The following is a 228816-nucleotide window of genomic DNA, read 5'->3' as shown; positions in this document are numbered from 1 at the left end:
CGCGGATGCCACGGGAAACCAGGTCGCTGATCAGCTCCATATGGCCCTGCACTTCCGGGGCCAGCGTCAGTACCTTGAGCGGGGCTAGCTCGTTGAAGCCAGAGATTTCGTTCAGTACGCCGTCACGGGCGAAGTTGGGCTGGGCGCCCAGCTTACCGGGATTGATGTAGGGGCCTTCCAGGTGCACGCCGAGTACCCGCGAGCCACCGGCCGTGCGCTGTGCCACCACGCGTTGCACGCCGCCGAGGGCATGCTCGATCTCGCGCTTGGGCGCGGTCATGGTGGTGGCCAGAAGGCTGGTAGTGCCGTGCCGGGCGTGCGTGCGGGTGATGACGTCGAGTGCATCGCCACCCTCCATCACGTCCCGTCCGCCGCCGCCATGCACATGCAGGTCGATGAAGCCGGGCAACAAGATATCGTCGGCATTGCTGGCCGGATCGAGCGGGTCGCCCAGGATGGCGGTCACGCGGCTATTGAACTGCAGTGAGCCGTGTTGCCAGCCATCAGGAGTGAGGATATTGCCTGTAAGGGTCTGCATTGCGTTCGGTTCGCTTATCGGCGCAGCTCTGCGACAAAGTCGTAGTAGTCGTTGCGGCAGTAGGAATAGGTCAGTTCCACCGGTAGGCCGCTATCGAGATAGCCGATCCGGGTGATCATCAGCATGGCGCTGCCCGAGGGGATGCCGGCCAGCTGGGCGATCTCGTCGGTGGCGTTGACGGCCTTGATGTGCTGCAGCGCGCGGGTCACCGGGGTGCCGTGGCCATCGAGGTAGGCGTAGAGCGAGTCGGCCACCGAGCCGGGGTCGGACAGATAACGGCTGGGCAGGGTCGAGGTTTCGACGGCCATCACCGTGTCGTCCGCCATCCGCAGGCGCTTGAGGCGGGCCACCGTGGCGGCCGGCGAGAGTCCAAGCCGCAGAACTTCTTCCTGGCTGGCAATGCCGATCTCGCGGCTGAGCCAGCGCGAGGCAGGAGCGAAGCCGCGGCTGCGGATTTCTTCCGAAAAGCTGGTCAGGCGCGACAGGGGTTGCACCAGTCGCGGGGCGATATAGGTGCCGGAGCCTTGCCGACGGACGATCAGGCCCTGCTCGAACAGGATGTCCATGGACTTGCGGGCGGTGACGCGGGAGATTTCCAGCATGTCACACAGCACGCGTTCGCTGGGCAGGGCCTCGTCGGCTTGCCACAGGCCGGTGGAGATGGCGTTGGACAGCTTGTTGGCGACCTGCAGGTAGAGCGGTGTGCTGCTGTCTGCGTCGGGCTTGAGTGCGAGCAGCGCGTTTTCGCGTGCCTTATCCATGTAAGCGACCCCGTATCAGATGCAGCGCGCCCGAGGCGGAATCGCCCAGTGAGGGGCGCGCGCGGTTGAGTAGCGCCGCTGGCAGCCAGGTCCGAAGGGCTTCGGCCAGACCGCCGCACAGCGCGAGAGGCAAGGTGTGCTGGGGATCGAGCGCATCAGCGATGGCGGCAATCTCCACACCTGCTTGGGTCAGAATGGTATCAGCCACCGTATCTTGCGCGGCGGTTTGTATTACCAGTGGTGTGAGTTGTGCGTAAGTGGTCTGGGTTGCCTGTCCTAACCAGGTAAAGGCGGCATCCACGCTCTGGCCGAAATGGGCAATGACGGCATCGGCCAGCGCACCGCGCGGGGCCCGGCCGTCGAAGGCTTTCTGGGCAACCTGGGCGGCCTTCATGCCGATCCAGGCGCCGCTGCCTTCATCGCCGCTCGGGAAGCCCCAGCCAGAGGCGGTGCGCTTGTCGGCACCACCGAACCAGGCTTCGCCGATGGTGCCGGTGCCGACCGCAACGATGGCGCCGGGTTGGCCGGCATGGGCACCGAGCAGGGTGGTGAAACCGTCGGTATCGAGGGCGATGCGGCCGAAGCCAGGGGCGGCGTCCAGAAAGGCTTGCGCCCAAGTGGCATTGTGCACGCCAGCCAGGCCGAGACCGATGGCGCAGTTGATGGGGCTGAAGGTCAGGCCCAGCTCGGCGAAGGCGCTGCCGGTCGTCGTCTGGATGGCCTGCCAGGCCGGGGTGATGCCCAGCCCCAGGCCGGATGGACCGCCCTGGGTGCGCATGAGTTCTCGACCGTCGCGATCAGCCACGACTACCCGGGTGCCGGTGCCGCCGCCATCCACGCCAATCAGATAATCAATGGACATCCTGGTCTTGCTCCCTGGAGGCCGTGTCTGTGCCGGCCCTTGTTGAACTGGTTTGATACCAATTGAATACAAGATCAATTCAATACCACTGCGTGGGTCATGTCAACGAATGGGCGCGGATTTGCGCAAATGTGGCTGAGGTGACACACAAAAGACACAAATGGTCTGCGGGTGGGGTGGTCAGTGGTATTGAACCAGGTGTCGCTGAAACGCTGCAGGAAGCTGGTGTGGCGGGCTTTGAATGCGGTTTTGGCGCGTGTTGCGTGGTGAAACGTAGTGGTTTGTAGTTTTGCGGGGAACGACGAGGACAGGGCGCGCTTTAGCGAGGTTGGGCATGGCAAGTGGTTGCCAAGGTGGTTTTATCGAGCTTGCCGTGAAGAATGTGGGCGATGGTAGCTATATGTGGTGGCAGTGCCTGGTGGAAGGCGCCTTCGGCTTTTCCACCCTACGGACGACGCGCTGCCGATCAGTGCGCCATGTGGAGCAAATGACCGGAACGTAATAGCTACCGCTGACGAGCGTCAGCGAGGTTCCCCTGCGGCGGCAGGGGCGGAGGGGAGGGATTGAATTAAGCGAAAAGCCCGCGTCCGAATCGATTGCTGGTCAGCACCCGGCTATGCCGGGTGAAGCACCGAGCGTTCAGTCTGCTCCACCCGCATTCCGTGTTCAAAGGAACCGATCCAGCAACTTCCTGCTATGACGATCCAGCGAGTAGAGATCGCGGATCAGGAACTGGATGCCGTGGCTGTCGGCAATCAGCAGCAGGCCGTCCTTGATGCGGCGGATGTCTTCTTCACCGCGCAGGATGAACTGGGTCTCGCCGCGGTCGGTGTCGACCGTCCAGGTGCTGGGCGTGGCGTAGGTTGAAACGGATTTGAGCTGACGGATTTCCGGCATGAACTCGCGCTGCTGCAGCGCCGCTTCGATCAGCGTGCGCTGCGCGGCCGGCAACTGGTCCAGGCGGCTGATCCAGATCAGTTCATGGCCGTCGCGGTCCAGCAGCGACAGGCCGTCCTCGGGTGCGGCGATTGGGAAGGCGCGGACAGGCGTGACGTCGATGTGACGGGTGCCGTCGGGCGTGGTCAGGACCAGGTGGCCGTAGCTGTCGATGGCCAGATCGAATATGGGCTGGGTCATGGCGCGGTCTCCTTATTCTTCGCTGTCTTCGAGCACGGCTTCGGCGTGGCGGGCCTGCGCCTCATGTAGGCGCCAGTAGGCGCCCTGTTGGGCCAGCAGGGTGTCGTGGTCACCGACCTCGACGATCTGGCCGCGATCCATGACCACCAGCCGGTCGGCTAGCCGCAGCGTTGAGAGACGGTGGGCGATGGCGATGGTGGTGCGGCCTTGCACCAGGTTGTCCAGCGCCTTCTGGATTTCCTTCTCGGTTTCGGTATCGACCGAGGCGGTGGCCTCGTCGAGGATCAGGATGCGTGGGTTGATCAGCAGGGCGCGGGCGATGGAGATGCGCTGCCGCTCGCCGCCGGACAGGCCCTGGCCGCGTTCGCCAACCAGCGAGTCGTAGCCCTGCGGCAGGCGCAGGATGAACTCATGGGCGTGGGCGGCGCGGGCGGCGGCCATGATTTCCTCGCGGCTGGCTTCCGGTTTGCCGTAGGCGATGTTCTCGGCAATCGTGCCGAAGAACAGGAAGGGTTCCTGCAGGACCAGACCGATGTGGCGGCGGAAGTCAGTGACTGCCATCTGCCGGATATCGATGCCATCCACCTTGATGGCGCCTTCACCAACATCGTAGAAACGGCAGATCAGGTTGACCAGGGTGCTCTTGCCCGAGCCGCTGTGGCCGACCAGGCCGATCATCTCGCCGGGCTTGATGTCGAGGTTGAGGTTGCGGATCACGGCGCGGTTGCCGTAACGGAAGCCGACGTCGCGGAGGTTGATCTCGCCGCTGACCTGCGGGACCGGCACCGGATTGGCGGGTTCCGGTACGTTGGAAACATGGTCGAGGATGTCGAAAATGCGCTTGGCGCCGGCGGCGGCCTTCTGCGTGACCGAGACGATGCGGCTCATGGAATCCAGCCGGCCGTAGAAGCGGCCGATATAGGCCAGGAAGGCGGTCAGCGTACCGACCGTGGTTTCCTGATGGGCGATCAGCCAGATGCCGAAGCCCCATACCACAAGGAGGCCGACATCGGTCAGCAGCGAGACGGTGGGCGAGAACAGCGACCAGACCTTGTTGAGGCGATCATTGATGGCCAGGTTGTGCTTGTTGGCGTCGAGGAAGCGACGGGTTTCGCGCTTTTCCTGGGCGAAGGCCTTCACCACGCGGATGCCGGGGATGGTGTCGGCCAGGACGTTGGTGACTTCCCCCCAGACCCGGTCGATCTTCTCGAAGCCGGTGCGCAGGCGGTCGCGTACCAGATGGATCATCCAGGCAATGAAGGGCAGCGGCAGCAGGGTGGCCAGGGCCAGCCAGGGGTTGATGCTGAACAGGATAATGGCCGTCATGACCAGCATCAGCACATCGGTGATGAAATCGAGCGCGTGCAGCGACAAGAAGACGCTGATGCGGTCCGATTCCGAGCCGATGCGCGACATCAGGTCGCCGCTGCGCTTGCCGCCGAAGTATTCCAGCGACAGTTGCAGGAGGTGTTCATAGGTCGTGGTGCGCAGATCGGCGCTGATGCGTTCGCTAACCAAGGCAAGGATATAGGTCTTTGCCCAGCCCAGGCTCCAGGAGATCAGGGCGGCGCCCAGCATGCCGGCCAGATAGAAGGCAACGGTGGTGGGCTCGATATGGTCGCCGCGCTGGAAGGGGATCAGGACTTCGTCCACCAGCGGCTTGGTCAGGTAGGGCGAGACCAGGGTGGCGGCGGTGGCGCCCAGCATCAGCAGGAAGCCGGTCAACAGCTGGATGCGGTAGGGGCGGGCAAAGCGCCAGAGCCGGAACAGGACCCAGGTCGACGGGGGGGTATGCAGTTCGCGGTCGCAGGCCGGGCAGTCGTCGTCTTCGTTTTCCAGCGGGGCCTTGCAATTGGGACAGCGGATTTCCTCGTGTTCCTGCGGCGCCTGGCCGGTGCGCAGGGTCAGGATTACGGCTTCGAAGCGTTCCAGCAGGCGGATGGCGGCGGGATTCTGGCCCAGCGTATAGCGCCAGCCGGCCAGCCGGCCCTGTGCATCGTAGAGTTCCAATGCGCCGACACCGGCATGGTCGTGGTGCTTGAGGTCCTGCGTGGCGCTCAGTGGCCAGGACTGCCATTGCGTCTGGCCGTGCGGCCGTGCCAGCAGGCGCTGGTCGGTCAGGACCAGCAGGCTGCGACGGAAATGAAGTTGTGCATCGAGGTCAACCTCAAGCCCCGCTAAAACGTTCTCTGCGGGGGTAAGATGAGGGGCAAGCTCGGCGCGCCAGGTGTCGGTTGGCAGGCTGCGGAGAGGATCGATATCTGGGCGGGCTTCGGTGGTCACTTCGGTCGTCGTCGGGGCGGCCGGCAAGCCGCTTGGCGGGCTGTCCGGCCCGGGTTGGGCATGGAGGCGCTGCCTGATGGTCTGGCTGCGTTGCCTGCGTGAAACGCACCGCATGGTTCCGCGGTTGACAGCAGGTGGCTGGCGCAACACGTATTTGTATCAAGCTGCTATGGGGGCTGGTCGTGCAGGTCTATACCAAGTATAACGCGCGGCCTGCGATATGCTTTCCCATCGTCGGCCTTCGAATCTGAAACTGGCATTTTGTATACGATCCAAACCGTTGGGATCAAGATGAAAAAAGACATTACCTTCCTCCGCGTCAACTACCTGCGTGGCCCCAATCTCTGGACCTATCGTCCGGTCATCGAGGCCTGGGTGGATATTGGTGAGCTGGAGGACTTTCCATCCAATACGCTGCCGGGCTTTTACGAGCGGCTCACCGCCTGGTTGCCGGGCCTGGTCGAGCACCGCTGTGGTGTGGGTGAGCGCGGCGGCTTCTTGCTGCGCCTGCGCGAAGGCACCTGGCCTGCGCACATCATGGAACATGTGGCGATTGAGCTGCAGAACATGGCCGGTATCCAGGCCGGGTTTGGTAAGGCGCGCGGTGTGGCTGAGCGTGGTATCTATAAAGTGGCTGTGCGTGCCCGCAATGAACAGGTTGGCCGGGCGGCCATCCATTCGGCGCGTGACCTGATCATGGCGGCCATCAACGACACCGGCTATGACGTGGCGGCGACCGTGGTCCAGTTGCGGGAGCTGGTCGATGACCATCATCTTGGCCCCAGCACCGCCTGTATCGTGGAAGGCGCGACCGAGCGTCGCATCCCGCATATCCGCCTGACCGATGGCAACCTGGTGCAACTGGGCCATGGCCGGGCGCAACGACGCATCTGGACGGCCGAGACCGACCAGACCAGTGCCATTTCCGAGAGCATCTCCAGCGACAAGGACCTGACCAAGCGCATCCTGAGCTCGGTCGGCGTGCCGGTGCCCGAGGGCATCATCGTCGAGAGTGCCGACGAGGCCTGGGAAGCCGCCGAGGATATCGGCCTGCCAGTGGTGGTGAAGCCGACCGATGGTAACCACGGCCGCGGCGTATCGATGGACCTTAAGACCCGTGCGGACGTGCTGGCCGCCTATGAGCTGGCCGAGCGGCACGGTAGCGAGGTCATGGTTGAGCGCTGCATTCCGGGTAATGAACATCGTCTGCTGGTGGTCGGTGGCAAGGTCGTGGCTGCCGCCCGTGGCGAGATTGCCTGGGTGACCGGTGATGGCAAGGCTACGGTCAGCGAGCTGGTGGAGAGCCAGATTAATGCGGATCCGCGCCGCGGTAAGACCGAGGACCATCCGCTCAACTATCTGCAGATTACCGAAGACACCGCCATCCTCAATGACCTGAACCGCCAGGGGTTGACGCCCGCGGCGGTGCCGGAGGCGGGGCGCAAGGTGTTGATCCAGCGTAACGGCAATGTGGCGTTCGACTGTACCGACGATGTCCACCCTCAGGTGGCGGCGGTGGTCAGCCTGGCCGCCCGTATTGTGGGTCTGGATATCGCCGGCGTGGATGTAGTGGCCGAAGATATCGGCAAGCCGCTGGATGTGCAGGGCGGGGCGATCGTGGAAGTGAACGCCGGTCCTGGCCTCTTGATGCACCTGAAGCCGGCCAATGGCCAGGCACGCCCGGTGGGTCGTGCGATCGTCGATCATCTGTTCCCTGATGGACAGTCAGGTCGTATCCCGCTGGTTGGCGTGACCGGTAGCCAGGGTGCTGGTCGGGTGGCGCAACTGGCGGCCAGCCTGCTGCGCATGGCAGGTCGTCATGTCGGCCTGGCCTGCCGTGCCGGTCTCTATCTTGACAAGCGTCGTATCGATGCCAACGACAGCACCCGCTGGGAGGCGGGCCAGCGGCTGTTGATCAATCGTGCGATCGACACTGCAGTGTTCGAGCACACGGCGGAGCGCATTCTGGACGAAGGTCTGCCCTATGACCGTTGTGCAGTCGGCGTGGTGACCGATAGCGAGGGGCTGGCGGCGCTGGCGCCCTGGCATATCGTGGAGCCGGAGCAACTGTTCAAGGTGCTACGTACGCAGATCGACGTGGTGCAGGATGACGGTGCGGCGATCCTGAATGCCGCCGATCCGATGCTGGTGAACATGGCCGAGCTGTGTGACGGCGAGGTGATTTTCTATGCACTGGATGCTGGCTTGGCGGCTTTACAGGCGCATCGCGCCCAGGGTGGCCGTGCGGTGTTCCAGCGCAATCAGGACATCGTGCTGGCGCGTGGCGATCAGGAGCAGGTGATTGCGCCTATGCCGGCGGGCCTGGATGAAATCGACGCCGCGGCAACGCTGGCGGCGGTGGCCGTGACGGTGCAGCAAGGGGCGGTGATCGAGCTGATCGCGGCTGGCCTTGAAGCCGCCTACGCCCTGACGCAATCCTGATCCTGTCTGGCCAGCCTCCCCTTGCGGGTTGGCCGGCAGGTGGGGTCGGCATCGTGCTTATAATGAATCAGTGATGACCGCCGTGTGGCGGAATGATGGAACAGTGGCCGCCTTGCGGCCCCAGCGAAAGACAGCCTAGATGGAAGTATCCCGTATCCGTGCCCTGCGTGGCCCCAATCTGTGGAGCCGCCATACCTCGATCGAGGCGATCGTCACCTGTGTCGGCGACGAGTGCATGATCGACAAGCTTGCGGGCTTCGAGACCCGTTTGCGTGCCCGGTTTCCGGCCTTGTTGCCAATGCGCGCGACGCGCCATGAAGACAGTGTGTCCCTGGCCCATGCGATCGAATTTGCCGCGCTGAGCCTGCAGGAGCAGGCCGGTTGCCCGGTGACGTTCAGCCGTACCACCCAGACGGTTGAGACGGGGGTGTACCAGGTGGTGGTGGAGTACAGCGAGGAGGCGGTAGGCCGTTTGTCGCTGGAACTGGCCGAGGCCCTGGTCCGTGCCGCGCTGGACGATGCGCCGTTCGACCTGACGGCGGCCTTGAAGGCCCTGCATGACCTGGACGAAGACGAGCGGCTTGGGCCAAGTACCGGTTGCATCGTCGATACGGCGGTGGCGCGAGGGATTCCGTTCCGGCGCCTGACCTCGGGCAGCCTGGTGCAGTTTGGCTGGGGTAGCAAGCAGCGGCGTATCCAGGCGGCCGAGATCGACAGTACCAGCGCGATTGCCGAGTCGATCGCGCAGGACAAGGAGCTGACCAAGAAGCTGTTGTTCGCCGCCGGCGTTCCGGTGCCGCAGGGTCGTCCGGTCAAGGATGCTGACGATGCCTGGCTGGCGGCGCAGGAGATCGGCCTCCCGGTGGTGGTCAAGCCGCAGGATGGCAACCAGGGCAAGGGTGTGACGGTGAACATCACTAGCCGCGAGCATCTGGAAATCGCCTTCAAGGCGGCCAGCGAGTTCCGTGACGACGTGATGGTCGAGCGCTACCTTCCGGGTCATGACTTCCGCCTGTTGGTGGTAGGCGACAAGCTGGTGGCGGCGGCTCGCCGTGACCCGCCGCATGTGATCGGTGACGGCGTACATAGCGTGCGCGAGCTGGTGGATGAGGTGAACCGCGACCCACGTCGTGGTGAAGGGCATGCGACCTCGCTGACCAAGATACGCTTTGACGACATTGCCATGGCGCGCCTGGCGCTGCAGGGGCTGAATGCCGACTCGGTGCCGGAAAAGGGTATGCGGGTGGTGTTACGCAACAATGCCAACCTGTCGACCGGTGGTACCGCGACCGACGTGACTGACGATGTCCATCCGGAGATGGCTGCGCGTGCGGTGGATGCGGCCAAGATGGTGGGGCTGGATATCTGTGGCGTCGATGTTGTGTGCGACAGCGTGCTGCGTCCGCTGGAAGACCAGGGCGGCGGCATCGTGGAAGTCAACGCGGCGCCTGGCCTGCGTATGCACCTGTCGCCGTCCTACGGCAAGGGTCGCTCTGTCGGCGAGGCGGTGATGGATACGCTGTACCCGGCTGGCGATGACGGCCGTATACCGGTGGTGGCCGTGACCGGCACCAATGGCAAGACCACGACCGTACGACTGATTTCACACCTGCTGACCCAGACCGGACTGCGGGTGGGTATGACCAATACCGATGGCGTCTATGTCAGCGGCCAGCGCACCGATACCGGTGACTGCAGCGGACCGCGTAGCGCGCGCAATGTGCTGATGCATCCAGATGTCGATGCCGCGGTGTTCGAGACTGCTCGTGGCGGCCTGCTGCGGGAGGGTCTGGCCTTTGACCGTTGCAAGGTGGCGGTGGTAACCAATGTGGGCATGGGTGACCATCTGGGGCTCAACTTCATCACCACGCTGGAAGACCTGGCGGTGCTGAAGCGGGTGATCGTGCAGAACGTGGCACCCGATGGCTATGCGGTACTGAATGCGGCTGATCCGGTGGTGGCGGCGATGGCGGCCAACTGTCCGGGACAGGTGATCTTCTTTGCGGCGGATCCACATCTGCCGGTGATGGCGGCGCAGCGCGCGCAGGGTCGTCGCGTCGTGTTCATCGAAGACGGCGCCATCGTGGCGGCCGAGGGCGAGGTGAAGCAGCGCCTGCCCCTGGCCGGCGTACCGCTGACCCGTAGCGGCACCATCAGCTTCCAGGTCGAGAACGTGATGGCCTCGGTGGCGGCTGCCTGGGCGCTGGGTCTGGATTGGGCCAAGGTGACCGAGGGCCTGCGCAATTTTGTCAGCGATACGGACAACGCGCCGGGTCGCTTCAATGTGTTCGATTACCGTGGCGCGACGCTGATCGCCGACTATGGTCACAATCCTGATGCCATGCTGGCGCTGGTGCGGGCGGTGGAAGCCATGCCGGCGCAGCGTCGTTCTGTGGTGATCAGCGGGGCGGGTGATCGTCGCGACGAGGATATCCGCGAACAGACCCGTATCTTGGGCGGCTCGTTCGACGATGTGTTGCTGTACCAGGATGCCTGCCAGCGTGGCCGCGAGGATGGTGAGGTGATCGCCTTGCTGCGCGAGGGTCTGGTCGGTGCGGTGAAGACCAGCCACGTGGATGAGATCAATGGTGAATTCGTGGCCATCGACAAGGCGCTGGCACGTCTGCAGCCTGGCGACCTGTGCCTGATCCTGGTGGACCAGGTGGAGGAAGCGCTGGCACACATTGCACAGCGGGTTGCCGAAGGCTAGACCACCGAGCCTGGCTGACGGCAAAAACCCGTGCCCGAGGGCGCGGGTTTTTGTTTTTCTGGATAAGTCTTTAAAATATCGGGCTTTTTCCCCATATTAGGTCTGGTGATGTCTGATCCCGTCTGGAAACCCAATACCACGGTCGCCGCCGTCGTCGTGCACGAGGGGCGATTCCTGCTGGTGGAAGAGGAGCGCCCCGAGGGGCGGCGCTTCAACCAGCCGGCCGGGCATCTGGATCACGGCGAGTCGCTGATGGCGGCTTGCCTGCGCGAGACGCGGGAAGAAACGGGGCACACGGTACGATTGACCCACCTGCTGGGTTTGTACCAATGGTCGCCGCCGCGGCAGCCTGAACTGACCTATCTCAGGGTGAGCTACGCCGCCGAGCTGACGGTGTCGGCAGGGTTGCCGGCCGGCGTCACCATATTGAATACCGCCTTTGCTGCCGAACAGGCGGCAGGTGAAGTGACCGCCGCGCTCGACGAGGGCATCGTCCGGGCGGTCTGGTTGACCTATGAAGAAGTGCTGGCTTGCGGTGACCGGCATCGCAGCCCACTGGTTTTGCAATGCATAGACGACTACCTTGCGGGTCGTCGTTTTCCACTCGATCTGATACGCCACTATGAGTAATGCTTCTGAACGTATCGCCGTCGGTTTGTCCGGCGGCGTGGACTCCTCGGTCTCTGCCTGGTTGCTCAAGGAGCAGGGGCTGGACGTGGTTGGCGTATTCATGCAGAACTGGGAAGACGACAACGACGACGAGTTCTGCTCGATCAAGGAAGATTCACGCGACGCGATCGCGGTGGCGGACCTGGTCGGGATCGATATCGAGCTGGTGAATTTTGCCAAGGAGTACAAGGACCGGGTGTTCGCGTATTTCCTCAGTGAGTATCAGGCTGGCCGCACGCCAAACCCGGACGTGCTGTGCAATGCCGAGATCAAGTTCAAGGCCTTCCTCGACTATGCGGTGTCGCTGGGTGCCGAGCGGATCGCGACCGGCCACTATGCGGCAACCGACCTGGATGCCGAGGGGCGTACCCGTTTGTTGCGGGGCAAGGACGAGGGTAAGGACCAGAGCTATTTCCTTTACCGCTTGAGCCAGTACCAGGTTTCGCGGGCGGTGTTTCCGCTTGGCGAGATGCACAAGCCTGAGGTGCGCGAGCTGGCGGCGAAGATCGGCCTGCCCAACCATGCCAAGAAGGATTCGACCGGTATCTGCTTTATTGGCGAGCGGCCGTTCCGGGAGTTCCTGAACCGCTACCTGCCCAAGGTGCCGGGCGTGATGCGTACGCCGGAAGGCCGCGTCATGGGTGAGCACATGGGCCTGATGTACCACACGCTGGGGCAACGCCAGGGCCTGAATATCGGCGGGCCGGGCGAGCCCTGGTATGTGGCGGGCAAGGACATGGACAAGAACGAACTGATCGTGGTGCAAGGCCATGATCATCCGCTGTTGCTCAAGCCCGAACTCCGTGCCGACCAGTTGAGCTGGGTGGCGGACGAAGCGCCGAAGCCGGGCCGTTATACCGCCAAGACCCGTTACCGGCAGCAGGATGCCGACTGCGAGTTGATCGAGGTCAAGGACGGTGTGGCGCTGGTGCGGTTTGATATCCCCCAGTGGGCGGTGACGCCGGGTCAATCTGTCGTGCTGTACGACGGTGCAGCCTGCCTGGGTGGTGGTGTGATCGCCTGATCCCCTTGGGCGTAATCCGGTAGGGCCATGGCAACGCCAGCAGGGGCTGGCGTCGCAGAGTTGCATGCCTGCGTAGCGTCGCTGGCGCTGGACTGGCTTTCTTTGGCGGCTATAGTGTAAAAACTCAGTCGTCGAGCGAGCTGTCGTCAGAGCAGCCAATAGCAACTACAAGAAGGGTTCCACCATGACTATCGGCAAGCGTCTTATGCTTATGTTGGCGCTGGCACTGGCTGCGCTATTGATTGTCGGCGGGGTCGGCATCAGTGCATTTCGGGCGCTTAATACGCAGGTTAAGTCCTTGACGGACAACAGTATTCCCAGTGTTCAGGCGACCAGTGACATTGCCATCGACTATCGCGAGATGCGTGCCCTGCTGCTCTCGCACATGATGGAGCAGGATCTCGACCTGAAGAAGGCCTTCAACCAGAAGGTGGACGAGGCAGTGGCCACGACCAAGAAGGCGGTCGATGGCTACAACAATCTGGTCGACGACGAAACCGATCGCGCCAATTACACCGCGCTGAAGGCGGCGTTTGATACTTACTCAGCCGGCTATGCCGAGGCTTTGGCCAATTCCAATGCCGGCAAGAACGACCAGGCTGTCGCCTCGCTCTACGGCAAGGTGCTGCCCGCTGAGCAGGTGGTGCAAGCAGCGATCGAGAAGGTGGCGGGCTACAACCTGAAGCTGCAGGAGGCCTCTTCCGCCGAGGCGGAAAGTATCTACGAGCGGGCGTTGACGATCTTCGTGGTCGTGATCATCTTGGCTGTGGTGCTGCTCAGTGTGTTCGGCATCATGATCTACAGAGCGGTGACGGGGCCGCTGGCCACCATGGAGCGGACGGTCGAGCGGATCGGTCGTGATCTGGACTTCACCCAGCGGGTGCCGATCAATAGCCGTGACGAGGTGGGTCTGACGGTGGCGGCGTTCAACCGCTTGCTGGATACCTTGCAGAACAGTTTCAAAGACATTGCCGGTGCCGTCAGCGGGGTGAACCGCCAGGCCAACGAGATGGCGGAGGCGGCGCAGCAGATGTCGGCTAGTTCGGCGTCGGCCAGCGAATCGGCGGCGAATATGGCAGCGACGGTGGAAGAAGTGACCGTCAGCATCAACCATGTGGCCGATCGGGCCGGCGAGGCCAACCAGATGTCGCGCCGTTCCGGCGACATGGCTGGTGAGGGCGAGGTGGTGATCCAGGCGACTGTCAGCGAGATCAACGGCATTGCCGACCGGGTGGCCGATGCCTCGCAGCAGATTGACCTCTTGGCGCGCGAGAGTGCCAATATCGGCGCGGTGGTTAGTGTGATCAAGGATGTGGCCGACCAGACTAATCTGCTGGCGCTCAATGCCGCTATCGAGGCGGCGCGTGCTGGTGAGCAGGGGCGAGGCTTTGCAGTGGTGGCCGACGAGGTGCGCAAGCTGGCGGAGCGGACGTCGGTGTCTACCCAGGAGATCAGTGCCCTGATCAGTACCATCCAGCAGGGGGCGGATGCCGCGGTGGCGCGCATGCGCGAGGTCGTGGAGCGGGTGGATTCCGGTGTGCAGAAGGCCAACCAGGCAGGTGGTACGATCGAACAGATCCGCCAGGGTTCTGGCCAGGTGGTCGACATGGTGGAGGATATTAGCCATGCCATCCGTGAGCAGAGCGCGGCCAGTACCAATATTGCCCAACAGGTGGAGCGGATTGCGCAGATGTCGGAAGAGGCCAGTGGTGCAGCGGGCAATACCGCCGATGCGGCCAACCAGTTGCAGCAGTTGGCCAACCAGATGCAGGTGACCGTCTCGCGCTACAGGGTCTAAAGACGACGGGTAATTACAGTGTGCGGCGCGGGCGCCCGGGAGACCCGGGCGCTTGGCATTTGGGAAGCCTGAAACAAACGCGCTCCCTTGATTGAGCCCCTACCCCTCCGCCCCGCCCGCCGGCGGGGACATCGCTGACGCTCGTCAGCACTTTGAGTAAGCAGTTGCCAGGTGCTGGCGTAGGCCCTGACTCGGGTAAGTCTCAGTGTGGGCTTACGTTTTTTCTGACGGTATTAGGCGGTCCTATGCCTTGGGCCAGTGCGGTAGGCGCTCGAACAATTGGCGCAATTCGCCGTCCATGGCGATGGCACTGCCTTGCTTGGCATCGAAGATGACGAAGGTGACATCGGCCTCGGCGACCACGGTGTCGGTGCCCTTGAGCGTCACCAACTGGTGGATGACGGCGCTACGGCTGCCGATCTTCTGCATGGCGGTGGCGATGCTGAGTTCCTCGCCCATCAGGGCGGCGCGGCGGTAGTTGATATTGATGTTGACGATCACGAAGGCCAGGCTGGCCTTGGCAAAGTATTCGATGGAGCCGTAGGTCTCGGTGAAGCCCCAGCGTGCCTCCTCTAGAAACTCGAGGTAGCGTGCATTGTTGACGTGGCCGTACAGGTCGAGGTGATAGCCGCGTACCTTGATATCGGTGATGTGCGGCACTTGCGTGGTGCTCATGCGAGGGGTCTCCGGACGATGGAAGGGGGCTTTGAACGGACCGTAGGGTCGAGAAAAGCACCCTGAAGCCGCCATGTTATCAGGCACCCGGCCGACGGGTACGTGATGCCAATGTTGTAAAAGCGAGTGCTTATGGATTCCAAAGCGCGCTCCCGGCTGGAATAATCGCGACCATGCCTTTGCAACAACTCCCAAAACGTCTGCGCTTCGGTCTTTACGGGCTGCTGACCTTCCTGCTGCCGGTGATCGCGCTGCCCTTGGTCAATCTGAGCGATTGGGCCGGCAAGCTGGCCCAGGACGCCAGCGAGTCGCTCGGCCGCAAGGTGGCGGTCAAAGCACTGCGACTGGCGGTACTGCCGCGCCCCAGCGTCACGCTGGAAGGGCTCACCGTCAGCGAGCCCGATGGTCGCTCCCTGTTTGCCCGCTCCAGCAACGCTCGCTTCTCGCTGGCATGGGGCCCACTGCTGCGCGGCCAGATCGAGCTGGTCGACGCGCGGGTGGAGGGGCTGGCAATGAATGTCTACGTGCTCAAGGACGGCCAGCTCAATGTCGATGACCTGCTGGTACGTCGTCCCAAGTCCAGCCGGATCAGCTGGCGGCCGGAGCGGGTGGACCTGGTGGATGCCGCGCTGACCTGGCGCGATCAGCACGGGCAGGTGATCCGCTATCACGACCTGGACCTGCATGCGCTCGACCCGGAAGGGGACGCCGGCGCAGTGACGATATTGGGCCAGCTCACGGCGCCCGACTGGAGTGGCGCCTTGCGGGTAGAAAGCGGATTGAAGGTGGAACGGCAGCAACTGGGTGCCCGCCTCAAGGATTTCCGGCTTTCGATCAAGGCCGAGACGCCGGAATGGCGCGACGGTAATTTCGAACTGACGGGCGACATGACGGTGGCGGCCCTGCCCTGGCGAGGCAGGCTGGCCCAGGCGACGGCGCGTGCGACGGCCAAGCGTGGTGACCAGCTTTGGCAGACGACCTTGAAGAGCCCGGAGTTCCGGGCTGGCGAGGGGGGGCTGGCAACCGGGCGGGTCGAAGCCGACTTCGGGATCAAGAGCAGCCTGCGCGAGCTGGCGGGACAGATCAGCCTGGCGCGGCTGGCGGCGGATCCGGAAGGGGGGCTGGTGGCGGATGCGGCCCGGCTGCGGTTCAAGCTGATGGATGACAGCCAGAATGCTGTGCTGGATATCGAGAGCCCCTTGCGTATCGATGACTGGCGGCGGGTATCGCTGGAGGGCTTCGCGTTGACGGGCTCCTACAGCAACAAGGCGCTGCCGAGCGGGGCCATCAAGCTGGAGCTGGGCGGCCGGGCGGCGCTGGACCTGGAGCGGGAGCGGTTTGACTGGGATAGCCGCGGTAAGCTGGATGGCGCCGCGGTGGCGGCCCAGCTGTCGCTGGAGAATTTCGTCAGCCCGCGCTATGCCTTCGGGTTGGACTTGGCCAAGCTCGATCTCACCCCCTATCTACCAGCCGTGGACAGCGTGCCGGTACTGGATGCCAAGCAGGCCCTGAACTGGTCCTGGCTGGATGGCTTGTCGGCGCGGGGCGATGTGAAGCTCGGGGAGCTGGACCTGGGGCGCTTCCGGGTGTTCAACCTGTCCACCCATGTGGAGGCCGGCAAGCGGCAGATGCTGCTGGAGCCGCTGGTGGCAGATATCTACGGCGGGCAGCTCAAGGGCCGCATGCTGCTCAATGGCGGCAAGGTGCCGCGGCTGCAAGTGACCCAGACCCTGGCTGGTATGGAAGTCGCGGCGCTGATGTCCGATACCTTCGGCATCGATCGCCTGTCTGGCCGCGGTAACCTGAATGTGGACGTCAATGCGCCGGTGACCAGTATCGACGCTTTCCGGCGCGGCCTGGCCGGACGGGTCGACCTGATGCTGTCGCGCGGCGAGATTGCCGGGCTGGATGTGGGGGATATGTTGCGTGGCTTGCGCAGCAACCTGGCCAAGCTGACCGGCGACCTGGTGAAGGTGGAAACCGGCCGGGGTACACGTTTCTCCGACCTCAGTGCACGCTTTGTACTGAAGGAAGGCGTCGCCGAGAGCCGCGATCTGCAGATAAGGGCGCCGTTCGTGGCGCTGGAGGGCGGCGGGCGCATGGATATCGGCCGGGGTGAGCTCGACTACCTGCTGAATGCGACTGTCCGCGGCGGTAGCGGCGTGCCCGAACTGGATGCGCTGAAGGGCGTGGTGGTGCCTATCCAGATTGCCGGGCCGCTGGCCTCGCCCACCTATCGGGTCGATACGCGGGCCCTGCGGGAGAAATTGAGCGCGCCGGCCAAGACCGGCAAGTAGGTATTTGAGCAAGTAAGGATGGAAGCTGCCAGGTTTTGCCTGGCAGCTTCTTTTATGCTCGGGCTCTTCGCTGTTGCAATGCAACTTGTCTATACAAATAAGCCGCGGTAAGCTGGCGACCATCGATAGACCAGATGACGAGACACCCCATGCAAGCGTTGACCCTCACCCCCGGCAAACTCACCCTCGCCCAGCTGCGCCAGATCATGGCCGGTGGCGTACAGATCACGCTGGACCCGGCCGCGGTGCCGGGCATCGAGGCGGGGAGCCGGGCTGTTGCCGCCATCGTGGCCAAGGGCGCGCCTGCCTACGGCATCAACACGGGCTTTGGCAGGCTGGCATCCACGCATATTCCCAACGACCAGTTGGAACTGCTGCAGAAGAACCTGGTGCTGTCGCACGCTGTTGGCGTGGGTGAGCCGCTGGGGGCGCCGATGGTGCGCTTGCTGCTGACCTTGAAGATTTCCAGCATGGGCCGTGGTTACTCGGGCATCCGGCTCGAGGTGATCGAGGCGCTGCTCAAGCTCTTGAACGCCGACATCCTGCCGCGCATCCCGGCCAAGGGTTCGGTTGGTGCGTCCGGCGACCTGGCGCCGCTGGCCCATATGGCGGCAGCGTTGCTGGGCGTGGGTGAAGTATCGGTGGCAGGGCAGTGGCTGCCGGCGACCGAGGGCCTGGCCCGGGTCGGACTCACGCCGATGACGCTGGGTGCCAAGGAGGGGCTGGCGCTGCTCAACGGCACCCAGGCTTCGACCGCCATTGCGCTGGTCAATATGTTTGCTATCGAGGACCTGTACCAGACGGCCCTGGTGGCGGGTGCACTGAGCGTGGACGCGGCGGCGGGTTCGGTCGTGCCGTTCGACAAGCGCATCCACGAGCTGCGTGGCCACCCTGGCCAGATCGATGCCGCCGCCGCCTACCGGGTGTTGCTCGATGGCTCCGGTATCAATGCCAGCCACAAGGATTGCGACAAGGTGCAGGACCCATACAGCCTGCGTTGCCAGCCCCAGGTCATGGGTGCCTGCCTGGACCAGATGCGGCACGCCGCCGAGGTACTGTTGCGCGAGGCGGATGCGGTGTCGGACAACCCGCTGGTGTTCCCTGATAGCGAGGAAGTACTGTCGGGAGGTAATTTCCATGCCGAGCCGGTCGCCTTTGCCGCCGACAACTTGGCGCTGGCGGTGGCCGAGATCGGTGCGCTGGCCGAGCGGCGGATCGCGCTGCTGATCGACGCGACCCTGTCCGGTCTGCCGCCTTTCCTGGTGCGTGACGGCGGTGTGAACTCCGGCTTCATGATCGCCCATGTGACGGCCGCGGCGCTGGCCAGCGAGAACAAGACGCTAGCCCATCCGGCCAGCGTGGATAGCCTGCCGACCAGTGCCAACCAGGAAGACCATGTCTCCATGGCGACCTTTGCGGCCCGCAAGCTCGGTGACATGGCCGAGAACGTGGCCCATATACTGGCGATCGAGCTGCTGGCTGCGGCTCAGGGGGTGGACCTGCGGGCGCCGCACCAGACCTCGCCGCGCTTGCTGGCCGCGATGGCGCTGATCCGCGGCCAGGTCGAGCACTACCATATCGACCACTATTTCGCGCCGGATATCGAAGTGATCGCCGGCCTGGTTCGTCGTGGTGCGTTCGCGCGCCTGGCCCCCATGCGTTTTGATTCACAAGGCTGAACCTCATGAGCAGCGTGCCGGCCTACCAGGCCATCAAGGATTACATCCTCGCCGAGATCCAGGCCGGTAGCTGGCGGGCGGGCGACCAGGTGCCGAGCGAGAACGAGCTGGTCAAGCGCTTCGGGGTGGCCCGCATGACCGTCAACCGCGCGGTGCGCGAGTTGGCGGCCGAGGGGGTGCTGACCCGCAGCCAGGGGGCCGGCACTTTCGTTGCGGCGACCAAGTACCAGAGCACGCTGGTGGACATCAAGAGCATCGCCGAGGAAATACGCGGCCGTGGTCATGAGCACGCTGCCGAGTTGCTGAAGCTGCAGGCGGTGAAGGCCGATGCGGCCCTGGCGGCCGAGATGGCGGTGACGGCGGGCAGCCAGGTGTTCTACTCGCTCATCCTTCACCGCGAGAACGGCGTACCGATCCAGCTGGAGGAGCGCTGGGCGAACCCGGCGCTGGCGCCGGACTACCTGAAGCAGGACTACAGCGTGGTGACGCCGAACGAGTACCTGACCCACAGTGCTCCCTTGTCGCGGGTTGAGTACCGTATCGAGGCGCGGCGGCCGGAGCGGTCGCAGCGCAGCAAGCTGGAGATGGACAAGGATGAACCCTGCCTGGTGCTGCATCGGCGGACGTTCTCCAACGGTCAGGTGGCGAGTGTCGCCAATCTGTACCACCCGGCGGGCCGTTACCAGTTCAGCGGCCATTTCTAAGAGCCTGCTATGAGCTCAGGTCATGGATTGATGTTGGAGGGTGACGGAGGTGCCAGGGAAACCCCATGCTTTAGACTCCTCCCTGTTTGAGCCCCCATCCGCCCACGTTACCGCTCGTCAATGCTTTGAACTTATAAACCCCGGTGTGGGGCCTAGCCCCCACCCAGTGATACTAACCGGCGGCCGGATGGCCGCGACAGGAGACCGCCATGAGCGACCCCCGCATCGACCCAACCCGCATTATCCGCGCGCCCCGTGGCACTGAGCTCAGTTGCAAGAGCTGGCTGACCGAAGCGGCCTTCCGCATGATCCAGAACAACCTCGATGCCGAGGTGGCGGAGCATCCGCAAGCGCTGGTGGTGTACGGCGGCATCGGCCGGGCGGCGCGGGACTGGGCTTGCTATGACCGTATCCTCGATACCCTCAAGACCCTAAACGACGACGAAACCTTGCTGATCCAGAGCGGCAAGCCGGTCGGGGTGTTCCGCACCCATGCCGATGCGCCGCGGGTGCTGTTGGCCAACTCCAACCTGGTGCCGGCCTGGGCCAACTGGGATCATTTCAACGAGCTCGATCGCAAGGGCCTGATGATGTACGGCCAGATGACGGCCGGCTCCTGGATCTATATCGGCACCCAGGGCATCGTGCAGGGGACCTACGAGACCTTCTATGCGGTAGCCAACCAACACTTCGATGGCGAACCCAAGGGGCGCTGGATACTGACCGGTGGCCTGGGTGGCATGGGTGGGGCACAACCGCTGGCTGCAACCATGGCAGGCTTCAGCATGATCGCGGTGGAGTGCGACGAGACGCGCATCGATTTCCGCCTGCGCACCCGCTATCTTGACCAGAAGGCGCATAACCTGGACGAGGCGCTGGCGATGCTCGAAAGCGCCAAGGCGCAGGGCAAGGCGGTATCGATCGGCCTGCTCGGCAATGCGGCCGATGTGTTCGCCGAATTGGTCCGTCGCCAGATCACCCCGGATGTCGTGACCGATCAGACCAGTGCCCACGACCCGGTGCACGGCTATCTACCGCAGGGCTGGACCGTGGCGCAGTGGCGCGAGGCACAGACGGCGGCGCCGCAGAGCATTGCCCTGCCGGCCAAGCAATCGATGGCGCGGCATGTGGAAGCGATGCTGGCGCTGCAGGCTCGTGGTGCAGCGACGCTCGACTACGGCAACAATATCCGCCAGGTCGCCAAGGACATGGGTGTGGAGAACGCATTCGACTTCCCCGGCTTTGTGCCTGCCTATATCCGGCCGCTGTTCTGCGAGGGCATTGGTCCCTTCCGCTGGGTGGCCTTGTCGGGCGACCCGGAGGACATCTACAAGACCGACGCCAAGGTCAAGGAACTGATTCCGGACGACGCGCACCTGCACAATTGGCTGGATATGGCGCGCGAGCGCATTGCCTTCCAGGGCCTGCCGGCGCGGATCTGCTGGGTGGGGCTGGGAGACCGACACCGCTTGGGGCTGGCCTTCAACGAGATGGTCAAGAATGGCGAGCTGAAGGCGCCGGTGGTGATCGGCCGCGATCACCTCGATTCCGGTTCGGTGGCCTCGCCCAACCGCGAAACCGAAAGCATGAAGGATGGTAGCGATGCGGTATCGGACTGGCCGCTGCTGAACGCCTTGCTCAACACAGCCGGTGGCGCGACCTGGGTGTCGCTGCATCATGGCGGCGGCGTGGGCATGGGTTACTCGCAGCACTCCGGCGTGGTGATCGTCTGCGACGGTAGCGATGCGGCGGCCAAGCGGATCGAACGAGTGCTGTGGAACGACCCGGGTACTGGCGTGATGCGGCATGCGGATGCGGGCTACGAGATCGCCCAGCAGTGCGCGCGTGAGCAGGGGCTCAATTTGCCCATGCAGGAACGTAGCTGAGTAACCCGGGCCTGTCAGCGGGCTTGGGCATCCGGCACGGCCGAATGCCTGGGCAGGGGTGAAATAATCCATGGCAGCCACTAGGCTGATCCGAGGCTGTCCCAACATGGGAACTTGCCCGAAGATGGATGGCCTCAGACCGCCCGGTCTGATCACAAGGAGAACCGCATGCGCCTCGATGATATGGAAGAGAGTGACAACGTCGAGGACGTTGGTGATGGCGGGCGTGGCGGCGGGGGGATTCCGCTTGGCGGTATCGGTATCGTCGGCGTGCTCGCTGCGGCTGGGATCAGCTATTTCTTCAATGTGGACTTCGGTTCTGCGCTGCATCTGGTATCGGGTACCGAGCAGGCCATCCATGCGCCAGCGCCGAGCCATGCCAGCAAGAAGCCTGATCTCAATGATCCCGAGGTCAAGTTTGCCGCCAAGGTCTTGAAGAGCACCGAGAACGTCTGGGGCCAGCTGTTTGCCGAGCAGGGGCTGAGCTATCGCCAGCCCAAGCTGGCCTTGTTCCGTAATGGAGTACGGACCCAGTGTGGTTTTTCCAGTTCGGCCGTCGGGCCGTTCTACTGCGCCGGTGATGAGAAGGTATTCATCGACCTGGGCTTTCTGGACCAGTTGCAGCAACGACTGGAGGCGCAGGGCGAGTTCGCCCGTGCTTACGTGATTGCCCATGAGGTAGGCCACCATGTCTCGCACCTGCTGGGCACGCTGGACAAGGCGCACCAGCAGATGGCCGGCGAGTCGAAGCGTGAGGCCAACCGTGAGTCGGTGAAGCTGGAGTTGCAGGCGGACTGTTTTGCCGGTGTGTGGGGGCACTATGTGGCCCAGCAGAACCGGCTGGCACCCGGTGAGGCGGAACAGGCGCTGAGGGCTGCCCACCAAGTGGGGGACGACACCTTGCAGCAGGCCGCTGGCCGGCAGGTACAACCCGATAGCTTCAACCACGGCAGTGCCGAACAGCGCATGCGCTGGTTCCAGCGCGGCTTTGACAGTGGCCGGATTGCCGCCTGCGATACCTTCGCGGCGGCGCGGCTTTGAGTTTGAAATCCTGACACCATGAATGCCAAAGCAACCCTGATACGCCATGTTCATGCTGCGACCATGGCGGGTACCACCGACTACGGCGTGCTGCGCGATGCCGCGCTGCTGATGCGCGACGGGCGCATCGCCTGGCTGGGCCGAGAGGCCGATCTGCCGGCCGACCTGGGCGAATACGAGGTGGTGGATGGCGAGGGCGGCTGGCTGACGCCGGGCCTGATCGATTGCCATACCCACCTGGTGTTTGGTGGTGACCGTTCGCATGAGTTCGAGATGCGGCTCAATGGCGCGAGCTATGAGGAGATCGCCCGGGCTGGCGGGGGCATACGTTCTACCGTGGCGGCCACCCGTGCGGCCAGCGAGGTGGAGTTGTTCACTGCCAGTCTGCGGCGCCTGGACGGGATGCTGCGCGAAGGCGTGACGACGATCGAGATCAAGTCTGGCTACGGCCTGGACCTAGAGAGCGAGCGCAAGATGCTGCGCGTGGCGCGGCAACTGGGTGAGGCGCGGAATGTGCGGGTCAAGACCAGTTACCTGGCTGCGCATGCGCTGCCACCGGAGTACCAGGGCAGGGCGGACGAGTATATCGACGCCTGCATCGCCTGGCTTTCGGCCTTGGCGGCCGAGGGGCTGGTGGATGCGGTCGATGCCTTCTGCGAGCGTATCGGCTTCAGCCGGGAGCAGGTGGAGCGGCTGTTCAAGGCATCCAGGGCGCTGGGCCTGCCGGTCAAGCTGCATGCCGAGCAATTGTCGGATTCCGGTGGGGCCAAGCTGACCGCCAAGTATGGTGGCCTGTCGGCCGACCATCTCGAATGGCTGGACGACAAGGCGATTGCGGCCATGGCGGAGAGCGGGACGGTAGCCGTGCTGCTGCCGATAGCCTACTACTGCCTGCGCGAGACGCGTCTGCCGCCGATCGAGGCGCTGCGGGCCGCTGGGGTGGCGATGGCCGTATCGACCGATTGCAATCCCGGCACGGCGCCGGCCAGCAGCCCGCTGTTGGCGCTGAATATGGCTTGCACCCTGTTCCGCCTGACGCCGGCCGAAGCGCTGGCGGGGATGACCTGCCAGGCGGCGCGTGCGCTAGGCATCGCCGATGAGGTGGGGACGCTGGCAGTGGGGAAGCGTGCCGATCTGGCCCTATGGCGTATCGCCCGGCCGGCGGAGCTGTGCTACTGGCTCGGTGGTGAGCCCTTGTGGCAGCGCTGGCACGACGGGCGCATGGTATTGCCGTCGGCCCGCTAGGCTGCGAGGGTAAGGATGGCCTGGATAAGGCGGCCGGCAACAAGATTCATAACGATAAAGTGAGTGGTGATGCATGAATCGGCAGATATGAGTGTCTGGCAGGGCCGACTGGATTCGGAAGAGGGCGCCCTGGCGCGACGCTGGCATGAGCGGGTGCAGGTACTGCACGATGAGGCGGTGCCGGGTGTAGCGCTATTGGGTTTCGCCTGCGATGCGGGCGTCAACCGCAATCAGGGTCGGCCGGGGGCGAAGGAGGGGCCGCTGGCAATCCGCAAGGCGCTGGCCAACTTGGCATGGCACCACGACGCGCATGTTTATGACGCCGGTACCGTGAGTTGTGCCGCCGATGAGCTGGAGGCGGCGCAGGCGGAGCTGGGACGGCAGGTGGCCCATCTGCTGCATGGCGGACATATGCCGCTGGTGCTGGGGGGCGGGCATGAAATGGCTTACGGCAGTTTCCTGGGCCTGGCCCGGCATGCCGAGCTGATGGATAGGCCGCCCCGTATCGGCATCATCAATCTCGATGCGCATTTCGATCTGCGAGCCGGGGACCGGGCCAGCTCCGGTACGCCGTTCCGGCAGATTGCCGAGGCCTGCGCGGCGAACAATACCTCGTTCAACTATCTGGTGTACGGCATCTCCGAGCCCGCCAATACCGAGGCGCTGTTCCACCGCGCGCGCGAGCTGGGTGTGCAATGGCGTGGCGATGAGGATTGTCATCGCGACAATCTGGAGAACCTGCTTGATACTCTGGCCTTCTTTGCCGACCAGGTGGATTGGCTGTACCTGACGGTGTGCCTGGATGTCCTGCCGGCCGGCGTGGCGCCAGGGGTGTCGGCGCCTGCGCCCTATGGGGTCGAGCTGCCGGTGGTGGAGGCGCTGATCGATGCGGCCAAGGCGACCGGGAAGTTGATGGTGGCGGATATTGCGGAGCTCAATCCGGCGTTTGATCGGGATGGGGTGACGGCGAAGGTGGCAGCACGCATTGCCTGGCGCTTAGCAAGGTAGCAGTCTGCTTGTTTTAGCGGCTTACGCCGCAGATCTGCGCTTTGCGCAGGTTGGAGCGGGAGTGCGTCCCGCGGCCGCCTCCCTTTCACCTGACGTACCGCGTCGCCGGGAAAGGAAGCAAAGAAAGGCGACCCTGACAGCGCCGCCCGCTACGCGGGTTCCTTGCGCTTCTCGCGCCCTGCGGCCGGAGAGCGAAACTCGCCGGCAAGCCGGCTCAGACAATGTTCCCCGGACTACCCCGCAGGTCGCTGCGATGCTCAACGGCGCTCACGGGGACCTGGGTGCTCCGTGGAGAGTATTTGCGTTGGCTCTTGGAAGCGATAGCTCAATTGGTACGACAGAAAAGCGGCCTAAAGGCCGCTTTTCTGTTTTCTAGTACGCATCTATTTGGTTGTGCGTGGAGCGTAATACGCCAGGAACATGTCTACCGAGCTGATGGCGATCTGTTCGCGCTCCGCGGCGGTCGGCAGGGCCTGGCCCAGGGCGATCTGGGGCCAGAAGGCGAAGGACTTGATGAGGCCTTGCAATTGATGGGCGGCGAAGACCGGATCGGGGATGTCCAGGCGGCCGTCGACCTGGGCGGCGCGTAGCCAGGTCAGGGCACCTTCTTCCTTCTCGCCGAAGCGGGCGATCATGGACTGGGCCCGTTCGGGGGCGTGGATGGCTTCGGCGATGGCGACTCGGGCCAGGTCGAGGAAGCTGGCATCGGCCAGCAGTTCGAGCTTGTACCCAACGAGCTCCAGCAACTGTTCCCGGATGGGGCGCACAGGGCTGTAGGCCAGCTCGGCCACGCTCATGCTGCGCTGCCAGAGCTGCATCAATATCTCGGCAAACAGGGCGTCCTTGCTCGGGAAATGGTTGTAGACCGTGCGCTTGGAGACTTCGGCACGCGCCGCGACCTGGTCCATGCTGGTGCTCTGGAAGCCACCCTGACGGAACTCGGCGATCGCGGCGTCAATGATGGCCTGGCGTTTCTGGTCGGTGAGGCGAGGCGCGTTGGGCATGGGTAGGGAATAAGTAGCAACACCTTAATTCTACACTGGGTAGTTTACTTTTTGTTTTTACAAAACTACACTGTGTAGTGTAATTATTGTGTTGAACCACCGACGGGGGACGGAGTCCACGCTGGCGGGTGGTTCGATGTACCGCCCTATTTGTCTCTTACCGCTGGAGTTCTACGTCATGGCCGGTTCCGCCTCTTCTGTCTGCGCCACCCCGCGCTACCCTCATTCCGTTCAGTTCCAGCGCGGCAAGTTTCGTAACCTGGCCAGGATGCGTACGCATGGCCTGGGCGGGGCGCTGGGCATCATCAAGCGCATGATCTTTGACAAGCCTGCCGAGGCCTCGCCGGTGCAGGCCATCCCGGTGCAGGCGCTGAGCCGGGAACAGCTCCTGGCGGCAGCCGACAACAGCCTGTTTCGTTTGGGCCATTCGACCTTGCTGTTGAAACTGCAGGGCCGCTTCTGGCTGACGGACCCGGTGTTCTCCGAACGTGCCTCGCCATTCAGCTGGGCTGGCCCCAAGCGTTTCCATCAGCCACCGATCAGCATTGCCGAACTGCCGGAGATCGAAGGCGTGATCCTGTCGCACGACCATTACGATCACCTCGACAAGGCTGCGGTGCTGGCGCTGGCGGACAAGGTGAAGCATTTCGTGACCCCGCTGGGGGTGGGCGATATCTTGATCGCCTGGGGCGTGGCGGCCGACAAGGTGCAGCAGCTGGACTGGTGGCAGATGACACGGGTCGCTGGCCTGCAGCTGGTGGCGACGCCTGCCCAGCATTTCTCGGGTCGTGGCCTGTTCAACGGTAACGGGACCTTATGGTCCTCCTGGGTGATCCAGAGCGAGGGACTGAAGGTGTTTTTCAGCGGCGATAGCGGCTACTTTGATGGCTTCAAGGCCATTGGTGACCGCTATGGCCCGTTTGACGTGACGCTGGTCGAGACCGGCGCCTATGACCCGCAGTGGCCGGACGTGCACATGCAGCCCGAGGAAAGCCTGCGGGCGCACCTGGACCTGCGTGGGCGCTGGCTGCTACCCATTCACAACGGCACTTTCGATCTGGCCTTGCACAACTGGTTCGAACCCTTCGAGCGGATCACCGCATTGGCGCGTGCCCAGGGCGTGGCGATCAGCACGCCACGGATGGGGCAGGCGGTGGATTTGCGACAGCCGCCGGTGGCCGAAGCCTGGTGGCGGGAGGCAACGGATCTGGTGCCGGATGACGCCTTGAATGCGGCGCTGGTGGTGGCGGAGCGATAACGGCGTTTCTACCTCCTGCAAAGGGAGTAGCGGCAGTCACGGAACGCTTAACGATACACCCGTGTGCCTAGCTAGGTAACGTCCTGCGCGTGTCCTGCGCCAGCTTTTCGTAGGCTTCCTTCTCGGCGCTATGCTCGACCAGCTCGGTGAGCTTGGCGTCGGTTTCGCGCAGGCGACCGGCGAGCAGGATGGCGAGGTTGCGATAGAGCTTGGATTCCAGTGTCGGCAAGCGGCTCAGGCTGGCACGCTTGAAGACCAGCACCCTGACGTCTTCCAGGGTCTCGATGCTGGCGGAGCGCCAGCCGAAGTCGACCAGGGCCAGTTCACCAAAGGTTTCGCCGGGGCCCAGGCGGGTGAGTTCGTGTTCGCTGATGCCGCCAAAGCGGCGCACGCTCACGCTGCCGGACAGCAGTACGTACAGTTCGCTGCCGTCCTCGCCTTCGCTCAGGAGGCGTTTACCGGCCGGATGCTGCTCGAACTGGCAGGCGGCGAGGAACAGGCGGGCTTCGTCCTGGGTGAAGCCGCCGAACAGCCGGACAGACTGAATCAGCTTCAGTATCAGCGCCTCGTTGTTCTGCATGCTCGAACTCCTCCTGTTGCCGCTGGTGGTGGATGCGCGTCTACTCTGAAGAGGGGGCGGTCATGGCCGCCCTTCTGTCAGACAGAGAATGCGTCAAGCAGCTTCTGGTGTACACCCTCGAAACCACCATTGCTCATGACCAGTACGTGGTCACCGGGCCGGGCGTCGCGCTTGACCGCAGCTACCAGGGTTGCCAGCTGATCGTGGCTTTCGGCGATATCGCCCAGCGGGGCCAGTGCTTCGGCCGGATTCCAGCCGAGCTTGGCGCCATAGCAATAAACCCGGTCGGCGTCCTTGAGGCTGCCGGGCAGGGCTTCCTTCATGGTGCCGAGTTTCATGGTGTTGGAGCGCGGTTCCAGTACCGCCAGGATGCGGGCCTGCCCGACCTTGCGACGCAGGCCTGCGACGGTGGTGGCGATGGCGGTCGGGTGGTGGGCGAAGTCATCGTAGACGGTGATGCCGCCGGCCACGCCGCGTACTTCCATGCGTCGCTTGACGTTGCGGAACTCAGCCAGGGCGGCGATGCCGACTTCGGTGGACACGCCGACATGACGGGCCGCAGCCAGTGCAGCGAGGGCGTTGAGCTGGTTGTGCTCGCCCAGCAAGGACCATTGCAGCCGGCCTTGCAACTTGCCGTCCAGCAGCACGTCAAAGCCGTCGTCATGGACAGTACCGGCCTGCCAGCCGCTATCGCCGCCGAAAGGTGCCACGCTGGACCAGCAGCCGCGCTTGAGGACGCGCTGCAGGCTTTCCTCGCGACCGTTGGCGACGATCAGGCCCTGGCCAGGTACGGTGCGGACCAGGTGATGGAACTGGGTCTCGATCGCGGCCAGGTCGGCAAAGATGTCGGCGTGGTCGAATTCGAGATTGTTGAGGATGGCGGTGCGGGGGCGGTAGTGCACGAACTTGGAGCGCTTGTCGAAGAAAGCCGTGTCGTATTCGTCGGCTTCGATGACGAAGAACGGCGAGCGACCGCCTTTTTCCTGTCGCGGTTCGCCAGGCAGGCGGGCGGAGATGCCGAAATTCTCCGGCACGCCACCGACCAGGAAGCCGGGCGCCATGCCGGCATATTCGAGTATCCAGGCCAGCATGGCGCTGGTGGTGGTCTTGCCATGCGTGCCGGCGACAGCCAGCACCCACAAGGGATGGGCGGGATTTTGCAGGACATTCTCAGCCAGCCATTGCGGCCCGGAAATATAGGGCAGGCCGGCGTCGAGGATGGCCTCCATCAGCGGATTACCGCGCGTCACTACGTTGCCGATAACGTAAATATGGGCATTGAGTTTGATCTGTTCGGGCGAGTAGCCTTCAATGAGTTGAATACCGGCCGCTTCGAGCTGGGTACTCATGGGTGGGTAGACATTGGCATCGCAGCCGGTAACGGTGTGGCCACTGGCGCGAGCCAGTTGGGCGATACCGCCCATGAATGTGCCGCAAATGCCGAGAATGTGTATGTGCATACCGTGTTTGCTTCAGTCGATTTCGCGCTTGCGCAACTGAAGCGGACTGCCGCAGCTACGAAGCTCTGGTAACATAAGTGATTGACGATAATGAACGAACGCTCGATGACGCCACCGCAATCTCCCACATTGACGCCGTCGGACATCGCCCGCATCGCGCTCAAGCGCCTTGCCGAGCTGGGTCTGCCGCCCACGCCAGAAAACTACACCAAATTCTACAACGCTATTGCCGCGATCAAGTCACCGACAGACAAGAGCGATGAAGAACTGAAAAGCGCCTACCAGGTGCTGTTCCGGGTTTCTGACGTGCTGGACGGCATGAGCGAGACCTCGGAGACGCTGCTGGAGGATCTGCTGCGCGGCAGCGAGGTCATGGACAAGTCGCTCAATACCCTGCGTAGCAGCAGCGACCCGCACACGTTGGAGCAGGTACTCAACACCCTGATCGAATCGACCGGTACGGTACGCCAGACGGTGTCGGCTTCGCACCGTGACCTGCAGGAGCTCAAGTCCACGATGGACAAGATCCAGTCGGATCTCGCCATCAACCGCAAGACGCTGGAACAGGACCCGCTGACCGGCGCCCTGAACCGGCAGGGGCTGGAGCATCTGCTGACACGCGAGGTCAAGCGCGCGCGCCGGGCGGCCCATTCGCTGACGGTCGGTATCCTCGACCTTGACGAGTTCAAGCAGGTCAACGATCGCTTTGGTCATCTGGTCGGTGACAAGGTGCTGATGCACTTTGCCGCCATTGCAAAGGCGGTGCTGCGCGAAAGCGATGTACTGGTGCGTTACGGTGGCGAGGAGTTCCTGATCCTGCTGCCCGAGACCGACCTCAATGGTGCGCGCTTCTTCATCGATCGCCTGCGCCAGGTGAACGCCAAGACGCCGTTCTTCCATCACAGCCAGCATATCGACATCCGTTTCTCGACCGGCGTGGCGGAGCTCAAGCCGGAAGAGAATGGCCACTCCATGCTGATCCGTGCCGACGAGGCCATGTACCGGGCCAAGAACAGCGGCCGCGACCAGGTCATTTTCGCTGACTGACCCCGGCAGGCCTGCCCGATTCTGACCCGATTTGTGTGGTCAGAGCCGCGCAGGCCAAGCTTTTTGGGGCAGTATCTGCACGTTAAGTATTGTGTTGCTGCACCGCTCTGGGTTAGGGTTCGCGCTGATCATCGAGGCCTGGGGCTGTTGCCTTCAGCGGCAAAGCGTGGTTCGATGCGCACCAAGCCCAACAGGGCTTTCCCAAGACATCCTTTCTGAGAGATTCCTATGCGGACCAAAAAAGAGCTGATCGACGCGCTTGCAGAGCGCACCCAACAACCGAAGACCGTAACCGAAGCTTTTGTCGACGCGTTGGGCGACGCACTGCGTGACACCCTGGCCAAGGGCGAAGAAGCTGTGCTGCCAGGCGTCGGCAAGTTCTCCGTCAAGGCCAAGGCTGCGAAGACCGGCCGTAACCCCAAGACTGGCGAAGCGATCCAGATCGCTGCGCGCAAGTCGCCTGCTTTCAGCGCCCTCAAGGCCCTGAAGGATGCCGTAAACGCCTAAGGAGGCGTCGCGAGAGGGCCACACTCAAGCGAGTGGTGGACTCTCAGCCTTCCTTGAGCTTTACAGCTACCAGGAAAACCCCGCTGCGGCGGGGTTTTTTATTGCCAGTTCGCGACGGCATGGGTTCACAGCGAACCGGCCTGCATGCCATTATCGGCGCTATCTGCTTCGGGTCTGGTCCTTTATGTCTCTGCTTTCGCAAGGCGTGGTGCTGCTTGCCTCCGCCGTCGTCGCCGTTCCCCTGCTCAAGCGCTTTGGCCTGGCTTCGGTCCTGGGCTATCTCGCGGCCGGGGTGGCGATCGGCCCCTGGGGGCTGGGTCTTATCGACCAGCCCGAGGCCATATTGCACACCACCGAGTTCGGTGTGGTGCTGCTGCTGTTCATCATCGGCCTGGAGTTGCAGCCTTCGCGCCTGTGGGTGCTGCGTCGGGTGGTATTTGGCCTTGGCGGGGCCCAGGTGCTGCTCAGCAGCCTGGTGCTGGGCCTGATCGCCTGGGGTCTGGGATTGCCGCCACTGGCGGCCACGGTGGCCGGCCTGGCGCTGTCGCTGTCTTCCACGGCCTTCGTGCTGCAGCTACTGGCCGAGAAGCAGCAGTTGACTACCCGGCACGGTCGGGACGGCTTTGCGGTCCTGCTGTTCCAGGATCTGGCGGTGATTCCGCTGCTGGCCATCCTGCCGCTGCTGTCGCCCGATGCCGTTGCGGCGCACCGGCCACCGGCCTGGGTGTCGATCGCGGCGGTGGTGGGTGTGGTGCTGGGTGGGCGCCTGCTGTCGCGCAAGGTGCTGCGCCGGGTGGCGCGGACCAATAATCACGAGCTGTTCGTGATGGCCACGCTGCTGATCGTGATGGCGACCTCCTGGGGCATGGAAGCGGCCGGACTCAGCATGTCGCTGGGGGCCTTCCTCGCCGGCGTGCTGCTGGCGGATTCGGAGTTCCGGCATGAGCTGGAAGCCAATATCGAGCCGTTCAAGGGCGTACTGCTGGGCCTGTTCTTCGTGGCGGTGGGCATGGCGGCCAATCTGGGCCTCTTGAAGGCCCATCCGGTGCAGGTCCTGCTGCTGGCGCTGGGCCTGGTGCTGGTCAAGATGGGGGTGCTGTATGTGATCGGCCGGCTATCGGGCATGGAGGGCAGGGCCAGGCGGCGTTTTGCCATCTACCTGTCGCAGGGTGGTGAGTTCGCCTTCGTGCTACTGACCCTGGCTGCTGGCCAGCAACTGATGGACGAGGCCACGGCCGACCTGCTGGCGATGGTGGTGACGCTCTCGATGGCGCTGACGCCGCTGCTGATCAGCCTGCATGGACGCTTGATCGCACCGCGGCTGGAAGCCGGCGAGAAGCGCGAGTACGACCGGATCGAGTCGGAAAGCCATCGGGTCATCATTGCGGGCTTTGGCCGCTTCGGCCAGATCGTGGCGCGGGTGCTACGCATGCGTAAGATATCAGCCACCGTGCTGGAGGCGAATTTCGAGCAGGTGGACTTCGTGCGGCGCTTTGGCAACCGGATTCACTATGGGGATGCATCGCGACTGGACCTGCTGCGGGCGGCCGGGGCGGCACAGGCCGAGGTATTCGTGCTCGCCATCGATGATGTCGAGGCCTCGATCAAGACCGCCCAGACGGTGCGGGCGCATTTCCCGCACCTGCTGATCTATGCCCGTGCCCGTAACCGTTTCCACTACTACCGGCTACGCGACCTGGGTGTGCAGGTGGTGACGCGGGAAACCTTTGCGTCCAGCCTGGAGATGGCCGGCGGAGTCCTGCAGGGGCTGGGTATCGCGCCTGGCATCGCCCGCGAGCTGCTGGACACCTTCCGTCGTCATGACGAGGCGCTGCTGGAGCGGCAGACGGCGGTGCAACACGACGAGACCCAGTTGCTGCAGACCGCACGCGACGCGATGGCGGAACTGGAGGGGCTGTTCGAGTCCGACCAGGTCGGAGACGAAGCCAAGGCACCAGGTGCGCCTTGAGCCCAGCGCAGCCAGGGCATCGCCGGGGTCAATCACCGGCCGGTTCGTTGCCGGCCAGTATCCAGGGCTCGGCCGCTGCGGCTTGGTACCACTCGCGCACGTCGGGCAGGTCCAGCACCTGGTTGATCCAGGCCTGGGTGCGGGCTGGCAGGGTCAGCGAGTAGGTCCGGCAGCGGGCGGCGACCGGCAGGTACATCGCATCGACAATGCCGAACTCGCCCATCAGGAAGGGGCCGGCACTGGCGTAGCGTACCCGCAGGCTTTCGACCAGTGCGGCGAAGCGGGTAATGTCGCGTTCGACCTCCGGCGGGTGGGGCCGTGGGCTGACCAGGCGCCGGACGTTCATCGGGTAGTGCTGACGTAGCGCGGCAAAGCCGGCGTGCATTTCGGCGGCCAGGGCGCGCGCCTCGGCGCGCTGGGCGCTATCGCGCGGCCAGAAGGGGCGGTCGGGAAACTGCTCGGCCAGGTATTCGCAGATCGCCAGCGACTCCCAGACCTGGATGGCGCCGTCCAGCAGGCTGGGCACCTTGCCGGTCGGGGCGTGCTTGAGCAGGGTTTCCGCGCTGCCGGGCTCATACAGCGGCACCAGCACTTCCTCGAAGGGAATCCCGAAATGCTTGAGCAATATCCAGGGTCGTAGCGACCAGGACGAATAGGCTTTGTTACCGATGATCAGTTGCATGGCGGTCTGACTGGGTGGTCGGCGTTTGGTTCGGTCGGCTGGTCTGGGACGGGCGTCGACTTGTCTCAGCCTCCGCTACGACGGCGCAGCGCCAGGTAGCGGTCCCGTGGGCGGCCTCCGGCCAGCAGGATGGGAAGAATGGCTTCCAGGGCGGTGGGTGACCAGCCCAGTGCGGTCGGAAAGCCTGCCGGGTCGACGCTGTCGGTCTTGAGACTGTCGAGATTGTCACGCGTCAGCGGCGGATTGGGGAGCAGGCGCATCGCCCCGGCTTGCAGCCGCGCCAGCCAATCAGGCAGCCCAAAGATGGGACGAGGCCTGCCGGTGGCGGCGCCGATATGGCTGACTAGTTGCTGCAAGGTGTAGACCTTGGGGCCCACCAGATTGAGCGATTGCCGGATCAATCGGTCGTCGTCGAGTGCCGCCTGGAACGCGCGGCTGACATCCTCCACCCAGACTGGCTGCATGCGCGCCTGGGCGCCGGCCAGCGGCACGACCGGGGTGAGCTTGAGCAGGTTGGCGAACAGGCTGACGAAGCAGCGTCCCTGGCCGAAGATCAGGGAGGGGCGAAAGATCGTCCAGTCGAGCGGGCTGGCCTTGACCAGGGCTTCGGCCTCGCCCTTGCTGCGCAGATAACTGGAGGTGCCAGCCGTGTCGGCACCCAGCGCGCTCATGTGCAGGTAACGGTGGACGCCGGCCTCGCGGCAGGCGTTGATCAGTTTTGCGGTGAGCTCAACGTGGGCGTGGCGAAAGGCGGCGGGCGTGCCCTGCAGGATGCCGACCAGGTTGATGGCGGCTGCATGGCCCGGTAGCAGGACCGCCAGCACCTCGGGGTCATGGATGTCCGCTTCGAGGACCGTGATGCCGGGCAACAGGATCAGGTCTTCGCGTACCCGCTCCCGGTCCCGGCAGGGCAGGGTCACCGTGTAGCCGCGGCGTGCCAATTGTGCCGCCAGGGCGTTGCCGACAAAGCCGGTGCCGCCAAGGATCAGGATAGAGGACGAGCAAGAGATGGGCATGGGGCATACCGGGGCTTACAGGGTGTAGTTAGTTCTAGTCGCTAAGCCCCGTGGTCGCCACCATCCGTCGCTGCGATCAGGGCAGGTCTTCGGCAGCCGGTTCGCTGCCGCCCTTGGCTGGGATGACGCCCAGGCGGCGTTTCAGTGAGGTTTCACCCTTGCCGAAGGCCTGCGCGTAGTAAACCGCGTTGGCCATGACCTTCTTCACATAGTCACGGGTCTCGCTGAAGGGAATGCTTTCCGCGTACACGGCACCCTCCAGGGGGCGCGCGGCTTTCCAGGCCCGGGCACGGCCCGGGCCGGCGTTATAGGCGGCGGTGGCCAGTACCGGCTGGTTGTTCAGGCTTTCCAGGACGTGCTTGAGGTAGAAGGTGCCGAGCTGCACGTTGGTGCCGATCTCGTTGACCGACACCGGGTTGTAGCTGACGCCCATCTTCTTGGCGACCCAGCGGGCGGTGGCAGGCATTAGCTGCATCAGGCCCTGTGCGCCGACGCCTGAGCGGGCCACGCTGACAAAGCGGCTTTCCTGCCGGATCAGGCCGTAGGTCCAGGCCTCGTCGAGGTTCATATCGCGGGCGTAGCTCTGGGTCACATCGCGGTAGGGGGCCAGGAAGCGCAGGCTGAAGTCATGCAGTTCACGCGTCCGTTCGGCCGAGTAGATCGCGCGGTCATACCAGTTGGCCTGGCGGGCGACTTCAGCTGCCGCCAGTAATTGACGGTCGCTGAGGCCCCGCATGGCCCAGTTCCATTCGCGGTTGGCTTCGATGCGCCAGTTGAGCGTGTTGAGCGCCAGTGCGCGCTGAACGGCCGGCACGGCGCGCGCTGCCTGTAATTCTTCGGCATTGGGCTTGTAGCGGCCGGCGGTCAGGTCGGCGACCGGTCCCAGTTCTTCGCGTGCCAGCAAGCCGTAGAAATGATGCTCACCGGCCAGCTCGACAAAGCGCTTGCTGGCTTCCAAGGCCTGACCGGCCTGTTGCAGCGAACGGGCCTGCCAGTAGCGCCAGGGGGCCAGACGGCGGGTCTCGTCGCCCATGGCGTCGATACCGTTGCCGACCGCCTGCCAGTCACCGGCACGCAGGGCAGACCGGACATACCACTCCCTGTCGTCGTCATCGAGCTCGGCCAGGGAGTCGCCCTTGGCGAACCAGCTCAGCGCCCGGTCGTCGAGCTTGCGGGCGGCCTGATAGGCCAGTTGTCGCCAGGCGTGGCGACGGTCCGCTTCGGTCAGCCTGCTGGCGACCTTGTCCAGCAAGGCGGGGCCTGCATCCAGGTCGGCCCGGGCGGCACGCTCGATGGCAAACAGGGCCAGTTCGCGACCGCCGCGAGTGACCAGTGCCAGGCTGGCAATACCCTTGTCTGGACGGGTGGCGATGGTCTTGATCTTCTTGGCATCGATGCCGGCGGGGTTGTTCAGGCGCGGCAGCAGTTGCGCCGCAAAGTCGGGATTGTTGGCTTCAAGGGCGAGCCGCACGCGGGCCCAGGCGTCGTCGTTGCTGAGCTGTCCGCTAGCGAACAAGCCGTCAAAGACCGGGGCGCAGGCATCCGACAGTCCTTTGGGGTTGAACCAGAGCGGTCGGCCTTCGCGCAGCAGCATGGCTTTGTCACCGCGTATCGCTGCGAGCTGCAGCCGATAGCAGTGCAGCTCGCTGCCGGTTTCCCACTGGATCAGGCGTGGCCATTCCCGTTCGAACAGCGCCCAGCTGCCCCGTTTGCCCAGGCTTTTCAGCCAGTCGGCCCGCAAGCGGTCAGCCATCACGCTGCCGGCGTAGCGATCGAGGAAATCCAGTACCTGACTCTCGGGCAACTGGTCGATCTGCGCGGTCAGTAGCCAGTAGCGTGGGTACATCTCCAGCGCGGTGCCATCGGTACGACCGCTGATCTCGACCAGCTGATCCAGCTTGCCGGTGCGGGCGGCCTCCCGGGCGAGGTTCATGTCGTACTCGAGTGCGGCGTGGCTGAGCGTGGTGCAAAGGCTGAACAGCAGGGCGGGTAGTAGTCGTTTCATGGGCATCGGGTGTGGCATTGCAGCATGAGCCCGACTCTATCACAGGCGCCGATAATGCCCATGCGGCAAGCGGACTTGCCAGGAGGGCCAAGCTGGCGTTCCATAGCAGCCATGACGCGTTTGATATTGCAGGGTGGCGGCATGTCGGCACCGCTTGAATTCGAGGCAGGCGAAGGCAGCCTGCTGATCGATGCCGTGCGCGAGCTGGCTCGGGATGGCCTGCTGCCGCTGTACTGGCGTTGTGGCCAGGGCACCTGTGGTGCCTGCCTGGTACACCTGACGCGACCCGAGTCCGAGCGCGCGCCGGTGGTGATGGTCGGCAAGGAGCGCAATGTGCTGGCACGTAAGGGATTGCTGAGCGAGCAGCAGCGGCTTGCGGAGAGCCTCCCGGAGGGGGGGGAGCTACCCCGTCTGGCCTGCCATGTGGTGCTACGCGGGCAGTGGATCAAGGTATCCTGGCGAGGCTGACTTTTCACACTGCAAGTCGGGTTTTCAGCAGTGTTGTAGTAAGGCAACATCGACTACAAATTATATTGTTATGACGTACAAATATGGCTAAATTGCCTCAGCACCTGCCGGCAATACCGGCATATCCCACCGCGTGAATCCTCACCGCTGCGTGGGTTGCTTCCCCTGAGTATCACTGCTGTTCACGCCACCGGGACCATAGATTCCGGCGCACCGTTTTCGTTACGGCGAGGAGGGTTTTTTGCCTTTCTTGCAGTCGGAGGGTAAGGCATGTCCTGGTTTGTTAACGCTTGCAACTCCCCCTGCCGCTGGCCGTCCGTGCCGGCGTCACCACTCCGTATCGCTGATCCGCAACTGCCGGCGCATCCCGCTTCCGGCTGACTTCGACCGAACCCCCCTGGCTCTCCCTCTGTCCCCCGTACCTGCGGGGGACGGTGGGTGGTTTACATCCAGCGTCGGTGGAGCCCCGGCGCGAAGTAAGCATTACAAACGGAGCAATATAGAGATGAGAAGCAACAATGAGTGGATGTTCCTGTTGAAGCAGGGCAGTGTTGCCGTCGCTCTGGCCTTGGCGGCCGGTAGCGGTATGGCTGCGCAAGTGGGTAGTTCGGCAACCCAGCCTATCCTCGATACCGACCGGATTATCGTGAAGTATCGTGACAGCGGCGTGACGCCCGCCCAGGCGGCCAGTGTCAGTGGCGCTTCGGCGCAGGCTACCGTCCAGGCGCAGCGTCAAAGCCAGGTGCAGGGTGTCGTCAGTCCGTTCGGCGGCAATGTGAAGTTCCTGCGCGCTGGTGGTCTTGGCACCCAGGTCTGGAAGCTGGATCGTCGCTATGCCCTCAAGGATGTGGCCAATATGGCGGCCCAGATCGCCAAGAGCGATCCGAATGTCGAGTACGCCGAGCCTGACCGCATCATGCATGCCATGGCAGCAGCGCCCAATGATCCCCGCTGGGCTGATCAGTGGGATCTGCAAAACAGCACGGCCGGTATCAATGCGCCGGCTGCCTGGGATCTGTCGACCGGTGCCGGCGTGGTGGTGGCGGTGATCGATACCGGCTACCGTCCGCATGCCGACCTCGCGGCCAATATTGTCGGTGGTTACGACATGATCGCTGACACGACCATCTCCAACGATGGCAACGGTCGCGATAGCGATGCCAAGGATCCGGGCGATGCCACCGCTGCCAATGAATGTGCTTCCGGCGAGCCGGCCAGCACCTCCAGCTGGCACGGTACGCACGTGGCGGGCACCATTGCAGCCGTGACTAACAACGGCACGGGCGTGGCGGGCATCGCCTACAACGCCAAGGTGCTGCCGGTCCGCGTACTGGGCAAGTGCGGTGGCTACACCTCCGACATCGCTGATGCCATGATCTGGGCCTCGGGTGGTACGGTCAGCGGCATCCCTGCCAACCCCAATCCGGCACGCGTCATCAATATGTCGCTGGGTGGCGGTGGTGCTTGTGATTCGACCTCGCAGAATGCCATCAACACTGCTCGTGCCAATGGCACGGTGGTGATCGTGGCAGCCGGTAACGAGAGCCAGAACGTCAGCAACTCCAGCCCGGCCAACTGTTCGGGCGTGGTGGCGGTGGCTGCCTACGGCAAGACCGGTGCGCGTGCCTATTACTCGAACTTCGGCACGCTGGTCGATATCGCCGGCCCTGGTGGTGATCAGAGCTCCGGTAGCGCCAATGGCATCCTGTCCACCCTGAATGCCGGTGCATCGGCCCCGGGTGCGGACAGCTACGCCTACTACCAGGGCACTTCGATGGCTACCCCGCACGTAGCCGGCGTTGCCGCGCTGATGATTGCGGCCAAGCCTTCGCTGACACCTGACCAAGTGGAGAGCCTGCTGAAATCGTCGGCTCGTCCGTTCGTGGCTTCGTGTAGTGGTTGTGGCGCTGGTATGCTTGACGCCTATGCCGCCGTCCAGGCTGCGCTGGGTACCACCCAGCCACCAGCTGGTAGCGAAACCGAGTCCAACAACACGCTGGCTACCGCCAACGCTGTTGCTGCACCGGCTACGCTGAACGCCACCATGGCAAGCAGCAGCGACGCCGACTGGTTCAAGGTTGACCTGCCTGCCGGCAAGACGCTGACCGCGACCATGACCCCGGGCAGCAGCACTGCCGACTATGACCTGTATATCTACAACGCCAGCAGCACGCAGCTCGCCAAGAGCGAACTGAGCGCCGGCAAGGTCGATGCCGCTTCGGTCACCAACACCGGTAGCACCACCTCCAGCCGTTATGTGAAGGTGATCTACTACTCGGGTGGTACTGGCGCGACCAATGGTAAGTACACCATCAAGTTTGCCTGGTAAGACCTGCGGGTAGACTGATTTTGCTGTAGTACGGAAAAGGGCCGGCACCGTGAGGTGCCGGCCCTTCTGCTTGCCGATTGCCGCGATCAGGCGGCGGGTGACTTGCGGCGCTTGAAGCGTTCCTGCAGGCCGTCGAAGAACAAGTAGAGTACCGGCGTGATGTAGAGCGTGATCAACTGCGAGAACAGGAGGCCACCGACCACGGCGAGGCCCAGTGGCTGGCGCAGCTCGGCGCCGGCACCCAGGCCCAGGGCGATCGGTACCGCACCCATCATGGCGGCCAACGTCGTCATCATGATCGGGCGGAAGCGTAGCAGGCAGGCTTCGCGGATGGCCTTGACCGGATCGGTCTCGCCATTGCGCCGCGCCTCGATCGCGAAGTCGATCATCATGATGGCGTTCTTCTTGACGATCCCGATCAGCAGCAGGATGCCGATCACCGCGATCAGGGTCAGGTCGACATTGAACAGGCGCAGGGTCAGGAGGGCGCCCACTGCGGCCGAGGGAATGCCGGCCAGGATGGTGATCGGATGGATATAGCTCTCGTAGAGTACGCCCAGCAGCACGTAGATCACCGCAATGGCCAGGATCAGCAAGGCGGTCTGGCTGTTCTGGCTCTGCTGGAAGACCGCGGCGTCACCCCCCAGGCTGGTGATCACCGAGCCCGGCATGCGCAGTTCAACCTTCTTGGCCTCGATCCGCTTGATGGCGTCGCCCAGGACGGCACCCGGCGCAAGATTGAAGGAGATCGTGATCGCCTGCAGCTGCCCCTGGTGGTTGATCGAGGTCGGGCCTGCGGTCCGTACCACGCTGGCGAAGGCCTTCAGCGGGACCAGTTCACCGGTCTTGTTGCGTAGCTTGAGCCGGTCGAAGGCGGTTTCGTCGGTCCGGTACATCTCATCCAGCCGCATGATGACGGCGTAGTCGGAGATCGGCGTATAGATGGTGCCGACCTGGCGGTCGCCGAAGGCGGCGTAAAGTGTGTCACGCAGGTTCTGCATGTCGATGCCGAGCGCAGCGGCGCGGTCGCGGTCTACCTTGATGCTGGCCTGCAGGCCGTTCAGTTGCGAGTCGGTCGCGACATCGCGCAATTGCGGGTCCTCGCGCATGGCGTTGGTGAGCTTCTCGGCCCAGCTGTTGAGTTCGTCGGCCTTTACGCTTTGCAGGGTGTACTGGTAGCGGCTCTTGGATTGACGTCCGCCCAGGCGCAGGTTCTGCACCGGGTTGAAGTAGACCTTGAGACCGGGAATGCCGGCGACCGACTTGCGCAGACTCTCCACCACGGCGGCCATCTTGGGGCGCTGGTCCTTAGGCTTGAGCGTGATGAACATGCGGCCGGCGTTGCCGCCGCCGAGGCTGGACACCAGGAAGGCCACGTTGGGGTTGGCGCGCACGCGGGCCTCGGCCTGACGCTGCAGATCCTGCATGGCGGGGTAGGCGATATCGAGCGCGGCTTCGGTGCTGACCTGGATCTGGCCGATGTCTTCCTCGGGGAAGAAGCCCTTGGGACTGATGACGATGAACCAGGCTGTCAGCGCCACGGTGCTCACGGCGACCATGAGCATGAAGGGGCGGTGCCGCAGTGCGATCTCCAGCGTATCGCGGTAGGCGCCCAGTGTGGCATTGAAGCCGCGTTCGAACATATTGCTGATGGGGTGGCCGGGATCGTCGTGCTTTTCCGGTGTCAGGAAGTAGGCGCACAACATGGGGATCAGCGTCAGCGAGGAGATACCAGAGACGATGATGGCCAGCGAGACGACCACCGCGAATTCATGGAACAGCAGGCCGATGACGCCGGGCATGAAGAAGATGGGGATGAAGACCGCCACCAGCGACAGCGAGATCGAGACGATGGTGAATCCGACTTCGCGGGCGCCCTTGATGGCGGCGTCGAAGGGCTTCATGCCTTCTTCGAGGTAGCGGACGATGTTTTCCAGAACCACGATAGCGTCGTCCACCACCAGGCCGACGGCCAGGGTGATGCCGAGCAGCGAGATGTTGTTCAGCGAGTGGCCGAGCCAGGCCATCAGCGCGAAGGTCGAGATCAGCGAAATCGGCAGCGTGACGGTCGGGATCAGGGTGGCGCTGGCGCGGCGCAGGAACAGGAAGATCACCATGACCACGAGGCCGACGGTCAGCAGCAGGGTGAAGTTCACATCGTGGATGGATTCCCGGATGGACATGGACCGATCATTGACCTGGATGATCTTGATCGAGTTGGGCATCTGCGCGGCGAGCTTGGGCAGGATGGCCTTGATCTTGTCGACCACCGCGACGGTGTTGGCATCCGGCTGGCGCTGGATGGCCATGACAATGCCGCGCTCACCCTGGATCCAGGCCCCGGAATAGACGGTTTCGACACTGTCTTCGACGCGGGCGATATCGCGCAGCCGGACCGGGGCGCCGTTGTACGAGGCGATGACCTGCTCGCGGAACTCGGCCGCGGTCCGCATCTGCTTGTTGGCCTCGATGATCAGGGTCTGGCGCTGACCGTCGAGCGAGCCGACTGGCGAGTTGGCGTTGGCGTTGCGAATGGCGGTGCTGACATCTTCCAGCGTCAGGTTGACGGCCGAAAGTTTGTCCGGATCGACATTGATGCGAACGGCGAATTTCTTGGGGCCGAAGATATTGACCTGCGCCACGCCGTCGATGGTGGAGAGGTTGGGCGAGATCAGGTTGTCGGCGAAGTCGTTCAGGTCGGACAGCGACAGCGAGGGCGAGGTCAGGCCGATCAGCAGCACCGGCTGGTCGGCCGGATTGACCTTGCGATAGGCCGGCGGGCTGGTCATGTCGTCCGGCAGGGCGCGCTGTGCGCGCAAGAGGGCGGCCTGGACATCGACCGAGGCCTTGTCGATATCGCGCCCGTCGGCGAATTCCAGCGTGATCGAGGTCGAACCCTGCGAGGAAGTGGAGGTGATGGTGTTGAGGCCAGCGATGGTCGAGAACTGCTTCTCCAGCACGGTGGCCACCGAGGCTGCCATGGTCTCGGGCGAGGCGCCGGGCAGGTTGGCCGAGACGTTGATCGTCGGTGTGTCGAACGAGGGCAGGGCCGAAATCGGCAGTTGCCGATAGGCGAACAGGCCCAGCATGACCACCGATATCGACAGCAGGGTGGTCATGACCGGACGACGGATACAGAGTTCGGATAGGTGCATGGCAGTCAGTTCGGGCTGTGGCAGCCGGTCAGGGCGCTCGGTTGCCGGGTGGATCTGGGGCCGGTCTTCTTGCAAGCAGTTCCGGCCAGGCAAGGCACGGGAACGTATTCAGGCGAGCATCAGGTGCTGATCAGGCGGCGGGCTTGCTGTCGGCCGGGGCCGATTTCCCGGCTTTTCCGGCGCTCGGCTTGGCCTCGGTCACCTTGTCCCTGGGACGCAGGTTCTGGCCGCCTTCCGCCACGACCTTCTTGCCGGCGTCGAGTCCGGCCACGACGCCGTATTGCTTGCCATCCTGGGTGAAGACCCGAGTCAGGCTGATCGGACGTGGCTGGACGGTCTGGTCGGCGCCGACCAGATAGACGAACTGTTGCTCCGGGCCGGTCTGCAGGGCGCCGACCGGCAGGATCACGGCGTTCTTCTCGATGCCGAGATCGACCGCTACCCGTACGAAGGCGCCGGGCCAGAGCTGGTGTTTGGGGTTGGGGAATTCCGCCTTGAGCCGGACGGTACCGCTGGCGGCATCGACCGTATTGTCGATGAAGGTCAGGGTGCCGTTGATGGGCTTGTCCTGATCCTGCAGGGCGAAGGCCGGAATCTTGCCGCTTTGCTGGGCGGCGAGCAGGCGTGGCAGTTCGTGCTGCGGCAGGGTGAAGCTGATGGCGATCGGATCGAGCTGGGTCAGCGTCAGCAGCGGGGCCGTGCTGCCTGGTTGTACCAGCGAGCCGGGATGGACGTCGATCGCGCCGGCGCGGCCGGCGAACGGTGCACTCAATGTCTGGTAGCTCAGGCCGACCTTGGCTGAACCCAGCGCGGCCTTCTTGGCGGCGACGCTGGCGCGGAAGCTCTCGGCCGTGGACTGGGCGGTATCGACGGCGCTCTGGGAGACGAAATTTTGCCGCAGCAGCTCCCGGGCGCGGATCAGGCTGCGCTCGGCGTCGGCTAGTTGCGCTTCGGCCTGTGCGAGGTCGGCGCTCGACTGTTCCACCTTAGTAACATCGTTGCGGCCGTCCAGGGTAAACAGCAGTTGGCCCTTGCGGACGTCCTGGCCTTCCTTCAAGTGGACTTCGCGGATGGTGCTGGCTACCTGCGGCCGAAGCTCGACGTAGTTCAGGGCGGTCACGGTGCCCTGGGCTTCGTAGCGGACGGGCACATCCTGCTGCTTGCTTTCCACCAGGGTGACGACGGTAGGCCGGCCTGCGCCACCTTTGTCGGCTTGCTGGCCGGTAGGTTTGAGGGCAGCCCAGGCGACGACGGCGACTAGGCCGCCACCGATCAGCCAGAAGACAAGACGGCGAGACATGTGATTCCTCGGGACAGGGTAACAGTTCGAACGTTAGTGGATGGCACGCGAAATGGCTTGCATAAGCCCCTTGCGCTGCTGCGAGATTTTATCATCGGGCTGATAACAGCAAGATGATAGAGATGTTTATAAACGTAACGTGCCGACGGGTATGTTGCATAGTGCGGCGTGCTGCGGCCTAAAAACCATTATTCAATATTGGAATATTGGATTAATTTCAAATTCATTTGAGGAATTTTATCGAGTCGCTACAGTACGCTCCATCGAAGCGAACAACCGGAGCGTCTCCATGTACCGCAAGCAAGTTTTCACCCTGATTGCCGCTGCCCTGCTGCCGTTGTCTGCCCTGGCAGCGGATATCAGCCTGCTCAATGTTTCCTACGACCCGACCCGCGAGCTCTATCAGGACTACAACAAGGCCTTCGCCCAGTACTGGAAGCAGAAGGCTGGTGACAATGTCACCATCAAGCAGTCGCATGGTGGCTCAGGCAAGCAGGCCCGTTCGGTGATCGACGGGCTGGAAGCCGACGTGGTTACCCTGGCACTGGCTGGCGACGTGGATGAAATCAGCGAGAAGGCCAAGCTCCTGCCGGCCGACTGGCAAAAGCGCCTGCAGCACAACAGCGCACCATACCAATCGACCATCGTGTTCCTGGTACGCAAGGGTAATCCCAAGCAGATCAAGGATTGGCCGGACCTGATCAAGCCGGGTGTCGAGGTGGTGACGCCGAACCCCAAGACCTCGGGCGGTGCTCGCTGGAACTATCTGGCAGCCTGGGGTTGGGCGCTGAAACAGCCTGGCGGTAGCGAAGCCAAGGCCAAGGAATATGTGGGCAAGCTGTACAAGCAGGTCAAGGTGCTCGATACCGGTGCTCGCGGCTCGACCGTGACCTTCGTGGAACGTGGCATCGGCGACGTGCTGATTGCCTGGGAGAACGAAGCCTACCTGTCGGTCAAGGAGCTGGGTCCGGACAAGTTCGACATCGTGACGCCGTCGGTTTCCATCCTGGCTGAGCCGACCGTTGCGGTCGTGGATAAGAATGCGGCCAAGCATGGCACCACCAAGGTGGCGCAGGCTTACCTTGAGTACCTGTATAGCCCGGCCGCCCAGGAAATCGCTGCCCAGAACTACTACCGCCCCATCGACCCGACGATCTCCGCCAAGTACGCCAAGCAGTTTGGCAAGGTCAACCTGTTCACCATCGATGATGTATTCGGCGGTTGGGCCAAGGTGCAGAAGGCACACTTCGGTGACGGCGGTGTATTCGACCAGATCTACGTCAGCAAATAAGGTTCTACCGTGGTGGGGCGTGGGTGCGGGGGCCGGGAAGCCCGCCACTCACGCTGCTGCCCTTTTCCAGTAATGCGACAGGCGCGGATGAGCGCCGTTGGGCCAGGAGACATGCCATGACTTTGCGACTCGGCGATATCGCCCCCGATTTCACCCAGGATTCCACCGACGGTCCGATCCAATTCCATGAGTGGGCTGGTAGCAACTGGGTGGTGCTGTTTTCTCACCCCGCGGATTTCACGCCGGTATGCACGACCGAGCTTGGCTACACCGCCAAGCTCAAGGATGAACTGGCGCGTCGCAATGCCAAGGCGCTGGCGGTGTCGGTCGATAGTCTCGAATCGCACGGCAAGTGGGTGGCGGATATCGAAGAGACCCAGTCGGTGAAGCTCAACTTCCCTATCCTGGCCGACCCGGACCGCAAGGTGGCGACCTTGTACGACATGATCCATCCCAATTCGCTGGCCAACCTGACCGTGCGGACGGTGTTCATCATCGACCCGGACAAGAAGATCCGCCTGACCCTGACCTATCCTGCCAGTACCGGCCGCAACTTCAATGAAATCCTGCGGGTGATCGACTCCCTGCAACTGACCGACCATCACAAGGTGGCAACACCGGCCAACTGGCAGGATGGCGACGAGGTGGTGATCGTGCCGAGCCTGACCGATACTGAGGAAATCCAGCGTCGCTTTCCCAAGGGTTATCGGGCTCTGCGGCCCTATTTGCGCCTCACGCCGCAGCCGAACAAGTAAGGTCGTCGACGCAGTGCGATCTTTTCCAGGCCCGGTTTGACCGGGCTTGTTTATTTGGGATGTACCGTATGAACGAGCAGGAACAGCAAGAGCTGGGCGAGCGCATTGCCAGTCTGCCAGCGCAGTGGGTGGCCGGTTTTCCGCTGGGCCTGGACGAGAGTGGCGTGCTGGGGCGCTTTTTCAAGTGCGAGCTGCGCAGCCGCTATGTGCAGGTGGAGGTGGGCGGCGCGAAGCTGGCGCGGGCCGAACTCTGTGTGCTTGGCCCGGATGGCGAGCCTTTCCCGGCGGAGAAGCTGTTCAGCCTGGCCAGTGGATCGGACGGCTTGTTGAAGCTGGATCGCCTGTGCCGTTTGATCCACGCGCTGAATCATTTCGCGGTGGCCCGCCAGCGCGAACCACTGGTGCTGCCCATCCATCCTCGCCTGTTCGACTATGTGAAGACAGCCCACGGCAGTACCTTCTCCCGCATGCTCAGGCATTTTGAGCTGACGCCGGCCAGCGTGGTACTGGAGTTGCCGGCGGATCTGCCGCAAGCCACGCTGGATGGCTATCTGGGCGAGGGTTTCGCGTTGCGTATCACGCCGGCTTGAATGGGCCGGGTGAGCGCGGTCCGCTATAGCTGGGATCGTTCTCAGTTCTTAATTAACCATTCTTAATGGCTATAAAGTCGACTGTTATCCTGTCGAACTCAGAACTTCCATCCGGAGTTGCCCTTACATGACCAAGCTTACCCGCCTGATCGCGACCGCCCTGGCCGCCAGCCTTTCGGCTGCCGCCTTTGCCGGACCTGAACTGCTGAACGTCTCGTACGACGTGATGCGCGACTTCTACAAGGACCTCAACCCGGCTTTCATCAAGGCCTACAAGGCCAAGACAGGCGTGGACCTGACCATACAGCAGTCGCACGGTGGTTCGGGCAAGCAGGCGCGGGCGGTGATCGACGGGCTGGAAGCCGACGTGATCACCATGAACATGCCGCCGGATATCGATGCCTTGTACGACAAGGCCAAGCTGGTGCCGGAAAACTGGGCGAGCCGCCTGCCCAACAACAGCTTGCCGTTCACCTCCTTGCAGGTGTTGATCGTGCGCAAGGGCAACCCCAAGGGCATCAAGGACTGGTCTGACCTCGCCAAGCCTGGCGTACAGGTGGTGATGGCCAACCCGAAGATCACCGGCAATGGTCGCTACAGCTACCTCGCTGCCTGGGGCTACGCCCTGAAGCAGCCCGGCGGCAACCCGCAAAAGGCGGCCGAATTTGTCGGCACCATCCTGAAGAACGTGCCGGTGCTGGACTCGGGCGGCCGTGCGGCGACCACGACCTTCATGCAACGGCAGATCGGCGATGTGCTGCTGACCTTCGAGAACGAGGCGGAAATGATTGCGCGCGAGTTTGGCCGCGGCCAGTTCGAGGTGATCTACCCCAGCCTGTCGATCCGGGCCGAGCTGCCGGTCACCGTCGTTGACAAGGTGGTCGACAAGAAGGGCACCCGCAAGGTGGCCGAGGAGTACCTGCGCTTCCTGTGGACGCCGGAAGGCCAGGAGATCGCCGCTCAGAACTACCTGCGTCCGCAGGACGCTGCTGTCGCCAAGAAGTATGCGGCGCAGTACCCGGCGGTGAAGCTGTTTACCGTCGATGAGGTGTTCGGTGGCTGGCGCAATGCCCAGAAGGTGCATTTCGACGATGGCGGCACCTTCGACCAGATATTCAAGAAGAACTAAGTCCACCCTGATGGCAGTGCCGGTTCAGACCGGCGCTGCCTGCCCTGGCGATCAACCTTTCCTCTTTGGCCACGATGCGCTTCAAACAACCCAGTGTGCTGCCGGGCTTCGGCCTGGCGTTTGGCTACACCCTTGTCTACCTCTGCCTGATCGTGCTGATCCCGCTGTCGGCGCTGATCATCAAGACCAGCAACCTGAGCCTGGCCGAGTTCTGGCATGTGGTGACGACCGAGCGTGTGCTGGCGGCCTACAAGCTGACCTTTGGCGCCAGCTTGCTGGCGGCCTTGATCAACCTGTTCGCCGGGCTGCTGGTGGCCTGGGTGCTGGTGCGCTATCGCTTTCCTGGCAAACGGCTGGTCGATGCGCTGGTGGACCTGCCGTTCGCGCTGCCGACTGCGGTGGCGGGCATTGCCCTGACCAATCTGTACGCACCCAATGGCTGGATCGGCTCCTGGCTGGCCCCGCTGGGTATCCAGGTGGCCTTCAAGCCGCTGGGGGTGGTGGTGGCGTTGACCTTCATCGGCCTGCCCTTCGTGGTCCGCACGGTGCAGCCGGTGCTGCAGGACCTGGAGGCCGAGCTGGAAGAGGCGGCCGCTTGCCTGGGCGCCAATCGCTGGCAGACCTTCCGCAAGATCATCTTCCCGGCCGCCATGCCGGCCCTGTTGACCGGCTTTACGCTGGCGTTCGCCCGCGCGATCGGGGAGTACGGCTCGGTGATCTTCATCGCCGGCAATATCCCGATGGAATCGGAGATTGCCCCACTGCTGATCATCGGCAAGCTGGAGCAGTATGACTATACCGGCGCGACGGCGATTGCGACCGTCATGCTGGTAATCTCGTTCGGGCTCATCCTCATCATCAACCTGATCCAGTGGTGGCATGCGCGCCGCCACGGCATGCGCAAGTGAGGCGGACATGCATCAAGTGAATACCGCGCAACGCTCGATCGCCACGACGGAATCCCGCTGGGTGCGCTGGCTGCTGATCGGCGGCGCACTCGCCTTCCTGGCGTTCTTCCTGCTGGTACCGCTGGCGTCGGTATTCACCGAGGCGCTGAAGAAGGGCTGGGATCTGTACTGGCAATCGCTGCAGGATGCCGATGCCCTGGCAGCGGTGAAGCTGACGCTGATCGCAGCGCTGATCTCGGTGCCGCTCAACCTGGTGTTCGGGGTGGCTGCAGCCTGGTCCATCGCCAAGTTCGACTTCAAGGGCAAGAGCGTACTGATCACCTTGATCGACCTGCCGTTTTCGGTGTCGCCGGTGGTGGCCGGTCTGGTCTATGTCCTGATCTTTGGTGCGCAGGGCTGGCTGGGCCCCTGGCTGCAGGCCCATGACGTCAAGATCATCTTTGCCGTGCCCGGAATCGTGCTCGCGACTGTGTTCGTGACATTCCCCTTCGTGGCGCGTGAGCTGATTCCTCTGATGGAGGCTCAGGGCACGGAGGAGGAGCAGGCGGCTATGGTGCTGGGTGCCAGTGGCTGGCAGATGTTCTGGAAGATCACGTTACCCAATATCAAATGGGGTCTGCTGTACGGGGTGATCCTGTGCAATGCGCGGGCCATGGGTGAGTTCGGGGCGGTGAGCGTGGTGTCGGGCCATATCCGCGGCATGACCAACACGATCCCCCTGCACGTGGAAATTCTTTACAACGAATACAACTTTGTCGCGGCTTTCGCCTGCGCCTCGGTCCTGGCGTTGTTGGCCCTGGTCACGCTGGTGGCCAAGACCTGGGTGGAGTGGCAGGCCGAACGACAGATGGCGGCCGACCGCGCTGCAGTATTTGACGAATGACCCGGCTGGCTGCGCCAGCATTCGCGTCTGCAGGCCCCACACCTGCACGCCGAGCAGAGAGAGCATGAGATGAGTATTGAAATCAACGCCATCGCCAAGCAGTTTGGTGCCTTCACCGCGCTGCATGATGTCAACCTCAAGGTCGAGACCGGCGAGCTGCTGGCCTTGCTGGGGCCGTCCGGCTGCGGCAAAACCACGCTGCTTCGCATCATTGCCGGGCTGGAGACGCCAGACAGTGGTCAGATCCTGTTCCACGGAGAGGACACGACCAGTACCCATGTACGGGAACGGCAAGTCGGCTTTGTGTTCCAGCACTACGCGCTGTTCCGGCACATGACCGTGTTCGAGAACGTGGCGTTCGGCCTGCGCGTACGACCCAAGCACACCCGGCCGACCGACAGGGAGATCAAGCGGCGGGTACACGAACTGTTGAACCTGGTGCAGTTGGACTGGCTGGCGGACCGGTATCCGGCGCAGTTGTCCGGTGGCCAGCGGCAGCGGATCGCGCTGGCCCGGGCGCTGGCGGTGGAGCCAAAGGTGTTGCTGCTGGACGAACCGTTTGGTGCGCTCGACACCAAGGTGCGCAAGGAATTGCGCCGCTGGCTCAAGCGCCTGCATGAGGAGGTGCATGTCACTTCGGTGTTCGTGACCCATGACCAGGAAGAGGCGCTGGAAGTGGCTGATCGGGTGGTGGTGATGAACAAGGGCCGGATCGAGCAGGTCGGTACGCCCGAGCAGGTCTACGACACGCCGGCGACGCCGTTCGTGTACCAGTTCCTTGGCGATGTGAACCTGTTCCACAGCCGGGTGCATGGCGGCTTTGCCGATGTGGGCCATGCCGGCCCGGCGGGTGACGCGGCCATAGCCTATGTGCGGCCGCACGATATCGAACTGTTGCGCGAGCCCAGCGGTCAGGCGCTGCCGGCCAAGGTCGACCATGTGCGGGCCATCGGCTCGGTGGTCCGGCTGGAACTGAGCCTGGAGAACGGGGATCCGGTCGAGGCGGAGTTGAGCCGCGATGCGTATTCGACCCAACGCTACGCAGCCGGCGAACGGGTCTATATCCGGCCGCGTTCGGTTCGGGTGTTCAGCGAAGACTTCTCAATCTGAGCGATGCCTGTTGCCCAACAAAAAACCCGCCAATGGCGGGTTTTTTGTTGGCGTAGGCCTCAGGCAGGATTACTTCTGCTTGATGGCTTCGACCTGGACGGCGATCTTCACTTCGTCGCCGACGAAGGGAACGTAGGCCTTCATGCCCCATTCGCTGCGCTTGATCACGGCGGCAACGTCGGCGCCGCAGACGAAGTCCTTGCCCATGCGCATATCGCACTTGAGCGGGGTGATGGTCAGGCTGACCGGCTTGGTCACGCCCAGCAGGGTCAGGGTGCCTTCGGCCTTGACCGGCTTTTCGCCGTCGAAGCTGAACTTGTCGGCCTTGACCACGGCGGTCGGGAATTCAGCGACGTTGAAGAAATCCTTGCCCTTCAGGTGTTCGTCACGCTTGTCGAAGCCGGTTTCCAGCGAAGTGGTTTTGATGGTGGCTTCGAGCTTGCCGCTCTTGGCTGCACGATCCAGATCCAGCGTGCCTTCGGTGTCCTTGAACATGCCGCGGGTGATCGAGAAGCCGAGGTGGTTGATCTCGAAGCTGGGGTAGGTGTGGGTGCTGTCCAGCACGAACTTCTCGGTGGCGGCGAACGAGGCAGCCGACAGGCCGGCGGCGATCAGGGTGGCGATCAACTTGGTTTGCATTGGATTAGCTCCGTCAAAAGGTTTGCAGCATGGGTGGGTTTGATGGTCGGGCCCATTCTGGACACTGACCGGTTTACAGATGCTTACTTGGGTACGAACAGCTTGAACTTGACCTGGACCGCGTCGGCTACGGCACCGACATCGGCCCATTCGCCTTCGCCGACCTTCCAGGCGAGGCGCGACAGCGGGAAGGCGCCTTCGAACCATTGACCGTTGCCTTCAGGACGAACGGTGAACGGGACGGTCAGGCTGGCCGCCTTGCCCTTGAGGCCGAACTGGCCGATGGCCTGGAACTTGCCGCCACCGAGTGCCTTGAACTGGCTCGCGGTAAAGGTGGCCTTGGGGAAGGCGGCAGTATTGAACCATTCCTTCATCTGCACGGCCTGGTTGGCATCGCCACTGCCGGCGTCGGTGCTGGCGAGTTCGACGGCGATGCTGACCTTGCCGGTTTCCGGCTTGGCGCCGTCGAAAGCGATGTCGGCGGCGAATTTCTTGAAGTGACCTTCGACCGGTACGTTCATCTGGGTGAAGACAAACTTGACCGAACTTTTGGCGGCATCAGCCGGTGCTGCCTGTGCGGCGCCGACGGTGGCTAGCAGGGCCAGGGGGATGAGGACTTTTTTCATGTAATCGAAGCTCCAGAGGGCTAACGGCAACAAGGGGTGGTAAGGGTGGACGGGCTGAGACGCGGATTCAGAGCATTCGTTTCAGCGTGTCGTCGTGCTTGATGAAATGGTGCCTGAGGGCCGCGGCCGCATGCAGCAGGGACAGGATGATGATGACCCAGCCGCCGGCGCCGTGTATCTCTTTGATGAGATCAGCCAGTGCTTCGTTCTTTTCCATCAGGTTGGGCAGCGGGACCAAGCCCAGCCAGACCACCGGGTAGCCCTTGGCCGAGGAGTACAGCCAGCCGCCCAGCGGCACGCCAAACATCAGCAGGTACAGCAGGCCCTGGGTGGCGGCGGCCACCAGTTTTTCCCACGGTGCCATCCGCGCATTGGTCGGCGGGGGGCGGTGGCCAAGGCGCCAGAGCAGCCGCAGCGCGACGAGGGCGAGCACGGCGATGCCGACCCATTTGTGATAGTTGATCAGCTTGAGCTTGGTCATGCTGAAGGGCATGCCGTCGACCGTAAGGGCGATGCCAAAGGCGACGAAAATGCCAAGTGCGATCAACCAGTGCAGTAGCCGGGCGGGAAGCGTGTATTTGGTTACCATTTGGCGGGATACCTTTCTGGCGAATTGGTCAGTGACCTTGTTCATTGGCCTGCATTATTGGACTGAGTTCCCGGCGACGATAGCGGAGCTTTTTCAAGATTTCATTCAAAAAAGACGAACAAGCCGGGTGAGGCTACAGGTTCTCTGCTGCCATTGCATCGTCATGTCGTAAAATAGCTGGCTTAACTCCAGATTTCAGGCATTGAAGTGACATGATCATCGGTATCGACCTGGGTACGACCAATAGCCTTGTTGCCGTATGGCGCGACGGGCAGGCCCACATCATTCCCAATGCCCTGGGCCACAACCTGACACCCTCCGTGGTGGGCCTGGATGATGCCGGCGCTGTGCTGGTGGGTTTGGCGGCGCGAGAGCGACTGATTACCCATCCGCAACTGACGACGTCGGTGTTCAAGCGCTATATGGGCTCCGACCGGCAGGCCCGGTTGGGGCAGCAGGATTTCCGGCCTGAGGAGCTGTCGGCGCTGGTGCTGCGCTCGCTCAAGGAGGACGCCGAGCGCTATCTGGGCGAGCCGGTGACCGAGGCGGTGATCACGGTGCCGGCTTATTTCAGCGATGCGCAGCGCAAGGCGACCCGTATCGCCGGCCAACTGGCGGGCTTACAGGTTGAGCGGCTGGTCAATGAGCCGACGGCGGCGGCGCTGGCCTATGGTCTGCACACGAATGAGCCGGAAAGTCGATTCCTGGTGTTTGACCTGGGCGGGGGCACCTTTGATATTTCCATCCTCGAATTGTTCGAGGGGGTCATGGAGGTGCGGGCGTCGGCCGGGGACAACTTCCTGGGGGGCGAGGATTTCAGCGAGGCGCTGATCGATGGTTTCATCGAGCAAGTCGGTAAGCGACACGGCCTGGATGACAAGCAGGCCGACCCGGCGGTCTATCAGACCCTGCGCAAGCAGGCCGAGCAGGCCAAGCGCTCGTTGAGTGGCAGCGAGGCGATACGCTTCGAGCTGACGCATGCCGGGGAGCTGCTGAGCTGGGAGGTGGACGAGCCGACCTTCCAGAAGCTGTGCGAGCCTTTGCTTAAGCGCTTGCGTGAGCCGATCGAGAAGGCCTTGCGCGACGCGCGGCTGAAAGCGATTGATCTTGACCAGATCGTGCTCGCGGGCGGCGCCACCCGCATGCCCATGGTGCGCAAGCTGGTGGCCAAGCTGTTTGGCCGCATGCCGGCGATGAATCTTAACCCGGATGAGGTGGTGGCGCGCGGGGCGGCGGTGATGGCCGGCCTGAAGGCGCGGGATATCACGCTCAACGAAGTGGTGATGACCGATGTCTGCCCTTACTCGCTCGGTATCGAGGTCAGCGAGCAGCTTGGGCCGGGCAAGTTCCAGCCGGGCTTCTACCTGCCTATCATCGAACGTAATTCGGTGGTGCCGATCTCGCGTGAGCAGACGGTCAATACCATCGTCGACAACCAGGCGGCGCTGCATGTCAGCATCTTCCAGGGTGAAAGCCGGCTGGTGAAGGACAATATCTTCCTCGGTGACATCACCATCGGGGTGCCACCGCGGCCGGCCGGGCAGATCAGCGTGGCGGTGCGCTTTACCTATGACGTGAACGGTCTGCTGGAAGCAGAAATGACGGTGGCCGAGACGGGCGAGAAGCACCGGCTGGTGATCGAAGACAACCCGGGCGTGCTGACCCCGGCGCAGATCGAGGAGCGCTTGGCGGCGCTGGCCAAGCTCAAGATCCATCCGCGTGAACTGTTGCCCAATGCCCAACTGCTGGCCCGGGCCGACCGCCTGTTCCAGCAATCGCTGGGCGAGCAGCGGCAGTGGGTGTCGCAGGCCAGCGCGCACTTCCTGGCACTGCTGGAGCAGCAGGATGAGGAAGCAATCAACACCGGGCGCAAGGAGCTGAAGCAGATGCTGGATGAGCTGGAAGGCGAGGGCTGGCTATGACGCGGCCGGATTGCTGGGCGGTGCTGGGCATGGCGCCGACGGCGGATGAGCGCGAAATCAAGCGCGCTTATGCCCGTCTGCTCAAGACGACCCGGCCTGAGGATGATGCCGAGGCTTTCCAGCGTTTGCGCCAGGCCTTCGAAGCGGCCTTGTGGCAAGCGGTGGAGCTGACCCAACAACCGCCCGTGCCGGCGGAGGCGGAGGGTGAGCGAGATGCCCGCGAGATCGAGGCGGAGCAGCGCTTGCGACCGCACATCGAGAAGCTGGCCGAGCTCAACGAACAAGGCACGCGCGACGAGGCCATGGCGGCGCTGGATGCGACGCTGGATGCATTTGGCCTGCGCAACGCTGACACCCGGGACCCAGTGGTCTGGCGTTTGTTCGAGGACGGGATGCTGTGGGTGTGTTGCGATATCGCGGCCAACCATGATGATTTCCTGCGGGCTGCGCTACAACTGTTCGGCTGGGCCGAGCCAGGTAACTGGCTGGCGGAGAAGGATCCGAAGACCGTGGAGTGGCTCCGCTTGCGGCTGCTGGAGGCGGATGCGCTTGAGGCGGTGGACCAGTTGCTTAACCTGGCCGAGCTCGGCAGCGAACGCACAGCGGGGGAGGAGTTGCGACGCCTGCTCGACGGGGACCTGCTGATCAATGTGGATGTGCGGCATCTGTTCGAGGCCGAGCTGATGGTGGGCCTCTCCGAATTCGAGCCGGTGCCGGCGGATTTCACCGGGCAGGTGGTCGAGCTTTTTGGCTGGCAGCGGGATTATCGCCATCTTGAGGAATACCATCCCGACGCGTGGCGCATGTTCAGCAAGAAAATTGCAGCGCTGCATCTGTTGACGTCAACGAGTTAGCCCAGATGCGCCGAAAAGTACACTTTTCACGTCGTAAAACGGCCTGTGGGCTAGCGTTGAATGGTATTGCCAACTACTCTTCCTACAACCCGAAAGGTGCGCGGGCATGGGAGAAAGAATGAAAAGTGCTTTTTGGAAGGCCGATTGGTTCGTCGGTATTGCGGTTGTCGTGGCTTTCGCCCTTGTGGGCGTCAGCACCAACCTGCTCGCCGGACTGGAGCGCAAGGCCTATGACAGCGGCGTCAGCCTGACCAATCGCACCCCGAGTGACCGTATTGCCATCATCGCCATCGATCAGCAGAGCCTCGACAATATCGGGCGCTGGCCCTGGTCGCGCGACATCCACGCCCAGTTCATCGACAAGCTGGCCGCTGCCAATCCCAAGTTGATCGTCAGCACGGTGTTCTTCACCGAGCCGCAGCAGGACAAGGGCGCCACCTATATCAAGCAGTTGCTGGATCTCTATCGCAAGCAGCAGGGTAGCAGCGACGGCGAGCTAGCGCCCGAAGCTGGCGGTGCCCGTGCGGGCAATGATCGTTTTGGCGCCTTGCTGGAAGAGGCGGCACAGAAGCTGGATGTGGATGCGCAATTGGCCGACAGCATCGGCAAGGCCGGCAATGTGCTGGTACCCATGCTGCTGGAAAAGGGCGAGCCGCAAGGCAACCCGGATCGCGAGCCGCCGGCCTATGTGCAGAAGAATGAGGTCGAGGCGAACGGCGATACCAACAACGGCCTGCCGGTGGCGACCAAGGGCATGATCGTGCCGATCGCGCGGATAGGCGACAAGGTGGCGGGCATCGGCCACCTGACGGCCGTGCCGGATGTGGATGGTGTAGTGCGCGAGGAAATCCTGGTCATGCGCTACTTCGACCAGCTCTATCCTTCTTTGGCGCTGCAGGCAGCAGCCCGTAGTCTGAACCTGGGGCCGCAACAGATCGTGACCCGTTTCGGGCAGTCGGTGCAGTTCGGCGGCATCACGCTGCATACGACGCCCTATTCCTCGTTCTATCCGTATTTCTACAAGTCGCAGGGCGACAAGCCGGCGATTGCGACCGATGCCTTCTACGATGTGGCCAGCGGCAAGATTCCGGTAGAGAAGTATCGGGACAAGATCGTGCTGATCGGGGCGACGGCCGCGGGGGTGGGGTCGAGCTTCGTGACGCCGACTTCACCAGCCATGGCGCCCGTGGAGGTACTGGCGCATACGGTGTCAAGCATCCTGCAGCAGGACTACTTCACCGTCCCGACCTGGGGCTATTACCTGAAGTTGTTCCTGTCGCTGCTGGTGGCGGCCTATCTGGTGGCGTTGCTGCCGCGCCTCAACGCCGGGCAGGGCGCCATCGTCACCGGGGTGTTGTTCGTCCTGCTGATTGCGACCCAGTTCGTACTGATGAGCAGCAAGCTCGTGTGGCTGGAGATGATGACGCCGGCGGCTTTGCTGATCGTGGGGCACCTGATCCTGACGACCAAGCGCTACCTCCTGACAGAACGCGGTAAGGAGCAGTCCGAGCTTGGCGCAGCGGAATCCAACCGCATGCTGGGTCTGGCCTTCCAGGGACAGGGTCAGCTGGATATGGCGTTCGACAAGTTCCGCAAGGTGCCGATGGACGAGACCATGATGGACACGCTGTACAACCTGGCGCTGGATTTCGAACGCAAGCGGCAGTTCAACAAGGCCGAGGCGGTCTATCGTTACATGGCCGAGTTCAACCCCAAGTTCAAGGATCTGGCCAGCAAGCTCAACCGCGCCAAGCAGATGTCGGAAACCGTGATGTTGGGTGGCGGCAGCAACAAGAGCAATGCCAGCACCCTGGTGCTCGACAGTGGTGATATCGAAAAGCCGATGCTGGGTCGGTATCAGGTCGAGAAGGAGCTGGGCAAGGGCGCGATGGGGGTGGTCTATCTCGGGCGTGACCCCAAGATCGGCCGGGTGGTGGCGATCAAGACCATGGCCCTGAGCCAGGAGTTCGAGGCGGACGAGCTGGAGGAGGCGCGCAGCCGTTTCTTCCGGGAGGCGGAAACCGCCGGACGGCTGAATCACCCCAATATCGTCACCATCTATGACGCGGGCGAGGAGCATGACCTGGCATATATCGCCATGGAGTTCCTCAAGGGCAAGGACCTGGCGCCGTATACCAAGCCGGGGCACCTGCTGCCGCTGCCGGAAGTGGTCCACGTGGTGATCAAGACGGCGGAAGCGCTCGACTATGCCCACAAGCAGCATGTGGCGCACCGTGACATCAAGCCGGCCAACATCATGTACGAGTTGGATACCAAGGTGGTCAAGGTGACCGACTTCGGCATTGCGCGGATTACCGATTCGAGTAAGACCAAGACCGGGATGGTGCTGGGGACGCCGAGCTACATGTCGCCTGAACAATTGAGCGGCAAGAAGATCGACGGGCGTTCCGATCTGTTCAGCCTGGGTGTCATGCTTTACCAGATGAGCGTGGGGACCTTGCCGTTCAAGGGCGAGTCGATGGCCGAGCTGATGTTCCGGATTGCCAATGAACCCTTTACCGGTCCGAAGGAGCTGAATCCCAATATCCCGGACCGTCTGGCTGCCGTAATTGAGAAATCATTGCGCAAAAATGCCGATGAACGCTTCCAGACTGGCCAGGAGTTTGCCGATGCGCTGAAGCGCTGTCTCGCAAGCGGTAAGGGAACGCCATGAGGACGCTAGCGCATTCCATCGAGATACACGGCATGACCGATGCCGGCATGGTGCGGGGCCATAACGAGGATTCGATCTCCTACGATGCCAATTATGGCCTGGCCATATTGGCTGATGGCATGGGGGGCTATAACGCAGGAGAAGTGGCCAGTGGCATCGCCACCACCTTGCTGGCGCAGGGTATTGCTGCCGCCATCGACGTGGTACCTCCCCACATACCGGAGGCCATGAGCGGCAAGCCGGCGGCGCACCGTATTCTTCGGCTGGAGATCGAAAAGGCCAATCTGGCGATTTTCCAGACGGCACAGAGCCAGCCCCAGTGTGCGGGCATGGGGACGACCCTGGTGGCTACCATGCTGTACGACAACCGCTTGACGGTGGCCCATGTCGGCGACTCCCGCCTGTACCGAATGCGGGCTGGCGAGTTCGTTGCCCTCACGCGGGACCATTCCTTGCTTCAGGAGCAGCTCGACAGCGGTTTGATCACCGAAGACGAGGCCCGGCGTTCGCAGAACAAGAACCTGGTGACGCGGGCCGTGGGGATCGATCCGCAGCTGGATCCCGAACTCAATGACTATGAAGTCAGGGTGGGGGATCTCTATTTGCTGTGCTCGGACGGTCTGAACGACATGATCGACGATCCCGATATCGCGCTGGTACTGAGTACCTTGCCCAACAACCTGCCGCTGGCAGCGGAACAACTGGTGCAGATGGCCAATGACAATGGTGGGCGGGACAATGTTTCCGTCATACTGATACGCATCATCCGTGGTTTTGCTGCCGAGCGTAGCCTCTGGTCCCGCCTGTTTGGCTGGCTGGCGGGCTGATTTAAGAAGGAAGAACACATGGCCCTATTGATACTCAGCCTCGACGGCATGGTGCTGCGCGAGTACAAGCTGGAAAAGAGCAGCGTCAGCATCGGGCGCAAGCCGCACAATGATCTGCAGATCGACAATCTGGCGGTGTCGGGCGCGCACGCGCGTGTCGACGTGATCGGCTCGGATGTGTTCCTGGAAGACCTCGACAGTACCAATGGCACCCAGATCAACGGCCAGGTCATCAAGCGCCAGATGCTGCAGGACGGCGACATGATCGAGATGGGCAAGTACAAGCTCAAGTATGTCAGCGAAGGCTCGGCCAAGGTCGGCGTGCCGGCAGACTTCGACAAGACCATGGTGATACGGCCCGGTGCGATCAAGCCGACAGCGCCCGCGGCGACTTCGTCGTTGACCGCTCATACCGAGCCGGCCTTTGTGCCGCCCCCGAGCGCACCCAAGCCGACAGCCGTGGAGGACACCCAGCCCCTGCCTACGTCAGTCGGCGATGCGGCCGATGCCAAGCAAGGTGCGATCAAGGTCCTGAGCGGCGGTAACGCCGGCAAGACGCTGGACCTGGTGAAGAACCTGACCTCCCTGGGCAAGCCGGGCGTGCAGGTGGCGATCATCACCAAGCGGCCCACCGGCTATTTCATTACCCATGTCGAAGGCCCCACCCATCCCCTGGTCAATGGCAAGGAGATCGGCGTGCACGCCGAGGTGCTGCAGGACAAGGCGGTCATCGAGCTGGCCGGGGTCAAGATGGAATTTTTCTATAAATAGCTCCGATCGCCTTAGGCCGGCATGAAAACCCTCCGTAAATACTGGCTGCAGCTATTGCTGAGCTTGTTGGTGCTGGCCTTCTTCCTGGGCTATGCCGTCCATGCCTGGCGACCCAGGCTGGTGGAGCAGATGGACCTGTGGTTCTATGATGCGCGGGTGGTATTGACCATGCCCGGCGGCGTGGACCCGCGGACGGTCATTGTCGACCTCGATGAGAAGAGCCTGGCCGAGGTCGGCCAGTGGCCCTGGCCGCGCAAGACAGTAGCCAGACTGGTCGACAAGCTGACCCATGACTACAAGGCGGCGGCGGTCGGCTTCGACATTGTCTTTGCCGAGAAGGACGTGAGTTCCGGCCTGCCGGTGTTGAAGCAACTGGCAGCCAATGAACTCAAGGACAACGGCGAGTTCCAGGCGCAGTTGGCCAGCATGGAGGCTGGCCTGGACTACGATGGCGTGCTGGCGCACAGCCTGCAGGGCCAGCCGGTGGTGCTGGGTTACTACTTCAGCTTTGAACCGAATGCACCCAAGGCCGGCCAGCTACCCAAGCCGGTGCTGCCGGCCGGTATGTTCAAGGGCCGCAATGTTTCGGCGATCCCGGCGACCGGCTATGGTGCCAATCTGCCTGTGCTGATGAGCAAGGCAACCTCGGCTGGGCATTTCAACCCGCGGCCGGACCCTGATGGGGTAACGCGGCGGGTGGCGCTGCTGGTGGAGCAGGACGGCAAGTACTATGAGTCCCTGTCCCTGGCCATGGTGCGGGCCTATCTGAATTTCCCCAAGATCGAACCCCAATACGTGGAATCCCCGCTGCGTGCCTACGCACCGCTGGAGTGGCTCAGGGTTGGCCCCTTGCTGCTGCCGGTGGACGAGGAGATCAGTGCCTTGGTGCCTTTCCGTGGCGGGCAGCGCAGTTTCAAATACCTGTCGGCCAGCGACGTGCTCAATGGCCGGGTGAAGGCGGATGACCTGGCGGGGCGCATGGTGCTGATCGGCACGACGGCGCCGGGCCTGAATGACTTGCGGGTGGCGCCGGTCGAGGCGGTCTACCCCGGGGTGGAAATCCACGCGAACCTGATCGCTGGCATGCTGGGCAATAGCCTTCCGGCCAAGCCGGATTACCTGATCGGCGCAGAATTCCTGCTGCTGATCGTGGTTGGCGGCATCCTGATCGTAGCCCTGATGCGGCTGAATCCCTTGCCAGCGACGTTGCTGGTGGTGGCCCTGGCACTGCTGGTCACGGCGGCGGACTTCGCGCTGTGGAAATATTCACGGCTGGCGATGCCACTGGCGGCCACGCTGCTGACTATCATGTTGCTATATGCCATATCCATGGCTTACGGCTACTTTTTTGAATCACGCAACAAGAAGCAGATGGCCAACCTGTTTGGCCAGTATGTCCCGCCCGAGCTGGTGCAGAAGATGAGCGAGGAGCCGGAGAAGTATTCGATGGAGGGGCAGAGCCGGGAGCTGACGGTGCTGTTCTCCGATGTACGGAGCTTCACCACGATCTCGGAGAGCATGGAACCCAAGGAGCTGACGCGCTTCATGAATGAGTTCCTGACCACGCTGTCCGATGTGGTGCGTACCCGCTACCTTGGGACCATCGACAAGTATATGGGTGACTGCGTCATGGCGTTCTGGGGCGCGCCCATCCATGACCCGGACCATGCCAAGAATGCGGTGCTGGCGGGGCTGGACATGCAGCGGGCGATGCGCGAGCTGGCGCCGACCATGAAGCAGAAGGGTTGGCCTGAGGTGTATATCGGGGTTGGGGTGAATACTGGCCGTATGACCGTGGGCGACATGGGTTCGCAGATACGCAAGGCGTATACGGTCATGGGCGATGCGGTAAACCTGGCGGCCCGGCTGGAGGGGCTGACCAAGCATTATGGGGTGGGCATGATCGTCGGCGAGCAGACACGCCTGGCGGTCAAGGATGGGGTGCTGTTCCGGGAGCTTGACCGGGTGCGCGTCAAGGGACGCGACGACCCCGTTACCATTTATGAGCCTATCGGCGATAGCAAGCGCCTGGATAAAGCGTCCAGGAACGAGGTCGATCTATTTCATGTTGCGCTCAAGCACTACCGTGCCCAGGATTGGGACATGGCCGAATTGCAGCTGCTCAACCTTGGCAAGCAGGTGGGGGAGGCGCGTCTGTATGCGGTCTTCCTTAGCCGTATCGCAGCCTTTCGCAAGGTGCCGCCTCCGCCGGACTGGGATGGGGTTTACGACTTCGAGAGCAAGTAGGGGATCGGCGCAGGGGCATGGGCATGCGTCTTAAAGTACTCGGCTGCAGCGGCGGGATCGGGGCGGGCATGCGCACTACCTCTTTCCTGGCGGGGCGTCATACGCTGATCGATGCCGGCACAGGGGTGGGCGACCTGTCGGTGGCCGAGCTGAGCCAGATCGACCATCTGTTTCTGACCCATTCCCATCTCGACCATATCGCGATGCTGCCGCTGATGGTGGATACGGTAGGCGCAATGCGCAGCAAGCCCTTGCTGGTCTATGCCACCCAGTCCACGCTAGATATCTTGTCGCAGCATGTTTTCAACTGGCATATCTGGCCGGATTTTCGCAAGATTCCAGAGGCGTCAGCACCCTGGATGCGGTTTGTACCCATTGAGCTGGGCCAGAACGTGAAGGTGGAGGCCAACCTGACCGTGACGGCGCTGCCGGCCTTGCATACGGTGCCGGCGGTGGCGTACCAGCTGGATTCCGGTGTGCATAGCCTGGTGTTCTCTGGCGATACCACGGTCAACGACGATTTCTGGCCGGTCATCAATAGCATTGCCAACCTCAAGACACTGATCATCGAGACCGCGTTCTGCAATCGTGAGCGGGCGTTGGCGGAGGCATCCCGCCATCTGTGCCCGGCGATGCTGGCGGACGAGTTGGCGCGCCTGACGCGGCCGGCTGATATCTATATCACCCACCTCAAGCCTGGCGAGGTGGAATTGACGATGCAGGAAATCGGCGAGGATGCAGCCGCATTCCGCCCCCGTATGCTGAAGAATGGCCAGATACTGGATTTTTGAGAAGCCCATATGAACAAAGCTGCTGCAGGTGCACCTGAACTGACCCTTGAACTGCAGCTGATTCGCGATCTGCAGGCGGTGACCAACAAGATCCATGCGACCAGCAATCTCGACGAGATCATGCTGGAGGTGAGCCAGCCCATCTGTGAGTTGTTCAATGCCGACCGGTTGACGGTGTATGTCATGAACGAGGAGCGCAACGCGATCGTCTCCAAGGTCAAGACCGGGCTCAATTCCTTCAAGGACATCAAGCTGCCATTGTCCGAGCAGAGCCTTGCCGGGTATGTGGCCATGAGCAAGCAGCTGTTGAATATCAAGGATGTGTACGACCAGGCGGAGCTCAGTGCTTTGCATCCGCAGCTGGCGTTTCTGCAGGAGGTCGACAAGCGTACCGGCTACCGCACCAGGCAGATGATGGTGGTGCCGATCGTCGATGAGAAGTCCGATGAGCTGATTGGGGTGATGCAGCTGATCAATAATCGGGCCGGCCGCCCCTTCCCGCCACTGAGCGAGAAGGGGGCGGTCGATCTTTGCAAGACCTTGGCGATCGCCTTGCGGCAACGGCAGCACGGCAGCCCGTTGATGGCTCGGACCAAGTATGACCACCTCGTGCTCGATGGGGTGCTGACGGCGGCGGAGCTGGAGCTGGCGATCAAGGGAGCACGCGAGCGGGGGTGTGAGATCGAGGAGATATTGCTCAAGGAGTACAAGGTCGGCCCGGCGCAGATCGGTGCGTCGCTGGCGCGTTTCTTTGGCGTGGATTACGAGCCGTTCAAGCCCGATCGTCTGAAGCCGCTGGACCTGCTCAAGCCGATCAAGCGGGATTTCGCCGAGATGGTGCAGTGGCTGCCGGTCGAGGAGGGGCGCGAGGGTATCGTGCTGATTACGCCGGATCCGGAGAAGGCGCGCAGCAGCGGCATGGTCGGCCAGGTGTTTCCGGCCCGCAAGGTGCTGTACCGTGTTTGCGGCCACGCCGAGTTTGGGCAGGCGCTGGATCTGTTCTTTGGCGCGCAGGGCAGTTTCGATAGCGGCTCGATCGGCGACCTGCTGTCCGGCATGACCGAGGAGGGTGAGGATACCGATACGATCAGCCATGAGGCTCTGTCGGCCGCGCAGGACAATGAGCTGGTGAAGCTGGTCAACAAGGTGATCGTCGACGCTTACAACCAGGGGGCCTCGGATATCCATATCGAGCCATTCCCAGGCAAGGCGAAGACCGAGATCCGCTTTCGGCGCGATGGTTCGCTGCAAACCTATATCGAGGTGCCATCGGCTTATCGCGACCCGATCGTGACCCGGCTCAAGATCATGTGCGACCTCGATATCTCCGAGCGTCGCAAGCCGCAGGACGGCAAGATCAAGTTCAAGAAGTATGGCCCGCTTGATATCGAATTACGGGTGGCGACGGTGCCGACGGCCGGCGGCATGGAAGACGTGGTGATGCGTATCCTGGCCTCCGGGGAGCCCCTGCCACTCGACAAGATGGGTTTCTCCAGGCGTAACGAGGCGACGCTGAAGTCGGTGATCTCCAAGCCTTACGGCCTGTTCTTCGTCTGCGGCCCGACCGGCTCGGGTAAGACAACTACGCTGCATTCGGTGCTCAAATACCTCAATACGCCGGAGACCAAGATCTGGACGGCGGAAGACCCGGTGGAAATCACCCAGAAGGGCCTGCGCCAGGTGCAGATGAATCCCAAGGCGGGCCTGAACTTTGCGACTGCCATGAAGGCCTTCTTGCGTGCCGACCCGGACGTGATCATGGTGGGTGAAATGCGCGACAAGGAGACCACCAGCATCGGCATCGAGGCCTCGCTGACGGGCCACCTGGTGCTGGCGACCTTGCATACCAACTCGGCGCCGGAATCCATCATTCGCTTGCTGGACATGGGGATGGACCCGTTCAATTTCTCCGATGCCCTGCTGGGTATCCTGGCGCAACGGCTGGCCAAGCGCTTGTGCAGCAAATGCAAGGCGGCCTATGAGCCGGCGGCGGATGAGCTGAAGCTGATCATCGCCGAGTACGCGGAAGAGCTGAAACATACTGCGAGCTGGGTGAAAGACCCGGCGGCGGCGCAGAAGCAGCTGCTGGAGGAGTGGAAGCGGGATTTTGCGGGCAAGGATGGCAAGTTCACGCTGTATCGTCCGGTCGGCTGCGATACCTGTAATGGCACGGGCTACAAGGGCCGGGTGGGCTTGCATGAGTTGCTGGTGGGGACGGATCTGGTGAAGAAGCGCATCCAGGAGCATGCCCGGGTGGCGGAATTGTTGGCGGTGGCGCTGGATGAGGGGATGCGTACGCTGAAGCAGGATGGTATAGAGAAGGTGATGCAAGGCGTGACCGATCTGCACCAGGTGCGGGCGGTGTGTATCAAATAATCAGATGACCCGCGCTATGGCAGCGGGTACAGCAGGGACGAGGTGCGCGATGCAGGATGCCGGGGAGCTGATGCAGCGGCTGGAGATGCTCAATGCGATCGGCGTGGCCTTGTCCGCCGAGCGCGACATCAATCGGCTGGTGGAGTTGATTCTGATTGCCGCCAAGGATCTGGCGCATGCCGATGCCGGTACCTTGTACCTGGTGAAGGATGGACAGCTGCAGTTCGAGATTGTCCGTACCGATTCGTTGGGGATTGCGCTGGGAGGCAGTACCGGCAAGCGGCCACCGATGCCGCCGATCGCGCTGAAGTTGCCCGACGGCAGCCCCAATACCAGTACCGTGGTCGGTTGCGCGGCACTGGAAGGGCATACCTTCAATATCCCCGACGCCTACGAGGCGGTGGGCTTCGATTTTTCCGGTACCAAGCGTTTCGACGCGACCAATGGCTACCGTTCCAAATCCTTCCTGACCGTGCCACTGCGCAACCATGAGAACGAGATCATCGGCGTGCTGCAGCTCATCAATGCGCTCGATGCACAAGGCCAGATCGAGGAGTTCAGCAACGAGGACCAGCGATTGGTGGAGTCGCTGGCGTCGCAGGCGGCCATCGCGCTGACCAACCGCCAGTTGATCAACCAGCTCGAAAGCCTGTTCGAAGCGTTGATCAAGCTGATCAATACCGCGATCGATGACAAGAGCCCCTATACCGGCGGTCATTGCGAGCGCGTACCGGTGTTGACCATGCTACTGGCAGAGGCGACAGGTCGAGTTGACTGGGGGCCGTTCCGCGAGTTCGAGATGAGCGAGAAGGACCGGTATGAGCTGAAGATCGCGGGCCTCTTGCATGACTGCGGCAAGATCACCACGCCGGTGCATGTAGTGGACAAGGCGACCAAGCTTGAGACGATTTTTGACCGGATGGCACTGGTGGATGCGCGCTTCGAGGTGCTAAGGCGCGACGCCGAGATCGCGCAGCTGAAGGGGCTGCTTGATCGCGCGGGCTATGAGGCGCTGCTGGCACAGTATGCCGATGACCAGGCTTTCCTGCGCCGCGCCAATGTCGGTGGCGAATTCATGCGGCCAGAAGACCAGGAGCGGGTGCGTCAGATTGCCGCCTACAGTTGGAGTGACGCAAATTGTCAGCCTATGCCCTTCTTGAGTGTGGACGAGGTTGAGAACCTCAGCATCGCACGCGGGACGCTGACTGCCGCCGAGCGGCAAATCATCAATCATCATATCGACGTGACCATTCGTCTGCTCGAAGCCTTGCCTTGGCCCAGGCATCTGGCCCACGTGCCGGAATATGCAGGCGGGCATCACGAGCGCATGGATGGCAAGGGATACCCGCGCGGATTGACCCGGGAGCAGATGAGTGTGCAGGCGCGGATGATGGGCATTGCCGATATTTTCGAGGCACTGACTGCGCGTGACCGGCCCTATAAGCCAGGCAAGACGCTGTCGGAATCGTTGACCATCCTGGCGCGAATGACGCGGGATCAGCATGTGGACGTTGATCTGTTCGAGGTGTTTGTGCGGGAGAAAGTCTATCTTGAGTACGCGCAGATGTTTCTGGAGCCGGGGCAGATTGATGTTGTGGACGAGGAAAGTCTGCTGATCATGGCCAGATAGTGATGCAGTGCGGTGGTTTAAACACTCAAAGCATTAGCATATGACGAAATTCGTCACACACTGACAATGCAGGGCTGTGAATCTATGTGGCACGGTGTTTGCTGTATGTCTACACAGAATTCTTGAGGAGGAATGATGTCATGACATCGCAGCGCGGATTTACATTGATCGAGTTGATGATCGTTGTGGCCATCATTGGCATCCTGGCGGCTATCGCCATACCGCAGTTCAGTGAGTACCAAAAGAAGTCGCATGACAAGGCGGCTCAATCGGATACGCGTTCAGCCGTCACCAATTTGATTGCGAATGGCCAGCCATCCTAATGGCATAGTTATTGCTCTGTCATTTTTTGATGCGCGACGGCGTGTCCGCCAAACACTATTTAACCTTGCAAGGAGTTCCAGCATGAAAAAGCTGCAAAAGGGTTTCACCCTGATCGAACTGATGATCGTGGTTGCCATCATCGGTATTCTGGCCGCTATCGCTATCCCCCAGTTCAGCGAATACCAGAAGAAGGGCCAAGACAAGGCTGCTCAGGCTGATGCCAAGAATGCCCTGACTTCCCTGACCGCCAATTCGTCGCTGTAAGCCACGTATTCATCATTCAAGATTTAGGAGTCTGAACATGGAACTGAAGAAAGCTACTGAAGTTGTCATTCTGGGTGGTGTATTGGCTGTTGCCATGACTGCGTCGATGAATGCAGAAGCCCGCGCCATTGGTTCGAGCGCTACCGCTCAAGCCAACGTTAGCATCACCTCCGGTGAAGCTGGTGGTTACGTTGTTTCGCCGTTCGCCATCACCCTGTCCGCTCACACCGCTCTGGCTTTTGATGGTTCGCCGACCCAAGCTGGCGTGAAGTCGATGAACTCCAAGGGTATGCACAGCTTCGGCGGTTCGACCGCTGGTGGTTCGGTTACCGCTTGCGAAATCAGCAGCATTGCTTTCGCAGCACCGACCACTGCTAGCACCGTTACCGGCTGCTAATTGGTTGCTTGTAGTATGAAAAGCCCGAACGTACGTTCGGGCTTTTTCTATTGGTGCTCGCCGTTTACATCTAAGGCTGGCCTTCATTGCGGTTCGAATGGGCAAGAGGCAAAATTCAGCCGCTGATAGGGATTTGCGTACGCCAAGCCAGCTGCCGGTCCGGATTGCCGGATGGTTGTGTTTTTGCATTGGGTTGTCGAGGGGTAAAGATGGGCGAGCATTTTTTTGCAACGCTGAGGGCGGGCTTTCGTAGCCATGCCCTGAGGGCTATCGCGGTTTTGGCTGCGATGTTGATTGGTGCGGCGTGGTTGGCGAGCGGATTCTCCGGGAGGCATCCGCAGACGGTAGCCCTTGATGTGGGTATCTCTGGCGTACGCATTATCACTGTGCTGCTGGCGCTGTTCTGGGTGCAGGAACTGCTGACCAAGGAAATTGATCGGCGTACTGTCTTTATCGCACTCTCCTATCCCAAGCATCGGGCGGCCTATCTGCTGGGTCGGTATCTGGGGATTGCAGTATTGTTGGCGACTGCGGTCTGCATACTTGGCCTGGCTGTCTATGGTTTGGTTATGGTCTCCAGTGGTGGTTACCAGCAGGCGTTTGCCGTGCACTTTGGATCAGCCTTTACACTTACACTTCTTTACGTGTGGCTGGACGCATTGGTGATCTGTGCGTTTGCGACGATGATGTCCAGCCTTGCCACTACCGCCCTGATGCCGCTGGTCTGTGGGGCGGCCTTCGCCTTTGCGGCCCGTAGCTATGGTCAGGTTCTCGCTTTCCTGATGGACAAGCACAGTGAGGGGGCTGATATCGCTCATATCTATGTCCCGTTGATTGATTTCATCGGCTGGCTATTGCCCGATCTGGGCCGGCTGGATATCCGGGATGCGGCCTTGTACGGTCAGTATCCGGCTCAGGATGTATTGATCTGGGCGCCACTCGGCGCGACGGCCTACCTGGCCGTCATGCTGGCGTTGGCTTGTCTCCTCTTTCAGCGTCGAGAATTCAACTGATGTCCCTCTCTCTGCAAGATATTTCCTCGCAGCTGGAGCTGGCGATGGCGGCGCTTCGTCTGAAGAAGCATGACGAAGTCGAGGCCATGTTGCGGCCGCTATTGCAAGCGCACCCCGAATTACACGCTGCCCGCTTTTACCTGGGCACCAGCTTGCTACAGCAAGAGGCGCGCAAGGAGGAAGGGGCTGAAGTCTTGATGCCTTTGCTGGAGCTGGAAGAAGTACCGGCGTCTGTGCTGACCAACGTCGGTCTTTACCACTATGTTGCCGATCGCTTTACCGAAGCCGAGGCCTTGTTCCGGCGGGCGTTGCTGATTGAGCCTGATAATGCCGACTTGCATCACAAGCTGGCTTGCGCCTGCCTGGGGCAGAGACGTAACCCTGAGGCGATCTATCATTTTCAGCAGGCTTTGATACGAAAACCATCGATACTCGAATCCTATCCGCTGCTGGTTGGCGTGCTGCGGTCGACGGGGCGCTTTCTCGAAGCCTATATTTGGGGCGACCGCTGGCGCCGGGCGGATGGGAGTGCCCGCAAGGCGGATGCTGAGCAGGGCATTGCCTTGGGTACGGCGCGGTTTTATGAAGCGGCTGCGGCGCATATGGCGAATTTGCCGGAGGATGACGCAACCTTACAGTTCTACCCGGCCTGCCTTGCGCAATACATGCGTGACTTTCCGTCCAGTGTTGCCAAGTACCGGCATGTGCTAAAGCTGGACAACAAGATCGATGGCGCCCATTTCAATCTGTCGTTGCTGCTATTGGCGCAAGGCGAACTGGAAGAAGGGTGGCGGGAGTTCGATCATCGCTTCGCCAAGGGGTGTGCTGTCGGTCCGCATGGGCAGATGGAACCCGAGTGGGATGGCCGGCCCCTCAATGGACAGGGGATACTTGTCCACAGTGAGCAGGGCGTCGGCGACGTTATCCAGTACATGCGCTTCTTCCCCCTTATCCAGCAGCGGGGGGGGCGGGTCATCTTTTCCAGCTACAACGACATCCTGGCACTTATGAAGGCCGGCGAAGGCGCGGAGCTGGTACAGGATGTTGAATCGCTGGACCTCAGCTACCAATGGCAAATTCCGTTGCTGTCGCTGGGCAAGATATTTGCCAACCGGGTGGAGGATATCCCTGCCAATGTGCCTTATCTTTTTGCCGAACCACAAAGGGCTGCGGCCTGGCGAGACAAACTGAGCCGCGATAACGGTATCAAGGCTGGTATTGTCTGGGCCGGTAACCCCGATCATGGCAATGATCACAATCGTTCCATGATGTTGGCGGAATGGGCGCCGTTGGCCGCGGTGAGCGGTGTGAGTTTCTATGCGATTCAGAAGGGGCCGACTGTAGGGCAGGCCGAGTGTCCGCCACCCTACCTACCGCTACTGTCGCTGTCGGACGATATTTCGGATTTCAACGATACCGCCGCCATTATTGAAGCGCTGGATATCGTGATCTGTGTTGATACCTCGGTCGCGCACCTTGCCGGCGCGCTGGGTAAGCCAGTCTGGTTGCTGCTGCCAGATACCGCTGACTGGCGCTGGATTGTTGGTCGGGACGATAGCCCCTGGTACCCCTCCATGCGGATATTCCGACGGACCAGTTCGGAGACCTGGACCGAGGTAATGGTGCGCGTAGCGGCGGCCCTTGATGCCTGGTGTGACACTCGCCAAGCGGGATTCAATCCCGCTTTGCAGGCGGAGCGGCAGGCTTTTGTGGCCGCTGCTGCGGGTAATTGGGCCGGTGCGGAGGCTGCGTTTGCGGTTGCGGCGCAGCAAGGCGGTTTTGTAGACCGGCTGGCTTTGCAGATGGCCAGGTTGGGTGCGCAGATGGATACCCCGCCACAGGCATGGCCCGCTTCCGATCGTGCGCCATTCTTGCAGGCCCAACTGGCTGCCTCGAGGTTGCCCGCTTCGCAACTGACCGCTTTTTGGCAGGAGCAGCAGGCGCAGGTGCCGGGTCGAGACACAGACTTCGCCTTGCTGGAACAGCTGCATGCCGTGGGTGAGTTTACTGAGGCAATCGAGCTCGCTCGGCGGATGCTGGCGCGTGCGCCTGGTGACTGGGCGGCCCGTTACCTGCTGGCGCAATGCTTGCGTAAGACCGGCCATGATGAGCTGGCCGTCGAAGAATACGCTGCGGTGCTCAAGATATCGCCGCGGCACCCCGAGGCGGGGATCAATCGGGCCATGGCGTCCAACCGCCTTGGCAAGATGTCGGATGCCTTGCGACAGCTTCAGTACACAGCGATGTGCCACCCCTATCACCCTAAAGTTCGGCTATATCTGGCGATCCTGCTTTTCCAGCAGCGACAGTTTGAATTGGCGCTGACCGTGATCGCTGCTCACCGACAACGCTGGTCAACGGACAATGTCAGTGGGTACTGGCACGGTGCCATCTTGCGCCAGCTTGGCCGGTATGCGGAGGCGGTTGAGGTACTTTCCATGACCATACCGGGTGGCGAGCTTGATGCGTTTGAACTGCAGCGGGAATTGGGCAATAGCCGCATTGCACTTCACTGGGAGGCTGGTCCGGCACAGATGAAGCAACTGCATGACTTGGCTGGACCCAGGCGAGAAGCGCAGGTCGAGTATGAGTACGGCCTGTACTTGCTAACCGACCAGCGCTACGGCGAAGGTTGGCAGGCGTGTGAAGCTAAGCGGCGGGTGCAGGGTTCGGATACGTTTACCCAACGGTTCTCGTCTGCGCTGCCCTTGTGGCAAGGGGAGCCACTGAATGGGCGTACTCTGCTGGTCTACTGTGAACAGGGTTTTGGCGACAGCATCCAGTTCTTGCGATATCTGTTCCAGTTTGAAGGGCGCTGCATTCTGGTCCATCAGGGGGGGCTGGCTGAGTTGTTCGGTGCCTGCGTACAGCGACCAGACACGATGCTGATCTCGCAAGAGGCTTACCGCGAGCATCCGGTGGCGGCTGACTGCCATATAGATCTGATGAGCCTACCGCATGCGCTGAACACGCAAGATCGTCTCCTGGGAGAGCTGGTACCTTATTTGCGCGACGTTTCGGGTACTAATCCGTTTGCTGAGCTATTTACCAGCGAGCTCCGGCCCAAGATTGGCTTGGCGTGGGCCGGCAACCCCAAGCATTGGGGCGATCATTGGCGCAGTATCGACTTGCTGAAGCTTGCGCCCTTGTTCAAGGTCGAGTCGGTGGCCTGGTATAGCTTGCAGAAAGGGGTAGCGTCGAATGATGTGCTGCTCCTGCCGCCAGATACCCCCATTCTGAACGCCGCATCGCTGAGTGATCATTTCTACGAAACCTTGCAGGTCATCGAGCAGCTTGATCTGGTGATCACGGTCGATACCGCGGTTGCTCATCTGGCCGGCGCCATGGGGAAGCCGGTATGGCTGTTGTTGCCCGAGCAGGCTGACTGGCGCTGGGGGCGTTCTGGTGAGCGTTCGGCCTGGTATCCGAACATGCGTCTGTTCAGGCAAACGGTGCAGGGGGAGTGGGGTGAGGTTGTCGACCGGGTCGTGTCGGCGCTGCTGAGTTACGAGGCTGGTCATGCGTAGCACTTACCCGTACCTTGGTGCCCTGGCGGTAACGTTGCTGCTTTTTGCCGGGGCTAACCGGCAGGTGACACAGCTCAAGCGCGACCGTATAGAAACGGAAATGCAGCTAGCGCTGCCCACCGTTGTGCAATTGGTTGTTGCTGGCGGTGATCGGCACCTTGCCGCCAATATCGGGGCGTTTCGTGCCGTCACGGCCGGGGTGTTTCAGCTCAAGCCGGAAACATATCAAGTGCTGGCGGATGTACAGCTCAGCGCGGCGCAACTGAACCCCTACCATGAGGATAATTACTATACCGCTGCAGCTATCCTGGCCTGGAACGATCAGCTGGATGCTGCCCAGGAAGTTTTGCGCCTTGCTACCGAGGCCCGGACCAAGGATGCGCTCCCACCATTTTTCCATGGATTCAATCGCTACTATTTCTATAGCGACTTCAAGGGCGCCGGAGATGATTTGATGCGGGCTGCCGAGCGTTCGGAAGGTATGAATCGTACGGCCCTGCAAGCCATTGCCAATAAGTGGTTCTCCCGAGGGCAGAACCCGAAGGTGGCCATCGATTTGCTGCAAAGAATGGTGGCGCAAAGCAAGAATGAGCAGTTCAGTGCCTTGCTCAACAAGCGGATAGGCCGACTCCAGGGTCTGGTTGTGCTGCAGGAAGCGATTTCTCGCTTCAAGCAGCAATCCGGTCGTGGACCGGCGAAGCTCGATGAGTTGGTCAAGGCTGGTGTGCTGGCGGCCTTGCCCGTTGACCCCATCGGGCTGGGTTATGTGCTGGATGCCTCTGGCGAGGTGGTATTGGCTCAGCCGGTACGGAAAGAGGGGTGAGAATCAACCATGACGACTCTGATCAAGATTGACGCGCTTAGTAAAACGTTCCGTGACAAGCGGCTGCGGAAGATCGAAGCAGTCAAGCAAGTCACCTTCTCGATTGATGAGGGTGAGGCTTTCGGTTTTGTTGGCCCAAACGGCGCGGGAAAAAGCACCACGATCAAGATACTGGCTGGTTTGATCCGGCCCAGTAGCGGCAGGGCGGAGGTGCTCGGCTTTCCTATCGATGACCCGCGTGCGCGCAAGGGGCTGGGGTATGTGCCCGAGAATGCCTATCTGTATGACTATCTGACACCGCTTGAAGTATTGCTGATGGGTGTGCGGCTGCATGGTCTTCGCAAGCCCGATCTCAAACGGCATTGCATGAACTGGCTCGAGCGATTTGGCGTCGCCCATGTGGCTAACCGCCGTATCCGCAGTTTTTCCAAGGGCATGGCGCAGCGGACTGCGCTGGCCCATGCGCTTTGCGTCGAACCTCGCCTGTTGATCCTGGATGAGCCTTTATCCGGTCTTGACCCGATTGGTCGCAAGGAGGTAGTCGATGAATTGCTCGCCTACCGTCATGGCGGTGGTACGGTCCTGTTCTCATCGCACGTCCTGCATGATGTCGAACGGCTCGCCGACCGGTTCGGTCTGATTCATCAGGGTAGCTTGCGCACTGTCCAGCGGCCGGAGGAATTGGTGGGGGGGCAGGGATCGGCCATTATCCGTTCCATGGGGCAGGCCCCGGTCGAGGGGATGCAGGCTGATGTCGGTGGCCGCTGGTTCGCCCAGGTCTCCTCCGATCAGCAGTGGCCATTGCTGAATCGCATCCAGTCTGCGGGTCATACCTTGATCGAAATTAAACCGAGCATGTCGCTGGAGCAGGCTTTCTTGCGATATGTCGCGGTAGATGAGGCCGCTTCTGCTGCCTCGTCAGCCAATAACAAGGAGTGAGTATTCGTGTGGGAACAGTCTAAATCAGCACGGCGCCGGTATCTGGATGGCGCTTTTCATAGCCGGTATCTGGTGGGTGACGGCGTTGATATCGGAGGTGCGCCGGACCCATTGAGCCAATACGTGGGCATTTTTTCGAAGATGCGATCGGTACGTATCTGGGATATGCCTGACGGCGATGCCCAACTGATGGCGGGGGTGGCGGATGGCACGTTCGACTTTGTCCATGCTTCGCATTGTCTGGAGCACATGGTTGACGTGCGGGCCGCCCTGCAGAACTGGATACGGGTGACCAAGCCCGGCGGCTATCTCGTCATTACCGTGCCGGATGAAGACATGTACGAGCACGGTTACTGGCCGAGCCGCTACAACGATGATCATAAATGGAGCTTTACGATCTACAAGCCCCAGTCGAGCTTGCCCAAATCCATCAACGTGCTGGATCTGGTTAAAGAGTTTGGTGAGCAAGTCACGCTGGAGCGGCTGGTGCTGCTTAATGAGTTCTATCGCCCCAATCTGGGTGATCTGGACCAGACCATGACACCGGTCGCAGAGTGTGCGATTGAGGTCATCTGGCACAAGCCTTTGGCCTGAGGAATCCACCACGCTGCAAGCGTAATCAGTGAAATGACTGGGTCAGCCGATGGCGTCGCTCATCAAGTGTGTTACCTCTTGCGCTGGGTCATCGTCAACGTTGAGGTGTAGTCGCTGAGGCGTACCTCAAGGCGCTCAGGAAAAGGAAAAGAATGGGCAAGGTTGTTTTTATTTCCGGTACCACCGCGGGTGATGCGCTGGCTGGTGCAGGGCGCGTAAGGCGGCAAATATTCGAGCGCCTGGGTCAGCAATTTGTCGAGATCAATTTTGCTCAGGAAGGCGCGATCAACATACTGGGGCAGATGATCAATACAGGAGAGGTGGATTTCGCGTTCACGCTCGGTGGCATCATGACTGATCTGACCGCGAATATGCCCGACGGAACAGCCCGAAATGGTTGGGAAGAATCGCGGACTCCCCTTATCTCCATCCAGGGGGATACGCCTGCGTACTACTTTGATCGGCATGTGTCGCTGCCGATGATCGCCAATATCTATTCCTTTCCCGAGCATCACCAGTTTCGTCGCCGGCTGCCCAATGTGAACGGCATTCTGGGTGTCTGCCCCTTGCATGCGGTTAATCCTGTTTCGCCTGGCGATATGGATATCGCGGCCAAGCGTAGCGGCAAGATCGTTTTCCTGAAGAACGGCAATGACCCCAAGAAGCTACGGCGCATGTGGCGAGAGGCATTCTCTGCCAAGCACTATGGCTGGCTGATGGATCTGGCAGATGCCCTGGTCGTCCATATCAACAATCCGGCAACTTACGATATTGACGGTGTGGTAGTGCAGTACTTCAGCGACAAAGGGCTGGATATTGATTTTGCGGTCAAGCTGAGATTGTTGTTTGTCGCCCAGCTTGATGATTACCTGCGCCGGGTCAAGAGCACCATGATGGCGGAAGCGTTGCTCGACTTCCCGATCGAGATACATGGTCTGAACTGGGATCATGTGGATTTTCATGGCCGACGCGCGACGCTGGTGCCTTACGCGGACTATGTAAAGTCCGATACGCTGATCAAGGAAGCCTTGGCGGTCCTCGATATGTCGCCCAATACGGGTCAATTGCCTCATGAGCGGGCGATGCGATCCTTTGATTTCAATACGCTTTGCCTGACAAATACGCAGCAGTTTTTCCAGGAGAATTTCAGCCGTCACGCGGAATTCAGTTTCCAGTTCGATCAGGAATCATTGCGCGACCGGGTAGCCGATGTGCTGGATAAGCCTGAAAAGTATGTTGAGCTTGGCGTCGAAATCTCGACGGATTACCAACAGCGTTACCCAGCAGAGAGCTGGGGTGTCTATATGCAGGAGGTCGCCGCGCTGATACGCGCCAATGCGGCGACCGGTATGCAGGGTGGGCAGCCCTACTTCAAGTGGCCTCCAGATATGCTGTAGCCCATCAATGATAGGAACGGGGCGTGAGTTTGACGCAGAACTGGATGCAAGTAAGAAGCTGTCGCCGGGAGGGTGGGGATGAAACTGGTTATATTGGCAGGAGGATTGGGAACGCGGATTAGCGAGGAATCCCATCTCAAGCCTAAACCCATGATAGAGATTGGTGGTAAGCCAATTATCTGGCACATCATGAAGATCTACTCCCATTATGGGATCAATGATTTTGTGATTTGCTTGGGCTACAAGGGCTATGTGATCAAGGAGTATTTTGCCAATTACTTCCTGCATTCGTCTGATGTGACTTTTGACATGGCGAAGAATGCCATGACGGTCCATGAGCGTTACGCTGAGCCATGGCGGGTGACGCTGGTGGATACCGGCGACAACACGATGACGGGCGGGCGACTGAAGCGCGTTCGGTCCTATGTGGGTGATGAGGATTTCTGCTTTACCTATGGTGATGGCGTGGCTGATGTGGATATCCATGCCCTGAAACAATTTCACGAGCAGCGGCGTGCTTCCGGTAGCTACGCGACGGTGACGGCTGTCCAGCCGCCGGGCCGTTACGGCTCGCTGGATCTGGTCTCCGAGGATGTCGTGACGGGCTTTCTTGAGAAGCCCCGCGGTGATGGGGCCTGGATCAATGGCGGGTTCTTCATGCTCAGTCCCGATGTGTTCGACTTCATCGAAGGTGATGCGACCTTGTGGGAGGCTGAACCGATGACGGAACTGGCGCAGCAGGGACGTCTGACGGCCTATCGGCATGGGGGCTTCTGGTCGGCCATGGATACCTTGCGTGACAAGGTTCGCCTGGAAGAGCTCTGGTCCAGTGGGGAGGCGCCTTGGAAAGTCTGGTAGCCGATGAACTGGCGGTTTGGCGAGGACGCCGCGTTCTGGTGACGGGGCACACCGGCTTCAAGGGTAGCTGGCTGACGTTGATGCTGACCGCCGCAGGGGCGGAAGTACATGGTTTCAGTTTGTCCGTTCCCACGCAGCCCGCGCTTTTCGAGCAGATCCGGCTTGTTTCTCACCTGACCAGTTCAGTTTTTGCAGACATCCGGAATGCAGATGCGATCCGCACCGCGTTGGCGGAAGTAGAGCCGGAGGTGGTGTTCCATCTGGCGGCACAACCTTTGGTCCGAGAGAGTTATCACGACCCCTTGGGTACGCTTGCGACCAATATAATGGGAACGGCACATCTACTCGAGGCTGCACGACATACGCCGACCGTCCGTGCCGTCGTGGTTGTGACGACCGACAAATGCTATCGCAACCAGGAATGGTACTGGCCTTATCGCGAGAGCGATGCCTTGGGTGGGCATGATCCCTATAGTGCAAGCAAGGCCGGGGCGGAGCTGGTGGCTGCCTGCTGGCGACAGTCGTTTGATGGTCCTTTGATCGCCAGCGTTCGAGCTGGCAACGTGATCGGTGGTGGTGACTGGGCGGCTGACAGGTTGGTGCCAGATGTGCTGGCTGCACTGGCTGCCGACCGGGCCATTATGCTGCGAAGACCGGCTGCGGTCCGTCCCTGGCAGCATGTACTTGAGCCATTGTCTGGTTATCTCCGGCTTGCTAACGCGCTATGGACGGGGAACGCAGTGTTTGCGGACGCATGGAATTTCGGTCCTGAAGACGCGGACAGCTTGTCTGTCGCCGAACTGGTGTCATGCATGTGCCAGCAGTGGGGTTCCGGCGAGGTAGTCATCCTAGATGATGCGGGCCCACATGAGGCCGGTCTGCTCAAACTCGATAGCAGCAAGGCCCGTGGCCTGCTCGGCTGGGCTCCCCGCTGGCGTTTAGAGCGTGCCCTGGCGGAGACTTGCTCATGGCATCGTGCCTGGTTATCCGGGGCCGATATGCAGATGTTCACGCTGGGCCAGATTGCCCGCTATTTCCAGTCCTAGTCGACTAAACAGGATTCCCTCCATGCAAGCGAATGAATTGCGACGCGAGATTCTGGCGCTCGTCGCGCGTTATGCCGAACAGTCACAGCCTGATCGCACCTTCACCGGTGGGATCGACCCGGTCCCCCCTTCGGGCAAGGTTATTGGTGCTGGTGAGTTGACGCTGATGACCGAAGCCGTGCTCGACGGCTGGCTGACGACAGGGCGTTTCAACGAGGCCTTCGAGCAACGCCTGGCGCAGACCCTGGGTGTCAAGTATGCGTTGACAACCAACTCAGGTTCCTCGGCCAATCTACTGGCTTTCAGTACCTTGACCTCGCCGAGGCTGGGAGACCGTGCCATCAAGCCCGGGGATGAGGTCATTACGGTTGCCGCGGGTTTTCCAACTACCGTCAACCCAATCCTGCAAAATGGTGCTGTACCGGTATTCGTTGATGTCACCTTGCCCAACTACAGCATAGATGTCAGCTTGCTGGAGTCCGCGCTGAGCCCGAAGACGCGTGCTGTGATGGTGGCCCACACCTTGGGCATTCCCTTTGACCTTGATGCCGTTGTGGCTTTTTGCAAGCAACACCGCTTATGGCTGGTCGAGGACTGCTGCGATGCGCTGGGTTCCACCTACCGCGGGAAGCAGGTTGGTGGTTTTGGGGATATCGCCACGCTTAGCTTCTACCCCGCGCATCACATCACCATGGGCGAGGGCGGGGCGGTCTTTACCAATGATCCCGAACTGCGCCTGATTGCGGAGTCGTTCCGGGATTGGGGGCGCGACTGCTATTGCGCACCAGGCAAAGACAATACCTGTGGCAAGCGATTCTGCTGGAAGCTGGGTGATTTGCCCGAAGGTTATGACCATAAGTACACCTATTCCCATCTGGGTTATAACCTCAAGATCACGGACATGCAGGCTGCTTGTGGTTTGGCGCAACTGGATCGACTGGCTGATTTTGTCGTCGCCCGCAAAGAGAATTATGCGTATCTGCTGTCGCGTTTGCGGCATTGCGAAGAGTTCCTGCTGTTGCCGGAGGCGACCGAGGGAAGTAGCCCAGCCTGGTTTGGCTTCCCAATTACGCTAAAACCCGAGGCAAATACCACGCGGGTTGATCTGCTGCAGTATCTGGATCAGCGCAAGATTGGTACGCGCCTGCTTTTTGCCGGCAACCTGACGCGTCAACCCTATATGAAGGGACAGACGTATCGCATTGCGACCGAGTTGACCAATACCGATCGCATCATGCATGACACTTTCTGGATAGGCGTCTGGCCGGGGCTTACGAAGGCCCAGCTCGACTATGTGTGTGATGCACTGGAAGCCTATTTCGGCACCAATTTCTGACAGGATCCCCTATGAGTAACCAATCAACACCCTTGTTCATCTTCGAGATGGCCAACAATCATATGGGGGATGTGCAGCACGGGATCAATATCATCCGTCGGTTTGGCGCAGTAGCCCGTCAATACCCGTTTCGATTTGCCTTCAAATTCCAGTATCGCGATCTCGATAGCTTTATCCATCCGGCTTTCAAAGGCCGCGACGATGTGAAGTACGTGAAGCGCTTTGCGGAGACACGGCTGAGCGATGCGCAGTTCCTGCAGCTCCTGGCGGCGGTGAGGGAGGAGGGCTTTACCGCCATCTGTACGCCCTTTGACGAGCCCTCTGTCGCCAAGATCGTTGAGCATGGGTTTGACGTGATCAAGGTCGCAAGTTGTTCGCTGACCGATTGGCCCTTGCTGGAGGCCATTGCAGGCACTGACAAGCCTGTGATCGCATCGACGGCTGGCTCGCAGATTGAGCAGATCGATCGGGTGGTGAGCTTTCTGCAGCATCGTGACAAGTCGTTCTCGCTTTTGCATTGTGTGGCGGAGTACCCGACAGTCGATGCAGGGCTACAACTGAACCAGATTGATTTGTTGCGGCGCCGTTATCCCAACGTGCCGGTTGGCTACTCTACCCATGAACACCCCGATAACCGGCTGGGTGTGGCGCTCGCCTTGGCCAAGGGGGCGACGATTTTCGAGAAGCATGTGGGCATGGCAACGGCAGATTGGCCACTCAATACCTATTCGGCAGGCCCTGAGCAGGTGGATGCCTGGCTTGCATCGGCGCAGGAAGCGCTGCAGATGTGCGGCGAGCCTACCGGCCGCTACACACCGTCGCAGATCGAGACAGAGAGTCTCAATAGCCTGCGGCGTGGCGTCTTTGTTCGTCATGAAGTGGCTGCCGGTGAACGACTGACTGCGGATAACGTGTTCTTTGCGTTCCCTTCGGAACCCGGTCAACTGCTGGCTAATGATTGGTCAAAGTATGTAGATACCCGCTTGCTGCAGGATGTCGCGGCTGAGGGGGCGGTGAGCAAGGACAACGTACAGGTGCAGGATAGCCGCCAGCAGATTTACGACATTGCACAGAAGGTGAAAGCGTTACTGGCGGAAGGGCACATTGTGGTTCCGGGAGGGGCCGAGCTGGAGATTTCCCACCACTATGGCTTGGAACGGTTTGCCCAGTTTGGGCTCACCATGATTACCGTCGTCAATCGGGAATACTGCAAGAAACTGCTGGTTCTGCTGCCGGGGCAAAGTCATCCAGAGCAGTATCACCAGCAGAAAGAAGAAACATTCCATGTCCTGCACGGGAAGGCCGAGATCCATCTTGATGGCGTTACCCGTTCTGTCGGCGCCGGTGATGTGATCACCGTTCCCTGTGGTGTACGGCATGCGTTCGATAGCCAGTCAGGGGCGGTATTTGAGGAAATCTCCACCACGCACTACAAGAACGATTCTTTCTATACCGATGCCGTGATACAGGCGAATCCAAACCGCAAGACTTACCTGAAATATTGGCTGGGTTGAAAGCATGACGACGAAACGATTGGCAGACTACGTCTTTGACCTGTTGGCCGCCGAGGGTGTTCGGCAAGTGTTCTTGCTGCCAGGTGGCGGGGCGATGCATTTGATCGACGCGGTGGGCCGGCATCCTGATATTGAGTACGTTGCCCATCACCATGAGCAGGCCGCTGGCATTGCCGCGGAAGCCAATGGACGGGTCAATGAAAACATCGGGGTCGCCGTAGTGACCACTGGGCCGGGCGCCACCAACGTGGTGACCCCGGTGGCTGGTGCCTGGATCGAGTCGACACCGTTGCTGGTCTTGTCTGGCCAGGTCAAGCGGGCCGATATGTTGCGCGGTCGCCCATTTCGGCAAATGGGGGTACAGGAAGTAGACATCGTCAGTGTCGTGAAGCCGATCACCAAGTACGCTGTGACGCTGGAAGACCCGCTGATGGTGCGCTATCACATCGAAAAGGCGCTCTATCTGGCGCGGCATGGCAGAAAAGGGCCGGTCTGGCTGGATGTCCCGCTCGATGTACAGGCCGTCAGTATCGATACTGAGCAATTGCGTGGCTATGACCCGGCTACGGATGAAGACGCCTTGTCTCCGGCCTCCGCCGCACCTGCCGGTCTCAGTGCGCTGCACGCTGCGCTATCTGCTGCCAAGCGCCCGCTGTTCCTGTTTGGCCATGGCGTACGGCTGGCGGGTGCTGCGGCACAGATTGCACCGCTGCTGGAGCAGTTTGCCGTTCCGGTGGTGACAACCTGGAACGCACTGGATTTACTGCCTTATGAACATGATCTCAATATTGGTCGCCCAGGGGCGGTGGCCTTGCGGGCTCCCAACTTCGCGGTCCAGAACTGCGATTTGCTGATTGCGGTTGGGGCTCGCCTGGACAATGTGGTCACGGCGTACAACCCGAAGCAATTTGCCCGCAATGCCAGGAAGTTCGTGATCGATGTCGATGCTCAGGAGCTGGCTCGTCATGAGTTCCCGGATTGCTCGACGATAGAGGCCGACGCCGCCGATTTTCTCCGCGCATTGGCAACCTATCCTGCCGTGGCGGCACCTGCGGCGTGGCGTGAGCGTTGTCTGGCGTGGAAGCGCCGGTATACGGTATGTGATGGTCAGGCATTCCCGGCAACGGGTGCCATCAGCCACTTCCATTTTGCTGACGCCGTTGGCTATGCCATTGCGCCGGATACGATGATCGTTACAGGCAGTTCGGGTTTGGCGGTCGAGGCCGTCTATACCGCCTTCCGAAACAAGCCCGGCCAGCGCATGTTCCTGACTTCCGGTCTGGGGGCTATGGGTTATGGCTTGCCGGCGGCAATCGGTGCCTGTATTGCTGCCGGTCGGCAGCACACGGTATTGATCGAGAGCGACGGCAGCTTGCAATTGAACTTACAGGAACTGGCTACGCTGAAGTCCCTTAATCTGCCTATTGTTTGCGTCATCATGAACAACAATGGGTATGCGTCGATCCGTAATAGCCAGCGTAATTACTTTGAAAGCCGTTTTGTAGCGACCGGGCCGGAGGCCAAGCTCTTTATCCCTGATGTACTGGCTTTGGCGGAGAGCTATGGCCTGGAGGCCATGCGTATAGCGGATGCGTCTGAGCTTGAGCATAGCTTGCGTGAGGCCGTGGCCAAACGGGGGCCCATACTCGTTGATGTTCGCCTGGTGGAAAACGAGGTGCTATGGCCCAAGGTGGCGGCGGTGCAGCAAGCGGATGGTTCGATGGTGTCCCTGCCGTTGGAAGACATGTCGCCGTTGCTACCTATCGAAGAGCTGGCTAGCAATTTGCAGGGGGAAGTGCCCGTTGCCAGCCTCCTGGCTCGAGGCATACCCGTGGGGTGAGTGGGGCGGTTAGCCATCGTCCAGAATAAGTGATGGTTAGTCCGGATCGGGAAGTACTGGAAAGGTTTTTTGATGCAAGCTTCACGTCCTTGCCCTGTCTGCTTTGGTAATCGAGCTCGGGTGCTTTACAACAATGCCATGGCGCCGATCTCGACCACTGAAGTGGTGCTGGACATGAGTTACCGCGTTGCGTCCTGCCAGGATTGTGGCATGGCGTACGCTGATCTACTACCGCCCCCAGAGCAGTTTGATATCTACTATCAAGCAGCTTCGAAGTACGATCTGATCAGTGATTCGGCTAATGTGCCTTTGATGGTGCAAGCCTTGGCTGATGATTCTGTCGGCTATTTGCAAGCGCGGCTGCCGAATATGCGCTCGATCTATGACATCGGTTGTTCGGTCGGGGTCTTTTTGGCGGGCTGCAAGGCGGCTGGCGTGAGGCGAGTCTCAGGAATAGATCCGGCACCGCGAGCCAAGAGTCTGGCAGCTAGCCTCTATGGTATCGATATCGACACGGGCTTCTTCGATGGGTCGCAATCGTTGGTCGACTGGGATGTGGTCTCTGTGATGGCGGTACTGGAGCATCTGTGGTCTCCGCAGGCTCTGCTGACCAATCTGGCGAAGCAGATGCGTCCCGGGGCCTGTCTATTGATAGAAGTACCCGCCGGTGATTGCTTTGGGAAAATTGAGGGTGAGGTTTTTGGCGAGTTTAGCTTGGAGCATATTAACTTCTTCGGTCGTGCCAGTTTAAGGGAGCTGGTATTGAAATCGGGGTTTGTCGAAGTTGATAGCACATATTGCTTCTATCCAAATAAAACCTGGGGCGTACGTGGATTGTTCGAATTGCAAGGCGAGGTTGGTTTGAACAGTTCGTCTCATTATGATGAGGCGCTAGTCAGCAGCATGGATAGGTATGTGAAGTCTGGGATGCCAGCGCAGGCTCTGCAACAACAGCGATTGCAAGCGCAATTGGCAAAAGGCGATGTCGTTATCTACGGCGCGGGAAGCCATACCTCTCGCCTGTTGGGTTCGTTGAATTCATCCTACGGAAGGCCTCTGGCCCTTCTGGACGGCAACGTGAATCTGCAAGGGAAGGCGATGAGCGGCATACCCATCTTGCCACCTGAAAGGCTGATTGATTTTCCTGATGCGACTATTGTGATCTCCAGCTATCACGCCCGGAGCGCTATCCGGCAATTTATTGATCAAAGATTCAAGAATGTCATCGTGGATTTATACGATTGAATACACAGCCTTGATTGGCGTGTGATATTCCACCCCTAACCTACCGTGGGCAATTTCTATATTGAGTTGGCCCAGCCACAAGGGTTTTCCGAATTTATGAAACTACAAGAAAATGCCTATTCTCCGCATTTCATACTCGATCTCGATGGGACGTTGATTGATTCTGCACCAGGCATATTGAGTACGTTTGAGCATGTTTTGATGGAGCATGGCGTCGCACCACTGCACCCCATTACCGCCAGTTTGATCGGTCCTCCATTGTTGTCGGCATTACGAGAGATGACCGGGATTAAGGATGAAACCAGGCTACGCTCTTTGGCGGATAGCTTCCGGCAGATTTATGATCATGAAGGGTATCGGTTATCTTTACCCTATCCAGGTATCGAGGATCTGCTGGTGGGCTGGCAGCAACGCGGTACACCTGTCCATATCGTGACGAACAAGCGCGAGATACCAGCCAAGCGCATTATTGCGCACTTGGGTTGGGATGCGCTTTTCCAGTCCGTTTACGCTATTGATAGCCGGACTCCTGCCTATGACAGTAAATCTGTGGCGATAGCGGCGCTGATCAGTGAACGGAAAATTTCTCCTGATCGTGCGGTGTATGTGGGAGATACCCTTGCTGACCAGCTAGCTGCGCAGGCAAATGGTTTGGCCTTTATTGGCGTCGCCTGGGGCTATGGTGCTCTCGCCGGTGAGGGGGTTGTTGTGGACGCCCAGACGTTGTCTGGTTGGGTGCCAGCATGACATTGTCGCTGCGGTCACCTTTGATTGCAGCGGACTTTGATCGCCTTGACGTTCCTCTGATGATGTTGACGGGACTGAGCGAGAAGCATCTGTTCCTGACAGGTGGAACGGGCTTCTTCGGGAAGTGGCTGCTTGCGGCACTGGATGCCTTGAACGGAAGGGGTATCCGGGTCAGCGTCGATGTCTTGTCACGTAACCCGGCAGGCTTTCTGGCGGCGGAACCGACTTACCAGGAAAAGAGCTGGTTACGGATGATTCAAGGCGACGTGACGGCACTCTTGCCTGGGAACATCCATTACGATTATGTGATTCATGCTGCGACAGATACCTCCGTGGCCGCGCAGAAGGACAAATACCAGCTGTTTGAGCAGATACTGAACGGGGGGCGCAGGATTCTTGACTTTGCCGCTGCGGGCGGCGCTCAGCGGATTCTGTTTACCGGCTCCGGGGCGCAGTATGGGCGCTTGCCGGATGACACCCACAGCTTTTCCGAAGACTGTGGTTTTGCGTGTAATGCCAACAGCGTGGACAGTGCTTATGGTGAGGCCAAGCGGGCATTGGAAACACTGGCGATGCTTCATGCGACGCGAAGCGGTGTTGAACCAATTTTTACACGATGCTTTGCGTTTGCGGGGCCTGGGCTACCTATGGATGGACATTTTGCTATTGGCAATTTCATCCGCGATGCGCTTTATCAGCCCGAGATATCGGTCAAGGCGCGTGGTGAAGTCTGGCGTAGCTATCTCTACGGTGCTGATTTGGCTATCTGGTTGCTAACCTTCCTGCTGCGTGGCCAAGCGGGGCAAGCCTACAATGTGGGCTCCAACGAGTTCGTGACACTCCATGAGTTGGCGCGCCGGGTAGGGGGCTTGCTGTCGCCTGGCAAGCCGGTTCTCCGTCCCTTTGCGGAGGACGGCGGGAACCGATCCCGCTATCTACCAAATATAGAGCGTGCGTTGACGATGGGGTTGGCGCCCTGGACTGATCTGGACATGGCGATTGTCAATACAGCAACTTGGTCCCGAGATATTTTCAAAGGATGAACGGTAGCCATGGTTGTTTCCACAACATTACTCATTTTACCCGTGCAGGGTGCTCGTTGATTTTGTTGTTCATTATGCTAGGCGTGACGGGATATCCCTGGGTGAGAACATATTTCAATATGGAAAGAAGTCAGTATGCAGAAGAGTAATCAGCGGCCGGTAGCATTTGTGCTTGTTTCGACAAACCACGGAAGCTTGTTGGTAAATCGTAACGATTTCGGTACGATCAATGGTGGGCATTACGGTTTAGGGTACCAACTGTTAACGAACTCTTCTTTTGAGCAAGCCGAGATTGATAGCGTTTTAAAGTTGCTGGAATCCAGAAGGCACAATTTCGGGGAGGGCGTCGTCGGTATAGATTGCGGTGCAAATATCGGCGTTCATACTGTCGAATGGGCGCAGTTCATGCATGGGTGGGGCAGGGTTATTGCATTTGAGGCGCAGGAAAGAATTTTTTATGCCTTGGCGGGCAATGTGACACTCAATAACTGTTTCAATGCCAGCGTAATATGGGCGGCGATCGGTAAGGAGTCTGGTTCAATAAGAGTCCCGGTGCCAGATTACTGTATACCCTCGAGTTTCGGTAGTCTTGAGATTCGGCAATCGGTGGACAATGAATTTATCGGCCAGGAAATAGATTACTCCGACGATAAAATGCAGTTGACCAAGATGGTTGCCATCGACGACCTGAATCTGGACCGGCTTGATTTCATCAAGATCGACATCGAAGGAATGGAAATGGATGCCTTGATGGGGGCGGAGCGTGCGATTACCAATCATAAACCGCAGATGCTGATAGAAAAGCTCAAGTCAGATGAGGCCGGAATCCGTAGCTTTCTGGAAGATAGGGGCTACAAGATTCTTCAGTTGGGTATCAATCTGCTCGCTGTTCACGAAAGTGACCCTGTCTGCGCGCATATCACGATCGTCTAGATAGCGTTCCGACAGCCGAGAACATCCGGTAAGTTCTCGGAGACTCAGCATCCAGGCTGTATTAGTCGAGCAATTGGACATTCCTGCCCGAAAAAAATACAAAAAGCCGCAATCAGCGGCTTTTTGTATTTTTGACTTCCAATAATTATGCGGGTGTCGCCATCGCTGCCTTCATTTTTTGCAAGGCCTTCACCTCAATCTGACGAATACGCTCAGCAGACACACCGAACTCCGCAGCCAGCTCATGCAAAGTCGCACCGCTATCATCGGCCAACCAGCGTGACTCCACGATACGTCGGCTGCGAGCATCCAGCGTATCCAGTGCGGCCTGCAGGCCTTCACCTTGCTGATAGTCGACCGCGCGGCGTTCGAGTACGGCTACCGGCTCGCTGTCGTTATCGGCCAACCAGTCGATGGGGGCATAGCTGTCTTCGTCGCCGTCATCCGCGACCAGCGCCACATCATGGCCGGTCATGCGGGTTTCCATCTCCAATACTTCTTCACGCTTGACGCCCAAGTCGTCAGCGATCTGCTGGGCTTCCTGATGGGTCAGGGCGTTCATGCTGGACTTCATGCTGCGCAGATTGAAGAACAGCTTGCGCTGCGCCTTGGTGGTGGCAATACGCACCAGACGCCAGTTACGCAGAATGTATTCGTGGATCTCGGCACGGATCCAGTGCACGGCGAAGGAGAAGAGGCGCACGCCCCGAGCTGGCTCGAAGCGTTTGACGGCTTTCATGAGGCCGATATTGCCCTCCTGGATCAGGTCGGCCTGCGGCAAGCCATAACCAGCATAGCCACGGGCGATCGAAACCACGACGCGCAGGTGCGACATCACCAGTTTACCGGCCGCGTCGAGGTCATTCTGCTCGTGCAGGCGGGTAGCAAGGGCGGTCTCTTCTTCGGGTGTCAGCAGCGGTATCGCGCTGATCTGCTGGATATAGCGATCCAGACTGTCACCGGAGGAGATTACTGGCAGGGTCATCGTCGTCATCGTTGCTGGCTCCTTTGCACTGCGCCTATTTCCGCAGCGACTTGATATTAGCACTCTCGTTCATTGAGTGCTAACGGTTGGAAAAGTTCACGATGCGGTATTGGTCGAGGAGCGTCCGCTCGATCTGCTGCAAATCAGTCACGCTAAGTGTTTGGTAGAGATCCTACGGATTGATGCATGCGCCGCGCAAAGTGATGAAAGCAGGGCTGAAAGCCTTGATGGGTCTTGGTTTTAGGGTGAGATGGCTGTGCCTGATGGTCGGTATCTTGCCACCCGCCAGCATCTCTGCTCGCTCGAAACGGGCCTACTTTGATATGGCCATTTGGTATAATAAATAAGATTTATATTTCAAATAAATCTAAGTGCGACAAATGATTGCGGGCTTAGTATTGTGATTGAGGCCAGGCAGGGGGCGCGCTCGTATGCTGGAAACCGGCTCCTGTGGGGCCAAGCATTGGTGATGTTTTCGGGCTTATTGCTTGGGCCGTGGCGGGTGATATGCGATCCTGCGCACCTGGGCCGACAGCGTCGGCTGATCTGCAGGTGATGCCCTTGCCCTTTTCTGCGTTTGCTACGGTGTGTCGGCTTTCTCTACGCTTTGGCCGTAGCGGCCGCCTTGATTATCATTTGCTTGCCATTGGTCTTGTTTCGCAATTGCTGCTGGCATGTGCGACACCTACACCTACACCTACCGCATTCCCCGATCCTGCCCCGGCACCTGCTGAGACGCCAGCTGCTCATGTCGACAGGAAGACGACGGCCCCGACTGCGCCGGCTTCTCCGCAAATCGGCTTTGCCATGCCGCCACCGGCACCGCGCGAATTCCGGGCCGCCTGGGTGACGACGATAGGCAATATCGATTGGCCCAGTCGCCCCGGATTGACATCTGCGCAGCAGCAGGCTGAGTTAAGAACCATTCTGGATCGGGCCGCTGCACTGAAACTCAATGCCATCGTGTTGCAGGTGAGGCCGGCGGCCGACGCGCTCTATGCGTCGCAGATCGAACCCTGGTCGGAGTATCTGAGTGGCGTGCAGGGTAAAGCGCCTGATCCCTACTATGATCCGCTTGCCTTATGGGTCAGCGAAGCCCATGCGCGCGGCCTGGAGCTGCATGCCTGGTTCAATCCCTTCCGGGCGCACTATGCGCGTGCACGCTCTCGCCTGGATGCCCGACATATTACCCAGGCAGCGCCAGCATTGATCCGAACCTATGGCGAATTCAGCTGGATGGATCCAGGTGAGGCGCAAGCGGTGCAGCATACTTTGGACGTGATACTCGACGTGGTACGGCGCTATGACATTGATGGCGTGCAGATTGACGACTATTTCTATCCCTACCCGGTCATTGGCCGTAACGGACGTGAATTGCCGTTTCCTGATGACGTTACCTGGCAGCGTTACCGGGATGACGGTGGTACTTTGAACCGTGCCGATTGGCGGCGGCAAAACGTCAATCAACTGGTGGAGCGGCTTTATCATGGCATCCATGCGGAAAAGCGCTGGGTGAAGTTTGGTATCAGCCCCTTTGGTTTGGGGCGGCCGGATCGGCGGGCGCCGGGCATCGTCGGTTTCAGCCAGTACGACAAGCTGTATGCCGATGTGGAGCACTGGCTGGCTGCCGGGTGGGTCGATTATCTTGCACCGCAGCTGTATTGGCCCAGCGGCCAGAAACCACAAGCCTTTGGCCGATTGCTCGATGGCTGGTTGGCGGAGAACAGCCAGCAACGGCATATCTGGCCGGGGCTCTATACCATGGGCCTGAGCAACACGCCCCGCCCTTGGCCGGCCGATGAGATAGTCCGGCAGATCACGCAGACGCGCGGGAAGCCGTTTGCCAATGGGCATATCCACTTTGGTTTTGGCCCTCTGCTGCAGGACAAGCAATCCTTACGCAGCCGTTTGGAGGCAGGTTTATATGCCGAACCCGCGGTGATACCCGCGTCTCCCTGGTTGGGGACTTCTGTGCCGTTGGCACCGATGATTGAGGGGGTAGATTGCGCCTCGACCGGCATAAGGCTGGATCTGGCTGTGACAGAGCCGGGCAGCAAGCTGGCAATTTGGCTATGGACGGGTTCCCGCTGGCAATTCCAGCTACAGGCCAGGCCGGGAAGGATGCTGCAGATTGCACCCGGTAGTGATCGTGCAGTCTTGTCCCTGATCGACCGGCTCGGGAATGAGAGCGAACGTCTACCTGTGGCGCCATGTTTACCATTGGCAGAAGCAAAGAGTGGGAGAGGCGCGGGCGTCAGGACCCTTGGCACCGTCCCAGAGGTCATCGAGGCCGGTGGCGTGCAAAAAGTTATCGATACGCCCGTCATTTCCCGCGCCAGGTAAGGCGCGTGGGATTTATACTGCCGGGCGTTTTTTACCCGGCCATCCTGACACCATGCACCATTTCAAATCCATCACCTATACCAGTACCCAGCCAGGCCCTCGTCTGATCGTATTGGGCGCCGTCCACGGCAATGAGATAGCCGGTACGAAGGGCATCTTGCGTGTGATGGAGGAGCTGGAGCAAGGCAGTCTGGTGTTGCGTGCGGGGCGTGTGACCTTTGTGCCGATCACCAATCCGCTTGCCTACGAGCTGGAGCGTCGTGCTGGTGATCGCAATCTGAATCGCAATCTGAGCCCGACCGAGGCGCCGCACGATTTCGAGGATCAGATTGCCAACTGGTTGTGTCCCTTGCTGGCCGAGCATGATGTGCTGCTGGATCTGCATTCCTTCCAGTCACCCGGCCGGGCCTTCACCATGGTCGGCCCCAACAACAATACCGAGGCGCTGGAGCCTTTCTCCCATGCGCATGAGGAAGAGGCGCTGGCTTTGCGGCTAGGCGTCGGGCGCGTGGTGGATGGCTGGCTGTCTACCTATGCGCGCGGCGTGGAGCGCCGCAATCGCCTGTTGGCCGCGGACGCTAGCCGCTCCCAGCAGTTGACGGCCGATGCGCGTTACGGCGTAGGGACGACCGAGTACATGCGTTCGGTCGGTGGCTATGCACTGACGCTGGAGTGTGGCCAGCATGCCGATCCCCATGCGCCGGAAGTAGCCTATCAGGCCATCCACAATACCCTTGCCCATCTTGGGTTGAGCGGTGAGGCTGACCCGGTCGCGGCGAGCGAAGTCGAAGCATTGCACCTGTACGACGTGGTCGACAAGGTGCATGTCGACGATGCCTTCAGCCGTACCTGGGCCAGCTTTGATCGACTGTGCAAAGGTGACGTGATTGGTACCCGCCACAATGGTGAGGTGCTGGTGGCCGATTGCGATGGGCATATCGTATTTCCCAACGCCAAGGCAGAAGCCGGGCATGAGTGGTTCTACTTGGCTCGCGCGACTGACCGTTTCGCTTCGATTGCCTGATTGCCTGGGCAGTACACGTAAAAAAGCCACGTCTCTGGACGTGGCTTTTTTACGTGTGATGGGCTCAAGCTTCCATGGCACGCAGATGTTTGCCAACTGACAGCAAGGCGCCAAGAAAGCTCAAGGCGATAACGGCCAGGAACGTGGCGAGCAAGGCGTCCGGCGCCGGCAGGGAGAGGGCGAAGCGCTCCCCATACAAGGTGGCCAGTTCGTCGACCGGTTTACTGAGCCGGTTCAGGCAGAGGGCTACCAGTGCCACGCCGACCACGCTGCCCAGCAGGCCTTGCAGGCCGGCAAAGTAGAGAAAGGGGCGGCGGATGAAGCTGTCGGTCGCCCCCATCAGCTTGCTGACTTCGATTTCCTCACGACGCGTCAGGATCTGCATGCGGATCAGGTTGGCGGTCACCAGCAGCAGGCCGGCGCCGAACAGTGCGGCGACGGTCAGTGTGGTCTGATGGCCCAGTTCGATGATGCTGGCCAGGCGGCGAGCCCAGGCGGAGTCGAGCTGGACGTGTTCCACTGCCGGGTCGGCCTGCAGGCGTTTGGTCAGCGCGTCCAGTGCGTCCGGGCTGGTGTTCTTGAGCGTCAGGCTGAAGGCATCGGGCAAGGGATTGCCACCCAGGCCGGCCAGCAGCTCGCTCATGCCGCTCGATTGTTCCAGATCCCGTAGGGCTTGCTGTTTGCTGATCAGCCGGGCGCTTGCGACTTCAGGCTGTTGGCCCAGCAGGGCCTGAACGCGTGCGACGTCTGTCGGGCTGGCGTTGGTCTGCAGGAATAAGCTGGCTTCCGGCTCGGTATGCAGGCGGCCTGCCAGCTGGTTCAGGTTGCCGACCAGGGTAAACAGGCCTAACGGCAAGGCGACCGCAATGCCCACGACCAACAGGTTCAAGGTGGAAGCAAGCGGACTGCCTGCGAACAGGCGCAGGGTGGAGGCCAGTGCTAGGCGATGCAGGCGCAACCAGTGTTTCATCGTCGTGCCCTCTTCTTATTGGGTGAACTGGCCCTTGGACAGGCGCAGGATGCGACGACCGTAGTCGGCCATCAGGGTTTCGTCATGGGCGGAGATCAGGATGGTGACACCGACCTGATGGAAGCTTTTGAACAGTTCCATGATGTCTAGCGCGTAGGCGCGGTCCAGATTGCCGGTGGGTTCATCCGCCAGCAGGATGGAAGGCCGGTGGACCACGGCGCGGGCAATGCACAGGCGCTGCTGTTCGCCGCCGGAGAGCGAGATCGGGTTCATCTTCTCGCGTCCCAGCAAACCCACCTTGTCGAGCGCTGCCCGGGCGCGACGTGCTGCTTCGCGACGGTCATAGCCGACAATGTCGAGCGGCAGCATGACATTGTCGAAGACGGTCCTGTCGAACAGGATCTTATGGTCCTGAAAGATCAGGCCGATGTGTCGGCGCACATAGGGAATAGCACCGCGACGTATGGCGGCCAGGTTCTGGCCATTGACCACGACCGAGCCCGAAGTGGGCTTGTCGATGCCGGCAATCAATCTCAGTAGCGTTGACTTACCGGCCCCGGAATGGCCGGCCAGAAAGACCAGTTCGCCGGTCTCGATCTGGAAACTGAGGTTCTTGAGTGCCTCATAGCCACCGGGGTAGCGCTTGCTGACCTGATTGAATTGAATCAATTTCGTCGATCCGTCATGGTGAGAACGTTGGATGGGGCGGTCATGCCTGGGTACGCTTGTTCCAGACTATTCGATCAGGGCGTCGATATAGTCCTTGGCCTCGAACGGCCGCAAGTCGTCGATGCCTTCCCCGACGCCGATAAAGCGCAGCGGAATGGCTTTTTGCTTGGCGATGCCTGCAATCACGCCACCCTTGGCGGTGCCGTCGAGCTTGGTCAGTACAAGGCCAGTCAGGCCCAAGGCGTCGTCGAAGGCCTTGACCTGCTGCAAGGCGTTCTGACCCGTGTTGGCGTCGAGGACCAGCAGGATCTCGTGCGGACCGGTCGGGTCGGCCTTGGCAATCACGCGCTTGACCTTGGCGATCTCGTCCATCAGGTGCAACTGGGTAGGCAGCCGGCCGGCAGTATCGGCCAGAACGATGTCGATGCCGCGCGCCTTGGCGGCGTTGATGGCGTCGAAGCAGACGGCTGCCGAATCGCCACCATCCTGGGCGATCACCGTGACGTTGTTACGTTCGCCCCAGGCAACCAGCTGCTCGCGGGCGGCCGCACGGAAGGTGTCGCCGGCGGCTAAGAGGACGCTCTTGTCCTGGCTCTGGAAGTATTTAGCGAGCTTGCCGATGCTGGTGGTCTTGCCGGCGCCGTTGACGCCGGCCACCATGATGATGAAAGGCTTGTGGCCTTCGATCTGTAGCGGTTGCTCCAGTGGCGTGATCAGGTCGGTCAATGCCCCCTTGAGGGCGCCGCGCAATTCGCTGGCGTCCTTGAGGCCGGCCAGGGTGACGCGCTGGCGCACATCCTTCAGCAAGTGTGTGGTGGCGTCCACGCCCATATCGGCCGTCAGGAGGACGGTTTCCAGGTCTTCGTAGAGTGTCTCGTCGATCTGCCCGCCGCCGAACAGCGCGGCCAGCTCCTTGCCGAGCTTGTCGCGGGTCTTGGCCAGGCCAGCCTTGAGCTTGTACTGCCAGACCTCCTTGGACGCCTGGGCGACATCCTTGGCAAGGACGGTGACGTCGGTGTTGAGGACCTTCCAGAGCTTGGAGCCCCAGCCGGCTTGTGGGTCTTGCGGAGTTTGCTTGTCGGACATGCGATTGATTCTATATAGAAACTGGCGCTGCCAGTGAGTTGGGGTAGGATTCTAGCCTTTCCCTCCTTGCACCCCAAGCCTAAAGCTTGCAATAGCCGGCTTTTTTGCTTGCGCCGACAAGGGCTTGGCGCAGCCGATCCCCGTTAGGGGCCTTGTTGAAAAAGGTCGGGTGGCGAGCGCCACTGGTGCGTTGTGTGCAAACCTAATCCCGTTTCTTATTCCTGTTTATGCCCAAACTTGTCCCTAAAACCACCAAGCCTGTCCGAGGCCGCAACCAGCTACGTATTATCGGAGGTGAGTATCGCCGGCGCATCCTGCCGTTCCCGGATGGCGAGGGGCTCAGGCCGACGCCGGATCGCGTGCGCGAGACGTTGTTCAATTGGTTGGGGCAGGAGCTGCACGGTTGGCATTGCCTCGACCTGTTCGCTGGCAGCGGTGCGCTGGGATTCGAGGCGGCTTCGCGCGGCGCAGCGCGGGTTGTCATGATCGAGCAGGCACGGCCGGCGCTGACTGCGCTGCGTGACAACAGTCAGTTACTGGGGGCCCGATCGGTGGAGGTGATACAGGCCGATGCCCTGAGCTGGATGGCACGCTGCCAGGAGCAGTTCGACGTGGTGTTCCTGGACCCGCCATTTTCGACCGATCTGTTGCCCAAGGTTCTGACAGCGCTGCGGCCCTTGTTGAAGCCGGAGGCGCGGGTCTATTTCGAGACCGCGAACTGGCCGGCACTGGAGGATTGGGAGCTATTGCGCGAGGGCAAGGCCGGCGTGGTGTTCTATGGCCTGCTGGCAGCGAAGGCTGTCGCCTGAACGTCCGGCCGGTGATGCCTGCCTGCGAACCGGCATAAAAGCCGAATCACTCGTTATGAACAAGCCTAGGTGAGTTGGGCATACTGTTTGTTCCCCAATCTTGCGAGCGAGTCAGCATGTTCAAGGTCAACGAATACTTCGACGGTACGGTCAAATCCATCGCCTTTGGCATGGCGGAAGGGCCGGCCACGGTAGGCGTCATGGCGCCGGGCGAGTATGAATTCGGCACCGCGCAACTCGAGGTCATGCACGTGGTAGCCGGTGCGCTGACGGTGAGGCTGCCAGGTAGCGAGCAGTGGCAAACCTTTGCTGCGGGTGACCGGTTCACGGTGCCTGGCAACAGCAAGTTCCAGCTCAAGGTGGCGGTCGATACGGCCTATCTCTGCGAGTATCGTTAGTTTCGGCATGGTTCGCCGGTTACTGGCACCGTGTTTCCGCTACCAGCAAAACAAAACGCCCGGTCTGTGCCGGGCGTTTTGTTTGTGCCTGCTTATTGCGCAGGTGCTGCTGGCGGTGCGGCCAGTGGCATCTGCCAAGGCAGCGGGATGTCCTTGCCGTTGACGTTCAGGTGGCCACCCTTCCATTGGGCGGTGCTGCTGAGGATGTCCCCTTCGGCACGGATCAGGTTCTGCTCGGTGAGCTTGCGGATCTGACTTTCCATCAGGTTGCGGGCTAGATTGTCGAGCTCTTCCGCATCGGGACGTTCGCCTTCTTCGGTGTCGACCGCGATCATGCCGCGTGCCTGCCACAGGACGTAGGTCTCGATGACCTGTTTCGGTACGCGCAGGTCAGCATTGGCTTGCAGCTTTTCCAGCAACTTGAGCGGGTTGTCCAGGTCCTTGTCCTCGAAACCCTTCAGCGCCAGGTCGGCCTTCAGCGCCACTTCGCCTTCCGGCAGCTTGATCGACAGCTGCTTGATGGCGAGCGAAGGATCGTTGCGGAGCAGTGGCAGGCCTTCCTTGCGGAATACGGCGAACATCTTTGCCGCCTGCTCGGTCGGATCAGCCACTTCGCGCTGGATACGCGTCACGGCCTGGCTCAGCTTGGCGAGCGTGGGGCCGTGCAGGTGGTTGGCGGCGACCGACAGCTTGGCAGGGCCGTAGGCCTTGCCATTGAGCGTCAGGGTGTTGAGGCCGATATCGCCGCTGGAATTGATGAAGTCGCCTTCGGCGCTGGTCTTCACCTGGTAGTTCACGCCTTCGAGCTTGGCGTCGAGCTTGGTTTCTCCTTCGGTCTGCTTGAAAGCAGCCGAAGCCAGCGTCAGCTTGCCGTCGCCGAGCATGATGCCGGCGGCGCCACGTGCGTTGTGCGATTCAAAGCGCAGGTCCTTGATGTCCAGCGTGCCCTTGGGACCGGCTTCAAAATGCAGGCCCGGCACCACGGCGTTGATGTCCACCTTGTTGAAGTCACCACCGTAGGCGATCGAGGCGTCCAGGCCTTGCCAGACCGTCTTGACCTTGGCCAGGGTTTCTTCATAGGTGAAGCCCGGCACCTTGATCGTGAACACGCCGTCATCGTTGAACTGGATGCGGTTTTCGATCTGCAGCGCCTTCTGATCGCCAAACATCTTTTTCAACAGCGCCTGGGTCTCGGCGGTGAACTCGATATCGGTGGTCACCACGGCCTTTAGCGGCGACAGATTGCCCTGGGCCAGCAACGGGAAGGGACCGTGCTTGATGGTCTGGGTGTAGCTCAGCTCCAGCTTGACCTTGCCGAGATCCTCCAGCTTGAGCATCTGGTAGGGTTTGAGCAGGTTCGGCGCGAGCGCGATGGTGGTGCGCTCGGTCGAACTGAACAGGCCGCGCTGGTAGTCACGCGACTTGACGGCAAAGTAGGGCAGGTCGGCGATCAGCTGGTGCTGCTTGGCCAGCGTCGTCTCTGCTTCCTTACCGGCCCACCAGCTGGCACCGGTGTAGGCGATGGCGAGCGTGCCGATGACGGCAGCGGCGATAAACGGAATCTTCTGCTTGGGGGTCACGTGGATGCGGGCCTTGGCGGGTTGGATTCAGGGTTCAGATATTCTTGGCCAGCTCGACGGCGCGACCGATATAGCTGGCCGGGGTCAGTTCCAGTAGGCGGGTCTTTTCCGCCTCGGGGATGGCCAGGGTCTTGATGAAGGCGTGCAGACTGTCGCGGTTGATACCGGCCTTGCCGCGGGTCAGATCCTTCAGTTGTTCATAAGCGTTCGGTACGGCGTAACGACGCATGACCGTCTGGATGGGTTCGGCCAGGACTTCCCAGTTGGCGTCGAGATCGCGCGCCATGGCGTCCGGATTGGCTTCGAGCTTGTCCAGGCCCTTGATGGCGGAGGCGTAGCCCAGCAGGGTGTAGCCGAGGGCGACGCCCATATTGCGCAGCACGGTGGAGTCGGTCAGGTCGCGCTGCCAGCGCGACACGGGCAGCTTCTGGCTCAGGTGGGTCAGGAGGGCGTTGGCCATGCCCAGATTGCCTTCGGAGTTTTCGAAGTCGATCGGGTTGACCTTGTGCGGCATGGTCGAGCTGCCGACTTCGCCTTCCTTGACCTTCTGCTTGAAGAAGCCCAGGGAGATATAGCCCCAGATGTCACGGTTCATGTCGATGAGGATGGTGTTGACGCGCGCGAAGTCGTCGTACAGCTCGCTCATGTAGTCATGCGGCTCGATCTGGATGGTGTACGGGTTGAAGCTGATGCCCAGGGATTCGACGAAGCGTTGTGCGAAGGTCGGCCAGTCGACATCCGGGTAGGCCGACAGGTGCGCATTGTAGTTGCCGACCGCGCCGTTGATCTTGCCGAGCAGTTCGACATCGGCAATGCGTTGGTGCTGCCGCTGCAGGCGGTAGGCGATATTGGCCATTTCCTTGCCCATGGTGCTGGGCGTCGCAGGCTGACCATGGGTACGCGACATCATGGGCTTGTCGGCCAGGGCGTGGGCGTGGGTCTTGAGGCGGTCGATGATGCCAGCCAGCGTAGGCAGCATGGCTTCACGGCCGGCCTTGAGCATCAGCGCGTGCGACAGGTTGTTGATGTCTTCCGAGGTGCAGGCGAAGTGCAGGAATTCAGTGACCGGGCCGATTTCCGGGTTGCCGGACAAACGTTCCTTGAGCCAGTACTCGATGGCCTTTACGTCGTGGTTGGTGCGGCTTTCGATGGCCTTCACTTCCTCGGCGTGGGCTTCGGAGAACTGGGCGACGACCTCATCGAGCTCGGCGATGGTGCTCTTGGAGAAAGCCGGGACTTCGGCAATGGCAGGTTCTGCCGCAAGCGCCTTGAGCCACTCCACTTCCACCTTGACCCGGTACTTGATCAGCGCAAATTCGCTGAAGCAGTCACGCAATGCATTGACTTGCTTGTGATAGCGGCCGTCGAGCGGGGAAAGGGCGGTAAGCGTGGAGAGTGTCATGGTGCAAAAAATCCAATCAAAACAAGCGCGAGATTTTAGCACGGTAGCCGAGCGCACCGCGTTGCGACAGCAAAAAAGCCGGGGGCTGCGGTAATTTGACCGAATGACGGCGGGACTGGGCTATTGAGCGGTAAAACAGCTATTTAGCGCCAAGGTGGTTTTCGGCAGTAGCGGTCTTTCGAGCTTACGCCTTCTGACGAAGGCGGTCCGTGCGGGGCTGAAGACCCGCCCTGCTTGGAGTCGCTCGAGTTGTGCAGCATAGAAGCGTTCAGCTAACCGCCCGGCATTCCCCGCAAGGAGGAGGCCGAAGTAGTAAGCCACCTAAAGGTGGCAACGACTTCGCTCAGCCGGGCGCTGAGATAAACTTGCCTGTATCACAAACCTAAATCCGTGATCACAACTGCACCATCTCCAGATGCTTGAGACTGCGGCCGAGGAAGCGCTCGCCTACGGTCTGGAAGCGTAGCGGGATGTCGGTGACGTAGTAGCGGTAGGTCGCTTCACCGCGCTGCGGGTTGGCAAGACCCAGTTCGGTGAGGGTGGCGGCGACTTGTTCGGCGACGCTGACGGCCGAGTCGACCAAGCGAATGTCATTGCCGACTTCATCGGCCAGCAAGGGCTTGATCAGCGGGTAGTGGGTGCAGCCCAGGACCAGGGTGTCAATGCCTTCGGCCAGGACCGGCTTGAGGTATTCCTGAACGGTCATGCGGGTGACCGGATGATCCAGCCAACCTTCCTCGACCAGCGGAACCAGGAGCGGGCAGGCTTGCGAATAGACGCGGGCGTCGGCATTGAGGGCGTGGACGCCCCGGGCGTAGGCGTTGCTGTTGACCGTGGTAGGGGTGGCGATGACGCCGATGGCGCCGTTGCGCGTTACAGCAACGGCATTGCGGGCGCCGGCTTCGATGACGTCGATGACCGGAACCGAGACCCGGTTACGGATTTTCTGTGCCGCCACCGCCGAGATGGTGTTGCAGGCGATGACCAGCAGCTTGACCTCCTGTTGCAGCAGGAAGTCGACGATCTGTTGCGAGAATTGCTCGATGGTCGCGACCGACTTGACGCCATAGGGAACGCGGGCGGTATCGCCAAGGTAGACGATGTCCTCGAACGGCAGGCGTTCCATCAGGGCGCGGGTGACGGTCAGGCCGCCGATACCGGAATCGAAAACCCCGATGGGGCGGGAGGCGAGCGGGGAAGGCATGGCGAGATGGGTGTTGGGTGGGAAGAACGTGATTCTACGTCAGCGGCGTGCTTCCATGAGTGCCAGTGTATTGCCTTCGCTGTCCTCGAAGAATGCCATCCAGAGCTCATGGTCCGGCAGGCGCGCCACCCTGTGCGGCATATCCCTGGCCTTGGCACCGTTCTCAATCATGCGGGCATGGTGGGTGTCGAGGTCGTCGACCTGGTAGTACAGCACCGAAGCTGGCCAGCCGGTGACGCCTTCCGGTCGGGACAACATGAACCGCACGCCACTGCAGTCGAAGAAAGCGAGGCCGGGCGGTGCGGTGAACAGCAAGGGCAAACCCAGAACATCCCGATAGAAGATGGTCGCGCGCTCGATATCGTGGACGGGCAGGGCGATCTGGCCCAGCTTGATGGAAGCGGTCATCCTGGCGGCCTTCGGTAGCGTCATGCCTGCAGCATAGCGGTGCCCGTCGGCCTTAGCCTTTGCTGATCGGCCGTGACCGGTGCTGTTGCAGGGCCCAGGCGACATGTTCGCGTACCAATCCGGAGGGATCGTCCTGGCGTGACTGCAGGGCGGCAATAATGTCGGGGCTGGTCGGCGCGTTACCGAGGCCGACGGCGATGTTGCGCAGCCAGCGCTCGTGGCCGATCCGGTAGATGGCGGTGCCGGCCAGGCGAGTCTGGAAGTCGGTCTCGCTCCAGCCGAACAGGCTGACCAGGTTGACGTCGTCTAGGCCGTTGCGGACGGCAAAGTCGCTCTCGTTTGCATCGATGGCAAAGCGGTTCCAGGGGCAGAACAGCTGGCAGTCGTCGCAGCCATAGACCCGGTTGCCGATCAAAGGTCGAAGTTCGGTGGGAATGCTGCCCTTGAGCTCGATGGTGAGATAGGACACGCAGCGACGTGCATCCACCCGATAGGGGGCGACAATGGCGCCGGTGGGGCAGACGTCGATGCACTTGCGGCAGCGGCCGCAATGTTCCTGTGGCAACGGTGGGTCGACAGGGAGTGGCAAGTCGGTGAACAGCTCGCCAAGAAAGAAGAAGGAACCGTGCTCCCGCGTCAGCAGCAGGGTATGTTTGCCGCGCCATCCCAGCCCGGCCTGGGTGGCGGCTTCGACTTCCATGACCGGTGCGGAGTCGACAAAGGCGCGATAGGAAAACGGGCCTGCGGCGGCAACGATACGGTCGGCCAGTTTCTGTAGGCGATTGCGCAATACCTTGTGATAATCGCGCCCCAGAGCGTAGCGAGAGATGAAGGCGGCGCTACCGTCCTGTAGCACGGCTTCGCTGTCGCGAGCCGTCGCCGGGCGGTAGTTCATGCGTAGCGAGATTACCCGCCGGGTACCGGGCACCAGCTCGGCGGGGCGGGCTCGTTTCATGCCATGGGCCGCCATATAATCCATTTCGCCATGCTGGCCGGCGTCGAGCCAGGCCTGCAGGTTGTGTTCGGCTGCATCGCCCAGGTTGGCATCGCCGATCACGGCCGCGTCGAAGCCCAGCTCGCTGGCCCAGCGCTTGATGTCGCTTGCCAGAGCTGTCCAATCCCGTTCAACGGCCGAGTGATTCTCCTCATGCATAGCCAAGATCATACCCTGAGTGCCTACCTGCCTGATGAGGCGGCTACCCTGGCCATGGGTGAGCTGCTGTCGCAGGCCATGCGTGGCGGTCTGACGGTCTATCTCGAAGGGGACCTCGGCGCGGGCAAGACCACGCTGACTAGAGGCATACTGCGGGGCCTGGGGCATGTTGGGCGGGTGAAAAGCCCGACCTATACCCTGGTTGAACCTTATGTTGTTTCTAACTTATACTTCCATCACTTTGATTTATATAGGTTTGCCGACCCGCTTGAATGGGAGGATGCTGGCTTTCGGGATATGTTCAACCCGGATAGCGTCTGCCTGGTGGAATGGCCGGACAAGGCGGCAGGTTTGCTGCCTGCGCCGGACTGGACCATCAGCCTGCTCCCGCAAGCGGAAGGGCGCGCTTTTACGCTTGTTGCCGGTACAACCCACGGAGCCGCATGTCTCGCCATCTTGACCGATTTCGCCCCGACGCCTCCCGCCGCCTGATGCTGCAGGGTGCGGTGGCGACGCTGTTGTTTGGCGTTGCGCCACGTGCCTTTGCCGGTAGCGCCGTGGTCGCCGTACGGGTCTGGCCGGCCAAGGCCTATACCCGCATCACGCTTGAATCCACGGCGCCGCTCAAGTTCAACCAGTTCATGGTGCCGGACCCCGATCGCCTGGTAGTGGATCTGGAAGGGGCCGACTGGGGCAAGGAGTTGTCCGAGATCGCCAGTCGTATCGGTACCGAGGACCCGTATGTGAAGCAATTGCGGGCGGGCCGCTACAAGCCGGGTACTGTACGAGTGGTGCTGGACCTCAAATCCGAGGTCAAGCCGCAGGTGTTTACGCTGGAGCCGTTCGGCGAGTACCAGCATCGGCTGGTGATCGATCTTTATCCGGCCAAGCCGGATGATCCGCTGTTGGCCCTGCTGGACGATGGCAAGGGACCGCCGGCCGCCGGCAAGTCGGAGAAGCCGGACGCAAAGCCGGAAAAACTTGCCAAGCCGGCACCGGAGACGGTGGATAAGGACAAGCTCGATGTCAGCCGGCTGGTGACGGTGGCGATCGATCCTGGCCACGGCGGTGAGGACCCCGGCGCGGTGGGCAAGGGCGGTACCTACGAGAAGACGGTGACGCTGGCAATCGGCAAGAAGCTCAAAGCCCTGATCGACAAGCAACCCAATATGCGGGCGGTACTGACTCGCGACGATGATTACTTTGTGCCGCTGGGGCAGCGGGTGGTCAAGGCACGCAAGGTGGGGGCGGACCTGTTCATGTCCATCCATGCCGATGCGTTCGTGAAGCCGGATGCGCGCGGATCGTCGGTGTTCACGCTGAGCGAGAGAGGCGCGACCAGCACAGCGGCCAAGTGGCTGGCGCAAACGCAGAACGAATCCGACCTGATCGGCGGCGTGAAGATCAATGTACGCGACCCGCATCTGGCACAGACGCTGCTGGACCTGACCCAGACCGCGACCATCAATGACAGCGTGAAGCTGGGCAAGGCGATGCTGTCGGAGATTGGTGAAGTGAACCGTCTGCATCGTGGTCAGGTGGAGCAGGCGGCATTCGCGGTACTGAAAGCGCCGGACATTCCCTCGGTGCTGGTGGAGACGGCATTCATCTCCAATCCGGAAGAAGAGAAGAAGCTGGCCGACGAGGGCTATCAGGACAAGATGGCGGAAGCGCTGCTCAGTGGCCTGAGGCGCTACCTGGCGAAGAACCCGCCGCTGGCGCGGAACAAGCTGGCTTGATGAGGGATAAAAAACGGCCGCATGGCCGTTTTTCTTATGGTGACAGGGGTGGCTCGCCGTTCATGGCGCTGCCAGCGCCCGCTCGACGGTATCGGTCAGGCGGGCGGCGGTGAAGGGCTTGACGATAAAGCCGCTCGCTCCCAGTGCCATGGCGGATTGCACCCGGGTCAGGGTTGCTTCCGCACTGACCATCACGATGCTCGGTGGCGCCTTCATCTGCTGCAGTCTGGCCAGGATGTCGATACCGTTGGAGCCTGGCAGGTTGATATCCAGGAGGACGATGTCAGGTTGCTTGTCCTGGCAGCCTTTCAGGCCTTCTTCGCCGTTGGCTGCGGCACCCGCGAAGACCAGACCGGCATCGGTGAGGATGCCGCGTATCAGTGAACGCAGGACGCTGTCGTCATCGATGACGTAGAAGGTATGCGGTTTTTCCCCCACCATCCTGCTTCTCCAGGGTAGGTCCGGGTCGACTGGTATACTGATATACCGCTCCTGTCGTACCCTTGCCCATGTCCAGAATCCGTTTGCTACCTGATCATCTCGTCAACCAGATCGCCGCGGGCGAGGTGGTCGAGCGTCCCGCTTCCGCGCTCAAGGAGCTGCTGGAAAACAGCCTGGATGCCGGTGCCAGATCCATCAGCGTAGACCTGGCCGAGGGGGGAAGCAAACTGATACGGGTGGTGGACGATGGTAATGGCATCGCTCGGGAGGAGCTGGTGCTGGCGCTCAGCCGTCATGCCACCAGCAAGATTGCCAGCCTTGAGGATTTGCAGCGGGTGCGCAGTCTCGGTTTCCGGGGCGAGGGGCTGGCGAGTATCGCTTCGGTCTCGCAGTTGCTATTGAGCAGCCGCCTCAGCGGCAGGGCCGACGCGTGGCGGGTGGAGGCCGACAACGGCACCATCCACGAGGCGGAGCCAGCCGCCCTGGCATCCGGCACGACGGTAGAAGTGAGGGATCTGTATTTCAACGTGCCGGCGCGCCGCAAGTTCCTGAAGACGGCGGCAACCGAGTACGCGCATTGTGAAGACGTCTTCAAGCGGGTTGCACTGTCGCGACCTGACCTGACCCTGACGCTGACTCACAACGGCAAGGTGCAATGGCGGCTCAAGGCCGAGATGCCGGCGGAGCGCATGCGAGCCGTGCTGGGCAACGAATTCGCAGATAGCATGCTGACGATAGAGCAGTCGGCTGGGACCTTGCGTATCAGCGGTTTTGCCGGCTCGCCTACCCTGTCGCGTGCCGGGCGTGACGCACAGTTCGTATTCGTGAATGGCCGTTTTGTGCGCGACAAGGTGGTGCTGCACGCCGTGCGGCAGGCCTATCAGGATGTGCTGCACCTTGATCGGCAGCCGCTCTATGTCTTGTTTATTGAACTGGACCCGGAGGGGGTGGACGTGAATGTCCATCCGACCAAGACCGAGGTGCGGTTCCGTGAGTCCCAGGCCATCCATCGCTTTCTCTTCCATTCCCTGAACAAGGCCCTGGCGGAGACCCGTGCCGGGGCCGTGCCTGCGTCTGGGGCTGATGTGGCGATGCCGCAAGCGGACCATGCCTATGCACCGAGTTTCCAACAGATGCGTATGCCGCTGGCCAGCAACGAGGCGCCGGCGACTGACTTCTACGGGACCCTGTTTGGCGGTCTGCGCGAGAGCGCACGCGCCGAGATACCGGCTTGGGACGCGGAGGCCGCCAGTGCGCAGATGGCCGCACCGGCCTCGCCGGCCATGCCCCTGGCGGTGCGTAACCTGCCGGCGACCGAGCAGGACCTGCCACCATTGGGCTTTGCCTTGGCGCAACTACATGGGGTGTATGTTTTGGCGCAGGCACGTGACGGGATGATCGTGGTCGACATGCATGCTGCGCATGAGCGCGTCGTGTACGAGAAGCTCAAGACCAGCCTGGATCAGGATGCCTTGCCGACCCAGCCCTTGTTGATCCCGCTGGCATTCCCTGCTGACCGGCTTGACGTAGCGACGGTGGAAGAACATGGCGAGATGCTGGCCCGGATTGGCTTCGAGATGGCGGTGATGGGTCCCAACCAGTTGGCGGTACGGGCGATACCGATGCTGCTACGCGATGCCGACCCGGTAGAGCTGGCACGTACCGTGCTGGCGGATATACGCGAGGTGGGCGCCACGCGGGTGCTAACCGAGCGGCGGGACCAACTGCTGGCGAGCATGGCCTGCCATGGTGCGGTGCGAGCCAATCGCAGCCTGACCTTGCCGGAAATGAATGCCCTGCTGCGTGAGATGGAGGCGACCGAACGATCTGGGCAGTGCAACCATGGTCGACCGACCTGGTTCTACCTGGGCATGAGCGATCTGGACAAAATGTTCATGCGGGGTCAGTGATGAGCTTGGCTCTGCTGGTCAAGCTGTTTGCTGCGCCCTTGATGATTGCCCTGGCCAGCCTGGCTGGGAAGCGCTGGGGGCCGAATGTGGCCGGACTGCTAGGCGGCTTGCCGCTGGTGGGCGCGCCGGTGGTGCTGACGCTGTGGTTGAGCCATGGCAGCCTGTATGCGGCCGATGTCTCGCTGGCGGCGCCGGTGGGCGTGTGGGCCAATATCGGCTACATGCTGGTCGTGGGTTATGCCAGTGTGCGGTTCCGTTGGCCGCTCGCGATACTGTCCGGCTGGCTGGCCTATGTACTGGGTGCCGTGCTGCTACATTTTGCCGGCTTGGCGCATTCGGTATTCGTGGGGTTGGCTGCGCTGTTCGGCTTGTGGCTGGCGGCCGTGCGCTGGTTGCCCAAACCGCAGGCGGCACCCCTGCCTGTGCACCTGCCACGGGTCGAGATACTGACCCGCATGGCGGCGGCCGCGGGGCTGGTCCTGTCCCTGACCGCCTTGTCGGGTCTGTTCGGACCCAGCCTGACTGGTTTGTTTACCGGCGCGCCGATTGCCGCGTCGGTGATTCCCGCCTTTACTTATGCGAATGCGGGACGTGATGCCTTGTTGCTGGTGCTGCGTGGCTTCTTGACCGGTTTGATGGGGTTCGTCGTGTTCTTCTATGCGCTGGGTTACGGTATTCCTGCGCTGGGGTGGTGGGCCTTTGTGCCGGCCATGCTGGTGGGACTGGGCGTCGGTTTCACGGCCGCGCGTTATGCACGGAGGGCGGGATGAGCGACTTGCCGCGCGCGATATTCCTGATGGGGCCGACGGCCAGCGGCAAGACCGCGTTGGCGGTGGCGCTGTCCAAGCAGTTGCCGGTGGAGCTGATTTCGGTCGACTCTGCGCTGATCTACCGTGATATGGACATCGGCACCGCCAAGCCTGACGCGGCAACCCTGGCCGAAGCACCACATCATCTGATCGATATCATTGATCCGACCGAGAGTTACTCGGCCGCGCGTTTTCGTCATGATGCCCTGTCGCTGATGGCTGACATTACGGCGCGAGGGCGCATCCCCTTACTGGTGGGTGGCACCATGCTGTATTTCAAGGCATTAGAGGAGGGGCTGCATGAGCTACCGTCGGCCGAGCCAGCGATACGTCTGCAACTGGAGGCGGACGCAGCGAGCGTGGGCTGGCCCGCCATGCATGCCCGGCTCCTGCAGCTTGACCCGCCAACCGGGCAGCGACTGAATCCCAATGACAGCCAGCGTGTCGGGCGGGCGCTGGAAATCGTGCTGGCAACGGGCAAGCCGATGTCGCAGTGGCTCTTGGAGCAGCGCGACGAGCCTTTGCCCTACCGATTGACCAAGCTTGCCTTGCTGCCGGATGACCGGGCTGTGCTGCATGAGCGGATTGCGCTGCGGTTCGAGCAGATGCTGGCGGCTGGCTTTCTTGATGAAGTGGAACGCCTGCGCTCCCACTATGAGCTGGATCCGGACATGCCGTCCATGCGTTGCGTGGGCTATCGCCAGGCTTGGCAGTATCTGGATGGCCGTATCGACTACCCGACCTTGCGGGACACCGGCATTTATGCGACCCGGCAACTGGCGAAGCGACAGATTACCTGGCTGAGAAGCATGCGGGAGATCATGACGGTCGATGCGGCAGGTTTTGAAATGGACGAGATTGCTGCCTTGTTGCGTTGAAGCGTGCGGCTGCCGGCTCGTTTTGCTCCGCTCTTCCCCGGTCCGAAAGAAAGATAATTACGGGCGGGTCCCGATTGTTCTCTGAGAATCAAGTAGAGGCTTGCTCGTGCCCGATTGTCTGAAATGACATTTAAATTATATTTAAATAATCCTTGTAATTGAGCTACCGGAATAAATGTCAGCATTTAAAATTTATTAAATAGGCGTCACATAAATAAAACATACTGATTGGTATGTGTAATTGTTTAAGTGTATTTGTAAAAAAGTATGTCCGTTGAGGTCTGATAAAATACCGACCAGTTTGTTTATTTGCTCCCAAGACTGAATTTCGGATGGGTGATTTTATGTAATTAATTGATGCAAAAGGACAATTTTCTTAATTTCAATCGTCACTCTGGATTGTCTTGTTGCAGTGTAACAACGTCTTTTTGTCGTATTTGTATCGCTTCGTCACATCAATGCAACGTATGGGCTATCGTTTGCGGGTCGTCTCATTGTGCCTGATTGATCATCGGGCCGATCGAGGGGGTACGCATTGGGTCTCACGGCACTCTTGTTAACCATCTGAATGCACTGGGCCATCCATATCAGCTGTCTAGGGGAGCAATACTGGTGAAAATCAAGAATCTTGCATTTGCGATCACGATGATCGGCGTCAGCGCTGGCGCGCAGGTCCTGGCTGCAGACGCCAACGAAACGCAAAAGATTGAAGTTACGGGCAGTAACATCAAGCGCGTATCGAAGGAAACGTCCTCGCCCGTTACGGTGGTGACCCGTAAGGAAATTGAACAGAGCGGTAAGGCTACCGTGGCCGAGGTGCTGCGTGCAGTCAGCGCCAACACCGGCGGCAGCTATAACGAAGTCTTCAGCAACTCCTTCTCCCCTGGCGCATCCGGTGTTTCGCTGCGCGGCCTGGGCCAGAAGGCTACGCTGGTCCTGCTGAACGGTCGTCGTGCCGCCAACTATGGCTTCGCACAGAACCTGCAAGACAGCTATTTTGACTTGAACAGCTTGCCTGCTTCGGCGATTGAACGCGTAGAAATCCTGAAGGACGGCGCCTCCGCCGTGTACGGTTCCGACGCGATCGCCGGTGTGGTGAACATTATCCTGCGCAAGAATTACCAAGGTGCGGAAGTCTCCGCTGGCTATGGTATTTCGAGCGAAAACGACATGGGCGAAACCCACGTTGCCGTGACCGGTGGTATCGGCGACCTGGCAAAGGATCGCTACAACGTCCTCGCATCGTTCGACTACTTCCAGCGTGACGGCATCACCCTGGCAGACCGTGATTCCACCAAGGATCAGGACTTCAGCAACCAGCCTGGCGGTTTGTTCGGCTGGGCAACGTCGGCAGGTACCTACCGTCGTGGTACCGATCGTCAAGCGTTTGCCAAGTGTATCGGCCCTGGCGCGGTGATGGATGCCACCGTTTTCGGACTGACCGGTACCGCTTGTGCCTGGAACCCGGCGTCCTTCCTCAGCGTGATGCCTGAAACCAAGCGTGCCAACGGGTTTATCCGCGGCACCTTCGATTTCGCCGAGAATCTGCAGGGCTATGCCGAGGCCTTCTTGTCCTCGACCGAGACCAAGCAGACCTTCACCCCGGCTGGTATTACCAACTCCGGTATCCACTACAACCCGGCAACGGGCGGCGTGACCGTAGAAGACTACCGTCTGCCGGTGGGCAATCCCTCCAATCCTGACGCCGCACCGGTCGCGATCGGTTACACCTTCTTCGATGTTGGCCCGCGTAGCGCCAAGATCAAGAGCGATTCCTACCGTGCCTTGGCAGGTTTGAAGGGTGATATCGGTACCTGGAACTGGGATGCCGCAGCATCGACCTCCAAGAACAAGGCCCATCAGGACAACTATAACCGCGTCAATGCGGTTGTCCTGAAGCAGATGATTACCGATGGCAGTTACAACTTCGCTAATCCGGCAGCCAATACCAACGGCCAGGCTGACAAGCTGCGTCTGACCGTGGTACGTGAGTCCGAGTCCAAGCTGGATACCTTCGACGGCAAGATCTCCGGCGAGTTGCTGGAACTGCCGGCGGGTATGCTGGGCGCGGCCTTTGGTGTGGATTATCGTAAAGAAACACTGGCCGACCGTCCTGATGCCAACCTGACCCAAGGCCTGGTTCTGGGCCAAGGTGCTACCGCCACGACCGGTTCGCGCAACGTGAAGGCGCTGTTCTTTGAATTGAATGCACCGATCGTCAAGAACCTGGAATTGAACCTGGCTGGCCGCGGCGACGATTACAGCGACTTTGGTTCGGCATTCTCGCCTGCTCTGGGCCTGAAGTGGACCCCAATCAAGGAGGTGCTGTTCCGGGCTTCTGCAGGTAAGGGCTTCCGCGCTCCGACGCTGGCTGAGAACTCGCAATCGAGCGCAACGTTCTTCACTACGGTGACTGACCGTTTCCATCCGGTCCCGTCGCAGCGTAACCGCTCGTTCAGCATCGCTGGCGTCTACACCGGTAATCCGGATCTGAAGGCGGAGCATTCCCGTAACTTCAACCTGGGTATCGTGATCGAGCCTTCGGCCAACTTCAACGCCAGCCTGGATCTGTACAAGATCCGTCAGAAGGATTTGGTCTCGTCCGATTCGTTCCAGTTCATCGAGAACAACGAAAACAACCCGGCCTACTCCAAGTTCATCGTTCGTGACCCGGTCACCCAGAACATTTCGTTCATTACCAGCGGCTACAAGAACCTGGCTTATGTCGAGACCAAGGGTCTGGACCTGAACCTGACCTATCGTTCGAAGGCAACCCAGTTCGGCCGCTTCACGACCGCACTGGATGCAACCTACCTGATCTCTTACAAGGTGCCGCCAGCACTGGGTGAGGAAGCTGTCGAGTATGCGGGTAACAACGGCTACGGCGCGCTGCCTCGCACCAAGGGCAGCCTGACCTTGGGTTGGGACAAGAACGAGTGGACCACCAAGGTCAAGCTGAACTACACCTCGGGCTGGCAACAGCAAAGTGCCGATGGCCAGGACCGCGTTGCCGGTCAGGTCACCACCGACGTGTACGCCAACTATGACGTGACCAAGCAACTGGGTCTGTCGTTCTCGGTTCTGAACGCGTTCAACCGTACGCCTCCGTATGATGCATCGGACGCGTCCAACGGTTTTGACTTCACCCAGTACGATCTGCGTGGCCGTTACTACCGTCTGACCGCCAACTACAAGTTCTAAGCAGCAAGGTTGTCGGAAATCAAAAGCGCGGGGCTTGCCCCGCGCTTTTTTTATGCCGATGCACCTGCTCAGGGGCTGCAGCGCAGGCTGTACGGCTGATCATTTTGGTAGTCAAGCGCCTGCTCGCTACTTTTTTAGGGACTTATCTGCTTGAATTTGCGAGAATTGAGGGGACATTCCCACCTGTGCTCGGCTTTTTCTCCGTAGTTCGGGTGGTATCTGCTACTTAAGCCGAGGTTCCCATGCAGTTTGCTCCCCCCGCCTATATCAAGCACCAAGCCCTGATCGACTGGGTGGCCAAAGTGGCCGCTCTTACCAAGCCCGATGCCATACATTGGGTGGACGGATCCGAGGCGGAAAACGAGCAGTTCCTGGCGCAGATGGTAGCCGCCGGCACGCTGGTGAAGCTCAATCCGGCCAGGCGGGCCAACTCCTATGCTGCTTTTTCCGATCCATCGGACGTTGCCCGGGTGGAAGACCGTACTTTCGTCTGTGCGGCCAACAAGGAGGATGCCGGCCCGAACAACAACTGGATGGCGCCGGCCGATATGCGGCAGACGCTGGATGGCTTGTTCGAAGGCTGTATGCGTGGCCGTACGCTGTATGTGATTCCGTTCAGCATGGGGCCGCTGGGCTCGCATATCGCCCATGTGGGCATCGAACTGACCGATTCGCCCTATGTCGTGGTATCCATGCGCGTCATGACCCGCATGGGTCGGGCGGTATACGACGTGCTGGGGACGGACGGCGAGTTCGTGCCTTGCGTGCACACCGTTGGTGCGCCGTTGGCTGCGGGGCAGGCGGATGTCGCGTGGCCTTGCAACAAGGATACCAAGTACATCGTTCATTTCCCCGAGACGCGGGAAATCTGGTCCTATGGTTCGGGTTACGGCGGCAACGCCTTGCTGGGCAAGAAGTGCTTTGCCTTGCGCATTGCCTCCACCATGGGGCGCGATCAGGGCTGGCTGGCAGAGCATATGCTGATCCTGGGGGTGGAAAGTCCCGCCGGCGAGAAATCCTATGTGGCCGCGGCCTTCCCGAGCGCTTGCGGCAAGACCAACTTCGCCATGCTGATTCCGCCCAAGTCCTATCAGGGCTGGAAGATCACCACCGTGGGTGACGACATTGCCTGGATCAAGCCCGGTGCCGACGGCAAGCTGTATGCAATCAATCCTGAGAATGGCTATTTCGGGGTGGCGCCTGGTACCTCAGAAAAATCCAATCCGAACGCCATGGCCATGCTGCGCGAGAATGTGATCTTCACCAATGTGGCGTTGACCGATGATGGTGACGTCTGGTGGGAAGGCATGAGCAAGGAAGCACCGGCGCACCTGATCGACTGGCAAGGCAAGGACTGGACACCGGAGATTGCGCGCGAGACCGGGCGCAAGGCGGCGCATCCGAATGCGCGCTTCACTGTGGCGGCCGCACAATGCCCATCGCTCGACCCGGCCTGGGATGATGCCAATGGCGTACCGATCTCGGCCTTCATCTTCGGTGGCCGCCGCTCGTCCACAATACCGTTGGTGTTCGAAGCGGCGGATTGGGAAGCCGGCGTCTATATGGCGGCAACCATGGGCTCGGAAACGACCGCTGCCGCCATGGGTACCCAGGGCCAGACCCGTCGCGACCCGTTTGCCATGCTGCCGTTCTGCGGCTACCACATGGGCGACTACTTCAAGCACTGGCTGGAAGTGGGCGGTCGCCTGCCGCAAGCTCCCCATATCTTCTGCGTGAACTGGTTCCGTCTGGGCGAGGACGGCAAGTTCTTGTGGCCGGGCTTCGGCGAGAACATGCGCGTGCTGGAGTGGATGGTGGGCCGCGTGCAGGGCAAGGCCAGGGCTGAGGAAACCGTGCTGGGTTGGATGCCTGCTTACGCTGACCTTGACTGGAGCGGTCTGGACGAGATGACGGCCGAGCAGTTCCAGGCCTTGATGCAGCTTGATGTCGAAGCCTGGCGGGCTGAGGTGGCAGCGCATGCCGAGTGGTTTGCCAAGCTGGAAGACCGCCTGCCAGAACGATTGGCGGAGCGTCGCAACAAGCTGAGCGCCGCACTGGCTGAATAAAGCCAGCAGTCCGTATGCAGAAAGGCCACCGCTTGCGGTGGCCTTTTACTTGTCTAGTCCGCCGTCTGGAGCGTGATCATCAAAAAAGGGCTGCTGGAGTCTGCCCGTTGCAGTTCGGCCGTACCCGTCAGGGCTACCGCCGGTTGTATGTCCAGTTGGCCTTCGGCACGGGCAGGGTAGTGGCGCGAAAAGTGGATGCGCACCCGGATCCCCAGCGCGTTCTCCAGGGTGAGGTCGACATCGATGCCGCAATCGAGATCCCAGGGCATGGCGCACCAGATGCGCTCGCCCAGCGCAGCGATCTGTTCACCCAGGACCGGCTCTTGTACCCAGCCGCAGCCGAACGAGGTCCGGCAAGCCGTCAGGGTCAGGCTGCTATCGCTCTGGTTGACGAGGGAGATGAAGAACTGGGGAACGGCATCTTCCAGCGGGCTCGGGGTTGAGTCGTCGGTGGGGACCGTGCCGGTCGCTGCTGGATAGGCTGACATGGCTTTCCTGGCGCACTGATGCTTCAGCATATGCCAGCATTGAACAATGACCAAGCGAGGACAAGCCGGCCTGCGCGATACATTGCGCAGGCCGGCGGGCTTACAGCGCGAAGTCCGGCAACTTGCGGGCGACCGGCAGGTTCTGCAGGCGGACGTAGTCCGGCAGGCCGTTCTTGAACGGCGGATAGTCTTCACCGGCGATCAGCGGGGACAGATAGCGGCGACAAGCCTCGGTAATGTGGAAGCCGTCTTCGGTGATGAAGTCGCGCGGCATGAATTTCTCCACGTTGGCGACTTGTGACAGCGGGGCCTCGGCGATATCCCAGCGGTACGGCGCATCGCTGAGGCGACGGATGGCTGGCATGACCGAATTCTTGCCGGCAAGCGCCATTTCCACAGCGGCCTTACCCAGGGCGTAGGCCTGTTCGACATCTGTCTTGCTGGCAATATGGCGGGCGGCGCGCTGCAGGTAGTCTGCGACGGCCCAGTGGTATTTGTAACCGAGCTTGTCCTTCACCAACTGGGCGATGGTCGGGGCAACGCCACCCAGCTGGGCGTGGCCAAACGCGTCCTTGAGGCCGGTCTCGCTGAGGAACTTGCCGTCCTTGTTCTTGATGCCTTCCGAGACACCGATCACGCAGTGGCCATGCTGCTCGACCGTGGCCTGGACCCGGGCCAGGAAGGCGGCTTCGTCGAATTCGATTTCCGGGAACAGCAGGATGTGCGGACCTTCGCCGGCCTGCTCCGAGGCCAGGCCGCAGGCGGCGGTGATCCAGCCGGCGTGGCGGCCCATGACTTCGAGGATAAAGACCTTGGTCGAGGTCTTGGCCATGGAGGCGACGTCGTAGCCTGCCTCGCGGATGGAGGTGGCGACGTATTTGGCGACCGAGCCAAAACCGGGGCAGCAGTCGGTGATCGGCAGGTCGTTGTCCACGGTCTTGGGTACGTGGATGGCCTGGATCGGGTAACCCATCTTTTCCGAGAGCTGGGCGATCTTGTAGCAGGTGTCGGCCGAATCGCCGCCACCGTTGTAGAAGAAGTAGCCGATGTCGTGGGCCTTGAAGACCTCGATCAGCCGCTCATACTGCTCGCGGTGGGTCTCCAGGCTCTTGAGCTTGTAACGGCAGGAGCCGAAGGCGCCGGACGGCGTGTGCTTGAGGCGGGCGATATCCTCGCTTGATTCGAGCGAGGTGTCGATCAGGTCCTCGGTCAGGGCGCCGATGATGCCGTTACGGCCAGCGTAGACCTTGCCGATCTTGTCGCCATGCTGGCGCGCGGTCTCGATCACGCCTGCGGCGCTGGCGTTGATCACAGCGGTGACACCGCCGGATTGGGCGTAGAAAGCGTTCTTTACGGTCATGGTTGATCTCGGGGATGGAGTTAAGGCTTTTGCTTGGCCGCCTCGCTGGCATGCCATTGCTTGAGTTGTTCGCGCCACTGGGTCCAGTCATGTGGCTTGCCGGACTCGAAACGTGTCTGCAGATTCTTCAGTACGTTGGGCCAGGCTTTCTCGAAATAGGCGCGGGCTTTGGGCCATTCGCCGTCGCTACCCCAGCCCAGGTGGCTGAGCGTGAGCCGGGTACCCTGCTCATCCGGTGCAAAGCGCAGGATCACGACGGTGCGTTGTTGCCGGGCGGCTGCGAGATGCGGTGGGGCGTTCCAGGTAAACGAGAGCAGCTTCTCGGGTTCGACCGCCAGCACCTTCATGGTGTCCGCCCCTTTCATGCCGGGCTCGCCGTACGGGTCCATATAGACCTCAAACGGGCCGTCAGGCCTGGCGTCCACCCGGGCTTCCGGCGCAAAGAAGCTGGCGATGCCGTCGCTGGTCGTCCAGGCTTGCCAGACCTGGGCCACCGGCGCCTTGACGCTGACGCTCAGTTCTATCCCGTTCTCGGCCGCATGGCTGGTCAGCGTGGCGATGCCCAGCAGGACAGGCAGCAGCAGACGACGCATGGCGAACTCCGAGGCGGTTGGAAACGCGCGAATTGTAGTCGGAAAAAGCAGACTCCGCCGTGCCGGCCGACGATTGCCGCGGGAGTGAGCCTCCGAGTCGAGCATTTCGCAGGCGGGGCCTGCGTGGCGTTTTTCGCGTGCGCCGGCACTGACGCGTGCAGGGTAGGCCTTGGCTGTTGGAGAGAGGCCAATCTAGAAGCGGATACCCATCGCTTCAGCGCGCGTGTCCTTGTCGTGCGCTCACCCTAAGCGACATAGAACAGGATGCTGACGTACTGGCAAAGGCTGCCACCGAGGACGAACAGGTGCCAGATGCCGTGGTAGTGCCTGACCCGCTCGTCGTTGAGGAAGAAGTAGATGCCGAGGCTGTAGACGATACCGCCGGCCGCCAGCCAGGCAAGGCCGGCAGTGGGCAGTGCGGCGATGAGTGGTTTCATGGCGATCAGGATCAGCCAGCCCATGACGACATACAGGATCATCGACAGCAGGCGGGTACGGCGGCCCAGGGTCAGCTCCTGGATGATGCCGAACAGGGCAAGCCCCCAGTTGAGGCCAAACAGCGTCCAGCCCCAGCCGCCACGCAGGGTGACGAGGGCGAATGGGGTATAGGTACCGGCGATCAGCAGATAGATCGCACAATGGTCGATCTTTTGCAGTATGGCCTTGGTGGGTGGATGCTTGATGCTGTGATAGAGCGTCGAACCGAGATAGAGCACGACCAGCATGGCGCCGTAGATACTGAAGCTGACGATCTTCCATGGGTCACCCTGCAGGCTCGCCAGGGTGACGAGTATCGCGAGGCCGGCGATGGCGAAGGCCGATCCCAGTAAATGGGTGATGCTGTTGAAGCGTTCGCCGTGGTACATGCCGCTGCTATCTCCTTGAACAATCTGTGATGCCGGCGAGAAGGGCTCGGCAGTGCTGCCCGCAACAGACCGGGCGGGTTGCGATGAGTTCCGGTCGGAACAACAGCATCGAGGCCTGCCCCTAGGGTACCGCGCAAAAGCAAACAGGCGGGGATTACCCGCCTGCCTGTATTGACCGCTCAGGGTGCTATCAGACGCCGAGTGCCTTGAACACGCTGTCGCGGATGCTGTCGACGGCGCCGACGCCCGGAACCTTGACGTACTTCGGGGCCTTCGCGTCGCCGGACTGGGCCAGCTTGCCGTAGTAACCGACCAGCACTTCGGTCTGCTCGTGGTAGACGGCCAGGCGCTTCTTCACGACTTCTTCCTTGTCGTCGTCACGCTGGACCAGTTCCTCGCCGGTTTGGTCATCCTGGCCGGCGACCTTGGGCGGGGCGAACTTGACGTGGTAGACGCGGCCCGATGCCGGATGGCAACGACGGCCGGTGATGCGCTCGACGATTTCGCTGTCCGGTACGTCGATCTCGACCACGTAGTCGATGTCCACGCCGGCTTCCTTCAGGGCGTCGGCCTGGGGAATGGTGCGTGGAAAGCCGTCGAACAGGAAGCCTTTGGCGGCATCCGGCTGAGCAATCCGTTCCTTGACGAGGCCAATGATGATGTCGTCGCGTACGAGGCCGCCTGCATCCATGATGGCCTTGGCTTCCAGGCCCAGCGGGGTGCCGGCTTTGACCGCGGCGCGCAACATGTCGCCGGTGGAGATTTGCGGGATGCCGAACTTCTCTTTGATGAAGTTGGCCTGAGTGCCCTTGCCAGCGCCGGGAGCGCCTAACAGTATCAATCGCATCGGAGGGGTCCTGGTTTCGTTGGTTTATTCAAATACCTTGTGGCATACCGACAGAAACCGCTGTCGGCATATTCCATCTTGTTCTGGCGACCCATCGCGGATGGGCCGGATCTGGTGCTGTTGCCGGCGTTGCCGCCTTGCAGGTCTAGCCGTTTAGCGCGGCCCAGCGTTGTCGGACACGTTCCAGATCGGCGGGCGTATCCACGCCGGTTTCCGGGATGTGGTCCATGACCGCAACGCCGATCGGATAGCCGTGCCAGAGCACGCGCAGTTGTTCGAGTGCTTCGAATTGCTCCAGCGCAGTGGGGGTCAGGGTACTGTACTGGCGCAGGAAGCCGGCGCGATAGCCGTAGATGCCGATATGCCGAAAGACGGGTAGGTCTGTCGGCAGGACCTCGCGCGTCTGAGTGAAGGCGTCGCGGGCGTAGGGAATCGGAGCTCGGCTAAAGTAGAGGGCGCGGCCGGCATGGTCAAGCACTAGCTTGACCACGTTAGGGTTGAACATGTCCTCGGCGCTAGCAATAGCGTGGCACGCCGTGGTCATCGGCAGGTTGTTGTCGCGGTGCAACATGCCCGCCACGGCATTGATCAGGGCCGGATCGATCAGGGGTTCGTCACCCTGTACGTTGACGACGGCGGTGTCGTCGCTCAGACCCAGCAGGTCGGCGGCCTCTGCCAGCCGCTCGGTGCCGGATGCATGGTCGGCGCGGGTCATCAGGGCCGAGTAGCCATGGGCCTCGACGACATCGCGGATACGGACATCGTCGGTGGCGACATGGGCACTGCTTGCCCCGCTCTTGAGTGCCTGTTCGATGGTACGGATGACCATGGGCTTGCCTCCGATGTCGGCCAGCGGCTTCTCGGGGAAGCGCGTGGACGCGAGGCGAGCCGGGATCAGCGCGACGAAGCTCACTTGCCGACTTCCTCGTCTGCCGGCAGCTCACGCGCCTCGCCTTCCAGCATGACGGGGATGCCGTCCTTGATCGGGAAAGCCAGCCGGTCGCCGCGACAGGTCAGTTCCTGGCGGGATTTGTCGTGGAAAAGCGGCCCTTTGCAGATTGGGCAGACCAGTATCTCAAGCAGTTTTGCGTCCATCATTACTCTTCAAGGCTTGCAGCCGGTTGATCAGCCAATCGGCCAGGTCGGGGGTCAGCGTGGCGCTGACCGGAACAGCCCAAATATTACCACTGTGCTGCAGCCTCCCCTTAGACAAAAGGGGCTGCAGTTTCACCGCATCCTTCTCGGTGACCAGCAGGATTTCGGCATCGACGCCGGCGAGATCGGCCTCGGTATAGGCATGGTGGTCCGGGAAGGGGTGCGGGCTGGCATCCAGGCCCGCAGCCGCCAGCGTGGCGAAGAAGCGGGCGGGATGGCCGATGCCGGCCAGCGCGGCCAACTTCCGGCCGGTGAAGCCGGGTAAGGGGCGTCGCTGACCAGGATCGAGCAGGTTCCAGGCATCCGCCGGCGCCAGTTGCATCTCAAAACGCGCGGGGTGGGGTGGAATGACGGCCTGCGGCCGACCATTCACCAGGATGGCGTCGCAGCTGTCCAGGCGTGATGCAGGTTCACGCAAGGGGCCGGCTGGCAGCAGCCAGCCGTTCTGCAAGCCGCGTGCGCCGTCGATCACCGCGATTTCGATATCCCGTTGCAGGCGGTAGTGCTGCAGGCCGTCGTCGCAAATCAGTACGTCGGTATCGGGGTGGCGGGTAAGTAGTGCCTGGCCGGTGGCGATCCTGTCTCGGCCGATAAAGACGGGGCAGCCACTGCGACGGGCCAGCAAGGCCGGTTCGTCGCCATATTGATGCGGATCGTCGCCCGTGGGCGGCACTTCAGCCGGGCCGGTGAGCTGGCCGCCGTAACCCCGGCTGATGATGCCGGGGTGGTAGCCACGGGCCTGCAGCTGTTCTGCCAGGTAGAGGACCGTGGGCGTCTTGCCGGCGCCGCCGGCGCTGATATTGCCGACGATGACGACCGGTACCGGCAGCGATTCGCTATGCAGCACGCCGCTGGCGTACAGTCGCCGACGCAGGGCTGCCAGGAGGCCGAATACAGCGCTTACCGGCAGCAACAGGCAGGCGGGAAAGCGGGATTGCCAGTAAGCAGGTGTTTGCATGGGCGAGCGGGCTCAGGCTGACCGTACAAAAAAACATTCCCGCCGGAGCGGGAATGGCGTGCTGATGCGGTATGCAGCAGGCTTACTGCGGCGTCTGGGTCGCGAAGGTCAAGCGACCGAAGCCCGCCATCCTGGCGGCTTCCATCACGTTGATCACTGCCTGGTGGCTGGCATTGCCATCGGCGTTGATGACGATGACGGGTTCCTGGCCCTTGGCCTGCTTGCGCAGTTCTGCAGCGAGTTCCTCTGCACCACTGTAGGTGATGCGCTGGCCGTTGATGGCATAGCCGCCGGAGCTGGTGATCGCGATTTCGATCTCCAGCGCTTTGGCTTCCTGCTTGTCGGACGCGGCCGTGGGCAGGTTGATCTTGAGCTCGGCAAACTTGGAGTAGGTGGTGGTGGCCATCAGGAAGATGAGGATCACCAGCATCACGTCAATTAAGGGGATGAAGTTGATTTCCGGCTCTTCCCGGTTGCGGCCTCGACGGAAGTTCATCGCGGCGCGCCCTTAGCCACGTTCGCCATGCACGACTTCCACCAGCTTGATGGCTTGCTGCTCCATCTCGACGATGAAGCTGTCCACGTTGCTACGGAAGTGGCGGTAGAACACCAGTGCCGGGACTGCGACGACGATGCCGAAGGCGGTGTTGTAGAGCGCGACCGAGATACCATGCGCCAGCACGGCCGGATTCGTGCCGCCGGTGGGGGACTGCGCGCCGAAGATCTCGATCATGCCGATGACGGTACCGAGCAGACCCAGCAAGGGCGAGGCGGTGGCGATGGTGCCCAGCGTGGTCAGGAAACGTTCGAGGTCATGGGCGACCGCGCGGCCGCTTTCCTCGATCGATTCCTTCATGATCTCACGGGTGCTCTTGACGTTCTTGAGGCCTGCAGCCAGTACCCGGCCCAGCGGCGAGTTGGCCTGCAAGCGGGTCAGCATGTCGGCAGTGACGCCGCTTTGCTTCAGTTCCTGTACCGTCAGCGCCAACAGGCCATCAGGCAGTACTTGTGAGCGGCGCAAGGTGACGAGCCGTTCGATGATGATGGCCACCGCGATGATGGATGCAAAGATGATCGTGTAGATCGGCCAACCGGCAGCCTGGATAATGGCGAGCATGGGGACAGTGTCCTGGGTCCAAAAACCGCGTAACTTTAGCTGCGCAGCGGGGGGCCGGCAAGCACGCATTGTGGGAGGATGGCGGTAAACCCATGTCCGGACGAGGGATTCCGGGTTTGTGCACACAGCCTGTGGATAAAAGTGTGGGTAAGCCAACTTTCGCTGTCGCAAAAGCCCATTCCGCCGCTATTTTGTTGACTTGCTCAAAAAAGTGGCGAAACAAATTTCTCTTTTTAAAACAATAATTTAAGCATTCACTGTAACACGTGTGTCAAATTCCATCATCACCACGCAGCAATATTCGCGAATGTGGATGAATCGTCCGATCGAGACCAAATGAACGAGATAATGTCAAGCCCGACACCGGTGTGGTCGGTCAGTGAGTTGAACCGGGCGGTCAAGGGCCTGCTGGAGCGTGAACTGCCGCAGATGTGGATCAGCGGCGAGATATCCAACCTGACCATCGCGGCGAGCGGGCATTGCTATTTTTCGCTCAAGGATGCCGGTGCGCAGGTTCGCTGCGTGATGTTCCGCAACCGGGCAATGCTGCTGCCTTTCAAGCCGCGCGAAGGGCTGAAGGTCGAGGCACGTGCCATCGTGACGTTGTACGAGGCGCGGGGCGATTACCAGCTAAACATCGAAGCAATGCGCCCGGCCGGACTGGGGGCCTTGTATGAGGCCTACGAGAAGCTCAAGCAGAAGCTGGCAGCAGAAGGCTTGTTCGATCTGCAGCGCAAGCGGGTATTGCCGGCCGCGCCGCGCGCGATCGGTATCGTGACCTCTACCAAGGCGGCGGCGCTACGCGACGTACTGAGTACGCTGAAACGACGGGCGCCGCAACTGCCGGTACGGCTCTATCCTGCGCCGGTGCAAGGGGAAGGGGCGGCCGACAAGCTGGCGGCGATGATCAGGGCTGCCAGCGATCGCGCGGAGGTGGACGTACTGATCGTCTGCCGCGGTGGTGGCAGTATCGAGGACCTGTGGTCCTTCAATGAAGAGGTGGTGGCGCGGGCCATTGCCGATTGTGCCGTCCCGGTCGTCAGCGGCGTGGGGCACGAAACCGACTTCACTATTGCCGACTTTGTGGCGGATGTGCGGGCGCCGACGCCGACGGCGGCGGCGGAGCTGGTGGCGCCGGACCGTAATGTGCAAGTGATGCAGTTGCGGCAATGGCAGGCGAGGTTGCAGCGTGTCTTCGGGCAGCAGTTGCAGACGCGCATGCAGAAGCTGGATTTCCTGTCACGACGCCTCGTGCACCCGGGCGAGCGGTTGCGTCTGCAGGGTGAACGCTTGCAACGGGCGAAGCTGGACCTGCAGCGGGCGGTACTGCGCCGGCAAGAGCTGCGCCACTGGCGCATGCAGGCGTTGCAGCAGCGCTATCTGGCAGTAAAGCCGGCCGTGGCGGCACCGCGCCGTGAAGTGGAGCAGTTGCAGCAACGTCTGCAGCACGCCTTGCTACGTAGCGGAGAGCGCCGGCTGGCGAAGCTGGATCGCCTGTCGGACCGGCTGACAGCCTTGAACCCGGAAGCGGTATTGGCACGTGGTTACAGTCTGGTCGAGACCCGCGAAGGGCAGTTGGTACGCGATGCGGCGGTGTTGCGTAGCGGACAGTATTTGCGCTTGCGGTTTGCCCAGGGAGAGGCTGCGGCGGTGGTCAGCGAGGCACCGGTAGAGCAGGGGTCGTTGTTTTAGCGTGCGGCCTGTACGGCGGATGGCACGGCCAAAAAAAGGGAGGCGATGCGCCTCCCTTTTCTTATTGAGCCGCCATGCCTGATCGATGGTTCAGGGTAGGGCTCTCAGGCTGTTGACCGTCGGGACCGAGAAATTGAAGCCATCTACTTTGTCCCAATTGATGGACCAGGTCATCACCCCGCGATAGGTCGGATAGGCCTGCTTGGGCACCACGCTGCCGCAATTTTGTAGCTTGGTCAGGCAGGTCAGCGCGCTGTTGACCGTTTGTGCGGTCACAAAGCCCTGATTGGCTGAGCGTGAACCGGATGGCACGCCGAAGGCTACCTGATCAGGACGGAGGCCTTTGAACTCCCAGCCCGAACCATAGTTGGTCTTGAAGCCTTCGATCAGCATCAGGCTGCCGCCGACCAATCCGTCCACCGTGCCCTCGTTGAGGGTACGGTTGTCCACGTACACAAAACCACCGTTGTTGTAGTACTGGACATGAATGATGTTCAGCTCATTGCGCAGACCATCGATGATGGGCAGATAGGCGCCCCAGATACCCGCATTGGTGACATAGCCGCCTTGTACATAGGGATGTTCCGGTGCCATCGACAGATAGAAGTTGGCGCCGACCTTGGCCTTGAGCTGTTTCACCGCGCTGACCAGATTGGTGATGATGGGTGCGCCCGAGGTCACGCCGGCACCGCTCTCCAGATCCAGGTCGATGCCGTCAAAACCGTACTTGGTAATCAGGCCGTACAGGCTGTTCACGAAGTTGCTGACGTGGGTGGCGTTGTTCAGGGTCACCGTCCCGTTCTGGCCGCCTAGCGACAACACGACCTTCTTGCCCTTGGCTCGCTTGGCGGCAATGTCGGCGATGAACTGCGCCTCGGTGCCGGCGTTCGGGTCCAGGGTGAAGCTTACGTTGCCGTTCCCGCCGTCGTCGGCAAAGGACACCATGATCACGTCCCAGTCATCCGATACGTTGCGAATCGGGATGGTCGGGCCGCTTGGGTTGGTGAAGTTGTGCCAATAGCCGATCAAGGCATGTTTGGGCAGGCTGCCTGATGGCGTTGGCGTTGGCGTTGGCGTTGGCGTTGGCGTTGGCGTTGGTGTTGGTGTTGGTGTTGGTGTTGGTGTTGGTGTTGGTGTTGGTGTTGGTGTTGGTGTTGGTGTTGGTGTTGGTGTTGGAGTTGGAGTTGGAGTTGGAGTTGGAGTTGGAGTTGGAGTTGGAGTCGGAGTCGGAGTCGGAGTCGGAGTCGGAGTCGGAGTCGGAGACGCTGAGCAGGCGCCGATCAGCGTCCACAACGAGAGGGTGGCTGCCGGATTCCAGTTGGCGCCCACATAGGCGGTATGGGTCTGCAGGGCGTTGTAGTTATTGCTCTGGTAGGAGGCTTGGGTATTGGCGGCATAGGTCTTGCCTTCCGCCCATGGTGTCGCACAGGCGGCCGCCAGCGCGCTTGGCGCATAGAGGATGCCGGCTGTTGCCAGGGAGAGCGTGACGGTATTCAGGGCAAATCGCCGTGCTGGCTTGCGAGGGGTGCTCATGGGGAAAGCTCCTTCTGAATGAGTGGAAATAAAGTGGACTTATTCATGTATCAAATAGAACCTCGTCACGCCTCGCAATCCCGCACCGATCGACGCCCGGCAATGTGATTGCTGTGCTGGCCTTGGCCATTTTACGAAGTCATTACGATGCTATGACAAATAAAACAAAATGCAATGTATCAATAAAAATCAAATACTTATTGCGGAAGTCGTACTTGTGGCGCCATTGATAGAACTACATTATCGCGGGTGGTCGAGCTCAAGGGCTTGCAGCCGGGCATGCATGTGCAATCCAATACCATCGAAATTAAGTGGTATTAAGTTAGGTGAGTGATCACGTGCAGGAAAGTGTCGGGAGGGGCGGGGATTTATAGGGTAAGTATTTGTATTTATTTAAGTCTTGGCGGTGATGGGTGGCGGTGCTGAATGAGGAGGGTGGCAAGTGGTCTGGTCGGAGGGCGATTGGGCTCATCCGCAATCGGCGGTGGCTTGGGATGCCGGTTGCCGAAGCGAAACCTCCGCCATAGCCATGCGCTATTCGAATGCCGTAGTTTCATGCCCCGCGACCGCCTGAACTACCTGATCCGACGGAAAACGCTGGGCTGGAAAGCAACAGAAAAGCACGTGGGTGGTTCGCGACCGACTGCGCAGGCGATATCGGCCGGGCTGGCGAACCTGACTGTGGGCTGCCGGGCTCGTACCAGGTAAAACGGGGCTATCGCCCCGTTTCTTTCCGATGTGATGTTGGCTACTTCAGCTTTACGCCCCAGTTGTTTTCCACGCATTTCACATACTGGCCGTCGATCAAGGCGTTGTACGGCGTCTGGTAGCTCACCAACTGGCATTGGTATTCCTGGCCGCTGCCCCAGGTTTTTTCCCAGTAGATCTTGAATGCCGCCGAGCTGTCGCCATCGAATCGTCCCATACCGGCGCACTTCATGGACTCACGGCGAATGTCCCAACCCAGGTCGGCAGCAAATTGGGTGTAGTAGTTCAGTCGATTCTGCGCGGCGGCCTTGGTCGGTGTGTCCTGGCACTCGGCATTGATGATCTGGATGGTGGTGGGGAAGTTATTTCCCAGCCCGCGCGCCGTATCGCTCGCGTTCGGTGCCCAGGTGCCGTCGATCACATGCAGCATGGATGGCTTGGGCGGCTGTGGGTAGATAAAGAAGAACACGGCCGAGGCGAGATTGAGCCAGGTATCGGCTACCAGTTCCGGGTTGTTGAGCAGCTTGAACTGATCGCCGTCGTACATGGCTTGCGAGAAGGGGCCGTAGTTGTAGTTGTAGGACAACTGCTTGGCACCTCGTCCGAAGTACTTCTTGAAGCTGCCATCGGGCTGTTTGCCGCAGGTCCAGACCTGGTTGAATACCGGATCGTTACATTCGGCGTTGTAGCCGCACCCCCCGCCGGTCTCGTTACAGCCAATCTCGCGGACGTAGACCAGTGCCTGACGCCACTCGGGCACGCCAAATTCCTGCACGCTGTGTCCGCCGGTCTCCTGGGCAAAATGGGCAAACATGGTGGCCAGGGAGCGACGGCAGATCTCATCGCTATTGCGGCCGTCGGTGTAGTTGTCGCAAAAGCCGGGGAACTTGGCCACTGCCTGCAGCAGGCCGGTATAGGTGTAGGCGCCGCTACGTACCGGAAAGTAGTAGTCAAACTTCTGCTGTGTCAGCAGGGCTTCCACCCGCTTCACATTGGCCGGGTTGCTGGTTTTGCCCGGTGCAACGGCATCCACCACGCTATTGGCCGTGAGGCGGATCGACGCTTTGACTTTACGGAACAGATCGGAATTGGTGAGTTCGGCCGCCTTGGCTTCAGCCTGTGCCTTGGTTGGGATGCCGCCTGGTGTCGGTGTCGGTGTCGGTGTTGGAGTGGGAGTGGGAGTGGGAGTGGGAGTGGGAGTGGGAGTGCCGGTGCCGGTGCAGCTACCGGTTGATTGCCATAAGGTTGGTGTACTGGCCGGGTTCCAGTTGGCGCCTACGTAGGCGACGTGTGTCTGCAGGGCGGTGTAGTTGTTGCCCAGATAGGACGCCTGGGCATTGGCGGTGTAGGTCTTGCCTTCTGACCAGGGTATGGCACAGCCGGCTGCCAAGGCGTGAGGTGAGTAACACAGGCCTGCTGCCGCGAGCCCGAGGCTGACGGCTTTCAGGTTGAACCGGCGCAGGGGGATACGAGGGAAAATCATGGGGTGTCTCTCCTACCTGTAGTGGACCTAAAGTGGATTTATTTTCTCCATTTCACCTCACCATTCCTTGCGAATCCAGGCGACACGGTTTTTTGTTCCTCTGACCGTTTTATTGCATGCGAGGCTAGGTCTGGATGCTAGCCAATCGCCCTAATAAAGCAATATTTCGATAGAAATCAAATAATTGTAAATATAGGCATATTGCCTGCCTAGGCAGCGTCGGCGGGGTGGCTCCCCCTGGTCCATCAAGTGGAGCAGGGTGGCGCGATGGATTGGCTACTATACAACTGAGATTGAAGTGGTATTGATTGAGTTTGGGTGTACTTATCGCGGGCGTGGCAGTGGCTCGCAAAAATTTGCGCTAAGTCACTGTAATCAATGGGTGATTTTTGAGGGGCGACAAAGCCCCGTCGGCGGGTGGGTGCAGGTGGTCTTGTTTGCCGTGTCATGAGTGACTGGCGAGGGGGCATATCGCCCCGCGGACCGTCGTGCGAGCGACGGTCCGTTGTGTCCCGTGTGTTGTTTCCCTGCGGCGGCCTTAGACGAGCGCCCTGCCGAACAGCCCCTCGAGGACCTTCTGCGGGGAAAGGGCGGGGAAGGCCATGGCTTCCTTGGGCAGGAAGTAGGTCTGCTCCATCATGAACTGGCCGCTCATGACCGCGTGCGAGGTCTGATCGCTGAAGCAGACCCAGGCGCAGCCAGGGGGGAAGGGCATGGTCTGCTGGCCACAGTTTTGCTGGTAGCCCATGTCAGCCTTCATGGCGTCGTGCAGGCCCAGCATGTAGTGATCGTAAGGCGTGCGCAGGCGCTTGGTGATCTTGAGGGCCTTGAGGAAAGCGGCGCTGCCGGGAAACGGTGCGCCCAGCTTGGGTACGAACTGCGCTGCAACCTTTTCGAACGGTTCGCCAACGCGCCAGACGCGTGGTTCGCTGCCGGGATGGATATTGACGAAGACACGCAGGATGCGCTCACCGGCCAAGGGGCGGGAGGGAAAGGCGTCGACATGCAGGCGGCTATCATCCTTGCGCCAGGAGGTCTGGCGGGTTTCGACCCGGTGCAGACGCAGGCTGGCAGGTGCCGGCCGCAGGTGGCCGAGGTAGGGTTCGCAGAGCCAGTCGATCAACTGGCGTGCGTCACGCTGGAAGCGGGCCATCATGGCGCGGACCGTTTCGGTCTGGGCGGCGTCGCCCGCAACACCACGCAAGGTCTGGCCATCGGGTTCCAGGCTGATGTTCTTGCGCTTGGGGTCGGCATAGCGCGGATCCAGCAGCGCCTGCTCGGCGGGGCTCAAGCCAAAGCGCAGCGTGGGGTAATACAGGACCTTGCCGGATTCCAGCTCATGCAGCAGGGTGCTGGCTTGCTCGGTGAACTGGCTGCCATCCCAGAGGCTGCCGGGTACCGTGATGATCTGCGACATGGTCTGCGTGTTCCTGTGCTGTGGGCCAAAGCGCAATTATGCCGTGTCGTCCCGGCCACAGCGAGCCGGCAGACCGTTATACCTCGCCTGCTATCCAGCGCATCAGCCAGTCCACGGTCACCGCTGCTGCATCCCAGGTCATCTCGTCGAGCCGATCACCGAGCGTCAGGGGATCGACCAATTCGAAGCTGCTGACCTCGCCGTCGGTATTGACTGGCACGAAGTCGGGCGGGAGCGCGAGGTCGTAGCAGTACAGCAGTTCGTCGTGCAGGCCGTCTGCTTCCAGTCTACGGGAGCGCACCATGCCGACCGGACGAGCGAAGCCAGCTAGCCAGGCTGGTATGCCGGCTTCTTCGGCCAGTTCCCGGACCAGGCAATCGCCGACGGTCTCCCCACTGCTGATGCCGCCGGCCGTGAGGTTGTCGAGCAGGCCGGGGTCGACCGCCTTGTGCTCGGCGCGGCGCGCCAGCCACAGGCCGCCATCCTCGATATAGCCGTTGACGTGCACCGCCCGGCTACAAAGGCCCAATGGACGAAAAGCGGCACGCTCCAGGCTGAAGCGGGCACGGCCCCAGTCATCCAGCCAGTCATAGGCTTCGCCGCGCCACCCGTTCAGCAGGCCTTCGCCGTGCAGTACTTCGGCCAGGCATTGCAGGGCATGGCTGCGGCTGATCGGACCGCCGAGCTCTTCGTTGAGGGCGAGCCCTCCCTCGATCTGAAGGAACAATCCGCTTTCGAGTAAACGATTGGCCATCTCCCGGTTGATCCAGCCGGCCGGCAGGTCCTCTACCGTCCAGCGTATGAGCCCCCCGGTTTCTGCATTGGGTTGCCGCTGGCGCCATTGGGCGATCTGTTCGAGCAGTTTGTCGGTACTCATGGCTGCTTTCTTGCCGGGTCGACCGCGGCCTGGTGGATGTAGCGATCGAGGATCCGCAAGGTTTCTCCTTCCCGATTGAGGGCTGCCATGCTGTTGGCCAGCTTTTCCCGTACGGCCGGGCTCAGCGTGGGGTTTGCAAATACATATACGTCGGTTCTCAGGAAGACAAACGGCGGCGCAAATGCCTGGCCGCTACCCAGTTCGGCCCGGGTCATGTGACCCAGGGCGCCAGAGTCGCCGCACAGTGCATCCAGCCGACCGGCTGCCAGCATGCGAACACCCTGTTTGTAATCACTCAAATCATAATACCGGTACCCTTCCCGCTGCAGTACCGGGCAGCTGTTGGTCAGGCGGCCGATGAGGTAGGGCTTGAAATCAGGCAGTGCCTTGGGTGCGATGGGCAATTGCTGGCGGTATAGCAGGATGCCTTCCATCTCGGCTACCTTGCCGAGGTTGCTCATGCCCATCTGCTGGTCGAGTCGCAAACTGCTGATTGCCATATCCAGCTGGTGATGTTGCATCAGCGCATACAGTCGGGCGGGTGGGTAAAGCGCGGTGTCCGCAGGCAGTCCGGCGCGCTGCGCAAGGCGCTGCATCAATTGATAGAAGGCGCCGTCCGGTTTGCCCTGGTTGTCTTCGTAACCATAGGGGGCGACCGCAATCACGCCAAGCCGCAGGCGATTCTCGGCTGCCTGAGCAGCGCTCAGCAGCAAAAGCAGGAGGATAAGCAGCGATCTGGGCATGCGGCGAGCGGTAGGCCTTGCCGGGTGGTTTTCGCATTTATATCGTAGAAGACATTGCCTCGGACAGTGGTTCAGGCGGCTTGGGAATTATTTCCCATTGGGATGGCCGGGACCGCGGTCAGGCTTTCAACAGTTCCTCGCGCCCGGCCAGCCAGCGATTGAGATGGGCCTCGGCGACCATCGGTGCGCGTTCCAGCAGCTGACCGGCAACATCGCGGGCCTGTTCCAGCAGGTCGGTATCACGCTCCAGATCGGCAAAGCGCAGCATGGGGACGCCCGATTGGCGGGCGCCGAGAAACTCCCCGGGACCTCGGATGTTCAGGTCTTCGCGTGCGATCACGAAGCCGTCGGTGGTCTCGAAGATGACCTTGAGGCGTTGCTTGGCAATCTCGCCCAGCGGGCCGCTATATAGCAGGATGCAGCTCGATTCCAGCGCGCCACGACCGACCCGGCCGCGCAACTGGTGCAACTGGGCGAGGCCCATGCGCTCGGCGTGCTCGATCACCATCAGCGTGGCATTGGGGACATCCACCCCGACTTCAATCACCGTGGTCGCTACCAGGACTTGCGTCTCGTTGGCTGCAAACGCCGCCATGGCTTCTGCTTTCTCGACGGGCTTGAGGCGACCATGCACCAGGCCAACCTTGAATTCCGGCAATGCCTCGGCGAGGGCGGTGTGCGTGTCGAGTGCGGTCTGCAGTTCCAGCGCTTCGGATTCTTCGATCAGCGGGCAGACCCAGTAAGCCTGCCGGCCTTCATGGCCGACCTTGCGGACGTACTCGATCATCTCCTCGCGCCGTGCGTCGTTGACCAGGCGGGTCTTGATCGGCGTCCGGCCGGGCGGGAGCTCATCGATCACGCTGACATCGAGGTCGGCGTAGTAGCTCATGGCCAGGGTGCGCGGGATGGGCGTAGCGGACATCATCAGCTGGTGCGGGGAGCCGCCCTTGCCGCGCAGGGCCAGCCGCTGATGGACGCCAAAGCGATGTTGTTCATCGACGATGGCCAGCCCCAGCTTGGCGAAGGTGACGGACTCCTGGAACAGCGCGTGGGTGCCGACAGCCAGGCGGGCTGTGCCGCTTTCCACCTGCTCGATCGCAGCGGCCTTGGCCTTGGGCTTGAGCGAGCCTGCGAGCCAGACGACGTCGATGCCGAGTGGCTTGAGCCATTGCGACAGCTTCTTGTAGTGCTGCTCGGCGAGAATCTCGGTCGGAGCCATCAGGGCGGCCTGATAGCCTGCTTCAATGGCATCCAGTGCCGCCAGTGCGGCGACGATGGTCTTGCCGGCGCCAACATCTCCCTGCAGCAATCGCTGCATGGGATGCGGCGAGGCCAGGTCGTGACGGATTTCGCTGAGCACCCGGTCCTGTGCGCCGGTCAGGCCAAAAGGCAGGCTGGCGACCAGTTGGCTGGCCAGTTGGCCCTTGGGGCGCAATACGGGGGCGGATTGTTCACGGCGACGCTGGTAGGCCTGCCGCATGGACAGCTGCTGGGCCAGCAGCTCATCGAACTTCAGCCGCAGCCAGGCAGCGTGGGTACGCTCACTGAGTGCGCGCTGGGCGATATCCGGCGTGGGGTGGTGCAGCAACCTGACGGCCGCGCCGAAGGGCATCAGATTGAGGTCATGCAGCACGTTGGGCGGCAGGGTGTCACTGAGCTCGCATTGCCTGAGCGCCATGCCGATCAGTTTGCGCAGGGCCGGCTGGGCGAGGCCGTTGACCGTCGGATAGACAGGGGTCAACGCATCGGCCAGGGCGGTATGCTCACTCACACTGCGCACCTTGGGGTGCACCATTTCGTCGCCGAAGAAGCCTCGCCGGATCTCGCCGAGCAGCCGTACCCGCCGCCCGACGGCCAGTTGTTGCTGCTGGCTCGGGTAGAAGTTGAGCAGGCGGACATAGAGTTCGCCGCTGCCGTCCTCGATTCGGGCGACCAGTTGGCGGCGCGGCCGGAAACTCACCTCGGCGTGGACCACGGCACCCTCCACCAGGACCGGTGACCCCATGGGAGCGTCGACGATGCGAAACAGGTGGGTTTCGTCTTCGTAGCGCAAGGGCAGGTGCAGGACCAGATCGAACGGGCGTTTGATGCCGAGCTTGGCCAGGCGGCTGCTGACGGTCTTGGCGAGCAGGCTGAAGTCCAGGCTCATAGTGGTGTGATCGAGGTGACCCAGGCGCCGGCAGCATCGCAGCGCCACTTGATGTTGAGTTCGTAGAGCGTCATGCCGTATTCGCGTAGCGGATCGTCGGCGTAGCCGGGACGTGGATCCTGGGCCAGTACTTCGGTAATCAGGCTGCGCAGCTTGGGGTGGCGGCGCTGCCAGGTCAACAAGGCGCTGTCGGCCGCCTGGCTGTAGTGAACCGGCAAGGGGCTGGCACCGTCATCGGCGTAGCCGTTGGAGGCGTTATCGATGGCGTCGGCGTAGGGCAGGTAGGGTTTGATATCGAGGATGGGGGTGCCATCCAGAAGATCGGCACCGGCCAGGTGGAGGCGTACGCCATGATCGGTGTCGATGCCGGTCAGGCGGGCGACAGACAGGCCGATCGGATTCGGCCGGAAGGTCGAGCGGGTGGCGAAGACGCCGACCCGCTGGTTCCCGCCCAGCTTGGGCGGGCGCACTGTCGGACGCCAGCCTTGGTGGGCGGTCTCATGAAAGACGAACATCAGCCAGACATGGCTGAACTGTTCCAGGCCACGCACGGCGTCGGCCTGGTCATAGGGCGGCAAGAGGTGCAGGGTGGCTTCTGCTGACGGGCACAGGCCGGGTTGGCGCGGGATGGCGAACTTTTCCTTGAAGCAACTTTCCAGTCGGCCGATGGGTTGCAGGTTCCAGTCAGCCATGATGGGTCTCCAGCAATTGGCCCAGTGACCTGGCCTGCTCCGGTTCGAGCTTTGCCAGTTGTAGCGCCAGCGCGGCGAGTGCGCGATAGGCGTCGGCAACGGCAGGGTCCAGCGCCTGGGTCGCGGTCAACTGCCGGGCGACCGTGGCGTGGTCGCCGCGGGCGACAGGGCCGGTCAGCGCCGCTGTCGTGGACAGCCTGTCCAGGTTATCCAGGGTGCCGTTGATCAACGGGCGGAGTGCTGGCCAGGCGATGTTTCGATCCACGCCGGCGGCACTCATGCAGCGCAGGGCGGCTTCCATTAGTGCGACCAGGTCATTGCAGGCCAGGACGGCACCGGCGTGATAGAGGGTCTTGTGCTGTGGATCGATACTGAACCGATGGGCGCCCAGGGCGTCGAACAGGGGCGCAAGCTTCAGCAGGGCTGCGGCATCGCCCTCGCAGGCGCACCAGGTGCCGGCAAGGTCGGTATCGGTATTGCCCGGTACAAATGATTTCAAAGGGTGGACGCTGGCGATCAGCGCACCTTGCTCGCGCAAGGGGGCCAGGATGTCGCTACCCAGTGCGCCGCTGGCATGGAATACGACGCAGCCAGGTTGCAGAGCGGGGCCTTGCAGCAGCCCCTGTACCACCGTTGCCATGATGTTGTCAGGTGTCGCGATCAACAGGAAGTCGCTGGCTGGCAAGTGGGCTCCGGCGCAGTCCTCACCGGCACCGATCTCGGTCAGCGCGGTTTGCACCGTGCTGGTCTGGCGGGCCTGGATGCCGGTAATTTTCAACAGGCCGTGGCGATGCCAGAGCCTTGCCAGGGTGCGGCCAAGGCGACCGGGGCCGATCAGGTTGAGCGTCGGGAGCGGCATGAAAGCGGGCTGTCTGGTGCGTTGGGTCGTTGGAAGATAGGGCGGATTATCGCATGCCATGCCGGCAAATCTGGCGCCGCACCAGCGGTATGCTAATGATGGAGAAATACTTGTTTACGAAAGCCTTCACGCTAGACCTCTGGCTTCGCATATAATTCCAACGTCATCGCCGTCCAGGTGTTCGGAGTTCCCCATGAAGCGTGCTGTTTTACTTACTCTTATTCTCGCCGCATTGATGCCATTCGCACAGGCCGCGAAGGTCTATCAGTACAAGGATGCCAACGGCAATATCGTGTTTTCTGACCAGCCGCCCCCGGGGCAGAAGGCGGAGACCAAGGACGTCAAGGCAAATGTCATGCAGACCAGCGGTGGCAATTTCCTGACCCGGGAGGCGATACGCAAGAATCCGGTCATTCTGTGGAGCAACAATTGCGGCGAGCAGTGTGACAATGCGCGAGCCCTTCTGGCCAAGCGCGGTGTGCCTTACAGCTTGCGTAATCCACAGGCCAGCCAGGCTGACCTCGATCAGTTGAAAAAGATTGCCGGCGAGGCTGTCGTACCGGTGCTGCAGGTCGGCGACAAGGTACTCAAGGGTTATCAGGATGGCAGCGGCTGGGAGGCTGCGCTGGATGCCGGTGGCTATGGCAAGACGCCTGATCCGACGCTGAAGGGACAGGCGCAGCCCGCGGGGCAGCCTGCCGTGACCAAGAATCCTTGAGTTTCGGCGTGAGATGATAGAAAACGGTGGCTATGCCACCGTTTTGCATTTTGGCGCCGCGCTAGAATACGTCCGCTTACGCCGGCTTGAGATGTCGCTTTGCCGGTACGGCGTGCGGCGTACCTGATTGCGGCTCCGTCGTTGATCCATTTCCCTGCTCCGCCGCGGCCGTGCGGCGCGGCATTACCAAGGTCCCTCACAGGATTCATCGCTATGCAGATTGCTACCTGGAACGTTAATTCGCTGAAAGTCCGCTTGCCGCAGGTGCTCGACTGGCTCGCAGCCCGGCCGGAACTGACGGTGCTGGCGCTGCAGGAGACCAAGCTTGAGGACCACGCCTTCCCGCAGGCCGAGATCGAAGCGGCGGGTTTCCATGTCGCCTTTATCGGCCAGAAGACCTACAACGGCGTCGCCCTGATTGCCCGGGCGCCGCTGGAAGACGTGCAGTACAACCTGCCGAATTTCGAGGATCCGCAGAAGCGGGTGATCGCAGCGACCGTCAACGGCGTGCGCGTGATCGGCGCCTATGTGGTGAACGGCCAGGCGCTGGATTCGGAAAAGTACCCCTACAAGCTGGCCTGGCTGGATGCGCTGATCGCCTGGACCGAGAGCGAACTGGCCCGCTACCCCAAGCTGGCCCTGGTCGGCGACTACAATATTGCTCCTGAGGATCGTGACGTCCACGACCCTGCCAAGTGGGCTGGCGATGTCCTGGTCAGCCCGCCCGAGCGGGAGCGCTTCCAGAAGCTGATCGGTCTGGGCCTGGTGGATAGCTTCCGGTTGTTTGACCAGGAGGAGAAGGCGTTCAGCTGGTGGGACTACCGGGCGGCGGGTTTTCGTCGCAACGCCGGCCTGCGTATCGACCATGTCCTGTTGTCCACGCCACTGGCTCAGGCTTGCAAAGCCTGCGAAATCGACAAGGTGCCGCGCAAGCATGAACGGCCGAGCGACCATGCGCCGGTGATTGCTACCCTGGCGCTTTGACTGGCGGTTCTGCAGGCACGATAGGCTGCAACTGTTGGCCTGCTGGTACCCGTCATCGCGGATTTTCGTCTGGGTGAACCTGACGGGCTTGTTGCGATTAGCGCAATGCGAGCGCTTGCGATGGGTATTCGATTGAACATACTTATTGGTATGTTTACTATGAATCATCACCCTGCAAGGTGAACCAACCAGGAGAAACTGCATGAAGCGTATTCTTGCTGCCGCTATCGCCGGCTTGTTCGTCGCCATGCCGGCGTTTGCCGAGCCTGCTGCCATCATCCCGGTGCGTGATTTTTTCAAGAACCCGGAAAAGACCAATTTCCTGCTGTCGCCGGATGGTCGCTACATCTCTTTCACCAAGCCGGTCGACAACCGGCTCAATATCCATGTGATGGCGCGCGGTGGCGAAGCGAAACAGATTACGGCGGTCAAGGACAGGGATATCCGGCAGTACTTCTGGAAGGGTAACGATCACCTGCTGTTCCTTAAGGACAATGGCGGCGATGAGAATTTCCACCTGTACGCGGTGGATCGCGACGGCAAGTCGACCAAGGACCTGACACCTTTCGACAAGGTGCGGGCGGAATTGATCGACGATCTGCAGGACCACCCTACGGATGTTCTGCTTGGGCTGAACAAGCGCAAGGCCGAGGTGTTCGATGCCTACCGGCTCAACGTCAAGACCGGCAAGCTGACGCTGGTGGCGGAAAACCCCGGCAACATCACCGGCTGGATCACCGATCACGCCGGGCGTATCCGCATGGCGCAGACGACCGACGGTGTGAATGGCTCCCTGCTGTACCGGGCGGACGAAAAATCGCCGTTCAAGGTGGTGCTGACCACCAGTTTCAAGGATCAGGTCCAGCCGCTGTTCTTTACCTTCGATAACCAGCGTTTGTATGCCGCGTCCAACCTCGGGCGCGACAAGGTCGCCATCGTCGAGCTGGACCCCGCTACCGGCAAGGAACTCAAGGTTGTCTACCAGCGAGATGACGTGGACGTGGATGGCCTGCTCTATTCCAAGAAGCGCAAGGTGCTGACGGCCGCGACTTTCGAGACCTGGAAGCATGAACGGCATTTCTTCGATACGCAGACCGAGCAGTTGATCGCCAAGCTGCAGACCAAGTTGCCGGGCTATGAGATTAACCTCCAAGGCAACCGCAACGAGGATGCCTGGATCGTCTCGACCTATAACGACCGTACCCGCGGCACCCGTTACTACTATGACCCGAGGGCTGACAAGCTGGAGAAACTGGCGGAGGTGACGCCGTGGCTGCCGGAGGCGCAGATGGCCAGCATCAAGCCTATCCAGTACAAGAGTCGGGATGGCCTCACCATCCATGGTTACCTGACACTGCCGGCGGGCCGCAATGCGCGTGATCTGCCGGTCATCGTCAATCCGCACGGCGGCCCGTGGGCGCGGGATAGCTGGGGCTTCAACCCGGAAGTGCAGTTCCTGGCCAACCGTGGCTATGCGGTATTGCAGATGAACTTCCGCGGCTCGACCGGTTACGGCAAGGAATTCTGGCAGGCCTCATTCAAGCAATGGGGCAAGAAGATGCAGGATGACGTGACCGATGGCGTCGACTACCTGGTCAAGGAGGGCATGGCCGACCCCAAGCGCATCTGTATCTACGGTGGCAGCTACGGTGGTTACGCCACGCTGGCCGGCGCGGCCTTCACGCCTGACCTGTATGCCTGTGCGGTCGACTATGTGGGGGTCAGCAATCTGTTTACCTTCATGAATACCATCCCGGCCTACTGGAAGCCCATGCTGGACCAGCTGCATGAAATGGTCGGGGATCCGGAGCGCGACAAGGACCTGCTGCAGGCTGCATCGCCAGTATTCCATGTCGACAAGATCAAGGCCCCCCTCCTTGTGCTGCAGGGTGCCAAGGACCCGCGCGTCAACATTGCCGAGTCTGACCAGATCGTCAATGCATTGAAGCAGCGGGGCGTGGAGGTGGAGTACATCGTCAAGGACAACGAAGGGCATGGTTTCCGCAACCAGGAAAATCGCTTCGAGGCCTATGAGGCGATGGAGCGCTTCTTCAAGAAGCACCTCGGTTCCTGAGGCAGTAGACTGCTCAGGCGGGGCGATGCGGCTGCATCGCCCTTTTCATTTTCGACGGGGGCGGCGTGCGGGTGCCGGCCCGGATGACGGAGGTGGGCTGGATATGACAGTGTGGATCGATACCGCGCGGTTGCGACTACGGCCCTGGAGGGCGCAAGACCTGGACGATTTTGCGGCGCTGACTGCGAATGCAGATGTTATGCGCTGGGTGGGCGATGGCAGTCTGCTGAGCCGTGAGGCAACGGCTGACTGGATCGAGAAGGCCAATGGCAACCTGGCGCGTTGGGGTTATGGCACCCATGCCGTCACCGCGCGGGATGGCGGTACTGTCATGGGGTGGGCCGGACTGATCCATACCGACAATGCCTTGCTGCCAGCCCGGGCGGAGATCATCTACGCGCTGAAGCCGGATTGCTGGGGCAAGGGCTACGCGACGGAACTGGCCGGTGCAATGACCGATTGGGCCTGGCGGCACACTGCACTGGACGACATCATTGCCACCGTCGATCCGACGAATCTCGGTTCACTGGCGGTACTCGGCAAACTCGGTTTTCTACCGCTGTTGGAGCGGCTGGACGAGGACGGCTTGCCGGAAGCGCACTGGCTGCTCTCCCGGCCCCTCTCTTGAATCCGTCCGGCGCTTTTGCGACGACACGTCAACGTACAGTGTAGCCGCGGCCTTCCAGGCAGGCCGATTCGGCGCGGCGATAGTCATCCCGCTTCTGCAGGGCGTCACGCCGATCGACACCCCCTTCGGGTTCAGTCGGGTCGAAGCCGGTCTGCTTTACCGCCCAGCGATGGCATTCGTAGCGGTCCAGGGCCTGCTGTTTGTCGTCCTGGCCTCTGTTCGGGTAGATGTACGGTTCCTGATCCGTGCTGCCGGATGAGGGTGCATCGTCGTCGAACTCCCGGTCCGGCGGGCTGACCACGACGTAGTTGTCTGCCTCCCGGCGGTAATAGATATCGTCTGCCACATAGTAGGTCAGGCCGGAAACCCAGACGGTACGGTAACCATAAGGCAGCACCGTGAAGCGGGTACCGAAACTGGGGCGGTAGCCTATATGAACCGAGGTGCGAGGCCCGTACCAGCGATTGACTGGATAGCCATGCGGTCCGTTATAGCTTGGGCGGTTGTCATGATCCCAATGGCCACCGCCGGGGCGGTCCGGGCGATCGGGCCGGCCCGGACGTGGCGGGCTGGGCTGCACCGGCTCCGGTCGCACTGGCGGTGTGCGGTCTATGCGTTGCTGCGTGCGATTGTTCTGGTCGTTTTCATTGCGGAACGGGGCGATCTGCTCGCGGTTGTTACGCTCGAACTGGCGGCCCTCACCGCGGTCGCCGCGGCCGCGAGCATCGTTATTGTCCTGTGGTGCGGCGTAAGCGAGCGAGCCCAGGGTACTGATGACCAGTAACAGCAGGGTAGAGGGGGAATGGCGGCCTAGCATATTGCTCTCCTAGCGCACCGTGTAGCCCCGGCCGGACAGGCAGGCGCTCATGGCACGACGGTATTCGTTGATATTGCCTGCGAGCCTTGCGCTACGACTTTGTTCCCGGTCCATGGCAACACGCTGTGTCTGGTCGACGGCATCCTTGCGCTGCTGGTCGGAGACGGCACCGAGTACGGCGCCGGCCAATGCGCCGATGGCCATGCCTTCCGCAGTATGGTGCGGGTCCGATGCGACAGCGCCGATCATGGCACCGACGACCGTGCCGGCGGCCGTATCACGTCCGGGCTCCGGGTCGGTCCCGACAACCACGCGGCGGCTTGTGACTTGTGGCAGGCTGGGATCGTAACCACTTTGCTTGACGGCCCAGCCATTGCATTCGTAGCGATCCCTGTCCTGTTGCTCGGGTGACTGGCCACGATCCGGATAGAAGTAGACCTTGCTGGACGGCAGTGGTGCGGCGTCGACCTGGCGGACCGTGCGATAGCTGTGCCGAGGCGGCGTGGCGCAGGCGCAGAGCAGGCTCGTCACGACGAGGGTCAGCAGGCATTTGCCGTGAAGGGGGGAGGTAAGCATGGCCTTGTCGCCTAGGTGTCAGGTGGTACCTGCAAGTTAGCGCGGGTACGTTGCTGAGGTTTTGCTGCCGACGCCGGGTATGTAAGTAGTGGTAACAGTTGCATAACGGCCTAGCCCGCTTTTGGCTGACAGGGTGGCTGCCGATGGCAATACTACCGGCAGGAACGACAACGCCCGGCGGAGGCCGGGCGCTGTAGGGCAGGCAGGCATCCCGGAAGGGACACCTGCGGTGCGGGATCAGCTGCGTATCTTGCCGGTGCTGTCGAGCACGGTCATGTCGATGAATTGCGAACCGTTATGGCTGCTGCCCGAGAACTTGACCCGGAAGCCACCGAGGTCGTAGTCGCCGAGGCCTTCCAGCGCATTGATCAGCTTGTCGCGCGTGAGGTCGCGGCCAGCACGCTTGAGACCTTCCACCAGGACGCGGGCGCCGAGATAGCCTTCCATGCTGGGGTAGTCGACGCTCTCGACTTCGGCAGCTTTCAGGACCTTCTGATAGTCCAGTGCGACCGGCTTGATGGCGTTGTAGGGCGAAGGCATGACCTGCGAGACCATGACACCGCTACCGTCCTTGTTGAGCTCGTTGACCAGGGCTTCGGTGCCGACAAAGCTGACGTTGTAGAACGGGCCGATAAAGCTGCGGGCGCGGGCGGCGGTGATGAAGGCGGCACTCGACTTGTAGGCGGTGACCATGAAGACCGCGTTGGCCGGCTTCTTGGCGACCAGTTCGTCCACGGCGCGGGCGACATCGACGCTATTACGCTTTACCGTGGCCAGGGCGTTGATCGTGATCTTGTACTTGGCGGCGGCATCCTGCATGGCCTTGAGGCCGGACTGACCGTAGGCGTCGTCCTGGTAGAAGATATTGATCGTCGTCATGCCGAGCTTGGCCATGGAGCTGGCAATTTCTTCCGCTTCGTCGCGATAGCTGGCGCGGACGTTGAAGACATAGCGGTTGAACGGGTTGCGCAGGCTGTCAGCGCCGGTATACGGGGCAATGAAGGGGATGCGAGCCTGGTTGACCTGCGGCAATGATGCGTTGGAGGTTGGTGTGCCGACATAGCCGAACAGGGCGAAGACCTGCTCCGATTCAATCAGCTTCTTGGTGTTGGCAGCAGCACGGTCCGGCTCGTAGCCATCGTCCAGCGTGACAAGACGGATCTTGCGGCCATTGATGCCGCCCTTCTTGTTGATCTGGTCGAAGTAGGCCTTGGCACCACGATTGACGCCCTTGCCCAGTTCCCCGGCGGCGCCACTCATGGCGGCCGACTGGCCCAGCACAATCTCGCTATCGGTAACACCGGTTTCCGCTTGCGCAAACAAGGAGGCCGCAAGCAAACCACTCCACAGTGCTGCTTTCATTTTCGCTATCCCAACTGATTGAATTCGGTCGCATCGCCCACGTTTGGCGATGGCGGAGTCTCTATCCCTGGCCAGATATACAGGTCGCTTGGCGACCCCATGGCGGATTGACCCCGAATATGAGAATTGTGCCGTTTCAGCGCTTATGCCCGGTACTGTGGAAAGCCGGGGCTTCCCTTTGCAAGCATCGTATGCATTATGAATAAATGCCAAATATATTATTTCAGCCCGATTGCCGAAAAGCGGGGGCGGCGGGGTATATCGCCAGCATTGACCGGGCTATTCCGTCATCTTGATGTTTTCTGCTATCAAAAAGCTCCGATCATAGGTGTTGGTTATATTCAACACGGCTAATGTTGTGATCGTGTGAATCTTTGCTGGCAACGCCGGGATTGCCGGGTCGGGCTCGGCAATGGTCGGCCATAAAATCCGGAACCGAAGACGCTGGGCGGGGCGATAATCCCTGTGACCGCCTCGACCGCGCCCAGGCTTTGCCGGTGCGACGGGATGCATTCCATCAACGGACTCGGGCCGGGGCGCCATGCGCCGCGGCCGGACAGTCTAGGACTTACCATGACAAGCAAGACGATCACTACTCATCCGATCTCGGGGCAGAAGCCCGGCACCTCGGGCCTACGCAAGAAGGTCACCGTATTTCAGCAAGCCGGCTACCTGGAGAATTTCGTCCAGGCGATCTTCAATGCCGTTCCGGCGTTGCGCGGTGCGACCCTGGTACTGGGCGGCGATGGCCGTTACCACAATGACGTCGCGGTCCAGACCATCCTGAAGATGGCGGCGGCGCATGGCGTAGCTACCGTGTTGGTCGGACGGCATGGTTTGTTGTCGACCCCTGCGGCCTCGCATCTGATCCGTAGCGCAGGTGCTGCCGGCGGCATCATCTTGTCGGCCTCGCATAATCCTGGTGGGCCGGACGGTGACTTTGGCATCAAGTTCAATGCGGCCAACGGTGGGCCGGCCAATGAGCAATTGACCGATGCCATTTACGCGGAAACGCAGCGCCTGGCCGCCTACGCGATCAACGATGCCGCCGATATCGACCTGGCACAGCTCGGTGAGAGCGTGCTGGACGGCATGCGGGTGGAAGTAGTCGATCCGGTTGCCGACTATGCGGCGTTGATGCAGCAGCTTTTTGACTTCGAGGCGATCCGTCGCTGGCTCAGGTCGGGACATCGTGCCCGTTTTGATGCCCTGCATGCGGTAGGTGGCCCGTACGCCGTCAGCCTGTTCGAAGACATATTGGGTGCGCCGATCAACAGCGTGCGCAATGCGGCCCCACAACCGGACTTCGGTGGTGGGCATCCGGACCCGAATCCTGTCTATTGCGCAGAGCTGGTTGCCGCCATGCGTGGCGCAACGGCGCCCGATTTTGCCGCTGCCTTCGATGGTGACGCGGACCGCAACATGATCCTGGGCCGTGATTTCGTGGTGACGCCGTCCGATAGCCTGGCCGTGCTGGCGGCCAACGCGACCTTGCTACCGCAGTTCCGTGATGGCTTGCCCGGCGTGGCGCGTTCCATGCCGACCTCGCGTGCGGTCGATGCGGTAGCCCGGGTGCGCGGCTTCGATTGCTATGAAGTACCGACCGGCTGGAAGTTCTTTGGCAACCTGCTCGATGCCGGCCGTATCGCGTTGTGTGGCGAGGAAAGCTACGGCACCGGCGCCAACCATGTGCGCGAGAAGGATGGTGTCTGGGCGGCGCTGGCCTGGCTCAATCTGCTGGCAGTCAGGCAGCAGTCGGTCGGCGAGATCGTGCGCGCGCACTGGGCGGAGTTTGGCCGGCACTTCTACTCGCGCCACGACTACGAAGGCTTGCCGCAGGAAGTGGGTGATCAGTTGATGGCCGCCCTGCGCGACCAACTGGTCGGTTTGCCGGGCCAGGTATTTCAAGGCCTGACCGTCGGGCTGGCGGATGATTTTGCCTATGTGGATCCGGTAGACGGTTCGCTAAGCGAGAAACAGGGCGTGCGCATCGAGTTCGACGGCGGCGCACGGATGGTGTTTCGCTTGTCCGGGACCGGAACCGAAGGGGCGACTCTGCGGGTGTACCTGGAGCGTTATTCCGACGATGTGAGCACGCATCACCAACCCACCCAGGCTGCGCTGGCGCAGGTCATCGCGGCGGCCGAAGAGTTGGCCGGCATCACCGCACGTACCGGTCGCTCCCGGGCTGATGTGGTGACCTGATGGTCGGTCTACATACGGGTGGTCTTGTATGTCCGGCTAACTGATCGGCCTGCTCTTGACGAAGGTTGGCTATCGGCCGAGTCCGTCTTGATCCGTCCTGCAGGCAAATCGTGCGTTGGCGTTTCGCGGTGAGACATGACTGCCTATGCTGTAGATGAGAACACAATCAGCGGCTAGCGCCCGATAGCGTCGTTCGGCGTAGGCGGGCTACCAATAGAGGGTAGGGGATGGAAGTGGATGATCTGATCATTGCACGGCAACTGCCGCGTCGGAGCATTGCCCTGGTACTGGCGGGCGGCCGCGGCTCCCGGCTCAAGCAGCTGACCGACAAGCGTGCGAAACCGGCGGTCTATTTCGGTGGCAAGTTCCGTATCGTCGATTTTGCGCTGTCCAACTGCCTCAATTCCGGCATACGACGCATCGGGGTGGTGACGCAGTACAAATCCCACTCCCTGTTGCGTCACCTGCAACGGGGCTGGGCCATGTTCCGTTCGGAGATGGGCGAATTCATCGACCTGTTGCCGGCCCAGCAGCGCGTCGATGAGGACAGTTGGTACCGCGGTACGGCGGATGCGGTCTATCAGAACCTCGACATCGTTCGCAGCTATCGACCCGAGTATGTGGTGATCCTCGCGGGCGACCATATCTACAAGATGGACTATGCGCGCATGCTGCTCGATCACGTCAAGAGCCTCGAGGCCCTGGGTGTGAAGGGGGGTGTCACCGTGGCGTGTATCGAGGTGCCGCTGACCGAGGCCAGCGCCTTTGGTGTCATGGCTGTCGATGCGCAACGCAAGATCGTCGACTTCGTGGAGAAGCCGGAGCACCCTCCCGCCATGCCGGATCGGCCGGACATGGCCCTGGCCAGCATGGGCATCTACATCTTCGATGCCGACTATCTGTATCGCTTGCTGGAAGACGATATCCAGGATGCCAAAAGTGAGCATGACTTTGGCAAGAACCTGATCCCTGCCGCGGTCGCCGCCGGCAAGGCGGTGGCCCATCCCTTCGGCCTGTCGTCGGTCTCAAGCTACCCGCATGCCCAGCCATACTGGCGCGATGTCGGGACGATCGACGCCTACTGGGAGGCAAATCTCGACCTCGCATCCATTACGCCCGAGCTCGACCTGTACGACCGCAACTGGCCGATCTGGACCTATCAGGAGCAGTTGCCGCCGGCGAAATTCGTGCAGGACGCTGGTGGCGAGCACCGGGTCTACAACACCATCGTGTCTGGCGGCTGTATCGTTTCGGTGGCGCAGGTCACCAACTCGGTGCTGTTCAACAAGGTCCGTGTCCATGCCCATTGCGTGATCGACCAGGCCGTGCTGTTGCCGGATGTGGAAGTCGGGCAAGGCGCGCGTCTGAAAAAGGTGGTGATAGACCGTGGCTGCAAGATTCCCGCAGGGCTGGTCGTGGGCGAGGACCCCGACCGGGATGCCAAGCGCTTTTACCGCAGCGAGGGCGGCGTGGTATTGATTACCCGCGAGATGCTGGTCGGGCTCAAGGTCTGAAGCGCTGCTATGCCGCAATCCCTTATTCGTATCCGCCACGTTTTTGCAGGGAACCGTTGATTTGATGAATATCCTTCACGTCGCCGCTGAATGTTATCCGCTGCTCAAGACCGGCGGGCTGGCCGACGTGGTAGGCGCGCTTCCCGAGGCGCAGGTGGCGCTGGGCGTCGATGCCCGTGTGTTGCTGCCCGGTTTTCCCGCCATACGGGCAGGCCTGATGGATGCCCGGGCTATCGGCTCGCTGCCGCGCCTGTTCGGTGCGAGCACGGCCACGCTCTGGCAGGGAAAGCTGCCCAATGGCTTGGTGGCCTATGTGATCGATGCCCCTGGTCTGTTCGACCGTACTGGTAATCCATATGCCGATGCCGACCAGCATCCTTACCCTGACAACCATCGTCGCTTCGCCCTGCTGGCCTGGGCGGCGGCCCAGTTGGCGGAGGGGTTGGCTGCGGACTGGCGGCCGGCCGTTGTGCATGGGCATGACTGGCATGCCGGGCTCGTTCCCGCCTATCTGCGGCAGATCGCCGTGCGAGATGGCCGCAAGCCGGTGGCCAGTGTGTTCACGGTGCACAACCTGGCTTACCAGGGCACCTTCCCGGCAAGCAGCTATGCGGAGCTGGGCCTGCCAGCCGAGTTCTTCCACCTCGATGGGTTGGAGTTTCATGGCCAGGTGTCCTTTATCAAGGCTGGTCTGTATTACAGCGACCGGATCGCGACGGTCAGTCCGAGCTATGCCGAGGAAATCCAGACCCCCGAACATGGCTGCGGCCTCGACGGCCTGTTGCGGCATCGGGCAACGGTGCTCAGCGGCATATTGAATGGCGTGGATGAATCCCTGTGGGATCCCGCAAGCGACCCGACCCTGCCGGGGCATTTCGATGCCGAACGGCCTATCGGCAAGGCGCGCTGCAAGGCGGCATTGCAGGCTGAACTTGGGTTGGCGGCCGAGCCGACGGCCTTGCTGTTCGGTGTGGTCAGCCGCCTGACCGAGCAGAAAGGGCTGAACCTGGTGCTGGCGGGTGCGCAGGCCCTGCTGGATCAAGGCGGGCAACTGGTGGTGCTGGGTAGTGGCGACCCTGAACTGGAGCAGGGTTTCCGCGCGCTGGCGCAGCAATACGCAGGCCGGGTGGTGGTGCGGCTGGGTTTTGACGAGCCGCTATCGCACCGGATCTTTGCCGGCAGCGATGTGGTACTGGTCCCATCCCGTTTCGAACCCTGTGGACTGACCCAGATGTATGGCATGCGCTACGGCGCCCTGCCGCTGGCTCGCCGTACCGGTGGGTTGGCGGATACTGTGCAGGATTGCTCCTTGGAAAACCTTGCCGCCCGTACGGCGACCGGGCTGGTGTTCGAACGCTTCAGCCAGGCTGATTTCGACGCAGCCGTCCGGCGCGGTTTTGTCCTGCACGCCAAGCCTCAGCATTGGCGTGAGGTGCGTCGGCAGGCCATGCAGCAGCACTTTGGCTGGGCCGGTCCGGCTCAGCATTATCTGGACCTGTACCGCGCGGCCTTGTCGGGCCGGTAGGTCGATCCAGGCTCCGCGCGCGCTGAAGCGCACCAGCAAGACTTCTTACAGCTTGTAACAGCGAGCCACGTTCGCCACATACTTGGCGAACAACTGCCCCTTATCGTCGGCCCCCGATCGCGCCTGAATGGCAGGCGTCGCATGGTTGAAAGATAGGGAGCAGTTGATGCAAAGAAGGTCCACTTTGGCCAGCCTGGGGCTGGCGCTGGGTATGCTGGGTGCGGTGGGATTGACTGCTTGCAACGGGCTCAAGAGCGGTGACGACAGCATCCACGCCAATCTGCGATTCGTGAACCTGATGACGGACCAGGCTACGGTCAACGTCCTGTTCAGCGATACGACCAAGTTCAGCGGCCTCGCCTTCGAGCAGTCCAGCAGCTATCAGGACAATGAGTGGGGTAGCTATACCGTCAATATCAATAGTGCGAGCAATGTGCTGCTGGGTACCTTCACCCTGTCACCGGCCCAGAAGAGCCATAGCACCACCTATCTTTACGGCACGGCCATCGGCATGAAGTACGCCACCTTCACCGACGAGGCTTACAGCGTGAGCAGTGGCAAGTTCGTGGTCCGTACCTTGCTGGCGGCCGATAACCTGCCGGGCTATGACCTGTATGTCACCGGTACAGGCGACGACCTGAGCAGCCTCAGTCCGACGGTCTATGCCTATGCGGCTGGCAGCATGTCGGCCTACAGTAGCGAGACTGCAACGGGGACCTACCGCATACGGCTGACCTTGTCCGGGACCAAGACCGTGGTCTTCGACAGCAGCCTGACCTTCGACAACAGTGCTAATACCCTGGTGTTGCACACGCTGGGCAGCAGCCAGTTGCCGACCGTGATGCTGATCAAGCCGGATGACGGCTCGGCCAAGATCGTGCCCAATACGCTCAGCCGTCTGCGCGTGGTACAGGGCAGCCCGGATGTGACCGGCACCCGAGTGTCGCTGGATGGCACCGCGGCCTATCAGTCCGTTCCCTTCGGTGGCGTGACCAACTACGTGATCCAGCCCGCAGGCACGCATGCGCTGACGTTCAGCAACGAGAGCACCGGCAGTGCTTTCATCAACCAGCAGCAGACCTTCCAGCCAGGACGCGATTACACCTTGTTCTCCAGCGGCCTTTCCGGCGCGGCTAGCGGCCTGGTATTCGAGGACAGCAATCTGGCCGTGTCGAGCAGCCGGGTACGCGGCCGCTTCATCAACGCGACTTCAGACCAGCCACTGGTGGATGCGGTCGTGAACTACCAGCCACTGTTGAGCAATCTGGCTGCCGGTAGTCGTTCGGCCGCGATCGATCTGGATGTGCTGTCCTACCCGATCACCTACAACGCGAGCAGCAACGGCGCTGCCCTGGCGCAGCTGACGACCGATACCCTGGTGGCCGGTGGCGCCTACAACTTCGCGCTGGTAGGGGCGGCGAACAGCTACAAGGCGGTGGTGTTCAAGACCAACTGATGCTGGTAACGGCGGACCGGTGGCGAGCAGCTTGTCCCGGTCCGGTGTAGTGAGTCCGCCGGTCAGGCCGCGGGCTCGCTTTCCTGGTTCTTGCTGGCTTCGTTGGCGGCTGCGACGCGATTACGACCATGGTGCTTGGCAAAGTACAGCGCTTCATCGGCAGCGTGCAGGACGTCGCTGAGCGTGTGGCCATCTTCGGGAAATGCGGCGATGCCGATCGAGACCGTGAGTGTCAGTACCTTGTTCTGGTAAGGAATACGTATCTTCTCCACCGCCTGCCGGAACTGCTCGGCACGCTGCCGAGTGGCGGCCAGCGAGGCGCCGTTGAGCAGCACGGTGAACTCCTCGCCGCCGTAACGGCAGGCAACATCCCCGGAGCGCAGGCTGGTGCGCAGCTGGGCGGCGAATTCCCGCAGTACCTGATCGCCGACTTCATGCCCGTAGGTGTCGTTGACCGATTTGAAATGATCGAGGTCCAGCATCATCAGGCCGACGGAACGATTGCCACGGCGGGCGCGCTTCTCGGCGTCGTCCATCGCGCCATCAAGGTAGCGCCGGTTGTATAGGTTGGTCAGCGGGTCGTGGGTGGCTTCGTTGAACAGGGCCTCGCGCGCTTTGAGGCTGACCAGCGCCAGTGCCGCACGCTTGGCCACGCCGTCGAGAAAGGCCTGGTCGTGCAAGCCGCGGGGATTGCGCAAATGCAAGAGGCCCAGAGTCTCGCCGTTGCCAATCAGCGGGATGCAGACATGGTTGCTGTCATCGCTGACGTGCTGGCAGTGCAGGTTCTGCTGTAGCGGATCGGTAGGATGGATCTGCCCGCGCCGCAAGGCCCAGCAGCCAGCCGGTGGAAAGACCTTTTCCACCTCCGGCATGGCACCCCACTGGCTTTCCATGGCAGCGAGGCCGGCCTCCTCGTCAAGCAGGTAGACCGCTCCGGCGGGTGCTTCGAGATAGCCGGCGGAGAAGTTGCACATGACTTGGGTCAGCTCCTGCACCGACACGCAACTTTGCATCAGGTCGCCCATCTTGTTGAGCTGTTCCATCTCATTGGAATGCGCCGCCTGCTGCCGCAGCGATTCCTCAAGCTTTCGATTGAGCACCTGCAGCTCGTTCTGCATGCGCTGCCGATCGGTGACCTCAGCTTGCAGACGGGCGTTGGCGTCGGCCAGCTCTGCCGTGCGTTCGATGACCTTGGCTTCCAGGTTCTCGGACAGCAGGCGCAACTGCTCTTCGCTGTGCTTGAGTTCGGTTTCCTTGTCTTTGCGGACGGCGATTTCCTCGGAGAGCTGGATATTGGCGTCGGCCAGTTGGCGAGGGCTGGGAATTGCCAGGATGCTGGGGATGGAGCGCCACAGCACAATGGCCGTCACCAGCGAGATGGTCGCGGTGACTACCCTTCCCCAGGTATCCAGCCAGTAGAGCGGCTGCCAGATGGTGATGATGTCGAGAAAGTGGGTAGTGCCGCAGGCCAGGATAAAGGCGGCGAACATCGATGCCATGCGGTTGAAGCGCAGGTCCTTGCGACGACGTATCAGCACCACCAATGCGAGCGGGATGCTGAAGTACGCGAGGCCGATGGCCGCATTGGCAAACACATAGGTCCACAGCAGCGAGGAGGACCAGGCGAAACAATAACCGTGGGGGATGAACCCCTGGCTGGTGAAGAGCTGTGTCAGCCCGTCTAGCATGCTCACCTCCGGGTGGGATCTGGCGACTGCGCTGCCGAGCTCTTCTTTGATCGAGAGCTGAATGATTATTCTCTGATACGCGGCCAGCTATGTGGTTCCGCCGCCATACGGTCAGGATTTCGAGGTGGAATGTGGGTTTCCTTCCTCATGCCTGCCGGTCCGGCCGGCAAAAGGTCGCCAGCTTACTGAGGCTTGCCCGCGCCGACCATCCTTCAAATGGAGGATTGCTGTCCGTTACCCTGCCATACCAGGCCGGCCGACTGGTCCCGCGCAAGCCATTGTTCGTTGGTCAACGCGGTCAGTACATGGTCGCGCCAGACACCGTCGATCAGCAGGTAGTCCGGCGCGTAGCCCTCGCGCCGGAAGCCGAGCTTGGCCAGCAGGCGGCTGCTGCGCTCATTGTCCGGCAGATGGTTGGCGGTGATGCGATGCAGATTGTGGGCAGCAAATATCCAGTCCAGCGCCAGTTGCAGGGCCTGCTGCATCAGCCCGCGTCCCCAGTGGCTCTGCGCGAGTGAGTAGCCCAGGGTGGCGCCATGGTAAGGATAGCCGACCAGGTTAGTGAAGTTGATGGTGCCGATCACGGTGCGGTTGTCCGGCTCAAGCACCAGCAGGCTGACGCTACGCCCTTCCTGGTAGTGACTGCGGTTGAGCGCCAGGCGCATCAGGCAGAATTCCAGGCTGTAGAAATTCTCCGGCCGACGGGGTTCGACCGGCGCAAAGGCGTTGCGATTGGCCAGCAGGAAGGCTTGCAGGGCATCGGCGTCTTCGGGCTGGCCCAAGCGGACGATCAATTGCGGGTTGCTCAGCCGAGGGGCTTCGACAGTGTGCATATGTGGCATGTCCAGCAATATGAAACGGGCCAGTCAGACCGGCCCGTCGGGGGATTGCTCCAAGGTTGCGTGATCAGGAGGTACCGACGACGGTACCCGCTTTCGCACGTTCTTTATCTTTGCATGTTCAGCTTGCTTTGCTGCGAAGCAAACCAGGCGGCGACGTTCTCGACGTCGGCCTTGGACAGTGCCTGAGCCATGGGCGCCATGATGGCGTTGCTGCGCGCGCCGGTCTGGTAGTCCTTGAGCGACTTGCGCAGATAGTCCATGTGCTGGCCTGCCAGCACCGGGTACTGCGGGTTGGTGCTGTTGCCGTCGACATTGTGGCAGGCTGCGCAGACTTGCTCCGCCTTGGCGCGGCCGGCTGCCAGGTCGGCTGCCTGGACGGTCAGTCCGCCCGCAGCCAGCAGTACGAGGGTGAGACGTGTGATGTGGTTCATGTCGCTCCCCTTACTTCTTGGCGGCGTAGTAGGCGGCGAGATCAGCAATGTCCTGTTCGGACAATTGCGCGGCGATGCCGGTCATGGTGGGATGCTTGCGCGACCCGGTCTTGTAGCCTTGCAGGGCTGCGGCCAGGTATTCGGCATGCTGCCCGCCGATCTTGGGCACCTGATAGACATCGGGATAGGCTGTCTTGTAGCCAGGAATACCGTGGCAGCCTACGCACATCGAGTTTTTCTTGGCGCCGGCTTCCGCATTGCCGGTTACTGCGTGCGCGGCCAGGGGCAGCGCCAAAGCCAGCGTGAACGCCAGCCATTGTGGCTTGTGATGCATTGTCACCTCCCATGTTGGTATCGTTGCCCCGGCGGCGGGAGTCGCCGGAATCCGCTGCATTGTAGCGAGGTTCTGCACTTGTCAACAGGACCGCGCCGGGTACTGTTGCCGAGAGACAAACATACATAAGCGTTCGGCGTTATTATGTGTGGATAACTTCCTTCCTATCCGTTCAAACACACCATGCAAGCTGACTATTCCCTGGGGTTGAACATCAGTGCGGTCGAGCGTGAAACAGGCCTGAGCAAGGAACTGCTGAGGATCTGGGAACGCCGCTACGGCTTTCCGCTGCCCGCTCGCGATGAGCAGGGAGACCGGGTCTATCCGCCCGAACAGGTGGAGAAGCTGAGACTGGTACGACGGTTGCTCGACCGGGGGCTGCGCCCCAGCAAGATCGTACGCAGCGAAGCCGCGGAGCTGGCACAGCTGCTGGAACGTATCAGCCGCGGCAGTCAGGCGGCCGATGCGCCGGCTGATCTCGATCCCCTGGTGCGTTGCCTGATGGAGCGCGACCTGGGCGCGGTGCAGGCTTATCTGCAAGGTGAGCTCGTCGTGCGCGGCCTGCGGGATTTCGTGGCCGAGTTCATGCCTATCGCCAATACGCGAGTAGGGGAGGCCTGGTTTTCCGGGGAGATCGGCGCCTGGCAGGAGCATGCCTATGTGGAACTGATTTCGCAGACGGTGCGCATGGCCATCAACGCCCTCCACCAGCCGCTCTCGCCGCCGCGGGTGCTGCTGACCACCCCGGCCGGGGAGCAGCATGGCCTGGGCCTCCTGATGGTGGAGGCCATGCTCCGCATGAATGGCTGCCAGACCTGGTCGCTGGGCGTGTCGCTGCCGCTGGATGACATGACCGAGGCGACCTGCGAACTGGGTTGCGATGTGCTGGCGATCTCGATTTCATCCACGTTCCCGACCCGGGAGGCGAGCGAACTCGTAAGCAGCCTGCGACAACGTCTGCCCAAGGCGGTCGAGCTTTGGTTGGGGGGCGCCGGTGCTGTTGCACTCAAGCGCTTGCCGGAGCAGGTCCTGCGGATGGACCGGCTGAGCGGGATCGGGCCGGCGGTACAGGCCTGGCGTGCGGAGCACGGCCGCTAGGCTTGAGGGGAATCAGTTCTGGTGTGGGCTATGTCGGTCCGGTACTGCGACGGCAACCTGGCGGACCCGGCTGCGGGCTTTCTTCCAACTTGGCGCGATCAGCCGCATGCCGCGTACACGCTTGACGACTTCCAGGCAGTAGACGCCACCACCCACCGGCCACCAGCGACCGCCTGCGGTTTCCATGAAAGCAAAACGGTCGCGCCAGCGGCTGTGGGTCAGCGGTGGCGCATAGCAGCAGACACCGCTGCTTTCGAGTTCAAACCCCAGCAGCGCCATCCAGTCCTTGACGCGTGGCAGGCCGAGGAACTGGGCCTGCCAGGGCGTGCCGGATTTACGCTTGCCGAGGCGTGTCGCGCCCCACAGACTCCAGGGATTGAAGCCGGTCAGCATCAAGCGGCCCTCCGGCACGAGGACGCGCTCGGCCTCTCGCAGCACTAGGCGGGGATCGGTATGGAAGTCCAGCGTATGTGGTAGCACCAGCAGGTCGACGCTGGCCGCCGGGAAAGGGAGCTGGGCGGGATCGCAAGCGAGCTGGCAACCGTCCGACAGGCCGGCGGTCAAACGGGTCGGCATGCGGTTGGCGTCCAGCAGATCGAAGGCTGGCAGCTCGAGCTGCACGGCGTAGTAACCGAATACATCGGCTACGGCCCGTTCGAAGAAAGCCTGCTCGCGTTCCAGCACATACTGGCCCAGCGGGCTGGTCAGCCAGTGGGCGAATTGTGCCGGAGCCGGCAAGCCATATTCATCGGAGATAATCATGCTATCCATCCTGCCTGTTCCTATCCTGCAGGACAACTATGTCTGGCTGTTGCAGCACGACGGCCTGGCGATCGTCGTCGACCCAGGCGAGGCTGCACCGGTTGCCGAGCGGCTTGCCGCCCTGAATCTGCGACTGGTCGCCATTCTGCTGACCCACCATCATGGCGACCACACCGGAGGCGTGGCCGAGCTGGTCCAGCAATGGGCCTGCCCGGTCTATGGCCCCGCCAGCATCGCCGTGGTCGACCATGCGGTAGCAGACGGACAGCGGCTGTTGCTGGCGGATATCGGCCTGGCCTTCGAAGTGATGGCCGTGCCGGGGCATACGCTGGACCATATTGCTTATCATGGCGAAGGGGCGCTGTTCTGCGGCGATACCTTGTTCGCCTGTGGTTGCGGACGGTTGTTCGAAGGCACGGCCCAGCAGATGCAACGGTCGCTGGCAAAGCTGGCGGCGCTGCCGGATGAGACGCTGGTCTGTTGCACCCATGAGTACACCTTGTCCAACCAGCGCTTTGCCAGGGCGGTTGAGCCGGACAATTCCGCGCTGCTGGCGCGCAGCCAGGCCGACGAAGCCCGTCGGCAGCGGATGGAGCCCACCCTGCCCAGCCACATCGGCCTTGAGCGATCGACCAATCCCTTTCTGCGCTGGGCCGTGCCGGCGGTACAGGCGGCGGCGCGCGGGCAAGGGGCGGAGGATGATGGGCCGGTCGCGGTGTTTGCCGCCCTGCGGCGCTGGAAGGACCAGTTCCGATAGCATGGCAGGCCGCGCCGATGTTGAGCGGGGAGTGCGGCGGATGACCGGGCCGAACTTTTCGAATCGACGATCGGTCAATGCTGCGGATCGCGTTATGCTGCCTGAGTATGCGCCGGCTGATGCCGCGATTCCATATTGATTCATAAGGCATTTTTGATTGACGCTGGCAGTTTGCCGCCCTACCATCGCGGCAGTTTCCAATATGGCGTGTCCCCGCGTTTTCATTTCGTTGCGACACGCCTTTTTCATTGTTGCCCATGCCAAAAATCCAATTCCGCATCGCCCCCTTGTTTGCCTTGATCGCCGCCCTGTTTGCGCCGCTGAGCCAGGCTGACGAGACGGTGCTGCCGGCGGTCGAGACGACCAGCCCGCAGCCGCAGGCGACCCCCTTGTCCCTGCCGGTCACCGACCTGCCGGTGGCCACAGAACCGACCTCACCCCTGATCGCTCCCGCTGACCAGACCGACCTCTGGGCCCGGGTGCGCCAGGGTTTCAAGATGGAAGAATCGGACAGTCCGGCCGTCCGGGCGCAGGAGCGTTTCTACGCCAACAATCCCAAGTACATCCAGCGCGTTGTGGAACGTAGCCGCCGCTATCTGTACTTTATCGTTGGCGAAGTCGAGAAGCGTGGTATGCCGACCGAGATCGCGCTACTGCCTATCGTGGAAAGCGCCTTCATTCCCAAGGCCGAGTCGCATGCTTCGGCGTCCGGCCTGTGGCAGTTCATTCCGTCGACCGGCCAGCGCTATGGCCTGGAACGTACCTGGTGGTACGACGGCCGGCAGGATGTCATGGCCGCTACCTACGCCGCGCTCGACTACCTGCAGGATCTCTACAATCTATTCGGGGACTGGCAACTGGCCCTGGCGGCCTACAATTGGGGCGAGGGTGGCGTAGGCCGTGCGCTGGCCAAGACCCGCGCCCGCGGCATGGATGACGATTTCGACACCATCCGCAAGCCACGCGAGACCGAAAGCTACGTGCCCAAGCTCTTGGCCGTGCGCAATATCATCGCCAATCCTGCAGCTTATGGCCTGAGTATTCCGGCCATGCCCAACCAGCCCTATTTCCAGCCCGTCTCGACTGGCAAGCACATGGACCTGCAACTGGCGGCCAAGCTCGCCGGCACGACGGTCGAGGAGCTGCTGCAGCTCAATCCTGGCCTGATCCGGCCGGTGTTCGCCCACAAGGATGACCGCAAGCTCCTGCTGCCGGTGGACAAGGTGGACGCTTTCGAGCGCAACCTGCAAAGCTATGACAAGCCGCTGCTGTCCTGGCAACCCTATGTCACCAAGCGTGGCGAATCGCTGGAGGCCATTGCCGGCAAGTTCGGCATCCCGGTCGCCGAGCTGCGCGACGTCAACAAGCTCAGCGGTGCGCGTGCGGCCAACGGCCAGACCATCCTGGTACCGATCCGTGACAGCGTCGATGTCAGCGAGCGGCAGAACCTGGCGGCATTGATCGTCGGCGCCGGGCAGCCGGTCGATCCGGTGACCGTGGTCACGGCGGTATCGGCAAGCTATACCGTCAAGCGCGGCGATACCCTGTTCTCGATCGCCAACCGCCACGGTGTCAGCGCCGAGCAGCTCAAGAAGATCAACGGGCTCAAGACCAACAAGGTCGAGGTGGGGCGCAAGCTGATACTGCGCGATGTAGACAGCAAGCCCGGCCTGCGCCAGGCCAAGGTTGAAACCCGCGGTGGTGCAAAGACCGTCAAGTACGTGGTGCGCCGTGGCGATACGCTTGACACCATCGCCCGCAAGCACGATGTCAGCGTCGCTGACCTGCGCAAGTGGAACAAGGTGGGCAACAAGGCTTCGGCATTAAAGGTCGGCTACAAGCTGGAAATCCACGACAACGGTTGAGGCCCAGCCCATCCGTACCCAAAGAGCCCCGTTCATAGGCGGGGCTTTTTGTTGTCTGCACCCTGCAGGTTTCATGCCGTCTGCGACGGTTTTCGTCCTCGTTTGCCGCGGTTTCATCGCGACTTTGCCGTTGCGTGACGGGAAGCCCTATCCTCGCAGCACTTATATATCGAACAGTGGGTTTTCCGATGGATCGTGTTGCCACATCGACAGAGCCAGGTCGCCTGCTGGACCAGCCGTTGCCAGCCGAAGTCTCGGCGCAGATAGCCGGTTGGCTGGCGCGGGCGCGCAACTATCCGATCTTCAGCTGGCCGTGGTACTGCTACCGGACGCTCCCTCTGTTGTTGATCGTGCTGGTGCTGGGCGTGGCGACCGTGCTGATACGCATGGGAGCGGAGGGGGACTGGCGTGTTTTCTGGGTGCCGTTCATTTCCATTTCGCTCAGTACCGTGTCCTTGATCACGGTCGGTCCCGGCGTGGCTGTCTGGCTGCGCCGGCGCGGTTGGCCGGCGAATCGTGAAGGTTATGCGCTGGTTGCCATCATCCTGGGCGGGGTCTTGTTGAGCGATGCGGTGGAGACCGGAGGCCGCTACCTGGCAAAGGCCTTGCTGCTGGGAGACGGGACCGTCGAGCTGGCGTTCGAGTTCGGCGGCAAGGCCTCGCTCAAGGGGGGTGAGCAGAAGCCGGCCGAACCCGACGCACCACCCCAGCCAGTCGCGGCCAAGGCGGTGGACGAGCGAGAGCATGCCTATCAGCAGGGTATCCAGGTGGGCACCCTGATCGGCCGCTTTGTCGCCAGGGGTGGGGTCTATGTGTTCATGTTCTGGCTGGGCGGGGGCTGGCACCTGATCGGCTATTTCCGCCAGCGGGGGCGGGTAGCTGCTGCGCTGCGGCAACAAGAGCTGCAACGTGCGAAGGCTGCACGCAACGAGGCCGAGCTCCGGCTTTCCGTGCTGGCGGCGCAGATCGAGCCGCATTTCCTGTTCAATACCCTCGCCGGTGTACGCTCGGCTGTCAGTTCCGACCCGCAGCGGGCAACGGCCATCATCGACAACCTGGTGGACTACCTGCGCGCCACCATCCCGCAGTTGCGCAGTGATGGCAGCAGTGCGCAGGCCTGCCTATCCGCCCAGTTGAATGCCGCCAAGGCCTATCTTGGCCTAATGCGGGCGCGTATTCCACGGTTGAGCTACAGCGTGGAGATCGAGCCGGGGTTGGCGGACTTGCCCGTGCCGCCGCTGTTGCTGATCTCGCTGGTGGAGAACGCGGTCAAGCACGGGATAGAGCCCAAGATCGGTGCCGGTCATATCGAGGTCCACGCCGCACGTCTGACCCTGGAAGGGGAGCCTTATCTGGCACTGAGTGTCAGCGACGACGGGGTGGGGTTTGGCGGGGATACCTCCGGTAGCGGCATAGGCCTGAGCAATATCGACGAGCGCTTGCGCGAGCTGTACGGCAAGCGGGCTTCCCTGGCGCTGAAAGCCCGGCCGGAAGGTGGCGTGCTCGCCACCATACAGATCCCTTTATCTCAATAACAATTCGCAGTCTGGAGACACTGTATGCCCACCGCCATCATTGCCGATGACGAAGACCTGCTGCGCAGCGAGTTGCGCCGCATGCTGGAGGCGGCTTGGCCGGAGCTGGAGATACTGGCCGAGTGCGAGCATGGTGCTGATGCGCTGGAGGCGATCGAGCAGTATCGGCCCGATGTGGCCTTTCTCGATATCCGCATGCCGGGCTTGTCCGGCCTGGATGTGGCGCATGCAGTCAGCGGTCGCTGCCACGCCATTTTCACCACGGCCTATGACCAGTATGCGGTGGAGGCCTTTGCGGCCGGCGCGCTGGACTACCTGCTCAAACCGATCGCGACCGAACGCTTGCAGCAGGCGGTGGGCCGCCTGCAGGAACGGCTGAAGCTATCGCAGGCGGCGCCGGAGATCGGCCAACTGATGGCCGAGCTGGACCGGCGCCTGCGCCCACAGGTGGGGGCTGGCAACCGCATACGCTGGATCAGTGCCAGTGTGGGGGACACGATCAAGTTGTTCCCGATCGAGCAGATCCTGTTTTTCGAATCGGACGAGAAGTACACCCGGGTCGTCAGCCAGGAGGATGAAGCCCATGTGCGCAAACCCTTGCGTGAGCTGATCGCGGGTCTCGACATGGAGCAGTTCTGGCAGATACACCGCGGCGTGGTGGTGCGGGCCGACGCCATTGCGCGGGCCCGTCGCGACGAGCTGGGGCGTATCTCCGTGGAGGTACGTGGACGGCCCGACAAGCTGAAGGTCAGCCAGGCCTATGCCTGGCGGTTCAAGGCGATGTAGGGGGCGCCGGCACCTGGGCGCCGGATCGATCCCTGGTGGGTCACCGGCGTCCGGTCGGGATGCGCTCAGGGACGGTCTGTCATGGCGACAAAGCGCGCCACCAGTTTTTCCAGGCCCGCGCGGTCGGCATCGGAGAAGCGGTTGGTCTCCGGGCTGTCGATGTCGAACACGCCGATCAGGTGACCGTCCTGGATGACCGGCAGCACGATTTCCGAATTGGAGGCGGCATCGCAGGCGATATGGCCCGGAAAGGCATGGACGTCGGCGACGACCACCGTCTCGCGCTTGACGGCGGTGGTACCGCAGACGCCGCGACCAAAGGGGATGCGCACGCAGGCGACCTTGCCCTGGAAGGGGCCGAGGATCAGCTCTTCGCCTTGGGCGAGGTAGAAGCCCGACCAGTTCAGGGCATCCAGGGTCTGGTAGATGAAGGCCGAGAATTGGGCCGCGTTGGCGATGAAGTTGCGCTCGCCCTCGAACAGGCTGGCCAGTTGGCGATCCAGTTCATCGTAGTTGGGGTTGCGGGTACGGTCGCTAGTGGCGAACATGAGGTGATCCTTTCAGGCAGGGCCAAATAATAGCATCGCGCATCGAATTGCAGACCCGTACGGAACGCCCGTCAAAAGGGTTGGTCGGAGCGCGACAACAAAATATTCCGGAGGGGCAAGATGGAGAAATGGAAACATCCCGGCAGGTGGGCTTTGCTCATTTCGCTGGGCTCGCACGCCGCGCTGCTGTGGTTCTGGCCGCAATGGGACAACGCAGGGGTAACGAGCCCTCCGCATGAACATGGTGCCGCGCTGGCGCGCTTGCAAGTGCGCCTCTTGCCCTTGCAGACAGAAAAGGGTGCGCAGCACCTGGAACCCCCCGCCAGTAGTACGCAAGCTGCTGAGGCCCGGCCCGCCCGACGCGTGTCGGCAAGGCCACGAGCCCTGATCGCGACAGGTGAGGCGCGCCCGGCGGATATCGTCAGTCGCTCGACCGAGCTACCGCTTGAATCCCCGGCCGGCCCGAACCTGAATGTCGAAGCCTTGCGCGAGCAATTGCGTGGCGACCTGCGCCGCCAGGCGCCGGCGCTGGGTATGGCGGCGCGCCAAGCAGCCCCGCCGTCCGCTGTCCGGCCGCGCGATGCAGCGCTGGCGGCCGCGATTGAAAAAACCGCCCGGCCGGATTGCCGCAACGCCTATGCGGAAGCAGGCCTGCTGGCGGTGGTGCCGCTACTCAAGGATGCCGTGACCGGCTCGGGGTGCAAATGGTAGCGATGGCACTGCAGGGCGGCATGACGCCAACCTATCCGCGCAAGACCGGCCGCTGGGCCGTAGGCATATCGTTGCTGCTGCATGTGGCACTGATACTTTGCTGGCGGGAAGCGACGCGCTATCAGGCGATCAGCCCAACCTCACTGGAGGTCCGGCTGCAGTTGCTGCAGCCGATCACCAAGCCGAAAGTGCCGGATAGCTCGCCGCCGTCGTTGCCGGCCAAGCCGGACAGACTGGTGCGTCCGAACGAGGTCAGGCGTGCGGAAGCGATACGGACGACGCCGTTGCCTGCCGCGGTGGAGCCGACTGTCAGCCTGTCGCCATCCGAAACGCAGGCAGCGCTGAGCCTGACCGAGCGTGCCCTGGCCGGTGTACGGGATGCGGAACGTAGCCTCAAGCAAGAGGGCGAGCAGCGTCAGCATTTGTTGCCGCGCGGCGAGGTACCCAACAATCTGCGCAAACTACCGCCACCGATACAGACCGCACTGGCCAAGAGTTTCGAGAATCATCTTGGTGAACTGGTGGTGCTGGAAGTGCGCGAACAGCAGGAAGGCAGTAACCGTGTGACGGTGATCCACACCAACAAGGGTATCTATTGCGCCTATAGCCCGATCCTGAAGAAGAGCTTCATGCGCGGTATGCCGACAGTGCAGCAGTTTGGCACCTGCTCGCCGCAGTAGCGGCCGCCTGATCAGGCTGTGGCGATGCCGCTCCGGCGGCGACTGAAGTTGAGGAAGTGGCCCTTGTAGGCCTCCCCGTCGCTTTGCTGTCTGGCTGCGCGCTGCAGGTCGAGCACGTAGCCCTGGCTGGCCATCAGTCGGCAGAAGGGATTGCGGTTACCACGGTCGGGGTCGACGATGATCACGTCAACATCGTCGTTGGCGTGCAGTTCGATGAAGCTGGACAGCGTCTCGGGCTGGCCGCGCTCGTAGAGCACATCGCTGGCGATGATCAGGTCGAAGCGGCCTAGCTCGGGATTGTCCTTGCCCCAGTTGCCGGTCTGGTACTTGAGCGCCGGCAGCTGGTTCAGCCTGAGATTTTCGATCAGGAAGCCTTCGGTCAGCGGGTGGCAGTCGCTGGCGGTGACGTCGCCCAGCCGACGGTGGATAACCATGCTGGCCAGCGCCAGGCCGCAGCCTATCTCCAGCACCCGCTTGCCTTCGATATCGTAGGTCTGCATCGCGTCGGCCAACATGCGGGCCGAAGGCCAGACCAGACCGAACAGCGGCCAGGAGGCGGAGGAGATGCCGGCTGCTTCGGCAGCACCGTCCTGGTCGGCGTATTGCTGACGATCAAGCAGGGAGCGGACGACAAAATCGGAATCGCCTAGTGCGAGAGTTTGGTGTTTGACGTGATAGCCCGGCATGGTGCGGTTCCGTGAGCAGGGTTGGCGTGCGAGGGAAATGTTTCGCTCAACAGACACAACACTTGTACGAAGCGCGATGCAGGCCGACAAGACGATTTCTTGTGGGGCGGACTTGCCTTGAAGTCAGTGTATAGGGGATTCGCTGCCGTGGCTCGAACTGATTGATTTGAATGCCCAATAAAATCAACAGGATGGGTGGGTCCTTCCGCTCGGGGTACCAAAGCCAGCCATGAAAAAGGCCGGGCGAGTGCCCGGCCTTCTGCTGGCTGTGACGGTGCTGTCTACTTGCCCACCTCACGCGGCTTGGCGTTCTTCACATACTTCTCCAGCCACTGGTCCTGTTCCCACAGCATGTGCAGGATGGATTCGCGGGCGCGGTAGCCGTGGCTCTCGTTGGGCAGCATCACCAACCGGGTGGTGGCACCCAGGCCTTGCAACGCCTGGTACATGCGCTCGCTCTGGACCGGGAAAGTACCGGGGTTGTTGTCCATCTCGCCATGGATCATCAGCAAGGCATCCTTGATCTGATCGGCGTAGTTGAACGGTGCCATGGTCTGGTAGACCGACTTGGCTTCCCAGAAGTTACGGTCTTCGGCCTGGAAGCCGAATGGTGTCAGGGTACGGTTATAGGCACCCGAGCGGGCGATGCCGGCCCGGAACAGCCGGGTGTGGGCCAGCAGGTTGGCGGTCATGAAGGCGCCGTAGCTGTGGCCACCGATGGCGATATGGTCGCGATCAGTTACGCCGAGCCGGACGACTTCGTCCACGGCAGCCTGGGCATCCATCTGCAACTGCTCGATATAGCTGTCGTTCGGTTCCTTGTCCCCAACGCCGACGATGGGCATGGCGGGGTGATCCAGCGCGACATAGCCACGGGCCAGCATGGCCAGCGGGCCCCAGTAGCTGATGCGATTGAAGCGGTAGGGCGAGTCGGTGACCTGGCTCGCTGCCTCGGTGGTCTTGAACTCCTGCGGGTAGGCCCACATCAGCAGCGAGCGCGGGCCATCACGCTTGGGATCGTAACCCGGTGGCAGATAGAGGATGGCGTTGAGTTCCACACCGTCGGCGCGCTTGTAACGCAGTTGCTGCTTTTGAACGCCCTTCAGTTGTGGCGTGGGGTGCGGGAACTGGGTCAGGGCTACCGGCTCCGTACCCTTGGCAAGGTCGCGCAGGTAGAAGTTGGGGCGTTCGTCCGCTGCCTCGCGGCTGGTGACTATGCGTTTGCCTTCGTCGTCCAGCAGGGCCAGGGCGCGCTCATAGTAAGGTGCCGCCGAACGCCACAGGCGGGTGCTTTGCTTGGTATCCAGATCATAGCGATCCAGGAAGGGACGGTCGCCTTCCGGGCTGGCGCCAGCGCCGAGCAGGAACAGGGACTTGCCGTCCGGTGTGGTGCGCAATACCGGACGGCCGTACTCGTTGAGCTGGGTAGAGGGTTCGCCCGGATCGGCGTAGCGGTCTTCCGACTTGCGGGACACCAGTAGATCCGGCTTGGCTTCAGGCTTGCCAGGCTGGACTCGCCAGGTACGGGTGTCGCGGCTCTTCCACCAGTTTTCCTCAACCAGGGCGAGGTCGTTGCGCGCCCAGGCGATGCTGTCGAAGCGCCAAGCGAGGTCGATCAACTTGCGTGGGGCCTCGCTGAACGGGGCCGGCTGCAGGAAGATGCTGTCGCGGATCGCGGCTTCCTTGGCGGGGTCGCCACCATCCTGCGCCTCGGCCCAATACAGGGTGGCCGGTGCATCATTGCGCCAGCCGAAATTACGCGGACCGGGCTGCACGGCGTCATTCCCCGATGGCATGCGCTCCAGCAGGGGCTGTTCGGCAATCGTCTTGATCTTCTTACCGTGCTCATCCCATACCTCTACCAGTCGCGGGAAGCGACTGATCGGCACGATATAGGAATAGGGGCGACGCAATTGTACGGTCAGGATGTGCTTGCCATCCGGGGCGGGCGATACCCCCAGCAAGGTGGTGACCGGGCCGATGCGTTCGAGCTTGCCATCGAGGCTGACGATGCCGAGCTGGCTCTGCAGCTGCCAGTCGAGCTGGTCGGCATCGGCCGGGGTCTTCAGCATGTCCGGGTAGGTACGCGTCTGCGATACCTTGCCGCCGACGCTTTCCTGAGTGTTCGGGCCGCTTGGCGTGGTGGAGGCGACCGGGGCGGCGGCCTGCTTGGCCGGCGTGAGGCGGACCAGCAGCTTCTGGCCGCCGTTGAGCCAGGTAAAACCGCTACCGGCGACGGCATTGAGCCGCTCATTCAGGAGGCGGCGGGCGCTGGCCTTCTGTACGTCCAGCAACCACAGTTCCACACCTTCGTCGCCCCAGCGGCTGAATGCCACCCAGCGCTCATCGGCAGACCAGGCGCTATCGGCAATGCGCGGATCCTTGGGCAGGCCGCTGACCGGACGGGTCTTACCGGTGTTCACGTCCAGCAAGGTCAGACTGTCGCCGAACTCGAAGCGGCTGGCGGCACGGGCCTTGGGGTTGATGCGCAGGCCGGCGAGTTTCAATTCCGGCTGGGCGACTTCGGCAATTGACGGCAGGCCGGGCAGGCCGGTCAGCAGCGCGACACCGCGCTTGGGGCCGATCGAGAAGCCAGGGCCGCGCGGGGCGTCGACCAGAGCTTGCAGTTCGGGGGCCGGCATCTGGTAGCCGTTGCCGGCGGCCAGCGCCGTGCTGCCGATCAGGCCAGCGAGCAGTGCAGGAGCAATGGAACGAATGGGGCGACGCATGAAGTCTCCAGGATCGTTGAGGGCGGCGAGCGGGTTTTCGCCAAAACCCTGCAGCATGCCGTGCAGCGTGAGCGGTGCAAGTTGCTGCGACGGACTGTATTAGAGAACGATGAATGGTAACGGCAGATACAAAAATGGCCCGGTAGATACCGGGCCATTTTGATCCAGCAGCGGGGATCCCCGACTGGACGCTTTGCGTACCTGTCAGCGATCAGAACGGAATGTCGTCCTCGAAATCGTCGAAGTTCTGCGGTTTTTGCGGTGCCGGACGCTGCTGGCCACCGCCGCTCGGGGCGCCGCCGCCCTGGTTGCCGCCGCGCGCTGCCGGGGCTTCGTTGTAGCTCGGGGCGCTCTGGTCGTATTCCGCACCGCCACCACCCATGCCGCTGCCGCCACGGCCGCCCAGCATCTTCATTTCATCGGCGATGATTTCGGTGGTGTAGCGATCCTGGCCGGTGTTCTTGTCCTGCCACTTGCGGGTCTGCAGACGGCCCTCGATATAGACCGAGCTGCCTTTCTTCAGGTACTGGCCGGCGATCTCTGCCAGGCGACGGTACATGGTGATGTTGTGCCACTCGGTCTTTTCCTGCTTCTGACCGCTGTTCTTGTCTTTCCAGGTCTCGGTCGTCGCGATGCTGAAATTGCAGATGGCCGAGCCATCCGGCATGTAGCGCATCTCCGGGTCTTTACCCAGGTTGCCGATCAGCAGGACTTTGTTGAGCGATGCCATGTAAATTTTCTCCACTTGTCGGTCGGGGCCATGCCCGACATCAATGCATTCATCGGGTCTGCGACCCGAACCACCAGATTCCGTTATGCGTTTATTTCCCGGCCAGCAGCGCCTGGGCGCCAGCCTCGTCCCAGCCGTCGCGCAGTACCTTGAGGTAGGCCACGCCTTCTTCGGCAATGACCACGGCCTCCTTGACGCCGGTGAGCTGGGCCAGTTTTCGGGCCAGCCCGGCACTGTCGGCCAGTTGTTGTTCGTCGATATGGTACATCATGGTGCGTACCGGCATCGGGGGTTTAAGGCCCCAGGTGACCAATAACCACACTGCGATCAGCACGGCACAGAACAGGTGCACCGGCAGCGCGCCACCCTGGTGGTAGAGCCAGCCACCAGCGGCAGAACCGACGGCAAAGCCCAGCGACTGGGTGGTGTTGTAGACCCCCATGGCCGTGCCCTTGGCGTCGGCCGGGGCGATCTTGCTGATCAGGCTGGGTTGGGTGGCTTCCAGCACATTGAAGGCGATGAAGTAGACGCCCATCCAGACGATGATCTTGGTCAGCGTATCAAAGCTGCCGGCCATGCCAAGCTGTGCCAGCAGCATCAGCGCGACCGCCCCGGTGAAGACCTGCTTGAGCTTGTTGCGGGTCTCGCCGACGATCACGGCCGGCACCATCAGGATAAAGCCGATGGCCATCACCGGCAGGTAGACCTTCCAGTGTTCACTCGATTGCAGGCCCGCGGTTTGTACCAGCGCCAGTGGCAGGGTGACGAACAGCGCCATCTGGGCGGCGTGCAGGGCAAACACGCCGTAGTTGAGACGCAAGAGCTGCGGATCGCGCAAGACGGCACCCAGCCGCTTGGGGTTGGCTTCGGCGTCGGAATGGAAACGGCTCTGCGAGGGATCGGGAATGATCTGCCAGACACCGACGATGGCGGCCAGCGCGAGCCCGGCAGTGAGCAGGAAGATGCCGGACAGGCCGATGGAGCTGGCGAGCGCAGGGGCGGCGACCAGGGAGACGGCGAAGGTGATGCCGATGCTGCCGCCTATCATCGCCATGGCCTTGGTACGGTTTTCCTCGCGCGTCAGGTCGGCCAACAGGGCGGTGATCGCAGCCGATATGGCGCCGGCACCCTGCAGGGCACGGCCGATGGTGATCCAGACCAGGCTGTCGGCCAGCGCAGCGATCACGCTACCGATGGCCAGCATCAAGAGGCCGCCGTAGATGACCGGTTTGCGTCCGATGCGGTCCGACAGCATGCCCAGTGGCAGTTGCAGCAGGGCCTGGGTGAGGCCGTAGATGCCAAGCGCGATACCGACCAGGGTATGGTTTTCGCCGCCAGGCAGGTGGCGGGCATACAGGGCAAAGACCGGTAGCACCAGGAACATGCCGAGCATGCGTAGGGCATACAGACCGGCCAGGCCTGCGGAAGCGCGGAGTTCTAGAGGAGACATGCAGGACCAGCGAAGCGCGAAAGGCGAGATTCTACCAAACCCTGAGGTCCGAACGACCCAACTTGCAGTGTGGTTATCCCAAAGCTAAGTCTCTGGTCGGGCACGCTTTGTTCCGCGAACTCCGGTAAACTCACCGATTGCTTTTTGTCCGCGCGGGCGGGCTCGGCCTGACCATGGGCCTGCAGCCCCCGCCGCAACCTTGGCAAGGCCTGGGCGTACGCCGCCCGACCCTGCACACGCCCGACTACAGTGAACAGACCCCGGCCATGAGCTATCGCCCGATCGACCCGAACAACCTGATCCGCATCCGCGGCGCACGGACCCACAACCTCAAGAACGTGAATCTTGATCTGCCACGGCATCAGCTGGTGGTGATCACCGGCTTGAGCGGTTCGGGCAAGTCTTCGCTGGCGTTCGATACGCTCTATGCCGAAGGCCAGCGCCGCTATGTGGAATCGCTGTCGGCCTATGCGCGGCAGTTCCTGCAGCTGATGGAAAAGCCGGACGTGGACCTGATCGAGGGCCTGAGCCCGGCGATCTCGATCGAGCAGAAGGCGACCAGCCATAACCCGCGCTCGACCGTGGGCACGGTGACCGAGATCCATGACTACCTGCGGCTGCTGTTCGCCCGGGTGGGTACGCCTTATTGTCCGGATCACGGCCAGCCGCTGGAGTCGCAGACCGTCAGCCAGATGGTGGACCATGTGCTGGGCCTGCCGGAAGACACCAAGCTGATGATCCTGGCACCGGTGATCATGGGCAAGAAGGGCGAGAACCTGGACCTGTTCGACGAGTTGCGGGCGCAGGGCTTCGTGCGGGTGCGGGTCGATGGCGAGGTCTATGAGATCGACGCCATTCCCAAGCTCGACAAGAACAAGAAGCACACCATCGACGTGGTGGTGGACCGGCTCAAGGTCCGGGCCGACCTCAAGCAGCGGCTGGCGGAGAGCTTCGAGACTGCGCTGCGGCATGCCGACGGCCGCGCCATCGCGTTGGAGATGGACGACAACAAGGAACACTGGTTCTCGGCCAAATTCGCCTGCCCGGTGTGCAGCTACTCGCTGCCGGAGCTGGAGCCACGGCTGTTCTCGTTCAACAACCCCATGGGTGCCTGTCCCAAGTGCGACGGCCTGGGGGCGATCCAGTTCTTCGATCCCAAGCGGGTGGCGGCCTTCCCGCACCTGAGTCTCGCTGCAGGCTCGATCAAGGGCTGGGACAAGCGTAACCAGTTCTACTTCCAGATGCTGCAGGGCCTGTCGGCCCACTATGGCTTCGACGTGGATGCCGCGTGGGACAGCCTGACCGAAGAAGTACAGCAGGTGGTGCTGTACGGCTCGGGCAAGGAAGAAATCAGCTTTACCTACTTGAACGAGCGTGGCGCCAAGTTCGAACGTGCCCATCCCTTCGAGGGCATCATTCCCAACCTGGAGCGACGCTACCGTGAGACCGATTCGGTCACCGTGCGCGAGGAACTGGCCAAGTACCTGAACAACCAGCCTTGCCCGAGCTGCCATGGCGCCCGTCTGCGGCTGGAAGCGCGGCATGTACGGATTGCCGACAAGAATGTCTTCGAGCTGAGCCAGCTGGCGCTGCGCGATTCGAGCAAGTTTTTTGCCGAGCTGACCCTGCAGGGTAACAAGGCGCAGATCGCCGAGAAGATCGTCAAGGAGATCGGTGACCGGCTGGGCTTTCTGGTCAACGTGGGTCTGGATTACCTGTCGCTGGATCGCTCGGCCGACACCCTGTCGGGCGGCGAAGCCCAGCGTATCCGTCTCGCGTCGCAGATCGGTTCCGGCCTGACCGGGGTGATGTACGTGCTCGATGAGCCCAGCATCGGCCTGCACCAGCGGGACAACGACCGCCTGCTGGCGACCCTGATGCGGCTGCGCGACCTCGGCAACAGCGTGATCGTGGTGGAGCATGACGAAGACGCGATCCGCGCCGCCGACTGCCTGGTGGACATGGGCCCGGGCGCTGGCGAGCATGGTGGCGAGGTACTGGGTGTGGGCCACCCGGACGAGATCATGGCCAACCCGAACTCGATTACCGGCCAGTTCCTGTCCGGCAAACGCAAGATTGCCATCCCCGAGCAGCGTCGCGAACCGCAGGTGGATCGCTGGCTGACGCTGAAGGGCGCGCGCGGCAACAACCTCAAGGGTGTGGACCTGGCCTTGCCGCTGGGTCTGCTGGTCTGCATTACTGGCGTATCCGGTTCGGGCAAGTCGACGTTGATCAACGACACGCTGTACGCCGCCGCAGCCCGCAGCATCTACGGCAGCAATACCGAGCCGGCACCGCATGACGAGATCGTGGGGCTGGAACAGTTCGACAAGGTGATCAACGTCGATCAGTCGCCGATCGGTCGCACGCCGCGTTCGAACCCGGCAACCTATACCGGCCTGTTCACGCCGATCCGCGACCTGTACGCAGGGGTGCCGATGTCGCGCGAGCGCGGCTACGGCCCCGGCCGCTTCAGCTTCAACGTCAAGGGTGGTCGTTGCGAGGCCTGCCAGGGCGACGGTGTGATCAAGGTCGAGATGCACTTCCTGCCGGATGTGTACGTGCCTTGCGATGTCTGCCACGGCAAGCGCTACAACCGCGAGACGCTGGAAGTGCAGTACAAGGGCAAGAACATCACCGAAGTCCTGGAGATGACGGTCGAGCACGCACGCGAGTTCTTCGACGCCGTGCCGGTGATCGCCCGCAAGCTGCAGACCTTGATCGATGTGGGCCTGAGCTATATCCGGCTGGGGCAGAGTGCGACCACCCTGTCGGGTGGCGAGGCGCAACGCGTGAAGCTGGCGCTGGAACTCTCCAAGCGCGATACCGGCCGCACGCTGTATATCCTGGACGAGCCGACCACCGGCCTGCATTTCCACGATATCGACCTGCTGCTGACCGTGCTGCAGCGCCTGACCGAGCATGGCAACAGCGTGGTGGTGATCGAGCACAACCTTGACGTGATCAAGGTGGCCGACTGGTTGATCGACCTGGGCCCGGAAGGTGGTGCTGGCGGTGGCCAGATCATCGCGACTGGTACGCCCGAGGATGTGGCGGCCAATCCCAAGAGCCATACCGGCCACTATCTGAAGAAGCTGCTGGCCAAGTAAGCCTGGCCGCGAAGGCACGGGGGGCGGGCACTGAGCCTATGCCCCCGTGCCTTTTCTGTATCTATCCCCGGTTGCTGCCTGAGCCTACAGTCTGTGCTGTCTGGCATGGCCGCTTGCGTACCCGCGCGGCCAGGGCTCTGGACCTATTCGGATCGTCCGGGCCAACCCCGGGCGTATGCTTCCCACACAGGAATCCGTCATGAACGCCAATTCGCACAATCCCGTTGTCTCCCGTATCGCCGCTCTGCGGCAGGCCATTGCGACCCAAGGCCTCGCTGCCTATATCGTGCCGTCGGCCGACCCGCACCTGTCCGAATACCTGCCGTCGCGCTGGCAGGGACGTCGCTGGCTGACCGGCTTTCATGGCTCGGTCGGTACGCTGATCGTGACGGCGGATTTCGCCGGCCTGTGGGTGGATAGCCGTTACTGGACCCAGGCCGAAGCGGAATTGGCGGGCTCGGGCATCGCGCTGATGAAGATCGCGGTGGCGAGCAGTCCGGCGCATCTGGACTGGCTGGCGGCCCATGTGCCCGCCGGCCAGACTGTGGGTGTCGATGGCGAGGTGCTGGGGCTGGCGGGTGCGCGTGCCTTGCAGGCTGCACTGGACGCCAAGGGCGTCCAGCTCAGGACCGACATCGATGTGCTGCAGACCGTGTGGGAAGGTCGCCCTGGCTTGCCGGATGCTGCCATCTACCAGCATGAGGCGCCGCACGCGACCGTCAGCCGGGCCGAGAAGCTGGCCCTGGTGCGGGCCGAGATGGGTAGGCTGGGTGCCGACTGGCACTTCATCTCCACGCTCGACGATATCGCCTGGTTGTTCAACCTGCGCGGTGCCGACGTGAACTACAACCCGGTGTTCGTCGGCCATGCCTTGTTGGGTCTTACCGGGGCGACCCTGTTCGTGGCCGACGGCAAGGTCGACGCCGGCCTGGTTGCCAAGCTGGCGGCCGATGGCGTGCAGGTTGCGGCATACGGCTCGGCCCCGGCGGCACTGGCCGCGCTGCCAACCGGTGCCAAGCTGCTGCTGGACCCGCGCCGCATCACCCTGGGCCTGCGCCAGGCCGTGCCGGCAGCGGTGACAGTGGTCGAGGCGATCAATCCCTCGACCTTTGCCAAATCGAAAAAGAGCGGGGCCGAGGCCGGCTTTGTACGGCAGGCCATGGAGCAGGATGGTGCCGCCCTGGCCGAGTTCTTCAGTTGGCTGGAAGGCGCGCTGGGCAAGCAGCGCATCACCGAACTGACCATCGACGAGCAGATCACCGCGGCACGTGCACGCCGGCCGGGTTTTGTCTGCCCGAGCTTTGCCACCATCGCCGGCTTCAACGGCAATGGCGCCATGCCGCATTACCGTGCGACCGAACAGAGTCATGCGGTGATCGAAGGTGATGGCCTGCTGCTGATTGACTCCGGCGGCCAGTACCTCGGCGGCACGACCGATATCACGCGGGTGGTGGCAATCGGCCAGGTCAATGCCGAGCAGAAGCGGGACTTCACGCTGGTGCTCAAGGGCATGATCGCGCTGTCGATGGCGCGCTTCCCGATCGGTACCCGCAGCCCCATGCTCGATACGCTGGCGCGTGCGCCGATCTGGGCGGCCAATGTGGACTACGGTCATGGTACCGGCCACGGCGTGGGTTACTTCCTGAATGTGCATGAAGGTCCGCAGTCGATCTCGCCGCATTCGCCTGCGGACTCTCACACCGCGATGGTGCCGGGCATGATCACCTCCAACGAGCCGGGCATCTACCGGCCGGGCCGCTGGGGCGTGCGGATCGAAAACCTGGTGCTCAATGTCTCGGCCGGCAGCGGCGAATTTGGCGAATTCCTGGCCTTCGAGACGCTGACGCTGTGCCCGATCGATACCCGCTGCGTTGCCCAGGAATTGCTGCGCAGCGACGAGATTGCCTGGCTCAATGACTACCACCGTATCGTGCGCGAGCGTCTGCTGCCGCACGTGGAAGGTGCTGCGCGCGACTGGCTGTTGCTGCGTACCGAAGCGATCTGAACGTGACCTGTCCGCCACGGCATGCCGTGGCGGACTGTCCTACACTGCAGGCATTGCCTCCCGGAGTGAGCCATGCGCTGCCTGCCCCTGCTGCTATGTCTGTTCGCCAGCTTGTGGCTGCGCGCCGAGACCTTGCAGGTCGGGGTGTTCAATGTTTCGCCCTGGGCCTATGTCGGAGCGGACGGCAAGGCACGCGGCGCGGTGGTGGATTTCTACGAGCGCGAGGTGGCGCCGCGCGCTGGCGTGACACTGGAGTGGCATGCACCGACCACCGTGGCACGGATGCTGGAGGACATGCGCGCCGGCCGCCTGCACCTGACCCCGCTGCTGATACGTAATGCCGAGCGCGAGCGCCTGGTGGTGTTCGGCAACAGCGTACTGACCCAGTTTGAGCCCTGCATCGCGGTACGGCCGGACTTCAAGCTCGATGCGATCCGTTCGGCCAAGGAGCTGAAGGGCCTGACCATCGCCTACAACGTTGGCGGCGCCCAGCCCGAGCTGCTGCGCACGCCGGGGATCAAGGTGGAGCGCACGGGCGTACCCAACTGGGAGGAGGCCAACCTGGGCAAGCTCCGCTTGAAACGGGTCGATGCCGCGTTCTTCTTCAATGTGATCACGCCACGCTATTTCAGCCGCCGCAGTGGTGAGCCGATACGCATACTCAAGCTGCCGGTGCCCGCCGCCGTCATGCATCCAGCCTTCAGCCCGGCGCTGGATCCCGCCCTGCGAGACCGGCTCGACAAGGCGGTTGCGGCCTCAGCCAAGCACTTCGATCAGTATCTCGAACCCTACCTCGATGGCAACAAGCTGACACAACCTTGAAAAGCGGCCGGTTGGCTGCGCTAAGATGGCAGTCAACAACCATCATAAGGCTGCTGCATGCAAAATCCGCTCGCCAATATCCGCTGGGGCCGCTGGCTGTTTGGCTCACTGTTCTTCATCGTCCTGCTGATCGTCGCCTATCTGTGGCTGGTCTTGAGCTGGAGCTACGCCGAGGGAGAGCGTGCCGGTTATGTGCAGAAACTCTCCCGCAAGGGCTGGGTCTGCAAGACCTGGGAAGGGGAGCTCGCTATCATCAACATCCCGGGTACCCTGACCGAGAAATTCAATTTCACCGTGCATGACGACAAGATCGTCGATGCGATCAATGCCAGCCTCGGCAAACGGGTGACGCTCTACTACGAGCAGCATGTGGGCATACCCGGCACCTGCTTTGGCGAGACCATGTACTACATCACCCGGGTACGTACCCTGGACTGATTGCGATTCTGGACGCCCCGGCCATGCGTTTTCCCATCCATCTGTTGCAGTGGAGCAATGGCGGCGCCGTGCCCTGGCGGCAGGCGGTCTGTGCGGCGATCGGCGTGGGCGTGCCCTGCCTGGTGGCGATCTGGCTCAAGCATCCGGCCGGCCTGCTGTTCGGGGCGATAGGCGGGCTGTACGCCAGCCTGCTCGATTTTGGCGGGACCTTGCGGCACCGGCTGCTCACGCAGTTCGCCGGCCTTGCGCTGGTGGTGGCCAGTGCAGCGGTCGGCGGGGTATTGGGCCCGCACCATATGGCGCTGTTCGTCACGCTGGGTTGCCTGACCTTTGGCATAGGCTGGGTGGATGGCAGCAGCATCGCGGTCGAGACCATTTTGCGCTTCGCGGCGCTGATGTTGCTGGTCTATGCCTTTACGCCGAGCATGCCGCCCGATGGCTTCCCCTTCTTTGGCTTGGGCATGGCGGTGGGCCTGCTGGCGGTCTGGCTCGACAGCCTGATCTGGCCACGGGCGATCCCGCGCCGACATCAGGGGCTGCGCAATGCCGGTCGCCTGATTGCCGGCGGGCATAGCGCTGGCTGGTTGCATGCCACCGGTTTTTGCGTGGGGGTGTGCGGTGGTCTCGCGCTGGCGCTCTGGCTGGGCTACGAGCGGCCGGCCTGGGTGGCGGCGGCGATCCTGTTCGTGATCCGGCCGGATGGGCCGGATAGCCTGCGGCGTTTGTTCCTGACCGTATTCGGTACGTTGGCGGGCGTGGGCCTCGCCTGGTTGATCGGACGCTATGCCGATGACCCGCGGATACTGCTCAGTTGCGTGATCGGCCTCGCCTTCCTTCGGCCTATCGCGCTGGCCAAGAATATGTGGCTGCAGTCGGCGACACTGACCGCACTGGTGTTGGTGCTGTTCGATCTAACGCTGGGAGCGGCCGGCAGCGCCGAGAGCCTCGCCATCATGCATGCGCGTTTGCAGGATGCGTTGCTGGGATCGCTGGTCGCCTTGCTGACCATGCTGGTGTTCAATCCGCAGGCACGGCGGCACCTGCGCTTGCAGTTGCGCCGGCAACCGGCCGTGGCGTCACCTGCTGCTGGAGTCGACCCAGTCGGGCGACAGGGCTAGAATCCGCGCCCCGCATGGCGGGGCTGCGATCGGAGACGAAGATGGCGTATCGCTTGAGCAAGATCGTGACCCGTACCGGTGACGATGGCAGTACGGGCCTCGGCGACGGGCGACGGGTTTCCAAGGCCAGTCATCGCATCCATGTGCTTGGCGAACTCGATGAACTCAACTCCCAGTTGGGCGTGGCACTGGCGGAGACTCTGCCGGATACCGTACAAGCGACGCTGCTAAGGGTGCAGCATGACCTGTTCGATCTCGGTGGCGAGGTATGCATACCGGGCCGTGTGGCGTTGACCGAATCATGCCTGCTGCAGATTGAGCAGGATGTCGCCGACTTCAATGCCGAGCTGCCGCCGCTCAAGGAATTCATCCTGCCCGGCGGTAGCCGGGCTTCGGCCGCCCTGCATGTCTCCCGTGCGGTATGTCGTCGGGCCGAGCGTGCGCTGGTCGAGCTGGCGGGCAACGAGGCGGTGTCCGAACTGGCGCCGCGCTACCTCAACCGCCTGTCCGACCTGCTGTTCGTGCTGGCGCGCGTGGCCAACCGCTCGGCCGGCGTGCCGGACGTATGCTGGCAGCCAGGCCGCAATCCCTGAAACTGATGACTAGGCTGGCCCAGGCCAGAGAATCTGCCTATGATGACTGATGCACTGATCGATACCCTGCTGACTGGCCTCCTGGACATGGACTGGCTGTTCCTGGTGGGGACCGCCGCGTTCAGCGTCTCGGGCTATCTGATCGGGGTGAAAAAGCGCTTCGACCTCCTGGGGGTGCTGATCGTCGCCATCCTGACCGCGATCGGTGGCGGTATCGTGCGCGATGTCCTGCTCAACCGGGTGCCGGTGGTGTTCCGTGATGCGTCGCCGGTGCTGGTGATCGTTGCGACGCTGGGTGTGGCCTGGCTGTTCAGCCTGCACAAGAGCTGGAATGCCACGATGCACCGGGTGTTCGTGGTGGCTGATTCGGTCGGCCTGATCGCGTTCAGTCTGGCGGGTGCACAGGTGGGCATTGACCATAGCCTCAATCTGTTCGGGGTGCTCTGCGTAGGCTTCATTACCGCCGTGGGCGGCGGGGTGCTGCGCGACATGATGGTGAACGACGTGCCCTTTATCCTCGACCGGGACTTCTACGGCACGGTGGCCATTCTGATGGCGGGCCTGCTCTATCTGGCAACGACCTTCGGCTGGTCCGGCGTAACGGTGACCTGGCTGCTGTTCCTGGCTGGCCTGCTGATCCGCCTGGTGGCGCATGGTCGAGACTTCCGTCTTCCCAGGGTCTGATTACATGATCGACCATTGTGATGGTCCGGGTGTCGTGAAGGCCTCCGCGGCCCCCGGACGCTAACCATTGCATTGGGGGGAAGGGCCCCTTCCCATATATTCCACTCCTTCCGTCCCCGCCGTCGCGGGGAAACGGCGCATCGCTCGATCGGGAGCGTACGCTGGGAGAGGGGTTGATTCAGCTTCCAGCCAGCTTGGTCGGGTGATCATCGCTGCCGTACCCCAGGCTTCCGCCATACGGGGGAAGGCGAGTTGCGCCGAGACTGGTAAAATAAGTCGATGTTGATCCTGCCATCCGATTTCGAGGCCACCCGCGACTGGCTCGCGCGCCGGCTCGATACCGTCAAATTGCCACCGTGTGGCGACGTGCATACCGAAGATGAGACCACGCCCGCTGCGGTGCTGGTGCCCATCATCCTGCACGCCGATGGGCCGACTGTCCTGTTTACCAAGCGTACCGAGAAGCTGGCCAAGCACGCAGGCCAGATCAGTTTTCCCGGTGGACGCATGGAGCTAGGCGAGACGCCCGAGGTGGCGGCGTTGCGCGAGACCGAAGAGGAAGTCGGCATCGCCACCCACCTGGTGACGTCGGTGGGCCGCCTGGTGCACTACACCACGATCACCCGCTACCGGGTGACGCCGGTCGTCGGCCTGTTGCAGCCGGGTTTCAGCCTGCACTTGCAGGCGGACGAGGTGGCCGAGGCTTTCGAGGTGCCGCTGGCATTCTTGCTGGATCGGGCCAACTTCATCGAGAAGTCGGTCAACCTGCCAGAGCGCCGGGCGGTGACCTATGCTCTGGATTGGCAGGGGAAAATAATTTGGGGTGCCACGGCAGGGATGCTGATGACGCTGTACAAGACTTTGATTGACGAGGAACACCCATGAGCGCCGCGAACGCCGTACTGACAACCGAGCGCCTGACGCTGGAACCACTGAAACAGGCCCATGCTGCCGCCTTGCTGGCCGGCTTGAGCGATGAGGCGCTGTACCAGTTCATTCCACAGAACCCGCCCGCTTCGCTGGAAGCATTGCAAACCCGCTACAAGCGCCTGGAAAGCCGCAGCTCGCCTGATGGCGACGAATGGTGGCTGAACTGGGCTGTCCGCCTGGGAACCGATGGCGAGTACGTGGGCATCGTGGAGGCAACGGTCGATGAAGACAACGCCGCCACCATGGCCTGGTTCATCTTCAGCGCCCATCAGCGCAAGGGTTACGCCAAGGAAGCCGTGAGCAAGCTGCGCGAGCATCTGGAAGGTCCGTTCATGGCGGAATCCTTCAAGATATTCATCGATACCCGCAACACCGCATCGGTGGCGCTGGTGGAGTCACTGGGCTTCAAGCAGGAAGCCATGGTGCCCAATGCGGACAACTTCAAGGGCAGCAAGAGCGACGAGTTCCGCTACACCTACGTGCCGCCTGGCGTGGCCAAGGCGGCAGCCAAGAGTGGTGGCAAGGGCGGCAAGCGATGAGCGAGGACGTGGTCGTCGCCTACACCGACGGCGCCTGCAAAGGAAACCCCGGCCCAGGCGGCTGGGGGGCCCTGCTGGTCTTCAAGGGCCAGGAGAAGGAGCTGTTTGGCGGTGAGCGCGATACGACCAACAACCGCATGGAACTGATGGCGGTGATCCAGGCGCTGGAATCCTTGAAGCGTCCCTGCAAGGTCAAGGTCTGGCTCGATTCACAATACGTGAAGAACGGCATCGAGAGCTGGATCCACGGCTGGAAGCGCAATGGCTGGAAGACCGCCGACAAGAAGCCGGTCAAGAATGCCGAGCTGTGGCAGCGGCTGGATGCGGCTCGCGGCCAGCATCAGGTCGAGTGGGCCTGGGTCAAGGGTCATGCCGGCCATGCTGGCAATGAACGCGCCGATGGCCTGGCCAACCGTGGCGTGGATACCCTGCGCTGATGGTGCCGGCCGGCTTCGTGCAGACGACCGCCACGGTCATGCTCAAGCCCTATCAGGCGCAGGACGAGCCGGTGTTACGCCGGCTCGCCGAGCTTTATGCCTACGATTTCAGCGAGCTGACAGCCAAGCGTATCGGTACCGATGGCTGTTTCCTCAGCGATGCGCAGTTTCACGAATACTTCCCGGTCAAGGACTGCCACACCTTCTTCATCCTGGCGGCGGGCGAGCTGGCCGGCTTTGCCATGGTGGCCGAGCGGAGCATGCTGACCGGTACACCGGGCATCCATGACATGGTGCAGTTCATGGTCCTGCGCGCCCATCGGCAGCGAGGCCTGGGGGCTCTGGCGGCAACGGCGCTGTTCGAACGGTTCACCGGTCCGTGGGAAGTGCGACAGATGGCGGAGAATCCGGCTGCCCAGCGTTTCTGGCGACGGGTGATCACCGCCTATACTGCGGGACGTTTTACCGAAGGATGGGCCCGTCACCCCGAGGGTGACGAATTGGTGCAGTACTTTGATACCCGGCCGGCCTGATCGTCAGGGCGGCTTCGGGCAGGGGATGCGGATTGTTGGGCAAACTGTTTAGCCGGGATCGGCAGGCCAGTCAGGCGTTCATCCTGGTCACGGTGTTTCTGGATGTACTCGGCATCGGCCTGATCATCCCGGTGTTGCCCGCCCTGGTGGGGCAGTTCACCGTCGGGCCGGACGCGCAGGCGCATTGGTACGGCATCCTCGCCGCCACTTATGGGGTCATGCAATTCTTCTTCACGCCCATGCTGGGCTCGCTCAGCGACACCTTCGGCCGGCGGCCGGTGTTGCTGCTGTCGATACTGGGCCTGGGCATCAGCCTGTTCGTGCAGGCGATGGCCACCTCGCTGCTGACCATGCTGTTGATCCGCATCGTCAGCGGCGGAACGGCCTCGAGCTTTTCGGTCGCCAATGCCTATATGGCGGACGTGACGCCGCCCGAGCAGCGTGGCAAGGCTTTCGGCATGCTGGGCGCGGCCTTTGGCATGGGTTTCATCTTCGGTCCTATCCTTGGCGGTCTGCTCGGCGGCCATGATGTGCGCTTGCCGTTCTTTGTCGCGGCGGGGCTGGCGGTGATCAACTGGCTGTATGGCTATTTCGTGCTGCCGGAGTCGCTGCCGGTCGAGCGGCGGTCGTCTTTTTCGTTCAAACGCGCCAATCCTTTCTCCGCCCTGTTCAACCTGAGCAAGCTGCATGGCGTAGGCGGCCTGATCGGGGTGTTCGCGCTGTCCATGTTCGGGCAATTCATCCTGCAGACCACCTGGGTGCTGTATACCCAGTTCCGCTTCGGCTGGGGGCCGGTCGAGAACGGTACTGCCCTGTTTGCCGTCGGCGTGATCGGCGCGGTGGTACAGGGGGGACTGATGGGCAAGTTGCTGCATCGCTTTGGCGAGCGCCGGCTGGCCATGCTGGGGCTGGGTTCGGGTGCGATCGCCTATGCCTGCTACGGTGCGGCCACGGCGGGTTGGGTGATGTACGTGGTGATGTTTGCCAACTTTCTGGCCAATGCGGCCGCCCCGGCTCTCCAGGCCATCGTTTCCAAGGCCGTCTCGCCCAGCGAGCAGGGACTGACCCAAGGCTCGCTCAATGCCATCAACGGGCTGGCCATCATTTTCGCCCCGCTGCTGGGCACGAGCCTGCTGGCCAAGGTGGGGCACCTGCCAGCCGATGACTGGCGCATGGGCGCGACGTTCTACGTCTGCGCCGTGCTACAGGGCGGTGCCCTGCTGCTGGCCTGGCTGCATTTCCGGCGCCATGCTGAACCGCTCGCAAACCGGGCGGCAGCAAATTCCAACGACTACCAGGAACAGGTATGACCACGCTCTGCATACAGATACAACCGGACCGCATCGCGGATTTCGACCAGGCGGCCGTGCTGGCCGTCTGTGAGCAGATGCGCGCCCACAAGCCGCTGATCGCGGGCTTCCAGTGGGATGAAGGCGATGACGAAGGCCCGTATATCAATCTGCTGTTCGAGACCGAACAGCCGGCCGAAGTCTGGCCCATCCTGCAGGCGGCCTTCTACGCGCCCGGTGCCCTTGGCGATGCCATTCGCGCGACTTCCATGGCCATGTGTACCGGCGAGGAAGGCTGGGAGGATTACCTGCTGCTTTATCATTACGACGACCAATTGCCGCTCGACAGCTTCTGAGCTGTTTTTCCGGCCGCCCCGGCGGCCCCGCTTTACCGAGTAAGAAACCGTTATGCGTCAGATCATTCTCGATACCGAAACCACCGGCCTGCGCGTCGAAGACGGCAACCGCATTCTTGAAATCGCGGCCGTGGAGATGGTGAACCGCAAGCTGTCGCCGCCGGATCGCCACCTGCATCGCTATATCAACCCCGAGCGGGACAGCGAGGAGGGCGCGCTGAACGTGCACGGCCTGAGCACCGATTTCCTGTCCGACAAGCCCAAGTTCGCTGATATCGTCGATGACTTCCTGGACTTTGTGAAAGGGTCCGAGCTGATCATCCACAACGCGCCGTTCGACGTGGGCTTTCTGAATATGGAGCTGCAGAAGCTCGGGCGCGGCAAGATCACCGACTACGTCAGCGGCATCATCGACACGCTGCGCGAAGCCAAGGAGCTATTCCCCGGCAAGCGCAACAACCTCGATGCCCTCTGCGACCGTTTCGAGGTGGATCGCAGCGCCCGTACCCTGCACGGTGCCTTGATCGACTGCGAGTTGCTGTCCGAGGTCTACCTCGCGATGACCCGCGGCCAGGACAGCCTGCTGATTGACTTCGCCGGTGGCGACGACGGCAAGAGCGGCTTGTCCGCCGATGGCAAGCCACGCGTGGCCAAGGGGCCGTTCAAGGTGCTGCGGCCTAGTCAGGCCGAGCTTGCGGAACACGCAAGCTATCTGGATGGCCTGGACAAGGCGGTCAAGGGGACGAGCTTGTGGCGGACGCTGGAGCCCAAGACGGAGAGTGCCGCTTGAGCCGCTTTATCGCGCTGGTGCCGGCTGCCGGTTCCGGCAGCCGCATGGCGTCCATCACCCCGAAGCAATATCTGCCGCTGCTGGGGGAGCCGCTGCTGCTGCATACCCTGCGGGCGCTGGCGGCCAGCCGCTCGCTTGCTAGTGTGGTGCTGGTGCTGTCGCCGCAGGATGAATGGTTCGACCTGGCCTGGCAGGCGCAGGTCGACAAGCTCAGCGTGTTGCGCTGTGGCGGCGCGAGCCGGGCCGAGACCGTACGCAATGGCCTTGCGGCGCTGGCGGGCGAACTGTCTGCAGAGGACTGGGTGCTGGTCCACGATGCGGCCCGTCCTTGTATCACGGCCGATGCGGTCGACGGCCTGATTGCCACGCTGCGGGATGATCCGGTAGGTGGTCTGCTGGCGGTGCCGGTAGCCGATACGCTGAAGCGGGCTGATGAGGCTGAGCGCGTGGCGGCGACGGTGCCGAGGCAGGGACTGTGGCGTGCGCAGACACCGCAGATGTTCCGCCACGGACTGCTGCTCGATGCCTTATCGCGGGTTGCGGACGACAGCATTACCGACGAGGCCAGCGCCATCGAGGCGTCGGGCCTGACCCCCCGGCTGGTGGCCGGGAGTGAGCGCAATATCAAGGTGACCTATCCGGACGATCTGGCTTTGGCCGCCTTGTTCCTGCAAGCGAGGAAGACAGCATGAGTTTTCGTATCGGCCAGGGCTGGGATGTCCACCGCATGGTAGAGGGCCGGCCCCTGATCCTGGGTGGGGTGACCATTCCCTATGAGCGCGGCCTCTTGGGGCATTCGGATGCGGATGCGCTGCTACATGCAATCACCGATGCCCTGCTGGGCGCGGCCGGGCTGGGGGATATCGGCCGGCATTTCCCTGATACCGATCCCGAGTTCAAGGGGGCTGACAGCCGCAGATTGCTACGCGAGGCCTACAGGCGGGTGCAGGTTGCTGGCTGGCAACTGGGCAATGTCGATGCCTCCATCCTGGTGCAGGCACCGAAGATGGCGCCGCATATCCCGGCCATGGTGGCCAATATCGCCGCCGACCTTGGCGTGGCAGCGAGCCAGGTCAATGTGAAGGCCAAGACCTACGAGAAGCTGGGGCCGGTGGGTGAGGGCGCCAGCATCGAGGCACAGGCAGTGTGTCTGCTGGTGGCCGATACCGGTCGTGCTTGAACGGTTACAGCAGTTACGGCTGGCGCGGATGCTTTCGCGCGGTCGATGACGCACATTCCGCCTATCAAATAAGAGGCGGAGAAATGATGAATCGTTTACCTGGATTGGACCTGCTGCGCGCGATCGCGATCGGCTGGGTATTGTTGTTCCATGGCCTGGTCATGGGGCTCGGCACGCCGTCGCTGGAGGTCAGCAAGCGCGGCTGGATGGGCGTGGACCTGTTCTTCGTGCTGAGCGGTTTCCTGATCGCTGGCCAGTTGCTGAGCGTGTACGGACGGGGCGAGAAGCCGCTGCTGGGTGATTTCTACCTGCGCCGTGCACTACGTATCCTGCCGGCCTACCTGGTGGTGGTGCTGGCCTACTTCTTTATCCCGCAATGGCGGGAGACGGCAGAAATCCAGCCGCTCTGGCAGTTCCTGAGCTTTACCGAAAATCTGTTCATCAATGTCTTTAATCCCAAGGCCTTCTCGCATGTCTGGTCCTTGTGCGTGGAAGAGCATTTCTACCTGCTGTTCCCCCTGCTGGCCGGCTGGTTGATGTGGCGGCCATCGGCACGCAAGGCGCTGGGCTTCTGCCTGTTGCTGATCGTTGGCGGCATGGCCTTGCGCGGTTACCTGTGGCTGCATGAGCTGGCCGCCATTCCGGCGGATTTCGAGGGACCGGGCAACTTTGGTCAGCGCTATCACGAGGTGATCTACTACCCGAGCTATACCCGGCTCGACGGCCTGCTGGCCGGCGTCATGTTGGCTATGGTCAAGGTGTTCCGGCCCCATGCCTGGGCGAGGCTGATGCAGCGCGGCAACCTGCTGCTGGCACTGGGGGTGGCGAGCATGGCGCTCAGCATGTGGGTCTTGCTGCATCGCTTCGATCTGTTGCCGTCGGTCATCGGCTATCCCATGCTCGCCTTCAGCCTGGCGTTGATCGTGGCGGCGGCGTGTAGCCCGGTCAGCCTGATCGGTCGCCGGCGCGTGCCGGGCGCTGCCGTGATCGCGACGATCGCGTACAGTGTCTATCTCTCGCACAAGGCGGTCTTCCACCTGAGCAAGGATTATCTGATTCCCTATGTCGAAGGGTCGGGCTTGCTGGTCTTCCTGGTGTATGCGCTGGTTGCGCTGCTGGCGGGGGCTACCTTGTACTGGCTGGTCGAGCGGCCCTTCCTGCGCTGGCGGGATCGTCGCGTCAAACAGGCGACGGCCGCCGAGCCGCCTACGGCGCTGGCATCAGCATGACGCTGTGATCGATCAAGGCCCGGCAGTATCCCTGCCGGGCTGTTTCTACTACCGAGGTGCACGCATGAATCGCCCCCTGGCCTACGCCTGCCTGGCCTTGAGCATGTCGCTGGTCGGCTGCTACGTGGCCTTGTCCAAGCCCCTGACGGCGGTGCTGCCGGTCTTTCTGCTGGCGTGGCTGCGGTTCGGTATCGGCGGGGTGGCCATGCTGCATTGGTTGAAGAAACCGGCCGACGAAGTGCCGATGACCGGGCAGACCCGTAGCTTGCTATTCCTTGAGTCCTTCCTCGGCAATTTCCTGTTCACCATCTGCATGCTGTTCGGCGTCAGCATGACCAGTGCGGTATCGGCCGGCGTGATCATGGCGGCGATTCCTGCTGCGGTGGCGATCATGAGCTGGGCATTGTTGGGAGAAAGGATCACCTTGCGGGTTGGCATGGCGGTGGGCTGTGCCGTCTCGGGTATTGGTCTGCTGGCGCTTTCGCATGATGCGGCGGCTGATCACGGCCAGCACTGGCTGGGCAACCTGCTGGTGTTCGGTTCCGTGCTATGCGAGGCGGCGTATGCGGTAATCGGCAAGAAGCTGACCGGCGTACTCAGCCCAAGGCGCATCACCGCGCTGATCAACCTCTGGGGTTTTGTCCTGATGACACCCATGGGCGCCTATCTCGCCTGGTCGTTCGACTTCCAGGCCGTGCATGTTAGTAGCTGGTTGTTGCTGGTGTTCTATGCGCTGGCCGCCAGTGTCTGGACCGTCTGGTTATGGATGACCGGCCTGCAGGGCGTGCCGGCGAGCCAGGGCGGTGTCTTTACCGTGATGTTGCCAATCTCGGCTGCGCTGGTGGGTCTGTTGTGGCTCGGTGAGCCATTGAGTGGCATGCAGGTGCTGGCCTTCGCGATCGCCCTGCTGGGGGTGCTGCTGGCAACGATACCGGTACGACCCAGGCTGCAGGTGGCCTGAGGCCCTCACCGCTCAGATGACGACGTGGCCGTCGTGCAGATGGGTATCGGCGATGGCTGGTTGGCTCGCCAGCCAGGCGGGTACGGCTTCCGCGGCCATGGGTTTGGCGAACAGATAGCCCTGCGCCAGGGTCATGCGATTGTGCCGGACCCGCTGCCAATCGGCATCGGTCTCGATGCCCTCCACGGTGACGCGTAATCCGAGTTCTTCCGCCAGCTTGCAGACATGCCATAGCAGGGCTTGGCGGCGGCGATCACTGGCAACGTGCTGGCTGAGGCTGCGGTCACATTTGATGCCTTCAATCGGTAGGTCGGCCAACAAGCCCAGCGAGGAGTAGCCCGCGCCAAAGTCGTCCATCAGCACGCCGATGCCCTGCCGACGCAGGCTGGCGAGCACGGATTTCAAGGCGGCCGGATTGGCGATCAGGGCATGTTCGGTCAATTCGAGCTTGATCTCGGCCGGCAGGCTGCGGTGCCGCTGCAGCTGTGCCAGCAGCCAGCTCTCGAATGTTGGGTCCAGCAGGGTGGTGGGGGAAACATTGAGCGTGATGAGAATGCTCAGTCCCAGCTCGCGCCAGTTCTGTTGCTGCTGCAGCCCAGCTTGTAGGACGAGCCGGTCGGCGTCGGTGGTGCGCTGGGTCAATTCGCAGGCGAGAAAGAACAGCTCGGGGTTGAGGTTGCCGAGGGTGTCGTCCCGGACGCGCAATAGCGCCTCAAAATAGGCGGCCTGGCCGTTTGCAGCGACGATAGGCTGGTAATGCAGGGTGATATGCCGTGGGTGCAACAGGTCGGGCAGCCGTTCTGCCAGCAATGACAGTTGCGCGGACTGATCGGCCGCATGGGGCAGGCTGTGGGAGCGAAGCAGCGACAATGCCTGGGCGTGGGTCTGCTGCAGCGATTGCTCAAGCTGCATGTGCTGTAACTGGTCAACGGCGACCAGGAGGCCAAAGGCGGCAAGCGTCAACAGCAGCATCAGTCCGTCACCGGCATGGGCCACCGGGCTGTAGGTCGGCAGAATATTGGTCAACTGCCAGTGCAGCGGCACGATGATGGCGCCGGCCAGCAACTTGGAAGGCCAGGGCAAGGGCCGGAAGCCCTGGTGCAGGGCTTGCAGCCGTACGGCACGGTGCTGGAGTGCGAGGCCACCGCCGATGGCGATGGTCAACAGCAGCGAGCTGAACAACGCGGCGAGATTGAGGTGTTGCAGCAGCATGCCGAAGCCGCTGACCAGGATAAGGTGGCCGAGGACCATGCTCAGGCCCAGGCAAAGCGCCGCCGTGACCACGCGGAGCCGGCTGCGAGTGTGGGTGAGCGCAGGGACGGTGAAGCGGGCGCCGACGATCATCACCAGCAACGAGGCGATGGCCGGCCCCAGTCGGGCGACATTGGTATTGATGGTGTCGTACATGAACAGCCCGGCCCCATCCAGTGCCCATACCAGCGACCCGATGCACATGGCGGTGCGTGCAAAGGCAGCGCGCCGGCGTACGTGACCGACCATGGTCGCGGCCTGCTCGATCAACTGCTGGGTGACATGCACCACGGCGACCCCGAACAGCATGAAGAGCAGTACCTGATAGTTGGCAGGAAAGGGGATGGTGAAGTCCATCGACATGATGGCGGAGTCTGGCCTCGCTGACGGTCAAGAAAAACCGGCACATGGCCGGACTAGAAACAGACTGCTTGCGCCTGGTGCGACACGAGGAGCTACGCAGCAAGGACAGATGTTACGGGATGATCATTTCAGTATTTCATAAGCAATTGATTATGAAAACTGGTCTATACCAGTCATGTCCTGCCCCGACTGTCGGTTTGCCGGTATGCTTGGCTGAGACGCGTTGACCGGGGCTGGCGATCCGCCTGTACCATCAGGCCTTGCCGGAGTAGCGGGTCCAGCTGACGCGAGCTATATCCAACCCTTGTCCATTGTGGAAAAACTGCATCATTGACACTGCCATGCCACCCTTGATCTCCGCTTCTAGCTTACTTGCCCAGTGGGACCAGCCGGACTGGTTCCTGATCGACTGTCGCCATGATCTGGCCCAGCCGGAGGCCGGTCGCCTCGCTTATGCCCAAGGCCACTTGCCTGGCGCCGTCTTTGTCCATCTTGACGAAGATTTATCGGCGCCCAAGAGCGGGCGCAATGGCCGCCATCCGTTGCCCGATCCGGGCCGGCTGGCGGCTCGCCTGGCTGAACTGGGCTTGCGTGCCGGCATGCGGGTCGTCGCCTATGATGCGCAGGGGGGAATCTATGCTGCCCGCCTGTGGTGGTCATTGCGCTGGTTGGGATGGGATGCGGTCCAGGTGCTGGATGGCGGGCTCGCAGCTTGGCTGGCCGCGGGCGGTGAGTTGAGCCAGGCGAGCGTGATCCGTCCCGCGGGACAATTCGAAGCCCAGCCCCATGCGTCGTGGACGGTGGATGCCGAGACCGTGCTGAGCAACCTTGATCGACAGGACTTCACCGTGATTGATGCCCGCTCGCCATCGCGATACGCCGGTGAAGGGGAAACCCTGGACCCGGTGGGTGGGCATATTCCGGCGGCGCGTAATCGCTTCTTCCAGCAGAACCTGCAGCCGGATGGGTGTTTCAAGCCGGCCCAAGCCTTGCGTGAGGAATGGCTAGTCGTGCTCGATGGGCTGGATGCCCATGACACGGTGCAGCAGTGTGGTTCCGGGGTGACGGCCTGCCATAATCTGTTGGCGCTGGAGGTGGCCGGTCTGCCGGGCGCGCGGCTGTATCCTGGCTCATGGAGCGAGTGGTGTAGCGATGTGGACCGTCCTGTCGCCACCGGACCGAACTAACATCGTGATACCGATCAACCCCGATCTGGAGCCTGGCCCCGATTGTTCTCCTGCAACGCATCCAACTGCCCTCAGTTCTACTTGCTTGTGTTGCTGGTGGCCGCATGCGCCTGCCTGCTGGCGATCCTGCTGGTAGGTTGGGTGCTGGATCATCGCAACCGGCAGGACCTGGCTCCGGTAGCCCGCGAGGCCCTGCTGGCAGCGCTGCCGGATCCGGTGCTGGTGCTGGATCTGGCACAAAGGGTGGTGGAGGCGAACAAGGCGGCGCAAGTCCTGGCTGGCGTCGGCCCCGGCAGCCTGGGCCTGCCGCTGTCCGAGTGGCCGCTGCTTGGCCCCGCGCTGTTGGCCCAATGCGGTGCGGAGGGGGATACCCATCTGCTGGAACTCGATGGTCCTAGCCGCTATTTCGAGGTCAAGGTCGCCTTCCTGGAACAGGCCGGGATGACGCTGGGCCGATTATTGCTGTTGCGGGACGTGACCGAGCGACACCTGAACCAGCTTAAGCTTACCAGCGCGCTGCTGGCGCTGGAGGACCAACTGGAAACCACCTCCAACCTGCAATGCCTGATGCGCGAGCAGGCGATCCGCGACCCGCTGACCGGGCTCTACAATCGGCGCTATCTCGACGAGGTCTTTGGTCATGAACTGGCGCGTTCCGAGCGGGATGGCCGCCCGCTGGCGCTGGTACTGATCGACCTCGACCACTTCAAGCGGCTCAATGACCGTTATGGCCACCTGGCTGGTGACGAGGTATTGCGTGGGGTGGCGGAGATGCTGCGCCAAGCGGTGCGGGAAAGTGACCTGGTATTCCGGTTTGGTGGCGAGGAGCTATTGTTGCTGATGCCCGCGGCGGATGCTGGCGACGCGCTGCAACGAAGCGAAGCGATCCGGCTGCAGATGGCCGAGCATCGTTTCCCGACCGGGCAGGGGCCGTTGACGGTTACCCTGTCGGCCGGCATGGCGGTATGGCCGCAGCACGGCAAGTGCCTGGTCAGTCTGCTCGATGCGGCAGACAAGGCGCTGTACGCCGCCAAGCATGCCGGCCGTAACCGGGTGATGGCTGTCTGAGTGGCGGACAACTGCTACCATGCCTGCACATTTTCATCCTGAGACACCATGAGCCGCATTAACCGGAACGACCCGCTGGCAGGATTGATCGAGCATGAGCTGACCGATGCACAACGCGCTGATCGCTGGGGTGGCCGCATGCTGAAGCTGACCTTGCTGTTCGTGTTTGCGGATATCGCCCTGTTCCTGCTGTTCATGCTGACCGTGGCGGATATCGTCCCGGACCACATCCTGCTGCGGGTGCTGCCAGTCTGGGAATACCTGGCCGGTGGTACCGTGCTTTTCGTGGTGCTGACGTTTATTTCCGGCGTGCTGAAGATGAGTTACGAGATGACGGAGCGTTAGCCCGCCTGCCACCCTGGCGTGACAGTACGTTGAGGGTTCGCCGCACCGTCAGCGTTTGCGTGCCAGCGTCAGCCCATCCCCGATCGGCAGCACCGACAGATCCACCCGCTCATCACGATGCAGCTTGGCGTTGAGCGCCTGCAGGGCCGTCGTGTCGGAATCCTCCGCCGGATGTGCGACGGCTCCGCTCCACAGCACATTGTCGATGGCGATCAGGCCACCCGGCCGCAACAGCGCCAGGCAGTGCTCGTAGTAGCCGTCGTAGCTGGTCTTGTCCGCGTCGATAAAGGCGAAGTCATAGCTGCCGGCCTCTCCGGCGGCGAGTCGTTCCGTCAGGGTTTGCAAGGCGGGTGCCAGTTTCAGTTCGATCTTGTCCGCCACACCGGCCTGCTGCCAGAACGGCAGTCCCACCCGCGTGTATTCGTCGCTGATATCACAGGCCAACAGGCGGCCGTCCGCCGGCATAGCCAGCGCGACCGACAAGGCACTGTAGCCGGTAAATACCCCGACCTCCACCGCCCGACGCACGCCGAGCAACTTCACCAGCAAGGCCATGAACTGCCCTTGTTCCGGCGAAATCTGCATGCCAGCCCTGGGGTGATCCGCCGTAGCGGACCGCAACGCGGTCTGCGCCGGGTGCTCCCGCAGCGAGTGGGCCAGCAGGTATCGATACAGGTGGTCATCGAGATTCAGGGTCCGATTGGACATGGCGGGCATTCCTTCCTGGGGGGGGCGGCAAGGGCATGGGAAATATAGTCGGCCTGGCAGGTTTCAAACTCGGTCAGGCGCGCTAGAGTGGATAGTATCAGACACTTCATTTTGCTTCCCTGAACCCATGGCGCTGCATAAAACGATCAGCCCGACGGGCAATACCCGCTATCAGGCCCTGGCCGACGACCTGGCTGGCCGCATCCAGCGTGGCGTACTCAAGCCCGGTGACAAGCTGCCGTCGGTGCGGGATCTCTGTCGTGTGCATCAGGCCAGCCCCGCTACGGTGAACCATGCGTTGCACCTGCTGGAAGATGCCGGCCTGCTGGAGGCGCGCCCGCGTTCCGGCTTCTATGTGCGGCGATTGATCCGTCAGCTGGCCGCGCCGCAGCAATGCGCCGATGCAGACCAGCAGCCTCAGGTCATTGCCCTGGCCGAGCATCGCCGTCTGGCGGTGGAGTTCCATCGCCACGGTCATCAGGATTGCCTGGGGCGCGCGGTGATCGACCCGGCCTTCTACCCGACGCAGGCCCTACAGCGCCTGATGAACCAGGCGGCCCGCCGTGATCCGACGCTATTGGCGCGCATTCAGTTCGAAGGCGGTGATCTTCCCCTGCGTGAGCAACTGGCTCGTCGTTCGGTGCAACTGGGCTGCGATTGGCAGCCTGAGGAAATCCTGATTACCCATGGCGACACTGAGGCGACCGCGCTGTGCCTGAGGGTGTTGACCAAACCCGGCGATATCGTGGCCATCCAGTCTCCGAGCCATATCGCCCTGCTCAATCTGCTCGATACGCTAGGGTTGCAGGTGCTGGAGATTCCGGCTCACCCGGTCGATGGTCTGTCGGTCGACGCCCTGGCGCATGCGCTGCAGCAGGAAAAGATCACCGCCTGCGTGCTATCGGCCAACTTCCCCAACCCGACCGGCAGCCTGATGTCTGATGCGGCCAAGCAACGCACTGTCGCCTTGCTGTCGGCGCACGACATCCCGCTGATCGAAGAGGACAACTTTGGCGAGTTGTACTTCGGTGACCGTCGTCCGCCGCCCTTCAAGGCCTTCGATGAATCCGGCAATGTGCTTTACTGCGCCGATCTTTCGACCTTGATCGGCATGGGTATGGGGCTGGGCTGTGCCATCACCGGCCGTTACCGGCTAGCTTTCGAGTACGCGCAATTTTCCGCCAGCGAACCCCCACCCCCGCTGCTGCAACGGACATTGGCCAACTTCATGGATAGCGGCCAGTTCGAGCCGCATCTGCGTCGTCTGCGCCATGCGCTGGCCGATAATGTGATTGCCCATCGCAATGCGGTCGCGGATCATTTCCCGGCCAGCACCCGGGTGGCGGAAAGCCGGGGCGGCTACCTGCTGTGGCTCGAACTGCCGCGTGGGCTCGATACTGCCGAGCTGCAGCGTCGCGCGCTGCTGCAGGACATCCGGTTTGCGCCGGGGCACTTCTTCAGCCATGACCGCAGCTTCAGCAATTGCCTGCGACTGAATGCCGGTTACCGGCTGACACCGGCGATCGAGGCCGATATCGCCATCCTCGGTCGATTGACCAGCGAACTGGTTGCCGAGACCTGAAAAAAATACCGCCAGGCAGCAAGGCCTGGCGGCAATCAATGTCGGCACCGTGATCAGAGGCCGATCACGCCACCGTCCTTCTTGCGTATCACCACCGTGGCCGAGCGTGGCCGGCCCGCTTTGTCGCCATCCGGCCAGGACGAGATGGCCTTGGGCTTGGCGGGATCGGTGATCTCGTTACCCGGCTCGCCCGGGTGCTGGATATTGATGAACAGCGTACGCTGGTCCGGGGTGAAGCTGATGCCGGTGATCTCGCAGCCGGCGGGGCCGGTAAGGAAGCGCTTGATCTCGCCCGTGGCGGGGATGCTGGCCAGCATGGCGTTGTTGCCCATGCCGGCGTATTCCTTCTGGTTCAGGATGCTGGTGCTGATGTCGGTCTGTATCCACAGGATGCCGTTACGATCGTAATAGAGGCCGTCGGCACTGCCGTAGGCATCACCCACGGCGCCCGCGTTACGGTGCTCCTCGGCCAAAGCATCGGGACGGCCACCCATGGCGTAGATATCCCATTTGAAGCTCAGTGCGGCCGGGTCATTGCCGATTTCCAGCCAATGCATGATGTGGCCGAACAGGTTGTTCTTGCGCGGGTTGGCCGCATCCACGCCTGGCTTGCCCTCGGCGCCACGCTGGTTATTGTTGGTCAGCGTGGCGTAGCACTCGCCCTGCTGGTGAGGATTGACGGCGATCCATTCGCAGCGATCCATCTTGGTTGCGCCGACCACGTCGGCGGCGAGGCGGGTCTTGATCAGCACTTCGGCCTGGCTGGTGAAGCCCTTTTCGGCGGTCAGGCCATGCTTGCCGTGGGTCAGTTCACGCCACTCACCACTACCATCCTCCTTGAACGTCGCGACATAGAGCGTGCCCTCGTCCAGCAGGTCCCGGTTGGCCTTGCGGTTCTTCGGGTTCCAGGCCTTGGTACTGACGAACTTGTAGATGTATTCGAAGCGCTGGTCGTCACCCATGTAGATCACCAGCCGGCCATCCTTGGCGATGGCGGGCGTGGCGCCTTCATGCTTGAAGCGGCCCAGGGCGGTCCGCTTCTTGGGCTGCGCGTTCGGTTCGTAAGGATCGATCTCCACGACCCAGCCAAAGCGGTTGATCTCGTTGCGGTTGAGCTGCCGGTCCCAGCGCAAGTCGATCTCGTTCCACTTGTAGGTCTTTTCCTCGTCCGGCACGCCGTAACGGGTCTTGTTGAAATCATGGTCGGACTTTTGCGAGAAGTCGCAGAACACCGTATCGAAGTTCTCTTCGCAGGTCAGGTAGGTACCCCACGGGGTCCAGCCGTTGGCGCAGTTCTGCAGCGTGCCGAGTACTTCACGCCCGGTCGGATCTGCCTCGGTCTGCATCAGTGCGTGGCCGGCCGCCGGGCCGCTGAGGGCGATCGGCGTCTCGCCATGGATGCGGCGGGCGTAGCGCGAAGGCCGTACCACCTGCCAACTGCCGTCACGCTGGCGGGCCACTTCCACCACCGACACGCCGACCGCCGCCAGGGCCTTGCGGTACTTCTCCTCGGTCATTTCCTTGTTGCCGTCACCGGTCAGCAGGCCGGGATCGATATATTCATGGTTGATGGCCAGCAGGCCGTGTTTACTGCCGTTGGAGGCCATGGGCAGCGGAAAGAAGTGCATACCGTCGTGGTGCATGCCGGCCTGCAGTGCCTGTTCTTCGGCACTGTTGCTGGCATCCTGCCGGAAAGCGGGCTGCTTGCCCTTGTGGCCGATGGGGTCCCCCCAGGCGTACAGCACGTCTGCGTGGTAGTCGTCCGGGACGGTGACCTTGTCCTCTGTGGAGAAGGGAACGGATTGGAACCCCAGGCGCTTGGCCGGCGTCGGCAGTGGCTGGGCGGCTTCCGCCAGTGGCGATGCCAGGCCGCCAAAGAGGCTGGTGGCCGACAAGGCGGCACTGCCTGCCAGCAGTTTGCGACGCGAGACCTGGGCCTCGATCAGTTGCGAGAAGCTGTTGTGAGCGGTGTCATTGCTGACCAGCTCATCCTGTTTGGTGAAGTGAGACATGACGGCTTCGGATCGGGAAGGATCAAAACCGCGGTACGCTAATCGCCGCCGATGACGTCATGATGACGTACGGTCGCCAGCGCTCCCACGGCACAGGGAAACTCAGTACACTGCGGCCCCTCCTGCCTGAGATCCGAGCCCTATCGCGATGCCTGTTCCCTACGATCTGCTAGCCCTGGCAGCCGCTGCCTGTTGGGCTGTCGCCAGCATCCTGTCGGTGGCGCCGGCTCGCCATCTCGGGGCTTTTGCCTTCAGCCGCTGGCGCATGCTGATCGTCTCTACCGTGCTATGGAGCATCAGTCTGCTTACCGGTGGCTGGCACAGCGTGCAACCCTCGCTGCTGCTGGCCATGGGGGCCAGTGGCCTGATCGGCATCTTTATCGGTGATACGGCGCTGTTCTCGGCGTTGAATCGCCTCGGTCCCCGCCGGGCAGGGGTGCTGTTTGCCAGCCACTCGGCCTTCTCTGCCCTGCTGGCCTATGCGGTGCTCGATGAGCGCATGGATGGACAAACCCTGCTTGGCGCAACGCTGACGGTGTCGGGTGTGATGTGCGCCATGCTGCTGGGCAAGCGCAATGAGGAAACCCATGATTGGGAGGCCGACCGGGGCGATGTGGGGGTGGGCGTTGCGCTGGGTCTGCTGGCTGCCCTTTGCCAGGCGGGGGGGACGCTGATCGCCAAGCCGGCAATGGTCGAAGGCGTCGACCCTGTCGCGGCCTCCGCCATCCGCATGACGGTCGCTTGCCTGGCCCACTGGCTCATCCTGTTCCTGGGCGTACGTGCCGCCGCTGCGCACCAGCCACTCAATCTCAAGGTGCTGGGCCAGACTGCGCTTAATGGCCTGGTCGCCATGGGCCTCGGCATGACCCTGGTCCTCCTGGCGCTCAAGCACGGCAATGTCGGCATGGTCGCCATCCTGTCCTCGGTCTCGCCGGTACTGGTGCTGCCGCTGTTGTGGTGGCACCTGGGCCGGGCACCGGCACCCGGTGCCTGGATGGGGGCGGGCCTGACCGTGCTGGGCACGGCCTTGATCCTGTCCCGCTGAACCGGCCTGGCCGGGGGCATCCGTGCCACCGCGCCTACCTTGCTACTTGCGGCTCTACATGGATGGTGACGCGGCAACGTGTCAGTCGCGCCATGATGGCCGCCTCCAGCTGATCGCAACAGTCATGGCTGTCGGCGACGGTCATCAGCGGCGGTACCAGCAGTTTGAACTCCACGAAACGGCGGCTGCCTGCCTTGCGGGTACGTAGCGAACGGTAGCTGTATTCCAGCATCGGCAGCGTCGCGAGGACCTGTTCGATCTCGCCGATCTCCTCCGCCGGCAGGGCGGCATCCATCAGGCCGTTGGCGGAGCGCCGTACCAGGTCGACGCCGGTGCGGATGATATTGACCGCCACCAAGAGTGCGATCAGCGGGTCGACAAAGGTCCAGCTTGCGGGGAGTACCCAGAGCAAGGCCAGGCCGAGCAGCACGCCCAGCGAGGTCCAGACGTCGGATAGCAGGTGGTGTGCGTCGGCTTCCAGCACGATGCTGTCGTGATGGCGGGCGTAGCGCAGCATCAGCAGTGCCAGCCCGCCATTGAGGGCCGAGGCCGCGATGGATAGCAGCATGCCCCAGCCGAGTTGTCCGACCGGCGCTGGATGCAGGAAGCGAAGGATGGCTTCATAGCCGATGGCGAACGCAGCCACCATGATCAGGCCGCCTTCGAGGCCGCTGGCAAAATACTCTGCTTTCTCGTGTCCCCAAGGATGGCCGTCGTCGGCGGGTTGCTCGGCGATCGACAGGGCCAGCAGGGCGGCGATGGCGGCCGCCAGGTTGACGAAGGACTCCATTGCATCGGAATAGAGCCCGACCGAGCCGGTCAGGTGATAGGCCCAGAATTTCAGGCCCAGCGTGATGCAGGCGGCAGCGATGGACAGCATGGCCAGGTGGCGTGGCTGTAGGCCCTGCGGGTGGGGCAAACTCATATCGACGAACTATCCTCGGGGAGCGGTGAGCTGGGTATCTGGAAGCAGACGGCCAGGCCGCCGTCTTCCGGCAGCGAAAAGCTTAGGCCGCTGCCATGCAATTGCGCAATACGGTGGGCGATGGACAGACCGAGCCCGACGCCATCGCGATGTTCGCCTTCCGGCCGGGCGAAGCGCTCGCCGAGCCGTTGCAGCCAGTCGGGATCGACCCCGGGGCCGTGGTCGCGGATGCAGATGGTGCCTGCAGCGATCTGGATCTCGACCGGTGAGGCCGTGCCGGCATGACGGCGGATATTGTCGAACAGGTTGCGGAGCAGCAGGCGCAAGGCGCCGGCATCACCCTGCCATCGGGCGGCTGTCGTGACGATGACTTCCCCGTGCAACTGGTGCTGGGCCAGGGCTTCCCGGCACAGGGCCGGTAGATCGATCGGGGCGAGCGGCAATTGCCGAGCATCGTCGAGACGCGCCAGCTTCAGCAACTGGTCGACCAGGTGTTCCATGCGCTCGGTGCTGGTCTGTACATTGTGCAGGGCGCGCTCACGTGTCTCTTCGCGCGGGTTGCCGATGGCGAGTTCCAGTTGCAGCTTGAGGCCAGCCAATGGAGTCCGCAATTCGTGGGCGGCGTCGCCGGTAAAGCGCCGCTCTCGCTGCAAGGTCTCTTCGATCTGCCGGAACAGGGCATTGATACGGGCAGCCAGCGGAATGACTTCGGTGGGCAGCGGGGTGTTGATGGCTGCCAGATTGCCAGGGTGACGGGCCTGCAGTTCGGCCGAGAAATTGTTCAGTGGTGACAGGCCACGCCGCAGGCTCCACAAGGTGATGGCCATGCACAGCGCCAGCATCAGTGCCAGCGGCAGCATCTGCTGGGTCGCCATCTCCAGTGCAAGCCCGCGACGCAGCTGCTCGGAAGCACCGATGGTCAGCTGATGGTTGGCATTGGCAAAGCGCCGGACACGCCAGGACTCGCCATGAAACACCAGTCCGCGCTCAGTCTCGTAATGAGGGCGGGCCGCGTCCAGCGGGGCGAGGGGCGGCAGGGGTGGGAAGTGGCTGGTTGCGATCAGCTTGCCCTGTCGGTCATACAGGCTGAAGGCCATGCGGGTCTTGTCGCTGATGGCGTCTGTCTTGCGAAGGCCGTGCTCGGTCTCGTCGTCGAGATGGCGTATCAGCAATTCACCCACGTCCACCAGTTGGGCGGACTGCATCTCGCCGACTTCGTGCCACATCTGCAGATACAGGGCCAGCGTGAGCAATGACCAGACCAGGAGCATGCCGCCGAGCACGTACAGGCTGAGGCGGCCGATCAGCGAGTCGCGCAGGCGGCTCATGGTTTCTCGCTCGCAAGGCGCCAGCCCAGGCCCCGCACATTGACCAGGATGTCCTGGCCCAGCTTGCGCCTTAGATGAGAGAGGTGCACTTCCAGCGTATTGCTGGCGCTGCCTTCCTGCCAACCGTAGAGCTTGTCCTCGATCTGACGTCGGGACAGCAGATGCGGGTAGCTCGACATCAGCATATAAAGCAGGCGGTACTCGCTGGCCGTCAGGGTGCGTGGTTCGCCGTCCTGCAATACTGATTGGCGCGAGGGGTCGAGCTCGATATTGCGCCAGGTCAGCTTGGGGTTGGAGCGCTGCTGCTGACGGCGCAGCAAGGCGCGGACCCGGGCGGTCAACTCGCCCAGCGAGAAGGGCTTGACCAGATAGTCATCGGCACCGGTATCGAGACCGGCGATACGGTCATCGACCTGGTCGCGCGCGCTCATGATCAACACCGGTAAGGCATTGCCGCGTTCACGCAGCCATTGCAGCAGATGCAGGCCGTTGAGCTTGGGCAGGTTGATGTCGAGCAGCAGCAGATCGAAGGAAAGGTCGGTCTGCAAGGCGACGCGCGCGCTGTCGCCATCGGTAACCCAATCCACGGTCAGGCCGGCATCGGACAGGCCTTGCACCACGGCATCGCCGATCATCTGATCATCTTCCACCAGCAGTATGTGCACGCGATAGTGTCCCTTGGTAAGCCGTCATTGCCCAGTGTAGCCGCCAGAGCCGGCGGCGCCGAAGGCGGCATTGCAACCGAGTTCTGTTAACTGGCCCTTAATGTGCGCCGCCGGTCAGCTGTCGTGACGACTGGCGGCGAGTCTGGGTAATAATGCGAGATCAATGGAATCAATTGCTTGTCGCGAGGGCCTCACCCTCCAGGACGGGTGAAGGAGTGGCTTCATGATCAATAGCGTCAGTACCAATCAGGCATCGCTGGTCGGCCAGCGCAATCTGAACGATATCCAGGAATCGCAGCGGCGTACGCTCAACCAGCTGTCGTCGGGCAAGCGCATCAATAGCGCGGCGGACGATGCGGCTGCCAGCGCCATCGTCGAGCAGTTTGCGGCGCAGATCGTGGGTAGTGGTCAGGCTGTGCGTAATCTCAGCGACGGGATTTCGGTGGCCCAGACCGCCGATGGCGTATTGAGCAGCGTCGAAGACAATACCCAGCGTATCCGTGAGCTGACGGTGCAGGCGGGCAACAGCACCCTGAGCGTACAGGACCGGGCGGCGATCCAGGACGAAGTCAGCGCCTTGAGCCAGACCAATGCCGATAGCCTGCGCAACGCCAACTATAACGGGCAACCCTTGTTCCAGGGAGGAAGCCAGACTTTCCAGGCCGGGCCCAATGCCAATGACCAGATTTCTATCTCCATTGGTGCACTAGCCGGCGGGAGCGTGGGTAGCGCGACCGGCGTGATCGATCTCTCTACCCCCGCCAGTGCCACTGCTGCGCTGGACCAGCTCGACAAAGACCTCAATACGCTCGGTAGCAGCCGTTCCAGCCTCGGTGCGCTCAATAGTCGGTTCGAAGCCAGCATCAACAATCTACAGACGCGTAGCGAAAACCTCTCTGCGGCGCGTAGCCGTATTGAAGATACCGACTATGCACAGGCTGCTAGCCAGCGGGCGCAGGAGCAGATACGCAACGATGCGGCCCTGGCGGTACAGACCCAGGCCAATGCGAGCCCGCGTCAGGTGCTCTCCCTGCTGCGTAGTTGATCTCCGACTCGTCTCAAGCAAAACGGCACCGCTGGGTGCCGTTTTCTTTTAGTCCAGCGACTCTCCGCGCATTGCCCGCAGATAGCGCTGCACGGCAATCTCCCGGTCTTCCGGGCTCAGGATGATGCCGCGCTCCCTGGCGGCCTTGTCGACCGCCTGGCGGACGAGGGCCTCCTGCTCGGCCGGATCGTCCGACTCATCGATCACGATGCCGCCGCTGAGTTGACCAGGCTTGCCGGCCGCAGCTTCGGTGACGGTGGTGGTTGTGGCGAGCTCCCGGTTCTTTCGACCATCGCCGGCGAAAGCTGCGAGGACACCCATGACGACGAACGCGACCGCACCTAGCTGGATCCAGCCGGTATTGGGACCGTTCCGGCTACCGTACTCGTTGTCGCCGGCGGTGCCGGGGACCAGGCAGAGCGCCAGCGTGGCCAGAGACAGGAAGCCGGCCAGGACCATGCCGGCAATGGGCGAGCCCGTGATCACGATCAGACCGCTGGCCGGGAACAGCCACAGCCATTTGCCACTGAGGCCAACGTCGTGTAAGCGCAGGGCCATGACGCGCAGGCTGAGGCAGAAGCAGGCAAGGCCACCGATGCCGGCGACCAGGAAAGTGAGCGTACCGCTGCCGCTGACGCCCAGCACGATCACGGCGGCCAGGACCAGCAGCAGGACGGGCAGATAGACCAGTGCGCTATAGGCCATGTAGCGCAGCCGGTTCAGGCGGCCTTCGAAATGCAGCGAGAGGAAGGCCGGGGCCTCCTCGTCGCCGTCGTCGTCGAGTTGTGCCAGGACGCGGCCACCTCGCAAGGTGGTGCTGGGGTCACGACCATACTCTTCTTTCGGCAATCTCTGGGCGGCAAGTACGCGGGGCATATCGGCGCCGCACTCGCGGCACAGTGTGCGCTTGGGCTGGACAAAGCTGCAGCTGGGGCAGGTGATGGTTTCCTGCGGTGGCGGCTTGGCGGTGACGGCCGCAACCGGTGGCGGCGGTACGACGACAGTTGGGGGTGGGGTCTCGGCTCGTTGGGGCGCAGGCGCGGGCTCGATGGCGGGCGGCAGTGCACGGGTCAGCGCACGCACGCCGATCTGTTCGAATAACGACAGGTAGCGTGCGACCTGCTCCTCGGGCAGTTGCTTCTTGATGATGGTCTCGGTGCCGGCCAGCATGGCTTGTGCCTGGGGCTCGGTGATTTTCAGCAAGGCAGCCAGGGCGGGCGCCGCCTGGCCGGCGTCATGGCCGGGCAGCACGGTGCCGTCGAGTAGCAGTTGTACGGTTTGGGACATGGAATAGGTAAACGGATAGGAACGGGTTGGCAGGCAATGCCCGCTATCAGGAATCGTTGCCCATGCCTGCGGCAATACCGCGCCAGTGCTTGGCACCGATCAGGATGAAACGGATCTTGTCTTCCAGCTGATGCTCCGGGCTGCGGCTGATCGTGGCTGGATCGCACGGCGGGTTGATCAGTTCGGGCAGGGTGGAGAACACCGTCTTGACGATCAGGTTGGCGACCACGGCGTAATCGGCACGGGTCAGGTGGGTCAGCTTGGTGCTTTGGGCGAGGTCGGCTTCCAGGTCGTCGACGAAGTGCTGCTGCATGGTGGCGACGGCCTGTCGGACGACGGCGGAGCCGCCGTATTGCTCACGCGCGAGGAACAGGAACAACTGCCGATGCGCAACGACATATTCGACAAAGATGTGCACCGAGGCATTGATCGCACCTTGCTGCTCGAATTCATTGCGCCGTACGAGGCGGATCGCCTCGCGAAAGCTTGAGCCGACCTGCTCCACCAGGGCGAGGCCCAGCTCGTCCATATCGGCAAAGTGGCGGTAGAAGGCGGCCGGGACGATGCCGACCTGGCGCGTGACTTCGCGCAGGCTAATGGTGCTCAGGCCCTGGCCGCTAGCCATGAGCTGCAGGGCAGCATCGAGCAGCGCCTGGCGGGTCTGCTGCTTTTTTTCGGCACGGATCAGCAAGATGACATCTTTATCTAATTAAATGAGACCCAAGGGATCCCTGGATTAAATCCCCCTGTTGCGAACGGCAGCAAGGCGCCCTTGCAACGGCGGAGGAGGGGGAACGGGTGGATCGGTATCAAGTATGTTTATTTTCTGCCCCCACATGGCGCCCGGTCGGGCCGGGCGGTGAGCAGAATGTCGGGAACGCGCTCGAATTGATGCTCCCCTAGCGGCGCAATGTAGCAGAGCGGAGCGCACTCCGAACAGCGATACAGAATATTTAGTGAACAACTGTTGACTGAAAAGCCGATGACTGGCATCTTGGTAAACATACGTTCACTGAAATGGTTGCTGCCGTGCCCTTGCTCCCCGGCTTTCTTGCCAACGCCGCTCTGCCACTAGTTCGCCCCCTGCGGGGCTGGCTGCGGGAGGACGTCTTTGATTACTACGGTCGCTTGCTGAATCCGCAACTGCAGTTGCGGCGCGTGTTCGCGCGTATCGAGGCGCGGCAGCAGCAAGGTGATGCCACGCTGGCGCTGATCCTGGCACCGAGCCGGCACTGGCAAGGTATGCAGGCGGGCCAGCATATTGCAGTGACGATCGAGATCAAGGGTGTGCGCCACACCCGCTATTACAGTCCGATGCTGTCGTCCGGCGGCCGGATCGAGATTGGCATCAAACGTCAGGCCGACGGTCTGGTCTCCGGCCACCTGCATGAAACCGCCAAGGTCGGGCAGTACGTCGAGATCAGCCAGGCCATGGGCAGTCTGGTGCTGCCTGCCAGCGTGCCGTCCAAACTTCTGTTGCTGGCCGCGGGTAGCGGCATCACCCCCTTGCTGTCGATGTTGCGCAGCTTGGCCGTGGCGGGCCATCAGGGTGACGTGGTCCTGCTCTACTACGGTCGCCAGCGCAGTCAGCTGGCTTATCTGGATGAGCTGGCTGCCATGCCAGGCCTGCGGTTGCAGGTTTGCCTGACCGCTGAAAGCGGCGCGGCTGGCGAGGCGCAAGGTCGTTTCAGTGCCGCACAATTGCAGCAACTGGTCCCGGATGCCGCCGAGCGGCACGCCTATGCCTGCGGTGCCTTTGGCTTTACCGAGTCGGTCCGTGCGGTCGCCGAACAGGGCGGCCTGGCCGGTCTCGCGGTGGAATCCTTCAGCCCACCGATATGGCAAGTGGAGGATGACCAGCCCGTCATGCTGACCTTCAGCCGGTCACAGCGGCAACTGGCAGGCCGTACCGGCGGGACGCTGCTCGAACAGGCCGAGGCACATGGCCTGCGCCCGGCCCATGGTTGCCGCATGGGTATCTGCAATACTTGTACCTGCCACAAGCGCGAAGGCGCTGTACGCGACCTGCGTACCGGCCAGATTTCGATTGAACCCGATGAAACCATCCGCCTGTGCATTACCGCGCCGGTGGGTGATGTGATCCTCGACCTGTAGACCACGCGAGACCCTAGCCATGGCACAGAGCCGTACTCTTACCCCGCAGGAAATGGATGCATTCGGCCAGGAGCTGGATGCCTTGCGCAACCGGCATATTGCCGATGTCGGCGAAGTGGATGCCCGTTATATCCGCCGAGTACGCACCAGTGTCCGCATTGCCGAGGTGGCCGGCCGGCTGATGCTGTTTGCCGGCTTCTTCCCACCGACCTGGATCGCCGGGGTACTGCTGCTGGCGTTCTCGAAGATCGTCGACAATATGGAGCTGGGTCACAATGTGATGCATGGCCAGTACGACTTCATGAACGATCCGGAATTCTCCGGCAAGACCTTCGAATGGGACCACAGCTGCACCAGCGATGCCTGGCGCAATACCCACAATTTCCAGCATCACACCTATACCAATATCCTCGGCAAGGATCACGACATCGGCTACGGTACGGTGCGGGTGTTCCCCGAACAGCGCTGGCGCGCGTTCTACCTGCTGCAACCCTTGTGGGCCTTGTTGCAGGCTGTCCTGTTCGAATACGCGATCGCGATCTTCGACCTCAAGCTTGACCGTTACCTCAAGGGCAAGGTCAGCAAGGCGGAGCTGCAGGCCAAGCTGCCGGCGTTCAAGCGCAAGCTCTGGCGCAAGTTCATCAAGGACTATGTGTTCTTCCCGCTGCTGGCAGGCCCGAATTTCCTGGGTGTGCTGGCCGGTAATGCCGTGGCCAACCTGCTGCGCAATCTGTGGACCTTCGCGGTGATCTTCTGCGGCCACTTTACCGAGGATGCTGAGGTGTTTCCGGCCTCGGTGCTGAAAAACGAGACCCGTGGCTCCTGGTATGTGCGGCAGTTGCGTGGCTCATCCAACCTCAGCGGCTCCTGGTTCCTGCATTTCATGACCGGTAACCTCAGCCATCAGATCGAACATCACCTGTTTCCCGACCTGCCGGCCCGCCGTTACGCCAGCATGGCGGTGGAAGTGCGCGAGATCTGCCAGCGCTACGGTCAGCACTACAATACGGGCAGCTTTGTCGGCCAGTTCTTTACCGTGCTCGTGCGCATCTTCCGGCATGCCTTCCCGAGCAAGCCTGCCGCACGTCCGACCTTGCAGTCGGCGTAAGAAAGCGTTCCACAATGAAAAACGGCACCCGCGGGTGCCGTTTTTCATTGCAGCTCACCTAGGCTATTGCGCCAGCCTGGCCAGTGCCATCTCGGCGCGCTTGCGGTTGTCGGCGTCCTGGCTGTTCTTGACGGTCGCTTCGAGTGCCAGCTTGTGGGCGGTGGTCAGGGCATCGGTCGCAGCGACGGCGACATCCGGCGTGACGCCGGTGCCCTCCCAGTTGGTCTTGCTGATGGGGTTGATGGCGCGCCCCGTGGCGACAAAGACCTGGAAGTGCGCTTGCACCCGGTAGCTGCGGCCAGGATGGGCGCCGCCGCCAGTGGTCTCGCCAACCAGGGTGGCGCGCTTGAGGTTCTTGAGGTTGTAGCTGAACTCCTCGGCCGCCGAGAAAGTCCGTTTGGCGGTCAGGACGTAGACCGGCGTGTTGCTCAGGCGTGGTCCGGGTACGTAGGCGTGGGTCCAGTACTGGGTGGTCGCGTTCTGTGGCCGGTAGTAGAGATCGTTCAAATGGACCGGCGTGGTGCTGAACAGGTAGGACGTCAGCCACTGCACCATCTCCGGGCTGCCGCCGCCGTTGCTGCGCAGGTCGATGATCAGCGCGCTGGCACCGGACAGGAAGGTCATGGCGGCGGTTGCCGTAGGACCGGCGACCGAGGGCTCTTCGAAGTTGTCCAGCCGCAGGTAGCCGATATTGCCATCCAGCATCTCCATCTTGCGGAAGCCGTAGTTGCGACCCTTGGCTTCCCGCTCGTAGCGGGCGATTTCTTCCGGCGATTCGTCATCCTGCACCTTGTCCTCGGCGATGGCCTCCTCTCGGTACCGCACACGCAAGTGCTTGTCGTGGCTGATGGCCTGCATGTCGCTGGTCAGTTGTTCGGCGAGGCGAAGGGCGCTGGTGATCTGGTTGTAGTCGCCGCGTTTCTGCCTTGCCTGCAGGTCTGCGGCCATCTTGCCGGCGACATCGGGAAAGACATAGTCAGCTTTCAGGTACTGGATGGTATTGCTGATCACTTCCTGGCGGATGGTGGCATCGACAGGCATGTCGGCCGGCGCGGCGATGGCGGCGCCAAGTGTGGTGGCGCTCAGGGCCAAAGCGAGTGCGGTAGCTTGCAGGTGCAGGGTGGGGGGCATGTATCGGCCTCGTTGGATAATATAAAAAACCGTGTGATGGATTTTAGCTAGGTGATGGCTGCGTTTGGCGACGTTATCGGTAGAATATGTGAAGAACTACAAGTGAAAACGCTGTGATGGACAAGATAGACAGAGATATCATCGATCTGCTGCGGCAGGATGCGCGCCTGAGCTATCGGGAACTGGGCGAGCAGGTGCACCTGAGCGCCAACGCGGTGGCCGAACGGGTGCGCCGTTTGCAGGCCAGCGGCAGCCTGCGGGGCTTTCATGCCAGCGTGGACCTTGCGGCGCTTGGTTTGCCACTGGAGGCGCTGATCGACGTGAAGATGCGGCCGGGCATCAGTGCCGAGCATTTTGAAGCGGTCATCCAGACCATCCCGGGCATCGTCGAGGCGACGCTGCTGACGGGTTCCTTTGACTATATGTTGCGTACCGCCTGCGCCGATCAGCAGGATCTGGTCAGGTTGATCGAAGCCCTGCGCGAACGGGCGGGCGTGCAGGAGACCTATAGCCGGCTGATCCTGCGTGCGGTGCCGGTCAAGGGGCGCTGGTAGCCGCGCCATCCGGCGGTTGAGCTAGGGGTGTCGGCTGGCCCCCATTACAATGCCGACTTTCTCCGCCTGAGCGATCTGCCCCTATGACCCAAGCCCGCCCCGACTCGCCCTGCGTTGCGCTCTGCTCCACCGCCCTCGGTGACGAGACCTGCATGGGTTGTGGCCGCAGCTTTGTCGAGGTGGCGAACTGGGTCTGCATGAGCGACGCCGAGAAAGAGCAGGTCTGGCAGCGCCTGGAGGCGCATTGGGCGGCGCAGGGCTTGCTGGCCCCTTGGCAGACGCCGGCCTGATTCGGCACCGGCGTATTGCCCTACCTGCCACCACGCCTTCTTGGCTACGCGGCCTTTATGGGGATGGGCCGCAGTTTTATGCCAGTTTGATTTCCCTCCCGATATTGTCTCCCGGCTTGCGCGGTCGCTACCGCGCGCTCTTTGGGAGTAACGCATGTTTGAAATAGGCAAGGACTACAGCCGCGAGGATATCCACGCGCGCTGCGGCGGTAACAAGCAGGCTTTCCTGCCAGTCCGCAAGGGCAAGGTTGTCGCGGCCTGTCTGCGGCTGGACCTGAATCCGCAGGCACCCGAGGTCGTGTTGTGCAACAGCGGCGCGGCGGCACGGGCGGCAGGCAGGACGTTGTCGAGGCAGGCCGAGCCCATCCCGGTCTTCCTGCGCCAGGAAAGCGATCGCTGGCGCTATGCGGGACAGTTTGCCGTGACGAGCACACTGACCCGACCGATCGATTGTGCGCCGTATGCGCGCGACAGCAGCTTTACCGCGGGCCAGATTGCGCGCGTGGTCAAGCTGGAGAAGCGATAGGAAGTGTCTGACACGGTGCCGGATGCCCGTGGCCTGTCACCCGGAAAAAGCCGACGCCAGCTGCGAAGCTGGCGTCGGCTTTTTCATGACGAGTTGCCTGGTTCAGGGTACGACCAGGCCGTCCATGCGGATGACCTCGAAATCGCCACCCTTGACGCTGCCGAGCTCGCTCAGCAGCTTGTCATTGTTCCAGCGTGGATCGGGGGCGCCGCTGAGGTACCAGTTGCTGCCGTTGTCGGCGACGATCATGCCGTAGGTCTTCATGGCCTGCAGGATGGCACGGCTCTCGGTGCTGAAGCTGGCCGGGATGGCGTAGCTGGCCTTGAGCCTGACCCGCATGCCCATGGGAGGACGGTTGGCGTCGGTGCTGCTCGATGCAGCATGGGTGGCTGGCGGCACGTAGGCGCGACGGGACTGGCTGACGGTGAAGCGGATCGCATGGCGTATGACGCCGCTGGCGGCTTCGTCGTAGCGGACGAGACCCGGGAAGATGGGCAGGCCGGCGGCATCGGCACTGGTCCAGCCCGGCTTGCCGCCTGGGCGTACGGTGTTGCTGTCGAGATGGAAGACGGCACCCGAGTCGGCATTCCAGCTGCCATCTGCCTGGGGGAAGGCCCGGTAGAGTTCATAGAGCCGGTTATTATCGCGATCGAGGATCAGGACGTGGCGATCGCCTTCGAAGCTGCCGCCGTCAGGACGTTGGCCTTCGATTGGCGCGGTGGCGGGTACCGGGAAGGGGCCGGGGTCGCTCTCGTCGCCATAGGCGGTGAAGCGGATATTGACCTTGGCCTGGCTGCCGCTGACCACCTGATAGGGGATGCCGATGGGGGCGCCGTCATAGAGGCCGGCGCCGAAGTCGGGATGCAGACCACGACCGGCGCCGATGGTGCTGATCAGGTTGGCGGAGTTGGCATCGACCGGTGCGCCGGAGATGTCCTTGTTCCAGGCATTGTCGGCCGGGAAGGCGACTGCACCGTTGAGCGAGCCGCCTGCACCCAGGCTGGCGCCGTTGATATTGCCGTACTGGGCGCTTGGGGTGCCCGGCGTGGTGCTGACCGTGATGATGACGGTGGCGCTGCTGCTGCCGGAGGCGTTGCTGGCGGTCAGCGTGTAGGTGGTCGTGCTGACCGGTGCCACGGTGGTGCTGTTGCCGGTCACGACGCCAACGCCAGGATTGATGCTGTAACTGCTATCTCCGCTAGCCTGCCAGCTCAGGGTGGTGGACTGCCCCACCTGGATGGAGATAGCGCTGGCGCTGAAGGACTGGATGACCGGTGCGCCGGCTGATGGCGGCGGCGTGGTGGGGGTACTGCCGCCATCGCCTCCGCCGCCACAGGCGGCGAGGCAGGCAAGCATGGTAGCCGCAAGGGCCAGGCGGAGTGAGTGCATGGGGATGTCGTCTGCTTTTAAATATGACGAAATCATAATATAAGCGACCTACCAGCTTGCGGTATTTTTCACTGACGGGCGGAATCAGGCCTTGAGCATGCTCTGTGCGACGGCCTCTGCGACCTTGATGCCGTCCACTCCTGCGGACAGGATGCCGCCAGCGTAGCCGGCGCCTTCGCCCGCCGGGAACAGGCCGCGGACGTTGAGGCTCTGGAAATCCTCGCCACGGGTCATGCGGACGGGGGAGGAGGTGCGGGTTTCCACGCCGGTCAAGACGGCGTCGTGCATGTCAAAGCCCTGGATCTGCTTGCCGAATGCCGGCAGCGCCTCGCGTATGGCCTCGATCGCGTAGGCCGGCAAGCTGGTGCTGAGGTCCCCGAGCTTGACGCCTGGCTTGTAGGAGGGCTCGACGCTGCCCAAGGCGGAAGACGGCCGGTTGGCGATGAAATCGCCGACCAACTGGCCGGGCGCCTCGTAGGTGCCACCGCCGAGCAGGAAAGCATGCGATTCGAGCTGGCGCTGGAATTCGACGCCGGCCATCACATCGCCCGGGTAGTCGTCGGGGGTGATGCCAACCACGATGCCGGCGTTGGCGTTGCGCTCATTGCGCGAATACTGGCTCATGCCGTTGGTGACGACGCGGTTGGGCTCGGAGGTCGCTGCGACCACGGTGCCTCCCGGGCACATGCAGAAGCTGTAGACCGCCCGGCCATTGCTCGCATGGTGCACCAGCTTGTAGTCGGCTGCGCCGAGCAGCTCGTTGCCGGCATGCTTGCCAAAGCGCGCGCGGTCGATCAGCGATTGCGGGTGTTCGATGCGGAAACCGACCGAGAAGGGCTTGGCTTCCATGAATACGCCGCGCTCGTGCAGCATGGCGAAGGTATCGCGCGCGCTGTGGCCCAGGGCCATCACCACATGATCGGTACGCAGGGTCTCGCCGCTTTCCAGCGTGAGGCCGCGCACGGCGCCGTCCTCGATCAGGATGTCGGTGACCTTCTGCTGGAAACGGATCTCGCCGCCGAGGGACTCGATGGTCTCGCGCATCTTCTCGACCATGCCAACCAGGCGGAAGGTGCCGATATGCGGCTTGCTGACGTACATGATCTCGTCGGGTGCGCCAGCCTTCACGAACTCGGCCATCACCTTGCGGCCGAGGAAGCGCGGGTCCTTGATCTGGCTGTAGAGCTTGCCATCGGAGAAGGTACCGGCACCGCCTTCGCCAAACTGCACGTTGGATTCGGGGTTCAGCACATTCTTGCGCCACAGGCCCCAGGTGTCCTTGGTCCGCTCGCGTACTTCCTTGCCACGCTCGAGCACGATGGGCTTGAAGCCCATCTGGGCCAGGATCAGGGCGGCAAAGATGCCGCAGGGACCGAAGCCGACCACGACCGGACGGTGGGCGATCTGCTCGGGTGCCTGACCGACGTAGTAGTAGGCGGTATCCGGCGTCGCGACGATCTTGTTGTCGGCGGCCATGCGCTTCTTGAGCGCAGCCTCGTTCCGGACCTGGAAATCGATGGTGTAGATCAGGGTCAGGGGATGGCCACGGCGGGCGTCGTAGCTCCGCTTGAACACCGTGTAGTCGAGCAGCTCGGCCGGCTGGATCTTTAGCCGCTGCGCAATGGCTTGCGGCAGGGCTTCGGGCGTGTGGTCGAGAGGCAGGCGGAGTTCGTTGAGGCGCAACATGCAGGTGGTCCAATATTCAATGCGAAATACGGGCGCAGACGGTGGGTAACCGGGCGCCCAAACCGCTATTGTAAGTTATCGGGCGCCTTTGACGCGCATGGGCAAGCTAAGGTCTTGTTAAAAAGGGAGTGTTTCATGGCAAGTCTGCTGTCATGGCATGGTGCAACGTTGGTTCTGCTATTGGCTTTCCTGGCCGAACCGGGCCGGGCCGAGACTTTGCAGGCTACCGTCAAGCGCGTGGGAGCCAGTGCCTGGCTGGACCTTGATGGCAAGCTCACACCGTTGAAATCGGGTGCCCACCTGGCGGAAGGCAGCGTGTTGCTGACCGATAGCAAGGGACGTATCCAGTTGCAGCTACCTGACGGCAGCACGCTGTACATCGGCGGCGATAGCCGTCTTCGCATCGACGAGTTGCAGCAGGCCGAGGGAGCGGGGAGTGCCTTGGTCAGGCAGGGCTTTGCCCTGGGGAAGGGGGCCTTGCGCTTTGTCACCGGTACGCTGGCCAAGCTCAAGCCGCGCGAGGTGACCGTCAAACTGCAGACCTCGACCATCGGTGTGCGTGGCACCGACTTCTTTGCCGAGCAGGATGGCGAGGAGGAGAACGTCTGCCTGTTCGAGGGGAGGGTGGCGGTGGAGGACAGCCGCGGACCGACCTATGTGCTGGATCAGCCGCGGCAGTTCTTTCATATCGAGCGGGCTGCCGACGCGCAGGCGACCATCAGTACCGCCAATGCGAAGCAGGTGGGCAACTGGTTGCGCAAGACCATGCCGGCAGGGCGGCATTAGCCTGCCAGGGGAGGTCAGTTCACCAGCTTGCCGTTACTGGAAAAGACACCCATCTCGACGTAACGCGAAGCACGCTGACCATTGCCGTCCAGCCGCAGACTCACGCCGCCCATGTCGGCGCGGAAGGCTTCGAGTGCACGCTTGAGGGCCGTTGGCCCCATGTCGCTGCTGCTCTTGAGCGCTTCGGCCAGCATGCGGGCGGCCATATACCCCTCCATCGAGGCATAGCTGGGTGGTTCATCGCGGAATTTCTTGAGCGTGCCGACAAAATCGCGCGCCACGGCCGCGGTCGGATTGTAGGGCGAGGGCACCAGGGCGCTGACGGCGATCCAGCGCACGGCTTCCTGGCCGAGAAATTCCTGCAAGGTCTGCGGGTTGACCCAGGACAGGGCATAGAACGGGGTGCCGGTACGCAGGCGCTGGTAGGCCTGGACAAAGGCGGCGGAGCTGATGGTGGGGGCTGCCAGGATCACCGCCTGCGGGTTGAGCCGGGCAAGCTGCTCGGCCGCCTTGTCGAGATCCAGGCTGTTGGCGGGCAGTTGGATGCGACCGGCCAACTGGGCCTTGTTGTCGCGCAGGCGCGTCTCGATCTCGTTGCTGATGCCGCGGCCGAGCGCGTCGTCGCCGGCGACCAGGGCGATGCGGTTGAGGCCGCTGCTGGCCGCGATCCGGGCGATCTTGGCGATTTCTTCTGCGGAACTGGCGCGTAGATAGTAGACCGGGCTACCGGCAGGCAGGTCGATGCCGACATAGGGGGCGACCAGCGCGGCTGGCTGGCTGTTGAGCGTCTTGTCGGCGAGTACGGCGCGGACGTTGTCGGCACCGAAATAGCCGAACAGGGCAACGGGCTTGTACTGGGCGACCAGCTTGCGGCTCAGGCTGACGGTGGTGGCGGGCTCGCCACCATCATCCTCGACGATCAGGTTGAGCTGGCGGCCATTGATGCCGCCACGGGCGTTGAGCTGGTCCAGGTAGACCCGGGCGCCGGTGACGAAGTCCTTGCCGGTATCACCATTTGGTCCGCTCAGGTCGGCAACCTGGACGATGTTGATCGGGTTGCTGGCCGCTTGCGGCAGCGTGGAGAGCAGGCTCAGGGTCAAGCCTGCCAGCAGTAAGGATAAGCGCATGGCGAGGTCACCGGGTGGAGGCAGAGCCGGCGGAGCATGGCAGGCGATTGTTATGCGCTGATGAAATGCGGGCATCCGGGTGAGTGGTCGTATTCGCACGCCGGATGGCTGGGCAGCCGTCCATTCGGGCAGCTATATTCTTGGACTGACTCCCTGTCACGAGTGAACCATGCGGTTCAGTCTGTCCCGTCTGCCCATGATGCTGCTGTGCACCCTGCTAGGTGCGGTACCGGTGTGGGCGGCTGACGGGCCGGATTGCAGCCGGCCGCTGACGCTGGCCTTGCATGAGCACGGGCTGCTTTATCGTGCGAGCAGCGATAGCGGGATCGACAAAGATGTCAGCGATGAACTGATGCGGCGCAGTGGCTGCCATGTGACGGTCAGCCTGATGCCGCGCTCGCGCATCTGGAAGCTGATCGAGGCCGGCGCGCTCGACTTCAGCCTGTCCGGTATTACCAATCCGGAGCGAGATGGCTATGCGAGTTTCGGCTGGTACTTTGCGAACAAGTACACCCTGTTGGTCCGTAAGGACACCAAGGTCAGGCAATTGAGCGAGTTCGAGGCGATTCCGCGCTTCAAGCTCGGCGTCATACGCAGTTTCCGCTACAGCGAAGCGATCAACCGCTTTGTCGACCATCTGGATCAGGATCAGCGCGTGATCGATTCGGTCAGCTATGACGCCCTGTACCGCAACCTGACGCTGAACCGTATCCAGGCCGTGATCGTGGAGCCGTTCGACTACTCCGACCTGGACGATTATGGCGTGCGGGACCTGGTCAACATCGTGCAGACCGAGGATAAACCGGTACCGCATGGCCTGATCATGTCGAAGAAGACCATCTCGCCGGCCGAGGCGGACAAGTGGCGGGGGGTGATCGACCGCATGCGCGCGGACGGCACCTTGCTGCGCATCTTTGAAAAGTACTTCAGCCGCGAAGAGGCCAGGTCGCTGGTGTATTTCGGTGAGTGGGCCAAGACCGCACCGGCCATGGCAGCCGGCATGGGTCGATAAGGCCGACCTGCGAGCCCCAAACAAAAAGCCACCCGAAGGTGGCTCTCTGTTTTTTGCTGCAATGACTACGCGTTCGACTTACCAGAACTTGTAGTTGACCGAGGCGTAGTAGAAGCGGCCGCGGGCGTCGTACATTGCGGTATCGGTACCGGCGGCGTAGCCGGCAACGTAGACCGCTTCGCGGTTGAACAGGTTGCGGATGCCGAAGCGCAGTTCGGTGTTCTTCAGGCCGCGGTAGCCGACTTGCGAGTCCACCGTGGTGTAGGAAGCGACCTTGGTCTGAGATTCGGCAGCGCCGGCGCCCAGGTAGTCCGCGCTGTAGCTGCTGGTGTAGTTGACCTGCGAAGCCACGTTCCAGGTGCCCTGGGTGTAGTCGAAGCGGCTCTGGCCCTTCAAGCGCGGTACGGCGACGTAGTAGAAGTTGTTACCAACCTGGTTCACCACTTCGGTGCCGTCAGCACTCCACTGCTTGAACTTGTTGGTATAGGTCAGGGACAGGCCGCTGCCGAACTTGGCACCGTTAGGCAGGGTCCACTTGCCGTTCACTTCGAAGTCCACGCCGGACAGGTCCTGGCGGTAGGCGTTGTAGTAGCTGTTGCGGACATAGATGATCGAGCCAGGTACGCCATCCACGGTCGGATTGCGGATCACGTTCGGGCTGTTGTTGTCGATCAGGGTCTGCACATCGCTCTGGGTGATGGCATTGGTCTTCTTGATGCGCCAGAAGTCCACGCTGGTGTTGATGTTGCCAGTCGGTTCCCAGACAAAGCCCAGGTTGTAGTTCTTCGACTCTTCCGGCTTCAGGGTGTAGCCGGCAGCGACGGAGCCGCCGCTGCGGACTTCGATCAGGCGGGTGTCGCAATCGACGGTCACACCGGCGGCGCAGCGGGCGGTGTCGGTGTAGTCGTTGAAACCGCCAGCCTGCTGGGCTTCATACAGCTGGAACAGGGTCGGTGCCTTGAAGGCGGTACCGTAGCTGGCGCGGACCAGGAAGGACTTGGTCGGCTGGAAGCGCAGGGCGACCTTCGGGTTGGTGGTGCCACCGAAGTCGCTGTAGCGGTCGTAGCGGGTCGCCAGTTGCAGTTCCAGGCTATCGAACACCGGGACGTTGAATTCGACGAAGGCCGACTTCAGGTTGCGGTCGCCGTTGGTGTTGGTCGAAGCCGAACCGGTCTTGAGGCCTGCCGCGCTGATTTCATCGGCGTGGGAGCTCATTTCTTCCTTGCGGGCTTCGCCGCCGAAGGCCATGGCCAGCGGGCCGGCCGGCAGCTGGAACAGCTCGCCGCTCAGCTTGAAGTCGAACATGGTCAGCTTGGATTCGGAGTGATCCGAGCCGATGTAGCGGGCGGCGTCCATGCCGGTCTTCTGGTTGCCGTACATATTGGCGGCACCGCTGACGATCAGGTCGGCCAGCACGTCCTTGCGGACTTCATTGTTGTTGATCGTTTCGACCTTGGTCTTGCTCTGGGTCAGGGCGGTTTCCCAGCTCCAGTCATTGAACGTACCCTTGATACCGACCAGGGCACGCAGCGAGTCGGTGGTGATCTCGTCGTTACGCGGACCGTATTCGGTGATACGGGTGTTCATGTACACCTTGTCCGGGTTGCCGGCAAAGTAGCCGGCCGGCGCGTGGACGGCCAGTGCGCTGGCAACCAGATTGCCGGTGGTGCCGGCGGCGAGACCGCGGTAGGCATCGACCGACAGGAAGTCGTTTTCGGTACCCAGGGCGGAGGCGCGGCCCTCGACCGTGGTCTTGTTGCGGTTGAAGGCCAGCTCGGAGAAGGCCTTGATGTCCGGGGTCACGGCGAAGGTGCCGACCAGCAGGCCGCCGGTGCGGGTCTGTTCCGGTTGCAGCTGTTCAACCAGGCTGAAGTCGTAGCGGCAGACGCCGGCGCGGATGAATTCGGCCGGGCAGTTCGGGCCGGCCTTGGGTACGCCACCCGCAGTGGTGTAGTAGTTGCCGTAGTCGCTATAGCCCGAGCGGCCGTCGTAACCTGCGGCGAACTGGCCGCGATGGTCGAAGGACTTGGTCAGGTCGCGATCGCGGAAGTAGATGGCATCGGTCTTCGAGCCTTCCAGGGTCAGCATCACGTTGTAGCGGTCTTCGACCAGGCTGCCGAAGCCGATGGTGGCGTTGGCCTTGGTTTCCTGACCACCGGCGTCGCCATAGGCGCCAACACGGAAGTTGGTCTCAAAACCTTGATAGTCCTTGCGGGTGACGATGTTCAGCACGCCGGCGATCGCGTCAGCGCCGTACACGGCAGACGCGCCATCCTTGAGGATCTGGATCTGTTCCACGGCCGACAGCGGCAGCGAGTTCAGGTCGACGAAGGCCACGGCGCCATCGGAGCCGCTTTGCTGGGCGCCACCGTAGGCTGCGATGCGACGGCCGTTCAGAAGGACCAGGGTGTCACCGGCCGACAGGCCGCGGAAACCGACTGCGGACGCGCCGGAAACAAAAGAGGCGCTGGACTGGGTCTCGAAGGAACCACCGCCGGCAACGCCATTGTTCTTCAGCAGTTCGGCGACGGTCGAGGCGCCGGTCTTCTGGATTTCTTCCTTCTTCAGGATCACTACCGGTACGGGGCCTTCCTTGGCCACGCGCTTGATGTTCGAACCGATAACTTCGATTTTTTCAGCTTGCGCGGCGTCTGCGGCGAAGGCGGACAGGGTCATGCCGGCGAAGCCCATCAAGGCAACAGCCGAAGCGATTTTCTTCATTTGCATCGTAGATCTCTCAAACTTAAAGCGGGAACGGCACGGCCGTACAGCAAGGCGCTTGCCGATATTGCAGAACGAGGAGGGCCCGGCGTGCTACCTCGGCTGGTCGCCAGCAAGGTATTGACCAAGCGTGAAACTGAACCACACCCAAGGGTCTTATCTGGGTGCGGGATCGGATGGTACGGAGCCGCTATAGCACGGGCAATCCGCAAGTGACTGATTTATTATATAAAATGGAAATATAAGTAAAAACTGATTTTTAACCGTGAATTCTGTAAATAAGCGTTATCTGTTGTAAATTGCATCAGGAACTATTCGCTTTTTCGCAACAACAAGAGATATTTGGATGAAATGCCTTGCCATTTTCGTACGGTTGCGAAAATGGCAAGTCGCTATCTCGGCAGGGCCCCAGTGATCTGAAAACCTTCGGCCTGTTTCCTGAAGGCCTCATAGCGGCTGATCAGGCTCTTGCGGGTGCTGGCGCCGGATTCATGCTGGAGTGCGTTACTGCCGAGCAGCGCGTCGAACTGGTGGCGCAGGGCGTTGAGCATCCAGTCGCAGCGTTCCAGCGTACGCGGCGTGCAGGTCTGGCCACGCAGGTCATCATCCAGATCCAGGCTGTGCGAACGCCAGCCTTCTTCCCAGAACAGGGCTTCAAATCCACTTTGCAGACGCTGTCGCCAGTGCTTGGTAATGCTATCCAGCCAGCCCAGTACGTCGGCCGTGGCACCCATGCTGGAGAGGTCCGCACGCAGGCGACGATAGGCCTCGTAGGCGATTTCCTTCTCCAGCCGGAATGCGGCCAATGCGCTGTCCTGGCCATCGGTCTGTTCCAGAGTCAGCAGGTGGGCGAAGTAATTGCGCGTCTCGAAACGTTCGGCCAGGTGGTACTGGGGGGCGTCGTCGCCCTGGCTGGCGGTATTGAACTGACGCAGCGGGTCAAAACGGTACATGTAGCCGAAGTCGAACAGCCAGAGCTGGCTGCCGTCGTCGATCATGTTGCCGGCGCTGTAGTCCCATTCGAAAAAACCATGCCGTATCAACTCGCTGCCACTGTCGAACAGTTGCAGCAATTGGCGTTCATCCCAGGCTGTCGGCGTGCTGCCATCGAGCCAGGGCGAGAGAAGGATACCGTCCAGCCAGGAACCATACAGCGCCGGGGTGATACCACGAAAGCCGCCCTGCTTTTTCTGCAGCGCCGCGATCTCGCCACGGCGTTGCAGTTCGTTCAGAAACGAGGTCTGGCCATCGAGGTTCTGTACCAGGCAGGCGGGACGTGCTTTTTTCAGTGCATAGTCGGTGCCACCCAGATGCAGCTTGAAAACCTGTGCCGTCAGACCTGATTCGATCACCGCCTGGATACTGCTGCTGTTGGCATCGAGTTGTGCCAGTTTGGCAGGCGGCAGGGGGCTGGCAGAAGGGTGGCCGATTTCAAGGCCCTGCTGGCTGGCAATGAAGGCCAGCTGATTGCCGTGACGGGTACTGTCGAGGGTGGGCATGCCGGTGCTCTGCGATGGATTGGAGCGGATGATAGGCAGGTCGGCCGACTTGTCGCAAATCAGGGGTGGTAACGAAAACGGCTACCCGAGGGCAGCCGTTCAAGTTGGATGGCAGCGCCGGCAATCGTCACCGCAGCGGGCTGGCTAGCCGTTCAGGCGCTGGCCTCGACCAATCGGGCCTGCGACCTGTGGACCCGCCGTTCCAGGAGTGCGGCACTGATGGTCAGCAGCAGGCCGGCCAGCGCGGCAAGGGCGGCGATCAGCGGCAGATGGCGCAAGGCAGTGCCCTGGCTGATGGCGGCGCCACCCAACCAGGCCCCCAGGGCGTTGCCCAGGTTGAAGGCGCTGATATTGAGCGTGGAAGCCAGGCTGGACGCCGATCCTGCCTGGCTGACCACCCGCGCCTGCAAGGGCGTGCAAGCGCCGAAGGCGATGGCGCCCCACAGTACCAGTGTGATGATGGCGGGTACGGTATAGGCGCTGGCGTAGGCGAACAACACCAGCACCAGGGCTATCAGGCTGAAGCCACCCAACAGGGAGGGCATCTGCTTCCAGTCGGCCAGGCGGCCACCGACGAGGTTGCCGACGGTCAGGCCGAGGCCAACCAGCAGCAGGACGCCGCCGACGTGCTGTGGCGCGATGCCGCTGACCTCGCGCAGGATGGGCGAGATATAGGTAAACAGGGTGAACATGCTGGTCGAGGCGAGGACGCTCATGCCGAGTGCCATCAGCACTTGCCGGTTGCGCAGGACACCCATCTCCTTGATCAGGCTATCGTCCTGGCTACGCGGCTGGCTGGGGACCCAGCGCAAGACGGCCAGCAACGCCACGATGCCGATCACGACGACGCCCGCGAAGGTGGCACGCCAACCGGTGGCCTGGCCGAGCAGGGTACCCAGCGGCACGCCCAGCACGTTGGCGAGCGTGAGGCCGGTGAACATCATGGCCATGGCCTGTGCGCGCTTACTGGGTTCAACCAGGCTGGCGGCCACCACCGCGCCGATGCCGAAAAACGCGGCGTGGCAGAAGGCGGTGACGACCCGCGCCACCATCAGCAACATGTAATTGGGCGCCAGTGCGCAGCCCAGGTTGCCTACGATGAACAGGACCATTAGTACGGCCAGCGTGGACTTGCGTGGCAATCTCGCAGTGAGCAGGGCCAGGATGGGACCGCCGATGGTGACGCCAAGCGCATAGGCGGAAACCAGCATGCCGGCAGCAGGAATGGTGACGGCCAGGTCGGCTGCGACTTCCGGCAGCAGCCCCATGATGACGAATTCGGTCGTGCCGATGCCGAAAGCCGCAATGGCCAAGGCTAAGAGTGGCAGGCCCATGGTTGGCCTCCATGGTGATGAGGCTGCACTGTAAGTTTCCTGAAAGTTTTATCGGTCGAATGGTACGCCCGATTGCTGCGCTGCAACAACCGCGTTGCCATTGGGGCCATCGACCAATGGCCGATTTGCCGGGCATGGTGCGGCTTTACCACCAGATAAGGCATCGAGTTTGAAATCGTTTTCATAAGGCCGGTGCCGAACTATGATGTTTGGCAATGCCAGCTGCTCAGGCCGGCGATCTACGAGTGGAGAGTGAAAACTATGGGCGAGCGTGTCGTCGTCAGTTTCGATATTGGCGGTACCAATCTACGCGCGGCCAGCGTGGCCCTGGATGGGCAAGGCTGGCGCCTGATCGATCAGCAGCGCCGGGCCACGCCCAACCATCTGTTGTTGCCGGCTACACCGGCAGCACAGCGGCTGGAGGATGTATTGGGGTTTATCGTCGATTACGCCGGGACGGCGCGCAGCCGCTTCGGGGCATCGGCCCTGGCTGCAGCCTTTCCGGGGCCTATCCAGGGTGAGGGAACCGTACTGGCACTGCCGACGATGTGGGGACCGGATGGCCAAGCGTTGTGCCCGATTGACCTGGCCGGCATGCTGGGCCAACGGCTGCAGGGCATGGCGATCAAGGTCATGAATGACGTCACCGCGGCGGGTTATCGCTTTGTGGCGGACGGAGGGGATTTCGCCCTGTTCACGCTCGGCTCGGGTATCGGCCTCAAAGTCTTTCTCGACGGTCAGCCTCGGGTCGGGGCGGGCGGGCTGGGCGGTGAGCTGACCCATATGGTGTTCGACCCCAGCCCCGATGCGCCGCTCTGTGATTGCGGCGGACGCGGCCATCTCGGGGCGCTGGCTTCCGGCCGGGCCTGGCAGCGCGGTGTTGCTGCGGCGCAGGCGGCGGGGACGGAGCTGGATCTGCTGCGCTTTGCGGAGCCGCTGGCACGCGCCGTCGCCATGCTGCATTTTTCGCTCGGGCTGGAGCGCTTCCTGTTTGCTGGCGGCTTGTCCGAAGGGCTGGGAGAGGTCCTGCGCGTGGCCATCGTCGCCAACCTGCCGAAGCAGGGTTGGGACGTGGGCCAGGACTGGGACCTGATGGTGCGGTTAGCCCCCGCTGACGACGCCCACGCCTTGGTCGGCGGGGCGCTGGCCTATGCCTGAGCGTGGCTGAGGCGCTAGTCGCCCAACTGCTGCAGCAGGTAGAGGCGCTGGTAGATGCCGCCTTCCTGGCTCATGAGCGCGTCGTGGTTGCCCAGTTCGGCAACCCGGCCGTGGTTCAGCACCACGATCTGGTCGGCATCGCGGATGGTGGAGAGCCGGTGCGCGATGGCAATGATGGTCACCTGGCCGCGCAAGGCGGTCAGCGCCTGCTGCACCACCTGTTCGGTTTCCGAGTCGATATGCGCAGTGGCTTCGTCGAGGAACAGAATGCGCGGCCGGCCGGCCAGCGCCCGGGCGATGGCGATCAGCTGCTTCTGGCCGGTGGACAGGCGGGCGCCGCCTTCGCCGAGCTGGGTGGCGTAGCCTGCCTCCAGGGCGACGATGAAATCGTGACAGCGGGCGGCGCGGGCGGCGGTCTCGATCTGCTGGTCGGTCAGCGGCCGACCCATGGCGATGTTGTCGCGCACGCTGGCGGCCAGCAGGAAGGGTTCCTGCGGGACCAGGCCGACATCGGCGCGGAAATCATCGTCGCTGAACTGGGCCAGCGGGATGCCGTCGATGACGATGCGGCCGGCCTGGGCCGTGTAGAAGCGCAGCAGCAGGCTGAGTAGCGTGGATTTGCCGCTACCGGTATGGCCGACAATGCCGAAGAAGGCGCCGGCCGGAACGGTCAGGCTCAGGTCGTGGATGACCGGGTTCCCGGCGGCGTAGCCAAAGTGAAGATCATGCAGTTCGACTTCGCCACGGCTGATGCGGGCATGGCCGCCCATGACGGTCGGGCGCGGTTCCTGCAGCAGGGTGTTGACGCGGGAGGCGGCGACGATGGCCTGTTGCAATTGGCTGAACTGCAGGGTGATCTGAATCAGTGGGTCGACCACCCGGCCGATATAGCTGACGAAAGCGTAGAGCACCCCGACCTCGATCCCGCTCAAGGGGCGGAGGCTGAAACTGTGGATGACCACCACAAGCAGGATGACGTTCAGCAGGTCCAGCATGGGCCGCAGCAGCCAGGCGTTGGCACGCAACTCTGAGCGGCGGGCGCCGTAGTGCTGCTGGTTGGTGCGATCGAAGCGGGCGTTGAAGCGTTGCTCGGCGTTGCTGGCCTGCAGTACGGCCATGCCGGCAATGCTCTCCGCCATCTGGGCGTTGATCTCGCTGCGCAGCTCACGGGCCCGGCTGACCGCCGGCGCGCTGAATCGCTGGTAGAACCAGACGATCACGATGACCGCCGGCAGCATGACCAGCACGATCAGCATTAGCCGCCAATCGAGCCAGGCCATGGCGAGCATGGCGCCGCAGACCACGATGCTGCTGTCCAGCATGACGAACAGCACCTGCACATAGAGGTTCTTGACCTGCTCGGTGTCATTGGTGACGCGGCTGACCAACTGGCCGGTGATGGCCCGGTCAAAGAAGGCCATCGGCAGGCGCAGCACATGGCCGTAGACCTCTTCGCGCAGACGGCGCACCGAGCGCATGGCAACGCCGGCGAGGCGGGTCAGTTGCAGGTAGCGGATGACGCTGGCGCTGCCGCCGACCAGCAGCATGCCGCCAAGCAGGCCGACGATGGCACCCCAGTCGAGCAGGCGGGGGAGCAGATGGCGGTCGATGAACTGCTTGCCCAGCAAGGGGCCGAGGGCCTCCAGGCCGGCGGCGAGCATCAGCCAGCCGGCGCCCTGCCAGAGGTGGCGATGTTCGGGTGCCGCAGCACGCCGCAGCAGGCTGATGGCCTGGCGCGTGTTCTTGCTTTCCGGCATGGGCTTAGAGGGCATCGAGACTGGCCTCCAGTTGTTGGTAGCGCCACTGGCTGGCATACCAGCCGTCCTGCGCCAGGAGCTCGGCATGATTGCCGGCCTCGCTGACCTGGCCGTGCTTGAGCACCAGGATCTGGTCGGCGTCCATGACGGCGGACAGGCGATGGCTGACGATGATCACGGTGCGATTGCGGCGCTGGTCACGCAGGTGACCGAGGATGTCGGTCTCGGTCTGGGTATCGACCGCCGACAGGGCATCATCCAGCAGGAGCAGCGGCGCGTCGGTCAGCAAGGCGCGGGCGATGGCCACGCGCTGACGCTGGCCGCCGGACAGCGTCACGCCGCGCTCGCCGACCGGGGTATCGTAGCCTTCCGGGAAACGCAGAATATCGTCGTGAACCGCAGCCAGCCGGGCGACGGCTTCGATCTCGGCGCGGCTGGCGTCTGGCTTGGCAAGGGCGATGTTATCGGCCACCGAAGCGGAAAACAGAAAGGGTTCCTGCGGCACCCAGCTCATGCCGGCATGTAGTGATTCGAGCTGGTAGTCGGCCAGCGGCACGCCGCCCCAACGGGTGCCGCCGGATTGGGCGGCGTATTGGCGCAGGATAAGCCGGACGATGCTGGACTTTCCCGACCCGGTCGGCCCGACGAGACCCAGTGTCTGGCCCGGCGGCAGGCTGAAGCTGACCTGTTGCAGTGCGTCGCTGGCCTGGCCGGGGTAGCGCAACCGGACCTTGTCGAAAGCCAGCGCGCCAGGCGCAAGGGTGGCGACCGTACCGTGGTCCTCGATGCTGAGCGGGGTATCGAGTATGGGTTGCAGACGGCCCCAGGCGGCGCGGCCGCGTTCCAGCAGCGACAGTACCCAGCCGGCGGCGAACATCGGCCAGATCAGCTGGCCGAGATACATGGTGAAGGCGGTCAGCTTGCCGATACTCAGCGCATCCTGCCAGACCAGATAGCCGCCAGTGCCGAGCGCCAGCAGGCTGGCGGTGACCAGGGTCAGGCCGACGGCAGGCTCATAGGCAGCCTCCCAGCGCTGGGCTCGCAGGCTGGCGTTGGCGGCGCGCTCGGCCAGGGTGGCAAACTGCTCGGTACTGCGTGCTTCCAGCCCCAGGGCGCGCAAGGTACGTACACCGGACAGGCTCTCCTGCACATGGTCGTTGAGGTCGCTGAAGCGCTCCAGGGCATCGCGGCTGGCGTGGTGGATGCGTTCCGAGATGCGCCAGAAGGCCAGCGCCATCAAGGGGAACGGTAGCAGGGCGACCAAGGCCAGGCGCCAGTCTATGCCCAGCGTCATCATGGCGATCACCATGAGCAGTGTCAGGCTGCCGTCGAAGCCGGCCAGCATGGCCTCGCCGGAGGCCATTTCCACCGCGTCGACATCGTTGGTGGCCAGGGCCATCAGGTCGCCGGTGCGTTGTTGCTGGTAGAAGCTGGGGCCTTGCAGCGACAGGTGGCGATAGAGCCGGGTACGCAGTTCCACGCCGAGGCGGAAGGAGGCTGCAAACAGTTGCAGACGCCAGCCTACCCGCAGGAAGTAGATGCCGATGCCGGCCAGCAGCAGGCTACCCAGCCGCCAGGCCAAGGCGTCGCCGTGCAGCGTGCCGGCCACCAGGCCATCCACCACGGCGCCGACCTGACGTGGGATCCACACGGTCAGGAGGCCGATGACGGCCAGCATCAGCGCGGAGAGCACATAGGGGCGCCAGTTCTGGCGGACGAACTGGCCGATCAGGCGCGTCAGGGTCATGCAGGGGACACCTTGTGAGTGTGGACCGCGAGGAGAGCGGGCATTCTAGCCAGCCACGGGCGATGGGGTGCATCGGTGCGACGACCTGCCTGATGGCCGGCTGAAATGCAAAACGGCACCCTGGAGTGCCGTTTCTACAAGTGGGGCCAAGCGGCTTAGCGCCGGTTGTATTGCCCCGGGCGGCGTGCGCCACCGGCGCCTGGTGCGCGCTCGTCCTTGTGGCGGAAGCTGACACGTGCCTTGGTCAGGTCGTACGGGGACAGCTCGACCGTTACCTTGTCGCCCTCGAGGATACGGATGCGGTGCATGCGCATCTTGCCCGAGACGTAGGCGATCAGTTCCATGCCGCTTTCCAGCTTCACGCGGAAGCGGGTATCTGGCAGCACTTCGGTGACAACGCCTTCCATTTCAATCAGTTCTTCTTTTGCCATGCTCGATAAATTCTCCGGCGCATCAAGGCGGCCAGTGGCACGCTGCAACACGCTTGGTTAGTAGGTCTGCTTTTAGGACTGCCGCGTTGCCGCAACAGGCTCAGACATAAGGTAAATGCGGCAGGTGCTGTCCACAGCGCGACGTGCGCTGTCCCTGCATGGCGGTAGTACGGGCTTGCTGGATGCTGTGCTGACTGCGCGAGGCAGGGTCATGGCAGCGTCCGGATGAGGCAGGCCGGGGCCTGCCTCGATGCTGCTGTACGCCTACCGCTGGCAATGGGCGCACAGATCACGTCACTGCCCATTATACAGGCTTAGCGCAACAAGCTCAGCCTATATCTAACGCCCCTTGTCAAGCCCTTGCTGCAAGCGGGATTGCCGCTTTTGCGGGCTTCAGACAGCGCGCGCAGCTAGCGGAATTTGGCCCTGTTGCCGCAGTGGCAAGGTCCAGAGCCAGCGTGGTGAAGTCGCGAGGCCGAGCACCGGGATCGAGATCGTAGCGCGCAGCCGTGGGATGCGGCGCGGCGTTCTAGCTTGAGGCGAGCGTGCGACGTCAGGCGCGCTTGAGACCCAGCAGGGCGAAGCCGAGCAGGATGAAGCTGCCGCCGGAAAAACGGCCGAAGGCGCGCGAGCGCAGCATGCCGACGAAGCGCGTACCGGCGACCGATGCCAGGCTGGCATAGCTCATCAGTGCGCCAAAGGAGAGTGCCATGATGGTCAGGGTCAGCAACAGGAACTGGCCCATAAGCCCGGTCGTAGGCTGGATGAATTGCGGAAACAGGGCCGTGAGGAACAGGATGGCCTTGGGGTTGGTCAGCGCGAGTAACAGGCCTTCCCGATAGAGGGCATGGGGAGTCTGCACTTCGCTGCTGCGCAGCTCCACCGATGCGTTGCTGCCGGCATTTCGCCATTGCTTGATACCCAGATAGACCAGGTAGGCAGCGCCCAGCCATTTCATGATGCCGAATATCAGGGCCGAGGTCTGCATCAGCGCACCCAAGCCCAGCATGCTGACACTGGCAAGGCAGAACAGGCCGCTGATGTTGCCAAAGGAGGAGAGCAAGGCGCGACGCCAGCCGTGGTTGGCACCGTTGTGGATGGCGAGCATGACGGCAGGTCCGGGCGTGAAGACGGAGACCAGCGCGACCGCGCAGTAGGCCAGGTAGAGCGATAAGGGCATGGGTCAGGACTTGGGTTCGAGTTTGCGCAGTTGCAGAGCGATGCCGAGACAGGCCAGCAGGATAGCACCAAGCAGGGCGGCGACGCCGTGCCAGCCATCCAGAGCCCACATCAGGCCGGAGGCCGAGCCGAGCAGACTGGAGCCAAGGTAGTAGCTGGTCAGGTAGATGGAGGAGGCGAGGGTCTTGGCACGCGTTGCACGACGACCTACCCAGGAACTGACGACCGAGTGGGAGCTGAAGAAGCCGAAGGTGAACAGCGCGATGCCACCGATCACCAGTGGCAGATTGTCGGCCGCGGTCAGGCACAGGCCGACCAGGGTCAGCAGCACCGCCAGCCAGAGTACCTTGCGACGCCCCAGCCGATCTGCGAGCTGGCCGGCCCAGGCAGAGGAGAACATGCCCACCATATAGAGCGAGAACACCAGGCCGATCAGACTGGGACGCAGACCGAAGGGGGCGGCGCCGAGGCGATAGGCCAGATAGTTATAGAGGCTGACGAAGCAACCCATCAGCAGGAAGGCCAGGAGGAAGAACCAGGGCAGGCCGCCATCCGTCAGATGGGATTTGAGGTCGGTAAGGAACTGGCGGCCATCGAAGCGGCCCGGCTGGAAATGGTGCGACGCAGGCAGGCTGCGCCAGAACAGCGCGGCACTGGCCATGCCGACCAGGCCGAGGACGGTGAGGGCGATGCGCCAGGAGTACCAGTCGCCAAGCACCGAGGCGATCATGCGACCACACATGCCGCCGAGGGCGTTGCCGGCGATCAGGAGGCCGATGGCCCGGCCGAGTGAGGCGGGATCGATCTCCTCGCTCAGGTAGGCCATCGCTACTGCCGGCATGCCCGCCAGGGCCAGGCCCAGCAAGGCGCGCAGCAGCAGGATGCTGCTGTAGTCCTGAGCCAGCGCGGCCAGCAGGTTGAGCAGTGCGGCCAGGCCCAGCGACCAGAGCATCACCGGGCGGGGACCAAAGCGCTGCGCCAGCATGCCGGCGGGTATCAGGCCCAGGGCCAGCAGGCCGGTGGATACCGACACCACGCCGCTGGCGGCGGCCGGCGAGAGGCCGAAATCATGCGAGAAGGCCGGCATCAAGGGTTGCAGGCCATAGAGGTTGGCAAATGCGGCGAAGCCACCAAAGAACAGGGCGCGGGTTGCGGCCCGGTAAGCGGGCGTGCCGGCTACCGCGCGCGGGGCCATCGGCACGTCATCGGGCAGGGCGGATGGCGCATTGAGCGGAGAGACGGCAAGGCTGGCTGGCATGGTGGCATGACGCGCTACGAGGGGATGAGGCGATGCTAGGACTGCTGCTACTATGTGTCCAATAGATGTTTCAGCATGAATTCATACATAGGAAATATGAATGGAGCTTCGTCATCTGCGCTATTTCGTCACCGTAGCCGAGGAATTGCACTTCACCCGTGCCGCGGAACGGCTGCATATCGGCCAGCCACCGTTGAGCCAGCAGATCCAGGCACTGGAGGCGGAGCTGGAGGTGCAGCTGTTCAGCCGCAGCAAGCGCCGGGTGGCACTGACCGACGCCGGCAAGCTGTTCCTGCAGCGCGCGCGCGCCATCCTGGCGGCCACGGCCGCCGCGAGCGAGGAAGCCCGCCGGCTGGCGCGTGGCGAGGTTGGCGAGCTACGGATCGGTTTTACCTCGACCCTGCCCTTGACGCCCATCCTGCCTGCCGTGGCGCAGGATTACCGGCAGCGTTTTCCGCATGTCACGCTGCGCCTGCGCGAGATGTACACCGACGACCAGTTCCAGGCCCTGCGTCGCAATGAGCTGGATGTCGGCTTCGTGCGCTATAGCGCCACCGAGCTGCCGCCTGGTGTGGTCTGCCAACCCTTGCGGCGTGACCCCTTGCGGCTGGTGATCTCGACCCGCCATCGTCTGGCCGACCTGGCTTCGGTCTCGTTGGCGCAGTGCCGCGATGAGGATTTTGTCGGCTACCCGCCCAGCGCCGGTACCGGCCTGCGTGCCATTCTCAATCTGCTGTGCGCGCGGGCGGGGTTCCAGCCGCGGCTGGCGCAGGAGGCGGGCGAGGCCATTACCCAGATCGGCCTGGTTGCGGCCGGCTTTGGTGTGGCGGTGCTGCCGGCACCGCTCGACTGCGTACAGATCGATGGTGTGCGCTACCTGCCGCTCGAAGACGAAGGTGCCTTCCTGACCATGGCAGCGGCGACACGCAGCGACGAGCAATCGCAGCTGGTACAGCACTTCATGGCGGGCTTGTTGCCCTTAATGGAATAAACAGTATGCTGTGCGCCGCCATGGCGGCGTCACGTATCTCAGCTAGGCTGTCGCCCATCCCGTATTCCCTGTCGGAGCATGACCTTGAAATTCCCTTATCGCCCTTATGCCCTTGCTCTCTCGGCCATCCTGGGCCTGGCCGCCATGCCGGCCCAGGCCTGGCATGACGAGGGCCACCGTATTGTCGCGCGGGTGGCCGATCGCTTCCTGACGGACAAGACCCGCGCCGAGCTGCGTCGTATCCTGGGCTCGAACGATGTACCGGGTAGCCTCGCGACCGCCGCGATCTACCTCGACGACCACAAGCCCATGCTGGCCAGCCAGCAACCGGGCTCGCCGACCTGGCACTACGATGATTTGGAAATCTGTGGCGAGCAGCGCACCAATGCCTTCTGCAAGGACGGCGCCTGTGCCTCGGGCGCGATCAGCCGCCACATCGCCATGCTGGCCGATCCGGTCAATCACGACGGCATCAAGCTGCAGGCGCTGCGCTATGTCAGCCATATCATCGGCGACATCCAGCAGCCGCTGCATGCGTCGGACAACCACGATCAGGGTGGGAATGCGATCCGTCTCAATCCGGTGTTCGAGTCCTATGGTTTCTACGACAACCTGCACAGCCTGTGGGATGGCTACTGGGTGAAGAAGGCCATGCGCGTGAGCAAGCTCAAGGAGGCCGATTTTGCCGACATGCTGGCGACCCGCTACCAGGCCAAGGCCACCGAGTGGAGCAGCGGCAATGTGCAGGACTGGATACAGGAGTCGCACAAGCTGGCCGAGACGGTGACCTACGGCAAGCTGCCAGACTGGAGTTGTGGCGCCGCACCGAGCAAGGAGAAGCTCACCCTGGACAAGGACTACCTGACAGTAGGTGATGAACTGGTGCCCGAGCAACTGTTCAAGGGCGGTGTGCGCCTTGCCAGCGTATTGAATGCGGCCTTGGGCAAGTAGCCCCTGAGCCCCACCCAAAGACAAAGCCCCTGACCAGCGACGGCAGGGGCTTTGTCTTGGCCGGCGTTGGCGGTTTTATCTGGCCAGGCTGGCCTTGGCCTTGGCCTTGAGCCGGCTGCGATGCAGTACCGGTTCGGTGTAGCCGTTGGGTTGCTTGACGCCTTCGAACACCAGCTCGCAGGCGGCCTGGAAGGCAATGCTGCCTTCGAAGTCGGCGGCCATCGGCGTATACAGCGGGTCAGCGGCGTTCTGGCCGTCGACGATGGCTGCCATGCGCTGCATGATCTCCATCACCTGGGCCGGCTGGGCGATGCCATGCCGCAGCCAGTTGGCGACATGCTGGCTGGAGATACGCAGCGTGGCACGGTCTTCCATCAGGCCGACGTTGTGGATATCCGGCACCTTGGAACAGCCGACGCCCTGATCGACCCAGCGAACCACGTAACCCAGGATGCCCTGGCAGTTGTTCTCCAGTTCGGCCTGGATATCGGCTGCTGACCAGTCGGTGTTGGGGGCCAAGGGAATGGCTAGGATATCGTCCAGGGCGGCTCGCTGGCGCTGGGCGATTTCCAGCTGGCGTGCCGCTACGTTGACCTGGTGATAATGCAGTGCATGCAGGGCCGCACCGGTAGGTGAGGGTACCCAGGCGCAATTGGCACCGGCATTCGGGTGGCCGACCTTGGTGGCGACCATCTCGGCCATCAGGTCGGGCTTGGGCCACATGCCCTTGCCGATCTGGGCGCGACCCTTGAGACCGCACAGCAGGCCGATATCGACGTTCCAGTTCTCGTAGGCGGCGATCCAGCGTTCTTTCTTCATCGCCTCCTTGCGGACCATGACGCCGGCCTCCATCGAGGTATGGATCTCGTCACCGGTGCGATCCATGAAGCCGGTATTGATGAAGATGGTGCGTTCGCGCGCCTGGCGGATGCATTCCTTGAGGTTGACCGTGGTGCGCCGCTCCTCATCCATGATGCCGATCTTGAGCGCGTTGCGCGGCAGGCCGATGGCGGATTCGACCCGGGCGAACAACTCGACCGCGAAGGCGACTTCTTCCGGGCCATGCATCTTGGGTTTGACGATATACATGCTGCCGGTGCGCGAGTTACGCAGCTTGCCGTGGCCCAGGATGTCGTGCTTGGCGATCAGGGCGGTAATGGCGGCATCCATGATGCCTTCGAACACGTCGCTGCCCTGGTACTGGATGGCCGGGTTGGTCATCAGGTGGCCGACATTGCGCAGCAGCATCAGCGAGCGACCGTGCAGGCGCAACTCGCCGCCGCTGGCGGCATGGAACACGCGGTCGGCGTTCATGCGACGGGTGACCGGTTTGCCACCCTTCTCGAAGGTGTCTTCCAGCGTACCCAGCATCAGGCCCAGCCAGTTGCGATAGACCTCGATCTTGTCCTCGGCATCCACCGCGGCGACGGAATCTTCACAATCCTGGATGGTGGTGACGGCGGCCTCGAGGCACAGGTCCTTCACATGGGCGGGGTCATCCTTGCCGATGGGATGGTTGGCATCGATCTGTATCTCGACATGCAGGCCGTTGTGCTTGAGCAGGATGCTGGCCGGCACCGGTGCCGAACCGGTGAAGCCGACAAACAGGGCTGGGTCCTGCAGGCCGGTCTCTTCGCCACCCTTCAGGGTGACCCGCAGCTTGGCATCCGCGACGGTGTAGTGGGTGACATCGCTATGCGAGCCGCTGGCCAGCGGAAAGGTGTCGTCCAGGAACTGACGGCCGAAAGCAACCACCTTGGCACCACGGACCGGGTTGTAGCCCTTGCCCTTGTCGGCGCCGTTGGCTTCGGGAATGACATCGGTACCGTACAGCGCGTCGTACAGCGAACCCCAACGCGCATTGGCGGCATTGAGCGCATAACGGGCGTTCTTGACCGGTACGACCAACTGCGGACCGGCGAGGGTCGCGATCTCGGTATCGACATTCTCGGTCTCGATCTGGAAGTCCGGCCCTTCCGGTACCAGGTAACCGATCTCGGTCAGGAAAGCCTTGTAGGCCGACGCATCAAACGCCGGATTGGCCTGATGCCAGGCATCAATCTTCGCCTGCAGCGCATCGCGCTTGGCGAGCAGGGCGGTATTGGTCGGCGTCAGATCAGCAACGATCTGCTCGAAAGCAGACCAGAAAGCTTCATTTTCAACCCCGGTGCCCGGAATGATCTCGTCGCGCACCAGCGCGTAAAGTTGTGCATCAATGGCGAGCGCACCATGGGTGATACGGGAAGTAGTCATAGCAGCCCCTCTAGGCGGGTATGTGCGCGAGGACCTAAGCCGGCCTGGCGTAGTACATATCTGTATATGCGGGCGCTTCAGGCAACAACGCCGCCAAAGCTCGAAGAGCGAGGCGGCGTTATCACGTGGAGCGTGTCACTGACGAGTGGCAGCGAGGCTCCCCTCCGTGAGGAGGGGCAGGGGGAGGCGAGATATTACGGGACTGACCCGACGACTCACTGCAGGTCAATCTCGACCGGCTTTGCCGGGCGCGTAATGCACGTCACCCCAACCTCAAAACCAGGTCAGTGAAACTGCTCTTCCTCAGTCGAACCGGTCAGCGCGGTCACCGACGAACGACCGCCCTGGATCACGGTGGTGACATCGTCGAAGTAGCCGGTGCCGACTTCCTGCTGGTGGCTGACGAAGGTGTAACCACGGTCGCGGGCGTTGAATTCCGGCTCTTGCACCTTCTCGACATAGGCCGACATGCCACGGGCCACGTAGTCCTGGGCCAGATCGAACATGTTGTACCACATGGAGTGGATACCAGCCAAAGTGATGAACTGGTACTTGTAGCCCATGGCGCCCAGCTCGCGCTGGAACTTGGCGATGGTGGCATCGTCCAGGTTCTTCTTCCAGTTGAAGGAAGGCGAGCAGTTGTAGGCGAGCAGCTTGCCCGGGTGCTTGGCGTGGACGGCTTCGGCGAACTTGCGGGCGAATTCCAGATCCGGGGTACCGGTTTCACACCAGACCAGGTCGGCGTATTCGGCGTAGGCCACGGCGCGGCTGATCGCCTGCTCCATGCCCTTCTTGGTCTTGTAGAAGCCTTCGGCAGTGCGCTCGCCGGTCAGGAAGGGCTTGTCGTTTTCGTCGTAGTCGCTGGTCAGGAGGTCGGCAGCTTCGGCGTCGGTACGGGCGATCACCAGTGTGGGTACGCCGTAGACGTCGGCAGCCAGACGGGCGGCGACCAGCTTCTGGACGGCTTCCTGGGTCGGGACCAGCACCTTGCCACCCATGTGGCCGCACTTCTTGACCGAGGCGAGCTGGTCTTCGAAGTGAACGCCACCGGCGCCGGCGCGGATCATGGACTTCATCAGTTCGTAGGCGTTCAGTACGCCGCCAAAGCCGGCTTCGGCATCGGCCACGATAGGCGCGAAGTAGTCGACGAAGTCGTTACTACCTTTTTCGATGCCCTTGGCGTGCTGGATTTCATCGGCGCGGCTGAAAGCGTTGTTGATACGCTCGACCACGGCCGGTACCGAGTTGACCGGGTACAGCGACTGGTCGGGGTACATGGCGGAGTAGCCGTTGTTGTCGGCAGCAACTTGCCAGCCGCTCAGGTAGATGGCCTTCACGCCAGCCTTGACCTGTTGCATGGCTTGGCCGCCGGTCAGGGCGCCCAGGCAGTTGACGTAGGGTTCGTTGTTGACCAGTGCCCACAGCTTTTCGGCACCACGACGGGCCAGGCTGTACTCGTTCTGGACGGAGCCACGCAGGCGCTCGACGTCGGCAGCGGTGTAGCCGCGCTTGATACCCTTCCAGCGGGGGTTGGTATCCCAGTCGTGTTGAATGGCTGCAATGCGTTGTTCGCGAGTCGACATATCTCTTATACCTCGTTGGGCGGCATGCCCCGGCGAGCCGGTGGCACGCAAATCATTGGGGAGTTAGCTCGGGAGGGGTTCGCGGCCTTCAGCGAACCGGCGCCCAGGCTGGATACGGCTTGGGGCGATATGGACCCGGGTCTGGCGTAGGTGGGCCAGCTAGGGTTTTCCTTAACTTGTGTAGTCGATTATAAGGAGTTTCATGTGCAGTGCACCATTTTTTTCAAACGAGCGTCTGATTTATAGCAAACTGCAACAATCGGCCTATTCCACATAGACAACATGTCGCGTTTTTGGCCTCTTGAAATGCGAATAACCATCTCCATCTTGTGGGTTATCGCTTCAGGAGAAACTCGCCATGCAACAGGAAAACCTGCCAGAAAACCAAATAGATCAAACGCTTGAGCAGGATGTGGCTCCGCTCGAGCATGAAGAGGCCGTCGCAGCCGAAAGCCTGCAGGCGCAGGTAGCCGCGCTGGAAGCCAAGGTGACGGAACTGCAAAGTGCCGTGCTGTACGCCAAGGCCGATGGGGAAAATATCCGCCGGCGCGCCCAGGATGACGTTGCCGCGGCGCACAAATACTCAGTCGGCAAGTTCGCCACCGAGTTGCTGATCGTCAAGGATTGCCTGGAGATGGCGCTCAAGGACAATTCCTCGATCGAGAACATCAAGATGGGTGTGGACATGACGCTGCGCAACCTGGCCGGCGCCTTCGACAAGTTCCAGATCAAGGAAGTCGATCCGCAGGTGGGTGAAAAGCTCGATCCGCACAAGCACCAGGCCATGAGCGCCGTTGAGGCCGAGCAGGAAGCCAATACCGTGGTGAGCGTGATGCAAAAGGGTTATGCGATTGCTGACCGCGTGCTGCGTCCCGCCATGGTGGTGGTGGCCAAGGCCAAGAGCGAGGGATGAATGCGGCGGGCCTTGAAAGCCTGTAAACGCATCCCCATTTAGCTAGCAAGGTTATTCAATATACAGCGCCGGCCCAGCCGGCACACAGAACAGGAAAGGATCTACACATGGGCAAGATTATTGGTATTGACCTCGGCACCACCAACTCGTGCGTGGCCGTACTCGAAGGCGGCAACGTCAAGGTGATCGAAAACGCCGAAGGCGCTCGTACCACGCCGTCCATCATCGCCTACACCAACGATGACGAAATCCTGGTTGGTGCGCCGGCCAAGCGTCAGGCGGTGACCAACCCCAAGAACACGCTGTACGCCGTGAAGCGTCTGATCGGCCGCAAGTTCGAAGAGAAGGAAGTGCAAAAGGACATCGATCTGATGCCTTACTCCATCACCAAGGCCGACAACGGTGACGCCTGGGTGGAAGTGAAGGGCAAGAAGATGGCCCCGCCGCAAATCTCGGCTGAAGTGCTACGCAAGATGAAGAAGACCGCCGAGGACTACCTCGGTGAAGAAGTGACCGAAGCCGTGATCACTGTGCCGGCCTACTTCAACGACAGCCAGCGCCAGGCGACCAAGGATGCTGGCCGTATCGCTGGTCTTGACGTCAAGCGCATCATCAACGAGCCGACCGCCGCTGCGCTGGCCTTTGGTCTCGACAAGAAGGAAAAGGGCGACTCCAAGGTTGCGGTGTATGACCTGGGCGGCGGTACCTTCGATATCTCGATCATCGAGATTGCCGATGTCGATGGCGACATGCAGTTCGAAGTGCTGGCCACCAACGGCGACACTTTCCTGGGTGGCGAAGACTTCGACCAGCGTCTGATCGACTACATCGTCACCGAGTTCAAGAAGGAACAGGGCATCGACCTGAAGAACGACGTGATGGCGCTGCAACGCCTGAAGGAGGCGGCTGAGAAGGCCAAGATCGAACTCTCGAGCACCACCCAGAGCGAGATCAACCTGCCCTACGTCACCATGGATGCGACTGGCCCCAAGCATTTGGCCATGAAGATCACCCGCGCCAAGTTCGAAAGCCTGGTCGAGGACCTGATCGAGCGTTCGATCGAGCCTTGCCGCATTGCGCTCAAGGATGCCGGCTTGAAGATCACCGACATCGACGACGTGATCCTGGTCGGTGGCCAGACCCGTATGCCCAAGGTCATGGACAAGGTGAAGGAGTTCTTCGGCAAGGAAGCCCGCCGTGACGTGAACCCGGACGAAGCCGTGGCCGTTGGTGCTGCGATCCAGGGTTCGGTGCTGTCGGGCGACCGCAAGGACGTGCTGCTGCTGGACGTCAGCCCGCTGAGCCTCGGTATCGAGACCCTCGGTGGCGTGATGACCAAGCTGATCCAGAAGAACACCACGATTCCGACCAAGGCATCGCAGGTGTTCTCGACCGCGGAAGACAACCAGAGCGCCGTGACCATTCACGTGCTGCAAGGTGAGCGCGAAAAGGCGGCTGCCAACAAGTCGCTGGGCCAGTTCAACCTGGAAGGTATTCCGACGGCTGCCCGTGGTACGCCGCAGATCGAGGTTGAGTTCAACATCGACGCCAACGGTATCCTGCATGTGTCGGCCAAGGACAAGGCGACCGGCAAGGCCAACAACATCACCATCAAGGCCAACTCCGGCCTGAGCGAAGAAGAGATTCAACGCATGGTGAAGGACGCCGAAGCCAATGCCGAGGAAGACAAGAAGCTGACCGAACTGGTGGGTGCCCGCAACCAGCTGGAAAGCCTGATCCACTCGGTGAAGAAGTCGCTGACCGAGTTTGGCGACAAGATTGCTGCCGATGAAAAGGCGGCGATCGAGAAGGCCCTGGCCGATGCCGAAGGCGTGGTGAAGAGCGAGGACAAGGCCGATATCGACGCCAAGTCCGAAGCCCTGATGACGGCCTCGCACAAGCTGGCGGAAAAGATGTACGCCGCCCAGCAAGGTGCCGAGGGCGCTGCACCGGCCGGTGAAGAGGCCAAGAAGGATGACGGCAACGTCGTGGATGCCGAGTTCACCGAAGTCAAAGACGAGAAGTAATTTCGTTTGATTGCGCAGGCGCAGCATGGGTCGGACCGGTTCCGGCCCCTGCTGCGCCTTTGCCGTAAGGAAACAGCATGGCAAAAAGAGATTTCTACGAGATCCTGGGGCTCAACAGGGACGCCAGCGACGAGGACATCAAGAAGTCCTATCGCAAGCTGGCGATGAAGTACCACCCGGACCGCAATCCCGACAGCAAGGATGCCGAAGAGAAGTTCAAGGAGGCCAAAGAGGCCTACGAGATCCTCTCCGACGAGCAGAAGCGCGGGGCCTATGACCAATACGGTCATGCCGGGGTAGATCCACAGGCGGGCATGGGTGGCGGCTTCGGTGGCGGCGGTGGTTTTGCCGACGCCTTTGGCGACATCTTTGGCGATATCTTCGGCGGTGGTGGTCGCGGCGGGCGTTCCAACGTCTACCGGGGTTCCGACCTGCGTTACAACCTCGAGGTCAGCCTCGAGGAAGCGGCACGCGGCACCGAGACCAAGATCAAGATCCCGACCCACGACGAGTGCGACGTCTGCCACGGCAGCGGTGCCAAGCCGGGTACCCAGGCCAAGACCTGCGGTACCTGCGGCGGCCATGGCCAGGTACGCGTGCAGCAAGGCTTCTTTTCGCTGCAGCAGACCTGCCCGACCTGTCACGGCAGCGGCAAGGTGATTCCTGATCCATGCCGCGCTTGTCACGGTCAGGGTCGGGTGAAGTCGCAGAAGACGCTGAACGTGAAGATACCAGCCGGTGTCGACGAGGGGGATCGCATTCGCCTGAGTGGCGAGGGTGAACCGGGCGTCAACGGCGGCCCGCCGGGTGACCTGTACGTGGTGATCCACCTCAAGTCGCACAGCGTGTTCGAACGCGACGGCAACGACCTGCACTGCGAGATGCCTATCAGCTTCGCGGTGGCGGCCCTGGGGGGCGAGATCGAGATTCCGACGCTGGAAGGCGCCGTGAAGCTGAAGATTCCGGCCGAGACCCAGACCGGTGCGGTATTCCGTTTGCGCGGCAAGGGCATCAAGGGCGTGCGTAGCGCCATCACCGGCGACCTCATGTGCCATGTGGTGGTCGAAACCCCCGTCAAGCTCACCGATAAGCAGAAGGAACTGCTGCGCGAGTTCGAGAACATCAGTCTCGAGGACGACGCCAAGCACAATCCTCGCGCCAACTCGTGGATGGATAAGGTGAAGGATTTCTTCTCGAACTGAGTGGAAACCTGAGCAACAAAAAAGCTGCCTGCGGGCAGCTTTTTTTTGGTCCACGCTCTGAGAGGAGCTCGCGGATGACAGCGGAAAAACGCCTTGGTTCCCGGGCAAAAATTACCGCTTCCCCTAGCTTGGTGGCCGTTTTCAGGGCTGATAGTATCCGCTCCCTTCG

Annotated in this window: 196 protein-coding genes and 1 pseudogene (1 of these 197 cut by a window edge); 116 read left to right on the top strand and 81 right to left on the bottom strand. The window is 62.0% G+C overall.

Annotated features, from left to right (window positions below):
- From nagA to ACYVHK_RS24380, 5 genes are all read right to left on the bottom strand, one after another.
- A protein-coding gene (gene nagA / locus ACYVHK_RS24400; protein ID WP_460537633.1) for an N-acetylglucosamine-6-phosphate deacetylase crosses the window boundary here: on the bottom strand, positions 1-538 show its beginning. The gene continues 572 nt to the left of window position 1, outside the view; the window shows 538 of its 1110 coding nt (coding positions 1-538); the start codon lies at positions 536-538; its stop codon lies off the left edge, out of view.
- Positions 539-552: 14 nt separating this feature from the next.
- Entirely contained in the window at positions 553-1299 is a 747-nt protein-coding gene (locus tag ACYVHK_RS24395) for a GntR family transcriptional regulator (protein ID WP_460537631.1), read from the bottom strand.
- Positions 1292-2161 (bottom strand): glucosamine kinase nucleotide-binding domain-containing protein, encoded by an 870-nt coding sequence (locus ACYVHK_RS24390; protein ID WP_460537629.1) that lies wholly within the window; start codon positions 2159-2161, stop codon positions 1292-1294. The genes ACYVHK_RS24395 and ACYVHK_RS24390 overlap by 8 nt, the downstream gene beginning before the upstream one ends.
- Positions 2162-2827: 666 nt before the next feature.
- Positions 2828-3298 carry a DUF1854 domain-containing protein gene (locus ACYVHK_RS24385; RefSeq protein ID WP_460537627.1) on the bottom strand — a complete coding sequence of 157 codons (471 nt, stop codon included), beginning with the start codon at positions 3296-3298 and terminating at the stop codon, positions 2828-2830.
- Positions 3299-3310: 12 nt separating this feature from the next.
- On the bottom strand, positions 3311-5695 hold the full coding sequence (locus tag ACYVHK_RS24380) for a cyanophycin metabolism-associated ABC transporter (RefSeq protein ID WP_460537625.1): 2385 nt from the start codon (positions 5693-5695) through the stop codon (positions 3311-3313).
- Between the two features lie 177 nt (positions 5696-5872).
- Between ACYVHK_RS24380 and ACYVHK_RS24375 the strand changes: the two genes are divergently transcribed.
- The 5 genes from ACYVHK_RS24375 (at position 5873) to ACYVHK_RS24355 (ending at position 14224) form a co-directional block, all read left to right on the top strand.
- Positions 5873-8023 (top strand): cyanophycin synthetase, encoded by a 2151-nt coding sequence (locus ACYVHK_RS24375; RefSeq protein WP_460537623.1) that lies wholly within the window; start codon positions 5873-5875, stop codon positions 8021-8023.
- A gap of 139 nt (positions 8024-8162) precedes the next feature.
- Positions 8163-10733, top strand: coding sequence for a cyanophycin synthetase (cphA, locus tag ACYVHK_RS24370; RefSeq protein ID WP_460537621.1), 2571 nt, complete (start codon positions 8163-8165; stop codon positions 10731-10733).
- 108 nt (positions 10734-10841) lie between these two features.
- Positions 10842-11363, top strand: coding sequence for an NUDIX hydrolase (locus ACYVHK_RS24365; RefSeq protein ID WP_460537619.1), 522 nt, complete (start codon positions 10842-10844; stop codon positions 11361-11363).
- On the top strand, positions 11356-12426 hold the full coding sequence (gene mnmA / locus ACYVHK_RS24360) for an MnmA/TRMU family protein (RefSeq protein ID WP_460537617.1): 1071 nt from the start codon (positions 11356-11358) through the stop codon (positions 12424-12426). Before ACYVHK_RS24365 ends, mnmA begins: the two co-directional genes overlap by 8 nt.
- A 184-nt stretch (positions 12427-12610) precedes the next feature.
- The gene (locus ACYVHK_RS24355) at positions 12611-14224 is read left to right on the top strand and encodes a methyl-accepting chemotaxis protein (protein WP_460537615.1); all 1614 of its coding nucleotides are present in this window, start codon (positions 12611-12613) and stop codon (positions 14222-14224) included.
- A 243-nt stretch (positions 14225-14467) separates the two neighbouring features.
- Here the strand turns inward: ACYVHK_RS24355 and ACYVHK_RS24350 are convergent, their stop codons facing one another.
- Positions 14468-14899 carry an acyl-CoA thioesterase gene (locus ACYVHK_RS24350; RefSeq protein WP_460537613.1) on the bottom strand — a complete coding sequence of 144 codons (432 nt, stop codon included), beginning with the start codon at positions 14897-14899 and terminating at the stop codon, positions 14468-14470.
- A 173-nt stretch (positions 14900-15072) separates the two neighbouring features.
- Between ACYVHK_RS24350 and ACYVHK_RS24345 the strand changes: the two genes are divergently transcribed.
- The 7 genes from ACYVHK_RS24345 to hutG all read left to right on the top strand — a co-directional run bounded on the left by ACYVHK_RS24345 (position 15073) and on the right by hutG (position 24759).
- Positions 15073-17196: an AsmA family protein gene (locus ACYVHK_RS24345; RefSeq protein WP_460537611.1), complete on the top strand. Its 2124-nt coding sequence runs from the start codon at positions 15073-15075 to the stop codon at positions 17194-17196.
- A gap of 149 nt (positions 17197-17345) precedes the next feature.
- Positions 17346-18875 carry a histidine ammonia-lyase gene (hutH, locus tag ACYVHK_RS24340; protein WP_460537609.1) on the top strand — a complete coding sequence of 510 codons (1530 nt, stop codon included), beginning with the start codon at positions 17346-17348 and terminating at the stop codon, positions 18873-18875.
- A gap of 5 nt (positions 18876-18880) precedes the next feature.
- Positions 18881-19579 carry a GntR family transcriptional regulator gene (gene hutC, locus ACYVHK_RS24335; RefSeq protein WP_460537607.1) on the top strand — a complete coding sequence of 233 codons (699 nt, stop codon included), beginning with the start codon at positions 18881-18883 and terminating at the stop codon, positions 19577-19579.
- Between the two features lie 209 nt (positions 19580-19788).
- Positions 19789-21465: a urocanate hydratase gene (hutU, locus tag ACYVHK_RS24330; RefSeq protein ID WP_460537605.1), complete on the top strand. Its 1677-nt coding sequence runs from the start codon at positions 19789-19791 to the stop codon at positions 21463-21465.
- A gap of 168 nt (positions 21466-21633) precedes the next feature.
- On the top strand, positions 21634-22506 hold the full coding sequence (ypfJ, locus tag ACYVHK_RS24325; protein ID WP_460537603.1) for a neutral zinc metallopeptidase: 873 nt from the start codon (positions 21634-21636) through the stop codon (positions 22504-22506).
- A gap of 18 nt (positions 22507-22524) precedes the next feature.
- A complete protein-coding gene (gene hutI / locus ACYVHK_RS24320; RefSeq protein WP_460537601.1) occupies positions 22525-23751 on the top strand; it encodes an imidazolonepropionase in 1227 nt (408 codons plus the stop codon).
- Between the two features lie 87 nt (positions 23752-23838).
- Positions 23839-24759, top strand: a complete 921-nt coding sequence (gene hutG / locus ACYVHK_RS24315) for a formimidoylglutamase (protein WP_460537599.1) — start codon at positions 23839-23841, stop codon at positions 24757-24759.
- A gap of 383 nt (positions 24760-25142) precedes the next feature.
- Here hutG and ACYVHK_RS24310 read toward each other — a convergent pair whose 3' ends face one another.
- Complete coding sequence (locus tag ACYVHK_RS24310) at positions 25143-25763, bottom strand: TetR/AcrR family transcriptional regulator (protein ID WP_460537597.1); 621 nt, start codon at positions 25761-25763, stop codon at positions 25143-25145.
- Positions 25764-25899: 136 nt separating this feature from the next.
- Between ACYVHK_RS24310 and ACYVHK_RS24305 the strand changes: the two genes are divergently transcribed.
- A complete protein-coding gene (locus ACYVHK_RS24305) occupies positions 25900-27021 on the top strand; it encodes an MBL fold metallo-hydrolase (protein ID WP_460537595.1) in 1122 nt (373 codons plus the stop codon).
- A 67-nt stretch (positions 27022-27088) separates the two neighbouring features.
- Here the strand turns inward: ACYVHK_RS24305 and ACYVHK_RS24300 are convergent, their stop codons facing one another.
- The gene (locus ACYVHK_RS24300; RefSeq protein ID WP_460537593.1) at positions 27089-27601 is read right to left on the bottom strand and encodes a Crp/Fnr family transcriptional regulator; all 513 of its coding nucleotides are present in this window, start codon (positions 27599-27601) and stop codon (positions 27089-27091) included.
- A 77-nt stretch (positions 27602-27678) separates the two neighbouring features.
- Positions 27679-29061, bottom strand: coding sequence for a UDP-N-acetylmuramate:L-alanyl-gamma-D-glutamyl-meso-diaminopimelate ligase (mpl, locus tag ACYVHK_RS24295; protein WP_460537591.1), 1383 nt, complete (start codon positions 29059-29061; stop codon positions 27679-27681).
- Positions 29062-29151: 90 nt separating this feature from the next.
- On the opposite strand from mpl, the gene ACYVHK_RS24290 reads away from it, so the two are divergent.
- The 3 genes from ACYVHK_RS24290 (at position 29152) to ACYVHK_RS24280 (ending at position 32584) form a co-directional block, all read left to right on the top strand.
- The gene (locus ACYVHK_RS24290; protein WP_460537589.1) at positions 29152-30108 is read left to right on the top strand and encodes a GGDEF domain-containing protein; all 957 of its coding nucleotides are present in this window, start codon (positions 29152-29154) and stop codon (positions 30106-30108) included.
- Positions 30109-30336: 228 nt separating this feature from the next.
- Positions 30337-30615: an HU family DNA-binding protein gene (locus ACYVHK_RS24285; RefSeq protein ID WP_460537587.1), complete on the top strand. Its 279-nt coding sequence runs from the start codon at positions 30337-30339 to the stop codon at positions 30613-30615.
- Positions 30616-30799: 184 nt separating this feature from the next.
- Positions 30800-32584 (top strand): monovalent cation:proton antiporter-2 (CPA2) family protein, encoded by a 1785-nt coding sequence (locus tag ACYVHK_RS24280; RefSeq protein ID WP_460537585.1) that lies wholly within the window; start codon positions 30800-30802, stop codon positions 32582-32584.
- A 28-nt stretch (positions 32585-32612) separates the two neighbouring features.
- Here the strand turns inward: ACYVHK_RS24280 and ACYVHK_RS24275 are convergent, their stop codons facing one another.
- From ACYVHK_RS24275 to ACYVHK_RS24265, 3 genes are all read right to left on the bottom strand, one after another.
- Positions 32613-33266, bottom strand: coding sequence for a glutathione S-transferase family protein (locus ACYVHK_RS24275; protein WP_460537583.1), 654 nt, complete (start codon positions 33264-33266; stop codon positions 32613-32615).
- 65 nt (positions 33267-33331) lie between these two features.
- Entirely contained in the window at positions 33332-34282 is a 951-nt protein-coding gene (locus tag ACYVHK_RS24270) for a complex I NDUFA9 subunit family protein (RefSeq protein ID WP_460537581.1), read from the bottom strand.
- Positions 34283-34358: 76 nt separating this feature from the next.
- Positions 34359-36287 carry a lytic transglycosylase domain-containing protein gene (locus ACYVHK_RS24265; protein WP_460537579.1) on the bottom strand — a complete coding sequence of 643 codons (1929 nt, stop codon included), beginning with the start codon at positions 36285-36287 and terminating at the stop codon, positions 34359-34361.
- A gap of 111 nt (positions 36288-36398) precedes the next feature.
- Here ACYVHK_RS24265 and ACYVHK_RS24260 point away from each other — a divergent pair, with 111 nt between their 5' ends.
- Together ACYVHK_RS24260 and ACYVHK_RS24255 are read left to right on the top strand one after the other, a co-directional pair.
- On the top strand, positions 36399-36755 hold the full coding sequence (locus ACYVHK_RS24260; protein WP_460537577.1) for a 2Fe-2S iron-sulfur cluster-binding protein: 357 nt from the start codon (positions 36399-36401) through the stop codon (positions 36753-36755).
- Between the two features lie 505 nt (positions 36756-37260).
- Positions 37261-39084, top strand: coding sequence for a S8 family peptidase (locus tag ACYVHK_RS24255; protein WP_460537575.1), 1824 nt, complete (start codon positions 37261-37263; stop codon positions 39082-39084).
- Positions 39085-39170: 86 nt separating this feature from the next.
- Here the strand turns inward: ACYVHK_RS24255 and ACYVHK_RS24250 are convergent, their stop codons facing one another.
- A complete protein-coding gene (locus ACYVHK_RS24250) occupies positions 39171-42239 on the bottom strand; it encodes an efflux RND transporter permease subunit (protein ID WP_460537573.1) in 3069 nt (1022 codons plus the stop codon).
- Positions 42240-42369: 130 nt separating this feature from the next.
- Positions 42370-43539, bottom strand: coding sequence for an efflux RND transporter periplasmic adaptor subunit (locus ACYVHK_RS24245; protein WP_460537571.1), 1170 nt, complete (start codon positions 43537-43539; stop codon positions 42370-42372).
- A 289-nt stretch (positions 43540-43828) separates the two neighbouring features.
- Here ACYVHK_RS24245 and ACYVHK_RS24240 point away from each other — a divergent pair, with 289 nt between their 5' ends.
- The 7 genes from ACYVHK_RS24240 (at position 43829) to ACYVHK_RS24210 (ending at position 50205) form a co-directional block, all read left to right on the top strand.
- Positions 43829-44830 (top strand): sulfate ABC transporter substrate-binding protein, encoded by a 1002-nt coding sequence (locus ACYVHK_RS24240; RefSeq protein WP_460537569.1) that lies wholly within the window; start codon positions 43829-43831, stop codon positions 44828-44830.
- 116 nt (positions 44831-44946) lie between these two features.
- The gene (locus ACYVHK_RS24235; RefSeq protein WP_460537567.1) at positions 44947-45585 is read left to right on the top strand and encodes a peroxiredoxin; all 639 of its coding nucleotides are present in this window, start codon (positions 44947-44949) and stop codon (positions 45583-45585) included.
- Positions 45586-45653: 68 nt separating this feature from the next.
- On the top strand, positions 45654-46175 hold the full coding sequence (locus ACYVHK_RS24230; protein ID WP_460537565.1) for a hypothetical protein: 522 nt from the start codon (positions 45654-45656) through the stop codon (positions 46173-46175).
- A 127-nt stretch (positions 46176-46302) separates the two neighbouring features.
- Positions 46303-47304, top strand: coding sequence for a sulfate ABC transporter substrate-binding protein (locus ACYVHK_RS24225; RefSeq protein ID WP_460537563.1), 1002 nt, complete (start codon positions 46303-46305; stop codon positions 47302-47304).
- A 74-nt stretch (positions 47305-47378) separates the two neighbouring features.
- Positions 47379-48212 (top strand): ABC transporter permease, encoded by an 834-nt coding sequence (gene cysT, locus ACYVHK_RS24220; protein ID WP_460537561.1) that lies wholly within the window; start codon positions 47379-47381, stop codon positions 48210-48212.
- A 7-nt stretch (positions 48213-48219) separates the two neighbouring features.
- On the top strand, positions 48220-49095 hold the full coding sequence (gene cysW, locus ACYVHK_RS24215; RefSeq protein ID WP_460537559.1) for a sulfate ABC transporter permease: 876 nt from the start codon (positions 48220-48222) through the stop codon (positions 49093-49095).
- A 69-nt stretch (positions 49096-49164) separates the two neighbouring features.
- On the top strand, positions 49165-50205 hold the full coding sequence (locus ACYVHK_RS24210) for a sulfate/molybdate ABC transporter ATP-binding protein (RefSeq protein ID WP_460537557.1): 1041 nt from the start codon (positions 49165-49167) through the stop codon (positions 50203-50205).
- A 69-nt stretch (positions 50206-50274) separates the two neighbouring features.
- Here the strand turns inward: ACYVHK_RS24210 and ACYVHK_RS24205 are convergent, their stop codons facing one another.
- The 3 genes from ACYVHK_RS24205 to ACYVHK_RS24195 form a co-directional block, all read right to left on the bottom strand.
- Complete coding sequence (locus ACYVHK_RS24205) at positions 50275-50844, bottom strand: YceI family protein (RefSeq protein ID WP_460537555.1); 570 nt, start codon at positions 50842-50844, stop codon at positions 50275-50277.
- An 83-nt stretch (positions 50845-50927) separates the two neighbouring features.
- Positions 50928-51470, bottom strand: coding sequence for a YceI family protein (locus ACYVHK_RS24200; protein WP_460537553.1), 543 nt, complete (start codon positions 51468-51470; stop codon positions 50928-50930).
- A gap of 67 nt (positions 51471-51537) precedes the next feature.
- Complete coding sequence (locus ACYVHK_RS24195) at positions 51538-52059, bottom strand: cytochrome b (protein ID WP_460537551.1); 522 nt, start codon at positions 52057-52059, stop codon at positions 51538-51540.
- Positions 52060-52271: 212 nt separating this feature from the next.
- Between ACYVHK_RS24195 and ACYVHK_RS24190 the strand changes: the two genes are divergently transcribed.
- The 17 genes and pseudogenes from ACYVHK_RS24190 to ACYVHK_RS24110 all read left to right on the top strand — a co-directional run bounded on the left by ACYVHK_RS24190 (position 52272) and on the right by ACYVHK_RS24110 (position 74032).
- Positions 52272-53981, top strand: a complete 1710-nt coding sequence (locus ACYVHK_RS24190) for an Hsp70 family protein (protein ID WP_460537549.1) — start codon at positions 52272-52274, stop codon at positions 53979-53981.
- Positions 53978-54835 (top strand): J domain-containing protein, encoded by an 858-nt coding sequence (locus ACYVHK_RS24185; protein WP_460537547.1) that lies wholly within the window; start codon positions 53978-53980, stop codon positions 54833-54835. Before ACYVHK_RS24190 ends, ACYVHK_RS24185 begins: the two co-directional genes overlap by 4 nt.
- 118 nt (positions 54836-54953) lie before the next feature.
- Entirely contained in the window at positions 54954-57509 is a 2556-nt protein-coding gene (locus ACYVHK_RS24180; RefSeq protein ID WP_460537545.1) for a CHASE2 domain-containing serine/threonine-protein kinase, read from the top strand.
- Complete coding sequence (locus ACYVHK_RS24175; RefSeq protein ID WP_460537543.1) at positions 57506-58336, top strand: PP2C family protein-serine/threonine phosphatase; 831 nt, start codon at positions 57506-57508, stop codon at positions 58334-58336. The genes ACYVHK_RS24180 and ACYVHK_RS24175 overlap by 4 nt, the downstream gene beginning before the upstream one ends.
- Positions 58337-58354: 18 nt before the next feature.
- Positions 58355-59107 carry an FHA domain-containing protein gene (locus ACYVHK_RS24170; protein WP_460537541.1) on the top strand — a complete coding sequence of 251 codons (753 nt, stop codon included), beginning with the start codon at positions 58355-58357 and terminating at the stop codon, positions 59105-59107.
- Positions 59108-59128: 21 nt separating this feature from the next.
- On the top strand, positions 59129-61354 hold the full coding sequence (locus tag ACYVHK_RS24165) for a CHASE2 domain-containing protein (protein ID WP_460537539.1): 2226 nt from the start codon (positions 59129-59131) through the stop codon (positions 61352-61354).
- Positions 61355-61422: 68 nt separating this feature from the next.
- Complete coding sequence (locus tag ACYVHK_RS24160; protein WP_460537537.1) at positions 61423-62145, top strand: 3',5'-cyclic-nucleotide phosphodiesterase; 723 nt, start codon at positions 61423-61425, stop codon at positions 62143-62145.
- 9 nt (positions 62146-62154) lie between these two features.
- Positions 62155-64521 (top strand): ATPase, T2SS/T4P/T4SS family, encoded by a 2367-nt coding sequence (locus ACYVHK_RS24155; protein WP_460537535.1) that lies wholly within the window; start codon positions 62155-62157, stop codon positions 64519-64521.
- Positions 64522-64570: 49 nt separating this feature from the next.
- A complete protein-coding gene (locus ACYVHK_RS24150) occupies positions 64571-66151 on the top strand; it encodes an HD domain-containing phosphohydrolase (protein WP_460537533.1) in 1581 nt (526 codons plus the stop codon).
- Positions 66152-66291: 140 nt separating this feature from the next.
- On the top strand, positions 66292-66474 hold the full coding sequence (locus ACYVHK_RS24145) for a prepilin-type N-terminal cleavage/methylation domain-containing protein (protein WP_460537531.1): 183 nt from the start codon (positions 66292-66294) through the stop codon (positions 66472-66474).
- A gap of 82 nt (positions 66475-66556) precedes the next feature.
- Positions 66557-66653, top strand: a pseudogene (locus ACYVHK_RS24140) (prepilin-type N-terminal cleavage/methylation domain-containing protein); the annotation flags it as partial.
- Positions 66654-66776: 123 nt separating this feature from the next.
- Positions 66777-67136: a hypothetical protein gene (locus tag ACYVHK_RS24135; RefSeq protein WP_460537529.1), complete on the top strand. Its 360-nt coding sequence runs from the start codon at positions 66777-66779 to the stop codon at positions 67134-67136.
- A 209-nt stretch (positions 67137-67345) separates the two neighbouring features.
- Entirely contained in the window at positions 67346-68149 is an 804-nt protein-coding gene (locus tag ACYVHK_RS24130) for an ABC transporter permease (RefSeq protein WP_460537527.1), read from the top strand.
- The gene (locus tag ACYVHK_RS24125) at positions 68149-71676 is read left to right on the top strand and encodes a tetratricopeptide repeat protein (protein ID WP_460537525.1); all 3528 of its coding nucleotides are present in this window, start codon (positions 68149-68151) and stop codon (positions 71674-71676) included. The genes ACYVHK_RS24130 and ACYVHK_RS24125 overlap by 1 nt, the downstream gene beginning before the upstream one ends.
- A complete protein-coding gene (locus ACYVHK_RS24120; protein WP_460537523.1) occupies positions 71669-72499 on the top strand; it encodes a hypothetical protein in 831 nt (276 codons plus the stop codon). Before ACYVHK_RS24125 ends, ACYVHK_RS24120 begins: the two co-directional genes overlap by 8 nt.
- 9 nt (positions 72500-72508) lie before the next feature.
- Complete coding sequence (locus ACYVHK_RS24115) at positions 72509-73438, top strand: ABC transporter ATP-binding protein (protein WP_460537521.1); 930 nt, start codon at positions 72509-72511, stop codon at positions 73436-73438.
- 141 nt (positions 73439-73579) lie between these two features.
- A complete protein-coding gene (locus tag ACYVHK_RS24110; RefSeq protein ID WP_460537519.1) occupies positions 73580-74032 on the top strand; it encodes a methyltransferase domain-containing protein in 453 nt (150 codons plus the stop codon).
- Between the two features lie 71 nt (positions 74033-74103).
- On the opposite strand, the gene ACYVHK_RS24105 is transcribed toward ACYVHK_RS24110, so the two are convergent.
- On the bottom strand, positions 74104-74499 hold the full coding sequence (locus ACYVHK_RS24105; protein ID WP_460537517.1) for a hypothetical protein: 396 nt from the start codon (positions 74497-74499) through the stop codon (positions 74104-74106).
- Between ACYVHK_RS24105 and ACYVHK_RS24100 the strand changes: the two genes are divergently transcribed.
- The 10 genes from ACYVHK_RS24100 (at position 74500) to ACYVHK_RS24055 (ending at position 85991) form a co-directional block, all read left to right on the top strand.
- Positions 74500-75429, top strand: a complete 930-nt coding sequence (locus tag ACYVHK_RS24100) for a hypothetical protein (RefSeq protein WP_460537515.1) — start codon at positions 74500-74502, stop codon at positions 75427-75429. It begins immediately after the preceding gene.
- Between the two features lie 78 nt (positions 75430-75507).
- Positions 75508-76287, top strand: a complete 780-nt coding sequence (gene rfbF / locus ACYVHK_RS24095) for a glycosyltransferase family protein (RefSeq protein ID WP_460537513.1) — start codon at positions 75508-75510, stop codon at positions 76285-76287.
- Entirely contained in the window at positions 76272-77333 is a 1062-nt protein-coding gene (gene rfbG / locus ACYVHK_RS24090) for a CDP-glucose 4,6-dehydratase (protein ID WP_460537511.1), read from the top strand. The genes rfbF and rfbG overlap by 16 nt, the downstream gene beginning before the upstream one ends.
- Positions 77334-77355: 22 nt before the next feature.
- Positions 77356-78669 (top strand): DegT/DnrJ/EryC1/StrS family aminotransferase, encoded by a 1314-nt coding sequence (gene rfbH / locus ACYVHK_RS24085; protein ID WP_460537509.1) that lies wholly within the window; start codon positions 77356-77358, stop codon positions 78667-78669.
- Between the two features lie 11 nt (positions 78670-78680).
- A complete protein-coding gene (locus ACYVHK_RS24080) occupies positions 78681-80183 on the top strand; it encodes an N-acetylneuraminate synthase family protein (RefSeq protein WP_460537507.1) in 1503 nt (500 codons plus the stop codon).
- A 4-nt stretch (positions 80184-80187) separates the two neighbouring features.
- Positions 80188-82023, top strand: a complete 1836-nt coding sequence (locus tag ACYVHK_RS24075) for a thiamine pyrophosphate-binding protein (RefSeq protein WP_460537505.1) — start codon at positions 80188-80190, stop codon at positions 82021-82023.
- A gap of 72 nt (positions 82024-82095) precedes the next feature.
- Positions 82096-83268 (top strand): methyltransferase domain-containing protein, encoded by a 1173-nt coding sequence (locus ACYVHK_RS24070; protein ID WP_460537503.1) that lies wholly within the window; start codon positions 82096-82098, stop codon positions 83266-83268.
- A 96-nt stretch (positions 83269-83364) separates the two neighbouring features.
- On the top strand, positions 83365-84015 hold the full coding sequence (locus tag ACYVHK_RS24065; protein ID WP_460537501.1) for an HAD family hydrolase: 651 nt from the start codon (positions 83365-83367) through the stop codon (positions 84013-84015).
- Positions 84012-85058 (top strand): NAD-dependent epimerase/dehydratase family protein, encoded by a 1047-nt coding sequence (locus ACYVHK_RS24060; protein WP_460537499.1) that lies wholly within the window; start codon positions 84012-84014, stop codon positions 85056-85058. The genes ACYVHK_RS24065 and ACYVHK_RS24060 overlap by 4 nt, the downstream gene beginning before the upstream one ends.
- A 135-nt stretch (positions 85059-85193) precedes the next feature.
- On the top strand, positions 85194-85991 hold the full coding sequence (locus ACYVHK_RS24055; protein ID WP_460537497.1) for an FkbM family methyltransferase: 798 nt from the start codon (positions 85194-85196) through the stop codon (positions 85989-85991).
- A 145-nt stretch (positions 85992-86136) separates the two neighbouring features.
- On the opposite strand, the gene rpoH is transcribed toward ACYVHK_RS24055, so the two are convergent.
- Positions 86137-86985: an RNA polymerase sigma factor RpoH gene (gene rpoH, locus ACYVHK_RS24050; protein WP_460537495.1), complete on the bottom strand. Its 849-nt coding sequence runs from the start codon at positions 86983-86985 to the stop codon at positions 86137-86139.
- Positions 86986-87783: 798 nt separating this feature from the next.
- Here rpoH and ACYVHK_RS24045 point away from each other — a divergent pair.
- Together ACYVHK_RS24045 and ACYVHK_RS24040 are read left to right on the top strand one after the other, a co-directional pair.
- Positions 87784-89319 carry a glycoside hydrolase family 10 protein gene (locus tag ACYVHK_RS24045; protein WP_460537493.1) on the top strand — a complete coding sequence of 512 codons (1536 nt, stop codon included), beginning with the start codon at positions 87784-87786 and terminating at the stop codon, positions 89317-89319.
- A gap of 52 nt (positions 89320-89371) precedes the next feature.
- Entirely contained in the window at positions 89372-90343 is a 972-nt protein-coding gene (locus tag ACYVHK_RS24040) for a M14 family metallopeptidase (protein ID WP_460537491.1), read from the top strand.
- Between the two features lie 64 nt (positions 90344-90407).
- Here ACYVHK_RS24040 and ftsX read toward each other — a convergent pair whose 3' ends face one another.
- The 3 genes from ftsX to ftsY all read right to left on the bottom strand — a co-directional run bounded on the left by ftsX (position 90408) and on the right by ftsY (position 93068).
- Positions 90408-91313, bottom strand: coding sequence for a cell division protein FtsX (gene ftsX / locus ACYVHK_RS24035; RefSeq protein WP_460537489.1), 906 nt, complete (start codon positions 91311-91313; stop codon positions 90408-90410).
- A gap of 15 nt (positions 91314-91328) precedes the next feature.
- Complete coding sequence (gene ftsE / locus ACYVHK_RS24030; protein ID WP_460537487.1) at positions 91329-91982, bottom strand: cell division ATP-binding protein FtsE; 654 nt, start codon at positions 91980-91982, stop codon at positions 91329-91331.
- A 66-nt stretch (positions 91983-92048) separates the two neighbouring features.
- Entirely contained in the window at positions 92049-93068 is a 1020-nt protein-coding gene (gene ftsY, locus ACYVHK_RS24025; RefSeq protein WP_460537485.1) for a signal recognition particle-docking protein FtsY, read from the bottom strand.
- A gap of 227 nt (positions 93069-93295) precedes the next feature.
- On the opposite strand from ftsY, the gene rsmD reads away from it, so the two are divergent.
- Positions 93296-93877 carry an RsmD family RNA methyltransferase gene (gene rsmD, locus ACYVHK_RS24020; protein WP_460537483.1) on the top strand — a complete coding sequence of 194 codons (582 nt, stop codon included), beginning with the start codon at positions 93296-93298 and terminating at the stop codon, positions 93875-93877.
- 116 nt (positions 93878-93993) lie between these two features.
- Positions 93994-94275 carry a pyrimidine/purine nucleoside phosphorylase gene (gene ppnP / locus ACYVHK_RS24015; RefSeq protein WP_460537481.1) on the top strand — a complete coding sequence of 94 codons (282 nt, stop codon included), beginning with the start codon at positions 93994-93996 and terminating at the stop codon, positions 94273-94275.
- A 92-nt stretch (positions 94276-94367) separates the two neighbouring features.
- On the opposite strand, the gene ACYVHK_RS24010 is transcribed toward ppnP, so the two are convergent.
- The 5 genes from ACYVHK_RS24010 to queG all read right to left on the bottom strand — a co-directional run bounded on the left by ACYVHK_RS24010 (position 94368) and on the right by queG (position 100034).
- Positions 94368-95855: a YdgA family protein gene (locus ACYVHK_RS24010; RefSeq protein WP_460537479.1), complete on the bottom strand. Its 1488-nt coding sequence runs from the start codon at positions 95853-95855 to the stop codon at positions 94368-94370.
- Positions 95856-95889: 34 nt separating this feature from the next.
- Positions 95890-97257, bottom strand: a complete 1368-nt coding sequence (purB, locus tag ACYVHK_RS24005) for an adenylosuccinate lyase (RefSeq protein ID WP_460537477.1) — start codon at positions 97255-97257, stop codon at positions 95890-95892.
- A gap of 394 nt (positions 97258-97651) precedes the next feature.
- On the bottom strand, positions 97652-98461 hold the full coding sequence (gene murI, locus ACYVHK_RS24000; RefSeq protein ID WP_460537475.1) for a glutamate racemase: 810 nt from the start codon (positions 98459-98461) through the stop codon (positions 97652-97654).
- A 39-nt stretch (positions 98462-98500) separates the two neighbouring features.
- Entirely contained in the window at positions 98501-98893 is a 393-nt protein-coding gene (locus tag ACYVHK_RS23995) for a VOC family protein (RefSeq protein ID WP_460537473.1), read from the bottom strand.
- A gap of 28 nt (positions 98894-98921) precedes the next feature.
- Positions 98922-100034, bottom strand: coding sequence for a tRNA epoxyqueuosine(34) reductase QueG (queG, locus tag ACYVHK_RS23990; RefSeq protein ID WP_460537471.1), 1113 nt, complete (start codon positions 100032-100034; stop codon positions 98922-98924).
- Between queG and tsaE the strand changes: the two genes are divergently transcribed.
- Positions 100017-100514, top strand: a complete 498-nt coding sequence (gene tsaE / locus ACYVHK_RS23985; RefSeq protein ID WP_460537469.1) for a tRNA (adenosine(37)-N6)-threonylcarbamoyltransferase complex ATPase subunit type 1 TsaE — start codon at positions 100017-100019, stop codon at positions 100512-100514. The genes queG and tsaE overlap by 18 nt on opposite strands.
- Entirely contained in the window at positions 100466-101761 is a 1296-nt protein-coding gene (locus tag ACYVHK_RS23980) for an N-acetylmuramoyl-L-alanine amidase (RefSeq protein WP_460537467.1), read from the top strand. Before tsaE ends, ACYVHK_RS23980 begins: the two co-directional genes overlap by 49 nt.
- Before the next feature lie 60 nt (positions 101762-101821).
- Here ACYVHK_RS23980 and ACYVHK_RS23975 read toward each other — a convergent pair whose 3' ends face one another.
- A complete protein-coding gene (locus ACYVHK_RS23975; protein ID WP_460537465.1) occupies positions 101822-102202 on the bottom strand; it encodes a response regulator in 381 nt (126 codons plus the stop codon).
- Positions 102203-102270: 68 nt separating this feature from the next.
- On the opposite strand from ACYVHK_RS23975, the gene mutL reads away from it, so the two are divergent.
- The 5 genes from mutL to ACYVHK_RS23950 all read left to right on the top strand — a co-directional run bounded on the left by mutL (position 102271) and on the right by ACYVHK_RS23950 (position 111066).
- On the top strand, positions 102271-104112 hold the full coding sequence (gene mutL, locus ACYVHK_RS23970) for a DNA mismatch repair endonuclease MutL (RefSeq protein ID WP_460537463.1): 1842 nt from the start codon (positions 102271-102273) through the stop codon (positions 104110-104112).
- Entirely contained in the window at positions 104112-104882 is a 771-nt protein-coding gene (locus ACYVHK_RS23965; protein ID WP_460537461.1) for a hypothetical protein, read from the top strand. The genes mutL and ACYVHK_RS23965 overlap by 1 nt, the downstream gene beginning before the upstream one ends.
- Positions 104879-105799, top strand: coding sequence for a tRNA (adenosine(37)-N6)-dimethylallyltransferase (gene miaA, locus ACYVHK_RS23960; RefSeq protein WP_460537459.1), 921 nt, complete (start codon positions 104879-104881; stop codon positions 105797-105799). Before ACYVHK_RS23965 ends, miaA begins: the two co-directional genes overlap by 4 nt.
- Positions 105800-106411: 612 nt before the next feature.
- Complete coding sequence (locus tag ACYVHK_RS23955; RefSeq protein WP_460537457.1) at positions 106412-109000, top strand: TonB-dependent receptor; 2589 nt, start codon at positions 106412-106414, stop codon at positions 108998-109000.
- Between the two features lie 242 nt (positions 109001-109242).
- Entirely contained in the window at positions 109243-111066 is a 1824-nt protein-coding gene (locus tag ACYVHK_RS23950; RefSeq protein ID WP_460537455.1) for a phosphoenolpyruvate carboxykinase (GTP), read from the top strand.
- A 53-nt stretch (positions 111067-111119) separates the two neighbouring features.
- On the opposite strand, the gene ACYVHK_RS23945 is transcribed toward ACYVHK_RS23950, so the two are convergent.
- The 10 genes from ACYVHK_RS23945 to ACYVHK_RS23900 form a co-directional block, all read right to left on the bottom strand.
- Positions 111120-111554, bottom strand: coding sequence for a hypothetical protein (locus ACYVHK_RS23945; protein ID WP_460537453.1), 435 nt, complete (start codon positions 111552-111554; stop codon positions 111120-111122).
- A gap of 100 nt (positions 111555-111654) precedes the next feature.
- The gene (locus ACYVHK_RS23940; protein WP_460537451.1) at positions 111655-112914 is read right to left on the bottom strand and encodes a 6-phosphofructokinase; all 1260 of its coding nucleotides are present in this window, start codon (positions 112912-112914) and stop codon (positions 111655-111657) included.
- A gap of 20 nt (positions 112915-112934) precedes the next feature.
- A complete protein-coding gene (locus ACYVHK_RS23935) occupies positions 112935-113507 on the bottom strand; it encodes an SRPBCC family protein (protein ID WP_460537449.1) in 573 nt (190 codons plus the stop codon).
- A gap of 245 nt (positions 113508-113752) precedes the next feature.
- Positions 113753-114373, bottom strand: a complete 621-nt coding sequence (gene trhA, locus ACYVHK_RS23930; RefSeq protein ID WP_460537446.1) for a PAQR family membrane homeostasis protein — start codon at positions 114371-114373, stop codon at positions 113753-113755.
- Positions 114374-114563: 190 nt separating this feature from the next.
- Positions 114564-115220, bottom strand: coding sequence for a nucleoside monophosphate kinase (gene adk, locus ACYVHK_RS23925; protein ID WP_460537444.1), 657 nt, complete (start codon positions 115218-115220; stop codon positions 114564-114566).
- 145 nt (positions 115221-115365) lie between these two features.
- Complete coding sequence (kdsB, locus tag ACYVHK_RS23920; RefSeq protein ID WP_460537442.1) at positions 115366-116133, bottom strand: 3-deoxy-manno-octulosonate cytidylyltransferase; 768 nt, start codon at positions 116131-116133, stop codon at positions 115366-115368.
- Positions 116130-116315 carry a Trm112 family protein gene (locus tag ACYVHK_RS23915; RefSeq protein WP_460537440.1) on the bottom strand — a complete coding sequence of 62 codons (186 nt, stop codon included), beginning with the start codon at positions 116313-116315 and terminating at the stop codon, positions 116130-116132. Before ACYVHK_RS23915 ends, kdsB begins: the two co-directional genes overlap by 4 nt.
- Positions 116296-117333 (bottom strand): tetraacyldisaccharide 4'-kinase, encoded by a 1038-nt coding sequence (gene lpxK / locus ACYVHK_RS23910; protein WP_460537438.1) that lies wholly within the window; start codon positions 117331-117333, stop codon positions 116296-116298. The genes ACYVHK_RS23915 and lpxK overlap by 20 nt, the downstream gene beginning before the upstream one ends.
- An 82-nt stretch (positions 117334-117415) precedes the next feature.
- The gene (locus ACYVHK_RS23905) at positions 117416-117829 is read right to left on the bottom strand and encodes an ExbD/TolR family protein (RefSeq protein ID WP_460537436.1); all 414 of its coding nucleotides are present in this window, start codon (positions 117827-117829) and stop codon (positions 117416-117418) included.
- A gap of 12 nt (positions 117830-117841) precedes the next feature.
- Positions 117842-118450 (bottom strand): MotA/TolQ/ExbB proton channel family protein, encoded by a 609-nt coding sequence (locus tag ACYVHK_RS23900; protein ID WP_460537434.1) that lies wholly within the window; start codon positions 118448-118450, stop codon positions 117842-117844.
- Positions 118451-118786: 336 nt separating this feature from the next.
- On the opposite strand from ACYVHK_RS23900, the gene xseA reads away from it, so the two are divergent.
- Positions 118787-120142: an exodeoxyribonuclease VII large subunit gene (gene xseA / locus ACYVHK_RS23895; RefSeq protein ID WP_460537432.1), complete on the top strand. Its 1356-nt coding sequence runs from the start codon at positions 118787-118789 to the stop codon at positions 120140-120142.
- 90 nt (positions 120143-120232) lie between these two features.
- Here xseA and ACYVHK_RS23890 read toward each other — a convergent pair whose 3' ends face one another.
- The 8 genes from ACYVHK_RS23890 to ACYVHK_RS23855 form a co-directional block, all read right to left on the bottom strand.
- Positions 120233-121675 (bottom strand): chitinase, encoded by a 1443-nt coding sequence (locus tag ACYVHK_RS23890; RefSeq protein ID WP_460537430.1) that lies wholly within the window; start codon positions 121673-121675, stop codon positions 120233-120235.
- Positions 121676-122423: 748 nt separating this feature from the next.
- Positions 122424-123866 (bottom strand): glycoside hydrolase family 19 protein, encoded by a 1443-nt coding sequence (locus ACYVHK_RS23885; protein ID WP_460537428.1) that lies wholly within the window; start codon positions 123864-123866, stop codon positions 122424-122426.
- A 538-nt stretch (positions 123867-124404) separates the two neighbouring features.
- Positions 124405-125283, bottom strand: a complete 879-nt coding sequence (locus ACYVHK_RS23880; RefSeq protein ID WP_460537426.1) for a Kdo hydroxylase family protein — start codon at positions 125281-125283, stop codon at positions 124405-124407.
- Positions 125284-125359: 76 nt separating this feature from the next.
- On the bottom strand, positions 125360-126160 hold the full coding sequence (locus ACYVHK_RS23875) for an NUDIX hydrolase (protein WP_460537424.1): 801 nt from the start codon (positions 126158-126160) through the stop codon (positions 125360-125362).
- Complete coding sequence (locus ACYVHK_RS23870) at positions 126157-126903, bottom strand: substrate-binding periplasmic protein (protein WP_460537421.1); 747 nt, start codon at positions 126901-126903, stop codon at positions 126157-126159. The genes ACYVHK_RS23875 and ACYVHK_RS23870 overlap by 4 nt, the downstream gene beginning before the upstream one ends.
- Before the next feature lie 118 nt (positions 126904-127021).
- A complete protein-coding gene (gene recG, locus ACYVHK_RS23865; protein ID WP_460537419.1) occupies positions 127022-129052 on the bottom strand; it encodes an ATP-dependent DNA helicase RecG in 2031 nt (676 codons plus the stop codon).
- Positions 129049-129744, bottom strand: a complete 696-nt coding sequence (gene tsaA, locus ACYVHK_RS23860; protein ID WP_460537417.1) for a tRNA (N6-threonylcarbamoyladenosine(37)-N6)-methyltransferase — start codon at positions 129742-129744, stop codon at positions 129049-129051. Before tsaA ends, recG begins: the two co-directional genes overlap by 4 nt.
- Positions 129737-130603 (bottom strand): Rossmann-like and DUF2520 domain-containing protein, encoded by an 867-nt coding sequence (locus tag ACYVHK_RS23855; RefSeq protein ID WP_460537415.1) that lies wholly within the window; start codon positions 130601-130603, stop codon positions 129737-129739. Before ACYVHK_RS23855 ends, tsaA begins: the two co-directional genes overlap by 8 nt.
- Positions 130604-130796: 193 nt before the next feature.
- Between ACYVHK_RS23855 and ACYVHK_RS23850 the strand changes: the two genes are divergently transcribed.
- The 4 genes from ACYVHK_RS23850 to ACYVHK_RS23835 all read left to right on the top strand — a co-directional run bounded on the left by ACYVHK_RS23850 (position 130797) and on the right by ACYVHK_RS23835 (position 135007).
- Positions 130797-131321 carry a DUF4124 domain-containing protein gene (locus ACYVHK_RS23850; RefSeq protein WP_460537413.1) on the top strand — a complete coding sequence of 175 codons (525 nt, stop codon included), beginning with the start codon at positions 130797-130799 and terminating at the stop codon, positions 131319-131321.
- Between the two features lie 213 nt (positions 131322-131534).
- Positions 131535-132305 carry an exodeoxyribonuclease III gene (gene xth / locus ACYVHK_RS23845; RefSeq protein WP_460537411.1) on the top strand — a complete coding sequence of 257 codons (771 nt, stop codon included), beginning with the start codon at positions 131535-131537 and terminating at the stop codon, positions 132303-132305.
- Between the two features lie 202 nt (positions 132306-132507).
- Positions 132508-134379, top strand: coding sequence for a S9 family peptidase (locus tag ACYVHK_RS23840; RefSeq protein ID WP_460537409.1), 1872 nt, complete (start codon positions 132508-132510; stop codon positions 134377-134379).
- A gap of 103 nt (positions 134380-134482) precedes the next feature.
- Positions 134483-135007 carry a GNAT family N-acetyltransferase gene (locus ACYVHK_RS23835; protein ID WP_460537407.1) on the top strand — a complete coding sequence of 175 codons (525 nt, stop codon included), beginning with the start codon at positions 134483-134485 and terminating at the stop codon, positions 135005-135007.
- A gap of 28 nt (positions 135008-135035) precedes the next feature.
- Here the strand turns inward: ACYVHK_RS23835 and ACYVHK_RS23830 are convergent, their stop codons facing one another.
- The 3 genes from ACYVHK_RS23830 to ACYVHK_RS23820 form a co-directional block, all read right to left on the bottom strand.
- Entirely contained in the window at positions 135036-135824 is a 789-nt protein-coding gene (locus ACYVHK_RS23830) for a hypothetical protein (RefSeq protein WP_460537405.1), read from the bottom strand.
- Positions 135825-135833: 9 nt separating this feature from the next.
- Positions 135834-136400 (bottom strand): glycine zipper 2TM domain-containing protein, encoded by a 567-nt coding sequence (locus tag ACYVHK_RS23825; protein ID WP_460537403.1) that lies wholly within the window; start codon positions 136398-136400, stop codon positions 135834-135836.
- A gap of 237 nt (positions 136401-136637) precedes the next feature.
- Positions 136638-137762, bottom strand: coding sequence for an ABC transporter substrate-binding protein (locus tag ACYVHK_RS23820; protein WP_460537401.1), 1125 nt, complete (start codon positions 137760-137762; stop codon positions 136638-136640).
- Positions 137763-138335: 573 nt separating this feature from the next.
- Between ACYVHK_RS23820 and ACYVHK_RS23815 the strand changes: the two genes are divergently transcribed.
- From ACYVHK_RS23815 to ACYVHK_RS23800, 4 genes are all read left to right on the top strand, one after another.
- A complete protein-coding gene (locus ACYVHK_RS23815) occupies positions 138336-139967 on the top strand; it encodes a phosphohexomutase domain-containing protein (protein ID WP_460537399.1) in 1632 nt (543 codons plus the stop codon).
- 227 nt (positions 139968-140194) lie between these two features.
- The gene (gene glgC, locus ACYVHK_RS23810; protein ID WP_460537397.1) at positions 140195-141481 is read left to right on the top strand and encodes a glucose-1-phosphate adenylyltransferase; all 1287 of its coding nucleotides are present in this window, start codon (positions 140195-140197) and stop codon (positions 141479-141481) included.
- A gap of 64 nt (positions 141482-141545) precedes the next feature.
- Positions 141546-143006 (top strand): glycogen synthase, encoded by a 1461-nt coding sequence (glgA, locus tag ACYVHK_RS23805; protein ID WP_460537395.1) that lies wholly within the window; start codon positions 141546-141548, stop codon positions 143004-143006.
- Positions 143007-143172: 166 nt separating this feature from the next.
- The gene (locus ACYVHK_RS23800; protein WP_460537393.1) at positions 143173-144462 is read left to right on the top strand and encodes a DUF4397 domain-containing protein; all 1290 of its coding nucleotides are present in this window, start codon (positions 143173-143175) and stop codon (positions 144460-144462) included.
- 62 nt (positions 144463-144524) lie between these two features.
- Here ACYVHK_RS23800 and ACYVHK_RS23795 read toward each other — a convergent pair whose 3' ends face one another.
- The 4 genes from ACYVHK_RS23795 to ACYVHK_RS23780 form a co-directional block, all read right to left on the bottom strand.
- Positions 144525-146150 carry a sensor domain-containing diguanylate cyclase gene (locus ACYVHK_RS23795; RefSeq protein WP_460537391.1) on the bottom strand — a complete coding sequence of 542 codons (1626 nt, stop codon included), beginning with the start codon at positions 146148-146150 and terminating at the stop codon, positions 144525-144527.
- Between the two features lie 212 nt (positions 146151-146362).
- The gene (locus ACYVHK_RS23790; protein ID WP_460537389.1) at positions 146363-146983 is read right to left on the bottom strand and encodes a GNAT family protein; all 621 of its coding nucleotides are present in this window, start codon (positions 146981-146983) and stop codon (positions 146363-146365) included.
- Between the two features lie 113 nt (positions 146984-147096).
- The gene (locus tag ACYVHK_RS23785; protein WP_460537387.1) at positions 147097-147423 is read right to left on the bottom strand and encodes a c-type cytochrome; all 327 of its coding nucleotides are present in this window, start codon (positions 147421-147423) and stop codon (positions 147097-147099) included.
- 10 nt (positions 147424-147433) lie between these two features.
- Positions 147434-147757: a c-type cytochrome gene (locus ACYVHK_RS23780; protein WP_460537385.1), complete on the bottom strand. Its 324-nt coding sequence runs from the start codon at positions 147755-147757 to the stop codon at positions 147434-147436.
- Positions 147758-147940: 183 nt separating this feature from the next.
- On the opposite strand from ACYVHK_RS23780, the gene ACYVHK_RS23775 reads away from it, so the two are divergent.
- A complete protein-coding gene (locus tag ACYVHK_RS23775) occupies positions 147941-148855 on the top strand; it encodes a MerR family transcriptional regulator (protein ID WP_460537383.1) in 915 nt (304 codons plus the stop codon).
- Positions 148856-148867: 12 nt separating this feature from the next.
- On the opposite strand, the gene ACYVHK_RS23770 is transcribed toward ACYVHK_RS23775, so the two are convergent.
- A complete protein-coding gene (locus tag ACYVHK_RS23770; protein WP_460537381.1) occupies positions 148868-149617 on the bottom strand; it encodes a class I SAM-dependent methyltransferase in 750 nt (249 codons plus the stop codon).
- Between ACYVHK_RS23770 and gloB the strand changes: the two genes are divergently transcribed.
- The 4 genes from gloB to ACYVHK_RS23750 all read left to right on the top strand — a co-directional run bounded on the left by gloB (position 149616) and on the right by ACYVHK_RS23750 (position 154560).
- Positions 149616-150374, top strand: coding sequence for a hydroxyacylglutathione hydrolase (gloB, locus tag ACYVHK_RS23765; RefSeq protein WP_460537379.1), 759 nt, complete (start codon positions 149616-149618; stop codon positions 150372-150374). The two genes, ACYVHK_RS23770 and gloB, sit on opposite strands and share 2 nt — an antisense overlap.
- Before the next feature lie 257 nt (positions 150375-150631).
- Positions 150632-152239, top strand: coding sequence for a lytic transglycosylase (locus tag ACYVHK_RS23760; RefSeq protein WP_460537377.1), 1608 nt, complete (start codon positions 150632-150634; stop codon positions 152237-152239).
- A gap of 188 nt (positions 152240-152427) precedes the next feature.
- Positions 152428-153774, top strand: a complete 1347-nt coding sequence (locus ACYVHK_RS23755; protein ID WP_460537375.1) for a sensor histidine kinase — start codon at positions 152428-152430, stop codon at positions 153772-153774.
- 24 nt (positions 153775-153798) lie between these two features.
- On the top strand, positions 153799-154560 hold the full coding sequence (locus tag ACYVHK_RS23750; RefSeq protein WP_460537373.1) for a LytR/AlgR family response regulator transcription factor: 762 nt from the start codon (positions 153799-153801) through the stop codon (positions 154558-154560).
- 65 nt (positions 154561-154625) lie between these two features.
- Here the strand turns inward: ACYVHK_RS23750 and ACYVHK_RS23745 are convergent, their stop codons facing one another.
- A complete protein-coding gene (locus tag ACYVHK_RS23745) occupies positions 154626-155108 on the bottom strand; it encodes a GAF domain-containing protein (protein WP_460537371.1) in 483 nt (160 codons plus the stop codon).
- Between the two features lie 153 nt (positions 155109-155261).
- Here ACYVHK_RS23745 and ACYVHK_RS23740 point away from each other — a divergent pair, with 153 nt between their 5' ends.
- Positions 155262-155819: a hypothetical protein gene (locus tag ACYVHK_RS23740; RefSeq protein WP_460537369.1), complete on the top strand. Its 558-nt coding sequence runs from the start codon at positions 155262-155264 to the stop codon at positions 155817-155819.
- Positions 155820-155839: 20 nt separating this feature from the next.
- Complete coding sequence (locus tag ACYVHK_RS23735; protein ID WP_460537367.1) at positions 155840-156499, top strand: hypothetical protein; 660 nt, start codon at positions 155840-155842, stop codon at positions 156497-156499.
- 11 nt (positions 156500-156510) lie between these two features.
- Here the strand turns inward: ACYVHK_RS23735 and ACYVHK_RS23730 are convergent, their stop codons facing one another.
- The 4 genes from ACYVHK_RS23730 to ACYVHK_RS23715 all read right to left on the bottom strand — a co-directional run bounded on the left by ACYVHK_RS23730 (position 156511) and on the right by ACYVHK_RS23715 (position 162094).
- Entirely contained in the window at positions 156511-157185 is a 675-nt protein-coding gene (locus ACYVHK_RS23730; protein ID WP_460537365.1) for a class I SAM-dependent methyltransferase, read from the bottom strand.
- 281 nt (positions 157186-157466) lie between these two features.
- On the bottom strand, positions 157467-159914 hold the full coding sequence (locus tag ACYVHK_RS23725) for an alpha/beta hydrolase family protein (RefSeq protein WP_460537363.1): 2448 nt from the start codon (positions 159912-159914) through the stop codon (positions 157467-157469).
- 211 nt (positions 159915-160125) lie between these two features.
- Positions 160126-160644: a single-stranded DNA-binding protein gene (locus ACYVHK_RS23720; protein WP_460537361.1), complete on the bottom strand. Its 519-nt coding sequence runs from the start codon at positions 160642-160644 to the stop codon at positions 160126-160128.
- A gap of 91 nt (positions 160645-160735) precedes the next feature.
- Positions 160736-162094, bottom strand: a complete 1359-nt coding sequence (locus tag ACYVHK_RS23715; RefSeq protein ID WP_460537359.1) for an MFS transporter — start codon at positions 162092-162094, stop codon at positions 160736-160738.
- Between the two features lie 266 nt (positions 162095-162360).
- Here ACYVHK_RS23715 and uvrA point away from each other — a divergent pair, with 266 nt between their 5' ends.
- The 18 genes from uvrA to ACYVHK_RS23625 all read left to right on the top strand — a co-directional run bounded on the left by uvrA (position 162361) and on the right by ACYVHK_RS23625 (position 179108).
- Positions 162361-165204, top strand: a complete 2844-nt coding sequence (gene uvrA / locus ACYVHK_RS23710; protein WP_460537741.1) for an excinuclease ABC subunit UvrA — start codon at positions 162361-162363, stop codon at positions 165202-165204.
- A gap of 199 nt (positions 165205-165403) precedes the next feature.
- A complete protein-coding gene (locus ACYVHK_RS23705; RefSeq protein WP_460537357.1) occupies positions 165404-167209 on the top strand; it encodes an aminopeptidase P family protein in 1806 nt (601 codons plus the stop codon).
- Between the two features lie 72 nt (positions 167210-167281).
- Complete coding sequence (locus ACYVHK_RS23700) at positions 167282-168031, top strand: substrate-binding periplasmic protein (RefSeq protein ID WP_460537355.1); 750 nt, start codon at positions 167282-167284, stop codon at positions 168029-168031.
- A gap of 57 nt (positions 168032-168088) precedes the next feature.
- The gene (locus ACYVHK_RS23695; protein WP_460537353.1) at positions 168089-168469 is read left to right on the top strand and encodes a hypothetical protein; all 381 of its coding nucleotides are present in this window, start codon (positions 168089-168091) and stop codon (positions 168467-168469) included.
- Between the two features lie 23 nt (positions 168470-168492).
- Positions 168493-169587, top strand: a complete 1095-nt coding sequence (locus ACYVHK_RS23690; protein ID WP_460537351.1) for an FUSC family protein — start codon at positions 168493-168495, stop codon at positions 169585-169587.
- A gap of 41 nt (positions 169588-169628) precedes the next feature.
- Positions 169629-170180, top strand: a complete 552-nt coding sequence (locus ACYVHK_RS23685; RefSeq protein ID WP_460537349.1) for an ATP:cob(I)alamin adenosyltransferase — start codon at positions 169629-169631, stop codon at positions 170178-170180.
- Positions 170181-170219: 39 nt separating this feature from the next.
- Positions 170220-170864, top strand: coding sequence for a trimeric intracellular cation channel family protein (locus ACYVHK_RS23680; RefSeq protein WP_460537347.1), 645 nt, complete (start codon positions 170220-170222; stop codon positions 170862-170864).
- Positions 170865-171143: 279 nt separating this feature from the next.
- A complete protein-coding gene (locus ACYVHK_RS23675; RefSeq protein WP_460537345.1) occupies positions 171144-171749 on the top strand; it encodes an NUDIX hydrolase in 606 nt (201 codons plus the stop codon).
- Entirely contained in the window at positions 171746-172333 is a 588-nt protein-coding gene (locus tag ACYVHK_RS23670) for a GNAT family N-acetyltransferase (protein ID WP_460537343.1), read from the top strand. Before ACYVHK_RS23675 ends, ACYVHK_RS23670 begins: the two co-directional genes overlap by 4 nt.
- On the top strand, positions 172330-172770 hold the full coding sequence (gene rnhA, locus ACYVHK_RS23665) for a ribonuclease H family protein (protein WP_460537341.1): 441 nt from the start codon (positions 172330-172332) through the stop codon (positions 172768-172770). The genes ACYVHK_RS23670 and rnhA overlap by 4 nt, the downstream gene beginning before the upstream one ends.
- Positions 172770-173303, top strand: a complete 534-nt coding sequence (locus tag ACYVHK_RS23660; RefSeq protein WP_460537339.1) for a GNAT family N-acetyltransferase — start codon at positions 172770-172772, stop codon at positions 173301-173303. Before rnhA ends, ACYVHK_RS23660 begins: the two co-directional genes overlap by 1 nt.
- A gap of 35 nt (positions 173304-173338) precedes the next feature.
- Positions 173339-174613: an MFS transporter gene (locus tag ACYVHK_RS23655; RefSeq protein ID WP_460537337.1), complete on the top strand. Its 1275-nt coding sequence runs from the start codon at positions 173339-173341 to the stop codon at positions 174611-174613.
- Positions 174610-174948, top strand: coding sequence for a hypothetical protein (locus ACYVHK_RS23650; protein WP_460537335.1), 339 nt, complete (start codon positions 174610-174612; stop codon positions 174946-174948). The genes ACYVHK_RS23655 and ACYVHK_RS23650 overlap by 4 nt, the downstream gene beginning before the upstream one ends.
- Before the next feature lie 52 nt (positions 174949-175000).
- Positions 175001-175738, top strand: coding sequence for a DNA polymerase III subunit epsilon (gene dnaQ / locus ACYVHK_RS23645; protein ID WP_460537333.1), 738 nt, complete (start codon positions 175001-175003; stop codon positions 175736-175738).
- A complete protein-coding gene (ispD, locus tag ACYVHK_RS23640) occupies positions 175735-176430 on the top strand; it encodes an IspD/TarI family cytidylyltransferase (RefSeq protein ID WP_460537331.1) in 696 nt (231 codons plus the stop codon). Before dnaQ ends, ispD begins: the two co-directional genes overlap by 4 nt.
- Positions 176427-176918 (top strand): 2-C-methyl-D-erythritol 2,4-cyclodiphosphate synthase, encoded by a 492-nt coding sequence (gene ispF, locus ACYVHK_RS23635; protein WP_460537329.1) that lies wholly within the window; start codon positions 176427-176429, stop codon positions 176916-176918. Before ispD ends, ispF begins: the two co-directional genes overlap by 4 nt.
- Positions 176919-177004: 86 nt before the next feature.
- Positions 177005-178147: an acyltransferase family protein gene (locus tag ACYVHK_RS23630; protein ID WP_460537327.1), complete on the top strand. Its 1143-nt coding sequence runs from the start codon at positions 177005-177007 to the stop codon at positions 178145-178147.
- A gap of 64 nt (positions 178148-178211) precedes the next feature.
- Positions 178212-179108 carry a DMT family transporter gene (locus ACYVHK_RS23625; RefSeq protein WP_460537325.1) on the top strand — a complete coding sequence of 299 codons (897 nt, stop codon included), beginning with the start codon at positions 178212-178214 and terminating at the stop codon, positions 179106-179108.
- A 12-nt stretch (positions 179109-179120) separates the two neighbouring features.
- On the opposite strand, the gene ACYVHK_RS23620 is transcribed toward ACYVHK_RS23625, so the two are convergent.
- Positions 179121-180722, bottom strand: coding sequence for an EAL domain-containing protein (locus ACYVHK_RS23620; protein WP_460537323.1), 1602 nt, complete (start codon positions 180720-180722; stop codon positions 179121-179123).
- A 341-nt stretch (positions 180723-181063) separates the two neighbouring features.
- On the opposite strand from ACYVHK_RS23620, the gene ACYVHK_RS23615 reads away from it, so the two are divergent.
- The 3 genes from ACYVHK_RS23615 to ACYVHK_RS23605 all read left to right on the top strand — a co-directional run bounded on the left by ACYVHK_RS23615 (position 181064) and on the right by ACYVHK_RS23605 (position 183322).
- Positions 181064-181909 (top strand): sulfurtransferase, encoded by an 846-nt coding sequence (locus ACYVHK_RS23615; protein WP_460537321.1) that lies wholly within the window; start codon positions 181064-181066, stop codon positions 181907-181909.
- A gap of 87 nt (positions 181910-181996) precedes the next feature.
- Positions 181997-182977, top strand: coding sequence for a diguanylate cyclase (locus ACYVHK_RS23610; protein ID WP_460537739.1), 981 nt, complete (start codon positions 181997-181999; stop codon positions 182975-182977).
- A gap of 48 nt (positions 182978-183025) precedes the next feature.
- The gene (locus tag ACYVHK_RS23605; RefSeq protein WP_460537319.1) at positions 183026-183322 is read left to right on the top strand and encodes a hypothetical protein; all 297 of its coding nucleotides are present in this window, start codon (positions 183026-183028) and stop codon (positions 183320-183322) included.
- Positions 183323-183370: 48 nt separating this feature from the next.
- On the opposite strand, the gene ACYVHK_RS23600 is transcribed toward ACYVHK_RS23605, so the two are convergent.
- Positions 183371-184030 carry a class I SAM-dependent methyltransferase gene (locus ACYVHK_RS23600; protein ID WP_460537317.1) on the bottom strand — a complete coding sequence of 220 codons (660 nt, stop codon included), beginning with the start codon at positions 184028-184030 and terminating at the stop codon, positions 183371-183373.
- 127 nt (positions 184031-184157) lie between these two features.
- Here ACYVHK_RS23600 and ACYVHK_RS23595 point away from each other — a divergent pair, with 127 nt between their 5' ends.
- On the top strand, positions 184158-185612 hold the full coding sequence (locus ACYVHK_RS23595) for an aminotransferase-like domain-containing protein (RefSeq protein WP_460537315.1): 1455 nt from the start codon (positions 184158-184160) through the stop codon (positions 185610-185612).
- Between the two features lie 53 nt (positions 185613-185665).
- Here the strand turns inward: ACYVHK_RS23595 and ACYVHK_RS23590 are convergent, their stop codons facing one another.
- Positions 185666-187624, bottom strand: coding sequence for a PhoX family protein (locus tag ACYVHK_RS23590; protein ID WP_460537313.1), 1959 nt, complete (start codon positions 187622-187624; stop codon positions 185666-185668).
- 148 nt (positions 187625-187772) lie between these two features.
- Here ACYVHK_RS23590 and ACYVHK_RS23585 point away from each other — a divergent pair, with 148 nt between their 5' ends.
- Positions 187773-188669 carry a DMT family transporter gene (locus ACYVHK_RS23585; protein ID WP_460537311.1) on the top strand — a complete coding sequence of 299 codons (897 nt, stop codon included), beginning with the start codon at positions 187773-187775 and terminating at the stop codon, positions 188667-188669.
- 34 nt (positions 188670-188703) lie between these two features.
- Here the strand turns inward: ACYVHK_RS23585 and ACYVHK_RS23580 are convergent, their stop codons facing one another.
- From ACYVHK_RS23580 to ACYVHK_RS23570, 3 genes are read right to left on the bottom strand one after another with little or no spacing between them, the layout of a single operon-like run.
- The gene (locus ACYVHK_RS23580; protein WP_460537309.1) at positions 188704-189594 is read right to left on the bottom strand and encodes a cation diffusion facilitator family transporter; all 891 of its coding nucleotides are present in this window, start codon (positions 189592-189594) and stop codon (positions 188704-188706) included.
- Positions 189591-190922, bottom strand: coding sequence for a sensor histidine kinase family protein (locus ACYVHK_RS23575; protein ID WP_460537307.1), 1332 nt, complete (start codon positions 190920-190922; stop codon positions 189591-189593). The genes ACYVHK_RS23580 and ACYVHK_RS23575 overlap by 4 nt, the downstream gene beginning before the upstream one ends.
- Positions 190919-191587, bottom strand: a complete 669-nt coding sequence (locus ACYVHK_RS23570; RefSeq protein ID WP_460537305.1) for a response regulator — start codon at positions 191585-191587, stop codon at positions 190919-190921. Before ACYVHK_RS23570 ends, ACYVHK_RS23575 begins: the two co-directional genes overlap by 4 nt.
- A 223-nt stretch (positions 191588-191810) precedes the next feature.
- Here ACYVHK_RS23570 and ACYVHK_RS23565 point away from each other — a divergent pair, with 223 nt between their 5' ends.
- Positions 191811-192632 carry a flagellin gene (locus tag ACYVHK_RS23565; protein WP_460537303.1) on the top strand — a complete coding sequence of 274 codons (822 nt, stop codon included), beginning with the start codon at positions 191811-191813 and terminating at the stop codon, positions 192630-192632.
- A 48-nt stretch (positions 192633-192680) separates the two neighbouring features.
- Here ACYVHK_RS23565 and ACYVHK_RS23560 read toward each other — a convergent pair whose 3' ends face one another.
- Both ACYVHK_RS23560 and ACYVHK_RS23555 read right to left on the bottom strand, forming a co-directional pair.
- A complete protein-coding gene (locus ACYVHK_RS23560; protein WP_460537301.1) occupies positions 192681-193919 on the bottom strand; it encodes a DUF805 domain-containing protein in 1239 nt (412 codons plus the stop codon).
- Between the two features lie 46 nt (positions 193920-193965).
- Positions 193966-194610, bottom strand: a complete 645-nt coding sequence (locus ACYVHK_RS23555; RefSeq protein ID WP_460537299.1) for a TetR family transcriptional regulator — start codon at positions 194608-194610, stop codon at positions 193966-193968.
- A gap of 338 nt (positions 194611-194948) precedes the next feature.
- Between ACYVHK_RS23555 and ACYVHK_RS23550 the strand changes: the two genes are divergently transcribed.
- Entirely contained in the window at positions 194949-196034 is a 1086-nt protein-coding gene (locus ACYVHK_RS23550; protein WP_460537297.1) for a ferredoxin reductase, read from the top strand.
- Positions 196035-196053: 19 nt separating this feature from the next.
- The gene (locus ACYVHK_RS23545) at positions 196054-197142 is read left to right on the top strand and encodes a fatty acid desaturase family protein (protein WP_460537295.1); all 1089 of its coding nucleotides are present in this window, start codon (positions 196054-196056) and stop codon (positions 197140-197142) included.
- A 63-nt stretch (positions 197143-197205) separates the two neighbouring features.
- On the opposite strand, the gene ACYVHK_RS23540 is transcribed toward ACYVHK_RS23545, so the two are convergent.
- On the bottom strand, positions 197206-198273 hold the full coding sequence (locus ACYVHK_RS23540; RefSeq protein ID WP_460537293.1) for a S41 family peptidase: 1068 nt from the start codon (positions 198271-198273) through the stop codon (positions 197206-197208).
- Positions 198274-198389: 116 nt separating this feature from the next.
- Between ACYVHK_RS23540 and ACYVHK_RS23535 the strand changes: the two genes are divergently transcribed.
- The 3 genes from ACYVHK_RS23535 (at position 198390) to ACYVHK_RS23525 (ending at position 199643) form a co-directional block, all read left to right on the top strand.
- Positions 198390-198827, top strand: coding sequence for an Lrp/AsnC family transcriptional regulator (locus tag ACYVHK_RS23535; protein WP_460537291.1), 438 nt, complete (start codon positions 198390-198392; stop codon positions 198825-198827).
- A gap of 83 nt (positions 198828-198910) precedes the next feature.
- Positions 198911-199117 carry a DUF1289 domain-containing protein gene (locus tag ACYVHK_RS23530; protein ID WP_460537289.1) on the top strand — a complete coding sequence of 69 codons (207 nt, stop codon included), beginning with the start codon at positions 198911-198913 and terminating at the stop codon, positions 199115-199117.
- Positions 199118-199271: 154 nt separating this feature from the next.
- A complete protein-coding gene (locus tag ACYVHK_RS23525; RefSeq protein ID WP_460537287.1) occupies positions 199272-199643 on the top strand; it encodes a DUF6697 family protein in 372 nt (123 codons plus the stop codon).
- Between the two features lie 102 nt (positions 199644-199745).
- Here ACYVHK_RS23525 and ACYVHK_RS23520 read toward each other — a convergent pair whose 3' ends face one another.
- Both ACYVHK_RS23520 and ACYVHK_RS23515 read right to left on the bottom strand, forming a co-directional pair.
- Complete coding sequence (locus tag ACYVHK_RS23520) at positions 199746-201032, bottom strand: hypothetical protein (RefSeq protein ID WP_460537285.1); 1287 nt, start codon at positions 201030-201032, stop codon at positions 199746-199748.
- An 84-nt stretch (positions 201033-201116) separates the two neighbouring features.
- Positions 201117-202718, bottom strand: coding sequence for an NAD(P)/FAD-dependent oxidoreductase (locus ACYVHK_RS23515; RefSeq protein WP_460537283.1), 1602 nt, complete (start codon positions 202716-202718; stop codon positions 201117-201119).
- 135 nt (positions 202719-202853) lie between these two features.
- On the opposite strand from ACYVHK_RS23515, the gene ACYVHK_RS23510 reads away from it, so the two are divergent.
- Positions 202854-203504 (top strand): FecR family protein, encoded by a 651-nt coding sequence (locus ACYVHK_RS23510; RefSeq protein ID WP_460537281.1) that lies wholly within the window; start codon positions 202854-202856, stop codon positions 203502-203504.
- Between the two features lie 14 nt (positions 203505-203518).
- On the opposite strand, the gene ACYVHK_RS23505 is transcribed toward ACYVHK_RS23510, so the two are convergent.
- Entirely contained in the window at positions 203519-204631 is a 1113-nt protein-coding gene (locus tag ACYVHK_RS23505; RefSeq protein WP_460537279.1) for an ABC transporter substrate-binding protein, read from the bottom strand.
- Positions 204632-204800: 169 nt separating this feature from the next.
- Here ACYVHK_RS23505 and ACYVHK_RS23500 point away from each other — a divergent pair, with 169 nt between their 5' ends.
- Complete coding sequence (locus tag ACYVHK_RS23500) at positions 204801-205643, top strand: substrate-binding periplasmic protein (RefSeq protein WP_460537277.1); 843 nt, start codon at positions 204801-204803, stop codon at positions 205641-205643.
- Between the two features lie 78 nt (positions 205644-205721).
- Here ACYVHK_RS23500 and ACYVHK_RS23495 read toward each other — a convergent pair whose 3' ends face one another.
- From ACYVHK_RS23495 to ACYVHK_RS23485, 3 genes are all read right to left on the bottom strand, one after another.
- Positions 205722-208370 (bottom strand): TonB-dependent receptor, encoded by a 2649-nt coding sequence (locus ACYVHK_RS23495; protein WP_460537275.1) that lies wholly within the window; start codon positions 208368-208370, stop codon positions 205722-205724.
- Positions 208371-208756: 386 nt separating this feature from the next.
- Positions 208757-209863: a protein kinase family protein gene (locus ACYVHK_RS23490; RefSeq protein WP_460537273.1), complete on the bottom strand. Its 1107-nt coding sequence runs from the start codon at positions 209861-209863 to the stop codon at positions 208757-208759.
- Positions 209864-210015: 152 nt separating this feature from the next.
- A complete protein-coding gene (locus ACYVHK_RS23485; RefSeq protein WP_460537271.1) occupies positions 210016-211197 on the bottom strand; it encodes an MFS transporter in 1182 nt (393 codons plus the stop codon).
- Positions 211198-211458: 261 nt separating this feature from the next.
- On the opposite strand from ACYVHK_RS23485, the gene ACYVHK_RS23480 reads away from it, so the two are divergent.
- Positions 211459-212355 (top strand): ROK family protein, encoded by an 897-nt coding sequence (locus ACYVHK_RS23480; protein ID WP_460537269.1) that lies wholly within the window; start codon positions 211459-211461, stop codon positions 212353-212355.
- Between the two features lie 14 nt (positions 212356-212369).
- Here ACYVHK_RS23480 and ACYVHK_RS23475 read toward each other — a convergent pair whose 3' ends face one another.
- The 5 genes from ACYVHK_RS23475 to ACYVHK_RS23455 all read right to left on the bottom strand — a co-directional run bounded on the left by ACYVHK_RS23475 (position 212370) and on the right by ACYVHK_RS23455 (position 218727).
- Positions 212370-214127 carry an ABC transporter ATP-binding protein gene (locus ACYVHK_RS23475; protein WP_460537267.1) on the bottom strand — a complete coding sequence of 586 codons (1758 nt, stop codon included), beginning with the start codon at positions 214125-214127 and terminating at the stop codon, positions 212370-212372.
- On the bottom strand, positions 214117-215859 hold the full coding sequence (locus ACYVHK_RS23470) for an ABC transporter domain-containing protein (RefSeq protein ID WP_460537265.1): 1743 nt from the start codon (positions 215857-215859) through the stop codon (positions 214117-214119). Before ACYVHK_RS23470 ends, ACYVHK_RS23475 begins: the two co-directional genes overlap by 11 nt.
- 155 nt (positions 215860-216014) lie before the next feature.
- Entirely contained in the window at positions 216015-216290 is a 276-nt protein-coding gene (gene infA, locus ACYVHK_RS23465; protein ID WP_460537262.1) for a translation initiation factor IF-1, read from the bottom strand.
- Positions 216291-216843: 553 nt separating this feature from the next.
- A complete protein-coding gene (locus ACYVHK_RS23460) occupies positions 216844-217470 on the bottom strand; it encodes a LysE family translocator (protein ID WP_460537260.1) in 627 nt (208 codons plus the stop codon).
- 3 nt (positions 217471-217473) lie between these two features.
- On the bottom strand, positions 217474-218727 hold the full coding sequence (locus ACYVHK_RS23455) for an MFS transporter (protein ID WP_460537258.1): 1254 nt from the start codon (positions 218725-218727) through the stop codon (positions 217474-217476).
- A 100-nt stretch (positions 218728-218827) separates the two neighbouring features.
- On the opposite strand from ACYVHK_RS23455, the gene ACYVHK_RS23450 reads away from it, so the two are divergent.
- Both ACYVHK_RS23450 and ACYVHK_RS23445 read left to right on the top strand, forming a co-directional pair.
- Positions 218828-219718, top strand: coding sequence for a LysR family transcriptional regulator (locus ACYVHK_RS23450; RefSeq protein ID WP_460537256.1), 891 nt, complete (start codon positions 218828-218830; stop codon positions 219716-219718).
- Positions 219719-219796: 78 nt separating this feature from the next.
- On the top strand, positions 219797-220669 hold the full coding sequence (locus ACYVHK_RS23445; RefSeq protein WP_460537253.1) for a S1/P1 nuclease: 873 nt from the start codon (positions 219797-219799) through the stop codon (positions 220667-220669).
- Positions 220670-220744: 75 nt separating this feature from the next.
- On the opposite strand, the gene ACYVHK_RS23440 is transcribed toward ACYVHK_RS23445, so the two are convergent.
- A complete protein-coding gene (locus ACYVHK_RS23440) occupies positions 220745-222922 on the bottom strand; it encodes a malate synthase G (RefSeq protein WP_460537251.1) in 2178 nt (725 codons plus the stop codon).
- Between the two features lie 284 nt (positions 222923-223206).
- On the bottom strand, positions 223207-224505 hold the full coding sequence (gene aceA, locus ACYVHK_RS23435) for an isocitrate lyase (protein ID WP_460537248.1): 1299 nt from the start codon (positions 224503-224505) through the stop codon (positions 223207-223209).
- A 358-nt stretch (positions 224506-224863) separates the two neighbouring features.
- Here aceA and grpE point away from each other — a divergent pair, with 358 nt between their 5' ends.
- The 3 genes from grpE (at position 224864) to dnaJ (ending at position 228647) form a co-directional block, all read left to right on the top strand.
- Complete coding sequence (gene grpE / locus ACYVHK_RS23430) at positions 224864-225418, top strand: nucleotide exchange factor GrpE (protein ID WP_460537246.1); 555 nt, start codon at positions 224864-224866, stop codon at positions 225416-225418.
- 107 nt (positions 225419-225525) lie between these two features.
- Positions 225526-227445, top strand: a complete 1920-nt coding sequence (gene dnaK, locus ACYVHK_RS23425; RefSeq protein ID WP_460537244.1) for an Hsp70 family protein — start codon at positions 225526-225528, stop codon at positions 227443-227445.
- Between the two features lie 77 nt (positions 227446-227522).
- Complete coding sequence (dnaJ, locus tag ACYVHK_RS23420; protein ID WP_460537242.1) at positions 227523-228647, top strand: molecular chaperone DnaJ; 1125 nt, start codon at positions 227523-227525, stop codon at positions 228645-228647.
- The last annotated feature ends 169 nt before the right edge of the window (positions 228648-228816 follow it).

It is taken from the genome of Chitinimonas naiadis, assembly GCF_054780835.1.
This window is presented reverse-complemented; position numbering and strand designations above follow the sequence as displayed.

What these genes read in the sequence shown, in the direction of transcription:
- ACYVHK_RS24395 (WP_460537631.1), bottom strand. Translation starts at nt 1,299, where the DNA reads ATGGATAAGGCACGCGAAAACGCGCTGCTCGCACTCAAGCCCGACGCA.
- ACYVHK_RS24390 (WP_460537629.1), bottom strand. Translation starts at nt 2,161, where the DNA reads ATGTCCATTGATTATCTGATTGGCGTGGATGGCGGCGGCACCGGCACC.
- ACYVHK_RS24385 (WP_460537627.1), bottom strand. Translation starts at nt 3,298, where the DNA reads ATGACCCAGCCCATATTCGATCTGGCCATCGACAGCTACGGCCACCTG.
- ACYVHK_RS24380 (WP_460537625.1), bottom strand. Translation starts at nt 5,695, where the DNA reads ATGCGGTGCGTTTCACGCAGGCAACGCAGCCAGACCATCAGGCAGCGC.
- ACYVHK_RS24375 (WP_460537623.1), top strand. Translation starts at nt 5,873, where the DNA reads ATGAAAAAAGACATTACCTTCCTCCGCGTCAACTACCTGCGTGGCCCC.
- cphA (WP_460537621.1), top strand. Translation starts at nt 8,163, where the DNA reads ATGGAAGTATCCCGTATCCGTGCCCTGCGTGGCCCCAATCTGTGGAGC.
- ACYVHK_RS24365 (WP_460537619.1), top strand. Translation starts at nt 10,842, where the DNA reads ATGTCTGATCCCGTCTGGAAACCCAATACCACGGTCGCCGCCGTCGTC.
- mnmA (WP_460537617.1), top strand. Translation starts at nt 11,356, where the DNA reads ATGAGTAATGCTTCTGAACGTATCGCCGTCGGTTTGTCCGGCGGCGTG.
- ACYVHK_RS24355 (WP_460537615.1), top strand. Translation starts at nt 12,611, where the DNA reads ATGACTATCGGCAAGCGTCTTATGCTTATGTTGGCGCTGGCACTGGCT.
- ACYVHK_RS24350 (WP_460537613.1), bottom strand. Translation starts at nt 14,899, where the DNA reads ATGAGCACCACGCAAGTGCCGCACATCACCGATATCAAGGTACGCGGC.
- ACYVHK_RS24345 (WP_460537611.1), top strand. Translation starts at nt 15,073, where the DNA reads ATGCCTTTGCAACAACTCCCAAAACGTCTGCGCTTCGGTCTTTACGGG.
- hutH (WP_460537609.1), top strand. Translation starts at nt 17,346, where the DNA reads ATGCAAGCGTTGACCCTCACCCCCGGCAAACTCACCCTCGCCCAGCTG.
- hutC (WP_460537607.1), top strand. Translation starts at nt 18,881, where the DNA reads ATGAGCAGCGTGCCGGCCTACCAGGCCATCAAGGATTACATCCTCGCC.
- hutU (WP_460537605.1), top strand. Translation starts at nt 19,789, where the DNA reads ATGAGCGACCCCCGCATCGACCCAACCCGCATTATCCGCGCGCCCCGT.
- ypfJ (WP_460537603.1), top strand. Translation starts at nt 21,634, where the DNA reads ATGCGCCTCGATGATATGGAAGAGAGTGACAACGTCGAGGACGTTGGT.
- hutI (WP_460537601.1), top strand. Translation starts at nt 22,525, where the DNA reads ATGAATGCCAAAGCAACCCTGATACGCCATGTTCATGCTGCGACCATG.
- hutG (WP_460537599.1), top strand. Translation starts at nt 23,839, where the DNA reads ATGAGTGTCTGGCAGGGCCGACTGGATTCGGAAGAGGGCGCCCTGGCG.
- ACYVHK_RS24310 (WP_460537597.1), bottom strand. Translation starts at nt 25,763, where the DNA reads ATGCCCAACGCGCCTCGCCTCACCGACCAGAAACGCCAGGCCATCATT.
- ACYVHK_RS24305 (WP_460537595.1), top strand. Translation starts at nt 25,900, where the DNA reads ATGTACCGCCCTATTTGTCTCTTACCGCTGGAGTTCTACGTCATGGCC.
- ACYVHK_RS24300 (WP_460537593.1), bottom strand. Translation starts at nt 27,601, where the DNA reads ATGCAGAACAACGAGGCGCTGATACTGAAGCTGATTCAGTCTGTCCGG.
- mpl (WP_460537591.1), bottom strand. Translation starts at nt 29,061, where the DNA reads ATGCACATACACATTCTCGGCATTTGCGGCACATTCATGGGCGGTATC.
- ACYVHK_RS24290 (WP_460537589.1), top strand. Translation starts at nt 29,152, where the DNA reads ATGAACGAACGCTCGATGACGCCACCGCAATCTCCCACATTGACGCCG.
- ACYVHK_RS24285 (WP_460537587.1), top strand. Translation starts at nt 30,337, where the DNA reads ATGCGGACCAAAAAAGAGCTGATCGACGCGCTTGCAGAGCGCACCCAA.
- ACYVHK_RS24280 (WP_460537585.1), top strand. Translation starts at nt 30,800, where the DNA reads ATGTCTCTGCTTTCGCAAGGCGTGGTGCTGCTTGCCTCCGCCGTCGTC.
- ACYVHK_RS24275 (WP_460537583.1), bottom strand. Translation starts at nt 33,266, where the DNA reads ATGCAACTGATCATCGGTAACAAAGCCTATTCGTCCTGGTCGCTACGA.
- ACYVHK_RS24270 (WP_460537581.1), bottom strand. Translation starts at nt 34,282, where the DNA reads ATGCCCATCTCTTGCTCGTCCTCTATCCTGATCCTTGGCGGCACCGGC.
- ACYVHK_RS24265 (WP_460537579.1), bottom strand. Translation starts at nt 36,287, where the DNA reads ATGAAACGACTACTACCCGCCCTGCTGTTCAGCCTTTGCACCACGCTC.
- ACYVHK_RS24260 (WP_460537577.1), top strand. Translation starts at nt 36,399, where the DNA reads ATGACGCGTTTGATATTGCAGGGTGGCGGCATGTCGGCACCGCTTGAA.
- ACYVHK_RS24255 (WP_460537575.1), top strand. Translation starts at nt 37,261, where the DNA reads ATGAGAAGCAACAATGAGTGGATGTTCCTGTTGAAGCAGGGCAGTGTT.
- ACYVHK_RS24250 (WP_460537573.1), bottom strand. Translation starts at nt 42,239, where the DNA reads ATGCACCTATCCGAACTCTGTATCCGTCGTCCGGTCATGACCACCCTG.
- ACYVHK_RS24245 (WP_460537571.1), bottom strand. Translation starts at nt 43,539, where the DNA reads ATGTCTCGCCGTCTTGTCTTCTGGCTGATCGGTGGCGGCCTAGTCGCC.
- ACYVHK_RS24240 (WP_460537569.1), top strand. Translation starts at nt 43,829, where the DNA reads ATGTACCGCAAGCAAGTTTTCACCCTGATTGCCGCTGCCCTGCTGCCG.
- ACYVHK_RS24235 (WP_460537567.1), top strand. Translation starts at nt 44,947, where the DNA reads ATGACTTTGCGACTCGGCGATATCGCCCCCGATTTCACCCAGGATTCC.
- ACYVHK_RS24230 (WP_460537565.1), top strand. Translation starts at nt 45,654, where the DNA reads ATGAACGAGCAGGAACAGCAAGAGCTGGGCGAGCGCATTGCCAGTCTG.
- ACYVHK_RS24225 (WP_460537563.1), top strand. Translation starts at nt 46,303, where the DNA reads ATGACCAAGCTTACCCGCCTGATCGCGACCGCCCTGGCCGCCAGCCTT.
- cysT (WP_460537561.1), top strand. Translation starts at nt 47,379, where the DNA reads ATGCGCTTCAAACAACCCAGTGTGCTGCCGGGCTTCGGCCTGGCGTTT.
- cysW (WP_460537559.1), top strand. Translation starts at nt 48,220, where the DNA reads ATGCATCAAGTGAATACCGCGCAACGCTCGATCGCCACGACGGAATCC.
- ACYVHK_RS24210 (WP_460537557.1), top strand. Translation starts at nt 49,165, where the DNA reads ATGAGTATTGAAATCAACGCCATCGCCAAGCAGTTTGGTGCCTTCACC.
- ACYVHK_RS24205 (WP_460537555.1), bottom strand. Translation starts at nt 50,844, where the DNA reads ATGCAAACCAAGTTGATCGCCACCCTGATCGCCGCCGGCCTGTCGGCT.
- ACYVHK_RS24200 (WP_460537553.1), bottom strand. Translation starts at nt 51,470, where the DNA reads ATGAAAAAAGTCCTCATCCCCCTGGCCCTGCTAGCCACCGTCGGCGCC.
- ACYVHK_RS24195 (WP_460537551.1), bottom strand. Translation starts at nt 52,059, where the DNA reads ATGGTAACCAAATACACGCTTCCCGCCCGGCTACTGCACTGGTTGATC.
- ACYVHK_RS24190 (WP_460537549.1), top strand. Translation starts at nt 52,272, where the DNA reads ATGATCATCGGTATCGACCTGGGTACGACCAATAGCCTTGTTGCCGTA.
- ACYVHK_RS24185 (WP_460537547.1), top strand. Translation starts at nt 53,978, where the DNA reads ATGACGCGGCCGGATTGCTGGGCGGTGCTGGGCATGGCGCCGACGGCG.
- ACYVHK_RS24180 (WP_460537545.1), top strand. Translation starts at nt 54,954, where the DNA reads ATGAAAAGTGCTTTTTGGAAGGCCGATTGGTTCGTCGGTATTGCGGTT.
- ACYVHK_RS24175 (WP_460537543.1), top strand. Translation starts at nt 57,506, where the DNA reads ATGAGGACGCTAGCGCATTCCATCGAGATACACGGCATGACCGATGCC.
- ACYVHK_RS24170 (WP_460537541.1), top strand. Translation starts at nt 58,355, where the DNA reads ATGGCCCTATTGATACTCAGCCTCGACGGCATGGTGCTGCGCGAGTAC.
- ACYVHK_RS24165 (WP_460537539.1), top strand. Translation starts at nt 59,129, where the DNA reads ATGAAAACCCTCCGTAAATACTGGCTGCAGCTATTGCTGAGCTTGTTG.
- ACYVHK_RS24160 (WP_460537537.1), top strand. Translation starts at nt 61,423, where the DNA reads ATGCGCACTACCTCTTTCCTGGCGGGGCGTCATACGCTGATCGATGCC.
- ACYVHK_RS24155 (WP_460537535.1), top strand. Translation starts at nt 62,155, where the DNA reads ATGAACAAAGCTGCTGCAGGTGCACCTGAACTGACCCTTGAACTGCAG.
- ACYVHK_RS24150 (WP_460537533.1), top strand. Translation starts at nt 64,571, where the DNA reads ATGCAGGATGCCGGGGAGCTGATGCAGCGGCTGGAGATGCTCAATGCG.
- ACYVHK_RS24145 (WP_460537531.1), top strand. Translation starts at nt 66,292, where the DNA reads ATGACATCGCAGCGCGGATTTACATTGATCGAGTTGATGATCGTTGTG.
- ACYVHK_RS24135 (WP_460537529.1), top strand. Translation starts at nt 66,777, where the DNA reads ATGGAACTGAAGAAAGCTACTGAAGTTGTCATTCTGGGTGGTGTATTG.
- ACYVHK_RS24130 (WP_460537527.1), top strand. Translation starts at nt 67,346, where the DNA reads ATGGGCGAGCATTTTTTTGCAACGCTGAGGGCGGGCTTTCGTAGCCAT.
- ACYVHK_RS24125 (WP_460537525.1), top strand. Translation starts at nt 68,149, where the DNA reads ATGTCCCTCTCTCTGCAAGATATTTCCTCGCAGCTGGAGCTGGCGATG.
- ACYVHK_RS24120 (WP_460537523.1), top strand. Translation starts at nt 71,669, where the DNA reads ATGCGTAGCACTTACCCGTACCTTGGTGCCCTGGCGGTAACGTTGCTG.
- ACYVHK_RS24115 (WP_460537521.1), top strand. Translation starts at nt 72,509, where the DNA reads ATGACGACTCTGATCAAGATTGACGCGCTTAGTAAAACGTTCCGTGAC.
- ACYVHK_RS24110 (WP_460537519.1), top strand. Translation starts at nt 73,580, where the DNA reads ATGCGATCGGTACGTATCTGGGATATGCCTGACGGCGATGCCCAACTG.
- ACYVHK_RS24105 (WP_460537517.1), bottom strand. Translation starts at nt 74,499, where the DNA reads ATGCCGATCAAAGTAGTACGCAGGCGTATCCCCCTGGATGGAGATAAG.
- rfbF (WP_460537513.1), top strand. Translation starts at nt 75,508, where the DNA reads ATGAAACTGGTTATATTGGCAGGAGGATTGGGAACGCGGATTAGCGAG.
- rfbH (WP_460537509.1), top strand. Translation starts at nt 77,356, where the DNA reads ATGCAAGCGAATGAATTGCGACGCGAGATTCTGGCGCTCGTCGCGCGT.
- ACYVHK_RS24080 (WP_460537507.1), top strand. Translation starts at nt 78,681, where the DNA reads ATGAGTAACCAATCAACACCCTTGTTCATCTTCGAGATGGCCAACAAT.
- ACYVHK_RS24075 (WP_460537505.1), top strand. Translation starts at nt 80,188, where the DNA reads ATGACGACGAAACGATTGGCAGACTACGTCTTTGACCTGTTGGCCGCC.
- ACYVHK_RS24070 (WP_460537503.1), top strand. Translation starts at nt 82,096, where the DNA reads ATGCAAGCTTCACGTCCTTGCCCTGTCTGCTTTGGTAATCGAGCTCGG.
- ACYVHK_RS24065 (WP_460537501.1), top strand. Translation starts at nt 83,365, where the DNA reads ATGAAACTACAAGAAAATGCCTATTCTCCGCATTTCATACTCGATCTC.
- ACYVHK_RS24060 (WP_460537499.1), top strand. Translation starts at nt 84,012, where the DNA reads ATGACATTGTCGCTGCGGTCACCTTTGATTGCAGCGGACTTTGATCGC.
- ACYVHK_RS24055 (WP_460537497.1), top strand. Translation starts at nt 85,194, where the DNA reads ATGCAGAAGAGTAATCAGCGGCCGGTAGCATTTGTGCTTGTTTCGACA.
- rpoH (WP_460537495.1), bottom strand. Translation starts at nt 86,985, where the DNA reads ATGACGACGATGACCCTGCCAGTAATCTCCTCCGGTGACAGTCTGGAT.
- ACYVHK_RS24045 (WP_460537493.1), top strand. Translation starts at nt 87,784, where the DNA reads ATGCCGCCACCGGCACCGCGCGAATTCCGGGCCGCCTGGGTGACGACG.
- ACYVHK_RS24040 (WP_460537491.1), top strand. Translation starts at nt 89,372, where the DNA reads ATGCACCATTTCAAATCCATCACCTATACCAGTACCCAGCCAGGCCCT.
- ftsX (WP_460537489.1), bottom strand. Translation starts at nt 91,313, where the DNA reads ATGAAACACTGGTTGCGCCTGCATCGCCTAGCACTGGCCTCCACCCTG.
- ftsY (WP_460537485.1), bottom strand. Translation starts at nt 93,068, where the DNA reads ATGTCCGACAAGCAAACTCCGCAAGACCCACAAGCCGGCTGGGGCTCC.
- rsmD (WP_460537483.1), top strand. Translation starts at nt 93,296, where the DNA reads ATGCCCAAACTTGTCCCTAAAACCACCAAGCCTGTCCGAGGCCGCAAC.
- ppnP (WP_460537481.1), top strand. Translation starts at nt 93,994, where the DNA reads ATGTTCAAGGTCAACGAATACTTCGACGGTACGGTCAAATCCATCGCC.
- purB (WP_460537477.1), bottom strand. Translation starts at nt 97,257, where the DNA reads ATGACACTCTCCACGCTTACCGCCCTTTCCCCGCTCGACGGCCGCTAT.
- murI (WP_460537475.1), bottom strand. Translation starts at nt 98,461, where the DNA reads ATGCCTTCCCCGCTCGCCTCCCGCCCCATCGGGGTTTTCGATTCCGGT.
- ACYVHK_RS23995 (WP_460537473.1), bottom strand. Translation starts at nt 98,893, where the DNA reads ATGACGCTACCGAAGGCCGCCAGGATGACCGCTTCCATCAAGCTGGGC.
- tsaE (WP_460537469.1), top strand. Translation starts at nt 100,017, where the DNA reads ATGCATAGCCAAGATCATACCCTGAGTGCCTACCTGCCTGATGAGGCG.
- queG (WP_460537471.1), bottom strand. Translation starts at nt 100,034, where the DNA reads ATGATCTTGGCTATGCATGAGGAGAATCACTCGGCCGTTGAACGGGAT.
- ACYVHK_RS23980 (WP_460537467.1), top strand. Translation starts at nt 100,466, where the DNA reads ATGTCTCGCCATCTTGACCGATTTCGCCCCGACGCCTCCCGCCGCCTG.
- ACYVHK_RS23975 (WP_460537465.1), bottom strand. Translation starts at nt 102,202, where the DNA reads ATGGTGGGGGAAAAACCGCATACCTTCTACGTCATCGATGACGACAGC.
- mutL (WP_460537463.1), top strand. Translation starts at nt 102,271, where the DNA reads ATGTCCAGAATCCGTTTGCTACCTGATCATCTCGTCAACCAGATCGCC.
- ACYVHK_RS23965 (WP_460537461.1), top strand. Translation starts at nt 104,112, where the DNA reads ATGAGCTTGGCTCTGCTGGTCAAGCTGTTTGCTGCGCCCTTGATGATT.
- miaA (WP_460537459.1), top strand. Translation starts at nt 104,879, where the DNA reads ATGAGCGACTTGCCGCGCGCGATATTCCTGATGGGGCCGACGGCCAGC.
- ACYVHK_RS23950 (WP_460537455.1), top strand. Translation starts at nt 109,243, where the DNA reads ATGCAGTTTGCTCCCCCCGCCTATATCAAGCACCAAGCCCTGATCGAC.
- ACYVHK_RS23945 (WP_460537453.1), bottom strand. Translation starts at nt 111,554, where the DNA reads ATGTCAGCCTATCCAGCAGCGACCGGCACGGTCCCCACCGACGACTCA.
- ACYVHK_RS23940 (WP_460537451.1), bottom strand. Translation starts at nt 112,914, where the DNA reads ATGACCGTAAAGAACGCTTTCTACGCCCAATCCGGCGGTGTCACCGCT.
- ACYVHK_RS23935 (WP_460537449.1), bottom strand. Translation starts at nt 113,507, where the DNA reads ATGCGTCGTCTGCTGCTGCCTGTCCTGCTGGGCATCGCCACGCTGACC.
- trhA (WP_460537446.1), bottom strand. Translation starts at nt 114,373, where the DNA reads ATGTACCACGGCGAACGCTTCAACAGCATCACCCATTTACTGGGATCG.
- adk (WP_460537444.1), bottom strand. Translation starts at nt 115,220, where the DNA reads ATGCGATTGATACTGTTAGGCGCTCCCGGCGCTGGCAAGGGCACTCAG.
- ACYVHK_RS23915 (WP_460537440.1), bottom strand. Translation starts at nt 116,315, where the DNA reads ATGGACGCAAAACTGCTTGAGATACTGGTCTGCCCAATCTGCAAAGGG.
- lpxK (WP_460537438.1), bottom strand. Translation starts at nt 117,333, where the DNA reads ATGCAAACACCTGCTTACTGGCAATCCCGCTTTCCCGCCTGCCTGTTG.
- ACYVHK_RS23905 (WP_460537436.1), bottom strand. Translation starts at nt 117,829, where the DNA reads ATGAACTTCCGTCGAGGCCGCAACCGGGAAGAGCCGGAAATCAACTTC.
- ACYVHK_RS23900 (WP_460537434.1), bottom strand. Translation starts at nt 118,450, where the DNA reads ATGCTCGCCATTATCCAGGCTGCCGGTTGGCCGATCTACACGATCATC.
- xseA (WP_460537432.1), top strand. Translation starts at nt 118,787, where the DNA reads ATGAACGAGATAATGTCAAGCCCGACACCGGTGTGGTCGGTCAGTGAG.
- ACYVHK_RS23890 (WP_460537430.1), bottom strand. Translation starts at nt 121,675, where the DNA reads ATGAGCACCCCTCGCAAGCCAGCACGGCGATTTGCCCTGAATACCGTC.
- ACYVHK_RS23885 (WP_460537428.1), bottom strand. Translation starts at nt 123,866, where the DNA reads ATGATTTTCCCTCGTATCCCCCTGCGCCGGTTCAACCTGAAAGCCGTC.
- ACYVHK_RS23880 (WP_460537426.1), bottom strand. Translation starts at nt 125,283, where the DNA reads ATGTCGCAGATCATCACGGTACCCGGCAGCCTCTGGGATGGCAGCCAG.
- ACYVHK_RS23875 (WP_460537424.1), bottom strand. Translation starts at nt 126,160, where the DNA reads ATGAGTACCGACAAACTGCTCGAACAGATCGCCCAATGGCGCCAGCGG.
- ACYVHK_RS23870 (WP_460537421.1), bottom strand. Translation starts at nt 126,903, where the DNA reads ATGCCCAGATCGCTGCTTATCCTCCTGCTTTTGCTGCTGAGCGCTGCT.
- recG (WP_460537419.1), bottom strand. Translation starts at nt 129,052, where the DNA reads ATGAGCCTGGACTTCAGCCTGCTCGCCAAGACCGTCAGCAGCCGCCTG.
- tsaA (WP_460537417.1), bottom strand. Translation starts at nt 129,744, where the DNA reads ATGGCTGACTGGAACCTGCAACCCATCGGCCGACTGGAAAGTTGCTTC.
- ACYVHK_RS23855 (WP_460537415.1), bottom strand. Translation starts at nt 130,603, where the DNA reads ATGCCGCTCCCGACGCTCAACCTGATCGGCCCCGGTCGCCTTGGCCGC.
- ACYVHK_RS23850 (WP_460537413.1), top strand. Translation starts at nt 130,797, where the DNA reads ATGAAGCGTGCTGTTTTACTTACTCTTATTCTCGCCGCATTGATGCCA.
- xth (WP_460537411.1), top strand. Translation starts at nt 131,535, where the DNA reads ATGCAGATTGCTACCTGGAACGTTAATTCGCTGAAAGTCCGCTTGCCG.
- ACYVHK_RS23840 (WP_460537409.1), top strand. Translation starts at nt 132,508, where the DNA reads ATGAAGCGTATTCTTGCTGCCGCTATCGCCGGCTTGTTCGTCGCCATG.
- ACYVHK_RS23835 (WP_460537407.1), top strand. Translation starts at nt 134,483, where the DNA reads ATGACAGTGTGGATCGATACCGCGCGGTTGCGACTACGGCCCTGGAGG.
- ACYVHK_RS23830 (WP_460537405.1), bottom strand. Translation starts at nt 135,824, where the DNA reads ATGCTAGGCCGCCATTCCCCCTCTACCCTGCTGTTACTGGTCATCAGT.
- ACYVHK_RS23825 (WP_460537403.1), bottom strand. Translation starts at nt 136,400, where the DNA reads ATGCTTACCTCCCCCCTTCACGGCAAATGCCTGCTGACCCTCGTCGTG.
- ACYVHK_RS23820 (WP_460537401.1), bottom strand. Translation starts at nt 137,762, where the DNA reads ATGAAAGCAGCACTGTGGAGTGGTTTGCTTGCGGCCTCCTTGTTTGCG.
- ACYVHK_RS23815 (WP_460537399.1), top strand. Translation starts at nt 138,336, where the DNA reads ATGACAAGCAAGACGATCACTACTCATCCGATCTCGGGGCAGAAGCCC.
- glgC (WP_460537397.1), top strand. Translation starts at nt 140,195, where the DNA reads ATGGAAGTGGATGATCTGATCATTGCACGGCAACTGCCGCGTCGGAGC.
- glgA (WP_460537395.1), top strand. Translation starts at nt 141,546, where the DNA reads ATGAATATCCTTCACGTCGCCGCTGAATGTTATCCGCTGCTCAAGACC.
- ACYVHK_RS23800 (WP_460537393.1), top strand. Translation starts at nt 143,173, where the DNA reads ATGCAAAGAAGGTCCACTTTGGCCAGCCTGGGGCTGGCGCTGGGTATG.
- ACYVHK_RS23795 (WP_460537391.1), bottom strand. Translation starts at nt 146,150, where the DNA reads ATGCTAGACGGGCTGACACAGCTCTTCACCAGCCAGGGGTTCATCCCC.
- ACYVHK_RS23790 (WP_460537389.1), bottom strand. Translation starts at nt 146,983, where the DNA reads ATGCACACTGTCGAAGCCCCTCGGCTGAGCAACCCGCAATTGATCGTC.
- ACYVHK_RS23785 (WP_460537387.1), bottom strand. Translation starts at nt 147,423, where the DNA reads ATGAACCACATCACACGTCTCACCCTCGTACTGCTGGCTGCGGGCGGA.
- ACYVHK_RS23780 (WP_460537385.1), bottom strand. Translation starts at nt 147,757, where the DNA reads ATGCATCACAAGCCACAATGGCTGGCGTTCACGCTGGCTTTGGCGCTG.
- ACYVHK_RS23775 (WP_460537383.1), top strand. Translation starts at nt 147,941, where the DNA reads ATGCAAGCTGACTATTCCCTGGGGTTGAACATCAGTGCGGTCGAGCGT.
- gloB (WP_460537379.1), top strand. Translation starts at nt 149,616, where the DNA reads ATGCTATCCATCCTGCCTGTTCCTATCCTGCAGGACAACTATGTCTGG.
- ACYVHK_RS23770 (WP_460537381.1), bottom strand. Translation starts at nt 149,617, where the DNA reads ATGATTATCTCCGATGAATATGGCTTGCCGGCTCCGGCACAATTCGCC.
- ACYVHK_RS23760 (WP_460537377.1), top strand. Translation starts at nt 150,632, where the DNA reads ATGCCAAAAATCCAATTCCGCATCGCCCCCTTGTTTGCCTTGATCGCC.
- ACYVHK_RS23755 (WP_460537375.1), top strand. Translation starts at nt 152,428, where the DNA reads ATGGATCGTGTTGCCACATCGACAGAGCCAGGTCGCCTGCTGGACCAG.
- ACYVHK_RS23750 (WP_460537373.1), top strand. Translation starts at nt 153,799, where the DNA reads ATGCCCACCGCCATCATTGCCGATGACGAAGACCTGCTGCGCAGCGAG.
- ACYVHK_RS23745 (WP_460537371.1), bottom strand. Translation starts at nt 155,108, where the DNA reads ATGTTCGCCACTAGCGACCGTACCCGCAACCCCAACTACGATGAACTG.
- ACYVHK_RS23735 (WP_460537367.1), top strand. Translation starts at nt 155,840, where the DNA reads ATGACGCCAACCTATCCGCGCAAGACCGGCCGCTGGGCCGTAGGCATA.
- ACYVHK_RS23730 (WP_460537365.1), bottom strand. Translation starts at nt 157,185, where the DNA reads ATGCCGGGCTATCACGTCAAACACCAAACTCTCGCACTAGGCGATTCC.
- ACYVHK_RS23725 (WP_460537363.1), bottom strand. Translation starts at nt 159,914, where the DNA reads ATGCGTCGCCCCATTCGTTCCATTGCTCCTGCACTGCTCGCTGGCCTG.
- ACYVHK_RS23720 (WP_460537361.1), bottom strand. Translation starts at nt 160,644, where the DNA reads ATGGCATCGCTCAACAAAGTCCTGCTGATCGGCAACCTGGGTAAAGAC.
- ACYVHK_RS23715 (WP_460537359.1), bottom strand. Translation starts at nt 162,094, where the DNA reads ATGTCTCCTCTAGAACTCCGCGCTTCCGCAGGCCTGGCCGGTCTGTAT.
- uvrA (WP_460537741.1), top strand. Translation starts at nt 162,361, where the DNA reads ATGAGCTATCGCCCGATCGACCCGAACAACCTGATCCGCATCCGCGGC.
- ACYVHK_RS23705 (WP_460537357.1), top strand. Translation starts at nt 165,404, where the DNA reads ATGAACGCCAATTCGCACAATCCCGTTGTCTCCCGTATCGCCGCTCTG.
- ACYVHK_RS23700 (WP_460537355.1), top strand. Translation starts at nt 167,282, where the DNA reads ATGCGCTGCCTGCCCCTGCTGCTATGTCTGTTCGCCAGCTTGTGGCTG.
- ACYVHK_RS23695 (WP_460537353.1), top strand. Translation starts at nt 168,089, where the DNA reads ATGCAAAATCCGCTCGCCAATATCCGCTGGGGCCGCTGGCTGTTTGGC.
- ACYVHK_RS23690 (WP_460537351.1), top strand. Translation starts at nt 168,493, where the DNA reads ATGCGTTTTCCCATCCATCTGTTGCAGTGGAGCAATGGCGGCGCCGTG.
- ACYVHK_RS23685 (WP_460537349.1), top strand. Translation starts at nt 169,629, where the DNA reads ATGGCGTATCGCTTGAGCAAGATCGTGACCCGTACCGGTGACGATGGC.
- ACYVHK_RS23680 (WP_460537347.1), top strand. Translation starts at nt 170,220, where the DNA reads ATGATGACTGATGCACTGATCGATACCCTGCTGACTGGCCTCCTGGAC.
- ACYVHK_RS23675 (WP_460537345.1), top strand. Translation starts at nt 171,144, where the DNA reads ATGTTGATCCTGCCATCCGATTTCGAGGCCACCCGCGACTGGCTCGCG.
- ACYVHK_RS23670 (WP_460537343.1), top strand. Translation starts at nt 171,746, where the DNA reads ATGAGCGCCGCGAACGCCGTACTGACAACCGAGCGCCTGACGCTGGAA.
- rnhA (WP_460537341.1), top strand. Translation starts at nt 172,330, where the DNA reads ATGAGCGAGGACGTGGTCGTCGCCTACACCGACGGCGCCTGCAAAGGA.
- ACYVHK_RS23660 (WP_460537339.1), top strand. Translation starts at nt 172,770, where the DNA reads ATGGTGCCGGCCGGCTTCGTGCAGACGACCGCCACGGTCATGCTCAAG.
- ACYVHK_RS23650 (WP_460537335.1), top strand. Translation starts at nt 174,610, where the DNA reads ATGACCACGCTCTGCATACAGATACAACCGGACCGCATCGCGGATTTC.
- dnaQ (WP_460537333.1), top strand. Translation starts at nt 175,001, where the DNA reads ATGCGTCAGATCATTCTCGATACCGAAACCACCGGCCTGCGCGTCGAA.
- ispF (WP_460537329.1), top strand. Translation starts at nt 176,427, where the DNA reads ATGAGTTTTCGTATCGGCCAGGGCTGGGATGTCCACCGCATGGTAGAG.
- ACYVHK_RS23630 (WP_460537327.1), top strand. Translation starts at nt 177,005, where the DNA reads ATGAATCGTTTACCTGGATTGGACCTGCTGCGCGCGATCGCGATCGGC.
- ACYVHK_RS23625 (WP_460537325.1), top strand. Translation starts at nt 178,212, where the DNA reads ATGAATCGCCCCCTGGCCTACGCCTGCCTGGCCTTGAGCATGTCGCTG.
- ACYVHK_RS23620 (WP_460537323.1), bottom strand. Translation starts at nt 180,722, where the DNA reads ATGTCGATGGACTTCACCATCCCCTTTCCTGCCAACTATCAGGTACTG.
- ACYVHK_RS23615 (WP_460537321.1), top strand. Translation starts at nt 181,064, where the DNA reads ATGCCACCCTTGATCTCCGCTTCTAGCTTACTTGCCCAGTGGGACCAG.
- ACYVHK_RS23605 (WP_460537319.1), top strand. Translation starts at nt 183,026, where the DNA reads ATGAGCCGCATTAACCGGAACGACCCGCTGGCAGGATTGATCGAGCAT.
- ACYVHK_RS23600 (WP_460537317.1), bottom strand. Translation starts at nt 184,030, where the DNA reads ATGTCCAATCGGACCCTGAATCTCGATGACCACCTGTATCGATACCTG.
- ACYVHK_RS23595 (WP_460537315.1), top strand. Translation starts at nt 184,158, where the DNA reads ATGGCGCTGCATAAAACGATCAGCCCGACGGGCAATACCCGCTATCAG.
- ACYVHK_RS23590 (WP_460537313.1), bottom strand. Translation starts at nt 187,624, where the DNA reads ATGTCTCACTTCACCAAACAGGATGAGCTGGTCAGCAATGACACCGCT.
- ACYVHK_RS23585 (WP_460537311.1), top strand. Translation starts at nt 187,773, where the DNA reads ATGCCTGTTCCCTACGATCTGCTAGCCCTGGCAGCCGCTGCCTGTTGG.
- ACYVHK_RS23580 (WP_460537309.1), bottom strand. Translation starts at nt 189,594, where the DNA reads ATGAGTTTGCCCCACCCGCAGGGCCTACAGCCACGCCACCTGGCCATG.
- ACYVHK_RS23575 (WP_460537307.1), bottom strand. Translation starts at nt 190,922, where the DNA reads ATGAGCCGCCTGCGCGACTCGCTGATCGGCCGCCTCAGCCTGTACGTG.
- ACYVHK_RS23565 (WP_460537303.1), top strand. Translation starts at nt 191,811, where the DNA reads ATGATCAATAGCGTCAGTACCAATCAGGCATCGCTGGTCGGCCAGCGC.
- ACYVHK_RS23560 (WP_460537301.1), bottom strand. Translation starts at nt 193,919, where the DNA reads ATGTCCCAAACCGTACAACTGCTACTCGACGGCACCGTGCTGCCCGGC.
- ACYVHK_RS23545 (WP_460537295.1), top strand. Translation starts at nt 196,054, where the DNA reads ATGGCACAGAGCCGTACTCTTACCCCGCAGGAAATGGATGCATTCGGC.
- ACYVHK_RS23540 (WP_460537293.1), bottom strand. Translation starts at nt 198,273, where the DNA reads ATGCCCCCCACCCTGCACCTGCAAGCTACCGCACTCGCTTTGGCCCTG.
- ACYVHK_RS23535 (WP_460537291.1), top strand. Translation starts at nt 198,390, where the DNA reads ATGGACAAGATAGACAGAGATATCATCGATCTGCTGCGGCAGGATGCG.
- ACYVHK_RS23530 (WP_460537289.1), top strand. Translation starts at nt 198,911, where the DNA reads ATGACCCAAGCCCGCCCCGACTCGCCCTGCGTTGCGCTCTGCTCCACC.
- ACYVHK_RS23525 (WP_460537287.1), top strand. Translation starts at nt 199,272, where the DNA reads ATGTTTGAAATAGGCAAGGACTACAGCCGCGAGGATATCCACGCGCGC.
- ACYVHK_RS23520 (WP_460537285.1), bottom strand. Translation starts at nt 201,032, where the DNA reads ATGCACTCACTCCGCCTGGCCCTTGCGGCTACCATGCTTGCCTGCCTC.
- ACYVHK_RS23515 (WP_460537283.1), bottom strand. Translation starts at nt 202,718, where the DNA reads ATGTTGCGCCTCAACGAACTCCGCCTGCCTCTCGACCACACGCCCGAA.
- ACYVHK_RS23510 (WP_460537281.1), top strand. Translation starts at nt 202,854, where the DNA reads ATGGCAAGTCTGCTGTCATGGCATGGTGCAACGTTGGTTCTGCTATTG.
- ACYVHK_RS23505 (WP_460537279.1), bottom strand. Translation starts at nt 204,631, where the DNA reads ATGCGCTTATCCTTACTGCTGGCAGGCTTGACCCTGAGCCTGCTCTCC.
- ACYVHK_RS23500 (WP_460537277.1), top strand. Translation starts at nt 204,801, where the DNA reads ATGCGGTTCAGTCTGTCCCGTCTGCCCATGATGCTGCTGTGCACCCTG.
- ACYVHK_RS23495 (WP_460537275.1), bottom strand. Translation starts at nt 208,370, where the DNA reads ATGCAAATGAAGAAAATCGCTTCGGCTGTTGCCTTGATGGGCTTCGCC.
- ACYVHK_RS23490 (WP_460537273.1), bottom strand. Translation starts at nt 209,863, where the DNA reads ATGCCCACCCTCGACAGTACCCGTCACGGCAATCAGCTGGCCTTCATT.
- ACYVHK_RS23485 (WP_460537271.1), bottom strand. Translation starts at nt 211,197, where the DNA reads ATGGGCCTGCCACTCTTAGCCTTGGCCATTGCGGCTTTCGGCATCGGC.
- ACYVHK_RS23480 (WP_460537269.1), top strand. Translation starts at nt 211,459, where the DNA reads ATGGGCGAGCGTGTCGTCGTCAGTTTCGATATTGGCGGTACCAATCTA.
- ACYVHK_RS23475 (WP_460537267.1), bottom strand. Translation starts at nt 214,127, where the DNA reads ATGCCCTCTAAGCCCATGCCGGAAAGCAAGAACACGCGCCAGGCCATC.
- ACYVHK_RS23470 (WP_460537265.1), bottom strand. Translation starts at nt 215,859, where the DNA reads ATGACCCTGACGCGCCTGATCGGCCAGTTCGTCCGCCAGAACTGGCGC.
- infA (WP_460537262.1), bottom strand. Translation starts at nt 216,290, where the DNA reads ATGGCAAAAGAAGAACTGATTGAAATGGAAGGCGTTGTCACCGAAGTG.
- ACYVHK_RS23460 (WP_460537260.1), bottom strand. Translation starts at nt 217,470, where the DNA reads ATGCCCTTATCGCTCTACCTGGCCTACTGCGCGGTCGCGCTGGTCTCC.
- ACYVHK_RS23455 (WP_460537258.1), bottom strand. Translation starts at nt 218,727, where the DNA reads ATGCCAGCCAGCCTTGCCGTCTCTCCGCTCAATGCGCCATCCGCCCTG.
- ACYVHK_RS23450 (WP_460537256.1), top strand. Translation starts at nt 218,828, where the DNA reads ATGGAGCTTCGTCATCTGCGCTATTTCGTCACCGTAGCCGAGGAATTG.
- ACYVHK_RS23445 (WP_460537253.1), top strand. Translation starts at nt 219,797, where the DNA reads ATGACCTTGAAATTCCCTTATCGCCCTTATGCCCTTGCTCTCTCGGCC.
- ACYVHK_RS23440 (WP_460537251.1), bottom strand. Translation starts at nt 222,922, where the DNA reads ATGACTACTTCCCGTATCACCCATGGTGCGCTCGCCATTGATGCACAA.
- aceA (WP_460537248.1), bottom strand. Translation starts at nt 224,505, where the DNA reads ATGTCGACTCGCGAACAACGCATTGCAGCCATTCAACACGACTGGGAT.
- grpE (WP_460537246.1), top strand. Translation starts at nt 224,864, where the DNA reads ATGCAACAGGAAAACCTGCCAGAAAACCAAATAGATCAAACGCTTGAG.
- dnaK (WP_460537244.1), top strand. Translation starts at nt 225,526, where the DNA reads ATGGGCAAGATTATTGGTATTGACCTCGGCACCACCAACTCGTGCGTG.
- dnaJ (WP_460537242.1), top strand. Translation starts at nt 227,523, where the DNA reads ATGGCAAAAAGAGATTTCTACGAGATCCTGGGGCTCAACAGGGACGCC.